202 protein-coding genes, 2 tRNA genes and 5 pseudogenes (1 of these 209 running past the window's edge) are annotated in these 230686 nt (G+C 70.1%); 126 read left to right on the top strand and 83 right to left on the bottom strand.

The genetic code is table 11. From position 1 onward, the window contains the following. Positions 1-52 precede the first annotated feature (52 nt). The gene (locus ACIRR9_RS14270) at positions 53-1903 is read right to left on the bottom strand and encodes an alkaline phosphatase D family protein (RefSeq protein ID WP_403751021.1); all 1851 of its coding nucleotides are present in this window, start codon (positions 1901-1903) and stop codon (positions 53-55) included. Between the two features lie 152 nt (positions 1904-2055). Here ACIRR9_RS14270 and ACIRR9_RS14265 point away from each other — a divergent pair, with 152 nt between their 5' ends. The 9 genes from ACIRR9_RS14265 (at position 2056) to ACIRR9_RS14225 (ending at position 13384) form a co-directional block, all read left to right on the top strand. Next, positions 2056-2718, top strand: coding sequence for a DUF4232 domain-containing protein (locus ACIRR9_RS14265; protein WP_403751019.1), 663 nt, complete (start codon positions 2056-2058; stop codon positions 2716-2718). Between the two features lie 225 nt (positions 2719-2943). Then, positions 2944-5271 (top strand): SpoIIE family protein phosphatase, encoded by a 2328-nt coding sequence (locus tag ACIRR9_RS14260; RefSeq protein ID WP_403751017.1) that lies wholly within the window; start codon positions 2944-2946, stop codon positions 5269-5271. A 150-nt stretch (positions 5272-5421) separates the two neighbouring features. Then, positions 5422-7491 carry a SpoIIE family protein phosphatase gene (locus ACIRR9_RS14255; protein ID WP_403751015.1) on the top strand — a complete coding sequence of 690 codons (2070 nt, stop codon included), beginning with the start codon at positions 5422-5424 and terminating at the stop codon, positions 7489-7491. A gap of 169 nt (positions 7492-7660) precedes the next feature. Next, positions 7661-8557: an ABC transporter substrate-binding protein gene (locus ACIRR9_RS14250; protein WP_403751013.1), complete on the top strand. Its 897-nt coding sequence runs from the start codon at positions 7661-7663 to the stop codon at positions 8555-8557. A gap of 74 nt (positions 8558-8631) precedes the next feature. Next, positions 8632-9450: an ABC transporter permease gene (locus ACIRR9_RS14245; protein ID WP_403751011.1), complete on the top strand. Its 819-nt coding sequence runs from the start codon at positions 8632-8634 to the stop codon at positions 9448-9450. Further along, on the top strand, positions 9447-10295 hold the full coding sequence (locus tag ACIRR9_RS14240; protein WP_403751009.1) for an ABC transporter permease: 849 nt from the start codon (positions 9447-9449) through the stop codon (positions 10293-10295). Before ACIRR9_RS14245 ends, ACIRR9_RS14240 begins: the two co-directional genes overlap by 4 nt. Further along, positions 10292-11908 carry a benzoylformate decarboxylase gene (gene mdlC, locus ACIRR9_RS14235; protein ID WP_403751007.1) on the top strand — a complete coding sequence of 539 codons (1617 nt, stop codon included), beginning with the start codon at positions 10292-10294 and terminating at the stop codon, positions 11906-11908. Before ACIRR9_RS14240 ends, mdlC begins: the two co-directional genes overlap by 4 nt. Before the next feature lie 3 nt (positions 11909-11911). After that, positions 11912-12679 carry an ABC transporter ATP-binding protein gene (locus ACIRR9_RS14230; protein ID WP_403751005.1) on the top strand — a complete coding sequence of 256 codons (768 nt, stop codon included), beginning with the start codon at positions 11912-11914 and terminating at the stop codon, positions 12677-12679. Positions 12680-12718: 39 nt separating this feature from the next. Then, entirely contained in the window at positions 12719-13384 is a 666-nt protein-coding gene (locus tag ACIRR9_RS14225) for a nitroreductase (protein WP_403255443.1), read from the top strand. Positions 13385-13445: 61 nt separating this feature from the next. Here the strand turns inward: ACIRR9_RS14225 and ACIRR9_RS14220 are convergent, their stop codons facing one another. Further along, positions 13446-14009, bottom strand: a complete 564-nt coding sequence (locus ACIRR9_RS14220; protein ID WP_403751003.1) for a fasciclin domain-containing protein — start codon at positions 14007-14009, stop codon at positions 13446-13448. A gap of 469 nt (positions 14010-14478) precedes the next feature. Between ACIRR9_RS14220 and ACIRR9_RS14215 the strand changes: the two genes are divergently transcribed. The 3 genes from ACIRR9_RS14215 to ACIRR9_RS14205 all read left to right on the top strand — a co-directional run bounded on the left by ACIRR9_RS14215 (position 14479) and on the right by ACIRR9_RS14205 (position 19066). After that, positions 14479-14808, top strand: a complete 330-nt coding sequence (locus ACIRR9_RS14215; protein WP_403751000.1) for a hypothetical protein — start codon at positions 14479-14481, stop codon at positions 14806-14808. A 186-nt stretch (positions 14809-14994) separates the two neighbouring features. Continuing rightward, positions 14995-16035, top strand: coding sequence for a LacI family DNA-binding transcriptional regulator (locus tag ACIRR9_RS14210; RefSeq protein WP_403750998.1), 1041 nt, complete (start codon positions 14995-14997; stop codon positions 16033-16035). Between the two features lie 148 nt (positions 16036-16183). Continuing rightward, positions 16184-19066, top strand: a complete 2883-nt coding sequence (locus tag ACIRR9_RS14205; RefSeq protein WP_403750996.1) for a protein kinase — start codon at positions 16184-16186, stop codon at positions 19064-19066. 33 nt (positions 19067-19099) lie between these two features. Here the strand turns inward: ACIRR9_RS14205 and ACIRR9_RS14200 are convergent, their stop codons facing one another. Then, complete coding sequence (locus tag ACIRR9_RS14200; RefSeq protein WP_403750994.1) at positions 19100-19597, bottom strand: hypothetical protein; 498 nt, start codon at positions 19595-19597, stop codon at positions 19100-19102. A gap of 68 nt (positions 19598-19665) precedes the next feature. On the opposite strand from ACIRR9_RS14200, the gene ACIRR9_RS14195 reads away from it, so the two are divergent. Further along, on the top strand, positions 19666-19929 hold the full coding sequence (locus ACIRR9_RS14195) for a hypothetical protein (protein WP_403750992.1): 264 nt from the start codon (positions 19666-19668) through the stop codon (positions 19927-19929). A gap of 385 nt (positions 19930-20314) precedes the next feature. Then, on the top strand, positions 20315-21190 hold the full coding sequence (locus ACIRR9_RS14190; protein ID WP_403750990.1) for a polysaccharide deacetylase family protein: 876 nt from the start codon (positions 20315-20317) through the stop codon (positions 21188-21190). Positions 21191-21387: 197 nt separating this feature from the next. On the opposite strand, the gene ACIRR9_RS14185 is transcribed toward ACIRR9_RS14190, so the two are convergent. Beyond that, positions 21388-21597: a 4-oxalocrotonate tautomerase family protein gene (locus ACIRR9_RS14185; protein ID WP_403750988.1), complete on the bottom strand. Its 210-nt coding sequence runs from the start codon at positions 21595-21597 to the stop codon at positions 21388-21390. A 65-nt stretch (positions 21598-21662) separates the two neighbouring features. On the opposite strand from ACIRR9_RS14185, the gene ACIRR9_RS14180 reads away from it, so the two are divergent. After that, positions 21663-21965: a hypothetical protein gene (locus tag ACIRR9_RS14180; RefSeq protein ID WP_403750986.1), complete on the top strand. Its 303-nt coding sequence runs from the start codon at positions 21663-21665 to the stop codon at positions 21963-21965. A gap of 24 nt (positions 21966-21989) precedes the next feature. Here the strand turns inward: ACIRR9_RS14180 and ACIRR9_RS14175 are convergent, their stop codons facing one another. Beyond that, entirely contained in the window at positions 21990-22751 is a 762-nt protein-coding gene (locus ACIRR9_RS14175; RefSeq protein ID WP_403750984.1) for an SDR family oxidoreductase, read from the bottom strand. Positions 22752-22828: 77 nt separating this feature from the next. On the opposite strand from ACIRR9_RS14175, the gene ACIRR9_RS14170 reads away from it, so the two are divergent. After that, positions 22829-23698: a helix-turn-helix transcriptional regulator gene (locus ACIRR9_RS14170; protein WP_403750982.1), complete on the top strand. Its 870-nt coding sequence runs from the start codon at positions 22829-22831 to the stop codon at positions 23696-23698. 345 nt (positions 23699-24043) lie between these two features. Here ACIRR9_RS14170 and ACIRR9_RS14165 read toward each other — a convergent pair whose 3' ends face one another. Then, entirely contained in the window at positions 24044-24616 is a 573-nt protein-coding gene (locus ACIRR9_RS14165; RefSeq protein ID WP_403750980.1) for a TetR/AcrR family transcriptional regulator, read from the bottom strand. A 126-nt stretch (positions 24617-24742) separates the two neighbouring features. Here ACIRR9_RS14165 and ACIRR9_RS14160 point away from each other — a divergent pair, with 126 nt between their 5' ends. Together ACIRR9_RS14160 and ACIRR9_RS14155 are read left to right on the top strand one after the other, a co-directional pair. Continuing rightward, entirely contained in the window at positions 24743-25816 is a 1074-nt protein-coding gene (locus ACIRR9_RS14160) for a hypothetical protein (RefSeq protein ID WP_403750978.1), read from the top strand. A 197-nt stretch (positions 25817-26013) separates the two neighbouring features. Further along, positions 26014-26667 (top strand): hypothetical protein, encoded by a 654-nt coding sequence (locus ACIRR9_RS14155; protein WP_403750976.1) that lies wholly within the window; start codon positions 26014-26016, stop codon positions 26665-26667. A gap of 59 nt (positions 26668-26726) precedes the next feature. Here ACIRR9_RS14155 and ACIRR9_RS14150 read toward each other — a convergent pair whose 3' ends face one another. After that, on the bottom strand, positions 26727-27617 hold the full coding sequence (locus ACIRR9_RS14150) for an MBL fold metallo-hydrolase (protein WP_403750974.1): 891 nt from the start codon (positions 27615-27617) through the stop codon (positions 26727-26729). 1308 nt (positions 27618-28925) lie between these two features. Here ACIRR9_RS14150 and ACIRR9_RS14145 point away from each other — a divergent pair. From ACIRR9_RS14145 to ACIRR9_RS14135, 3 genes are all read left to right on the top strand, one after another. Next, on the top strand, positions 28926-29339 hold the full coding sequence (locus ACIRR9_RS14145; RefSeq protein WP_403750972.1) for a hypothetical protein: 414 nt from the start codon (positions 28926-28928) through the stop codon (positions 29337-29339). Positions 29340-29459: 120 nt separating this feature from the next. Beyond that, positions 29460-30443, top strand: a complete 984-nt coding sequence (locus tag ACIRR9_RS14140) for a hypothetical protein (RefSeq protein ID WP_403750970.1) — start codon at positions 29460-29462, stop codon at positions 30441-30443. Positions 30444-30602: 159 nt separating this feature from the next. Further along, positions 30603-33281, top strand: coding sequence for an ATP-binding protein (locus tag ACIRR9_RS14135; protein ID WP_403750968.1), 2679 nt, complete (start codon positions 30603-30605; stop codon positions 33279-33281). Positions 33282-33324: 43 nt separating this feature from the next. Here the strand turns inward: ACIRR9_RS14135 and ACIRR9_RS14130 are convergent, their stop codons facing one another. The 4 genes and pseudogenes from ACIRR9_RS14130 to ACIRR9_RS14115 form a co-directional block, all read right to left on the bottom strand. After that, positions 33325-33867: a hypothetical protein gene (locus tag ACIRR9_RS14130; protein ID WP_403750967.1), complete on the bottom strand. Its 543-nt coding sequence runs from the start codon at positions 33865-33867 to the stop codon at positions 33325-33327. 217 nt (positions 33868-34084) lie between these two features. After that, a pseudogene (locus ACIRR9_RS14125) lies at positions 34085-34303 on the bottom strand (transcriptional regulator); the annotation flags it as partial. A gap of 209 nt (positions 34304-34512) precedes the next feature. Continuing rightward, positions 34513-34758, bottom strand: a pseudogene (locus tag ACIRR9_RS14120) (GNAT family N-acetyltransferase); the annotation flags it as partial. 874 nt (positions 34759-35632) lie between these two features. Beyond that, on the bottom strand, positions 35633-36139 hold the full coding sequence (locus ACIRR9_RS14115; protein WP_403750966.1) for a hypothetical protein: 507 nt from the start codon (positions 36137-36139) through the stop codon (positions 35633-35635). Between the two features lie 393 nt (positions 36140-36532). Here ACIRR9_RS14115 and ACIRR9_RS14110 point away from each other — a divergent pair, with 393 nt between their 5' ends. Together ACIRR9_RS14110 and ACIRR9_RS14105 are read left to right on the top strand one after the other, a co-directional pair. Next, a complete protein-coding gene (locus ACIRR9_RS14110; RefSeq protein WP_403750965.1) occupies positions 36533-37531 on the top strand; it encodes a DUF1259 domain-containing protein in 999 nt (332 codons plus the stop codon). 135 nt (positions 37532-37666) lie between these two features. Further along, positions 37667-38478: pseudogene (locus ACIRR9_RS14105) on the top strand (tyrosine-type recombinase/integrase); the annotation flags it as partial. A 78-nt stretch (positions 38479-38556) separates the two neighbouring features. Here ACIRR9_RS14105 and ACIRR9_RS14100 read toward each other — a convergent pair. The 4 genes from ACIRR9_RS14100 to ACIRR9_RS14085 form a co-directional block, all read right to left on the bottom strand. Continuing rightward, a tRNA-Arg gene (locus ACIRR9_RS14100) sits at positions 38557-38632 on the bottom strand. A 217-nt stretch (positions 38633-38849) separates the two neighbouring features. Further along, positions 38850-40340 (bottom strand): hypothetical protein, encoded by a 1491-nt coding sequence (locus ACIRR9_RS14095; protein WP_403750964.1) that lies wholly within the window; start codon positions 40338-40340, stop codon positions 38850-38852. Then, entirely contained in the window at positions 40340-41263 is a 924-nt protein-coding gene (locus tag ACIRR9_RS14090; protein ID WP_403750963.1) for a hypothetical protein, read from the bottom strand. Before ACIRR9_RS14090 ends, ACIRR9_RS14095 begins: the two co-directional genes overlap by 1 nt. 241 nt (positions 41264-41504) lie before the next feature. After that, positions 41505-42584, bottom strand: coding sequence for a hypothetical protein (locus tag ACIRR9_RS14085; RefSeq protein WP_403750962.1), 1080 nt, complete (start codon positions 42582-42584; stop codon positions 41505-41507). 458 nt (positions 42585-43042) lie between these two features. Here ACIRR9_RS14085 and ACIRR9_RS14080 point away from each other — a divergent pair, with 458 nt between their 5' ends. Then, positions 43043-43405 carry a helix-turn-helix domain-containing protein gene (locus ACIRR9_RS14080; RefSeq protein WP_403750961.1) on the top strand — a complete coding sequence of 121 codons (363 nt, stop codon included), beginning with the start codon at positions 43043-43045 and terminating at the stop codon, positions 43403-43405. Between the two features lie 423 nt (positions 43406-43828). On the opposite strand, the gene ACIRR9_RS14075 is transcribed toward ACIRR9_RS14080, so the two are convergent. Next, positions 43829-44752 (bottom strand): LysR family transcriptional regulator, encoded by a 924-nt coding sequence (locus ACIRR9_RS14075; RefSeq protein WP_403750960.1) that lies wholly within the window; start codon positions 44750-44752, stop codon positions 43829-43831. Between the two features lie 98 nt (positions 44753-44850). Between ACIRR9_RS14075 and ACIRR9_RS14070 the strand changes: the two genes are divergently transcribed. After that, positions 44851-45858, top strand: a complete 1008-nt coding sequence (locus ACIRR9_RS14070; protein ID WP_403750958.1) for an amidohydrolase family protein — start codon at positions 44851-44853, stop codon at positions 45856-45858. 235 nt (positions 45859-46093) lie between these two features. Then, positions 46094-47968, top strand: coding sequence for a subtype A tannase (locus ACIRR9_RS14065; RefSeq protein WP_403750956.1), 1875 nt, complete (start codon positions 46094-46096; stop codon positions 47966-47968). A gap of 196 nt (positions 47969-48164) precedes the next feature. Here the strand turns inward: ACIRR9_RS14065 and ACIRR9_RS14060 are convergent, their stop codons facing one another. The 6 genes from ACIRR9_RS14060 to ACIRR9_RS14035 all read right to left on the bottom strand — a co-directional run bounded on the left by ACIRR9_RS14060 (position 48165) and on the right by ACIRR9_RS14035 (position 52461). Continuing rightward, a complete protein-coding gene (locus ACIRR9_RS14060) occupies positions 48165-48809 on the bottom strand; it encodes an alcohol dehydrogenase catalytic domain-containing protein (RefSeq protein WP_403750954.1) in 645 nt (214 codons plus the stop codon). A 60-nt stretch (positions 48810-48869) separates the two neighbouring features. Further along, positions 48870-49502 (bottom strand): NAD(P)-dependent oxidoreductase, encoded by a 633-nt coding sequence (locus tag ACIRR9_RS14055; RefSeq protein WP_403750952.1) that lies wholly within the window; start codon positions 49500-49502, stop codon positions 48870-48872. Between the two features lie 141 nt (positions 49503-49643). After that, positions 49644-50165: a VOC family protein gene (locus ACIRR9_RS14050; protein ID WP_403750950.1), complete on the bottom strand. Its 522-nt coding sequence runs from the start codon at positions 50163-50165 to the stop codon at positions 49644-49646. A 123-nt stretch (positions 50166-50288) separates the two neighbouring features. Beyond that, positions 50289-51236, bottom strand: a complete 948-nt coding sequence (locus tag ACIRR9_RS14045) for an NADP-dependent oxidoreductase (RefSeq protein WP_403750948.1) — start codon at positions 51234-51236, stop codon at positions 50289-50291. A gap of 52 nt (positions 51237-51288) precedes the next feature. Further along, the gene (locus ACIRR9_RS14040) at positions 51289-52059 is read right to left on the bottom strand and encodes an SDR family NAD(P)-dependent oxidoreductase (RefSeq protein ID WP_403750946.1); all 771 of its coding nucleotides are present in this window, start codon (positions 52057-52059) and stop codon (positions 51289-51291) included. A 27-nt stretch (positions 52060-52086) separates the two neighbouring features. Further along, positions 52087-52461, bottom strand: a complete 375-nt coding sequence (locus ACIRR9_RS14035) for a DoxX family protein (protein ID WP_403750944.1) — start codon at positions 52459-52461, stop codon at positions 52087-52089. Between the two features lie 140 nt (positions 52462-52601). Between ACIRR9_RS14035 and ACIRR9_RS14030 the strand changes: the two genes are divergently transcribed. Further along, on the top strand, positions 52602-53114 hold the full coding sequence (locus ACIRR9_RS14030) for a MarR family winged helix-turn-helix transcriptional regulator (RefSeq protein WP_403750942.1): 513 nt from the start codon (positions 52602-52604) through the stop codon (positions 53112-53114). A gap of 539 nt (positions 53115-53653) precedes the next feature. Further along, on the top strand, positions 53654-55405 hold the full coding sequence (locus tag ACIRR9_RS14025) for a subtype B tannase (RefSeq protein WP_403750940.1): 1752 nt from the start codon (positions 53654-53656) through the stop codon (positions 55403-55405). Positions 55406-55522: 117 nt separating this feature from the next. On the opposite strand, the gene ACIRR9_RS14020 is transcribed toward ACIRR9_RS14025, so the two are convergent. Beyond that, a complete protein-coding gene (locus ACIRR9_RS14020) occupies positions 55523-56233 on the bottom strand; it encodes an SDR family NAD(P)-dependent oxidoreductase (RefSeq protein ID WP_403750938.1) in 711 nt (236 codons plus the stop codon). Positions 56234-56340: 107 nt separating this feature from the next. Here ACIRR9_RS14020 and ACIRR9_RS14015 point away from each other — a divergent pair, with 107 nt between their 5' ends. Continuing rightward, on the top strand, positions 56341-56742 hold the full coding sequence (locus tag ACIRR9_RS14015) for a winged helix-turn-helix transcriptional regulator (protein WP_403750936.1): 402 nt from the start codon (positions 56341-56343) through the stop codon (positions 56740-56742). 36 nt (positions 56743-56778) lie between these two features. Here ACIRR9_RS14015 and ACIRR9_RS14010 read toward each other — a convergent pair whose 3' ends face one another. Both ACIRR9_RS14010 and ACIRR9_RS14005 read right to left on the bottom strand, forming a co-directional pair. Beyond that, entirely contained in the window at positions 56779-57945 is a 1167-nt protein-coding gene (locus tag ACIRR9_RS14010) for an L-dopachrome tautomerase-related protein (protein ID WP_403750934.1), read from the bottom strand. 236 nt (positions 57946-58181) lie between these two features. Then, positions 58182-58550 carry a hypothetical protein gene (locus tag ACIRR9_RS14005; protein WP_403750932.1) on the bottom strand — a complete coding sequence of 123 codons (369 nt, stop codon included), beginning with the start codon at positions 58548-58550 and terminating at the stop codon, positions 58182-58184. 655 nt (positions 58551-59205) lie between these two features. Between ACIRR9_RS14005 and ACIRR9_RS14000 the strand changes: the two genes are divergently transcribed. Together ACIRR9_RS14000 and ACIRR9_RS13995 are read left to right on the top strand one after the other, a co-directional pair. Continuing rightward, positions 59206-60468, top strand: a complete 1263-nt coding sequence (locus ACIRR9_RS14000; RefSeq protein WP_403750930.1) for a DUF3500 domain-containing protein — start codon at positions 59206-59208, stop codon at positions 60466-60468. Then, positions 60465-61898 (top strand): HupE/UreJ family protein, encoded by a 1434-nt coding sequence (locus ACIRR9_RS13995; RefSeq protein ID WP_403750928.1) that lies wholly within the window; start codon positions 60465-60467, stop codon positions 61896-61898. Before ACIRR9_RS14000 ends, ACIRR9_RS13995 begins: the two co-directional genes overlap by 4 nt. 244 nt (positions 61899-62142) lie before the next feature. Here ACIRR9_RS13995 and ACIRR9_RS13990 read toward each other — a convergent pair whose 3' ends face one another. Then, positions 62143-62814, bottom strand: coding sequence for a TetR/AcrR family transcriptional regulator (locus ACIRR9_RS13990; RefSeq protein ID WP_403750926.1), 672 nt, complete (start codon positions 62812-62814; stop codon positions 62143-62145). Between the two features lie 115 nt (positions 62815-62929). Between ACIRR9_RS13990 and ACIRR9_RS13985 the strand changes: the two genes are divergently transcribed. The 7 genes from ACIRR9_RS13985 to ACIRR9_RS13955 all read left to right on the top strand — a co-directional run bounded on the left by ACIRR9_RS13985 (position 62930) and on the right by ACIRR9_RS13955 (position 71131). Then, complete coding sequence (locus tag ACIRR9_RS13985; RefSeq protein WP_403750924.1) at positions 62930-63832, top strand: SDR family NAD(P)-dependent oxidoreductase; 903 nt, start codon at positions 62930-62932, stop codon at positions 63830-63832. An 89-nt stretch (positions 63833-63921) separates the two neighbouring features. Continuing rightward, positions 63922-64488: a 2Fe-2S iron-sulfur cluster-binding protein gene (locus ACIRR9_RS13980; RefSeq protein ID WP_403750922.1), complete on the top strand. Its 567-nt coding sequence runs from the start codon at positions 63922-63924 to the stop codon at positions 64486-64488. Next, the gene (locus ACIRR9_RS13975; protein ID WP_403750920.1) at positions 64485-65477 is read left to right on the top strand and encodes an FAD binding domain-containing protein; all 993 of its coding nucleotides are present in this window, start codon (positions 64485-64487) and stop codon (positions 65475-65477) included. The genes ACIRR9_RS13980 and ACIRR9_RS13975 overlap by 4 nt, the downstream gene beginning before the upstream one ends. Continuing rightward, the gene (locus tag ACIRR9_RS13970) at positions 65474-67591 is read left to right on the top strand and encodes a xanthine dehydrogenase family protein molybdopterin-binding subunit (RefSeq protein ID WP_403750918.1); all 2118 of its coding nucleotides are present in this window, start codon (positions 65474-65476) and stop codon (positions 67589-67591) included. Before ACIRR9_RS13975 ends, ACIRR9_RS13970 begins: the two co-directional genes overlap by 4 nt. Further along, positions 67584-68870: an XdhC family protein gene (locus tag ACIRR9_RS13965; RefSeq protein ID WP_403750916.1), complete on the top strand. Its 1287-nt coding sequence runs from the start codon at positions 67584-67586 to the stop codon at positions 68868-68870. Before ACIRR9_RS13970 ends, ACIRR9_RS13965 begins: the two co-directional genes overlap by 8 nt. Before the next feature lie 159 nt (positions 68871-69029). Continuing rightward, positions 69030-69362, top strand: coding sequence for a nitroreductase/quinone reductase family protein (locus ACIRR9_RS13960; RefSeq protein WP_403750914.1), 333 nt, complete (start codon positions 69030-69032; stop codon positions 69360-69362). A 176-nt stretch (positions 69363-69538) separates the two neighbouring features. Then, positions 69539-71131 carry an MDR family MFS transporter gene (locus ACIRR9_RS13955; protein ID WP_403750912.1) on the top strand — a complete coding sequence of 531 codons (1593 nt, stop codon included), beginning with the start codon at positions 69539-69541 and terminating at the stop codon, positions 71129-71131. A 796-nt stretch (positions 71132-71927) separates the two neighbouring features. Here ACIRR9_RS13955 and ACIRR9_RS13950 read toward each other — a convergent pair. Further along, entirely contained in the window at positions 71928-74282 is a 2355-nt protein-coding gene (locus tag ACIRR9_RS13950) for an MFS transporter (RefSeq protein ID WP_403750910.1), read from the bottom strand. Positions 74283-74425: 143 nt separating this feature from the next. Here ACIRR9_RS13950 and ACIRR9_RS13945 point away from each other — a divergent pair, with 143 nt between their 5' ends. After that, positions 74426-75016: a TetR/AcrR family transcriptional regulator gene (locus tag ACIRR9_RS13945; protein ID WP_403750908.1), complete on the top strand. Its 591-nt coding sequence runs from the start codon at positions 74426-74428 to the stop codon at positions 75014-75016. A gap of 116 nt (positions 75017-75132) precedes the next feature. Here ACIRR9_RS13945 and ACIRR9_RS13940 read toward each other — a convergent pair whose 3' ends face one another. After that, positions 75133-75777 (bottom strand): TetR/AcrR family transcriptional regulator, encoded by a 645-nt coding sequence (locus tag ACIRR9_RS13940; protein ID WP_403750906.1) that lies wholly within the window; start codon positions 75775-75777, stop codon positions 75133-75135. 133 nt (positions 75778-75910) lie between these two features. Between ACIRR9_RS13940 and ACIRR9_RS13935 the strand changes: the two genes are divergently transcribed. The 11 genes and pseudogenes from ACIRR9_RS13935 (at position 75911) to ACIRR9_RS13885 (ending at position 86847) form a co-directional block, all read left to right on the top strand. Continuing rightward, a complete protein-coding gene (locus ACIRR9_RS13935) occupies positions 75911-77116 on the top strand; it encodes a cytochrome P450 (RefSeq protein WP_403750904.1) in 1206 nt (401 codons plus the stop codon). Positions 77117-77162: 46 nt separating this feature from the next. After that, positions 77163-77360 (top strand): ferredoxin, encoded by a 198-nt coding sequence (locus ACIRR9_RS13930; RefSeq protein ID WP_403750902.1) that lies wholly within the window; start codon positions 77163-77165, stop codon positions 77358-77360. Next, positions 77357-78550 (top strand): NAD(P)/FAD-dependent oxidoreductase, encoded by a 1194-nt coding sequence (locus ACIRR9_RS13925; RefSeq protein WP_403750900.1) that lies wholly within the window; start codon positions 77357-77359, stop codon positions 78548-78550. The genes ACIRR9_RS13930 and ACIRR9_RS13925 overlap by 4 nt, the downstream gene beginning before the upstream one ends. Next, a complete protein-coding gene (locus ACIRR9_RS13920) occupies positions 78547-79314 on the top strand; it encodes an SDR family NAD(P)-dependent oxidoreductase (RefSeq protein WP_403750898.1) in 768 nt (255 codons plus the stop codon). Before ACIRR9_RS13925 ends, ACIRR9_RS13920 begins: the two co-directional genes overlap by 4 nt. A gap of 336 nt (positions 79315-79650) precedes the next feature. Next, positions 79651-80019, top strand: coding sequence for a hypothetical protein (locus ACIRR9_RS13915; RefSeq protein WP_403750896.1), 369 nt, complete (start codon positions 79651-79653; stop codon positions 80017-80019). Positions 80020-80151: 132 nt separating this feature from the next. After that, entirely contained in the window at positions 80152-81117 is a 966-nt protein-coding gene (locus ACIRR9_RS13910; RefSeq protein ID WP_403750894.1) for an aldo/keto reductase, read from the top strand. Positions 81118-81351: 234 nt separating this feature from the next. After that, entirely contained in the window at positions 81352-82527 is a 1176-nt protein-coding gene (locus tag ACIRR9_RS13905) for a PucR family transcriptional regulator (RefSeq protein ID WP_403750892.1), read from the top strand. Between the two features lie 127 nt (positions 82528-82654). After that, positions 82655-83941 (top strand): amidohydrolase family protein, encoded by a 1287-nt coding sequence (locus ACIRR9_RS13900; RefSeq protein ID WP_403750890.1) that lies wholly within the window; start codon positions 82655-82657, stop codon positions 83939-83941. Further along, positions 83938-84339 (top strand): annotated as a pseudogene (locus tag ACIRR9_RS13895) (ATP-binding protein); the annotation flags it as partial. The gene ACIRR9_RS13900 and the pseudogene ACIRR9_RS13895, both read left to right, overlap by 4 nt. 312 nt (positions 84340-84651) lie before the next feature. Next, positions 84652-86076, top strand: coding sequence for an MFS transporter (locus tag ACIRR9_RS13890; protein WP_403751184.1), 1425 nt, complete (start codon positions 84652-84654; stop codon positions 86074-86076). A 132-nt stretch (positions 86077-86208) separates the two neighbouring features. Next, positions 86209-86847: a GntR family transcriptional regulator gene (locus tag ACIRR9_RS13885; protein ID WP_403750888.1), complete on the top strand. Its 639-nt coding sequence runs from the start codon at positions 86209-86211 to the stop codon at positions 86845-86847. A gap of 41 nt (positions 86848-86888) precedes the next feature. Here ACIRR9_RS13885 and ACIRR9_RS13880 read toward each other — a convergent pair whose 3' ends face one another. Together ACIRR9_RS13880 and ACIRR9_RS13875 are read right to left on the bottom strand one after the other, a co-directional pair. Then, on the bottom strand, positions 86889-88277 hold the full coding sequence (locus ACIRR9_RS13880) for an amino acid permease (RefSeq protein WP_403750886.1): 1389 nt from the start codon (positions 88275-88277) through the stop codon (positions 86889-86891). An 89-nt stretch (positions 88278-88366) separates the two neighbouring features. Continuing rightward, the gene (locus tag ACIRR9_RS13875; protein ID WP_403750884.1) at positions 88367-89317 is read right to left on the bottom strand and encodes a DMT family transporter; all 951 of its coding nucleotides are present in this window, start codon (positions 89315-89317) and stop codon (positions 88367-88369) included. A 256-nt stretch (positions 89318-89573) separates the two neighbouring features. On the opposite strand from ACIRR9_RS13875, the gene ACIRR9_RS13870 reads away from it, so the two are divergent. The 7 genes from ACIRR9_RS13870 (at position 89574) to ACIRR9_RS13840 (ending at position 98519) form a co-directional block, all read left to right on the top strand. Continuing rightward, positions 89574-90251 carry an HAD family hydrolase gene (locus ACIRR9_RS13870; protein ID WP_403750882.1) on the top strand — a complete coding sequence of 226 codons (678 nt, stop codon included), beginning with the start codon at positions 89574-89576 and terminating at the stop codon, positions 90249-90251. A 94-nt stretch (positions 90252-90345) separates the two neighbouring features. Continuing rightward, positions 90346-91611, top strand: a complete 1266-nt coding sequence (locus ACIRR9_RS13865; protein ID WP_403750880.1) for an aspartate aminotransferase family protein — start codon at positions 90346-90348, stop codon at positions 91609-91611. Next, on the top strand, positions 91608-94454 hold the full coding sequence (locus ACIRR9_RS13860; protein ID WP_403750879.1) for an FAD-binding and (Fe-S)-binding domain-containing protein: 2847 nt from the start codon (positions 91608-91610) through the stop codon (positions 94452-94454). The genes ACIRR9_RS13865 and ACIRR9_RS13860 overlap by 4 nt, the downstream gene beginning before the upstream one ends. 17 nt (positions 94455-94471) lie before the next feature. Then, positions 94472-95959 (top strand): NAD-dependent succinate-semialdehyde dehydrogenase, encoded by a 1488-nt coding sequence (locus ACIRR9_RS13855; protein WP_403750877.1) that lies wholly within the window; start codon positions 94472-94474, stop codon positions 95957-95959. Further along, positions 95956-96663 (top strand): GntR family transcriptional regulator, encoded by a 708-nt coding sequence (locus ACIRR9_RS13850; protein ID WP_403750875.1) that lies wholly within the window; start codon positions 95956-95958, stop codon positions 96661-96663. Before ACIRR9_RS13855 ends, ACIRR9_RS13850 begins: the two co-directional genes overlap by 4 nt. A 44-nt stretch (positions 96664-96707) precedes the next feature. Then, the gene (locus tag ACIRR9_RS13845) at positions 96708-98096 is read left to right on the top strand and encodes an aspartate aminotransferase family protein (RefSeq protein WP_403750873.1); all 1389 of its coding nucleotides are present in this window, start codon (positions 96708-96710) and stop codon (positions 98094-98096) included. Positions 98097-98141: 45 nt separating this feature from the next. Next, positions 98142-98519, top strand: a complete 378-nt coding sequence (locus ACIRR9_RS13840; RefSeq protein WP_403750871.1) for a tRNA-binding protein — start codon at positions 98142-98144, stop codon at positions 98517-98519. 205 nt (positions 98520-98724) lie between these two features. Here ACIRR9_RS13840 and ACIRR9_RS13835 read toward each other — a convergent pair whose 3' ends face one another. The 5 genes from ACIRR9_RS13835 to ACIRR9_RS13815 form a co-directional block, all read right to left on the bottom strand. Continuing rightward, a complete protein-coding gene (locus tag ACIRR9_RS13835) occupies positions 98725-99036 on the bottom strand; it encodes a hypothetical protein (RefSeq protein WP_403750869.1) in 312 nt (103 codons plus the stop codon). Positions 99037-99431: 395 nt separating this feature from the next. Further along, a complete protein-coding gene (locus tag ACIRR9_RS13830) occupies positions 99432-103127 on the bottom strand; it encodes a P-loop NTPase fold protein (RefSeq protein WP_403750867.1) in 3696 nt (1231 codons plus the stop codon). Positions 103128-104111: 984 nt separating this feature from the next. Next, the gene (locus tag ACIRR9_RS13825) at positions 104112-104834 is read right to left on the bottom strand and encodes a hypothetical protein (protein ID WP_403750865.1); all 723 of its coding nucleotides are present in this window, start codon (positions 104832-104834) and stop codon (positions 104112-104114) included. A gap of 15 nt (positions 104835-104849) precedes the next feature. Beyond that, positions 104850-105305 (bottom strand): hypothetical protein, encoded by a 456-nt coding sequence (locus ACIRR9_RS13820; protein ID WP_403750863.1) that lies wholly within the window; start codon positions 105303-105305, stop codon positions 104850-104852. A 486-nt stretch (positions 105306-105791) separates the two neighbouring features. After that, positions 105792-106349: a CGNR zinc finger domain-containing protein gene (locus ACIRR9_RS13815; RefSeq protein WP_403750862.1), complete on the bottom strand. Its 558-nt coding sequence runs from the start codon at positions 106347-106349 to the stop codon at positions 105792-105794. An 89-nt stretch (positions 106350-106438) separates the two neighbouring features. Between ACIRR9_RS13815 and ACIRR9_RS13810 the strand changes: the two genes are divergently transcribed. Continuing rightward, on the top strand, positions 106439-107311 hold the full coding sequence (locus ACIRR9_RS13810) for an alpha/beta fold hydrolase (protein ID WP_403750860.1): 873 nt from the start codon (positions 106439-106441) through the stop codon (positions 107309-107311). A gap of 80 nt (positions 107312-107391) precedes the next feature. On the opposite strand, the gene ACIRR9_RS13805 is transcribed toward ACIRR9_RS13810, so the two are convergent. Both ACIRR9_RS13805 and ACIRR9_RS13800 read right to left on the bottom strand, forming a co-directional pair. Continuing rightward, entirely contained in the window at positions 107392-109047 is a 1656-nt protein-coding gene (locus tag ACIRR9_RS13805; RefSeq protein ID WP_403750858.1) for an IclR family transcriptional regulator C-terminal domain-containing protein, read from the bottom strand. A gap of 164 nt (positions 109048-109211) precedes the next feature. Further along, complete coding sequence (locus tag ACIRR9_RS13800; RefSeq protein ID WP_403750856.1) at positions 109212-110579, bottom strand: M6 family metalloprotease domain-containing protein; 1368 nt, start codon at positions 110577-110579, stop codon at positions 109212-109214. Positions 110580-110876: 297 nt separating this feature from the next. On the opposite strand from ACIRR9_RS13800, the gene ACIRR9_RS13795 reads away from it, so the two are divergent. Together ACIRR9_RS13795 and ACIRR9_RS13790 are read left to right on the top strand one after the other, a co-directional pair. Further along, a complete protein-coding gene (locus tag ACIRR9_RS13795) occupies positions 110877-111527 on the top strand; it encodes a TetR/AcrR family transcriptional regulator (protein ID WP_403750854.1) in 651 nt (216 codons plus the stop codon). A 226-nt stretch (positions 111528-111753) separates the two neighbouring features. Then, positions 111754-113292 carry an MFS transporter gene (locus tag ACIRR9_RS13790; protein WP_403750852.1) on the top strand — a complete coding sequence of 513 codons (1539 nt, stop codon included), beginning with the start codon at positions 111754-111756 and terminating at the stop codon, positions 113290-113292. Between the two features lie 49 nt (positions 113293-113341). On the opposite strand, the gene ACIRR9_RS13785 is transcribed toward ACIRR9_RS13790, so the two are convergent. Continuing rightward, on the bottom strand, positions 113342-113854 hold the full coding sequence (locus ACIRR9_RS13785) for a MarR family winged helix-turn-helix transcriptional regulator (RefSeq protein ID WP_403750850.1): 513 nt from the start codon (positions 113852-113854) through the stop codon (positions 113342-113344). A gap of 132 nt (positions 113855-113986) precedes the next feature. On the opposite strand from ACIRR9_RS13785, the gene ACIRR9_RS13780 reads away from it, so the two are divergent. Continuing rightward, a complete protein-coding gene (locus ACIRR9_RS13780) occupies positions 113987-114778 on the top strand; it encodes a dioxygenase (RefSeq protein WP_403750848.1) in 792 nt (263 codons plus the stop codon). A gap of 17 nt (positions 114779-114795) precedes the next feature. Here ACIRR9_RS13780 and ACIRR9_RS13775 read toward each other — a convergent pair whose 3' ends face one another. Then, positions 114796-115314, bottom strand: a complete 519-nt coding sequence (locus ACIRR9_RS13775; protein WP_365336234.1) for an N-acetyltransferase family protein — start codon at positions 115312-115314, stop codon at positions 114796-114798. Between the two features lie 225 nt (positions 115315-115539). Between ACIRR9_RS13775 and ACIRR9_RS13770 the strand changes: the two genes are divergently transcribed. Beyond that, positions 115540-116553 (top strand): RNA polymerase sigma factor RpoD/SigA, encoded by a 1014-nt coding sequence (locus tag ACIRR9_RS13770; RefSeq protein WP_403750846.1) that lies wholly within the window; start codon positions 115540-115542, stop codon positions 116551-116553. Between the two features lie 607 nt (positions 116554-117160). Further along, on the top strand, positions 117161-117748 hold the full coding sequence (locus ACIRR9_RS13765; protein WP_403254597.1) for a TetR/AcrR family transcriptional regulator: 588 nt from the start codon (positions 117161-117163) through the stop codon (positions 117746-117748). Between the two features lie 4 nt (positions 117749-117752). Here the strand turns inward: ACIRR9_RS13765 and ACIRR9_RS13760 are convergent, their stop codons facing one another. Then, on the bottom strand, positions 117753-118733 hold the full coding sequence (locus ACIRR9_RS13760) for a helix-turn-helix transcriptional regulator (protein ID WP_403750844.1): 981 nt from the start codon (positions 118731-118733) through the stop codon (positions 117753-117755). Positions 118734-118795: 62 nt separating this feature from the next. Between ACIRR9_RS13760 and ACIRR9_RS13755 the strand changes: the two genes are divergently transcribed. The 5 genes from ACIRR9_RS13755 to ACIRR9_RS13735 all read left to right on the top strand — a co-directional run bounded on the left by ACIRR9_RS13755 (position 118796) and on the right by ACIRR9_RS13735 (position 125055). Next, positions 118796-120316 (top strand): MFS transporter, encoded by a 1521-nt coding sequence (locus ACIRR9_RS13755; RefSeq protein ID WP_403750842.1) that lies wholly within the window; start codon positions 118796-118798, stop codon positions 120314-120316. A 231-nt stretch (positions 120317-120547) separates the two neighbouring features. After that, the gene (locus tag ACIRR9_RS13750) at positions 120548-121309 is read left to right on the top strand and encodes a DeoR/GlpR family DNA-binding transcription regulator (protein ID WP_123976335.1); all 762 of its coding nucleotides are present in this window, start codon (positions 120548-120550) and stop codon (positions 121307-121309) included. 53 nt (positions 121310-121362) lie between these two features. After that, positions 121363-122310, top strand: coding sequence for a 1-phosphofructokinase (pfkB, locus tag ACIRR9_RS13745; protein ID WP_403751182.1), 948 nt, complete (start codon positions 121363-121365; stop codon positions 122308-122310). Between the two features lie 256 nt (positions 122311-122566). After that, positions 122567-124690 carry a fructose-specific PTS transporter subunit EIIC gene (locus ACIRR9_RS13740; protein WP_403750840.1) on the top strand — a complete coding sequence of 708 codons (2124 nt, stop codon included), beginning with the start codon at positions 122567-122569 and terminating at the stop codon, positions 124688-124690. A 110-nt stretch (positions 124691-124800) separates the two neighbouring features. After that, positions 124801-125055 (top strand): hypothetical protein, encoded by a 255-nt coding sequence (locus ACIRR9_RS13735; protein WP_365336239.1) that lies wholly within the window; start codon positions 124801-124803, stop codon positions 125053-125055. A 46-nt stretch (positions 125056-125101) separates the two neighbouring features. Here ACIRR9_RS13735 and ACIRR9_RS13730 read toward each other — a convergent pair whose 3' ends face one another. From ACIRR9_RS13730 to ACIRR9_RS13715, 4 genes are all read right to left on the bottom strand, one after another. Beyond that, a complete protein-coding gene (locus ACIRR9_RS13730; RefSeq protein ID WP_403750838.1) occupies positions 125102-125851 on the bottom strand; it encodes a DUF6227 family protein in 750 nt (249 codons plus the stop codon). A 157-nt stretch (positions 125852-126008) separates the two neighbouring features. Further along, positions 126009-127232 (bottom strand): Ig-like domain-containing protein, encoded by a 1224-nt coding sequence (locus ACIRR9_RS13725; RefSeq protein WP_403750836.1) that lies wholly within the window; start codon positions 127230-127232, stop codon positions 126009-126011. A 166-nt stretch (positions 127233-127398) separates the two neighbouring features. Next, a complete protein-coding gene (locus tag ACIRR9_RS13720) occupies positions 127399-128424 on the bottom strand; it encodes a P1 family peptidase (protein WP_403750834.1) in 1026 nt (341 codons plus the stop codon). Between the two features lie 39 nt (positions 128425-128463). Then, positions 128464-129702: a low temperature requirement protein A gene (locus ACIRR9_RS13715; RefSeq protein WP_403750832.1), complete on the bottom strand. Its 1239-nt coding sequence runs from the start codon at positions 129700-129702 to the stop codon at positions 128464-128466. Between the two features lie 110 nt (positions 129703-129812). On the opposite strand from ACIRR9_RS13715, the gene ACIRR9_RS13710 reads away from it, so the two are divergent. Then, entirely contained in the window at positions 129813-130013 is a 201-nt protein-coding gene (locus ACIRR9_RS13710; RefSeq protein WP_384560122.1) for a hypothetical protein, read from the top strand. Between the two features lie 22 nt (positions 130014-130035). On the opposite strand, the gene mscL is transcribed toward ACIRR9_RS13710, so the two are convergent. From mscL to ACIRR9_RS13680, 6 genes are all read right to left on the bottom strand, one after another. After that, the gene (gene mscL, locus ACIRR9_RS13705) at positions 130036-130497 is read right to left on the bottom strand and encodes a large conductance mechanosensitive channel protein MscL (RefSeq protein WP_365336245.1); all 462 of its coding nucleotides are present in this window, start codon (positions 130495-130497) and stop codon (positions 130036-130038) included. A 138-nt stretch (positions 130498-130635) separates the two neighbouring features. Further along, positions 130636-131211, bottom strand: coding sequence for a hypothetical protein (locus ACIRR9_RS13700; protein WP_403750830.1), 576 nt, complete (start codon positions 131209-131211; stop codon positions 130636-130638). A 140-nt stretch (positions 131212-131351) separates the two neighbouring features. Next, positions 131352-132185, bottom strand: coding sequence for an S-methyl-5'-thioadenosine phosphorylase (locus ACIRR9_RS13695; RefSeq protein WP_403750828.1), 834 nt, complete (start codon positions 132183-132185; stop codon positions 131352-131354). Positions 132186-132285: 100 nt separating this feature from the next. Next, positions 132286-132615: an FmdB family zinc ribbon protein gene (locus ACIRR9_RS13690; protein ID WP_403750826.1), complete on the bottom strand. Its 330-nt coding sequence runs from the start codon at positions 132613-132615 to the stop codon at positions 132286-132288. A gap of 67 nt (positions 132616-132682) precedes the next feature. Then, positions 132683-133975: an MFS transporter gene (locus tag ACIRR9_RS13685; RefSeq protein WP_403750824.1), complete on the bottom strand. Its 1293-nt coding sequence runs from the start codon at positions 133973-133975 to the stop codon at positions 132683-132685. A gap of 289 nt (positions 133976-134264) precedes the next feature. Beyond that, the gene (locus tag ACIRR9_RS13680; protein WP_403751180.1) at positions 134265-135824 is read right to left on the bottom strand and encodes a potassium/proton antiporter; all 1560 of its coding nucleotides are present in this window, start codon (positions 135822-135824) and stop codon (positions 134265-134267) included. A gap of 194 nt (positions 135825-136018) precedes the next feature. Between ACIRR9_RS13680 and ACIRR9_RS13675 the strand changes: the two genes are divergently transcribed. Next, positions 136019-138799 carry a penicillin acylase family protein gene (locus ACIRR9_RS13675; protein WP_403750822.1) on the top strand — a complete coding sequence of 927 codons (2781 nt, stop codon included), beginning with the start codon at positions 136019-136021 and terminating at the stop codon, positions 138797-138799. 71 nt (positions 138800-138870) lie between these two features. Here ACIRR9_RS13675 and ACIRR9_RS13670 read toward each other — a convergent pair whose 3' ends face one another. Next, entirely contained in the window at positions 138871-139452 is a 582-nt protein-coding gene (locus ACIRR9_RS13670) for a 5-formyltetrahydrofolate cyclo-ligase (RefSeq protein WP_403750820.1), read from the bottom strand. A 133-nt stretch (positions 139453-139585) separates the two neighbouring features. Between ACIRR9_RS13670 and galU the strand changes: the two genes are divergently transcribed. The 7 genes from galU (at position 139586) to ACIRR9_RS13635 (ending at position 145324) form a co-directional block, all read left to right on the top strand. Then, the gene (gene galU, locus ACIRR9_RS13665; RefSeq protein WP_384560107.1) at positions 139586-140497 is read left to right on the top strand and encodes a UTP--glucose-1-phosphate uridylyltransferase GalU; all 912 of its coding nucleotides are present in this window, start codon (positions 139586-139588) and stop codon (positions 140495-140497) included. Continuing rightward, positions 140494-141816: a gephyrin-like molybdotransferase Glp gene (glp, locus tag ACIRR9_RS13660; protein ID WP_365336253.1), complete on the top strand. Its 1323-nt coding sequence runs from the start codon at positions 140494-140496 to the stop codon at positions 141814-141816. The genes galU and glp overlap by 4 nt, the downstream gene beginning before the upstream one ends. A gap of 125 nt (positions 141817-141941) precedes the next feature. Then, positions 141942-142454 carry a cyclic pyranopterin monophosphate synthase MoaC gene (moaC, locus tag ACIRR9_RS13655; RefSeq protein WP_403750817.1) on the top strand — a complete coding sequence of 171 codons (513 nt, stop codon included), beginning with the start codon at positions 141942-141944 and terminating at the stop codon, positions 142452-142454. After that, positions 142451-142987, top strand: coding sequence for a molybdenum cofactor biosynthesis protein B (locus ACIRR9_RS13650; protein ID WP_403750815.1), 537 nt, complete (start codon positions 142451-142453; stop codon positions 142985-142987). The genes moaC and ACIRR9_RS13650 overlap by 4 nt, the downstream gene beginning before the upstream one ends. A gap of 20 nt (positions 142988-143007) precedes the next feature. After that, entirely contained in the window at positions 143008-143679 is a 672-nt protein-coding gene (locus ACIRR9_RS13645; RefSeq protein WP_365336256.1) for a GNAT family protein, read from the top strand. Positions 143680-143864: 185 nt separating this feature from the next. Next, entirely contained in the window at positions 143865-145148 is a 1284-nt protein-coding gene (gene glpR / locus ACIRR9_RS13640; protein WP_403750813.1) for a gephyrin-like molybdotransferase receptor GlpR, read from the top strand. Positions 145149-145250: 102 nt separating this feature from the next. Further along, positions 145251-145324 (top strand) — tRNA-Ala (locus ACIRR9_RS13635). 157 nt (positions 145325-145481) lie between these two features. Here the strand turns inward: ACIRR9_RS13635 and ACIRR9_RS13630 are convergent. The 4 genes from ACIRR9_RS13630 to ACIRR9_RS13615 form a co-directional block, all read right to left on the bottom strand. Beyond that, entirely contained in the window at positions 145482-146585 is a 1104-nt protein-coding gene (locus ACIRR9_RS13630; protein ID WP_403750811.1) for a hypothetical protein, read from the bottom strand. 61 nt (positions 146586-146646) lie between these two features. Further along, positions 146647-147162 (bottom strand): carboxymuconolactone decarboxylase family protein, encoded by a 516-nt coding sequence (locus tag ACIRR9_RS13625; RefSeq protein ID WP_403750809.1) that lies wholly within the window; start codon positions 147160-147162, stop codon positions 146647-146649. A 25-nt stretch (positions 147163-147187) separates the two neighbouring features. Then, positions 147188-147706, bottom strand: coding sequence for a VOC family protein (locus ACIRR9_RS13620; protein WP_403750807.1), 519 nt, complete (start codon positions 147704-147706; stop codon positions 147188-147190). 64 nt (positions 147707-147770) lie between these two features. Further along, positions 147771-148763, bottom strand: a complete 993-nt coding sequence (locus ACIRR9_RS13615; RefSeq protein WP_403750805.1) for a zinc-binding dehydrogenase — start codon at positions 148761-148763, stop codon at positions 147771-147773. A gap of 174 nt (positions 148764-148937) precedes the next feature. On the opposite strand from ACIRR9_RS13615, the gene ACIRR9_RS13610 reads away from it, so the two are divergent. From ACIRR9_RS13610 to ACIRR9_RS13595, 4 genes are all read left to right on the top strand, one after another. Further along, a complete protein-coding gene (locus ACIRR9_RS13610) occupies positions 148938-149642 on the top strand; it encodes a TetR/AcrR family transcriptional regulator C-terminal domain-containing protein (protein ID WP_403750803.1) in 705 nt (234 codons plus the stop codon). Between the two features lie 157 nt (positions 149643-149799). After that, the gene (locus ACIRR9_RS13605) at positions 149800-151428 is read left to right on the top strand and encodes an IS200/IS605 family accessory protein TnpB-related protein (protein ID WP_403750801.1); all 1629 of its coding nucleotides are present in this window, start codon (positions 149800-149802) and stop codon (positions 151426-151428) included. Positions 151429-151494: 66 nt separating this feature from the next. Then, the gene (locus ACIRR9_RS13600; RefSeq protein WP_403750799.1) at positions 151495-152067 is read left to right on the top strand and encodes a TetR/AcrR family transcriptional regulator; all 573 of its coding nucleotides are present in this window, start codon (positions 151495-151497) and stop codon (positions 152065-152067) included. A 45-nt stretch (positions 152068-152112) separates the two neighbouring features. Then, positions 152113-152772, top strand: a complete 660-nt coding sequence (locus ACIRR9_RS13595) for a TetR/AcrR family transcriptional regulator C-terminal domain-containing protein (protein ID WP_403750797.1) — start codon at positions 152113-152115, stop codon at positions 152770-152772. A 134-nt stretch (positions 152773-152906) separates the two neighbouring features. Here ACIRR9_RS13595 and ACIRR9_RS13590 read toward each other — a convergent pair whose 3' ends face one another. Together ACIRR9_RS13590 and ACIRR9_RS13585 are read right to left on the bottom strand one after the other, a co-directional pair. Then, complete coding sequence (locus ACIRR9_RS13590; RefSeq protein WP_403750795.1) at positions 152907-153572, bottom strand: NAD(P)-dependent oxidoreductase; 666 nt, start codon at positions 153570-153572, stop codon at positions 152907-152909. Between the two features lie 52 nt (positions 153573-153624). Next, positions 153625-155826, bottom strand: a complete 2202-nt coding sequence (locus tag ACIRR9_RS13585; protein WP_403750793.1) for an MMPL family transporter — start codon at positions 155824-155826, stop codon at positions 153625-153627. Positions 155827-155946: 120 nt separating this feature from the next. Here ACIRR9_RS13585 and ACIRR9_RS13580 point away from each other — a divergent pair, with 120 nt between their 5' ends. Continuing rightward, positions 155947-156519, top strand: a complete 573-nt coding sequence (locus ACIRR9_RS13580; protein ID WP_362320628.1) for a TetR family transcriptional regulator — start codon at positions 155947-155949, stop codon at positions 156517-156519. A gap of 56 nt (positions 156520-156575) precedes the next feature. Here ACIRR9_RS13580 and ACIRR9_RS13575 read toward each other — a convergent pair whose 3' ends face one another. The 3 genes from ACIRR9_RS13575 to ACIRR9_RS13565 all read right to left on the bottom strand — a co-directional run bounded on the left by ACIRR9_RS13575 (position 156576) and on the right by ACIRR9_RS13565 (position 159030). Further along, the gene (locus ACIRR9_RS13575) at positions 156576-157859 is read right to left on the bottom strand and encodes a S8 family serine peptidase (RefSeq protein ID WP_403750791.1); all 1284 of its coding nucleotides are present in this window, start codon (positions 157857-157859) and stop codon (positions 156576-156578) included. Positions 157860-157910: 51 nt separating this feature from the next. Continuing rightward, positions 157911-158735, bottom strand: coding sequence for an MBL fold metallo-hydrolase (locus ACIRR9_RS13570; RefSeq protein WP_403750789.1), 825 nt, complete (start codon positions 158733-158735; stop codon positions 157911-157913). Between the two features lie 109 nt (positions 158736-158844). Beyond that, complete coding sequence (locus tag ACIRR9_RS13565; protein WP_403750787.1) at positions 158845-159030, bottom strand: hypothetical protein; 186 nt, start codon at positions 159028-159030, stop codon at positions 158845-158847. A gap of 302 nt (positions 159031-159332) precedes the next feature. On the opposite strand from ACIRR9_RS13565, the gene ACIRR9_RS13560 reads away from it, so the two are divergent. Beyond that, positions 159333-159635 carry a hypothetical protein gene (locus ACIRR9_RS13560; protein WP_403750785.1) on the top strand — a complete coding sequence of 101 codons (303 nt, stop codon included), beginning with the start codon at positions 159333-159335 and terminating at the stop codon, positions 159633-159635. Here the strand turns inward: ACIRR9_RS13560 and ACIRR9_RS13555 are convergent. Continuing rightward, positions 159587-160075: a GNAT family N-acetyltransferase gene (locus tag ACIRR9_RS13555; RefSeq protein ID WP_403750783.1), complete on the bottom strand. Its 489-nt coding sequence runs from the start codon at positions 160073-160075 to the stop codon at positions 159587-159589. The two genes, ACIRR9_RS13560 and ACIRR9_RS13555, sit on opposite strands and share 49 nt — an antisense overlap. Positions 160076-160170: 95 nt before the next feature. Here ACIRR9_RS13555 and ACIRR9_RS13550 point away from each other — a divergent pair, with 95 nt between their 5' ends. Further along, a complete protein-coding gene (locus ACIRR9_RS13550) occupies positions 160171-160974 on the top strand; it encodes an exodeoxyribonuclease III (protein ID WP_403750781.1) in 804 nt (267 codons plus the stop codon). Between the two features lie 31 nt (positions 160975-161005). Here the strand turns inward: ACIRR9_RS13550 and ACIRR9_RS13545 are convergent, their stop codons facing one another. Then, positions 161006-161626 (bottom strand): MerR family transcriptional regulator, encoded by a 621-nt coding sequence (locus ACIRR9_RS13545; RefSeq protein ID WP_384560142.1) that lies wholly within the window; start codon positions 161624-161626, stop codon positions 161006-161008. A 210-nt stretch (positions 161627-161836) separates the two neighbouring features. On the opposite strand from ACIRR9_RS13545, the gene ACIRR9_RS13540 reads away from it, so the two are divergent. From ACIRR9_RS13540 to ACIRR9_RS13515, 6 genes are all read left to right on the top strand, one after another. Next, complete coding sequence (locus ACIRR9_RS13540) at positions 161837-163357, top strand: flavin-containing monooxygenase (protein WP_403750779.1); 1521 nt, start codon at positions 161837-161839, stop codon at positions 163355-163357. After that, positions 163354-164268, top strand: a complete 915-nt coding sequence (locus ACIRR9_RS13535; protein WP_403750777.1) for an alpha/beta fold hydrolase — start codon at positions 163354-163356, stop codon at positions 164266-164268. Before ACIRR9_RS13540 ends, ACIRR9_RS13535 begins: the two co-directional genes overlap by 4 nt. Next, positions 164265-165149, top strand: coding sequence for an SDR family oxidoreductase (locus ACIRR9_RS13530; protein ID WP_365336264.1), 885 nt, complete (start codon positions 164265-164267; stop codon positions 165147-165149). Before ACIRR9_RS13535 ends, ACIRR9_RS13530 begins: the two co-directional genes overlap by 4 nt. Before the next feature lie 88 nt (positions 165150-165237). Continuing rightward, a complete protein-coding gene (locus tag ACIRR9_RS13525; RefSeq protein WP_403750775.1) occupies positions 165238-165489 on the top strand; it encodes a hypothetical protein in 252 nt (83 codons plus the stop codon). 177 nt (positions 165490-165666) lie between these two features. Then, on the top strand, positions 165667-166824 hold the full coding sequence (locus ACIRR9_RS13520; RefSeq protein WP_403750773.1) for an SPFH domain-containing protein: 1158 nt from the start codon (positions 165667-165669) through the stop codon (positions 166822-166824). A gap of 48 nt (positions 166825-166872) precedes the next feature. Then, positions 166873-167955, top strand: a complete 1083-nt coding sequence (locus ACIRR9_RS13515; protein ID WP_403750771.1) for a hypothetical protein — start codon at positions 166873-166875, stop codon at positions 167953-167955. Positions 167956-167970: 15 nt separating this feature from the next. On the opposite strand, the gene ACIRR9_RS13510 is transcribed toward ACIRR9_RS13515, so the two are convergent. After that, positions 167971-171336 (bottom strand): S41 family peptidase, encoded by a 3366-nt coding sequence (locus tag ACIRR9_RS13510; protein ID WP_403750769.1) that lies wholly within the window; start codon positions 171334-171336, stop codon positions 167971-167973. Positions 171337-171503: 167 nt separating this feature from the next. Between ACIRR9_RS13510 and ACIRR9_RS13505 the strand changes: the two genes are divergently transcribed. The 5 genes from ACIRR9_RS13505 (at position 171504) to ACIRR9_RS13485 (ending at position 178868) form a co-directional block, all read left to right on the top strand. Continuing rightward, complete coding sequence (locus tag ACIRR9_RS13505) at positions 171504-172106, top strand: TetR/AcrR family transcriptional regulator (RefSeq protein WP_403750767.1); 603 nt, start codon at positions 171504-171506, stop codon at positions 172104-172106. 123 nt (positions 172107-172229) lie between these two features. Next, positions 172230-174446 carry an MMPL family transporter gene (locus tag ACIRR9_RS13500; RefSeq protein ID WP_403750765.1) on the top strand — a complete coding sequence of 739 codons (2217 nt, stop codon included), beginning with the start codon at positions 172230-172232 and terminating at the stop codon, positions 174444-174446. 131 nt (positions 174447-174577) lie between these two features. Next, the gene (locus ACIRR9_RS13495; RefSeq protein WP_365336271.1) at positions 174578-175099 is read left to right on the top strand and encodes a YbaK/EbsC family protein; all 522 of its coding nucleotides are present in this window, start codon (positions 174578-174580) and stop codon (positions 175097-175099) included. After that, complete coding sequence (locus ACIRR9_RS13490) at positions 175096-175839, top strand: EamA family transporter (protein ID WP_403750763.1); 744 nt, start codon at positions 175096-175098, stop codon at positions 175837-175839. The genes ACIRR9_RS13495 and ACIRR9_RS13490 overlap by 4 nt, the downstream gene beginning before the upstream one ends. 191 nt (positions 175840-176030) lie before the next feature. Next, a complete protein-coding gene (locus ACIRR9_RS13485; RefSeq protein ID WP_403750761.1) occupies positions 176031-178868 on the top strand; it encodes a PKD domain-containing protein in 2838 nt (945 codons plus the stop codon). 319 nt (positions 178869-179187) lie between these two features. Here ACIRR9_RS13485 and ACIRR9_RS13480 read toward each other — a convergent pair whose 3' ends face one another. Further along, a complete protein-coding gene (locus tag ACIRR9_RS13480) occupies positions 179188-180015 on the bottom strand; it encodes a MurR/RpiR family transcriptional regulator (protein WP_403750759.1) in 828 nt (275 codons plus the stop codon). Between the two features lie 146 nt (positions 180016-180161). Here ACIRR9_RS13480 and ACIRR9_RS13475 point away from each other — a divergent pair, with 146 nt between their 5' ends. From ACIRR9_RS13475 to ACIRR9_RS13460, 4 genes are all read left to right on the top strand, one after another. After that, positions 180162-180998, top strand: a complete 837-nt coding sequence (locus tag ACIRR9_RS13475) for an EamA family transporter (RefSeq protein WP_403750757.1) — start codon at positions 180162-180164, stop codon at positions 180996-180998. Between the two features lie 285 nt (positions 180999-181283). Then, positions 181284-181676 carry a hypothetical protein gene (locus tag ACIRR9_RS13470; protein WP_403750755.1) on the top strand — a complete coding sequence of 131 codons (393 nt, stop codon included), beginning with the start codon at positions 181284-181286 and terminating at the stop codon, positions 181674-181676. Positions 181677-181742: 66 nt separating this feature from the next. Next, positions 181743-183017, top strand: coding sequence for a VanZ family protein (locus ACIRR9_RS13465; RefSeq protein ID WP_403750753.1), 1275 nt, complete (start codon positions 181743-181745; stop codon positions 183015-183017). A 62-nt stretch (positions 183018-183079) separates the two neighbouring features. After that, positions 183080-183223 (top strand): hypothetical protein, encoded by a 144-nt coding sequence (locus tag ACIRR9_RS13460; protein WP_403750751.1) that lies wholly within the window; start codon positions 183080-183082, stop codon positions 183221-183223. Between the two features lie 125 nt (positions 183224-183348). On the opposite strand, the gene ACIRR9_RS13455 is transcribed toward ACIRR9_RS13460, so the two are convergent. Then, entirely contained in the window at positions 183349-184080 is a 732-nt protein-coding gene (locus ACIRR9_RS13455) for a maleylpyruvate isomerase N-terminal domain-containing protein (protein WP_403750749.1), read from the bottom strand. A gap of 11 nt (positions 184081-184091) precedes the next feature. Further along, the gene (locus ACIRR9_RS13450; protein ID WP_403750747.1) at positions 184092-184358 is read right to left on the bottom strand and encodes a hypothetical protein; all 267 of its coding nucleotides are present in this window, start codon (positions 184356-184358) and stop codon (positions 184092-184094) included. 137 nt (positions 184359-184495) lie between these two features. On the opposite strand from ACIRR9_RS13450, the gene ACIRR9_RS13445 reads away from it, so the two are divergent. Next, positions 184496-185257, top strand: coding sequence for a class I SAM-dependent methyltransferase (locus tag ACIRR9_RS13445; protein WP_403750745.1), 762 nt, complete (start codon positions 184496-184498; stop codon positions 185255-185257). A gap of 5 nt (positions 185258-185262) precedes the next feature. Beyond that, positions 185263-185400: pseudogene (locus tag ACIRR9_RS13440) on the top strand (EamA family transporter); the annotation flags it as partial. A gap of 37 nt (positions 185401-185437) precedes the next feature. Here the strand turns inward: ACIRR9_RS13440 and ACIRR9_RS13435 are convergent. Both ACIRR9_RS13435 and ACIRR9_RS13430 read right to left on the bottom strand, forming a co-directional pair. Further along, entirely contained in the window at positions 185438-185869 is a 432-nt protein-coding gene (locus ACIRR9_RS13435; protein WP_403750743.1) for a hypothetical protein, read from the bottom strand. A gap of 18 nt (positions 185870-185887) precedes the next feature. Then, on the bottom strand, positions 185888-187498 hold the full coding sequence (locus ACIRR9_RS13430) for an IS200/IS605 family accessory protein TnpB-related protein (protein WP_403750741.1): 1611 nt from the start codon (positions 187496-187498) through the stop codon (positions 185888-185890). 552 nt (positions 187499-188050) lie between these two features. Between ACIRR9_RS13430 and ACIRR9_RS13425 the strand changes: the two genes are divergently transcribed. Beyond that, a complete protein-coding gene (locus ACIRR9_RS13425) occupies positions 188051-189037 on the top strand; it encodes an ABC transporter ATP-binding protein (RefSeq protein ID WP_403751178.1) in 987 nt (328 codons plus the stop codon). Beyond that, the gene (locus ACIRR9_RS13420) at positions 189034-190398 is read left to right on the top strand and encodes an ABC transporter permease (protein WP_403750739.1); all 1365 of its coding nucleotides are present in this window, start codon (positions 189034-189036) and stop codon (positions 190396-190398) included. The genes ACIRR9_RS13425 and ACIRR9_RS13420 overlap by 4 nt, the downstream gene beginning before the upstream one ends. Here the strand turns inward: ACIRR9_RS13420 and ACIRR9_RS13415 are convergent. Beyond that, entirely contained in the window at positions 190385-191656 is a 1272-nt protein-coding gene (locus tag ACIRR9_RS13415) for an RNA-guided endonuclease InsQ/TnpB family protein (protein ID WP_403750737.1), read from the bottom strand. The genes ACIRR9_RS13420 and ACIRR9_RS13415 overlap by 14 nt on opposite strands. A 241-nt stretch (positions 191657-191897) precedes the next feature. Between ACIRR9_RS13415 and ACIRR9_RS13410 the strand changes: the two genes are divergently transcribed. The 3 genes from ACIRR9_RS13410 (at position 191898) to ACIRR9_RS13400 (ending at position 196060) form a co-directional block, all read left to right on the top strand. Then, a complete protein-coding gene (locus tag ACIRR9_RS13410) occupies positions 191898-194657 on the top strand; it encodes an alkaline phosphatase family protein (RefSeq protein ID WP_403750735.1) in 2760 nt (919 codons plus the stop codon). 175 nt (positions 194658-194832) lie between these two features. Beyond that, a complete protein-coding gene (locus ACIRR9_RS13405; protein ID WP_403750733.1) occupies positions 194833-195714 on the top strand; it encodes an NAD(P)-dependent oxidoreductase in 882 nt (293 codons plus the stop codon). Positions 195715-195784: 70 nt separating this feature from the next. Next, a complete protein-coding gene (locus tag ACIRR9_RS13400) occupies positions 195785-196060 on the top strand; it encodes a DUF1876 domain-containing protein (protein ID WP_365336281.1) in 276 nt (91 codons plus the stop codon). A 48-nt stretch (positions 196061-196108) separates the two neighbouring features. On the opposite strand, the gene ACIRR9_RS13395 is transcribed toward ACIRR9_RS13400, so the two are convergent. The 6 genes from ACIRR9_RS13395 to ACIRR9_RS13370 all read right to left on the bottom strand — a co-directional run bounded on the left by ACIRR9_RS13395 (position 196109) and on the right by ACIRR9_RS13370 (position 201006). Then, positions 196109-197278 (bottom strand): serine hydrolase domain-containing protein, encoded by a 1170-nt coding sequence (locus ACIRR9_RS13395; RefSeq protein WP_403750731.1) that lies wholly within the window; start codon positions 197276-197278, stop codon positions 196109-196111. 38 nt (positions 197279-197316) lie between these two features. Next, positions 197317-197721, bottom strand: a complete 405-nt coding sequence (locus ACIRR9_RS13390; protein ID WP_365336332.1) for an organic hydroperoxide resistance protein — start codon at positions 197719-197721, stop codon at positions 197317-197319. A 175-nt stretch (positions 197722-197896) separates the two neighbouring features. Continuing rightward, the gene (locus ACIRR9_RS13385; RefSeq protein WP_365336283.1) at positions 197897-198358 is read right to left on the bottom strand and encodes a MarR family transcriptional regulator; all 462 of its coding nucleotides are present in this window, start codon (positions 198356-198358) and stop codon (positions 197897-197899) included. A 53-nt stretch (positions 198359-198411) separates the two neighbouring features. Beyond that, positions 198412-199179 carry an energy-coupling factor ABC transporter ATP-binding protein gene (locus ACIRR9_RS13380; RefSeq protein WP_403750729.1) on the bottom strand — a complete coding sequence of 256 codons (768 nt, stop codon included), beginning with the start codon at positions 199177-199179 and terminating at the stop codon, positions 198412-198414. Further along, positions 199167-199928 (bottom strand): cobalt ECF transporter T component CbiQ, encoded by a 762-nt coding sequence (gene cbiQ, locus ACIRR9_RS13375; RefSeq protein ID WP_403750727.1) that lies wholly within the window; start codon positions 199926-199928, stop codon positions 199167-199169. Before cbiQ ends, ACIRR9_RS13380 begins: the two co-directional genes overlap by 13 nt. Position 199929: 1 nt before the next feature. Then, a complete protein-coding gene (locus ACIRR9_RS13370; protein WP_403750725.1) occupies positions 199930-201006 on the bottom strand; it encodes an energy-coupling factor ABC transporter permease in 1077 nt (358 codons plus the stop codon). A gap of 181 nt (positions 201007-201187) precedes the next feature. Between ACIRR9_RS13370 and ACIRR9_RS13365 the strand changes: the two genes are divergently transcribed. Then, the gene (locus ACIRR9_RS13365) at positions 201188-201535 is read left to right on the top strand and encodes an SsgA family sporulation/cell division regulator (protein WP_365336287.1); all 348 of its coding nucleotides are present in this window, start codon (positions 201188-201190) and stop codon (positions 201533-201535) included. 36 nt (positions 201536-201571) lie between these two features. On the opposite strand, the gene ACIRR9_RS13360 is transcribed toward ACIRR9_RS13365, so the two are convergent. From ACIRR9_RS13360 to ACIRR9_RS13350, 3 genes are all read right to left on the bottom strand, one after another. Beyond that, positions 201572-203242, bottom strand: a complete 1671-nt coding sequence (locus ACIRR9_RS13360; RefSeq protein ID WP_403750723.1) for a penicillin-binding transpeptidase domain-containing protein — start codon at positions 203240-203242, stop codon at positions 201572-201574. 103 nt (positions 203243-203345) lie between these two features. Then, positions 203346-204956: a penicillin-binding transpeptidase domain-containing protein gene (locus tag ACIRR9_RS13355; RefSeq protein ID WP_403750721.1), complete on the bottom strand. Its 1611-nt coding sequence runs from the start codon at positions 204954-204956 to the stop codon at positions 203346-203348. A 143-nt stretch (positions 204957-205099) separates the two neighbouring features. Further along, positions 205100-206890 carry a dolichyl-phosphate-mannose--protein mannosyltransferase gene (locus ACIRR9_RS13350; protein ID WP_403750719.1) on the bottom strand — a complete coding sequence of 597 codons (1791 nt, stop codon included), beginning with the start codon at positions 206888-206890 and terminating at the stop codon, positions 205100-205102. 122 nt (positions 206891-207012) lie between these two features. Between ACIRR9_RS13350 and rsmI the strand changes: the two genes are divergently transcribed. From rsmI to ACIRR9_RS13310, 8 genes are all read left to right on the top strand, one after another. Beyond that, positions 207013-207861 (top strand): 16S rRNA (cytidine(1402)-2'-O)-methyltransferase, encoded by an 849-nt coding sequence (rsmI, locus tag ACIRR9_RS13345; protein WP_365336291.1) that lies wholly within the window; start codon positions 207013-207015, stop codon positions 207859-207861. 454 nt (positions 207862-208315) lie between these two features. After that, entirely contained in the window at positions 208316-208765 is a 450-nt protein-coding gene (locus tag ACIRR9_RS13340; protein WP_403254522.1) for a hypothetical protein, read from the top strand. Between the two features lie 47 nt (positions 208766-208812). Then, positions 208813-209748 (top strand): TatD family hydrolase, encoded by a 936-nt coding sequence (locus ACIRR9_RS13335; RefSeq protein ID WP_403750717.1) that lies wholly within the window; start codon positions 208813-208815, stop codon positions 209746-209748. Positions 209749-210117: 369 nt separating this feature from the next. Further along, positions 210118-211464 carry a ubiquitin-like domain-containing protein gene (locus tag ACIRR9_RS13330; RefSeq protein ID WP_403751176.1) on the top strand — a complete coding sequence of 449 codons (1347 nt, stop codon included), beginning with the start codon at positions 210118-210120 and terminating at the stop codon, positions 211462-211464. A gap of 41 nt (positions 211465-211505) precedes the next feature. Beyond that, a complete protein-coding gene (gene rsmA, locus ACIRR9_RS13325) occupies positions 211506-212375 on the top strand; it encodes a 16S rRNA (adenine(1518)-N(6)/adenine(1519)-N(6))-dimethyltransferase RsmA (RefSeq protein WP_403750715.1) in 870 nt (289 codons plus the stop codon). Then, positions 212372-213301 (top strand): 4-(cytidine 5'-diphospho)-2-C-methyl-D-erythritol kinase, encoded by a 930-nt coding sequence (locus tag ACIRR9_RS13320; protein ID WP_403750713.1) that lies wholly within the window; start codon positions 212372-212374, stop codon positions 213299-213301. The genes rsmA and ACIRR9_RS13320 overlap by 4 nt, the downstream gene beginning before the upstream one ends. A 180-nt stretch (positions 213302-213481) precedes the next feature. Next, positions 213482-213850 carry a hypothetical protein gene (locus ACIRR9_RS13315; protein ID WP_403750711.1) on the top strand — a complete coding sequence of 123 codons (369 nt, stop codon included), beginning with the start codon at positions 213482-213484 and terminating at the stop codon, positions 213848-213850. Positions 213851-214065: 215 nt separating this feature from the next. Further along, complete coding sequence (locus tag ACIRR9_RS13310) at positions 214066-215868, top strand: ABC-F family ATP-binding cassette domain-containing protein (protein WP_403751174.1); 1803 nt, start codon at positions 214066-214068, stop codon at positions 215866-215868. Positions 215869-216005: 137 nt separating this feature from the next. Here the strand turns inward: ACIRR9_RS13310 and ACIRR9_RS13305 are convergent, their stop codons facing one another. Then, positions 216006-216389 carry a hypothetical protein gene (locus ACIRR9_RS13305; protein ID WP_403750709.1) on the bottom strand — a complete coding sequence of 128 codons (384 nt, stop codon included), beginning with the start codon at positions 216387-216389 and terminating at the stop codon, positions 216006-216008. A 113-nt stretch (positions 216390-216502) separates the two neighbouring features. Here ACIRR9_RS13305 and ACIRR9_RS13300 point away from each other — a divergent pair, with 113 nt between their 5' ends. The 4 genes from ACIRR9_RS13300 (at position 216503) to ACIRR9_RS13285 (ending at position 221702) form a co-directional block, all read left to right on the top strand. Then, positions 216503-216964 carry a MarR family winged helix-turn-helix transcriptional regulator gene (locus ACIRR9_RS13300; RefSeq protein ID WP_384560032.1) on the top strand — a complete coding sequence of 154 codons (462 nt, stop codon included), beginning with the start codon at positions 216503-216505 and terminating at the stop codon, positions 216962-216964. A 257-nt stretch (positions 216965-217221) separates the two neighbouring features. Further along, positions 217222-218973: a PQQ-binding-like beta-propeller repeat protein gene (locus tag ACIRR9_RS13295; RefSeq protein ID WP_403750707.1), complete on the top strand. Its 1752-nt coding sequence runs from the start codon at positions 217222-217224 to the stop codon at positions 218971-218973. Between the two features lie 103 nt (positions 218974-219076). Next, complete coding sequence (locus ACIRR9_RS13290) at positions 219077-220774, top strand: PQQ-binding-like beta-propeller repeat protein (RefSeq protein WP_403750705.1); 1698 nt, start codon at positions 219077-219079, stop codon at positions 220772-220774. 238 nt (positions 220775-221012) lie between these two features. Further along, positions 221013-221702 (top strand): LuxR C-terminal-related transcriptional regulator, encoded by a 690-nt coding sequence (locus ACIRR9_RS13285; protein ID WP_316769797.1) that lies wholly within the window; start codon positions 221013-221015, stop codon positions 221700-221702. Positions 221703-221761: 59 nt separating this feature from the next. On the opposite strand, the gene ACIRR9_RS13280 is transcribed toward ACIRR9_RS13285, so the two are convergent. Together ACIRR9_RS13280 and ACIRR9_RS13275 are read right to left on the bottom strand one after the other, a co-directional pair. Further along, complete coding sequence (locus tag ACIRR9_RS13280; RefSeq protein WP_403750703.1) at positions 221762-222097, bottom strand: hypothetical protein; 336 nt, start codon at positions 222095-222097, stop codon at positions 221762-221764. A gap of 27 nt (positions 222098-222124) precedes the next feature. Next, positions 222125-223837, bottom strand: coding sequence for a sodium:solute symporter family protein (locus ACIRR9_RS13275; protein ID WP_403750701.1), 1713 nt, complete (start codon positions 223835-223837; stop codon positions 222125-222127). 136 nt (positions 223838-223973) lie between these two features. Between ACIRR9_RS13275 and galT the strand changes: the two genes are divergently transcribed. From galT to galK, 3 genes are read left to right on the top strand one after another with little or no spacing between them, the layout of a single operon-like run. After that, positions 223974-225032, top strand: coding sequence for a galactose-1-phosphate uridylyltransferase (gene galT, locus ACIRR9_RS13270; protein ID WP_403750699.1), 1059 nt, complete (start codon positions 223974-223976; stop codon positions 225030-225032). Next, entirely contained in the window at positions 225032-226000 is a 969-nt protein-coding gene (gene galE / locus ACIRR9_RS13265) for a UDP-glucose 4-epimerase GalE (RefSeq protein WP_403750698.1), read from the top strand. The genes galT and galE overlap by 1 nt, the downstream gene beginning before the upstream one ends. Continuing rightward, entirely contained in the window at positions 226001-227155 is a 1155-nt protein-coding gene (gene galK, locus ACIRR9_RS13260; RefSeq protein ID WP_403750696.1) for a galactokinase, read from the top strand. 3 nt (positions 227156-227158) lie between these two features. Here the strand turns inward: galK and ACIRR9_RS13255 are convergent, their stop codons facing one another. Then, positions 227159-227617 carry a GNAT family N-acetyltransferase gene (locus ACIRR9_RS13255; protein WP_403751172.1) on the bottom strand — a complete coding sequence of 153 codons (459 nt, stop codon included), beginning with the start codon at positions 227615-227617 and terminating at the stop codon, positions 227159-227161. 260 nt (positions 227618-227877) lie between these two features. Between ACIRR9_RS13255 and ACIRR9_RS13250 the strand changes: the two genes are divergently transcribed. Beyond that, a complete protein-coding gene (locus ACIRR9_RS13250) occupies positions 227878-228651 on the top strand; it encodes a LuxR C-terminal-related transcriptional regulator (RefSeq protein WP_403750694.1) in 774 nt (257 codons plus the stop codon). 57 nt (positions 228652-228708) lie between these two features. On the opposite strand, the gene ACIRR9_RS13245 is transcribed toward ACIRR9_RS13250, so the two are convergent. Then, the gene (locus tag ACIRR9_RS13245; RefSeq protein ID WP_365336309.1) at positions 228709-229206 is read right to left on the bottom strand and encodes a MarR family transcriptional regulator; all 498 of its coding nucleotides are present in this window, start codon (positions 229204-229206) and stop codon (positions 228709-228711) included. An 89-nt stretch (positions 229207-229295) separates the two neighbouring features. Here ACIRR9_RS13245 and ACIRR9_RS13240 point away from each other — a divergent pair, with 89 nt between their 5' ends. The 3 genes from ACIRR9_RS13240 to ACIRR9_RS13230 all read left to right on the top strand — a co-directional run. After that, positions 229296-230111: a trans-aconitate 2-methyltransferase gene (locus tag ACIRR9_RS13240; RefSeq protein ID WP_403750692.1), complete on the top strand. Its 816-nt coding sequence runs from the start codon at positions 229296-229298 to the stop codon at positions 230109-230111. Further along, on the top strand, positions 230111-230485 hold the full coding sequence (locus tag ACIRR9_RS13235; protein WP_403750690.1) for a VOC family protein: 375 nt from the start codon (positions 230111-230113) through the stop codon (positions 230483-230485). Before ACIRR9_RS13240 ends, ACIRR9_RS13235 begins: the two co-directional genes overlap by 1 nt. Before the next feature lie 66 nt (positions 230486-230551). Next, positions 230552-230686: the 5' portion of a CsbD family protein gene (locus ACIRR9_RS13230; protein ID WP_384560008.1), read on the top strand. It continues 39 nt past the right edge of the window; the window shows 135 of its 174 coding nt (coding positions 1-135); its start codon is at positions 230552-230554; its stop codon lies beyond the right edge, outside the window.

Genomic DNA, 230686 nt, shown 5'->3' with positions numbered 1-230686 from the left:
TGGTTCCCGTCGGCGCGCCGGGATCGGGTGGTGAACACGTTCTCTCCCGGGGTCAGAGGGTGCTGGTGGCGTCGTCGGTCGTGGCGGAGACCGGCACGTCCGTCGACGCGTCGGCCGGTACGCCGGTGGAGGCGTCGGCCGCCGGCTCGGTGGCGGAGGACGAGGCCGACTCCGGGTCCGTCGGCGTGGCCGAGTCCGTGGAATCCGTTGAGCTCGTCGAGTCGGTCGGGTTCGTCGCATCCGTCGGGCTCGCCGAGTCGTCCGTGCTCGCGCTCTGCGAGGAACCCGTCTGCGCACCGACCATGGACACGCCCGGCACCCCGTCCGCCACCCGGAAGGTCGCCGCCGTACTGGTCGTGCCGTCCCTGGTCACGACCGTCGAGATGGTCCGCAGCCGGGCCTCGATACCGTCCGCCGAGATGTCGAGGAGCAGATAGCCGCGCCGGGCGTCGATCATCTTCCAGTGCGGGTTGTCCGCCAGCAGGGGCGCCCACTCGGCGGCGAAGGCCTCCAGATCCTCGTCGCCGTTGCTGGAGATGGAGGTCCCGACGAACTCCGCGCCGACGACCGTCGAGTCCGGGTCGGAGTAGTCCAGCTTGAGGTCGCTGACGATGGTGCGGTGCCGGTCGCCGGAGAGCACCACGGGGTTGCGGAGGTCCTTGAAGTCGGCGAGCAGGGCGTTGCGTTCCACCTGGTAGCCGTCCCAGGCGTCGTAGAACCACTCCTTGCCCACACCGGCCAGGAGGTCGGTCTCGGCCATCATCACCTGGGAGGCGACCAGGTTCCACTGCCTGCCGGAGGTGCGCATGCTGTCGACGAGCCAGTCGCGCTGGGTGTCGCCCATGATGACCCGGCCGGCCTTCATGGCGCCCTCCTGCGTGGTCGCCTGGTCGTCGCGGTACTGCCGGGTGTCCAGCACGTGCAGCCGGGCCAGGGTGCCGAAGTCGAGCCTGCGGTACATCTGGACGTCCGGGCCGCTGGGCTTCTGCGCGAGGCGGATCGGCATGTGCTCGTAGTACGCCTGGAAGGCGGCCGCCCGGCGGGCCAGGAACTTGGCGGTGGGCTCGGCCACCGGGTCGTCGGCGACATCGCCGGCCCAGTCCTGCTCCACCTCGTGGTCGTCGAACACGACCACGAAGGGGGCGGCGGCGCGCATCGCCTGCAGGTCCGGGTCGGTGTTGTACTGCTCGTGGCGGGCCCGGTACTGGGCGAGCGTCACGGGCGAGCCGGGGCCCTCGTGGCGGCGTACCCGGTTCGAGTACGCGGGGCTCTCGTAGATGTAGTCGCCGACGAACAGCACGAGGTCCGGCTGCTGCGCGCGCATGTCCTGGTAGACGGTGAAGTAGCCGTGCGCCCAGTTCTGGCAGGAGGCCAGCGCGATGCGCAGCTTCTCGGGACTGCTCCCGGCAGCGGGGGCGGTGCGGGTCCGGCCGGTGCGGGAGGTGCGGTCCAGCGCCTTGAACCGGTACCAGTAGTCGGTGGCCGGGGACAGGCCCGTGACGTCGACATGGACGCTGTAGCCGAGGCTGCTGGTCGCGTTCACCGTCCCGGACTTGAGGATCTTGGTGAAGCCGCTGTCCGAGGCGAGTTCCCAGGTCACCGCGACGGACGGGGGGAGGATGCCGGAGCTGCCCGGATTCGCGGGCACCACCCGGGTCCACAGCACGATCGCGTTCGGCAGCGGGTCGCCGGAGGCGACGCCCAGCTTGAAGACCGAGCCGCTCACCGATGTACCGGCACCGGCCGTGGCGGTCGACCCGCCGACGGAGGCCGAGGCGTTCCCGGTCAGCAGCTGACCGGTGGCCACCGCGCCGGCGGCGCCCAGCGTGGCGGCTCCCGCGCCGAGGAAGCGCCGTCTGCGTATCCCGCCGGTGCCCTGGTCGTCGCTGCTGCTCGGTTGCACGTGTGTGCCTCTCCCCCGAAGGCGGTGCGCGCTCCGCAGCACCGGTGAACGTGAACGGCGAGGATTCTATGCAATACGCTCACGTGTACGACACGGAGATCGTCGACGCGTTGGCAGCATCCGTGAATCCGTTCGAAGGGCAGGCAGGAGTCATGCGCCGACCACCGATCGCAGTCATGGTCCTGTTCCTCGTCGGCGCGGCCGGGTGCTCGTCGTCCGCGTCCTCCTCGTCGTCCGACGCCGGGGACCGTCCCGGAAACGGTTCCGCTTCCAGCTCGTTGAGTACGGCGGCCGGGGGCCGCTCGCAGACCGGCGGCGCCTCGTCCTCGTCGTCATCCTCGTCGTCATCCTCGTCGTCCTCCTCGTCCTCGTCGGCCGGGGTGCTCTACGGAGCGGACTCCCTGCCGAGCCCCGCTGCTGATCACTGCCGTACGAAGGACCTGAAAGCCACGGCCGTCAGTACAGGTCAGGGCCGGGCCTCGGTGGTGATCACCAACAAGGGGGACGGCTCCTGCACGGTGCGCGGCTTCCCGTCCCTCCGGTTCGCCGGTACGGCCGGCCGGACGGAACTGCCCGTCGACTGGGCCGGGGCGACCGCCGACGCGGTGAAGGTCGAGCTCGCTCCGGGGGATTCCGCTTCCGCCGCGCTCACCTTCACGGCCCTCGACGACTGCGATGTCGTCACCGGCGTCGACGTCGTCCCGCCGGGTGAGTCCCGGCCGCTGCGCCCCGCGTTCACCACGAGCGGCGGCGAGAAGGCGACCGTGCGCATCTGTGACAGCGGTGTGCGCGTGAAGGCGTTCTCGGCGTCCTGACTCAGGGGCATGCCCCAGCCCCGGAGCGAAGCCGCGCGCACGCAGGAAGAACCGGGCCTCCGGCACCGCCGCCGTACCCCGTGAGGGCCGGTACGCGGCGCCCGAAGCTTGCGATCCCCTGGTCCCAGGAGCACTGTGGATACTGCCTGCGACAAGAGATCAGAGACCACCATGCACACCTGGGGCAGGCGGAACACTCGCCAATTCACCGGTGCTCGCCTGGACGTGTCCGCCGCGGCGGGCGTGCTGGACCGGGACGGCTGCGTCACCCACTGGAGCAGCGGTGCGCAGGAACTGCTCGGCTACGCCCCTGTCGAGATCATCGGCAGGCCGGTGGACGACTTGCTGACGGCCGAGGGAGCACTGCGGCACCGCGACGGCATCCCGCTGCACGCACGGCTGCACCTGTGCCCGCTGCAGGACACCGACCGGGACTGCGGCTTCCTGCTCCTGCTGACGGCCGTGCCCGAGACCGCGACGGACACCCTCCCGGATGCCCTGCTCCCGCAGTGGATATTCGAGCAGCAGCCGCTCGCCGTCGCCATCTGCGACCTCGACGCACGCCTGCTGCGCGGGAACGAGCCGATGCTCGGAGCGGGAGGCTTCTCCGAGCAGGAGGCCTGCGGGCGGCGCCTGACCGAGATTCTCCAGGGCAACGCGATCGAGGAGGTGGAGCGGCGGGTCCTCCGAGTGGCCAGGACCGGGAAGGCGGAGGCGGCCGAGCCCATCGTCAGACTCCCCGGCGAAGCCAAGGCGCACGCCTGGGCCATGGACGTCTTCCCGCTCAAGGACGCCGACGGCTCGGTGCGAGCGGTGGGCGTTGCGGCGTCCGACTACTCCCAGCAGTACGACTCCAGGGAGCGCATCGCCCTGATCAGCGAGGCCAGGACCCGGGTGGGCACGAGCCTGGACATCACGGGAACGGCACGGGAATTCGCGGAACTCGCGGTCCCCCGCTTCGCCGACTTCGTCAGCGTGGACCTTCTGGAGCCCGTCTTCCAGGGCGAGTTGCCCGCGCCCGTCCTTCCCCGGGACGCCACCGCCCTGCGTACGGCGGCCTACCGGTGGGCCGCCGGGCAGTCGCTCGACACGGTGATCAGCGCCACGGAGGCGCACGCCCATCCATGGTCGTCGCCGGTCGCGCGGTGTCTGGCCGAGGGCCGGGCCGTCCGGCACGGCACCAAGGATCCCGAGATCGCCGGCTGGCTGGACGAGGACCCCGTCCAGGCGGCGCTCGCGGAGACGTTCGGCCCCCACTCGCTGATCGCGGTGCCGATCCGGGCCCAGGGCGTCTCCCTCGGGGCGGTCCTGTTCGTCAGGTACGCGGCCTCGCACGAAGAGGCCTTCGGCCCGGACTGCACGGCGATCAGCGAGGACCTCGTGGACCGGCTCGCGATCTGTCTGGACAACGCCCGCCGGTTCACCCGGGAACGCGGCATCGCGCTCGCACTGCAGCGGGCCCTGCTTCCGCGGGAGTCGGCCGTGCACCCCGCTGTGGAGACGGCCGCCCGCTACCTGCCCGCGGGCGACTGCGGCGCCCAGGCGGGCGGTGACTGGTTCGACGTGGTCCCGCTGCCCGGAGCACGGGTCGGCCTGGTGGTCGGCGACGTCGTCGGCCACGGCGTCAACGCCTGCGCGACCATGGGCCGGCTGCGTACCGCCGTACGCACCCTCGCCGACATCGACCTGCCGCCCGAGGAACTCCTCACCCACCTCGACGACATCATCACCCACGCCGCGGGGGAGCCGGGTGGCGAGCCCATTGGTGAGATCCCCGGCGACATCGGTGCCACCTGTCTGTACGCCGTCTACGACCCGGTCTCCGGCACCTGCTCCCTGGCCCGCGCCGGCCACCCCGCCCCCGTGCTGATCCACCCGGACGGCACCAGCAGCGTCATCGACCTGCCCTGCGGCCCACCGCTGGGGCTCGGCAGCCTGCCGTTCGAGGCGGCGGACGTCATCGTGCCCGAAGGGGGCATGCTGGCACTGTTCACCGACGGCCTCCTCACCACCCGGGAGCGCGACGTCGACCAGGGGTTCTCGGACCTGTGCGGCGCCCTCGCCCTGCCGGCCGCCACGCTCGACGCCCTGTGCGACACCGTCCTGGACACCCTGTGCCCCGAACCGCACACCGACGACGTCACCCTGCTCCTGGCCCGCCCCCGCGTGTTCGACGAGGACCGCCTGGCCAGCTGGGACCTGCCGGGCAATCCCGCGGTCGTCGCCGACGCCCGCAGGCTGGTGGCGGAGCAACTCGCCCTGTGGGGACTTTCGGAGGCCGGGTTCGTCACCCAACTGGTGGTGAGCGAGCTGGTCACCAACGCGATGCGGCACGCCGGAGGGCCGATCCGGCTGCGGCTCATCAAGGGGGACACGCTGATCTGCGAGGTCAGCGACGGCAGCGGCGTCAGTCCTCATCTGCGCCGGGCCCGGGTGTTCGACGAGGACGGCCGCGGCCTGTTCATGGTCGCCCAGTTCACCCAGCGCTGGGGCACCCGCTACACCCGCACCGGCAAGACCATCTGGGCCGAGCAGGTGCTCAACATGCCGTAGGCACGGCCGTCCGACGCGGCTGTCCGACGCGGCTGTCCGACGCGGCCGTCCGCCGCCACCCCACGCCGCGGTCGACCGCCGTCGCGGACTCCGGTGCCGCCGCTCGCAAACCTGTTCATAATGGGAAGGCAGCAGCTTGGAGCACTCGTGATGCCGGATCCCAGGCAGGCCGGGGGGCGCACGGCTGCGGTCGGGCAGGCCGCGGCATGGTGGAATCCGCTGCCCGTCGCCCTGATCGTCTCCGATGCCACCGGACGGATCAGGCAGTGGGCGAAGGCCGCCCCCGAACTGCTCGGCTACGCCACCGACGAGGTCGTCGGCCGTGACCTCACCGACCTCGTCCTGCCCGACCATCGCCGGGAGGCCCGCGCCGTGCACGACGCGGTCGCCGCCGGGCGCACCGTGACCGGGCAGTTCCCGATGCGGCACAAGGACGGCTCCACCATCGGGACGGAGGTGTGGGGGTGTCCCGTGCCCGCACCGGGCGGCGAGGGATGGGACGTACTCGTCCTGGCCGCCGACGCCCGTGAGGCGCGCCGGGCCCGCGAAGCCGACGGCCCGCTGGACGCCCTGTTCGCCCGCTCCCCGGTGGGACTGGCGATCTTCGACACCGAGCTGCGGTTCCAGCAGGTCAACCGCGCCCTGGAGGCGATGAACGGGCTGCCCGCCGCGGCACACCTGGGGCGCCGGCCCTCGGAGGTCCTGCCCGGGGTCAACAGCGAGCAGATGGAAGCGGCGATGCGACGGGTGCTGGTCACCGGTGCCCCCGTGGTGAACTTCCGCCGTATCGGCCGTACCCCCGCGAGCCCCGACCACGAGCGCGTGTGGTCCTGCTCCTACTTCCGGCTGGAGGACGCGGCCGGCGAACCGCTGGGGATCAACGCCACGATCATCGATGTCACCACCCAGGAGAAGAGCGAGCGGGAGGCCACCGCCGGCCGTGAGCGTCTGGCACTGCTCAACGAGGCCACGCTGCGGATCGGCACCACCCTCGACGCGGCCCGGACGGGACAGGAGCTGGCCGACATCGCGGTGCCCCGCCTTGCCGACATCGCCACCGTCGACGTCCTGGCCGACCTCACCGAAGCCACCGAGCCGATGACCAGCCTGTGGGGCGGTGCCGCCCTGCGCCGCCTCGGCAAGGCCCCCGCCCGGGGGCACGCGGCCGCGGACATCCTCACCCCCGTCGGCGGCACCCTGCACTTCCCCGCGAGCGCGCCCTACGCGCAGGCCGTCATCGACCGCCGGCCCTTCCTGCTGCGCCGCATCGACGCCCGTGCCGTCGCGCAGGCCGACCGCTACTCCTCGGTTCCCGGACGGCTCCGGTCCCTGGGCGTGACATCGATGATGATGGTGCCCCTCGCGGCCCGCGGCCTGGTCCTCGGCGTCGCCACCTTCCTGCGGGACGGCGACCGGCCCGCCTTCGACGCCGCCGATCTCGCGGTCGCCGGCGATCTGGCCGCCCACGCCGCCGTCTGCATCGACAACGCCCGGCTGTACCACCGAGAGCACGACGTCGCGCTCACCCTGAAGCGCAGCATGCTCCCCAGTCTCCCGAAACCCCCGGCGGGCATCGAGATCGCCCACTGCTACCGGCCTGCCTCCGACGTCCACGAGGTCGGCGGGGACTGGTTCGACGTCGCCACCCTCGCCCCCGGCAAGGGCGCCCTGGTCATCGGCGATGTGATGGGCCACGGCATCCAGGCCGCCGCGATCATGGGGCAGATGCGCACCACCGTGCGCGCCTTCACCCACCTCGACCTGCCCCCCGACCAGCTCCTCCACCACCTCGACGACGCGCTCCAGGAACTCGACAGCCCCCTCCTGGCCACCTGCCTCTACGGCATCTGCGACTGCACGGCGGGCCGCTGCCGGCTCGGCCGCGCCGGCCACCCCCCGCCCGCCCTGGTGACGCCCGACGGCAGCGCCCGCCTGCTCGACCTGCCCGCCGGCGCGCCCCTGGGCATCGGCGGCATCCGCTTCAGCACCACCGAGGTCGCCCTGGACCCGGGCAGCATCGTCGTCTTCTACACCGACGGCCTCATCGAGGCCCGCGGGACCGACCTGGACGAGCGACTCGACGATTTCGTCCGCCTTCTCGACGGCCCGCACCACGACCTCGACGAGCTGTGCAACACCCTCATGGACCGCTTCGCTCCCAGCCCCGCCGAGGACGACATCACCATCCTCGCCGCCCGCATCGGCCGCCCCACGGACTGACCGGCCCCTGAAGAAGATCTCCTCCGAAGCACCCGAAAACCAGCCCCGATCTGTAGCGATCATGACAAATTGGGGTAGTGATGCCGACATGCCCTTACAACGGTTACGCCGATCGCGTTCGGGAACCACTCGCACTGCCGCGCTCGTCGCCGCCGCGGCACTGATCCTGGTGGGCTGTGACAGCGGCGGCACACCGCACTCCGCCGACGGCCGGCAGCAGCTGACCGTGGCCGCACTCCCGCTCACCGACTCCGCCGCCCTCTACCTGGCCCGGGACCGCGGGCTGTTCGCCAAGGAGGGCCTGGACGTACGCATCCAGCCCGTGCAGCAGAGCATCCAGGCGCTGCCCGCACTGCTCAAGGGCCAGGTGGACGTCATCGCGAGCGCGAACTACGTCACCTACCTCCAGGCGTACGAGAAGGGCACCCTGGACCTGCGCATCCTCGCCGAGGGCGTACGGATCGCCCCGCACATGATGGATGTCCTCGTGCCCAAGGACTCCGCCCTGAAGTCGCCCGCGGACCTGGCCGGCAAGAAGGTCGCCGTCGCCGTCCTGAACAACATCCAGTCCCTGACCCTGAACGCGATCCTCGACGCCCGGCACGCCGGGCGGCCCGTCTACCGGCAGATCCTGTTCCCGCAGATGGGCCCGGCTCTGCAGCGGGGCCAGGTGGACGCCGCCCACGCGGTCGAGCCCTTCGACACGGCCATCCAGGGGGAACTGGGCGCGAGGGTGCTGCTCGACGGGGGTTCGGGACCGGCGACGGGCCTGCCCGCCAGCGGGTACGTCACCACGGCCGCCTTCGTGAAGAAGAACCCGAAGGCGGCAGCGGGCTTCCGGCGTGCCGTCGAGGCGGCGTCCGAGCTGGCCGCCCAGGACCCGGCGGCCGTACGCACCGAACTGCCCAAGTACACCAAGGTGACCGCGGACCAGGCCGCGTCGATCCACCTGCCGACCTATCCGCCGACCGCCGATCCGTCCGCCCTGCGCCGGCTCATCCGGCTCATGCGCACCCAGGGGCTGCTGACCAAGGACATCGACCCGGCACCCCTGCTGGTGAAATGACCCGGCGTGAAGTGACGCGACGTGAAGTGACCCGGCGGCGTGAAGTGACACGGCGTGAGGTGGCCCGACGTGACATGGCGGTGCGGCGTGAGGTGACCAGGCGTCAGGAGGTCCTGCTCGGCCTGGGCGGCGCCGCGGCGGCCTTCGGGATCTGCGAGGCGGTGGCCCGGGCCGGGATCGTCCGGCGCAGCTATCTGCCGCCCGCGTCCGAAGTCGTCGTCCGCGCCGTGCGGTTGGCGGGCGACCCGGCCTTTCGCGACGGGATCGGGGTGACCCTGCGGGCGTGGGCGCTCGGCCTCGGGCTCGCCTGTGCGCTCGCCGTGCCGCTGGGACTGCTGCTGGGCGCGGTGCCGGTGGTGGAGGCCGCCGCCCGCGCCGTGATCGAGTTCCTGCGGCCCCTGCCGTCCGTCGCGCTGATCCCCCTGGTGTCACTGCTGCTCGGGTCGGGCACGCAGACGGAGGTGACGCTGATCGCGTACGCCTCGCTGTGGCCGGTGCTGTTCAACACCGTCTACGGCCTCGGCGAGACCGACCCGCTGGCCAGGGACACCCTGCGCGCCTTCGGGTTCGGCCGGCTCGCGGTGCTGCTGCGGGTGGAGCTGCCGGCCACCGCCCCGTTCATCGCCGCCGGTGTGCGGATCTCGGCCTCGGTCGCCCTGATCCTCGCCGTCGCGACGGAGATCCTCTCCGGCTTCGGCCAGGGCCTCGGCATCTTCATCGCCCAGGCCCAGACCGAGACGGACGGCACGCGGGACGTGCTGGCCGGGGTGGTGTGGGCGGGCGTCCTCGGACTGGTGATCAACGGCGTACTGGTCGGCGCGGAGCGGCGGCTGTTCGCCTGGGCGCAGGAACCCCGCCCGGAGGCGGGCACGTTGCGGCGGAGCCGCCCATGACGCGGCCACAGCAGCCCCGCACCGCCGCCGCCGTACCCTTCCTGCTGCGCTGGTCGGTGTTCCTCGGTGCCGTCCTCTGCTGGGAGCTGGCCGCCCGCGCCCGGCACAGCGTGTACTTCCCGCCGCCGCTGCGGATCGCCCGGCACGCCCGCGACCTGTGGTTCTCGGGCTCCGCGGGCCGTCTGTTCCTCACCTCGGACGCCGTCGACACCATCCTGCCGAGCCTGGGCCGGATGGCGGCCGGGTTCACGCTCGCCGCCGTCGCCGGGATCGCCCTGGGGATCGCGGTGGGCCGCTCACGCCGGGCGTACGCGCTGTGCAACCCGGTGCTCCAGTTCGCACGGGCCGTGCCGCCGCCCGCGCTGGTGCCGGTGTTCGTCGTCGTCTTCGACGTCGGTACGCCCATGCAGGTGGCGTCGATCGTGTTCGGCGCCGTATGGCCGGTGCTGGTCAACTCGGCCGAGGGCGCCCGCGCCACCGATCCGCTGCGGCTGGAGGTGGCGGCCGTGCTGCGGCTGACGGCACCCGAGCGGCTGTGGTTCCTGATCCTGCCCTCGGCGCTGCCCCGGATCTTCGCGGGGCTCCGGCTCAGCCTCTCGCTCTGCCTGATCCTGATGGTGTTCTCGGAGCTGCTGCCGGGCAGCGACGACGGCATCGGATTCACCCTCACCGACGCTCAGACACGCTCCGACCTGCTCACGGTCTGGTCGGCGCTGCTGCTGCTCGGCGTACTCGGGAATCTCCTCAACACCGGACTGCTGGCGGTCGAGAAGCGGCTCGTCGGCCCGGTCTCGGCCACGGCCGAGTCCGCATCGGCGTCAGAGCCCACCGGGAGGACGGCATGACGACGGCCACGACGGTGCGCGAGGCGGTCGTACGACTCCTGCGCGACACCGGCATGACCACGGTCTTCGGCAATCCGGGCTCCACGGAACTGCGGATGTTCCGCGACTGGCCGGACGACTTCACCTATGTGCTGGGGCTGCAGGAGTCCGTCGCCGTCGGCATGGCGGCCGGGCACGCGCTCGGCACCCGGCGGGCCGCCTTCGTCGGCCTGCACTCGGCCGGCGGGACGGGGCACGCCCTCGGCGCGGTCTTCAACGCCTTCCGCGACCGGGTGCCGCTGGTGATCGTGGCGGGTCAGCAGGCGCGCTCGCTGCTCCGGCTGCGGCCGTTCCTCGGCGCCGACGAACCGGCCCTGTTCCCGCGCCCGTACGTGAAGTACGCGCGTCAGCCGGAACGCGCCGAGGACGTGCCGGCCCTGCTCGCCGAGGCCTACCGGGTCGCGATGACGCCGCCGCGCGGCCCGGTGTTCGTGTCCGTGCCCGAGGACGACTGGGACCGGCCCGCCGAACCCGTCACGCCCCGCACGCTGCACTCGGGGTTCACGGCCGACCCGGCCGCCCTCGACGCGCTCGCCGCCCGCCTGGAGACCTGTGCGCGCCCGGCACTCGTGGTGGGTCCGGGCGTCGACGACGAGGACGCGCTGGAGCCGGTCCGCGCGCTGGCCGAGCGGATCCGGGCCGGGGTGTGGATCAGCCCCCTCTCCGGCCGCTCCGGCTTCCCGGAGTCGCATCCGCTGTTCCAGGGCTTCCTGCCGCCGGTCGCCCGCCAGTTGTCCGCGTGTCTCGCGCCGTACGACGTGGTGGTCGCCCTCGGCGCACCGGTGTTCACCTATCACGTGGCGGACGACGGCGGTCCGCCGCTCGCGCCCGGTACCGAACTGTTCCACCTGGACTGCGACCCGGGCCAGGCCGCCTGGCTGCCCACCGGCACCAGCATCGTCACCACCCTGCGGCCCGCGCTGGAGCGGCTCACCGGGCTGCTGAAGACGGCGGCCGGCCGCGAACCGCCGCCGCCCCGTCCGGCGCCGCCCCCGGCCGCTGCCGGGGGACACATCACCCCGGAGCTGCTCTTCGACCTGCTGCGCGCCCGCCTGCCGCGCGACCGGGTCCTCGTGGAGGAGGCGCCGAGCCACCGGGACACGCTGCACGCGCGCGTGCCCGTCGAGTCGAGCGGCGGCTTCCTCACCACGGGCAGCGGCGCGCTCGGCTGGGGCCTGCCCCTGGCGGTGGGCCGGGCCCTCGCCGACCGGCGCCGGGTGGTGTGCGTGGTCGGGGACGGCTCGGCCCTGTTCTCGGTGCAGGCCCTGTGGACCGCGGCCCGCCACATGGCACCGGTCACCTACGTCCTTGTGGACAACGGCGGTTACGGGGCCGTCCGCGCGCTGGGCCGCCGGATCGGCATCGCGCCCGTCCCCGGCACGGACATCACCGGCATCGACTTCACGGCACTCGCGCAGTCCTTCGGCTGCCCCGCGGCCCGCGCCGAGCACCCCGCCGAACTGCCGGACGCCCTGGACCATGCCCTGGGCCGCGGTGACGACGCCGGCCCCTTCCTGCTGCACGTCGTGGTGACCGGCGGCACGGCCACCCTGTACGAGACCCGGGCGGGGTGAGGGATGCTGCGCCTCGACTCCGTCAGCCGGCACTTCGGGGGCCGGCCCGTCCTGGACGGCATCAGCCTGACCGTGCCCGACGGGCAACTCCTCAGCGTGGTCGGGCCCTCCGGCTGCGGAAAGTCCACGCTGCTGCGCGCCATCGCCGGGCTGCTGCCCGCACAGGAGGGCACGATCACGGTCGACGGGACACCGGTGACCGGCGTGCCGGAGCGGCTGGCGGTGGTCTTCCAGGAGTACGGCCGCTCGCTGCTGCCCTGGCTCACCGTCCGCGACAACGTGGCCCTGCCGCTGCGCCGCCGGGGCCTGACCCGTGCCGCCCGCCGGACCGAGGCCGAGACCATCCTCGAACGGGTCGGCCTGCCCGGGGCCGCCCGGCGCCGTCCGCGCGAACTGTCCGGCGGTATGCAGCAGCGCGTCGCCATCGCCCGCGCCCTGGTCTGCCGTCCCTCGCTGCTGCTCATGGACGAGCCGTTCGGCTCGCTGGACGCGGGCACCCGGGAGGACCTGGAGGACCTCCTCCTCGAAGTCCATCGCACCGACGACACGACCATCGTGTTCGTCACCCACGACATCGACGAGAGCGTGTACGTGGGCGACCGGGTCGTCGTCCTCTCCCCGGGCCCCGGCTCCCACGTCGTCCGGGACCTCCCGGTCGCCCTGCCGCGGGAGCGGGACCAGATCACCACCCGCAGCTCACCCGTCTTCGTGAGGCTGCGCACGGAGGTGGGCCGGGCGGTGCGAAGCGCTCAGCCGGGAGAGTCGCAATGAGCGACCGGCGCCCGCCCCGATGTGAGAGGACCAGGAGACGTGGATGTGTACGAAGCCGTGGACAGCCGCAGGGCCGTGCGGGCGTTCAGTGATGAGCCGGTGCCCAGAGAGGTGCTCGAACGAGTGCTGGCCGCGGCGACGCGGGCTCCGTCGAGCGGGAACCTCCAGCCGTGGCACGTGTATGTCGTGGCCGGCGAGCCCTTGGCCGAGCTGAAGCGACGCGCCACGGCCAGGGCGCTGGCGGGAGACCCGGGCGATGAGCGGGAGTACCCGATGTACCCGGCCGAACTGGCCTCGCCCTACCTGGACCGTTTCTCCGCCGCGGCCGCCCAGCGGTACGAGGCGCTGGGCATCGAGCGCGACGACCCCGAGCGGCCCAGGAAGATCGCCGCCTTGAACTCGGGGGCGTTCGGGGCGCCGGTCGTCCTGTTCTGCTACCTCGACCGGACGATGGGACCAGGGCAGTGGGGGGACGCGGGGATGTACCTGCAGACGGTCATGCTGCTGCTGAGGGCGGAAGGGCTGCACAGCTGCCCCCAGGTGATGTGGACGATGTACCGGGACACCGTCAGCCGGACAGTCGGAGCCGACGACGGGCTCACACTCTTCTGCGGTGTCTCGGTGGGATTCGAGAGGGACGGCGTGCCGCGGCTGCGGACCGGGCGGGCGGACATGACGGAGACGGTGAGCTTCGTCGGGGTGTGACCCGCCGCCCGGGTCCCGCCCGGGTCCCGCCCGGGTCCCGCTGAGTCCCGCTGAGTCCCGCTCAGGACGGGGGCTGGAGAACCGCGTCGACGACGTAGATGGTGGCGTTCGCGGCCTTGATGTTGCCGCAGACGATGTTCGCCTTGCCGTTGACCTTGAAGGTGGTACCCGAACCCGACGTGGTCAGTTTGCTGCCTTCCACCGTCGTGAAGGAGCCGTGGGAGAGCTCGTTCGGGGTGATCTGCTTGTTCACGACGTGGTAGGTCAGCACCTTCTTCAGCTGCCCCTCGTTGCCGAGCAGCGAGGTGAGCTGCGACGCGGTCACCTTCTGGAAGGCCTGGGCGTTGGGGGCGAAGACGGTGATGTGCGGTTTCCCGTCGAGGGTGCCGTTCAGCCTCGCTCTGACCACGGCCGAGACCAGCTGGCTGAGCTGCGGATACGCGGCCGCGGCCTCCATGACCCGGTCCCTGGCCGTGTTGACCTTCTGGGAGAGCGCCGAACAGCCGGGACCGAACGTCCCCGACGGGCCGGGAGATGCATCCTGCGCGTGGCTCGGCGACGCCAGGCCGCCGAACGCCAGCGGGACGGCGACCAGAACGGCCGCCGTTGCCTTTGCGGTACGCATGTGGGTGAACCTCATCGCAACCTTCCTCCCGTGGAGGCGTGAACACTGCAGAGGTCGGGACTGCGGATTCTCCGTTCCGCGGGCGGGGTGGGGCGGCTGCTGCGCCGCGGCCTCGGGCCGTCGTCACCCGGCCGTATCGTCACCCGGCCACTGAGCGAGCGTAACCAGCCGGTGCGGTGGCCGCATCTCGAAGTCCGGACCCGGTCCAGGCCCCGGGCAACGCCCTGAGCAGGGCCGCGTTTGAACCCACGTCCCCCGAGGAGCAATCCAAAAGGGCGTCTGCGACGTATCGGAAATAGGCCGCATCCTGGGAGTACGCACCTGGTCGGCCGGTTCCCGTGCAACGGGATCCTGGATGCGGGACGTGCTCGCGGCTGCAGCCATCCATCTCGTGCCACCGAGTCGCGCGAGACGACGGAAGGAAGGGGGCGTATCCCTCATGCGAGCACTGAGCGCGAGGCGTCTCGGCGTGGCGTTCGCTGCCGGCGTTCTGATGGCCGGCGGCGCTGCGACAGGCGCAGCCGGCACGGCCGCGGCGGCAGCCCCTGCAGTGCACACCCAGGTACCCACCGACTCGTGCTTCGGCCACGACGACTGGCGCTGCTTCGGCAACGGCGGGTTCCGCTTCGAGAACCCGGGGTTCGGCTTCGGCCAGCCCGGGTTCTGCTTCAACCACTCGGGGTTCTGCTTCGATCACCGATTCGACCACGGCTTTGACCACGGCTTCGACCACGGCTTTGACCACGGCTTCGGCCACCGCTTCGTCAACGGGAGCATTGTGATCATCCTGCCCCGGTAGCGGTTCACCGCAGGTGCACAAGGGCGCGCCCGTCACGCGCGCGCCCCGGGGCATCCCACACCCTCCCCGCGGCGACACCCTGCCGACCCTCCCGGGCGCCGATGTCCGCCGGGTCCGCCGGGTCCGTCGAGGTGCGCTGTTGGGGAGAATGGAGGCCGTTCGAGAACGGTGAGGCGGGAGACTGGTATGGCGGGCGACGGCGGTCCGGTGACACTGCGCGGGATCGCGGACCGGCTGGGGCTGCACGTCTCGACGGTCTCCCGGGTTCTCAACGGGCCCTCCGGGGAGCAGGGCCGCGCGGCGTCGGGCGAGACGGCGCGGCGGATCCGCGAGCTGGCCGATGAACTCGGCTACCGGCCCAACCCGCACGCCACCAGCCTGCGCACCCGGCGCAGCAACCTGGTCGGGGTGCTCTTCCCACGGCTGTCGGAGATCGTGGTGGCCACCATCTACGAGGGCGTGGAGGAGGAGGCGACCCTGCGGGGGCTGTCCACCTTCGTCACCAACACCCACGACGACCCCAGCACCCAGCGTGAGCGGATCGGCATGGTCCTCGGGCGCCGGGTGGACGGCCTCATCATCGGCGACGCACACCTGGACGGGGCCGCGCTGGCCGACCCGGCCCTGGACGGCACCCCCTTCGTGCTCGTCAACCGCCGTACCGATACCGGACATCCGGCGGTGACCTGCGACGACCCGCTGGGCGGCCGGCTCGTGGCCGAGCACTTCCTGGCCCTGGGCCACCGCCGGGTGGCCGTGATCGCCGGTGAACCCTTCGCCAGCACCGGCACCGACCGGACCAGCGGCTTCACCGACCGCTACCGCGAGGCCGGCCTGCCCCTGCCCGCCCACCGGGTGCGGCACTGCCGCTTCGACACGGCCGGCGGGCACCGGGCCGCCGTCGAGCTGCTGAGCGGGCCCGACCGGCCGACCGCGATCTTCGCCGTCAACGACCTCGCGGCCATCGGCACCATCGGCGCCGCCCGGGACCTGGGCCTGCGGCTGGGCGAGGACCTCGCGCTGGCAGGCTTCAACGACACCCCCCTCGCCGCCGAACTGCCCGTCCCGCTCACCAGCGTTCACTCGCCGATGGCCGAGCAGGGCCGACGCGCCGTACGACTGCTCCTGCGCCGTATCGCGGGCGAGCCCGTCGCCTCGGAGGCGCTCACACCCGAACTCGTGGTCCGGGCCTCCACCGGCGCACCGATCGGGCCGAGCCTGCGATGAGCGGAACGCCGTAAAGCCGCCTGGAAACGCGTCAGTTCCTACCGCCGCAACCCGTCGGGCAATGTTGCCCAAACGATTGGCGCAAACGTTTGTGTAGAGCATACTGGCCACTCGGCACACGTCCGGGGACGGCAATGGGGGTGGCTTGATGAGGTGGTTGGGCGGACGGCGCGATACGACGCCGGTTCCCCGTGAGCAACTCGTCGCGGCGCTGCGGGAGGGCAGCGGGACGGCCGAACTGACCGGCCGACAGGGCGACGCCGCGCAGGCCGCCGAACGGTACCGGGAACTGGTCGCGCAGGCGGAACGCATACTGGGTCCGGGGGACGCCGACACCTTGGCGCTACGACACCAACTGGCCCACTGGACCGGCGAGTCGGGCCGACCCGAGGTCGCGGTCCGGCTGTTCGTGAGCCTGTTGACCGACCGGGAGCGGATCCAGGGACCGGGCCACCCGGACACCGAACTGGCCCGGCACCAACTCGCCCACTGGCACGGCCGGTCGGGCCGCCCGGAGGAGGCCGTACGCCGCTACGAGGCCATGCGCCGGTCCGCCGAACGGGAGAACCGCACCGAGACCGCCCTCACCCTGCTGTGCGAGGTGGGTTACTGGCAGCAGAAGAGCGGCGACAACGCGGCCGCGCTCCGCGCGTTCTCCCAGCTGCTGCAGACCGCACAACAGGAACTCGGCCCCGCCCACCAGCTGGTCACCATCGCCCGTCAGCGTTATGCCGAGGTGGCCGGAGTGCTGCCGTTCGGCAACGAGGGCGGCCACGACGGGCTGCAGGACCTCCTCGCGACGGCCGCCGCGGTCGAAGCCGCCGGAGACTTCCAGCGTGCCGGCCGGATGTACGGACAGATAGCCGAACGGTCCGCGGAACTCTACGGCGCGGCCGGTTCCCAGGTCCTCTCCGCGCGCGTCGCGCAGGCGAAAGCGGCGGTGCGGGCGGAGGACCACACGACAGCCGTCGACTGTTTCGACAAGGTGCTCGCGTGCATGGAGCTTCGGGGGCAGCTGCCGGGCTCGCCGGCGTACGACACCCTCCTCGGGCAGCGCGACGAACTCGCCCGGACGGCCGGCCGCACGGTGCTGCGCATCGCGGAACGGACCGCGACGCTGCTGGGGGAGGCGGTGCAGGCGGCGCCGGACACGGCATGCGCGGTACTGGCCCGCGAGGCGGGCACGGCCGACTCGACCTGCCTCATGGTCGTGAACGACCGCGCGGACGACCCGGCATGGCGCGCATGGACGGCGGGGCAGTGGGCGGACGTGCTGCGGGATCTGACCGGGCGGGGGTACGAGGCGACGGCCCTGTGCTTCGCCCGCGGCGACCTGCGGCCGACGCCCGAAGAGGCGTCGGTGTGCGCGCAGTTGGGGGTGCCGGGCGTGTACGTGTCCGGCCTGAGCGACGAGAACGTACAGCTTGAGGCGTACGTGTTCGAGGAAGGCGGACCGGAGCCGGAGCGGACGGAGCGGACGGAGCGGACGGAGCGGACGGCACGGACGGCGCGGATCGTCGTGGTGAAGGACGAGCAGTCGGCGTCGGTGGAACAGGACGCGCGGAAGCGGATCCCCGCGGCGGCCCAGGACGGCAGGATCGCGCTGCACGCGCAGGCCGCGGCCATCGGGACCTGGCGGGAGATGGAACGGGCCCGGCCCGGTGCCGGCACCGGTGCGGACCGGCCGCAGGCCTTCGGCGCGTACCAGGTGCTGGAGTGTGTCGGCGAGGGCGGCTTCGGGCGGGTCTACCTCTGCCAGGACGCCGACGGACTGATGGTCGCGGTCAAGACGCTGCACCCGCACCTCGCGGCGGCTCCCCCGATCAAGCGGGGCTTCGCCCACGAGGTGCGGGCGGCCCGGCGGGTCGACGGACGGTTCACCGTGCCGGTGATCGCCGCGGACACCGACGGTTCGACCCCGTGGATGGCGGTGCCGTACGTGGCCGCCCCCTCGCTGCAGGAACTCGTCGAGCGCTGCGGGCAGTTGGAGGCCGACCTGGTGCGCACGCTGGGGGCGGGCATCGCCGTCGCCCTGAGCGCCATCCACGCCGAAGGCATCGTGCACCTCGATCTCAAGCCGGCCAACGTGCTGCTGACCGAGGACGGCCCGCGCGTGATCGACTTCGGTATCGCCCAGATCGAACGGCTCACCGAGCCGCGGCGCGGCTTCGCCGGCACCTACGCGTACGCCTCGCCCGAGCAACTGCGCGAGCAACCCGCCTTCACACCCGCGAGCGATGTCTTCTCCCTGGGCACCGTCCTCGCCCGCCTCGCCCTGGGGCGCAGCCCCTGGGGCCGGGACACGCCGTCCGTGGTCGCCGGCATCCGAGCCGGCACCCCCGATCTCGCCGGGCTGCCGCAGGACCTCGTGGAGGTGGTCCGCCGGTGTCTGCACCCGGATCCGGACCGGCGGCCGACGGCCGGTGAGGTGGCCGAGGCGCTGGTACCCGGAGCCGGTGCGGGCAGGATCGATCCGCCCTCGCTGTCCGAACAGGCGCGGGCTCTCGTCGTCGAACACGCCACCGTGCCCGCCACCCGCCATGCCGAGACGCTGGCCTACACCCGAGCCCATGCCGCCGAGGACACCACATGGGCTGTGCCGCAGCCTTCCGACACCGACACCGACACCGACACCGACACCGACACCGGCACCGACACCGGCACCGCCACACCCGTAGCCACAGCCGCAGCCCCCGTGCCCTCGCGCGAGCCGGGGCCCGAAGAAGCGGCCGAGGAACTGGCGGCCCGGGTCCTTCGCTGGGAGCGGGAACAGGAGCGCATGCCCATGGCGCAGACCCGTCGTGGATGCGGGGCCTTCCTCACCGAGGCCCAGACACGGCTGGGCACGCGCCATCCCCTGACACTGCGGCTGCGGGTGTCACACGCCATGCTCGGATGCGACCGGCCCGGCGGAGTGTCACACGCCGAACAGGTGGTGGACGATGCCGCCGTCCATCTCGGTGAGGGACACCCCACCGTGCGGGACGCCCGTACGCTGTTGGCGGTGCTGCGGTCGGCAGGCGCGGGATGAGCCGTGGCGGGAAGTCCTGTCCGGCGGGCCGTTTCACACGCAGCACCGGCAATAGAGATGGGCGCCCGCCGTCCGCGCCCTCGACGCCAGGGCCTTGAACGTGCCGACCGCGTTCTCGGCATCGAGGTAGTCCGCGAAGTCGACCTCCTCGATCTCGTACCACTGGGCCGCCACCATCGGGACGGCGTCCTCGGGGAGGGCGGCAAGGATGTCCCGCCAACGATCGGGGAGTTGCTGGAGGATCAGCCCCGTGTCCCAGGGGGAGTCGGGGGCGATGGGCTCGCCCTGGGGGTACGGCGGTTCGGGCCAGACCAGTTCCGGCGTGTCCTGCTGGTCGGCGAAGGGCACGGCCTCGGCATAGGCGACCAGTCGGCCCACAACGATGTTCGGGTCCAGGCCCTTTGCGTCGATCCAGTCCGCGCCCGCCTCCTCCAGCGACGTCCCGTTGAGCCAGTCGCCGTCGGGGCCGATGGCCTGGTCCACCGCCGTGGTGCGGTCGGTCGCGTGGAAGTAGTCGTACAGCACGCCCATGTCGGTCTCCGTCGTTCACCGGGTCCTGGGGCTCAAGTAGAGCAGGCGCCCGCACCGGACGACTGCCCTTGGCCCGGACAACGCGGCCTGCATCAGGCTTCGTTGACGGGTTCCAGGGCGGTCTGCTGCGGCTCAGCGACTTCCGCGACGACCGGATCAAGGCCAGGAAGGATGCCGGGGGCACGACGGACGCGCACTTCCACGATCTTCCGCATACGGGGAACACCCTCGCCGTGTCGGGCGCGAGCCTGCCGGAGCTGATGACCGGGATGGGCCACAGCACTCCCCGTGCCGTGCTGATCCGCAAGGAGCGGGGCGATGCGGACTCATAGTGGGCTATTGGGAAGCGCCGTAGAAGCGTACGAGCGTTACCGGGCCGAGGGTCGAGGGCCGAGGGCCGTGAGTCGGTCGTCGAGCAGTCGTCAGCGAACTGCCCGACGACCGGTGGGCACCGATCGAGCCGACGTCGACGGCTTGGGAAAAGGCCCTGCCCGATCGCAAGCGACGCGTTCCGCGGTCGGCTGGAACCCCGCCCGCGCCCCCGTCATCAAACCAGGTGAACACGGCTCTCCTGGGAGCCCTGCACCAGCCCGCTCGTCCGAGGGGGCACGGGTTCGTGACGGCACAATCCTCTCGCACCTGATCATCAACCACTTTTTTTAACTATCAAGTTATTTCATATGATCAAGCGTCATATGCAGACGGGAGCGAGGAACGGTGCAGCGGAAGAGTCGGGACAGGTTCCACAGGTCGCTGGCGGTGACGGGGACGGTCGCGGTGGCCGTTGCGGTCGGCGGCTGCGGTGCGGTCGGCGGCAGCGGAACCGGTCACGCAGCCCGTACCTCGCGGGCCGCCGCGCCCAAAGGCGGCTCGGGCGGTGTTCCCCACGCCGCCGACGTCGCGGCCTGGCGCAGGTGGGGCCTGACACCGCTGCGGACCGCTCCGCAGCCGCCCGCCGACAAGCCGGTGAAGCTCTCCGCCACCGGAACCGTGCCGGTACTCACCCACATACCGACCTCGCAGAAGGTCGTCTTCGTCACGGTGGACGACGGCCAGGAGAAGGATCCCGAGTTCATCAAGATGATGCGGGACCTGAAGATACCGATCACGATGTTCCTGATGAACGACGCCGTAAAGTCGGACTACGCGTACTTCAAACGGCTGCAGGCGCTGGGCAATCACATACAGAACCACACCCTGCACCACCCCGTCATGAGCTCCCTCCCGCTGGCCCGTCAGCAGGAAGAGGTGTGCGGCGACCAGAAGATCCTCACCAAGGAGTACGGCACCGCCCCACTGCTGTTCCGGCCGCCCTACGGCGCGTACGACAGCAACACCAGGACCGCGGTCGGGGAGTGCGGGCCCCGTGCGATCGTGTGGTGGCGCGAGGCCATGCAGATCCGCAACATGCAGTACCAGACGGCGGACAAGAAGCTGCGCGACGGCGACATCATCCTCGCCCACTTTCGCGGGCCCTCCGAGCTCAAGGGCCACACGATGACCCAGATGTTCGCCAACATGCTCAGGCGCATACAACAGCAGGGGTTCGCCGTGGCACGACTGGAGGACTACATCCAGCCCCCGGCCGGCTGAATCCCGGGGAGCCGAAAGTCCTGTTCCGTGATGCGCCGGTCCACCGCCGCCGCCGATCGGCCCCGGTGCGCTCGTGACTCGCGACCCGTGACCTGACCGCGGCGCGTGCTCAACACGACCGTTCCGCCGGTGAGCAGGCGGAGCAACGGCCGTATGAGCCCGGCACCGTGGCACCGGGCCCATGCCGGTCATCGGAGTCAGGCGTCGCCGTTGAGCATGGCCGCGGTCAGGACGTTGCCCGCGACTCCCCAGCCGCCGTCGGCGACTTCGTCGACGAGTACGACGGTGGTGGGGCGGGCCCGCTCACCGTAGATCTCCGTGTACAGATCCGTGGTGCGCTCGACGATCTTCTTCTTGTCCTCGGCGGTGATGGTGCCGGCGGGGACCTTGAAATGGGCGAAAGGCATGGAGGCTTCTCCTTGAATCGACTTCTTCCGCGGAGGCGGAGGAATCTGTCCGAGGGGCGAGGCCGGTGGCCGTTCCCCCGAAGGTGCTGAAGTGGTCGGAGACCGGCGTGCGCGGCAAGCAGTTCGCGACGCGGATCGATGTGGGTGCCGAACGGGCGGGGCGTTCGCCATGGGGCGCACCGAAGATCCGGACACGGCTGTCCGAAGCCGCGCTCCTACTTCGGTTCGGTGATCGCCGCGACGGCGGAGGTGTCACGGCCGGTGGTGGCGCGCAGGCCGGTGTGGACGGTGCGGCCGGCCCCGGCCCCGGCCAGGGCCTGTGCGGTGAGGTCACCGAGGCCGTTCGGCGCGCCGATGACCGCCGGTGACGACCAGGACGTTCGGCCGGGCTGTCACACCAGGCCGCCGTTGGCGCGCAGGATCTGGCCGTTCACCCAGTGCCCTTGCGGACTGGTGAGGAAGGCGACCACGTGGGCGATGTCCTCCGGTGTGCCCAGCCGCTCCAACGGCGGGGTCTTGGCGAGCCGGTCGATCTCGTCGTCCGTCTTGCCTTCGAGGAACAGATCCGTGGCCGTGGGGCCGGGAGCGACGGTGTTCACAGTGATGTCCCGGCCGCGCAGCTCGCGGGCGAGGATCAGCGTCATCGCCTCGACGGCGCCCTTGCTCGCCGCGTACGCACCGTATCCAGGGAACTGCGTACCGACCACGGAGGTCGAGAACCCCACGAACGAGCCGCCCGCACGCAGTCGCCGTGCCGCCTGCTGGGCGACGACGAAAGTCCCCCGGACGTTGGTGCGGTGCATGGCGTCGAGCACCGCCAGGTCGAGCTCGGCGATGGGCGACAGGGCGAGCCTGCCCGCGGAGTTGACGACGACGTCCACGCCGCCGAACTCCTTTTCCGCCTGGTCGAACAGCGCGGCGACCGCGTTCTCGTCCGCCACGTCACCCTGGACCGCGATCGCCTGCCCGTCGACGGCGGTGATGGCTGCCACCGTCTTCTCCGCGACGGCCGCGTCGTGGGCGTAGTTCACCACGACGGCCAGTCCGTCCTGGGCGAGTCTGTGGGCGACGGCCCGGCCGATGCCACGTGATCCGCCGGTGACGACGGCGACCCGGGTGGCCGAGGAGGGACGGGGGGAAGGAAGTGCGTTCATGCCTCCAGGGTGAACAACGCCGGCCGGCGGAACCAGGGGATGTCATCCCCTGTGTCCGTGGCCCGGCCGAGCACAGAATGAAGACCATGGGTTCTGCTAAACACACCGAACTCGGGGCCTTCCTGCGTTCGCGGCGGGAACGCATCCGTCCGGCCGAGGTGGGGCTCCCCACCGGGCCCCGCCGCCGGGTGCCCGGGTTGCGGCGTGACGAGGTCGCCCAGCTCGCCGGGGCATCGGTGGACTACTACAACGAGCTCGAGCGCGGAGCCGGGTCCCAGCCGTCCGAGCAGATGATCGCCGCCCTGGCCAGGGCGCTGCGCCTGACCGCTGACGAACGCGACCACCTCTACCATCTGGCGGGTCGCCCGGTGCCCGTGCACGGCGGAGCCGCCTCGCACGTACACCCCGGAATGCTCGATCTGCTCCAGCGCCTGACGTCGACACCTGCACAGGTGATCACCGACCTGCACGTCACCCTGGTGCAGAATCCGCTCGCGGTGGCCCTGCTCGGAGACCAGTCCGGCTTCCGGGGCGCCCGGGCCAGCTTCGTCCACCGGTGGTTCACCGAGCCCGAAGCCCGGCGGCTCTACCCGGAGGCCGACCACGAAGCCCAGTCCCGCGCCTTCGTCGCCGACCTGCGGGCAGCCGCCGCCAGGCGGGACGCGAAGGACGCCGAAGCCGGCTCGATGATCGGTACGCTGCTCGGCCTCTCCGCCGAATTCGCCGCACTGTGGGCCGACCACGACGTGGCGTTCCGGCGCGACGACCGCAAACGCCTCAACCACCCCACGCTCGGTCTGATCCAGGTCAACTGTCTCAACCTGTTCAGCGAGGACGGCCGCCAACGCCTGCTCTGGTTCACCCCCGCAGTCGGCACGGACAGCGCCGACCTGCTCGACCTGCTCACGGTCATCGGCACCGAGGAAATCGCCGACCGCTCGCCGTGATCGCGGGTGGGGATGCCCCACCCCTCTGAAGTGCTGCCGCCGGCCGCTGCCTTGAGGATGCCGGTGAGCCGATGCCCGCCTGGGCGTACTGGTCCGCCTTGGCGTACTGGTCGCCCTTCAGATCCGGTCGGCGGTCTCCGAGCCCGGCGACACCAGCGGGTGGGGTGACATCGGTCGTGTCTGCGCGGTACACGGCGACGTCCGGGTGGCGATGGGTGAGCGAGAGGTCCGGAAGCCGGACGCCGAAGCCGGCGTCGCCGCTCCACTCCGGGCCCGCGGCGGTGTCCAGGGCGTCAGCCGGAACCCGGGCCGGCCGGTTGTGTCGCCCGGACTCGGCAGCGGATGTCAGACACCTGGTTGCGGGGCGGGTGACAGTGCGGCGCGGGCGGCGGAGAGGACCTGCTCGGACACCGGGGAGTCCTTGGTGGCGCGGGCCAGGAGAAGGGCGCCGAGCATGGTGCACAGCCGGGCGGTGCCGTCCTCGTCGTCGGTGGCGAGCCACTGGGTGAAGTCCTGCACCCCTTCGGCGTAGGTGCGGTGCGCCCCGTGGTCGCCGCTGTCCCGGGCCATGTCGGTGGCGAGCGCGGCGACGGGGCAGCCCGAGGCGGGGTTGTCCCGGTGCCGGACGGACAAGTACCCGTCGATCAGGGACTGCTGGGCCTCGGCACGGTGCCCCTCGTGCTCTTCGAGTGTGGTGGCGTGGAACTCGGTCAGTTCGCCGAACGCGTGGGTGACGGCCTCGTCGATCAGAGCCTCCTTGGAGGCGAACTGCTTGTAGAAGCCGCCGTGCGTCAGGCCGGCCGCCTTCATCAGCTCCGCGACGCTCACGCTTGTGCCCTGCTCGCGGAACAACTGAGAGGCCTGCTCCACGACCCGCCGGCGGTTCGCCTGTGCCTGCGCCTGTGAGACGCGACCCATCGGGCACCTCCCTTTTGGATGCTGGACGACATCTATCGTACGGTGCTTATTAGATTGCTTCCATCATCTATTTGAGGCGCTCCTGTCCCCTCATCCAAGGCCGCGCCCCTGCACCGGAGACACTTCATGGCCACTCGCCTCGGCCCGGCCGCCGAAGCCGACCTGATCACCGCCACCGCCACCACCCCCTCCCCTTCCCCCTCCCCTTCCACCTCCGACTCTTCCGCCTCTTCCGCGGCAACCGCGCCACCGGTCCGGCTCTGGCTCCAGCCGACCGTGATCGCCCTGGTCGTCGTGGCGGCCTTCATCGGCTGCTACGTCGGCCTGCAGCGCGACCCCCAGCCGCACCGGGTGCCGGTGGCTGTCGCCGGGCAGGAGCTTTCGGGCGAGGTACGCCAGGTGCTTGGTGACAGCGTCGATGTCCATCCTGTCGCCGACGCCGCCACGGGGCGCGTCGAGGTGGAGCGCCGCGATGTCGTGGCCGCGCTCAGCGGCCGTCCGGACTCCGGCCGGTTGCGCCTGGAGGTCGGCGGGGCCAACGGGCTGTCGACGACGACGGCCGTGAAGAGCCTGATGGGCGCCTACGCCCACGGGACGGGCCAGCGCCTGACCACGGTGGACGTCGTCCCGTTCGCCCGGTTCGACTCCCGTGGACTGGCCGGGTTCTACATGGCGTTCGGCGTCACGCTGGCCGGCTTCGCCCTCGCCCAGAACGCCCTGGGCCTCGCGAACCATCTGCACCTGCGCCACCGGTTCTGGCTGCTGTCCGGTGCCTCGGTGGCCATCGGTATCGTCGCCACCGTCATCGCCGGACCCGTCCTCGGGGCGGTGCCGGCGCCGGTGATGCCGATGACCTTCACCCTGACCCTGCTCGCCGCGGCAGCCGCGTTCACCACCAAGCTGCTGGGCACCTATCTCGGCCCGGTCGGCGTGCCCGTCGCCACCCTCTTGCTGCTCACGGTCGGCAACTCCACCAGCGGCGCCGCCATCGGCCCGGACCTCCTGCCCTCCGCCGCTCGCGCCGTCTCCGCGCTGCTGCCGCCGGGCGCGGCCGTCCGCGCCGTGACCGACCTGAGCTACTTCCACGGCGCGCAGGCGGTGCAGCCATTGACCACCCTCGCGCTGTGGGCGGTGATCGCCGCCGTCCTGGTGGGCCTGCGCCCCCGCCTGAGGCGGCGGCGCACGCACGCACGCGGGTGACCATCTGCCCCACGATCAGCCGGCCCTTCCCTCTGTGCGCCGGCAGGATTCGGACCTGTGACACCCGCTCCAGGTGCGAGGTCGAGCGATCACAGGCGTGACCTGGGGATCTGGGGACGACAAGGGCCCCGCCCTCCAGCGTGCCGTACCACCGGATCACGCCGCCCGAGGTCTCGTTGTGGGCGTTGGTGCGTTCGGTGTCGAAGTCTCTCGGGCCGGACCTTCGGCTCGCGCTCGTCGCGACGGACGAGGAAAGCACCCAGCGCCTGCAGACGCGGCTGAACACCGGGACGACGTGGGTGAGCCGGCTTCTGCAGCACGCCGTGTACAGGCTGCTGAGTGACCCGCAGGTGCACGAGCTGACCGCCTGCGTCGAGGCGGACAAGGCGGTCATCGGTATCTGCCTGGGCGCCCAGCTCGTCGGCGAGTCGCTCGGCGCCGCCTGGGCCCCCAGCCCGGACACGGAGATCGGCTCCTTCCCCGTCACGCTCACGGCCGCCGGCCGTGAGCACCCCTTCCCCACCGGCTTCGGGGACTCCTTCGACACCGGCCACTGGCACAACGACATGCCGGGCCTCACCGACGACGCGACCGTGCTGGCCACCAGCGCCGGATGCCCCCGCCGGATCGTCGCCTACAGCCGCTACGTGTACGGCTTCCAGTGCCACATGGAGTTCACCCCGGACTGCATCGAGGCCCTGATCGAACAGGACGAGAAGGAACTGGCCGCACTCGCCGACCGCCCCTACGTCCAGCAGCCCGATCAGCTGCGCGCCAACGACTGCACCGAGATGAACACCAAGCTCATGACGTTCCTCGACCGGCTCGCCGCGGACTACGCCGCCCGCTGAGGCCGGACCGCCGCAGAGTCACAGTGTCCGGCTGCTGCCGGCCGCCTGGGCCGCGCTGCCTACTCCTGGTGCCCCAGCCTCACGATCATGTTCGGGTGGCGCTCGCCGAGCGCCTTCAGGGCGAGCAAGCTCTTGATGCTGGGTTCGCGCTCCTGCATGTAGGTCCCGGGTTCTACGCCGTTGTCCCAACCCCAGCGCGTGTGGCTGACGTCACCGGTCATGAGCACCGGACCCGCCGCGGTGCGGGCGAGGTAGGAGACGTGTCCGGTGGTGTGCCCCGGGGTCAGGATCGCGAAGAACGAGCCGTCGCCGAACACGTCGTTGACACCTTCGAGCCTTCCGCCCGGGTCCTTCGTGAACCGGAGTTCCTCGAGCGGCGGCCGTCCGGCCAGGAGGTGGTTGTTCGTTCCCTGGGCGAACAGGTTCAGGAAGAGCGACGCCTCCGCCTCATTGGCGCCGGTGTAGATGGGGACGTCCTTGGGAACGTCCGGGAGTCCGGAGACGTGATCGAGGTGGAGATGGGTCATGAAGACCCCGTTCAGGGGAACTCCCTCCGCTTCGATGATCTCCGCGGTGCTCTGCTGAGGGTGCATCTTCTCGATGCCCCCGTATTTCCTCAGCATCATTCCGACCCCCACGCCTACGGGGTCCTCCAGCAGCCGCCGTGAAACGCCCGTGTCCACCAGGAAGAAACCCTGCGTGGGGTGCCGTACGACGTGGGCGTAGATCTTGATCGGCTCCTTGTGGTCGGTGATCCCCGCCGCGACGGCCTTCGGGTGCTTGATGTTGAGCAGCCCCGTGATGGGGGCCTCCCAGTCCGCGCCGATCGTCCTGACCTCGACCGGCCCCGGCTCGTCGATCACGGACTCCATGGCCGCCGCGCTGATCGGCGCGCCGATACGGGCAGGCTTCGCCTTGTGGGTCGTGGTCTTGAAGGCAAGCATTTTCATCGTTGAACTCCCGTTCCTGAATAGCTGATGACTGATGACTGGTGCGGACCGTTCCGCGAGCCGTGCGGCTCCGGGCCTCCGTTCGGGCCGACGTGCCGCTGCTAACGGATGCGCTGCTCGCGGGCGTGGGTGTCGAGGCGGGCGAGTTCCCTGACGTAGACGCGGTGCAACCTGCGCGGCGCGACGATCCGCTCGACGAAGCCGGCAAGCTCACGCAAACGGCCCCGGACGAGGAGTCCGAGGCCGAAGAGAGCGCCTCCCCGGGGAGAAATCCCAGGTCGGCAACGAACTACATGGTGCCCCCGGCAGGATTCGAACCTGCGACACCCGGTTTAGGGGAGACCCTATAGCCTGCCCTGTCTGTGATGGCCTTTCCCTGGCTTCACCGTTCCTGCTGGTCAGCGCCGTGCTGTCTGCCGCCCGTGTCTGATCGTTCCCTGTCTTTACACGGCCTTCCGTTCCCATGACGTTCCCATGAAGGGCCCCACGAACCCGTGGGCACGAGGGCGAGGAAGTCGGCTGAGGTCGGCTGCGGTCGCCGAAGCGGTGAGCACCGCAGACTCCTTGGGGGCGACGAAGGCCCGTCTCTGTCGGGGGTTCGGGGGCGTTCGGCTGTCTACGTGCACCCTGTCCGCACTGCCGAGGACAGGTTGGCGGCTCGGGAGCACGATGTGCATGATCGGTCGTATGCGTTGAACCCGGCGATGGACCACCAGTTGCCGGCGCTGCCGGTGTTGACCACCTTGACGTAGCGCGCCGTCTGCGTCGCGAAGGTCACCGCTTCGACTGGTTGACCCGAGGCTATGGAAGCGACCCTTGTCCAGTCACTTCTGTCCGTCGACACACGAGGGGCCCGCCTAACGCGGGCCCCTGCTCCTCGCTTTCGGACAACAGCCCTTTTCGGGCCGTACCAGGCTTCCGTTACGCCCCGTGCACGCTGAAGGTGAGCTAGAACCGGAGTTCGGGCAGCAGACTGTGGTCAACGGATTCGAACAGCTTGGTGTCGGTGGCCGCCGCCACTCAATGGAGGTCCGGTGTGGGGGTCCATGGTGTCGGCGGTGCGGGCGAGCACGATCGCGTGGTCGTTGACGTGTGCGCCGCCCGTCCACATCTTGGTGCCGGTCAGCCGCCAGCCGTCCGCGGGCCGCGGTCCGCTCCGCGCGGGTCCGGTCTCAACGACAAGCGAACGTCAACCTGCCGTCATGGAGGTGGCGGGCCGGCGCGCAGAGGATGTGGTGCATCAGCGGGGGCGAGAGCAGGGACCATCCGGGAACCCGTCGCTTCCTGTCTGCAGAGGGGACAGCTCCCATGCAGTTCCGCACAAAACTCGCGGTGGCGGCGACGGCCGGTCTGATGGCCTCCGGGCTCGCATTCGCCGGTGAGGCACAGGCCTCCTCCGGGTCACCCTCCGCGCTCTATTCGCGGACGTGCTCCGCCAGCTACGGCTCCTTGCGGACCTTCTACTTCACCAACTACCAGGGGTCCTGCGACGAGTTCTGGGCCACCTGGCACGACACCTCCGGCCTCACCTTCGGCAACGGCGCCGCCGTGAACACCGGTGGGGTCTCTAGCGCGGAGAACGACAACTGGCGCAACGCCAACATGTACTCCGCCCCCTGGGGCCAGGGGAACCTGCACATCCAGTACGCCGGAACCTCCAGCAACAACCTCAACGGCCTGGGCCTCCTCGGCTCGCTGAGCTGGACGCCCGACTGGAACTGACGCCGGTGTCCTGACCCGGTATCGCGGACCGGCCGGCGCGGCGCGCCACGGGGGTGGGCGCCTCGCCGGCCGGTCACGCACCCGCCACCCGTACGTCATGAGGGAGCAGAGGTCCCGCCCGTGATCCCGAAGTCGAACCGCCCTGGCCGCGCTGTCGGCCTGCTCCTGCTCGCGGCCTTGCTGACCGGCGCCGCGACCGCTTGCGACGGCCCCTCGGCGGCAGGGCTCCGGCCCGCAGCCGGGCATGCCACAGCCGACACCACCGACATGCCCCTGCCGGCCCGGGTTCCGGTGACGTCGGTCGGCGCGTCGCCGACCGCCTGGCAACTGCCCATGGACGCCTACCAGTACACACCGGCCCAGTCCGCCAAACTCCAGGCCGCCGTTTACTCACTGGCCAACTCATGTATGCGCGGCCTGGGTTACTCCGCCGACCTGCCCACGCGGCTGCGCCCGGGCCCCGACCACAACGCCTTCCGCTACGGACCGGTGACCAACGCCCAGGCGGCGCAGGGTTACCGCTGGATGCTGCGCAAGGCCGCGCCCGCCGGCGCCGGCACCCCGAACCCGACCCGCGAGGAGTACGGCGCCCTGCTCGGCAAGTCCGCGCGGGGGCGCAACGGGCGCCCCGTTCCCGAGGGCGGCTGTTTCGGCTCGGCTCACCGGGCCCTGGACAGCCGGGGCGGCCGCATCGACCTCCCCGACGTGATCCGCGCCATCGCCGACAACAGCTACGCGCTCTCCCAGCGCACCTCTCAGGTCCAGTCAGTCTTCCACGCCTGGTCGGCCTGCATGCGGCAGGCCGGATACCGCTATCCGGACCCGACCGCGCCCGCCCATGACGCGACGCTCGTCGGCGCAGCGCCCAGCGGCACCGGCCCGGTCCCGGCGGCGAGCCCGCGCGAGGTGGCCGTGGCCCGCGCGGACGTGGCCTGCAAAAGCCGGGTCGGCGTCCTGCCGGTCTGGTACTCCGTCGAACGGACCCTGCAGACCGAGGCAGCCGCCCGCCATGCCGCGGAACTGGCTCCCGTCCCGGCCGCCATCGCCCGTACCATGCGCAACGCCACGGCCGCCCTCAACTCCGGTGCTCTTCCCGCGGTTTGACCGGTCTGGATTTTGACCGGACCATGCCCTGAACGACCGCTGGGCCGCCTTGCTTTCCCCGGCGGCCGGAACAACAGTTGAACCGGCGCAGCCCGCCGGGCCGGAAACGGTCCGACCGGCCTGTGCCGTTTCGGCGGTTGACCATTTTCAGGGGGGAAAATGGGCGGTGGTTCCTTCGGGGAGCTTCTGCGCGCATGCCGGCTCGCGGCCGGCTGGACGCAGGACGAACTGGCCGACCTGTCAGGGGTGTCGGCCCACTCGATCAGCGTGCTGGAAGCGGGGCGAAGGCAGCCGCGGCTCTCCTCGGTGAGCCGGCTCGCCGATGCCCTCGCGCTCGATCAGCGCCGCCGCGAACAGTTACTCGCGGGGGCGCGCACCGTATCCGCCCCGCCCCGCGCGGCCGTCGCCGCGGAAGCAGGGCGGCCGCGTCCGGGCGCGCCATGCCAACTTCCGTACGACACCCGGCTGTTCACCGGTCGCGCCCGGGAGCTGGACCAACTGCTCGCGCTGGCCCGGTCGGCGCCCGCGGGCAGTTCCTCCGGCATGGTGGTGATCTCGGCGATCGACGGCATGGGCGGCGTGGGCAAGTCCGCGCTGGCCATCCGCGCAGGGCACCGGGTACGCGCCCAGTTCCCGGACGGGCAGCTCTTCGTGGACCTCCACGGGCACACGGCCGGGATCGCCCCGGTCGCCCCCGCCGACGCCCTGGACTGGCTGCTGCGTTCGCTGGGCGTGGCGCCGCAGCAGATACCAGAGGAACTGAGCACCCGTGCCGCCCTGTACCGGGAGCGGCTCGCCGACACCCGCACCCTGATCGTCCTCGACAACGCGGCCAGCAGCGCGCAGGTGCGCCCGCTCCTGCCGGGCACGCCCGGCTGTCTGGTCCTGATCACCAGCCGCAAGCGGCTGACCGGCCTCGACGACGCGCACAGTCTCGCCGTCGACGTGCTCCCGGACGCGGACGCGGTGGCGCTGCTGCGCGAGGGCGCGGGCCCCGGTCGTGTCCCCGCCGGCCATCCGGCGGCCGACGAACTCGTCCGGCTCTGCGGCCACCTGCCGCTGGCGATCCGTATCGCCGCCGCGCGGCTGCGCCATCATCGCGGTCTGCGGCCGGAGGACCTGGTGGCCAGGCTCCGCGACGAGCACCAGCGCCTTTCCCATCTGACGGACGAGGACCGCAGCCTGACCGCCGTCTTCGCGACCTCCTTCGCCTCCCTCGCCCCTGACGAACAGGACCTGCTGCGGCTGCTGGGCCGCTTCCCCGGCTACGACGTCGACGCCTGCGCCGTCGCCGCCCTGGCCGGCGCCGACCCCCGCACCGCGGAACGGCTGCTGGAATCCCTGCTCCACCACAACCTGCTGATCCAGCGCACCCCCGGGCGCTACCTCTTCCACGACCTCGTCGGTCTCTACGCCCGCTCGAAGGCGGGGGAGTTGACCGGTGAGGGTGAGAGGGACCTCGACGCCCCACTGCGCAGGCTGGCCGGGTACTACCAGCACGCCGCCGCGCGGGCCAACGAGCACCTGGCGCGCCGTACCCGCCCCGGCCGGCGCCCGGAGCCGGCGGCCCCACCCGCTCTGCCCGCACTCGCCGACCGGGCCGAGGCGCTGGCCTGGATGCGCGGCGATCACCGCAACCTGCTCTCGCTCCTCGGCCACCCCGCCCTCGCGGACGTCCCCGGGTTCACCGTGTCGATCTCCGCCGACCTGGCGGCCTTCCTCCTGCTGGAGGGCCACTGGAGCCAGGCCGCCGCGCTGCACGGGTCCGCGGTGACGACGGCGGCGGCCACCGGCGACCGCCGCGGCGAGGCGGACGCCCTGTGCGACCTGGGCCGGGTCCGGCACGCGACCGGTGACTACCGCGGCGCCGCGGAGCTGTACGAGAGAGCCCTGGCGATCCACCAGGAGCTGGACGACCGGCACGGCGAGGCCAACGACCTGCACGAGCTGGGCCGCATCCGGCTGCTGACCGGGGACATCCCGGAGGCGGCCTGGCTGCACGAACGGGCCCTTATGGCCTTCCGGGCCCTCGGCGACCGGCTCGGCGAGGCCCGCGCGCTGTGCGACCTCGGCCGGGCCCGGCACTCCTCGGGCGACTCCCCCGCTGCCATCGAGCTGACCTCGCAGGTGCTCGCCCTCTACCGGTCCATGGGAGACCGCCGCGGCGAAGCCGCCGCCCTGCACGACCTCGCGTACATCCTGGACGAGACGGGCGACCGGGACGGCGCAGGGAAGTTCTACCAGGAGGCGCTGACGATCTACGAGGACCTCAACAGCGTGCAGGGCGTGGCCAACACCCTGCGCGGACTGGGCCGGGTTCGGCACGCCGTCGGCGACCACACTGTCGCGGCCGAGTTGCATCAACGCTCCCTGGACGCCTGCCGGGAGGTGGGCAGTCGCCATGGAGAGGCCGACTCGCTGCTCGGCCTGGGCCGGGCCCGCGACGCGCTGGGGGACAGCCGCGACGCCGTCGCCCTGTTCCAGCAGGCGCTGGCGCTCTACCGCGAGATCGGCAGCCGCCTCGGCGAGACCAGGGCCCTGCTCGACCTCGGGGCCCTGACCGAACGGACGGCGGACCCGCGCTCGGCGCTGACGCTGCATCAGCAGGCCTTGGCGCTCGCCCGTGACACCCGCAGGCTGCTGGACGAGGCGCACGCCCTGGAAGGCGCGGCCCGCTGCGCCCTCGCTCTCGGTGACCGCGCGGCCGCCCTCACCGGCCTGGAGGACGCCGTCGCCCTCTACCGTCGGCTCGGCTCACCCGCCACGGCGGAGACCGCTGCCCTGCTCTCCGTCCTGCGGGCCGAGCCCGCGCGCCCTGGTGCGGGGCGCGGGGCTTGACCTCATGGGGCGACCGGTCCGGGCACCCGCTCCTGAGGAGCGGCTACAGATGGTTGTTTTTCTCCACACCAAACTCAACTGCCGTCGGGGGACCGCCGGTTACGCTCTCTTGTCGCCCCGGTCCGCAGCTGCCACAGGCGTGCGGTGAACTTCCCGTCAGGCCGCTGTACAGCCAGCCACGGTCGGCGAGCTTGGTCATCTTCGCCCGCAGCGGCTCCAGCTTCCCGCGCACCCCCACCTCAAGCCCCAGTTCCTCACCCACCGCCTTGACCTGCACCGAGCCGCCGACGGCCCGCACGATCGACAGGATCCGGTGGTAGTCGGCGGGCAGCGCGGCCTCGTCGTCCGTCTCACCACGGTGCGGGATCAGCAGCACCGCACGCCCCGCCACCTGCGCTTTCACTGGGGCCGCCGCCTCAGCAGCCTCCGTACCGGTCCGGTCCTGTTCGGCCAGGCGGAACAGGACCAGCTCGGCGATCCCCAGCTCCGCCCGCCCGGCTTCGACCTCCTGAAGCCGCTTGGCCAACTCCTCGACGAGCGCGTCCAGTTCGCTACGGCGAGCCGTGATCCGCTCCAGATCGGACATCCCCACACCCTCCCCACGATCCCCGGCGTACCGACACGGTGACGGATCGTAGGCGGCCCGCTCACGCAGGCGCAGCAGAATCAGAGAACCCTCCCGACCGACCGGTCAGACGATCTTCATCATGGACACCCGCCGCCGACCAGTCCGAGCACCCCCGACCCCGCGCACACCAGCCCACCCGACCTGCACTTTTCACGATGCACACTGCTCAATGCGCTCAGGGCGCCAAGGATGGTGGGGCGACCGTTCGTGCGTGGTTATGAAGGTCCCGCGCGGCAGCGATCTTCAGGTGGGGGCGCAGAAGGCCGAACATGGTTGTGATCCGGTCGTCGGCGCGGCCGGACTGGACCATGGGGTAGTCGTCGAGCGCCTGGTGCCAGGAGGCGCAGGCCGCTTCCAGGTGGCCGATTTCTAGTTGGCGCTCAGCGAGGGTGGCACACTCGCAGCCCTCACGTTCCAAAGACGCACCAGGCAATCGATGTCCTTGCAGAGGTTTCCTGCCATTACGGGCTGGTAGATGTTACGACGAGCCCAAGCCCCGCTCGGTCGCCCCGTCTGTGCGCCCAACATGTTCAACGAGGCCCCGCCCGACGTGCTCCGAGACCGGGCCCCGAGGGTCGGTTCCGGCGCTGTCCGCCTCTTGGGTCAGCGGGTGTCGCGGATCATCACGGTGAGGACCGGTGGGGCCGGTGACGGCTGGCTTTGCCCGATGTCTTCGTACCCCCATGCTCTGTAGAGCGCGTGGACCTTTCCGCCCCCGGCGGCCGAGTTGACCATGAGTGTCACGTACGGCTCGTGGCGCGTGGCGAGGAGGGCGTCGTGGATACGGCAGGCGGTGCCCGTCTTCCGCCAGGCCGGCCGGACGCCGGTCTCCTTCAAGGCCACGGCCGGATAGGGAGGTCGGCCGAGCCCGCACGGCTCACCCCGGCCCCCTGCCTGCCGAGGGTTTCGGAACCTCCCGCCCCGCACCTGCACCGTCCGGCTCGTGCGCCGAACCCTCAACACCGCGACGAGAAACGACACGTGGTTCCATGGCGCCCGCCCTCCGGCGTATCTCCTTGCCCTGGTGCAGGAGTTGGCCGGGCGGCGCATCGCAGTCGGAGTGTTCGACGGCACCCGTCGGCGGGATCTCGGCGTGACCTGCACCCCCCGAGGTCGGTACACCAGGAAGCGCGGCGGGCGCTTCGTGCGCATGCAGTACGGAGCCGAGGCACGGGACGCCGGGCGGGTGTGCGCCAGGGTGATCGAAGCGGTGAGCGCCGCTTTCGCCAGCGGATTCTCCAGATGCGCGAGCTAGGTGTTTCCGCCCCGCTCAGCATCGGCCAGAGAGCAGTTCACCGGGGATGGCAATTCCTCCTAGATCATGATGAAGCTATACAAGGTGACCACGAGGCAATCGACGAAGAGTTACTGCTCACTACTCATCGTGCCGTTCCCATCGGGTTCCCATCTGGGACAAAAGCACCCCTCTGTGATCCCCGCGGAGGGGCGTTATGTCCAATTATCTGGCATTTTGTTGTGCCCCTGGCAGGATTCGAACCTGCGACACCCGCTTCAGGAGTTCGATCCGAGCGCGACTCTGTGGCTTCAGCGGGTGGCCGGGCCGGACGTGTCGGGCCACGCACGGCTGCTTGCGTGCGGCATTGTTGATGTCACCCGTGGATGTCAGGGAGCAGTTCCGGTACCGCCCGGACCTCCAATGGCTCGACCAGCCCGTCGGCCCAGCCCCACCGACTTGCTGTGTGGCGCACTCCGCGGCATGTGACTACAACTCGCTCTGCCGATCCCAATACTCTGCGGGGAGGATGGGGGAGCGGCGGTAACGTTGGACCAACCGTTCGAAGTTTCGCCCTTCCAGGGGTGATGAGCGCGTGCGGCGATCCAGAATATAGGGCTCGATGGCGGACCAAACTTGAGGTGGGGATCGATGGAAGCACGCCAGCACCAGGTCGAAGTCGAGAAGACCCTTCTCGACCAGGATACCTAGCATTTCAAGTTGATCGTGAAGCTGCCAGAAGGTGTGGAAATCCTCTGTGCTCATTCGAGTCGGATCGAAAGCTTCCGGAGATCCAAACTCGCCTGACAGGAGCCGATAACGAAATTGGCGCGCTCCGGTTGTATGATACTTTTCCTGGAAAGAGATAAGCAGGTGCACGTGCCGCGACAGGCGCGCTTCCTTGATCTGTGAATAGGCGAAAAAAGAGGCGACGATTACCACTGCGCTACCGATTGCGGCACTGACTGCACTGATGGCCGTCCATGTGTCCCCCATGTCTCCAGTACACCAGTCAGTCAAGCCGGCGGGTAGATGTACCGGTGGCATTGCTTGGTCCAACCGCTTGGAAAGCTGGTCAGTGTCTGTTGCCTATGGTGCCATTGGGGAAAGCCATTGCTCGGCGTGCTCGCCTCTCGATGCGAACTACAGGCACGACGGTCGCTGAGGCCGAGCATGCTGGTCACGATGTCGCCAGCGGTTTGCGTCGATCGACCCCGGTCGGTGTGGTTGCTGTACTTCCCTGCTGCACACCACAGACCGGCCGTTCACGGTCCCTGCTTAGGAGCGAGGTCGGGTGTTCGCCAGGCAGCGCAACTGGTGGGTTGCAGCTGTGTCGATCAACGGTCAACGCGGTCTTCCGTGCTTCCATCGCGTCAGGAGGCATATTACATGGATGATGAGCGACAGCAGGACAGCAGCTCCCGACTTACCGCGTCCCGGCGCGGTGTGCTGGCCGCAGTAGCCCTTGTGCCGACTTTCACCGGCGTGCCCGCCCGGGCCCGCGCCCTGTCTTTCGAGCCTAAGGGCCGCGATCTGGTCGAACCGGTGATGACCAAGCTGGCGGACTGGGCGGACGTGGGTAAGGCTCTTGGTCGCCCTGGTGACATGAGGCGGTTCATGTACCACACGGCTTTTCCGCGCCAAGACCTCACGGTCTTTTCCCAGGGCATTCTGATCAAGCCTGCCCTCGCCCTAGGCACGCATGTGTCCTTTGTCGGGTACGCAGACCACAGCACGCTCATGATGGGGGACATCGTGGTCACTGAGTGTGAACTGCAGCATTTCTGTGACGTCCTGCAGGGGCGGGGAATCATGCTGACCGCCATCCATAAGCACTTGCTGGATCATAGCCCGGATGTCTGGTGGGTTCATCTGCATGCTCACGGCCACGATCCGGTTGCCGTTGCTCGCGGTCTACGCGCGGCGTTGGACCGCACCAGCACCCCGCCTGCCGAACCTATCGCCCTCTCGCCGTCCGTCGACCTGGACACTGCCTCGATCGACGCCGCCATGGGCGTCAAGGGGGCTGCTAGCGGCGGCATCTACACGTGCACCTACGTCCGCCGTGAGACCATTGCCGACGGCAATTTGGCCTTGCCTCCGGGACTGGGCGCCACTACCTCCGTCAACCTTCAGCCACTCGGCGGCGGGATGGCCGCGGTTAGCGGTGATCTGGTCATGATCGCCAACGAGGTCCAGCCCGTCCTCATGGCCCTGCGCCGCGGCGGGGTCGAACTCGTCGAGGTACATCACCACCACCTCAACGACGAACCTCACCTGTTCTTCGTCCACTACTGGGCTGTCGGCAATGCTGTCAGGTTCGCCGAGGCCATTCGCCGGGCTGTAGACGTCACCAACGTTGTACCTATGCCTGCAGTGGGACTTTAAGTTTGACAGACTCACATAAGGCTCTGCCTTAGCTTGCACCGGCGCGACGTGAGGTTAGCGGCGCCTTAGCGTTACCGACCGCCCCACCCACGACGTGTTCTGACCTCATGCACGGTGCGCCCGCCCGGAGGAGCGAAGCGACGACGGGTGCTCGACAAGGTCGACCAGGGCGTACCCGTGCCCACCAAGTCCGCCAAGCTCTCCGAGTGGCTCCCGTACTGGCTGGACAACGTCATCAAGCCCCGACGGAAGCTCAGCACCTTCGACAAGTACGAGGCACACGTCCGCCTCTACCTGGTGCCCCGCCTCGGTACCAAGCGCCTCGAATCCCTCGGCGTCGCCGACGTCCGCCGTTTCCTCGTCCGCCTGGAGAAGGAGACCACCGCCGCAACCGCCAAGGAATCGCACCGAGTTCTGCGTTCCGCGCTGTCCTCCGCTGGTCTGACCTCGACCTCGACAACCGTGTCCTCTACGTCCGCCACCAGGTCCAGCGCCGCCGTGGCGTCCTGTACGACGACGACCCGAAAAGCCGCCGTCGTCGAGCCGTACCGCTGCCCGCCCTCTGCATCGCGCCCCTGCGCTGGCACCGCATGCGGCAAGCAGCCGCCCGGACCAAGGCGGGGGAGAGGTGGCAGGACTCCGACTACGTCTTCGCCACCCGCACCGGCCGCCCCGTCGAGCCGCGCAACCTCTACCGCTCCTTCACCCGCGTCGCCGAGTCCGCCGGCCTCCGCGTCATCCGGCTGTACGACGCCCGCCACAACACCGCCACTCTCCTCACGGCGGCCGGGGTCGCACCCCGCGTCGTGATGGAGATCCTCGGACACTCCCAGATCAGCATCACCATGGACGTGTACACGCACGTCGTACAGGACACCCAGCGCGAGGCCATGAGCCACATGGACCGGCTGCTGAGGAACAGGAAGAGGCGCCCCGGTCGCCAGTGATCGGCGGCGACCGCCCCCGTTGATGTCAAAAGTAGATGTCAAAGGCCCCGGACCATGATCGGTCCGGGGCCTTTTGCCTGGTGCCCCCGGCAGGATTCGAACCTGCGACACCCGCTTTAGGAGAGCGGTGCTCTATCCCCTGAGCTACGAAGGCGGGGATGTGTGGGCAAAGGTGTTGGAAATCCACCCGAAGTGGGGCGATCTCCGCCCCTTGGGGCCCAAACATCCACAGGGTGCCTCCGCCGAAGCGGGGCACCGCCTACAGTCTAGCGGGTGCCGGCAGTGCGCCGAGGCGTGACGCGGTGCTGCCGAGTGGCTTGCGGCCGATCGAGGTGCTGCTGGCCCCTCGGGTGCATCGGCGACCCGTGCGCCTACCTCGTCCGCCTGGTGATCCCGAGGGCCACGGAGTTCTTGGCCCAGGCGTAGCCGATGTAGATGAGCAGGGCGCCATCGGCCCCGTATGCAGGGATGCGGCGGAGGCGATGCGTTTCATCGAGCGTGGAGAATGTGGATTCACTGTCCTGACGGAACCCGATGAGCCGCTCTCCAGCCTCCGTCCCAGGTGGAACGATTCTGAGATGTTCGGTCCTGTTGAACCTCGGACGCTTCGTCCTTGGATCCAGTGTTTGATCCTCGCGAGTTTCATACACTGGAATCCTTTCCGTGTGCGGTCCGTATCGGCAGAGGATCTCCAGGACGTGGTAAAAGCGACTCTCGTTTCCGTCTCTGAATTCGACGTCCTTGACGGGGATCGGATTGTACAGGGTCTTGCCGTCCACGGTGAGTAGTCGATCACACGCGCGCCCTTCAGCCGCGTAGACATCGTGGGTGCATCCCGCAGATTCATATCGGTATTTCTTCAGGGGTTGAGGTTTGAGTCCGTCGTATTGGCGTGTGAAGACTGTCAGGCCAGACCTGATTAGTGGAGCTCGATGCTTACCTCGCCAGGCTTTGTCGTAGACAATGGTGTGGTTTCCTGGAGCGCGGGCGCGTATCTCCCTGGCCAGACGGACTGCGACCCGGGCTTCTTCCTGACGGTCTGGATCCAGCACTTCAGACTGGTGTCGCGCGGTGTCTACGTTGAGGATCACGCGACTGTGTGGTGAGCATTCGTCGCGGACCGAGAATGAGACAATCTTGTTGCCGTAGATTTCTCGGTCGCCGCCTTCCAGTTGCATCGTGGCGTCCGGGTCGACCCTGTGAAGCTTCAGTTCCCCGGTCTTTTTGTCTATGGTGAATTCTTCAGTCTGGTCCGAGGCCGGTTTTGCGACGGTACCGTCACCGGTGATGACTTGGCTACGATGGGGACGCACCAGGGTGCCTCGTCTTTTCCTCGCGAGTAATCCCTGTGTGAGTGCTTGGTTTATCCAGGCGTCGCGGCTGGCCTCTCGAAGCTCTTGTAGTACGTCGAGCATCTTGGGTCTGAAATCGTGCCAGTGATGGCGTTGGGGGCCTGTTTCGGGGAGGCCGTCCGCCGCGGCGTCACCGCGAATCTGTCGTACGCCTTCTCGGACGGTCTTCCATATGTGCTCATGCTGGAAACTCGCACAGGCCATCTCAGCGGTGTCGAAGATGGAGATCGCGGCGAGAAGGATCATGTAAATGAAGGGAGGGTACGCAGGGCGGCGGCCCCAGGTTCCCGGGGTGCGCGCAGGGAAGACCTTGTCGGCCACGTCGTACAGATCAGGATTGGCGACAAGGAGTTCAAGGCGCTCCAGTTCGGGCAGGGACCGGGCTGAAGGACCGGGTGGTTCTGGGTGGCTGAGGCTGAAGATGTCTCTGGGCACCGGGCCCATGACGTAGTCCGGTTTCCGCTTGTTCTTGGACTTGGAGGCGGGGGAGCGCCGCTTCGGCGCCCCCATCAGATTTCCTCCTCCGCTGGACGCCACTCGTAGCCGGCGAGCTTGGCGGCACGGTCCAGCGAGGCGAGACCGAGACGCAGTGCCACCTCGGCGATCTGGCCGGTCTCTGTAAGGATCTTGGCGGCCAGCCAGTTGGAGACGTCCCCTGGCGTGGCGGACCGGCCTTCGGGAGCAATACCACTGGCGCGCACGACCTCGCCGAAGGTGGTGCAGATGCTGGCCTGCAGCCGGTAAGCGGGAGCGGTGCCGTTCGTGGTGAGTGTTTGGGAGTGGTCCGAACCGGACTGGCGCTGGACGTAGTCAGCACGCAGTCGGAGGACTTCCCGGTTCCACGGGTCGTCGAGCGGGCAGTAGCGGGCGGTGATCCGCCGGGCGCCTACGGCCCAGACCCGGTCGTTGGCAAGGTCTAGATCGGTGGCTCCGGTCAGGCCGATCTCGCCCGTGTGAAGGCCGCACAAGAGCAGCCCGAGTACAGCAGCATGCCTGGTCTGAGGCATCCCTCGTTCGGCATAGAAGCGAAGTTGATCGATGTCAGCGTCCGTCAGGACACCGACGGGCCGCGGTTGCGAGCGCGGGATCGGAGGGCAGTCCAGCAGAGGCGCACGAATGGTCAGTCCGAGCCGTCGGGCTTCCGCGAACAGGGCGTCGACGGATGACCGGCGGACCCTGCGCGTACTGTCCGCCGGGCAAGTGACCAGCCGACCTTGACGGTTGTGCCCGGGTGCGTCGATGAAGGCCTGAGCGACGGTGTCAGTGACGTCGTCGAGGCGTTCGAAGCCGAGCGCGCGGGTGAACCGGAGAAGTCTTTCCGCATTGGTGATGTAGGAGTCTGCTGTCTGAGGGCTGAGAGTCCCGCGGGCAACCTTCTCCTGCCATTCCCGAGCGACCTGCTGTAGGGCCGACCGCAGAGTGACCCTACGCACGAGGGCCTCCCCCCGGGACGGACCGGTTTGCCTGGGGCGGGAGTGCGAGCTGGGGAATCAGCGAAACGTATGGGGTACGGCGCGCTGGCGCGCTACCGTGACTAATGGCTCTCGCTCTGTGTGAGGGCACGCCAAAGCCCCCTTCCTCGCGGTTCGCGCCGCGACGAGGTTGACGGGGTGACGGTGGTGGGTCCGGAGAGGCGTGATCCTTAGCCGGGGAAGCGCATCTCCGGACCCGACTTCATGACTGGGCGGTCGACTGGCGGCTCCTCATCGTGGGGATGAAGGTCGACATCTCCCTGCTGGACGCGTAGACGGCGAGCCAGGTCTGCAGGCTCACCCTCCCCAGGTCCGAAAGATGCAGCGGCTGATCGAGTTCTACGGCCGGGGCACCGGTGTCGGCACGGGCGCTGTCACGTGTCTTGGCGAGGATGCTCAGAACCCCGTGGAGCTGCTGATGCAGTTTCGCGGCGTCATCCGGCGACATGTAGCGGACGTACTTGAACCAGAGAGGGTCAGCGAGAAGTTGAGCCGGGTCGTCTTCATAGGTCGGGACAGCGTGTTCGTTGTCTGCCGCCCCGGTCCCGGAGGGATGCTCCTCGAACGGGGGCTCTTGAACGGACTCTTCCTCATCGAGACCCTGCTCGCCAAGACGTTCCCCCGTCTGGACGTCGTCCTCGTCGCCGGGGTGAGGGGTGCCGCTGTTCCGTGAGGAGTCGGTGGGAGCTTCGTGTTCTGCTTGTTCACTCTCTGGACGGGGACGGGACGATCCCTCAGATTCTTTCGGAGGATGCGGTTCCGATTCCTCGTGCCAGTGAACGAACCCGTCGGGCTCCTCGATCAGGAGTCCGGACAGGATCATCATCTCGATGAGCTTGTCGACCGACCGGCGGTGCGCGGCGCCGCCGCCGGCCAGCATCATGAAGCGGGCGTGCAGGCCGTCTCGCAGTCCTGCGCCTTGGGAGTATCTGTTCCGCGCGCTCTTGGTGAACCATGTCTGGTTCCACGCCTTGCGCAGGGCGGCTTTGCCAGCCTCGGTGTCCTTGGCCCATGCCTCTGCCACCTGCGTTGCCGCCCGGGTGGCGAGGTACATGCCCTTGCCCGGGGCATCGGTGACGAGGTTGCAGTACTCGAAGAACGCCATTGTGAGGCCGACTCGTCCGGCATTCACACCGAGCTTCGCCTGGACATCGTGCACCGAAAACGGTTGTGGCAGGAGGCCGATCGTGCAGGCGATGGCGATCTGGTCCGTCGCCGCCAGCCGGTAGGTGGGCAGTTCTCGAGACGGCGCGGTTTTCCCAGTGGATCCCTTACCCGGCATCGCCCCTCCTGTGACCTCTGCGCACAGATGGGCGCGTGGGCAGCGTAGGGCACGGTCGTGCAGTGATGCAGGGAAATCGAGCACATTGCAGAGCAGCCCAACTCCGAACCCTTGAAAGGGCGTTGCCCCCTGCGTGGTCCATCGGTGAAGCCCGCGACACCGAATGCGCACTGAGGCGGGCGATCTCGCAGGTGAGAGCCCCTGTCGACGACCGATCGCCGGGATCGGCAAGGCGGCGCGGCAAGTTATACGTGTCGCACCGTGTTGGTTCCGCAGGTGCTTCTGTGCAAGAGAGGCCCCCTTGGGTATCCCGATTCGATCCGTGCACCGTTCGCCGACATGGTTCATAGGTCACTTTCCAGGAAATCACGCTCCGCTACTTGCTACACAAGTAGCATCCTGGAGTCAGGGACGCACCCGGAGTGCACCTCAGTCACACTTATGCCGTGCCTGGAGGATTGAGACGTGCCAAGAAGCCGAGCAGCTTCGTCATCGACGGCGAATGGCCGCACGCGATGATGGAGCCGCATCGAGGTGCCCTCGTCGCGCAGGCGATAGCGCGCAAGCTCGCCGCGGCAATGGCGGAGCGAGGATTGAGTGCCAATGCCCTCGCGCAGAAGAGTGGTGTCAACCGGCAGGTCATCACGAACGTCCTCAATGGCTCCGTCTGGCCCGACATGCTCACTGTCGTGGACCTGGAGGGTGCCTTGGGCGTCCTGCTCTGGCCCGACCACACACGGTGGAGGATTCCCGAGCTGGGTCAGCCGGGTGACCCAGCCGCCGCTGAGGAGGCTGCTCCTGGGGCGAGCCGCGAAGACTGAGTCTGATAGGTCCTGCCCAGGGCCCGCTATCGGATGCGCCGGAAGGTGACGCACGGTTGCGTCCCTGATCGTGTGGGCCGTCGCGCGTCGCGGCCCGATGACCTCTCGCTTCCTCGCGGTGCGGGTCCGGCTGGCTGGGGTGCGCCCGCGTCGGCGGGTCCAGTCGGCCGCGATGGCCGAGCCCTGCCGTTGGGACGGCGCCCTGCCAGAGGTGCGACTGCTGGCCGAATGGCCCGACGGCGCCGACGGGTCGCCGCGCTCTGGCTGCCTGCCCTGTCTGTTGGCGCCCCGGTCGCCGATCTGGTCCGCCTGGCAAAGACCCGCTGGCGTCTCGTGCGCGCATGGGGGACCCCGCAGCTCGCGAGCGGCAACCGTCAGCCCTGGTGTGCCGACGGACGAACGCGTTGACCAGTCACCCCAAGGTCAGCGCGTGGCAGTCGTGTTCGCCCCCGGGTTCCCGGTGTTCAGAAAGGTGGCCACGGCCGGGTCGGTTTCCGTGGTGCGGTGCAGTAGGTGGATGCCGACGGTGAGGCCAGGGTCCGCGAGTGGGCGGTACACCACGTCCGGCACGACGGCCCGGTGTACACCGGCCGGGACCACGGCGACGCCCACCCCGGCGGCAACCAGCGTGAGCACGCTCAGTGTGGTGTCGGCCCGGTAGTGGCCCGACGCCGACCACAGGTCCAGCCCAGCGAGCCGCGACAAGTCGGACAGCAGGATGGCCCCGTCGTCGATGATGTACTTGATCAGATCCAGGCCGGAGATCTGCTCGGCGGTCAACGTCTCGTGCCCGGCCAGGACATGTCCTGCGGGCAGCGCAACGAGGAACGGCACCGAGCCGGCCGGGGCCGAGCTGAGCCGAGGTTCGCTGGGCGGTGCCTGGAACGCGCTGAAGCCGACGTCCAGTTCGCCGGCCAGGATCGCCGCCCCCTGCGTCTCCGGCCTGACTTCCCGCAGTTCGATCCGGACCAGCGGCCTGGCCTCGTGGAACGCGCGGATCCGGCCGGTCAGGATGTCGCCGAACACCCCGGCACCGGCCACCCCGATCCGCACGTTTCCGCTCTCCCCGCGCAACGCGAGCCGCGCCGTGACCTGTGCCCGTTCCGCCTGGGCCAGCACCTGCCGGGCCTCGACCAGGAACGTCTGACCCGCCGGGGTGAGACGGGTCTGCCGTGAGCCGCGGTCGAACAGCCGTCCGCCGAGTTCCTTTTCCAGGTCGCGAATCTGCATGCTCAGCGTGGCCTGGACCACATGCAGCCGGCGGGCTGCCCGGCTGAAACCACCCTCCTCGGCCACAGCGACGAAGTACCTCAGGTGCCGCAGCTCCATCCTGTCCCTATCAGTCATATTGATTGGAGTATCAGTAGCAAGTGTTTGAGCTTATCGGTCGCCCGGGTCATCGTGGAGGGGCTGGCTGGAGACCGTGGAGATGGGCAGGGAGAGCGATGCGGCTCGTCACCATCGAAGAACACTGGTCCGACCCGGCGGTGTCCGCCGCCAGCGATCCGGCCATGGCCGCATTCGTCCCCGGCTACGCGGCCGCGTTCGAAGCCAGCGCCGGGATGCCCTTCACCAAGTGGCTGCACCTGCTGCCGGACATCGGCGCAGCCCGGATCGCGGACATGGACCGCAACGGCATCACCATGCAGGTGCTCTCCTGTTCGAACACGTTCCTGCCCGCCGACACGGCACCGAAGCTGACCAAGGCGGCCAACGACACCGTGGCCGAGGCGGTCAAGGCCTACCCGGACCGGTTCGCCGCGTTCGCCCTCCTGCCCACGGCTGTGCCCGACGCGGCGGCCGACGAACTCCACCGCTGCGTCGGCGAACTGGGCTTCGTGGGCACGATGATCATGGGCCGGACCGACGGCGAGTTCCTGGACCAGCCCCGGTTCGACCCGATCCTGCACGCCGCGAGTGAGCTGAACGTGCCGATCTACCTGCACCCGGCCCCGCCGCCACTGGCGGTCAGCGATGCCAACTACGCCGGCCGGCTCTCACCCGAGGTGTCCGCATTCCTCCGGCTGGGCGCGTGGGGTTGGCACCAGGAGACAGCCGTGCACTTCCTGCACCTGGTCCTGACCGGAGTGCTCGACCGTTACCCGGATCTGCAGTTCATCCTCGGCCACTGGGGCGAGTTCATCCCGTTCTACCTCGAACGGCTGGATGCAACCCTGCCCCAGCAGTTGACCAAGCTCGACCGGACCTTCCGGGAGTACTTCCGGGACAACGTGTTCATCACGCCCAGCGGGATGTTCAGCCAGGCCCAACTGCGCTACTGCGTCGATGTCGTGGGCGTGGACCGGATCATGCACTCCGTCGACTTCCCGACGTTCGGCGGCAACGAGGGCGCTGTGTCGTTCCTGGCCGATTCGCAACTGTCCGACGAGGACAGGGAGAAGATCGCCCACGGCAACGCCGACAAGCTGTTCGACCTCGAGCGCTTCCAGTGATGAGCCGGACGGACTCGCGGGTACTGGCCTGCACATCTCTGGGGATCGTCGGCAGTCGGATGCTGTGCTGGCGCGGAGCCCGCCGCAACTGTCCTAGCAGGTAATCCTGTTGGTCGCCCCCCCCAGACGTTCCTGCTGAAGCCGAACAGGTGGCGGACAGGATCTGCCCAGTCTGCTCAAAGAACCGGGACTTACATTCGTTGTAAACCATCACATAAGGTAAGGATGGAACGAAATGGAAGTCTCCAGGCGACACTTGTTGCAGAGCGGTGCGGCTCTCACCGCTCTGGGGCTGACGGGGTGTTCCGGTGGCAGCGACAGCAAGACCACGGCGTCGAGCGGCACCAGCGCTGCGGCGTCGACCGCGTCCGTGGCGACCGGCACGCCGTCGGTGACGTTCGACTCGGCGAAGTGGAGCTACGACAAGGACAACGACGTCTACTACCGCCTCGGCGCCTACTACTGCGCCAAGCCGGCGGCGAAGGAGTACGAGTACCTCGGCATCTGCGTCCCGGGCAAGTACCTGAAGACGACCAAGAACAGCGACGGCACCTACACCGCGAAGGTCAACAACTCGGGCAGGATCGGGTCTTACACGGCCAGGACGGCCCCGGTCGTAATGCCGATCAACACCGGCGGCTACGCGCCGCAGAGCCCGCTCACGTCCTACAGCTTCGACACCGTCTCGGCCTACCTCAAGGCCGGGTTCGTCTACGTCGCGGCCGGGCTTCGCGGGCGGGGCTCCAACACCTCCACCTACACCGGCAACGCCCCGTGGGGTGTCACCGATCTGAAGGCGGCGGTGCGCTTCCTGCGCTACAACGACGACGTGCTGCCCGGCGACAAGGACAGCGTCTTCGTGTTCGGTGGCAGCGGGGGCGGTGGCCAGGGCTCGGTGGCGGGATCGTCGGGCGACAGCGCGCTCTACACCCCGTACCTCGAATCGATCGGCGCCGCGATGAAGGACGCCAAGGGCAAGAGCATCAGCGACGCCATCGCCGGCGTCATGGCCTGGGTCCCGATCACCGAGCTTTCCGAGGGCAACCTCGCCTACGAGTGGAACATGGGGCAGTTCGCCACCACCGACACCCGCGCGAGTGGCACCTGGACCGAGGCGTATTCCAAGGACCTTGCCGAGGCTTTCCCCGCCTACCTCAACAAGCTCGGGCTCAGGGACAGCTCCGGCCGAAAGCTCACACTGGCCAAGTCCAGCAGCGGCACCTATCTCGCTGGCAGCTACTACGACCACCTGATCTCGGTGATCCAGACGTCGCTGAACAACTTCCTGTCGGACACCACCTTCCCCTACACCCAGTCCAGCATGACCGGCGGCGGCGCCCCCGGCGGCGGCCTCAGCGGGGCGATGCCCTCGGGTGCTCCCAGCGGGGCGATGCCGTCCGGCGCTCCCGGCGGGGCCGGCGGCGGGGCGATGCCGTCCGGCGCCCCCGGCGGCTCGGGGTCCTCGGCCTCGGCGGGGACCACGTACAAGACGGTGGAGGCCTACTTCGAGGCCCTCAACAAGGACGGCACCTGGGTCACCTACGACTCCTCGACGAAGAAGGCGACCGTGCACAGCCTGTCCGGCTTCATCAAGAGCCAGAAGACGGCGACGAAGGTCGTCGGCGCGTTCGACTCGCCCGGCCGCGACGCGACCGAGAACGGCGTATTCGGCATCGGCAACAGCGGCCTGCACTACTCGCAGCTGTCGCAGAAAATCATGGCAGCGAACGAGGACAGCTACGCCAAGCTGAAGAACTGGAAGTCCGACTACGCCGCCTCGGCATACACGAGCGACTTCAAGAAGACCGACAGCGTCGGCACGAAGGTGCTTGACCGGGCGAACATGTACAACCCGATGTACTACCTGTCAGGCGTCTACGCCGGGTACAAGCGCTCGAAGGTCGCCGGCCACTGGCGGATCCGCACCGGCATCATGCAGGGCGACACCGCCAACACCACCGAGATCAACCTGGTCCTCGCGCTGCAGAACTACGGCATCAGCAGCATCGACTTCGCCACCGTGTGGGGACAGGGACACATGGACGCCGAACGTACGGGCAGCTCGGAGACCAACTTCATCTCGTGGGTCAAGGAGGTCGTGCCTGGCTGACGGCACCTTCGGTTCCCGCCGCGAGCTCCCGGCCGCGACGCCGCGACGGACACTTGCGGTCGAGCCTGCCGCGTGGTGATCCCACGATGATCGCGCCCCTGCACCTTCGGTGGCGACTTCGCGAGCGGCGGGAGCCAGGGAGGCCGTCGAACTGAACCGTTATGCCGATGGCGGGGTGTCCTGCGCCAGGATTCGGTCACACGGTGGCCACCCTGGTCATGTGCAGTCGCATGGCGGTGGCGAGGCCGGCGGTGGCGTCGATCGTTTCGTGGGCGCCGAGTCCTGTCAGGTATGCGGCGCCGTCGGTATCCCGATGGGTGGCGATGACCCGCGCTCCGGTGGTCCGCGCCAGCTGTACGGCCAGCGAGCCGACGCCGCCGGCGGCGCCGACGATCAGCACCGTGTCGCCGGGCTGGAGTGCCAGGGCCTCGATACTGGTGTGGGCGGTGGATCCCGCGATGGCGAGTGCGCCGGCCCGGGCCGTGTCGAGGGCGGCTGGGCGGTGGGTCAGGCCCACCGTGGGCTGTGCCACCGCGTATTCGGCGATCGTGCCCCGGCCGATGGCCGGCTCCGTCACCGCACCGAACACCTCGTCTCCCGGCGCGAAACCCTGAACGTCGGTGCCGACCGCCTCAACGGTCCCGGCGAAGTCCTTGCCCAGTACGGCGGCGAAGGTGTGCGGCAGGATTCCCTTGAGGTAGCCCGCCGCGGCCATCACGTCGATGTTGTTGACGGAACCGGCCGCCACCTTCACCAGCACCTCGCCGGGGCCGAACTCGGGGCGCGCGATCTCGGAGACCTCGGGAGTGACGCTGTAGCCGGTGGTGATCAGAGCCCGCATGTGCGATGTCCTGTCCCCGTATCAGGGGCAGCCGCATCGATGCCGCGGCCTGGGCCGTGGTTACTTGTCAGAGATGATCGGTGCGCGGCCGACCTGCGACGGGTCGGTGGCCTGCTGGAGGAAGTAGGCGGCCGCGTTGGTCCGTGAGAGGCGCAGTCCGCCCTTGCCGCCGACGTTGCGGACGTTGATCGAGGCGGTCCTCGGGCCGTTCGTGAGGAAGGGAAACCGGACGATGGTCCACTTCAACCCCGACTCCCGCACGATCTGGCCGTTCGTCACGATGGCGTCGTAGGCCGCAGGCTGGAGCGTCCGAATACCTGCGACCATGAGCCCGATCCTCATGTCCGTGCCGTCCGCGGGATCGGTGATGCTGGGCGTGCCCATCGCCACGAGCCGTTCGACGCCGTGTTTACGCATTCCCGAAACGATGTTGCGGCAGCCGGTGATCAACGGCGGGACGTCGGCCTTCTTGGTGCCCGGGCCCAGAAGGCTCAGCACGACATCGCTGCCGCGTACCGCTTCGGCGATGGCCTCTGCGTTGTCCAACTCCCCTTGGACCGCGGTCAGACCTTGACGGATGGGAAGCTTTGCGGGCGTGCGGGCGTAGGCAACGACCTCATGCCCCTCGGCCAAGGCTTGGTTGATCAGGAGCAGTCCCGTGGGTCCGGTGCCACCAAAGACGGTCATGCGCATGGGGGTTCATACCTTTTCCGGGCTTGTAGGCCAGCAGCGCGGATCGGAGTGGCCCGAGGCGATGAAGCCCGTCAGGACAGGCAACATCGTGTTGAGGTGAGCGGTGATCGAGCTCGTTGCCCTGTCCTGACGGCGCGTTGGTCAGAGTCGAAGCGGCCGGCGTGCCGACGGCGACGTGTTGAAGACGACCTCCGGGCTCCAGTCGGCGCCGGGGATGTCGACGTAGAGCTCGACCTCGTTGCCGTCGGGGTCCTCGACGTAGATCGAGTGGGCGAATCCCTCGTCTACCATGCCCCGGACGGTGACGAGGTCCGGGTGAGCCTGGATACGGGCCAGCAGGGCGCGCAGGTCATCGTCACTGTCGCCGACCCGGACGCCGAAGTGGTACATGCCCAGCCGTCGGCCGCGCGGGATCGGCGCGGCATGCCGGCCGACCTCGATGAGCATGAGGTCGTGGTGGGTGTCTCCGGCCCGGAAGCCGGCGAACGGATACTCGGCCGACGTCTTCATGAGGGGCCAGCCCAGGATGTCGCCGTAGAAGACGAGGGACCGCTTGAGGTCGGAGACGTAGAGGACGATGTGGCCCAGTCCCCTGGCGCGGCCGCGCTGGTCGCCTGCTTCCGCGGATGCCTCCGTCGACGGGGATGGGGGTGGGGTGCTCATGTGCGGGCTCCTGGACATCGAGGGCCGGCCGTGTGCACCGACCCGGAGCGGATCGTGTGGCCCGAAGCCGCCCGCCCAGTGGCGGGAGGGTCGGCGGACGGCATCGGGTGCTGATGGAGCGACTCAGTCGGCGACCGCGACGACTATCTTGCCGCGGGCGCTGCCGGAGGCCAGGGTGGCCAGGCCTTCGGCAGCGCGCTCCAGCGGCAGGACGGTGGTGACGTCGACGGTGAGGGAGCCCGCGGCGGCCTGCTCCGCGAGCGGGGCGATGATCTCGCGGACAGGTCCGGCGTTGACATTGGCGCCGCTCAGGCCGGCCGAGGCCAGGGTCTCCTCGTCGGCGGCACCGAGGGTCGATGCGACCTTGCCGCCCTTGCGGACCACGTCCAGCGTCAGGCCGGCCGAGTCCTGGGCGACGAGGTCGATCAGGGCGTCGACACCGTCGGGATGGGCGGCACGGACCTGCCCGGCCACGTCGCCGTCGGTGTAGTCGACGACGGTGGTCGCACCGAGGGTCTTGAGGCGCTCGGTGTCGGAGGGGGCGGCGGTGGCGACGACGGTGGCGCCGCGGGCGGCCAGCAGTTGCACGGCATAGGAACCGACGCCCCCACCGGCACCGATGACCAGGACCGTCTGTCCGGCCTGCGGAGCGACGGCCTCGACCGCGGCGAGCGCGGCGGCGCCGGACAGCGGCAGTGCGGCGGCCTGGGTGAAGCTCAGGTCGGCGGGTTTGGGCGTGACCGCGGCCGCGGGCAGCAGGGCGTACTCGGCCACGGTGCCGGCCTGGATCGGCGGGGCGAGGAGCATGTGGCCGATCACCTCGTCACCGACCTGGATGCGGTCGACGCCTTCTCCGACCGCCTCGACGACACCGGCGGCGTCCCGGCCGACGACCAGCGGGTACTCGTGGGGCATCATCTGGGCCATGTACCCGGCGACCAGGACGTTGTCGAGAGCGTTCAGGCCGGCGGCCTTCACCTTGATCAGGACGGTGCCCCGGGTGGGCTCGGGCGTGGGAAGTTCGGACAACTGCGGCTGCTCTCCGGCGGCCGGGACGTTCAGTGCGCGCATGACGATGGCTCCTTGTATGGGAAAGAGGAAGGGGTGAGGGGAGCGGGCGCCGTCATATGGGGTTCTGTCCGCCGTCGCCCGGGACGCTGTTGCCGGTGATCATCGCGGCCTGGTCGGAGGCCAGCCAGACGACGGAACGTGCCAGGTCGGCGGGCTCGGCCAGACGCCCGACGGGGAGGCGACCGCGGACGACCTCGACCTGCTGCTCTGCGGATAGCAGGCCGTCCACCGTCGAGGTGCGGGTCAGGCCCGGGGCGACCGAGTTGACCCGGATCCCGTAGCGGGCGTATTGGGCGGCGGCAACGCGTGCCAGGTGGATCGCGCCGGCGTTCGCGGCCATGCAGGCAGGAGTGGACGCCGGTTCCAGGTGCATGCCGCCCGGGGAGGTGATGTTGACGATGGCGCCACCGCCGTGGTCCTTCATGTGGAGAATGGCGTACTTCATGCCGAGGAAGGCGGACTTCAGAGACCCGGCGATGGTGCCGTCCCACTGCTCCTCGCTCACTTCGTGCACCTGGATGCCGCGACGGTCACCGCCGCCGTCACTGACGCAGTTGACCAGGACGTCCAGGCGCCCCAGCGTGCTGATGGCCTTCGCCACCAGCGCCTCGGCGTCCGCTGCCCGGGTCATGTCGGCGTGAACGTACTGGACGTCACTGCCGTCCTCGCGGAGTCGTGCGGCAAGGTCCTCACCGGCGGGATCGTTGATGTCGGTGAGGACGAGTGCCGCGCCGGCGAGGGCGAACTCCTCGGCGGTCGCCGCCCCGATGCCGGACGCCGCCGCCGTCACGATCACCGCCCTGCCGTGAAAGCTGATGTCCATGACTGGATCTCCTGGAGTGGGGTGGAATCAGAAGGCGTACGGGCCGAACCGACCCCAGGCCACGACGGCGGCGAGCGCGAGCAGGAGCACGTTCACCCCGATCATCTGCGTCTCCCGGCGCCGGGCGTGCACGACCACGGCGCCGAGCATGACCAGCACGAGGCCGAGAGCGGCCAGAGGCGTCAGGACCGGTGCGATGTCGAGGGCGGCCGGCAGGACGAGTCCGGCCGCGGCCAGGACCTCCAGCACGCCGATGGTCTTCACGGCCCCCGCGCTCAGGTCCTGCGTCCAGCCCATGCCTGCCTCGGCCAGCTTCTTCCGGGGCTGAGCCACCTTCATGCCTCCGGCGGCGAGGAAGGCGAGGGCGAGGACGCCCGCAAGGATCCACAGCACAGCGTTCATGTCGGTCAGAACTCCTCTGTGACTTAAACCGTGAACTGAACGCTAGATCTGCTTCACTTCAAGATGCAAGTCATCTGACTTCAAACTTTAAGTGATTCTGGCTTGGGGATCACTTAAGGGGTGAAGTTATACTCGCTGGTATGGACGCACCGAAGGAGCCTCGCTGGCTGGACGACGAGGAAGACCAGGCCTGGATCGCCCTGAGCAGCATGCTGATGCGGCTGCCCGCGGCGCTTGATGCACAACTGCAAGGCGACGCCGGCCTGAGTCTCTTCGAGTACCAGGTGATGGCCGCACTGTCCATGGCCGAAGATCGCTCGATGCGGATGAGCGAGCTGGCTGCGTTCGTCGAGGGTTCGCTGCCCCGCCTCTCCCAGGTCGTCGGCCGGCTGGAGAAGCGAGACTGGGCTCGCCGCAGCACCGATCCCTCCGACGGGCGCTACACCGTGGCCACCCTCACGGACGACGGCTGGGACAAGGTGACCACCGCCGCCCCCGGCCATGTGGAGGCCGTACGCACCTACGTCTTCGACAGCCTCACCCGCGCCCAGGTCCGCCAGCTGACCGCGGTCGGCCGCCGCATAGTCGGCGCCATCGATCCGGGACACCCGCTCGTCACTGGTGCCGTGGACAAAGTGCGCCGTAAGAAGTGACCACGCGTGCGGGTGCCCAGTTGCGCAGGGCGGCGTTCGTGTCTCCGAAGATCGGATTCGGGCTGATCGAGCCGATGTCGGTGGTGAACAGCAGTGTCCCGCTCGCGTCTCGAGCATGCCGGGCGGCATCCTGCGGGCGGGGCGGCGCCGGGTGGAATAGAGGCGCTGTCCAGTCGATGCGTGGAGGCCGCCCCAAGGGCACACCCATGTGCAGCCGCAGCGATGTGTCCGCGGAGTTCCAGCTCGTGCGGTCGAGCCGAGGAAGGCTGCGTGGATCGCGGCCGCCGATCCGCTGCGTCCGTTGAACATGGCCAGCTCGCCGGGCTGCAGGTCCGAAGCGAGCACAAGAACCTCCTCCTGCGCGGCTTCGAGCCGTCGGGTCCGAGGGCTCGCGCGGGGAGCCACCGATCAACTCCGTCTGCGGATGAACGCAGAAATTGTTCACAAAATTGCTGTGTATTTCGTTAACAATATTGCGGGAGTGGCAGCTTGGGCCCAAGGTGGCGTCGCAACCTCGGTAGACGAGAGGGGAGACCTCCATGCAGTGGCTTTCGGCATCCTCCAGGCGTAGGCGCCTTCTGGGCGGCATGGCGATAGCGGGCTCCTTCGCCCTGGCGGCCGCCGCGACGCCCACCCTGGCGGTCGCGGCTCCCGGGTCGGCCTCGGCAGTCGGCAGCCGTGCCGGCGACGCCGAAGACACGAAGCTGGCCTTCGACCCGGACAACTACACGACGATCTCCGTCACCGTCGACGGCCAGACGATGAGCGTCCGCTGGTACAAGGAGATCTGCTACGTCGCCAACCCCGTCGCCGCCGCGGCGGAGCAGTCCGGCGGCCCCGGCGGCGGAAGCACCACGATCTCCAACACCGCCTGCGGCTACCAGAGCATGAACGTGTTCGTGCCCGAGAGCGCGTTCGACAACCAGCGTGCCCCCATCTACTTCGCGGTCAACAACGGCGGCTGGATGGCCAGTTACATCAAGGCGAGCGTGACCGACGGCACCTCCTACGACAGCTCGACGAGCAACGTGGGTGCGGCGCTGAAGGCCGGTTACGTCTTCGTGGACGTCGCCAACCGCAGCCGCGGGATGGTCGGGGCAGACGGTGATTCCCCCGGCAAGGCCCCCGCGGCGGTGGTCGATGCCAAGGCCGCGGTCCGCTACCTGCGTCTCAACGACGCCGTCATGCCCGGCAGCGCCGAACGGATCGTCGCGAACGGCGGCAGCGGCGGCGGCGCGCTGGTGTCGGCCCTGGGTGCTTCGGGCAACAGCGCCAAGTACGACCCCTACCTCGCCGAGATCGGCGCCGCGGGCATCGACTCCAAGGGGCGCAGCACCCTGCGCGACGACGTCTTCGCCATCAGCGAGTACTGCCCGATCACCGACCTCGGCGACGCGGACAAGGCGTACGAGTGGCTCTACAACATCCTCGGCACCCGCGACGACACCGACGAGAACGCCACTCCCACGGACGCCGCCGCGATCGCGGCCCAGTTCCCGGCGTACGAGAAGAGCCTCAAGCTGCGCAACTCCGACGGCTCCGCGCTCACCGCCGACACCATGCTGGAGACCATCAAGAAGGAGGTCATCCGCTCCGCGGAGATCTACATGGCGGCCGACTCCGCCAACACGATCCCGGCACTCGGCGACAACTTCGTCATCCAGTCGGGCGGCCCCGGCGGTACGACGACGACCTCGTACGTCAACGACTGGATCGACGTCGACAACGACACCAACAAGGTGCTCTCGCTCGACATGAAGAAGTACCTCAAATTCGTCGCCACCCAGGCCACCCTCAAGACGACGCCCGCCTTCGACGCCGTGGGCGTCAACGGCGACACCACCAGCAGCGCCGAGACCAACCTCTTCGGCCCGTACACCCAGAAGTACATGAACTTCACCGAGTACAGCTGGGACCACAACGACGTCGCCGGCGACGGCAGCGGCCTCGACGACACCGGCCTGACCTGGGCCCAGTACATCAAGAAGGCGAGCACGACCGTCGACGACCAGATCCACCTGATCAACCCGATGGACTTCATCGGCACCAGCGCCGACACCTCGCCCTACTGGTACATCCGCAACGGCACCCGCGACCGGGACACCTCGTTCATCATCTCGATCAACCTCGATCGCGCGCTCGCGGCGGACAAGCAGGTCAAGGACGTCAACTACCAGATGGCCTGGAACCAGCCGCACGCCGGCAACTACGACGTGCCGGAGGCCATGGCCTGGATCGCCAAGGTGGTCAGCGAGGCAGGCGACCCCCTCGCCACCGGCCACCACGGCTGACCGGGCCACCTGTCCCAACCGACGCACCACCGCTCCGCTCCAGAACACAGGAGATCGGGCCGTGGGCCGCACGAACAGACTCGTGCGGTCCACGGCCCGAAGCGCTTCCCCGGCGAGTCAGTCGGCCTGGCGCACGGGGTGGATCTGCTCGACGCGGTCGCGCTTGGTGTACATGTCCCAGTAGTGCTCGGCCAGGTCGTCAGGGTTGACGAGCGGGCCGGCGTCGGGCATCGCCGCGGCGGCCATCTCGCCCATCTCGCTGCGGGCGATGAAGCCCCCGACGGAGAGGGTGCCGGCGTAGGCGCCGACCTCGGCCAGTTCGCCGTTGAGGGAGAACAGCCAGTTGCGGGCGGCGGACATGAGCGGGCCCACACCGCTCATGTGGGGCCGGGGGTCCCCGGCGGTGCTGCCGGTGGTCATCAGGAAGGCACCGTCGCCGCGCTCGGTCCACTCCGGCAGCACGGCGCGGACGGCCTCGACCGGGGTGAGCAGGAGCAGCCGGCTGTCCTTCTGCAGGGTGGCCGCGTCCAGATTGGTTGCCGAGGAGAAGCTCTGCTCGCCGCTGATCGGGCCGTACTCGATGACGTCGATACGGCCGAAGCGGTCGCGGATGGCCGTGATCAGCGCGGGCATCTCGGTGTGCTGGTACAGGTCGGCCGTGAAGCCGACTGCCTCGATGCCTTCGGCGGTGAGCGCTTCGACGAGGGCGTCGAGGCGGTCCTTGCGCCGTGCGACCAGGGCGACTCGGAAGCCTTCGCGCGCGAAGCGGCGGGCGACGGAGGCGCCGAGGCCGGGGCCGGCTCCGAAGATCGCGATCACCTTGGACATGGGTGCTCCTCCCAATTCTTACTCTTTGTGCGTTGCCCCAGCATGGGACAGTATGGAGGGCCGTACAAAAGGCACATCGATGTGTGTGCCGGAGAGGGATGTGCGTCATGGACGCGGCAGTCGGACCAGGCCCCGCAGCAGGGCCGAGGGCGTGCGCGGGGATTCCCGCCGACCAGATGGACTTCATCCGGCAACTGCTGGACCGCGTAGGCGACAAGTGGAGCCTGCTGGTCATCGTTGTCCTGGAAGACGGGCCACTGCGCTACACCGACCTGCTGCGCCAGGTCCCCGGCATCTCGCAGCGGATGCTCACCCTCACGGTGCGGCAGCTCCAGCAGGACGGACTGATCACGAGAACCGCCTACGCGGAAGTGCCGCCACGTGTGGAGTACGCCCTTGCCCCTCTGGGACGCGGCCTCCACGAGATCGCCACATCCTTCGTCCACTGGGCCTCCGACCACTACGAGGAGATCCGCGAGTACCGGGCTCGCGCCACCGCATCGCAATGACCGATCAAGGGCACACACTGGTCTTCGCGCCGGGTTCTACCTCAGCCGTACCGGCCCCGCGTCGATCGGGACGCGGATGAGGAGGTAGGGCTTGTGGCGCAGGTCGTGGCCGTCGTGGAACGTGGGCTGGCGGCTGAGCTGGTTGGCGGTCGCGTACAGGTGGCGGTCGGCGGCGACGGAGAGGGTGTCCAGCCAGACCAGGTCGGGCCCCTGGGCGAGAGTGACGTAGGTGCCGTCCGGGTCGCGGCGCCAGAGGGCGTTGTGTTCCTGGTCGCCGCCGTAGAGCCGCCCCCGGTTGTCGCTCTCCAGGCCGTCGGCCACCGGCTTGTAGCCGAGGTCCTCGACGGTGGCGGCCACGTCGGCGTCGGAGGCGTCCGGGTCTGCGAGGGCGGCGGCGGACACGCTGTACAGGCGGCGGCTTGCCAGCGGGCAGTAGTACAGCCGCTTGCCGTCCGCACCGATCGCGATGCCGTCGGAGCCGCTCGCGATGTAAGAGGGCGGGGTGTCTGGGAGCCGGACCATGAGGGGCTCGCCCTCGACGATGGGAACGAACTTGTCGTCGGGGCGTACGGAGGCGTCCTGTGCCAGGCGCCGCCGGGAGCGACCCGTGGCCAGGTCGACGACGATGATGCCGTACGGGCTGTCGGTGTCGGTGAGGTAGGCCGTGCCGGCGGCCCCGCGCCGCAGGTCGAAGCGCACGTCGTTGAGGGTGCTGGTCGACGGCACCACCTCCGGTGGGAAGAGGATCCGCTGGACGATGCGGTTGGTGCGCAGGTCAACGGCCACCAGCTTGGGACCGCCGTAGGAGGACGGTGCGAAGACCGGGCGGCCGGTGTCGAGGAGCCACAGCCGGTCGGCCGGGTCGATGACCACGCTTTGTACCGATTGCAGGTGCCCGGCCAGGCCGGAGGCGTCCTCGCGGTTCACCTCGGCGTCCGGATAGGCCACCGGCTTGCCGTCACGCAGTTCGGCCACGGTGAAGGGGACTTCCTCGCCCCATCGGGGGAAGCAGACGAAGGTCCGGCCGCGGTGCGAGACGGTGACTCCGGTTGGCATCGCGCCCCACAGGCGGGCGACGACCTCGTACCCTCTGCTGCCCTTCGCTGCGGCGGGCCGAGCCGCGTACGCCCGTCCGGCCAGCGGGGCGGCGGCCAGGGACGCGGTGGCCGCGGTGAGGAAGGTACGACGCTGTAATTGCCTCATGTGAAGCATGCGAGTCTCTCCTGAATAGCCTTCAGAGACGGCGGTGGGATCTGAGTTGGTTCAGTGCGATGGCTATTGATGTCGGCGATCCTCAGCAGACGCATCCGGCTGCCGGAGGCCGGTGAGCGACCGCTTCCTCCGCACCCCGAGCATGGCCGCGGCATTCCGCCACGCCGCGAGCTGACGAACCCGGTTCGGCCCGGCGCCTGGACGCGGCGCGTTTGCCGGTGGGTTGATCAGTTGATGCCCATGAAGGCGTAGACGGTGGTGATCTGCCCATTGGCGTCGCGGAAGACCACGTCGACTCCCCGGGCTGCGGTGTTGCCGTCGGGTGTGAGCATGGACCAGCGCAGGAGCAGCGCTTCCCCGGCCTCGGAATGCTGGTCGTAGGCGAAGGTCAGGCCGTGCCCGACCAGGTACTGCTCGTGGATGTGGGCCACGTGCGCGGCGATGTTGTCGACGCCCTGCACGGTCAGGTCGTTGGACACCATGCGCCCGTCGGCCGACCACAGCTTCTCGATCTTCGCTCGCCGCAGTTCCGCGTCCGGCTCGGTGAAGCTCTCGAGGTAGGCGTGACCGAACTCGGCCAGCGTTTCGGCAGTCATGGAGGGCGTCTTCCACTTCGGGATCGTTGCCAGTTGCGGACCGGCGGTCTACTGCGCGCCTCGACGCTAAGGGACCGATGGTCTGTCGTCAAGAGACTGTTGGTCTGTAATATCTCGGTGCTCGACGCGGCAGGCCGCCCGTGTCTGGAGTCGACGTGGGGGCGGGGGTGGAGGGGGCTCGGCATCCGGTCATGCATCGGCGCCCGACCCGGCAGGATCGCCGTCAAGTTTGGTGCCGGCGGATCGGAGGTGATCGTGCCCGGCCAACGGCTGCCGGGAGTGGCTGGCCTGCCTGCGAGGCGACGCGGTGCCTGCCTCGTTCGGTCGCAGTCGAGGGCTCACCCACGCCGAGCTGGCCTTGTTGAAGCTTCCTATTTGCTTAGTGGGAATCTCCTGTATATCCCCTGAGAGAATTTCTTGGAATTCGCTATGTGTGCTGCCCGGATTTTCCGGCGGTCGGGATTTCGGCATTGAGATGTTGACAACATTGTTGGTAATCTCCGCGGCGATCGCTCGAGCGGTCGATCGTGCAGCTGCACGATTTTCCATCGTCATGTCCGATATGGCCGCGAAGAGAGTGATCTCGGGACCGGTCAATGGCGTTGTCTCGCCTGGTCGGCATGCCATTCCCATTCTTCTCTCAAGGGGGAGATTCGTGAGCAAGGAAAGAACTCGTCAGGTGCGCGCAAGGCGGACTCGGCGGGGCGTGGTCGGCGCTGCCGCGGCGCTGGTTCTCGTGGGCGGCGGATTCGCCATAGCAAATGCTTCGACGGTTACTGGTGAGACGCAGAATTCGGTCGCCAAGCGTCCCGTCGACAAGAACGCGAAGGGCGTCGCGGCCGTGGTCAGTGCCGCCAACGCGTTCTTGAACACCCTGGACTCCGACCAGCAGACGTCGACACTGCTGGACTTCTCGCAGGCGAACGCGACCGCGTGGTCGAACCTCCCGTGCGGCGGGTCCTGCCGTCCAGGCATCGACTTCGGTTCGCTGACCGACGACCAGCTGGCCGCCGCCGAGAGTGTGTTGAAGGTAGCCCTGGGATCGGGCAAGGAGACCGGCTACCAGCACGTGCTGCAGACCCTCAAGGCGGACGACGTACTGGCCTCGGCGGAGGCCACCAGCTCCGCCTCCGGCGCGCCGACGGACGTCCCGTCGGCCGACCCCTCCGCCTCGGCCTCGACGGACCCGAGCGCGACGGCCACCGACCTCCCGACGGGCACTCCGCCCTCCGGCGGCACCGGCGGCGGCGCCGGTGGCTTCTCCTACGGCAGCGGCTACTACTACATGGCATTCCTGGGCACGCCGTCGAAGACCGGCACCTGGCAGCTGCACTTCGGCGGCCACCACCTCGCCGTGAACATCACGTACAAGGACGGCAAGGTCTCCGGCGCCAGCCCGTTCTTCACCGGCGTAGAGCCCACCAGCTGGACCGCCGACGACGGCACCACCTACGCGCCGCTGGCCAAGTTCCGCAACGGCCTGCTGAAGCTGACCGGCAGCCTGAGCACCGAGCAGCTGGCGAAGGCGAAGCTGTCCGAGTCGTTCAGCGACGTGCTGCTCGGCCCGGGCAAGGACGGCGACTTCCCGGAGACCAAGGAAGGCATCAAGGTCAGCGAGCTGTCGGAGAAGCAGCAGAAGCTGGTCCTGGCGGCCATCCACCCGTGGGTCGCCGACGTCGACGACGCCACCGCGAGGCAGCTCATGAAGACGTACGCCAAGGAGCTCGACCAGACCTACGTCTCCTACTCCGGCGGCACCGGCCTGGACACCCAGGGCGACTACGTGCGCATCGACGGTCCCAGCGTGTGGGTCGAGTTCGTCTGCCAGAACGGCGTGGTCTACCAGAACCAGATCCATTACCACACCGTGTACCGCGACCACACCCGCGACTACGGCAACGAGTTCTCCTTCTCATGACCGGACCGCGAAACTGGCTGACCACAGCGCTCGCACGCCTGGTGGCCGGGATCGCGATCGCGGTACCGGCGGCGCTCCTCCTCGGGGCGTCGCCGGCCGCCGCGCATCCGATGCCGCACTCGGTGGTGCAGCTCGACGTGTACCAGTCCTCGGTCTCCGCCCGCCTGGAGCTGCCGGTCTCCGACTTCTCCCGGGCCAGCGGCATCGACCTGGACAACATCACCGGTACGGCCGTCCCGGCCGCCCGCGCCAAGGCGATCCGCGCCTATCTCGCCCAGCACATCCACCCCACCACGACCGAGGGCAAGGCCTGGCAGGTCGGCATCGGCGCGATGCACCTGACCCGCACCCGGCAGACCTCCACCGGCCCGTACCGCGAGCTGACCGTCGCCGCGGTTCTCACGCCGCCCGCCGGCGGCGACGTACGCCACTTCACCTTCGACTACGACGTGATCGTCCACCAAGTCGTCACCCACGTCATCCTGGTGACCGTCCGTCAGGACTGGTCGGCCGGGAAGGTCGACGGCGAGGGCACCACCCAGGTCGGCACGATCGAGCTCGACGTCCGGCACATGAAGGTCCCGCCGCTGAAGGTCGACCTCGGCAAGGGCAGCGCCTGGCGCGGCTTCGTCGCCATGGTCGAACTCGGCGGCAACCACATCCTCACCGGCACCGACCACCTGCTCTTCCTGCTGATCCTGCTCCTGCCTGCGCCTTTGGCCGCCACCGGCGGCCGCTGGAACGGACTGGTTGGCGCCCGCTCCGCCCTCGCCCGCATCGGCCGCATCACCCTCGCCTTCACCGCCGGCCACTCCGTCGCACTGGCCGCCACCGCCCTGGGCCGCCTCCAGATCCCGGGCCGGCCGGTCGAGGCGTTCATCGCCGCGAGCATCCTGGTCGGCGCCGTCCACGCGACACGGCCCCTGTTCCCCGGCCGGGAAGCCGTCGTGGCCGGTGTCTTCGGCCTGGGCCACGGCATGGCGTTCTCCTTCGTGCTCGCCGAAATGCACCTGTCCACCGGGCAGTTGGTGACCAGCCTCCTCGGCTTCAACCTCGGCATCGAACTGGTCCAGCTCCTGCTGGTCTGCCTCGCCCTGCCCTCGCTCCTGGTCCTCGCCCGCCTGCGCGTCCAGCCCAAACTGCGCGTCACCGGCGCCCTGCTCACGGCCACGGCGGCCGTCGGCTGGCTGTTCGACCGCGTGGGTTTTCCGAACGCCGTCGCCCGCGCGGCCGACGGCGCCGGAACCCACACCACGCTGATGCTGGCCGCCCTGACGCTGACCGCGCTCACCGCGATCGCCTGGACCCTGATCACTCGCCGCCGGGCACGGCTCGGGCCGGCTGACGACGGTGGCCTACGGCCCCGATCGCAACCGGAGGGGGACACGGATCCCGTTCCTGGAGCTTCGCTCTCAAGCAGCGGAACCTAGTTGTTGCGCAGTCAATGAGCCCTGGTCGGGCCGGCCGCAGTCTGACCAGGACGCCGCGCTTTTCCGGCGGCTTCCTGTGAACTCAGCGGTCTTTGTCACCGCCTATCGCGGGCGGCCCGGCACGGCCGGTCTCCTCGTTGAACGCTCGGTCGTTGCCGCCTCCGTCTTTTCGGCTGGTCCGCTGCTGTCGGATGCAGGACCGGGAGCGGGCCGGCAGGGTCCCGCCCGGGCGCTGCGAGACCGCTCAGCTCCCCGACCGCACCAGTGTGCCCGTGATCAGTGTGGCGAGGGTGTTCTCCAGCGTGGTGGGCAGGTCCAGGCGGAGCAGCGCGAGGGTGGGGTCGGCCTCGTAGGCGGCGATGGCGCTGGCGGAGGGCCGAGACTGGGCCCACAGCGCACCGGCCAGGATCAGCGTCAGCACGGCCACGGTTCCGGCGCCGGGACCGAGTTCCGGGACGTGGAGGCGGACGAGGTCGGCCATGGTTCCGAGACTCGCGATGGAGGATCGCTTGTAGCGGACGACCACGTCGACGGAGACATTGTGTTCCAGGACGCCGGCCTGTGCGCCCACGAGGTCGCACAGCAAGCCGTGGCGTGCCAGGGACCGAGCCAGGATGGCTGCCACCTGATCGCCCCGTTCCGCGGCCGGCAGTTGCGGGTCGACGCCGCCGGACAACTCGCCGGAGACCTCCTCCAGCCATGTCTCCAGGGCGCGCTCCAGTAGTTCGAGCAGGACTGCCTCGCGTGACTCGAAGTAGCGCAGCACGTTCGATTTGGCCAGGCCAACCCGGCGGCTGAGTTCGTTGAGGCTCATCTCGGCCACCGGCATCTCGTCCAGCATCGCCAGGGCCGTCTCCATGATCGCCTGTCGCCGGATCTCTCGCTGTTCCTCGTTGCGTGCTCGCTGGAATGTCATGCCTACAGATTACAGACCGACGGTGCCTTGACAATAGACCACTGGTTCTTTAGCGTCGGGGATGTAACAGACCGACGGTTCGTAACGGACCTCAAGGCTGATCAAGGGAAGCAACATGAGTGAGAAGTGGTCCGAGAGCGACATCCCCGACCAGACGGGCCGCGTGGTGGTCGTGACCGGGGCCAACACGGGTCTCGGTTTCGAGACCGCCCGGATCCTCGCGGAACGCGGGGCGTCGGTGGTCATGGCCGTGCGGGACGTAGTGAAGGGCAACAGGGCGGCCGCGCGTATCGAAGGCGACACCACCGTGCAGGACCTGGACCTGTCGTCCCTTGCGTCGGTTCGCGCCGCCGCGGACACGCTGCACGCCAACCTTCCGAAGATCGACCTGCTGATCAACAACGCCGGGGTCGTCTACCCGCCCAAGCAGATAACGCAGGACGGCTTCGAGCTCCAGTTCGGCACCAACCATCTCGGGCACTTCGCGCTCACCGGGCTGCTGCTGGACCTGCTGCTGCCGGTGCCCGGCTCCCGGGTGGTCACCCTCGGCAGCAGCAGCGGCCACCCCTCGAAGATCAAGATCCGCTTCGACGACCTGCAGTGGGACCGCGAGTACAACCGCAGCGCGGCCTACGGGCAGTCCAAGCTCGCCAACCTGATGTTCGCCTACGCCCTGCAGCGCCGGCTGGAGCCGCACGGCACCACCATCTCCGTCGCCGCGCACCCCGGCGTCGCCCGCACCGAAGCGATGCGCAACGCCACCACCGCCACGCGCATGATCTTCAACACGGTCGCGCCTCTGATCAGCCAGCCACCGGCCATGGGCGTCCTGCCGACCCTGCGGGCCGCCACCGACCCGGGCGTCGTCGGCGGCCAGTACTACGGCCCCGACGGGATGGGCCAGTTCCGCGGCCACCCGCACGTGGTCAACTCCGGCGCCCAGTCCTACGACATCGCAGACCAGGACCGCCTCTGGGCCGTGTCCGAGGAACTCACCAAGGTGAAGTTCCCCCTCTAGTACGCCGGCCCGGTTCCCCGATCGTGCGGCTTTGACTTCGACGCGGATCACGTCCGCGTACGGCACCCCCTCCCGAGAGAAGGCTGATCGTGGCCCCACCCGTCTCGTCCTCGCACAGCGACATCACCCTGACCGTCAACGGCGAGAAGTACTCGCTGTCCGTCGACCACCGCACCACGCTGCTCGACGCCCTGCGCGAGCGTCTCGACCTCACTGGTACCAAGAAGGGCTGCGATCACGGCCAGTGCGGTGCCTGTACGGTGCTGATCGACGGCCGCCGGGCGGTGGCCTGCCTGCAGCTCGCGGTGGCCTCTGAGGACCGCACGGTCACCACCGTCGAGGGGCTTGCGGACGGTGAGCGTCTGCATGCGGTGCAGCAGGCGTTCGTCGATCTGGACGGGTACCAGTGCGGCTACTGCACGCCGGGACAGATCTGTTCGGCCGTGGCCATGATCGAGGAGCACGCGGCGGGCTGGCCGAGCGCCGTCACCGCCGACGTCCGCCCGGAAGCGGGCCCCCCGGAGCTGACCCCCGAGGAGATCCGGGAGCGGATGAGCGGCAACCTGTGCCGCTGCGCTGCCTACGTCCAGATCGTGCAGGCGGTCGGCCGTGCCGCTCAGGCGCAGGCGTCCGAGGCCGAGGAGGCGGCCGCATGAGGGAGTTCGGCTATGAGCGTGTCCGCGACGTCTCCAGCGCCCTCGCGCTGCTCGATGCCGACACCGAGGCACGTTTCCTCGGCGGCGGCACCAACCTGGTCGACCTGATGAAGTCCGGCGTGGAGCGGCCCACACGGCTGGTCGACATCCGGGAACTGCCCCTCGACCAGATCGAGCCGGCACCGGACGGCGGCCTGCGTATCGGCGCCACGGTCACCAACAGCGATCTCGCCGCCCACCCCGAAGTCCGCCGTCGCTACCCGGCGTTGGCGCAGGCCGTCCTCGCCGGCGCGTCGGGACAGCTGCGCAACATGGCCACCGTCGGCGGCAACCTCCTCCAGCGCACCCGCTGCGCCTACTTCACCGACGTGGCCCGGCCCTGCAACAAGCGGCAGCCCGGAAGCGGCTGCCCCGCGATCGAGGGCGAGCACCACAACCACGCGATCCTCGGCGCCTCCGAACACTGTGTGGCCACCCACCCCTCGGACATGGCCGTCGCGCTCATCGCCTTCGACGCCGTGGTGTCGTACGAGAGCGCCGACGGACCCGGCGAGATGCCGCTTGCCGACTTCTACCTTCCGGTGGGTGATGCTCCGCACCGGGAGACGGCGCTACCGTCCGGTGCCCTGATCACCGGCGTCACCCTGCCGCCCGCCCCGGTCGCCGCCAACTCCCGCTACCGCAAGGTGCGCGAGCGTGCGTCCTACGCGTTCGCCATCGGCTCGATCGCCGCCGCTCTCGACGTCCAGGACGGTGTCGTACGCGATATACGCCTCGCCTTCGGAGCGGTCGCGTCCCGGCCGTGGCGCGCCAGGACGGCCGAACAGAGGCTGCAGGGGGGCCCGTTGACCGCCGAGGCACTCTGGGCTGCCGCGGACGCCGAACTGTCCGCTGCGCGACCACTGCCCCACAACACGTACAAGGTGCCGTTGATGCGCAACCTCGTTGTGGCTCTGCTGACCGAACTCGCCGAGGAGGCCGCCCGATGACCACGACCGTGCAGGGCTTTGTCGGTACGGCACACAGTCGTGTCGAGGGCCGGGACAAGGTCACCGGGGCGGCCCGGTATGCGGGTGACGTCCCCTTTCCCGAACTCGCTTACGGCTGGTTGGTGTTGTCCACCGTCGCCCGCGGCCGTGTCCGCTCGGTGGAGTCCGGGCCCGTCGCGGCGATGCTGGGTGTCCTCGCCGTCCTGCACCACGGCAACGCGCCCACGGTCAACACCGACTGGGCGAACATGGGAGGGCCGGCCAACCCGATCCTCGGGCTCTTCCAGCACGATCGGATCCCTCACTACGGCTGGCCGGTGGCGTTGGTCGTGGCCGAGACGCCCGAGCAGGCCAGGGAGGCCGCCGAGGCGCTGGTCGTGCGGTACGACGAGGAACTGCATGACGTGGCGTTCTTCGCCGGACACCCCGAGGCGTACACCCCGGCGGACACGTTCATGCTGAAAGCCGATGCTGAGAAGGGGGACGTCGAGGCCGAACTGGCGGCTTCCGCCGTCGTGGTGGACGAGGAGTACTCCACCCCGGAGGAGCACCACAGCGCGATGGAGCCGCACGGAACGACGGCTCGCTGGGACGGCGACCGGCTGGAGGTCGTCGACTCCAACCAGACCAGCATGCTGGTGGCGAGCGACCTGGCTCAGCTGTTCTCCCTCGACCCGGCCTCGGTGCGGGTGCGCTCCGAGCACGTCGGCGGTGCCTTCGGCTCCAAGGGAACAGGCCCGCAGCAGGTCGCGGCCGTCATGGGCGCGAGCGTTCTGCAGCGGCCCGTCCGCGTCGTCCTCACCCGCCGCCAGGTGTTCTTCCTCACCGGCCACCGCAGTCCCACGGCACAGCGCGTCAGGCTCGGCGCCGACCCCGACGGACGGCTGCGCGCACTTGAGCACGAGGCGCTGGGCCGGACCTCGTCGGTGTACGAGTACTCGGATCCGACCGCCGGACCGGGGCGAGTGCTGTACTACGCCGAGGGGCACCGCACCGTCCACCGTCTTGTACGGCTCGATGTGCCGACACCGACCCAGATGCGGGCACCCGGCGACGCGCCGGGCTCGTTCGCGCTGGAGTGCGCCCTCGACGAGCTGGCCGAGAAGTGCGACATCGACCCCATCGACCTGCGCATCCGCAACGAACCCGCAGTGGGTCCCGTGTCCGGGCTGCCGTTCGGCAGCCGCAATCTGGTCGCCTGCTTCCGGGAGGGCGCCCGCAGGTTCGGCTGGGCGGAGCGGGATCCGCGCCCCGGCCTGCGCCGCGAGGGCCGGTGGCTGCTCGGCACCGGCACGGCCTCGACCCTCTACCACACCGTGGCCGCCCCCGCCTCGGCCGCCGTGACGGCCGAGGCGGACGGCACCTTCACCGTGCATATCAACGCGACCGACGTCGGTACCGGCGCACGCACCGCGATGACCCTGGTCGCCGCGGACGCGCTGGAGACGGACCCCGCTCGCATCCGCATCCGCATCGCCGACAGCGACCTGCCCCCGGCACCCCCGGCGGGCGCCTCGATGGGCACCCGCTCCTGGGGCTGGGCGGTGATGGCCGCGGCACGGGACCTGAAGCAGCAACTGGCCCTGGCCGGCAGCATTCCTCCGGAGGGAGTCACCGCGCGCTCCGACACCACCCAGTCGGTCTTCGGCCTCGAACACAAGGAACGCAGCGCCTACGGAGCTCAGTTCGCCGAGGTCGCCGTGGACGTCACGAGCGGCGAGGTGCGCGTGCGGCGGATGCTCGGGATCTACGCGGCCGGCCGGATCGTCAACCCCCTGACCGCGCGCAGCCAGTTCACGGGCGGGATGATCTGGGGCATCTCCATGGCCCTGCACGAGGAGGCGCACCGGGACCAGGCGTCGGGCGGTCTCGTCGGGGCCGACCTCGCGGGCTACCACATCGCCGCCCACGCCGACGTACCGGCCATCGAGGTCGACTGGGTGGACGATGTCGACCCGGACGACCCGGTGGACATCAAGGGCATCGGCGAGATCGGCATCGTAGGAGCCGCGGCGGCCATCGCCAACGCCGTCTGGCACGCCACCGGGGTGCGCCACCGCCACCTGCCCATCCGACCCGACCGCGTCCTGTTGGCGGGAGCGTCACGTGCTTGACCTGGCCCAGGAGCTCAGCCACTGGGTGGCGGAGGGCCGGGACTTCGCCGTCGCCACCGTCGTGAAGGTCGGGGGCAGCGCACCGCGCCCTCCCGGCGCCGCCCTCGCTGTGGACAGCGACGGCACCGTCATCGGTTCGGTCTCCGGCGGCTGCGTCGAGGGCGCGGTGTACGACGCCTGCGTCCAGGCGCTCCAGGACGGCCAGACCGTGCTCGAACGGTTCGGCTACAGCGACGAGGATGCCTTCGCGGTGGGCCTGACCTGCGGAGGCACCATCGAAGTCCTCGTCACGCCGGTCTCCGCGGACACCCCGGCCAGGAAGACGATCGGCTCGGCGCTGTCGTACGCGGCCCTCGACGAAGCGGTGGCACTCGCCCGGGTGATCGACGGCCCGGGCGAGCTGCTGGGCAGATTCCTGCTCGTACGCTCCGACGGTTCGCACGAAGGCGGCCTCGGAGGCCATGAGCAACTGGACCGGACGGGCGTGGCCGAGGCCCGGGCCATGCTGGAGGCCGGCCGCACCTGCACAGTGGAGTTGTCAGCGAGCGGAGCGAGATGGGGGTCCCCCCGGACGGAGTCTGGGGGAGGATCGCACTGCCCTGGCGGCCTCACGCTCTTCGTCGAGACGCGTGTTCCGCCGCCCCGAATGATCGTCTTCGGTGCGATCGACTTCGCGGCGGCACTCGTACGCGCGGGCAAGTTCCTCGGCTACCACGTGACCGTGTGTGACGCCCGCCCCACCTTCACTACCCGGGCTCGTTTCCCCGAGGCCGACGACATCGTGGTCGACTGGCCGCACCGCTATCTGCGGGGGACGGCGACCGACGAGCGCACTGTCCTGTGCGTGCTCACGCACGACGCGAAGTTCGACATCCCGCTTTTGCTGGAGGCTCTGCGGCTGCCGGTCGCCTACATCGGCGCGATGGGCTCGCGCCGCACCCATGCCGACCGTGACCGGCGGTTGCGCGAGGCGGGCGTGAGCGAGCGGGAGCTGGCCCGTCTGCGCTCCCCGATCGGCCTCGACCTCGGCGCCCGTACCCCGGAGGAGACCGCCGTGTCCATCGCGGCGGAGATCATCGCGACACGCCAAGGCGGCACGGGTGCCCCCCTGACCGGCTCAGGAACCCCGATCCATGGCGACGGCGAAGGCCGGGTCACTGGCCGGAGCAGTCCCCTCGGCCGTAAGCGGCGACATCCCGATCCTGGAGGTCCCGTACGACGAGCCGGACCGCAGGATCAACCGCACCGCGCGCCGCAGCCTCGGCTTGCAGGTGGGTGACCGCAGCGACGTGGAGGGCGCGTGCCGGGACGGTGCCGGGACTGCCGATCGCGGTGGTCGTGGTCGGAGGTCGCCCGTCGGCGTGCGGGCGAGGCGTATCTGATGACAGGAGATGTGTTGCCGAACAGGGCATGGATGGATCGGGTGTCGGTCGGCCTGATGAACAGGTGGGTCAACCGCCCGATGACCGCGATGATGCGCTCGCCGCGCTGGAGCCGGTTCCTTGAGAGGCGATTCGTGGTGATCACCTATGTGGGGCGGCGCTCGGGGCGGACGTTCAGCACACCCGTCAACTACCGCCGGGACGGTGACCAGATCGTCATTGACGTCGTGTACCCCGACGAAAAGAAGTGGTGGCGGAACTTCCAGGACCCGGGCGGCCCGATCTCACTGCGCTTGAAGGGCAGCGAGCGCACGGGACATGCAGTCGTCCTCCGGGACGACAGGGGCGAGGTCCGCGTCGTGGTCGAGCTCGACCAGGCGGTCGGCTGAGCCGGGTTCCCGAATCGTCCGAGCATCCCTGACTGTCCGCCACTGGCGGGCACGTGAGGGGCGGCCGTCCAGAGCTGGGGCGGAGTGAGCGGTACTCGAAGTTTCTCCCCGAAAAGACAACTAGCCGGTCGGCGAGTGAGTGACGGCCGGTGGCGCACGTTCAGAGGAGTGGGTCGATGGCGGAGACTGGAGCCGACACAGGGATTCCAGAGGGCGAACAACCCAGGAGTCTGTGGGTCGTCATGTTCGCGCTCGTGATCGCGATGCTGCTCGCGATGTTGGACAACATGATCGTGGGCACCGCGATGCCCACCATCGTCGGTGAGCTGGGCGGCCTCGAACACCTCTCGTGGGTGGTCACCGGGTACACGCTCGCGACCGCCGCCTCCACACCGATCTGGGGCAAGCTCGGCGACCTGTACGGGCGCAAGGGCGTCTTCATGACCTCGATCGTGATCTTCCTGGTCGGGTCGGCGCTCAGCGGCATGGCCCAGGACATGGGCCAGCTCATCGGGTTCCGGGCCGTGCAGGGCCTGGGCGCCGGCGGGCTCATGGTCGGCGTCATGTCCATCATCGGCGAGCTCGTACCTGCGCGTGAGCGCGGCAAGTACCAGGGCATGATGGGCGGCGTCATGGCGCTCGCCATGATCGGCGGACCGCTCGTGGGCGGCAGCATCACCGACAACTGGGGCTGGCGCTGGTCCTTCTACATCAACCTGCCGCTCGGCGTCGTGGCCCTGCTCGCGGTCAGTGCCGTCCTGCACCTGCCCAAGAAGCCGCATCGCGGGCGGATCGACTACTTCGGCGCGGCCCTGCTCACCGTCGGCATCACCGCCATCGTCCTCGTCACCTCCTGGGGCGGATCGGAGTATGCGTGGGACTCCGTCGTGATCATGACGTTGATCGGGCTCGGTGTGGCCGCGCTGGCCGGGTTCCTGTTCTGGGAGCGGCGGGCCGCTGAGCCGGTCGTGCCGCTGCACATGTTCCGCAGCCGCAACTTCTCGCTCATTTCCGTCATCAGCTTCGCCTCTGGCTTCGTGATGTTCGGTGCGACGCTCTTCCTGCCGCTCTATCAGCAGTCGGTGCAGGGTGCGTCCGCGACCAACTCCGGGCTGCTGCTCATGCCGATGCTCGGCGCGGTGCTCGCGGTCTCGATGGTCGCGGGGTGGGTCACCTCCAGCACCGGTAGGTACAAGGTGTTCCCCCTGATCGGCAGCGCGCTGTCGGTGGTGGGTCTTGTGCTGCTGTCCCGGATGGACACGGACACCTCGCGGTCGACCGCCGGCGTCTACATGGCCGTCCTCGGCGCGGGCATGGGCTGCCTGATGCAGATCACCATTCTGGTCGCCCAGAACAGTGTGGAGACGAAGGACATGGGTGTCGCCTCCTCCACGAGCACGCTCACCCGGTCCCTCGGCTCTTCCTTCGGCGTCGCCCTCATGGGCGCACTCTTCAACAGCCGTGTGCAGGAGGTCATGGCGGAGCGCGCCGGGTCCCTCGGCACGAAAGTCACCGAGCAGTCCGCCCAACTCGACGCTGCGAGTCTCGCCAAGCTTCCCGAGGCCGCCCGGGATGCCTACCAGCACGCGGTGAGCGCGGGCATCCATGGCGCGTTCCTGCTCGGTGCCGTGGTGGCCGGGGTGTCACTGATCGCCGCGGCCTTCGTCAAGGAGGTTCCGCTCAGGGAAGGCGAGACCTCGGCGGCGACGGCCCCCTCGGACGGGGAGGCGCCGGGAGAGGCCGAGGAGAGCACGGTGGAGGCGGTTTGATCGGTACCGACCAACCGGGCTCACGCTCAAGGCTCCCGGCGAGACTGTCTCCCGGGTGCCTTTCGCGTGCTCAAGCGTTCCTGGTGCCGCCACCCTTTCCGTGCCCGGGCTCCTCCACATCGGGGCATCTGTCGGTTCCCCCGGCAGCTACAAGGATCTTGGGCGGGAGCGGTGGCCCATCAAGTAGCCCCGCGAAGCTCTACCACCGGGTCCACCTCACCCCGGACCGGTCCCACCCGGTGCCCGGGGGCGCGTACTCGGCGGCTCCAGCACCGTGAACGGGGTTACTTCGTACAGGCCCGACGCGAGGACTTCGCCCGCTGGTCGGGGCGGGCGGGGCGGACTGGTCATACGACCGAATGCTGCCGTTGCTCCGCTCTCCGGAGACCCACGTCGAGTACGGGGCCGACGCCGTGCACTGCCCTGCCCGTGGCCCCACTCGCGGCTCGGCCGCCACCGTGATCCTCATTCGGGGAGTTCGTGACCCGTGCTATGCGGCGCGGGGCGTTGTTTCCGCGGTCATGCGACGGGGATGGGATGCCCTCTGAGCCGGTCGGATCGTGATCGGTACGGCTACCAGGGCGAACGGTGTGTTGCTCTTCTTCGTCGTAGCCGCTGCCGTCGGGTCGTTCACGCGGTGTGGGCCGCACCTCCAGCGGGGGAGTTCTGGAGGTGCGGCCCTGCTCGGATCTCCGGCGGCGGGGAACATGCCTGTCGTCGCCGGAGATCCCTTCCCCGGCCGGCCCGCAGACGCTCTCGCTCCGCCGGGATGCCGTCCGGGGCCCGGGTGCCCGGACTACTCGCCGGTGTGGGCGAGTTCGAGGTCCAGGCCGTCGACGTCGCCCTCGGAGACGGCGACTTCGGCCGTCCGCGGCGGATATCCGGTCGCGATGACGGCGTAGGTGCCGCTGCCCAGGTCGGAGAAGGCGTACGCCCCGTCGCTTCCGGTGCGCGTGGTGGCGACCACGTTGCCGGCCGTGTCGACCAGCGTGACGCTCGCGTCGCCGAGCGGTACGCCCGCGCCGCGCACCGTGCCGCGCAGGTGGGCCCCCGGGTGCAGTTCGACCTCCATGCGCGTGATGCCGGTGGCGCCGATCTCGACGAGCTGAGCCAGCGGCCGGTACTTGGGGGAGGTGATCGCGAGGGTCACCGGCCCCGGCACCAGGTCGGCGACGCTGAACTCGCCGAAGGAGTCGGTCTGTTCGCTGGCCAGGACGTCCCCGCGGACGTCGGTCACGATGACCGCGGCCGCGGCGACCGGGTTCCCGCTGTCGGAGGAGCGCACCACACCGGCCAGCGCACTGGTGCCGCTGAGGAGGATGTCGTACGTCACCGGTTCGCCGCTCACGACCACGGTCGTGGCCTGCGGCTGGTAGCCGTCCGCGGAGGCGATGAGGACGTACGATCCGGCACCGGGCGCGTCCACGCCGTACGAGCCGTCGGCACGCGCGACCGAGCGGCTCAACTGGCGTCCTTCCAGCGAGATCAGCGTCACCGCGGCTCGGGCCACGGGTGCCTTCTCCGCGCCGTGGACGTGTCCGCCGACGGGGATCCCCCCGCTTACGACGGTCGCGACGGTGGGTGTCACCACCCGCGCCGACCGGACCGTGGCGGTCTGCGGGGTGGTCACCGGCGACCCGTTCACGGTGGCCGGTGCCGCGGCCGGGTCGGAAGCCGCGGACGCAGCCGAGGGCTCGGTTGTCGCACCCTCCGCGGCGGCATCCGGTGCCACCGCGGGGCGGTGGCGCGGGATGAAGGAGGCGAGGGCGAAGGCGAGGAGGCCGGCACCGGCGCCGACGACCATGACCGTCTTGAAGCCGTTCTCCGACGGCAGGGCGGTGATGCCGACGGTGTTGGTCATCTGGGAGAGGATCACGGCGGCGACCGCGCTGGCGGTCGAGGTACCGATGGACCGCATCAGGGTGTTGAGGCTGTTCGCGGCGCCCGTCTCGGAGGCGGGCACCGCGCCCATGATGAGGGCCGGCATGGCGCCGAAGGTGAAGCCGATACCGGCGCCGATGACGGATGCCACCAGCACGAAGTGCCAGACCTCGTCCATGAGCATGATGTTCAGGCCGTAGCCGGCGGCCACGATCAAAGCGCCGATCATCAGGGTCGTCCTCGGGCCCCTGGCCCTGGAGACGAGGGCCGATATCGGTGCCGTGGCCATCATCACCGCTCCCATCGGCGCCATGACCAGACCGGCGGTGAGCAGCGACTTGCCCAGACCGTAGCCGGTCGCCGTGGGGAGCTGCATGAGCTGCGGAATGACCAGCATCATCGTGAACATGCCGAAGCCGACGGCGATCGAGGCGAAGTTGGTGAACAGCACCTGCCGGCGTGCGGTGGTGCGCAGGTCCACCAGCGGCTCCTTGACGCGCAGTTCGAACACACCCCACAGCAGCAGGATCACGACGGCCGCGGCGAACAGGCCGAGGGTGGTACCGCTGGTCCAGCCCCAGTCCGCGCCCTTGGAGACGGCGAGCAGGAGGCTGACAAGGCCGGCCGCCATGCCGATGGCGCCGACGACGTCGAAGCGTCCGCCGGTGCGTATCTTCGACTCCGGTACGAAGAGCAGCACGAGAACGGTGGCGACGGCGCCGGCGGCAGCCGAGGACCAGAACAGCGTGTGCCAGTCGAAGTGCTCGGCGATGGCCGCGGCGGCGGGCAGACCGAAGGCGCCGCCCACGCCGAGGGACGCGCTCATCAGCGCGGTGGCGGAGCCGAGCCGCTCAGGGGGCAGTTCGTCGCGCATGATGCTGATGCCCAGCGGGACGACGCCGGCGGCCAATCCTTGGAGCGCTCGGCCGACGATCATCGGAGTGAGGGAGTCGCTGAGGGCGGCGGTGATGGAGCCGGCCATCAGCATGACAAGGCTGACCAGGATCATGCGGCGCTTGCCGATCATGTCTCCCAGCCGACCCGTCACCGGGGTGGCGACGGCGGCCGCGAGCAGCGTGGCGGTGACAGCCCAGGAGCTGTTCGACGACGACGTGTCCAGAAGTTTCGGAAGTTCCGGGACGATCGGGATCACCAGGCTCTGCATCAGCGAGAAGACGATCCCGCCGAAGGCCAGGGCCGCGACGACGGCGTTGGTCCGCGGCGCTGCGGACTCCCCGTCGTCGACGGTTCGGGAAAGGGCGTGGGACATGGTCGGGCCTCCGTGGGGAGATCGGTGGTGCGCGACACGGGTCGTCCTCACGTGGTCGCTGGCTGCCAGCCTCACAGAAAACATGCTCACTGTGCAAGTTTTCTCGCTGGGAATTTTTTCCGGTTCCGCGTATGCTGCGGAACGTGACTTCCGAGACGGCCCCTGGCCTGCGTGAACGTAAGAAGGCGGCGACCCGTCAGGCGCTGCATGAAGCAGCCGTGCGTCTCGCCCACGAGCACGGCCTCGAAAAGCTGACGGTCGAGGCCATCGCCGACGAGGCTTTCGTCTCCAGGCGCACCTTCTCCAACTACTTCGCCAGTAAGGAACAGGCGCTGCTGCATGGTGATCGGGTGCGCATCGCCGCGCTGGTCGACCTCTTCCGCGCCCGCCCCGCAGAGGAGACGCCGACGACCGCGTTCGTCCGTGCCGCCGAGGAATTCGCCGCCGCGCACCCCGTCGACCCGGTGCAGGAGGAGCGGTACCGGGAGGTGCTCCACCATCCCACCCTCGGTGGTGCGGCGGCCGCCGTCTTCGCCGCCGGTGAACTGGAGTTGGCGGAAGCCATCGGCCGGCGTCTCCCCGCCGGGTCGGACCGCCCCCTGCGCGCCCGGTTCCTCGCCGCGGTCTTCCTCGCCGTCGTCCGCGTCGCTGCCAAGTCCGTCGAGCGCCGGGAACAGAGCCTGGCAGACCTCGCCCGCCAGGGTCTCGCCATCGTCAGTGAGGGGTGCAGTTGAGCGTACGGCTCGACTGCTCACCGGGCGTTCCTGCTCGACTGTGAGAGCCAGAGCTTCGTTCTCTGCGGTCGGCGCCATCGCCGGAGGCCGCCGTTCCTGGGCGGCTTCCGTTGCGGTCAGTGCTGATCGGGATCAGGCAGCAGCCTCCGCAGGAGGGATTGCTCCAGTTCCACCAGGATGTCCTCGCTGTCGCCAAAGCGGGTGGGCAGGGTGCGCCATAGGACCAGTTGGCCGTGGAGGGCGGTCCATATGTGGATGCCGAGGACTTCTGCCTCGGGGCGGCGGTCCGGACTGACCGCGGCCAGGTAGCGGTCCACCGCGTCGGCCCATGCGCCGAGCACGGTGTCCAGGGGCTCGTCGTCGGTGGAGGGGCGGGGCCGGGGCTCGTATTCCAGGCTGAACATCAGCCGGTAGCGGCGGGGCTTGTCGACGGCGAACCGGCGGAACGCGGTGACCGTGGCGGTGATCCGCTCCCACGGGCTCGCACCGTCCCGGGCGGCTGTCTCGCCCGCCTTGCCCATCGACTCGGCCAGAGCGCCGTAGGCGGCGTCGAGCACCGTGGAGACCAGTTCGGTCTTGTCCTTGAAGTGCAGGTAGACGCTGGGCGCGGAGATACCGACCTCGCGGGCGACTCCGCGCAGGGACAGCGCGTCCTCGCGTCCGGTCTCCTCCAGGATCCGCGTGGCCGCGTGCAGGATCTCCTGTCGGAGCCGCTCGCCCTCGCCGCGCACGTTGGGTACCCGTCTGGCCTGCGCTTTCATATCGCCTCCCTGCCCTGTGCACCCTACCTGTCCGGTTGGCCGGAACTACTCCCTCCAGTCGATCGACTAACAGTGTTAGTCTACGGGCACATGCTCGCCTAACACCGTTAGTGGACGGTGGAGAGGAACAGTCATGCCCCCCACGTCACCCACCCCCGCGTTCGAGCTCACCCGGCCTCACACCGCGCCCCTGGATCCCCCGCCGCTGTATGCGGACCTGCGTGAGAAGAGCCCCGTCACCCGGGTCACCCTTCACGGGGGCCGACTCACTCCGTGGCTCGTGACTCGCTGGGAGGACGCCCGCGCGGTGCTGGGCAGCCCGGCGTTCAGCACCGACCCGAGCCTGCCCGGCGCCCCCCAGGACCGGGAGGGCCAGCAGCGGAGCCCGCGCGGTTTCTTCCAGCAGTACGACGGCAGCGTTCACACGATGATGCGGCGCACTCTGACCCGGGAGTTCATGGTCAAGCGCGTCGACGCGCTGCGTCCGGCCATCGCTCGCCTGACCGATGAACTCCTTGCCACCATGAGCGAGTTGAGCGGCCCCGTCGATCTCGTGGAGCACTTCTCGCTGCCGCTGCCGTCCCTGGTGATCTGCGAACTGCTGGGCGTGCCGTACGAGGACCACACGTTCTTCCAAGAGCAGTCGAAGACGCTCGTCGACCGGACGGCCACGGCTGAGGAGAGCCTGAAGGCGTTCGCGAACCTCGGCGAGTATCTGCTCGGGCTCGTGCGGGCCAAGCGCACCGCACCCGGAGACGACCTGATCACGCGCCTCGCCGGGCAGGTGGACGAGGGCGGCATCACCGATCAGGACGCCGCCGACCTGAGCGCCTTCCTGCTGTTCGCCGGGCACGAGACGACCGCGAACATGATCGCGCTGAGCACCGTCACCCTGCTGGAGAACCCCGAGCAGATCCCGCGTCTGTTCGGCGGCCCGGACCAGGTCGCGGTCGCGGTGGAGGAGCTCCTGCGCTACCTCACCATCGTGCACTTCGGGCTGCGCCGCACCGCCCTGGAGGACGTCACCGTCGGCGATGTCACCATCCGCGCGGGCGAGGGCGTGATCATCTCCATCAACGTCGCCAACCGCGACCCGGAGTTCTTCGCCGCCCCCGACGACCTCGACCTGGCCCGCGCGGACGCCCGCCGGCACATCGCCTTCGGCTACGGCGTCCACCAGTGCCTCGGCCAGCCGCTCGCCCGCGCGGAACTCCAGGTCGTCATGCCCGAACTCTTCCGCCGGCTGCCCGACCTGAAGCTCGCCGTACCGCTGGAGGAGATCGCCTTCAAACAGGACACCTCCGTCTACGGCATCCTCGAGCTACCCGTCACCTGGTGACCCGGCTTCCCCACGAACACTCCCACCAGCAACAGGAAGAACCGTCATGCGTGTAGAAGTCGACGTTCCCAAGTGTGTCGCCTCGGGCCAGTGCGTGATGCTCGCCCCTGACGTCTTCGACCAGCGGGAGGAGGACGGCATGGTCGTTCTCCTCGACGAAGCCCCGGCAGCCGAACTCCACGACGCCGTCCGGGAATCCGCCACGGTGTGCCCGGCGGCCGCCATCCGGCTGGTGGAGTCGTGACCGTCACCCCCTCGGGGCGTGTCGTGATCGTCGGAGCCTCCGCGGGCGGCCTCGCCGCCGCGGAGACCCTCCGCCGCGAGGGCCACACCGGCACCATCACCCTCATCGGGGACGAGCCGGGGCTCCCCTACGACCGACCGCCCCTGTCGAAGGAGATCCTCTCCGGCGCCTGGAGTCCCGACCGGCTGCCCCTGCGCACCAAGGCCGACCTCGACGCCCTCAACCTGGACGCCCGCTACGGCTGCGAAGCCGTCGGGGTGGACCTCACCGACGGCACCGTGCTGCTTTCCGACGGCACGGAGGTGCCGTACGACGGACTGATCCTGGCCACTGGGGTACGGCCCCGGCGACTGCCGGGCAACCCGGCTCACACCCTGCGCACCCTGGACGACGCACTCGCCCTGAGGGACCGCCTCGGTCCCGGCCGCACACTGGCCGTGGTCGGCGCGGGATTCCTCGGCGCCGAAGCCGCGGCGGTGGCCGCGGCTCTGGGCACCCGTGTGACGCTTCTGGAACCGGCCCCGGTCCCGCTGGCCCACGCGGTCGGGGAGGACATCGGCCGCATGCTCGCCCAGGTCCACCTCGACCACGGCGTCGACCTGCGCACCGCAACCGGTGTCTCCGAAGTCGTCGCCGACGGCGTACGACTCGACGACGGCACACTGGTCGAGGCCGAGACGGTGCTGGTGGCCGTCGGCTCCCGCCCCAACACCGAATGGCTGACCGACAGTGGCCTGCCCCTCGACGACGGGCTGGTCTGCGACGAGTACTGCGCCGCCGCACCCGGGGTGTACGGCGCGGGCGACGTGGCCCGCTGGCACAACCCGCTCTTCGGCACGACGATGCGGATCGAGCACCGCACCCACGCCGCCGAACAGGGCATGGCCGCCGCCCGCAACCTCCTCGGCGCCCGACGGCCCTTCGCACCCGTGCCGTACTTCTGGTCCGACCAGTACGACATGAAGATCCGTGCCTATGGCCACCTGCGTGGCCACGACGAGGTACGGATCACCGAAGGCAGCCTCGAAAAACGGAAGTTCATCGCCGTCTACCGCACCGGAGACCGACTCACCGGCGTCCTGGCCGTGGGCATGCCCCCGAAGAACATCGGTACCTGGCGGCAGTCCATCGCCGTGCGCGCCCGCTGGCAGGACGCCGTACCCACATCTTCCACAGGAGCAGCAGCATGAGCGGAACCACCGGACCGGAAGGACGCGGCGTCATCGTCACCGGCGCCGGATCGGGGATCGGACGCGCCACGGCGCTGCGGTTCGCGAGTCTCGGTGACAAGGTCCTCGTCGCGGACATCAACGCCACCGGCGCCGAGGCGGTCGTCAAAGAGATCGAGGCGAACGGCGGCACCGCTCGCGCGGTGATCGGCGACCTGAGTGACCAGCACATCGTCGACGAGGTCGTCACCACCGCGGTGGAATCCTTCGGCGACCTCGCCGTGCTGGTGAACAACGCCGGAATCATGGACACCATGACCGCCACCGCCGACGTGAGCGACGCCGAATGGGAGCGGGTCATCCGGATCAACCTCACCGCTCCGTTCCTGCTCACCCGTGCGGCCCTGCCCCACCTGCTGGCCCGCGGCAACGGCGCGATCGTCAACACGGCCTCGGCGGCGGCCCTGCGCGGCAGCGCCGCCGGCACCGCGTACACCGTTTCCAAGCACGGGATCGTCGGCCTGACGAAGTCGACCGCGGTCATGTACCGGGATCGCGGCATCCGGGTCAACGCCATCGCCCCCGGCGGTACCCAGACCGCCATCACCGACAGCATCACGTACGACGGTGATGGCGCCGCGACCATAGGCCGTTACCGGGCCAACGTGGGCCGCATGGGCGCGGCGGAAGAGGCCGCCGCAGCCATCGTGTTCCTCGCCTCGGACGCGGCCAGCAACATCAACGGCGTCGTACTCCCCGTCGACAACGGCTGGTCGGCCGTCTGACCCGGCCGTGTGTGCGGTGGCGGCCTACACCTTGAGGTCGCCACCGCATGCTGCGCGTCCTCTTCGTGGGTGCAACCTGCGCAACCTGGCAGCTCATACCCCGCACGCCGGGACCGAGGCATACCCCTTCCCGCCGAGGGCCCCTGGAGGGCGGGCAGGGGGAGGAGCATCCGCGACGTCCCCGTGGCGGTGCATCGAGCTGAGTGCCGGGCAGCCCAGATTTCAGACCGACGGTCTCTTGACAATAGACCGTCGGTTCTTTAGTGTCGACGACGTAACAGACCGCCGGTCCGTAGCGGGCCGACGCCGATGGTCCCAAAGTGAGAGGTGTTCTCCATGGCCGCCGAAACGCTGACCGAGTTCGACCGCGCCTACCTCGAGAGCTTCACCGAGCCGGACGCGGAACTGCGGCGAGCGAAGATCGAGAAGCTGTGGTCGGCCGACGGGCGCATGGTGTCCAACGACCTGACCGTGCAGGGCGTCGACAACATCGCCACGCACGTGGCTCACATCCACGAGCAGTACCTGGTCGGGCACGGCCTGACCTTCGCCTACGACCAGCATTCCGAGGCCGGGGAAGCGCTGCTCCTGCGCTGGTCCATGCTCACCCCCGACGGCAACACCGCAGCCCGGGGAGTCGACGTGGTCTTCCGCGACACCAATGGGCAGATCACCACCGTCTACGCCTTCATGGGCATCAACTGATTTAGTCCACGCCTCCGCGCTCATGGAGGCCGCGCCGGCGGCCGACCGTTCACGCCGCCGGCGCAATACGCAACGAGTTGCAGATTGCAGATACCGACTCTGCGGCATTTATCCCTGAAAGGGTCTATAAGTATGTACCTCCGATCTCTCGGAACCACTGGCCCCAAGGCCTCCGCAATCGGCCTCGGCTGCATGAGCATGGCCGGGTACTACGGCGACGTGGACCGGACCGAGGCCATCGCGACCATCCACGCCGCGCTCGAAGCGGGCGTGACCCTGCTCGACACCGCCGACTTCTACGGCACGGGTGACAACGAGGCGCTGATCGGCGAAGCCCTGCGCACCGCACCCGCCTCCCTCCGTACACAGGCTCAGACCAGCGTCAAGTTCGGGGCGCTGCGCGACCCGGACGGCGGGTGGAACGGGTTCGACGGGCGCCCTGTCGCCGTGAGGAACTTCCTCACGTACTCGCTCCAGCGCCTGGGCACCGACCACATCGACATCTACCGGATCTCGCGCACCGACCCGAACGTCCCGATCGAGGAGACGGTCGGTGCGATCGCCGAGATGGTCGAGAAGGGGTACGTGCGACACGTCGGCCTGAGCGTGGCCGACGCGGAGACGATCCGGCGTGCGGCCGCCGTCACCCCGATCGCCGACGTCCAGACCGAGTACTCGCTCATCGCGCGGGACGTCGAGACGGAGATCCTGCCCACCGTCCGCGAACTGGGCATCGGGATCACGGCGTTCGGCGTCCTGTCCAGCGGCCTGATCTCGGGCCACCACGCGCGTGACAAGCAGATGGCGGCCAACGACCAGCGCCAGATGGTGCCGCGCTTCCAGGGCGAGAGCCTCCGGCGCAACCTGGACCTGGTGGACGAGCTGCGGAAGATCGCCGAGCGGAAAGGGGTGTCGGTGGCGCAGATCGCGATCGCCTGGGTGCTCTCGCGCGGCGAGGACATCGTGCCGCTGGTGGGCGCCCGTCGGCGCGACCGACTCGCGGAGGCGCTGGGCGCACTGGACGTGACCCTGGACGCCGGCGACCTGACTGCGATCGAGCAGGCCGTCTCCGCCGACGCCGCTGCGGGCGACCGCTAGGCGCACGACCCGCCCCCATCGGTGCCCCACCACTCGCGCTGTGCCCCCTCCGCCCTGTCCTTGACGGACAGGGCGGAGTCGTTTGCTGTGCGTCGCTGCGGCGATGGGGGGCTGTCGGCCGTTGAGCCGATCACGTCGGCACCCTCACCGTGTCAGTCTGTCTGACAGTATGTTCCCAGCGGTGGGAGGCAGACGCCGTTCCCTCTCGCTCTCGGGACGTTGTGGGAGGCCGCCGTGCTACAAGAGCTGCAGGACGTCATCAACGACATCTCTGCCGAGGTCGGTGTGCCGACGTCACTCACCGACACCCGGTTGAACTCCCTTGTATTCGGCCCGCACGACGATGCGGAGATCGATTCGGTGCGTCGGCAGGCGCTGCTCCTGCGGTCGACCCCTGAGTGGGTGCGCGAGTGGTTCGGCCGCTACGGCATCGACACAGCGACCGCCCCGGTGCGCATCCCGGCGGACCCGGACCGCGAACTGGCCAGTCGGGTCGTGGTACCCGCCCGCTGGGCGTCGACCACCTGCGGATACATCTGCCTCCTCGACGTCCGTCACGAGTTGGACGAAACACGCATGGACGCGGTCCTGGAAGCCGCCGCCGAAGTGGGGCGGGTCCTGTACCTGGACCAGCAAGCCCGGCACAGCGACGCCGACCTGCTCGGTGATCTCGTACGGGGATCGGTGGCCGTGCGAGGCAAGGCCGCCGATCGACTGAGCGAACAGGGAAGGTTCCCCGTCGGTTGGCCGGTCGCCGTCGTGTTCCTGCGGCCTGTGGGCCGAGGGGCCGGCACGGACGCTCTCGAGCACTGGCTGTGGCGTGATCACGGCGGTCTGCCTCGTGGGGCCCTGCGATGTCTCGATGCGGAAGGAGCCGTGATCCTGGCGGCGGTCCCGCCGACTGCGGAGCCTGGGCACACGGAACGCATCATCGATCACCTGCTTGCCGGTGGCGACGATCTCCCCGAGCTCGTTGTCGGCATCGGCGACCCGCAGACCGATCTGCATGACGCCCATCTGTCGTACGAACATGCGCAGTTGGCCGCGCGGGCCGCCAGGGTCTGGCCGGAGACCGGACCGGTGTGCTCGTGGGATCTGCTTGGCGCGCTGCGTGTCCTGATCGGTACCCCGGACCATCTCCTGCGGGACCTGATGGACCCGCGGGTGGCGCTGCTGAAGGAAGCCCAGCCCTCCCAGGCGAGCCTGATCGACACCCTGGAGACCTATCTCGACAGCGGCTGCGACAACCAGACCACCGCGGCGCGTCTGCACGTGCACCGGGGCACCGTCTACTACCGCCTGGAGAAGGCCGCCTCCTTGTGCGGAATGGATCTGAGCGACGGACTGGACCGGCTCGCCCTGCACCTGGGCATCAAACTGCTCCGGCTGATCGAGTCGAAGGCCGACTGATCGCACCGGCTCTGAACGATTGCCGTACGGCGGGGCCCGTACTTCACAACGGTTGTCCATGGTCCGTGCCCTACGCGGTTCCTAGCGTGAGCGGCAGCCTGCTGATACAGCCGCGAAGGAGCCCGCCGTGGACACCCTCTACCTGGTCAATGCCCGGATCATCGACGGAAGCGGAACGGATCCCGTCGAGGCAGGGTGGATCCGTATCGAGGGCCGTCGCATCACGGGGATGGGTCGGTCCCCGGTCGACACCGGCCGCAACCAGGTCATCGACGTCGGCGCCCGAACCGTCCTGCCGGGACTGATCGACGCCCACACCCACCTCGCGGCCACCGAAATGCTCAACCTGGTGGACACCGTTTCGCGCCCCGTGCTGGCCGCGAAGACCTTCGCGAACATGCGCCGGACCCTGGCGGCCGGATTCACCACGGTGCGGGACGCCGGGTTCACCGACTACGGCTTCAAGCAGGCGGTGGAGACCGGTCTCGTCCCCGGTCCCCGGATGTTCCTCGCCACCGGCCCCCTGAGCCAGACCGGCGGGCACAGCGACTTCCGCCCGGCCGAGACGCAGGACCGGCAGCGTCGTAGCGACGGCCTGTACCACCCGGGGGTGATCGTCGACGGCGTTGCACAGTGCCAGTGGGGCGCTCGCGAGGTGCTGCGCCGGGGAGCGGACCAGATCAAGATCATGGCCGGGGGCGGCTGCACGTCCCCGACGGACCACGTGACGCACACGCAGTTCACCGCCGAGGAGATCGCGGCCATCGTCCACGAGGCGCGGGCCCGCCACACCTATGTGATGGCGCACGGCTACACCCCCGAGTCGATCCGGACCTGTGTCGCAGCGGGTGTGCGCAGCATCGAGCACGCCAACCTGGTCGACGAGGAGGCCGCCGAGGCGATGGCCGCCGCCGGCACCTTCGCCGTACCGACCATCGCCACGTTCGACCTTCTGGTCCGCGACGGCCAGGAACAGGGCCTCACGGCGGACAGCGCCGCCCAGGCCGCCCATGTGCTGGAGCGGGCATACGAGGCCTTGCGCATCCTCCGGGACAAGGGCGTACGCATCGGATCGGGCTCGGACGTCCTCGGCGCACATCAGCCCTTCAAGGCCCTGGAGCTTCAGCTGAAGGCCTCCGTGCTGGGACCGATGGACGCCCTCGTGGCCGCGACCCGCACCAACGCCGAACTGCTCGGCCTCGACGACCTCGGAACACTGGCGCCCGGGAAGATCGCAGACCTGGTCGTCGTGGATGGTGACCCGCTCGACGACATCTCGGTCCTGCAGGACAGCGGGCGCGTGCACCTCGTCGTCAAGGAGGGGCAGGTGGCGGTCGACAGGGCCGGCCTGTCCTCCGCCTCGTCCCATCAGGTTCGGCGGCTGATGCCGGAGACGGAAGTAGTCGTGCCATGACCATCGCAGTGCTGTCCGCGCGAGCACCGGGATCGGCCGACTCCCGGCCGGCCGCGTGCGCGTCCACCTCTCTGCCCGAGGGCGGCGTCCTGCCTCAGGACGCCGCCCTCGCGGCCTTTCCCGCCGAAGCCCAACGGCTCGGTTCAGTACGCTCCTTCGCCCGTTCCGTACTCGGCCGGTGGCCGCTCCCGGAGGACACGCGGGATGCCGCGATGGCCATCCTGGGCGAGTTCACGGCCAATGCCGTCGTGCACGGCGGCAGCGAGCTCTACGTACTGATGACGTGGTCCGGGCGGCGCCTCACGCTGCATGTCCGCGATTGCGGGGAGAACCGCCCGGCGCCGCAGGAGGCCGCCGCGCCGGACGACGAACACGGCCGCGGGCTGCTCATGGTGGACGTGCTGGCCGAGGGCTGGGAGGCCGTGAGCACCGCGCTCGGCTGGCATTGCACCGCGTGGCTGCGGGTCCCCGATACGGGTTGCCCGACGCCGCCGGGAGTCCATGCGCAGGCCACCGCGAGTTCTTCGTCAGATGCCCAAAGGGCTGCGGCAGAACTCGGAACCGCTGCCCATAGTTCAGGACTTGCGGCGGTTCTACGGTCCTTCCCACCAGCGGCATCCCGCGCCGCCGGTTCAGAAACCTCCTCCCGCTCCCATCGTTCGGGCTCGGCTTCCCCACAGCCTCTGCGCCCCCGATCTCGAGGACCGAACATGAACCACATCGCACGGCTCGAACGTCTGCCCCTGAGCCGTCCCCATCGCAAACTCCTGATCATCGGCGGTCTCGGCTACACCTTCGACGGAGCCGACGCGGCGATCATCGCCTTCATCCTGCCGGTGGTCGCCCAGCAGTGGTCCCTGAGCGCCGGACAGATCTCCCTGCTGGCCAGCGCGCTGCTCATCGGATTCCTGTTCGGCGCCCTCACCGCCGGCACGCTGGGCGACAAGCTGGGCCGCAAGAAGGTGATGCTCGGCTCGCTCGTCGTGTACACGAGCATGACGCTGGTCGCCGCGTTCGCCCCCAACTACTGGGTGCTGTTCGCCTTCCGCGTCCTGGCCGGCGCCGGCATCGGAGCCGAGAGCGCCATCATCTCCCCGTACCTCTCCGAGTTCGTGCCCGGGCGCTACCGCGGCCGGTTCATCGGTGCCGTCGCCGGGTTCTTCTCCTTCGGCTACGTCCTGTCCGCACTGATCGGCCGGTACGTCATCTCCCCGTTCGACGACGGCTGGCGGTACGCCCAGCTCATCCTCACCGTGCCCATACTCGCCGTGATCTGGTGGCGGCGCTCCATGCCCGAGTCCCCGCGCTACCTGCTGTCCAAGGGGCGCGTGCAGGAGGCTGAGCAGGTGGTCGCCGCGCTGGAGGAGTCGGTGCGCAAGGAGACCGGCGGCGTCCTGCCGCCGGTTCCCGCCGAGCCGGACGCCCCGTCCGCCACCAGCCACCTCGCCCACGCCTCGATGGGCAGGAAGCTCGCCGTGCTGTGGAGCGGCCCCTTCGCCAAGCGGACCTTCGTGGCCTGGGTGATGTGGTTCTGCCTGACCTTCGCCTACTACGGTTTCTTCACGATGATGCCCAAGCTCCTGGCCGACAGCGGCATGACGGTCGTGAAGTCCTTCAGCTTCGTGCTGTACATCTACCTGGCCCAGATCCCGGGCTACTTCAGCGCCGCTTTCGTGTCGGAGTACCTCGACCGCAAGCGGGTCATCGCCCTGTACCTGTCCGGCGCCACCCTCTCCGCACTCGGCATGGCACTGTCCCACTCCGAGGGTGCGATCATCGGCTTCGGTGCAGCCCTCTCGCTGTTCATGAACGGTGTCTACGCCCTCCTGTACACCTACACGCCGGAGACCTACCCGACCGAGATCCGCACCACGGGTCAGGGGACGGCCTCGGCCTTCGGGCGCATCGGCGGCATCATCGCCCCCTTTGCTTTCACGGCCGCGGCAGCCCAGGGCGGACTGAACGCCGTTTTCGGTGTCACTTCGGCCGTCCTTCTGGCGGGTGTGCTGACCGTGCTGGCACTGGGGCTCGCGACCAAGGGACGCACCCTGGAAGACCTCAGCCCCAAGAACCGGCACCGCGTGACGGACCCTGCTCCTGACGGTGCTCACGTGGGGAGCCCAGCCTCACCCTGATCCGCAGTCCCTTGATGCGCCCCGGAAATGCACGATCGGGGCGCATCAAGTACGTCCGGATACCCGATATCGCGGATGTGTCAGACTGTGTGACAACTTGCTCGCTCGCGAGCCGGAGTAAGGGGATACGCCGTGCTGCAACGCGTCACCGCCGTGCAGGCACTGACCGAGGAACTGCGTCGGCGGATCCTGAGCGGTGATCTGCCGCCCGGCTCGAAGCTGCCGGAGGTGGAGCTGGCCGAGCGGTTCAACGTCGCTCGCCCCACCGTACGTACCGCGGTGCAGCACCTGGTCGAGCGCGGAGTACTGCGCCGCGACATAGGCCGCTCGGCCGTCGTGCCGGAGCTGAGCAGCGCGGATGTACGGGACGTCTACTTCGCGCGGGAAGCCGTGGAACTGCACGTGGTCGACCATCTGTCGGCGACGGACCGATCAGCGGAGCGCCTGCACCCGGTGGAGCAGGCCATGGAGCATCTGGAGAACCTTCCCACCGACGCTCCGTGGAGCGAGGTGGCGGAGGCCGATCTCGCCTTCCACACGGCGCTGGTCGAGGCGGCGGGAAGCGAGCGGCTGGACCGGCTGTTCCATGGTCTGCTGGAGGAGGTGCGGTTGTGCCTGGTGCAGTTGGAGGCCCACTATCCGCGCCGGGCCGACCTGGCCGACGAGCACCGACGGATCCTTGACGCGCTGGAGGCACAGGACGCGGCTGAAGCGCGGAAGTTGATGCGCGCTCACCTGGGCAGCGCGGTCCGGGCGCTCACAGACGACTGACCGCCGCCTCCTGAGGAGGCGGCGGTCAGTGGACAGGAATGTCAGCGGACCGGCTCCCGCTGCTGGTCCGGAAGGTCGACGGGAGCGGCACCGTGCCGCGTCTGCTGTACCCATGCGCACACCAGCACCAGGGCCGCTACGCCGACCGACCAAAGCAGCTGCGGTCGTGCGGAGTCGTCGAACAGCATCGTGACCAGGACGGCGAGGATGCCGATGATGGCGACCCACGTCAGGACCGGAAAGCCCCACATGCGCAGGACCAGCCGTTCCGGAGCCTCCCGCTCGTAGCGACGACGCAGCCTCAGCTGCGATACGGCGACCACGAGCCAGACGAACAGCGCCACTGCTCCTGATGAGTTGAGGAGGAAGGTGAAGGCGAGGTCGGGGGAGTAGTAGTTCAGGCCCACGGCGAGGAATCCGAAGACCACGGAGGCCCAGATCGCCCGGCGCGGGACGCCGCGAGAGGTCACGCGCGTCCACGACCGGGGAGCGTCGCCGCGCTCGGCGAGGGAGAAGGCCATCCGGGAAGCGGTGTAGATACCGGAGTTGAGACAGGACAGCACCGCGGTCAGCACGATGAAGTCCATGGCGGTCGCGGCCCCGGGGATGCCGATGTGCTCCAGGACGGCGACGTACGGGCTGGCGCCCGTCTTGCTGCTGTCCCAGGGCAGCAGCGTGATGACGACGGCGATCGAGCCCAGGTAGAACACCAGGATGCGCCAGATGACGCTGGCGATGGCCTTGGCGACGGCGCGGCCGGGATCCTTGGACTCGGCGGCGGCGATGGTGACGATCTCGCTGCCCATGAAGGCGAAGACCACGCTCAGCATGCCGGTCACCACCGCTCCGCCGCCGTGCGGGAAGAATCCGCCGTGGCCGGTGAGGTTGTCCGTGCCGACCGCCTCGGTGCCGGGCAGCAGACCGAAGACGGCCAGGCCGCCGAGGACGATGAAGACGACGATGGCGCCGACCTTGATGGCGGAGAACCAGAACTCGAACTCGCCGAAGGAGCCGACGGAGTAGAGGTTGGTGCCGGTCAGTACGGCCATCACGAGCAGGGCGACGAGCCAGGCGGGGATCGCCGGGATCCAGTTGTGCACGATGGTGGCACCGGCGGTCGCCTCGACAGCGAGGACCACCACCCAGAACCACCAGTACAGCCATCCGATGGTGAAGCCGGCCCAGCGGCCCAGGGCCTGGTCGGCGTACGAGGAGAAGGAGCCGGTCGAGGGGGCGGCCGCGGACATCTCGCCCAGCATGCGCATCACCAGGACGACCAGGATCCCGGCCAGGGCGTACGAGACGATGATGGCCGGACCGGTGTTGCGGATACCGGCGCCCGACCCGACGAACAGGCCGGCGCCGATGACCCCGCCGATGGCGATCATGCTCAGATGGCGGCCTTTGAGGCCGGGTTGCAGTTGTTGCATGAAGGGTCCCTTTCACGGCTCGGGAAAGGACCCGCCGACTGGCGGGGCCATGGACGGGCCGGAGCCCGAGGAGGGGAAGACGGGGAGGATCAGGCCGAGACCGGGCCGCTGTGCCGCGGTCGCATCATCAGGGCGAGCCCGCCCAGGACGAGGACGATCCCGGCCCAGCGCAGGGCGGAAAGATCCTGGTGCAGCCATACGGCGGCCAGGACGGCGGCGGTGGCCGGTTCCAGCAGGGAGATGGTGACCGCGGTCGGGGCGCCGAGTCGGTCGACGCCGTGGGCGAAGAGGGCGTAGGCGACGGCGGTGGTGAACACGCCGAGGTAGAGCACGCCGGTCAGACGCCCGTTGTCGGCCATCGCCCAGGTCACGGCGCCGGGCAGCCAGGGGGTCAGGGTGAAGGCGCCGCCCGCGAAGATGGCGGCCACCGCGGTGGCGGGCCCATGCCGGCGGGCCACCACCTGGATCGTGTCGGCCTGCGCCGCGTACAAGGCTGCTGCCAGGGCCGCGAGGGCGATGCCGGGCAGGCTGAAGGAGCGGGCGCCGCCCGGCAGGGACACCAGGGCGATGCCGGTGACGGCCACTGCAGTGGCGACGGCCCAGGTGCGGGTGACGGGCCGCCGGGTGACGAAGCGCGCGGTGAGGCCTGAGAGGATCGGGGCGCCGCCGATGGCGATCACCGTGCTCGTGGCCACCCCGGACAGGTCGACGGCGTGGAAGTAGCACGCGGAGAAGCCCGACACGGCCACGGAACCGAGGGCGACGGCCCTCAACTCCCGCCGCTGCCAGGACACATGACGAATACCGCGGCATCGGGCCAGGAAGTACAGGGCCGCGGCGCCGATCAGCAGGCGCAGCTCTGCCACGTGCAGCAGATCCCCGGCCGGGAACCGGGACGTCACGGGACCAAGGGTTCCCCAGATGACCGCGGCGCCGGCCGTCGCGGCGGCGGCACGGCCGGTCGGCGAGCGCTGCTGTGCCGAAGGGGGGTGGAAGGTGCGAGCTGGGACAGCCTCGCGGGAGCGGGCATGGGGCGGCATCGCGGGGATCTCCGAAATGTTCGGGGAGAGCGGATTGGGGCGGCTTCGCGAGGTGCCGCTGGTGCCGAGGACCGTAGAGCGCGCATGCGACGGCGAACCATGTGCAGGTGTCGAAAGTCGGTGCCGCCTTTTCTGAACGGCTGACGAAAGACGCGCGGCGTCGAATCGTAGACGATCCGACTGTTGGCAATGCCGGTCGGCTTGTGGTCACGACCCCGCCCCGGCTCCTCCCTTCCGAGAACCCGGAGAAAGATCAATGAGCGAGAAGCGTTGGGTCACTTTCGACTGTTTCGGCACCCTCGTGGACTGGCGCCACGGCATCGCCACCGGCATCGAGCTCGTCGCGCCCGGCAAGGGCTGGGAGCTGCTGGATGTCTACAACCGCCACGAGCCGCAGGTGCAGAGCGAGCACCCCGGTATGCGCTACAGCGACGTGCTGGCGGAGGCCCTGAAGCGCACGGCCGGCGAGGCCGAGCTCGACCTCGTGGAGGACCAGTTCCGGGTCCTGACGGCCGGCATCCCGTTCTGGCCGGTCTTCCCCGAGACCCAGCAGGCCCTGCGTGAGCTGCAGGAGGCCGGCTGGAACCTCGCCCTGCTCACCAACTGCGACCGCGTCGTCATCGGCGAGACCCAGCGCCGCCTCGGGATCCAGTTCGACGCGATCGTCACCGCCGAGGACTCCGGCGCCTACAAGCCGGCCCACAACCACTTCGAGTACTTCGAGAAGTCCCTCGGCGTCGCCCGTGACCGCTGGGTGCATGTGGCGCAGAGCTACTTCCACGACATGGTGCCGGCCAGCGAGCTCGACATCACCCGTGTGTGGATCAACCGGCTCGACGAGAAGGACGACCCGTCGATCGCGCATGCCGTCCGCCGCGATCTGACCGACCTGGCGGCCACCGTCAACGAGGTCCACCAGAAGTTCAACGGCTGACCTTCGCCCTCGATCCGTGCCGGGCGCCGTCCACGTGTCCCCGGCGCCCGGCACACCGCCCCACAGCTCAACCCGCACGAGGAGTCGCCCCGTCATGACCAGCCTGTCCCCCCACCTGCGCCAAGCCACCCCCGTCACCGCCGAGCGCGGCGAGGGCGTGTACCTCTACGGCACCGACGGCCGCCGCTACCTGGACTTCACCGCCGGCATCGGCGTCACCAGCACGGGCCACTGTCACCCGCGCGTGGTCGCCGCCGCGCAGGAGCAGATCGGCAAGCTCATCCACGGCCAGTACACGACCGTGATGCACCAGCCGCTCCAGCAGCTGGTCGAACGGCTCGGGGACGTGCTGCCTGCCGGTCTGGACAGCCTGTTCTTCTCCAACTCCGGCAGCGAGGCCGTCGAGGCGGCGCTGCGACTGGCCCGGCAGGCCACCGGCCGCCCCAACATCGTCGTCTTCCACGGCGGTTTCCACGGACGCACCGTCGCCGCCGCCTCGATGACCACGTCCGGTACCAAGTTCCGCACCGGCTTCTCGCCGCTGATGTCGGGTGTCGCCATCGCCCCGTTCCCCACGGCCTTCCGCTACGGCTGGGACCAGGAGACCGCGACCCGCTTCGCGCTCAGCGAGCTCGACTACCTGCTCCAGACCGTCACCGCCCCGCAGGAGACGGCAGCCTTCGTCGTCGAGCCCGTGCTCGGTGAAGGCGGCTACATCCAGGCCGACCCCGCCTTCCTCCGCGGCCTGCGCGAGCGCGCCGACCGCCACGGCATCGTCCTCGTCATGGACGAGATCCAGACCGGCTTCGGCCGTACCGGCCGCTTCTGGGGCCACGACCACGCCGAGGACGTCCGCCCCGACGTCATCACCATCGCCAAGGGCCTGGCGAGCGGCTTCCCCCTGTCCGGCATCGCCGCCTCCCAGGAGCTGATGAGCAAGGTGCTCCCGGGCTCGCAGGGCGGCACCTACGGCGGCAACGCCGTCGCGTGCGCGGCCGCGGTCGCCACTCTGGACGTGATCCGGGAAGAGAAGCTGGTGGAGAACGCCAACGCCATGGGGCAGCGGCTGCGCGCCGGCCTGGAGGAGATCGCCCGCACCACGCCGGGCATCGCCGACGTCCGCGGCCTGGGCCTGATGCTCGCCAACGAGTTCGTCACGGATGACGGCTCCCCCGACCCGGCCACCGCCGCCCGGGTGCAGCAGGCCGCAGCCGAGGAAGGTCTCCTTCTGCTGCTGTGCGGCCCCTGGAACAACGTCGTGCGCATGATCCCGGCGCTGGTCATCGACGAGACCGCCGTCGACGAGGGCCTCGCCGCCTGGCGCGCAGCCGTGGACAAGGGCACGGCCGCCACGTCATGACCACCGTGGAAGAGCTGGTCGCTGCCCTGCGCCGGGAGGTGCCGTCCCTGCGGGTCGACACCTCCGGCGGGCGGCGCGCGCAGTACGCCTACGACGCGTCCAACTACCGGGTGCCGCCGCTGGCCGTGGCATTCCCCGCTGACGCTGACGAGGTCGTGGGCGCGCACCGGGTCTGTCACCGGCTTGGTGTGCCGGTCACCTCCCGCGGCGCGGGCACGAGCATGGCCGGCAACGCGGTCGGCACCGGCCTCGTGCTGGACCTGTCGCGCCACATGCGGCGTGTCCTCGACATCGACGCCTCCGGGCGGACCGCGCGCGTCGAGGCCGGCATCGTCCTGGACGACCTCCAGGACGCCGCCGCCCCGCACGGCCTGGTCTTCGGCCCCGACCCGTCTTCGCACAGCCGCTGCACCATCGGCGGCATGATCGGCAACGACGCGTGCGGCAACCACTCCGTGCGCTACGGCCGCACCGGCGAGCACCTGGTCGCCCTCGACCTGGTCCTGGCCGACGGCACCCGTGTCGTCGCCGACCGCGACGGGCTGCACGCCGTGGACGAGGCGGGCCGGGAGCGGGTGGCCGAGCTGACGGCCGCCCTGCGCGGCATCGTCGACACCAACCTCGCGGCGATCCGCCTGACCCTCGGCCGTATCCCGCGCCAGGTCTCCGGCTACCAGCTCCAGCACCTGCTGCCCGAGAACGGCTTCGACGTCGTACGAGCCCTCGCCGGCACTGAGGGGACCTGCGCCACGGTGGTCTCCGCGACCGTACGGCTGATGCCGAAACCGCCGACCGCGCTGCTGGTGGCACTCGGCTACGACGACGTAGTGGACGCGGCCGAGGACGTCCCGCTCATCCTGAAGTTCTCCCCGGCCGCGGTCGAGGGTCTGGACGAAGCGATCGTGGCCACCATGCGCCACCGCCGGGGCGCCGCCTCGGTGACCGGACTGCCCGAGGGACGTGCCTGGCTGTACGTCGACCTCGACGGGGACGACCCGCAGCAAGTGGCCGCGGAGGCCGAACGTCTCCTGGACGAGCTGAAGGCGGCGGGCCGGATGGTCTCCGGCCGCCTGATCACCGACCGCTCCGAGCGGGCCTCCCTGTGGCGGGTGCGGGAGGACGGCGCTGGCCTGGCCGCCCGGCTGACCGACGGCAGCGCGTCGTGGCCCGGCTGGGAGGACGCGGCGGTCGCCCCCGACCAACTGGCGAACTACCTGCGCGACTTCCGGGCGCTCATGGCCGATCACCGGCTCACCGGCGTCCTGTACGGGCACTTCGGCGCGGGCTGTGTCCACGTGCGGCTCGACTTCCACCCCGACACCGACGAGGGTCGCGCCGTTATGCGCGCCTTCCTCACCGAGGCCGCCCGACTCGTCGTACGGCACGGGGGAACCCTCTCGGGCGAGCACGGCGACGGACGGGCCCGCAGCGAGCTGCTGTCCGTGATGTACGACCGGCCGATGCTGGACGCCTTCGCGGCGTTCAAGCACGTGTGGGACCCCGGGGGACTGCTCAACCCGGGCATTCTCGTCGACCCCCGCCCGTTGGACGCGGACCTCGCCCTCGACACGGGCCGGTCCACCGCACCCTCGACGGTGTTCGCCCTCCTGGAGGACCCCGACGGCATCACCGCGGCCGCCAACCGATGTGTGGGCGTGGGCCGTTGCCGCAGCCACACCGGCGGTGTCATGTGCCCCAGCTACCGGGCCACCGGCGACGAACAACACTCCACCCGCGGCCGCGCACGCACCCTGCAGGAGATGCTGCGCGGCGCGCTGCCCGGCGGCTGGCGCTCCCGCGAGACCCGTGAGGCACTCGACCTGTGCCTGTCGTGCAAGGCGTGCTCCAGCGACTGCCCGGTCGGCGTCGACATGGCGACGTACAAGTCCGAGTTCCTGCACCACCACTACAAGTGGCGGCTGCGCCCCCTGTCGCACTACTCGCTCGGCTGGCTCCCGCTGTGGACGGCGCTCGCCGGACGCATGCCGAAGCTGGTCAACGCGGTGATGGGCAGCCGTCTCGGGCCATGGATCGCCCGCCTGGGCGGAGTGACGCCGAAGCGGAGCCTGCCCGCGTTCCATGGACGGCGCGCATGGCGGCGCGGTCTGGCGGAGACGGCGCAGGCACCCGGGGCGGTCCTCGTGGTGGACTCGTTCACCCAGGCCTTCCGTCCCGAACTGGCCGGAGCCGCTTCCCGCGTCCTTGCCGACGCCGGGCTGCCCACGCAGGCGCGCGGTGACGTCTGCTGCGGCCTGACCTGGATCACCACCGGGCAACTCGGCATAGCCCGACGCGTGTTGGCCCGTACGGCCGCGACCCTCGACGCGACCGAAGGGCCCATCGTGGTCACGGAACCCAGCTGCGCCGCCGCCCTCGCCAAGGACCTGCCGGAACTGGTGGACAGCGACGCGGCCCGCCGGGTCGCCGCGCGCGTGCGGACCTTCACCGGGGCGCTCGCCGAACGCGTCGCCGCAGGGTGGAAGCCCCAGCACGTACCTGACGAAGTGGTGCTCCAGACCCACTGCCACCAGTACGCCGTCTTCGGCGCCGGACAGCAGCGCGACCTGCTGCGCGATCTGGGCGTCGAGAAGGTCACCGAGGCCACCGGCTGCTGCGGTGTGGCTGGCAACTTCGGCTTCGAGAACGAGCACTACGACATCTCGCTCGCCGTAGCTGACCAGGCCCTGCGTCCCCGGCTCGAAGCCGCCGCGCCCGAAACGCCGGTCCTGGCCGACGGGTTCAGCTGCCAGATGCAGATCGAGCACCTCGTCGCAGACGACCGACCCGGCGCCACCCACCTGGCACAGCTGCTGGACGCCCCCCAACCCCCTTCGCCTTCCTGAGTTTTGGAGACACGAGCATGGCCGACACCAACGACACGAAGACGGACGTCATCGCGGACGTTCCCCGGCAGCTGTTCATCGCGGGCCAGTGGGTGCCGGCGGCCGACGGCCGTACCTTCGCCGTGGAGAACCCCGCCACCGAGACACAGCTGTGCGAGATCGCCGACGGTGGCGCGGCCGACAGCGCCCGCGCCGTCGAGGCAGCGGTGGCCGTCCAGGGCTCCTGGGCGCGGACCGCGCCGCGGGTACGAAGCGAGATCCTGCGCCGCGCCTACGAGCTGATCATCGAGCGCACCGACGAACTGGCGATGCTGATGACCCTGGAGATGGGCAAGCCGCTTGCCGAGGCACGCGGTGAGGTGGCGTACGCCGCCGAGTTCTTCCGCTGGTTCAGCGAGGAGGCCGTCCGCATCGACGGCGGGATGACGACCACGCCCGACGGACGCAACCGCATTATGGTCATGCGGCAGCCGGTCGGCCCCTGCATGCTGATCACGCCGTGGAACTTCCCCTTGGCGATGGGCACCCGCAAGATCGGTCCCGCGGTGGCCGCCGGCTGCACGATGGTCCTCAAGCCAGCCCCCCAGACCCCGCTCTCTACCCTCGCGCTGGCCCGCATCCTCCAGGAGGCCGGGCTCCCCGATGGTGTCCTCAACGTCGTCACCACCACACGCGCCGCGGAAGTGGTCGAACCGGCCCTGCGCGGCGGCCACATCCGCAAGCTGTCTTTCACCGGCTCCACCGGGGTGGGCCGGCTGCTGCTCGCTCAGTGTGCGGACACGGTGATCCGGACCTCCATGGAGCTGGGCGGCAACGCCCCCTTCATCGTCTTCGAGGACGCCGACCTCGACGTCGCAGTCGAAGGCGCGATGATGGCGAAGATGCGCAACATGGGTGAGGCGTGCACGGCGGCCAACCGCCTGTTCGTGCACCGGTCCGTCGCCGACGAGTTCGCCGAGCGCCTCGCCTCGCGCATGGCCGCCCTCACCGTGGGGCCGGGCACTCGCGACGGCGTCCAGGTCGGCCCCCTGATCGACGCCGCGAGCAAGCAGAAGGTCGTCTCCCTCGTAGAGGACGCGATCGCCAAGGGCGCCAAGGTCGTCGCCGCCGGCGCCGTGCCCCAGGACGCCGGTCACTTCTACCCCCCGACCGTGCTGGCCCAGGTCAGTCCGGACAGCGACATGCTGACCACCGAGATCTTCGGCCCGGTCGCCCCGGTCATCGCCTTCGACGACGAGGACGAGGCCGTACGGCTGGCCAACGACACCGAATGGGGACTCGTCGGCTACCTCTTCACCCAGGACCTCGACCGCGCCCTGGACATCAGCGAACGCCTGGAGGTCGGCATGGTCGGCCTCAACACCGGCCTGGTCTCCAACCCGGCCGCACCCTTCGGCGGGGTCAAGCAGTCCGGCCTGGGCCGGGAAGGCGGACGGGTCGGTATCGAGGAGTTCCTGGAGTACAAGTACATCGCCACACCTGTGCGGGACCGTTCCGCGTCATGAGCGCTGTGACTCCTGCCAGTCGAGGCGGTGCACCGCAGCCGGGGCTCGACGAGCTCACCCCCGTGAAGCTGCGGAGCACTCCCGCACTCATCGCGGACCGGCTGCGGGAACAGATCGTCTCCGGCGCGTTCGCGCCGGGCAGCAGGATGATCGAGCCGCAGCTGGGGGCCCGCCTGGGAGTCAGCCGTGGCCCGGTCCGTGAGGCACTCCAACGCCTTGTCCAAGAGGGCCTGTTGAGGAACATCCCCAACCGGGGCGTGTTCGTCGTCGAGCTGGACGCCGCCGACATCAAGGACATCTACACCGCGAGGCGGGCGATCGAGCGCGAGGCGGCGACCCTGTTGCACCGCGGTAAGTCCCGGCTCCACCTGGAGCGGCTCGGCGCCGTGGTCGAGGAGATGCGCGCCCTGGCCGGCCAGGGCGACACCCGCCTCATCGCCGAGCAGGACCTGGCCTTCCACAGCGCCCTCGTCGAAGCCGCCGAGAGCCCCAGGCTGAGCAGGATGTTCACCACCCTGCTCGCCGAGACCCGGATCTGCCTGGCCAACCTCATGGACCTCTATCCGGAGCAGGACCTGCTCGTCGCCGAACACCAGCAACTACTGGTCCTGCTCCAGGGCGAGGACGAGCAGGCCCTCCTGGACGCCGTCAACGCGCACCTGGACTCGGCGGTGCGTGATCTGACGCCTCCCGCCGAGAACTGACTCCTCTTCCCGTGTTCCCCTCGACCTCTTCGGAGAGAACCTGCATGCCCGATCAGCCCACCGCCAACGCCCGACTCCAGGCAGCCGCCCGCGATCACCTGCTCCTGCACTTCGGCCAGCACGCGAACCTGCGCAACGGCCAGGAAGTGTTCCTGCCCGACCGAGGAGAAGGCGTCTACCTCCACGACGCCGCCGGAAAGCGCTACATCGACGGGCTGTCGGCTCTCTTCTGTGCCCAACTCGGCTACTCCTACGGCCCCGAGTTCGCCAAGACGGCGGAACAGCAGCTGAACCGCCTGCCGTTCAGCACCCTGTGGAACACCGCGCACCCCGCCGCCATCGAACTGGCCGAGCGTCTGGCCACCTTGGCCCCCGATGGCATCAACCGCGTCTTCTTCACCTCCGGCGGATCAGAGTCCGTGGAGTCCGCGTGGAAGCTCGCCCGCATGTACCACGTGGCGAACGGCCAGCCTCAGCGCACCAAGGCCATCGCCCGTCGCACCGCGTACCACGGCCAGACCATGGGCGCCCTCGCCCTGACCGGCATTCCGGCACTCAAGGAACCCTTCGGAGCCCCGGCGCTGGACGTCACCCACGTCCCCAACACCAACCGGTACCGCACCAACGACGGCGACGAGGACGCCTTCACCTCCCGGCTGCTGGCCGAGACCGAGGCGGCGGTGCTGGAGGCCGGCCCGGAGAACGTGGCCCTGCTGATCGCCGAACCCGTGCAGAACGCCGGCGGCTGCTTCACGCCCCCGGCGGGCTACTGGCCGGGGCTGCGGGCAATGGCCGACCGGTACGGCTTCCTCCTGGTCGCGGACGAGGTCATCACCGGGTTCGGCCGTATCGGCGAGTACTTCGCCGTGTCCAAGTACGGTGCCGTACCCGACATGATCACCACGGCCAAGGGGCTCACCTCGTCGTACGCCACTCTCGGCGCGGTCATGGTCTCCGACAAGGTCGCCGAGCCCTTCTACGGCGACGGAGTCACCCTCCTGCACGGGCTGACCTTCGCCGGCCACCCGGTCGCCGCCGCCACCGCCCTCACGAACCTCGACATCTTCGAGCGAGACGGAGTCCTGGACAACGTCCGGTCCCTGACCGGCCATCTCCACAAGCGCCTCACCGAACTGACCGAGCTGAACATCGTCGGCGACGTGCGCGGCGACGGCTTCTTCTGGGCCGTCGAACTCGTCGACGGACCGGATGGCGCGCGCTTCGCCGTGGACCGCAAGAACGAACTGGTCAAGCGCTTCCTGCCGACGCGCATGCGCGACCTCGGCCTCCTGGCCCGGGCGGACGACCGCGGCGACCCGGTCGTACAGATCGCACCGCCCTTGATCGCCACCCAGGAGGAACTCGACGAGATCGTCGACCTGCTGGGCCAGGCCCTGGCCGACGCGGACCGTCACTTCCTTCAAGACCGCTGACCCACCCTGCCCTCCGAAGCCCTCCGAAACATCAAGGACCAGCACATGCCGAACGCTTCCACCGCATCCGCCGCCCAGCCCGCCGCCAAACCCCAAGCCTCTCCGGACCAGTTCTTCGCGGTGGACATCCGCGTGGGCCGTATCAAGGACGTCGAGGCGTTCCCCGAAGCCCGGCGGCCGGCATGGAAACTCACCGTCGACTTCGGAACCGAGATCGGCACCCTGCGCACCAGCGCCCAGGTCACCAACTACAGCCGGGAACAGCTCCAGGACCGCCTCGTCGTCGGCGCGGTCAACCTCGGTGCCAAGCGCATCGCAGGATTCAAGAGCGAGTTCCTCGTGCTGGGCGCGCAGGACAGCGACGGCACCATCCACCTGCTCGATCCCGGTACCGAGGTCAGCCCCGGCGACATCATCTGCTGACTTGCCGACTGGAGCCGCGGTGGCGTCCAGGTGGCGGCGGGACGGCCCCCGGGAAGGTCTCCTCGCTCACCGGCTCTGCTCCGGCGCGCGGTAGTGGAAGCCGCCCGAGGCGTTGATGTCGCCACCCGAGATGACGACCATGCTTTCGTTGTTATGCTGCACGCTCGTCCGCGCGCCATCACCGTCGTTCGCGCCCTTGACCTGGTCAACCAGGTGCTGAAGCTCCTGCGCCGCGTCCGGATGCTGTTGCAGGGATGCCGCCCAGCTGGATCATCAGCTCGTTCCGCAGCCGGTCCTCCACCGACCCGCGCTCGCGCTCCGAGCTGTCGACAAGCCGTTGCCGTGCAGCGTCGATCAGTTGCAGCTCCTGCGGGGCGTTCTCCTCCCCGCCCCGGCGGAAGAGCCGGGCCACCCCGAGCCGCATGGACTCCCACGTGCTCTTTGCCATCTCGGTGACCAGCGCACCGGCCCCCACACCCGCGACCTGCGTGATGTCCGACGCGTCCCCCGTGATCATGGTCGTTTCCCCTGCTCGGCGAGGCGTGCAGGGGCGGTGGCATATTCGACACATCAGGGTGGATGCCGACGTGAGAGTCGACAATCGAGAGTATTTGCCCCATACCGAAATGAGTAACTATCAAGCGGGAAGATCCGGCCGGTTCGTATCCGTGTCGCGGAGTGCCACGCTGAGCAAACTCTGTGAAGCCCAGGACGGGCGGCAGGTCAAGATTCAGTTACGGCGTAACTCGCCCAAAGCGCCACTTTGGCCGATTGATCGGAAGTAGGTAGAGCGTAGTGATGTGAGCACCGTGAATCCGGTAAGCGGGCGGTGATGGAGTGGCCGGTGGGGTGTTCGATCCCGCCGGGCGTTGTGCGCCCCGGGTCCGGGTGGGACCGGCCGCTGATGATGCCTCAGTCATCGTTGCTGCGGCTGATGCGTTCGCGCAGTCTCAGCAGGCCGGTGCGCTCGGTGCGGTAACCGACGGCCTTCAACGCCCTGATGCCACGCTCTTCGAGGTTGCTCCACTTCTTGACGCTGGCCTCGACCGCCTCACGTATGACCTTGACTATCCCCTTGGGGACGGATTCCATGAGTTGCGGAAGATAGGACAGCGCGAACTCGGCGGCTCCCTGGTTGACATCGAGCATGGGCAGGAGAATCGCCTGTATCAGGTCGCGGCGGGCAGTCGGATGTGTGACGTTGGCGGCCTTCCACAGGTCGAGTACGGCACGGCGGTCGGGATTCCGGGATGTGCGGGCGTACCTGTCGATCAGCAGCTCGGCCGCGAGAGCGTCCGGGAGCGAGGGCCATCCGGCTGCGGTCAGCATCTGCTCCGGCAGGTGAGTGCCCAGGCCCCCCAGCAGATCCTTCCAGAAGCCGGCCTGGTCCTGCGAGGGCAGGGCGGCCAGCCGTGAGGCCACTGCCTGCAGCAGCGTCACGTTGGTCTGCAGCGGTGATGGTTGCCGCAGTCCTGCCGTGACGGCCGTGAGCAGCTCCGATGCCGAAGGTTCCTCCACAGCGATCCACGCGGCCAACGCTTCGCCGGCGCCCTCGGGGTGGTTCCGGGCGTGTCCGGCTATGGCCGTGGCCGACGGCAGGGGGTCAAGACCGGCCCTGTCGGTGCCGCCGGTCATCAGCAGATGGTGCGCATGGACCCGCAGCCGGATGTGCTCGCGTTCGGGGAACCAGCCGCAGTTGTCGAAGGCCTTCACCAGAGCTCGGGCTTCGTCGGGGGACAGAGCGGCTAGGCCGGGAGAGCTCAAGTCACGCAGGCAGTCGTTGAGGAGGGACTCGACGTAGGCCATGAGCGCGCTGTCGTGCGCAACGACGAGGTCATCGCCGTCGACGAGCAATTCGATGAGAGCCGCCGCCTGGTGGTGGACGAAGACTGTCCGGTGGAGCAGGCCGCTGTTCTCCAGTGGCCGCAGCGCTTCGAGCAGCCGCAGTTGCTCGGTCGCTTCCTCGTCGCTTGAGGGTCGGAACAACGATGCAAGGACGAACGGTGTGATGTGTGGATGCCGGTCCGGGGGCCGGTGGTCGAAGAGCTGTGTGAAGCTGTCCGCAGCACGAGCGACAACCTCGGGGGCGTCGGCTTTGGTTCGATTACTTGCTCTCGCCCACAGAACTTCGAGCAGGGCGTCGAACTCGGAGGCCATGTCCTCGACGGCTGATCGAGGGTCCAACAGCCCCAGCCACGTCGGCCACTGGGGGGTCGTGCGCGGGCGAGTGCTCGACAGCACTGCCCGTGCCAGGGGTGTGTCCCGCACTGGGGGAATCGCGTCCATGTGCTGCGCCACGATGTCGCGGCCGAGCCTGCTGTCTGAGGCGAGCAGTAGTCCCACGACGGCGTGTGCCGCGTCGGGGCTCTCGTCACACCAGCGCTCCAGGAGCCCCTCCAGCCTGCGTAGCGCGTCGTCGGGCGACGCAGGCTCCGGTGTGGAATTCGACCCGGCGGGTTCCGGCTGAGCTTGCGCTTTCGTCCACTCCTGGTGCTGCTCGATCAGTGCCCGCAGATCTTTTGCAGCTTGGGGGGCGACCTGCGTCATAAGGGCTGCGGCATCCGAAGAGGAGAGTTCGGCGACCATCTCTGCCATGTCCTCCTCCTCGTCCAGCAGATGGCGGGACACCAGCTGTTGTACGAGATCGGGGGCCGCTGCCAGGGCCGGCCCAACATGGCGCATCACCACTGCGGCCGCCGAAGCACTGTCTCTGACTGAGGAGTGCTGAAGGACGATCATGCGCATCTCGAGAGCTGCCGGACGCTCGCTCGCAAGGGCCAGCCGCCAGCATCCGGGCAGTACCTCGGCCGGCAGTGCGTGCGGGGAGTTCGCCAGGATCGGTGTGAGGGTCTCGACCGCGGTGTCCGCCGTGCCGTTCAGAGAGACGGTCGTGTCGCCGCAGACCGCCAGGACAGCATGAGCGACGTTCTCTTCTTCCAAACCAATCGCATCCCGCGCCTGCTGCGTCAGTAGGGCCAGCGCGGCCGGGCGGTCGTCGACGGAAAGACCGCCGACCGACGACAGCACCTCATTCAACTCGGCGTTCTGAGCCTGCTGCTCCAATATCTCGGCCACGGCGGCGGGCAGTCCGAACACGCTGCCGCTGGTCTCCATGAAGATCAGGTCTTGACCTGGTCCCGGTATCTTCCGCGTCTTCTTGAGATAGGCCACGAGCTGCTGGCCGTGGTGCTTTCGGACATCGGCCGCCTTCTCCTCCCCGTGCTCACCTTCGTCAGGCTCCGGGGGGTCGCTGAGATGCTGGTCGACGGCGGCATCGAGGTTCGCGTACCTTCGCGCGGCCTGTCTGACCGGCTCAGACACGTTGAAGCCGAGGTCGGCCTGAGGATCGGCGACCAGCGTCAGTACGTACTCGCACAGCCGGTGGTCGGGTAGCAGATCCCTGGCGAACAAGGGGAACTCGACCCGGAGACAAACCAGTTTAGCGATCTCCGCGACCCGGGGGGCCGGGTCGGTCTCCAGCAGTCCGTCCGCCGCCCTTTGTTGGGCCAGCCGGTAGGTCAGGGCGAATGTGTTCAGCAGCGCCTTCACCCGGCGGGGGCTCCGGACATGCGAGGGCACAAGAACGCTCACCACCAGGTTGACGTCCATCGTCGCCCACAGTCCGCCGCGCTCGCGCACCAGATCGGCGGCGAAGTTGGTCACCTTCGGCACCAACAGTGGCGGGAGGCTGATCTGGTATTGGAACACCTTGTCCAGGTAGCCGCTTCCGCTGCTGTAGTACGGGTTGACGGCGTCAGCGGGCGTTGCCTGCTCCAGAGCCCGAGTCAGTGCCTCTTCAAGGACCTGCTGGTCGGCGGCGACGACGAATACGCACCCCTCGACCCCAAGGAACGTGCGCAAGGCGTCGAGCGTTGCCACGACGTCGGAGGGCTTGCACCTGTCCAGTTCGTCCACGAACACGATCAAGCGCTTCACGCCGGAGCACGCGACGAGGTCGGCGAAGAGATTCTCGAACTGCTCGTCGCTGTCGGCAGCTTCCGACTTGTGCTCGCGTGTGAGGGTTCGCGAGACCAGGACCACCAGGGACGTCAGCAGGGCCGCTGGAGCGATGCCCGCCTTCAGCGCTCCAGCCGCCATGGTGGCGAACGTGGGCCGGAAAGGACCTCCGTGCAGCCAGGCAAAGAGCGCCATGGCGGTAGCGAAGAAGCCGACGACAGAACCGAACATCCAGCCGAACATCTTCAGCAGACGCTGTACGTCGCCCCCCGCGAACTGCACCTTCACGGCGACCCGTCCGCCGTACAACTCGTCGTGGAACCTCGCGTCCTCGATCTCCAGCGCCGTGGCGACCGCGATGATGAAGTTCCTGCGCAGCGGATTCTCCGCGTACTTGAAGGCGTCGAATCGCACGAATCGAACGTCCCGCTGCTTCTCAAGCAGCCTCTTCAGGAGGTTGGCCACACCCGACTTGCCGGAGCCCCAGGGGCCCCACACCGCGATGTTGGTCGGGGCGGGAACCGACAGCACCACATCGTTGAGCTGATCGGCGATGTGGCCGTGAGCCAGCCGGTCACCTTGGGCGTTGTCGACCTCACGGTCCTGAATCAGATCGTCCCGCTCCAGTCGACTGCCGTCTTTTTGCGTCACTGCTGCCCCGCTTTCGGGCTCTAGCGCCCACGCCCCCCTGAAGTCCACGGTCTGTACCGTTACTTCACCTCAACCACACGATAAACGGCACCACTGACAACGGGATGTTTCTGCCTTCACCATGGTCTGCCGGGTCTCAGGAGGGGACCGGTTGGTGCCGTGCAGCTGGGGTCTCGTGATCGTGAGGTCATCTTGTGGTGCGCTGAGCAACGGCCAGTCAGGTAGTTCATCGGCGGATCTGATGCGGAGCGGTTGACCAGCTGTTATCAGGCCACGCAGGGCTGACCCACGGCCAACGGACCGACCGAACCAATGCTTTGGGAACGGCCGTCGCCCGGTACGAGGCCCTTGAGACGTTCGCACTGGCGGCCATCCGCGTCACATCGCCCCAAGCAGCCAGAGCGGCCGCGGTAGCCGCTGCCACTGGCGTCATACGAGGATCTCGGCACCAGCTCCCACGGGCGAAACCGCCTACGATCCTCTATTCGGTCTCCGTGGCGTCGTTGCCAGCTTGTTTTGCGAGCCAGGACCCGCAGGGTCACATCAAGATCGTGACGCACACGTCCCCTGCGCCACCGGGAGAACTCGTCCAGCAGTAGCCACTGGCTGGAACACCAACCAGGAGACCGCGCAGGCACATGTCCAAAGTGCCTCTGGACTCCGGGGTCAAGCGGGGGTGGCAGGCGACGACGAACCGTGGGTGCTCCCCGTAGCAGCATCCGAGTGTTCCGCTCGGGTTCGGCCGTCCGCCAAGCCCTCGGTCTCGCTCGTTGCTCGGCCTGCCAGTCCACCGGGTGGCAGCGGTGTCGGTCACTGTCGAGTCCGTGCCGTTCGCACCAGAGGTCCGCGGCGCGGTCGGCACCAGACGCGGCAGCCTCGTTCACGACGAGCCGATCACCGTGACGCGCTGCCAGACGGTCCAACACCGCGACAACCGTGCCGGGTCAGGCCCACCGACGGTGGCCGCACGCAGGCACGCGGGGATCAGCCAGTTCCATGATGCTCCCCGTCTTCCGTGGCCTCATCGTCGGCTGGCCTCTCCTGAACCGCTTCGTCGTGCGGCATGAAGGATGAGGAGCGGGCCTTCCGCTCCTCGCATTCCGCAATCGCGAGCGTGTCTTCGAGTTCTCTCAGTTCCCGCTCGCTGATCAGCGAGGCGATCGGCCCGGTGATGTCGGTGAAGACGATGCGTGTTCTGGAATTGGAGATCCTTCGGATGAGTTCTCCGAGTGACGCCGGAAGTCTCGAAACAGGGACGCGGTCCGTGTCACTCAACGGTGAATCCAGCCAAGCGCAGGTATGGAGCATGAAATTCAGCGTACATCCCTGACGAGCGGCTTCCGTGGAACGGTTGCGAGCCAGTGCTGACTTGATCGCCTGACTCAAGAACTCCTCCGTGCTCTTTCCTGATTCTTGGGCCCAGGTGCGGATTCTTCTCTTTACTCCAGGCGCGAACGGAATGCTCATCCGCAACATTCCGTCCGGTCCTGGGAAGAGAGTGCACAGTACGTCAATGGGGAGGGAGTCCTGGAGACGTCTCCATACCTTCCTGATAGCAAGCTCCTCGTCTCGTGCAGATACGAGAACGGCGATGCTCTTTCCGTCGTTCGACGATGCCATCGGCATGCCGCTGATCCGCTGCGCGGCCTTCAGCTCGACTCCGCGTACGGTCCGAGTCAGGATGATCTCAATTGCGTACATAGACATGGGGACTCCAGGTGGCTAGAGCGAAATTGGGCCGTCGGGAAGCCAACCTTCTACGTATCCGGAGACTAGAAGGGCCACGCCTTCAGGTGAGACATCACGGTGGTGAGTTCTCAGCTCGCTGATTTTCCATCGGGTATGTGACGGAGACATCCCCTGGAATGATTCTGACTCTTCCGCGCTGATCCGCACGATGAAAACGCGGGAAACGGTTCGCTGGTCGTGTTCCCAGCAATCGGACTCCCGTGTTTCGTGAACTCCATAGATGGATCCGAAGCGTGGCTTCGAGATGCGAAATCGCTCGGCGAGATACTGAGCGGCCCCGCCCTTGAAATCGGCGTCGGCGGCGAGCAGCGTCTGCGGGACCGTCCAGCCGGCGCAGCATCCGCCGCACAGCATCAGGCGATCCTGGTCGTCCAGGAGGAGCAAGAGGACGCGGCGGTCGGCGACCGATGGGGCGTGGGAGGTTGCCATGCGGCCAGGCTGTCGCCTAGCTATTCAAGTAGCAATCGCGGTGCCGCCCCATGGGTGACAGGTTCACTCGGGCAGTGCCAGGTGCACGCCGCGTGCCGTGGCCTGCCTGCCCCCGCAGGTGTGCACAGGTTGCACCGAATTCGGGCGTTGCACTGCACCCTGCTCACACGTCATGAGCTGCGAAAACGCTGCAAAGGCGTTTGGGATTCGGGGCTGCCGCGTTTTGGGGCGTCGCACACCACCAGACCTGACCTGCGGCGACGGAATTTCCCACACATCCCACGAAGGCGGGGATCTGTCGGAAAGTGGGTCTGTAGGGGGGTGGCCCTGGTGGGGCGGTCCCTTTGGACTGGTTTCCGGCAGTGTTGTGGTGGCAGGGCTGGAGTGCAGCTGTGCCACCGCCCACAGTGTAGCGGCTGGCGCGGTGGGGGCCGGGGCCTTGTCGTACCCCGTGTGCTGATCGGGGGCGTCGCCGGCCGGCCGGGGTCAGTCGGTCCTGTGGCGTCGGTAGTGGCGGGCGACCCGGATTCGGTTGCCGCAGCGGGTGGCCGAGCACCAGCGGCGGCGTGGGTGGGTGGGCAGGAACAGCATCACGCAGTCGTCGGCTTCGCACTTCCGGATGCCGGTGACCGCCGGGTCCGTCAGCAGTTCGGCGGCGGCCTCCGCGAGGTGCGCGGCCAGGCGTCGGCCGGGTGAGCCGTCCCGTCGGCGTGTGGTGACGACCGCCGAGCCGTTCCAGGCCAGTTCGTCGATGGCCGGTGCGGCGCGTTGTGCCTGGTTGAGCGCCTCCAGGTCGGCGGTCGACGGCTCGGCGCCGCGGCGGACGTGATCGAGGGCGCGGGCGGTGTGCTCCCGTACGGCCCGCACGGCGGCCACGTCCGCCTCCGTCACTTCCTGCGGCACCTCGTCCGGAACGCGGTCCGCCTCAAGAGCCCACCAGGTTCGCAGGTCGGCCGGGGTCACCAGCAGGTCGCCGGCGGTCTGACGGGTGTTGACCAGGTCCAGGGCGAGGGGTTCTCCGGTCAGAGGCGCGAGTTCGCTCATATGGCTAATGGTACATAGGCGGATTGACACGTTAGATGGGCGGGTGCACGCTGGTGCTAATGCAAGAAACGGCGAAGAAAGGGTTAGGTATGTCTGCCTCAGTAGCCCGCACCGTCCATCGCCACCTCGATGTCGACGGTGTCGACGTCTTCTACCGGGAGTCCCTCCCCGAGCGGCCCGACGCGCCCGTCCTGCTGCTCCTGCACGGGTTTCCGTCCGGCTCCCACCAGTTCCGCGGCCTCATCGACGCCCTCGGCTCGCACTATCGGCTGATCGCCCCGGACTACCCCGGCTCCGGCCACACCCGGGCCCCGGACGGGTTCACCTACTCGTTCGACCGGCTCGCCGACATCACCGAGGGTTTCGTGCAGCGCCTCGGACTCGACCGGTTCGTGATGTACGTCTTCGACTTCGGCGCGCCCGTCGGTTTCCGTATCGCCGAACGCCACCCCGGACGGATCGCCGGGCTCGTCGTGCAGAACGGCAACGCCTACGCCGAAGGGCTCTCCGACACCGCCCGCGGCCTCCTCGGCCTGACCTCCGAGACCCCCGGCGCGCGGGACGCCGTCCAGGCCGTGCTCACCCTCGACGCCACCCGCGGCCAGTACGAGACCGGTGTCCCCGCCCCCGACCTGGTCGCTCCGGACGGCTGGACCCTCGACCAGCACTTCCTCGACCTGCCGGGCCGCAAGGAGGCCCAGCAGGCGCTGATCTTCGACTACCACTCCAACGTCGAGCGCTACGACGCCTGGCAGGAGTGGCTGCGCCGGCACACCCCGCCCGCCCTCATCACCTGGGGCAGCAACGACCCCTTCTTCACCGAACCCGGAGCCCGCGCCTACCTTCGCGACCTGCCCGACGCCGAACTCCACCTCTTCGACACCGGCCACTTCGCCCTCGAGACACACCTGCCGGAGATCGCCCCGCTGATCGCCGACTTCCTCGACCGCGCCTGGAAGTAGTCAGGAGAAGGGGTTCAGGAGGAGTGGTTCGGTGGAGGGGTTCAGGAGGAGGGGTTCGGCGGGTGGGCTTCCGCTGTCCGTCAGGACAGCGGCACTGCGCTGAAGCGGGACGCGGTCCGCAGGTCGTCCTGGATTCGGTCGGCCGTGGTGCGTAGTTCGGGGAGGACGTCCGTCACCAGCTCCTCCAGGCTGCGGCGGGCCGCGTGGGCGGCCACGTTCAGGGCGGCGACCGGGCGGCCCGCGCGGTCGCGCACCGGGACCGCGATCGAGCGCAGACCGGACTCCAGTTCCTCGTCCGCCAGGGCGTGGCCGTGAGGTCCGTCGAGTTCCAGGAGCGCCCGGCCCAGGGCCGTGCGGCTCGCCGGCAGCCGGGTACCCACCGTGATGTCCACCGTCAGGACCCGGCTCGCGGCCGCCACCGCGATGTACTGGATCTCCGCCGGGTCGGTCCCCGGGACCAGGACCGCCAGCGCCGTCGGCTCCTGGAGGCGGTCCGCCAGGGTGCGCAGGTGAGGGGTCGCCAGCCGGGCGAGGGTGGTGCGGGACAGCGGGGGGTAGCCCAGGGAGAGGACCCGGGGGGTGAGGGTGAAGGCGCGGTCCGCTGCTCTCACCAGGCCCAGGTACTCGTACGTGATCAGGGCCCGGCGGGCCGTCGCCCTCGCCAGCCCCGTCGCCTTCGCCACGTCCGTCAGGGTCAGCGCGGAGCGGCCCTCCCCGAAGGCCGTGAGGACGGTCAGTCCCCGGGCCAGCGATTCCACGAAGTCGCGGCCCAGTTCGTGCTTGGAGGCCGTGGTCCACACCGCGAGGCCCGCGGGGGGCGGGCCCGGTTCTGCGGGGCGGGCCTCGCGCAGGTCCCGCTCCATCGCCGCCACCGCCGTACGCAGCCGGGGGAGGAGCGTGTCGCGCAGGTCCGCCGCCGTGTGGCGGCTGGTGTGGCTGACGACGTTCGCCACGCACGCCACCCGGCCGGTGTCCGGGTCACGTACGGGGACGGACACCGCGACCAGACCCGGTTCGATCAGCTGGTCGTCCAGGGCCCAGCCCTCCCGACGGGCCCGCTCCGCCCGCGCCTCGAAGTCGTCGAATCCGTCCAGGCCGTCGGCGACAACACCGACACCGGCGTCGTCCGCGCCGCCAGGATTCCGCGGCGGTACGGCCGGGAAGCCCGCGTCCGTCGGGTCCGCCGCGCGCCGCGCCCGCCAGTGCGCCCACTCCGTCTCCGTCCACTCGGCCGCGAACAGCGGGCCGGGGGCGGTGCGTTCGGCCGGCAGCAGGTCGCCGATGCGGAAGCTCACGGACATCGCGCGGCGGCGGGTCGCCTGGTGGATGAAACGGATGCCGTCCTGGTCGGCGACCGCGAGGGAGACGGATTCGTCCAGTTCGTCGGCGAGGGCGTCCGCGTGCGCGTCGAGAAGCGCGGGCAGACGGAGGGCGGCCAGGTAGGCGTTGCCCAGTTCCATCACACGGGGGGTGAGCACCGCGTCCCGGCCGTCCTGGCGGACGTATCCCATGCGGGCGAGGGTCGCGGTGATCCGGTCGACCGTGGAACGGGCGAGGCCGGTACGCCGTTCCAGCGCGCTCGCGCTCAGCGTCCCGCCAGCCTCGGTCAGCGCCGCCAGCACCGCCACGCCCCGGATGAGCGGCGCGACCGCCTCGGCGGGCGGCTCGCCCGGGACGGCGGAGGAGGAGAAGGGGGACGGGAAATGGGACGAGAAAGGGGACAGGGAGGCGGTCATCGGCTCTCCGGTACGGCGATCAGGGCACTCTTACCGTAAACCGTGGCCGACCTGGCCATCCCGTGTCACCCGCACCCCGTACCCGTAGTGGCCACCCCCGTGTCACCCGCACCCCGTACCCGTAGTGGCCATCCCCATGTCACCCGCACCCGTGCCCGTAGTGGCTATCCCCGTGTCACCCGCACCCGGTAGTTCCCCTCCAGGTCCGCCGACAGGACCTGTACGTCGATCCCGTGCTTGGGGTCCTTGAAGCTCTCGCCCGGGCCGAACGGGGCGTCGGAGAGTTCCGCCTGGACGTTGGGGCTGCGGGTGCAGCCGCCGGTGTCGCGGTGGGCGTCGTACACCTTGATCGGTCCGCGGCCGGTGTCGACGTTCGCGTCGACCTTGTAGATGAGGACGCCTGGGCGGCACACCTCCTCGTCGTTGCCGCCTTTGGTCCGCACCTCCAGGGCGTAGCCGGTGCGGGCGTCCAGGGGGACGAAGACCAGTTTGCGGCCGCCGGGGCGGGAGAGCGGGGTGAGGGTGTAGTCGGCGGTGCCGTGGGTCCCCGCGCAGCTGACCTGGGCGGCGTCCAGCCAGCCCAGCTTCCACTTGTGCCAGGCGAGCAGGTCGTTGTCGGCCCCCCAGTCCTCGCTCATGATGTCCCAGTGCCCGACCGTGCCCCCGCCCTCCTGGGTGTAGAGGTCGGGCAGGCCGAAGACATGGCCGTTCTCGTGGGGGAGGACCCGGTAGCCGGTGCGGTCGTAGGAGCCGGAGCCGTCGTCCTGGCGGGAGTAGACGAACGAGGCGTTGGCGACCGGGACGCCGTCGGCGACCGGGGCCTCGCTGTTGCCGGCGAAGGTCACGGACAGCACGGTGTCCAGGGCGGAGGGGCCGGCGTTCGGGGTGACCAGCACGTTCAGGAGGTCGTACGAGCGGAAGTCCACGTCCGGGTCGGCGGCGGCCACGATGTCCTGGACCAGTTGCCGGTAGCCGGGGTCGAAGGGGGCGCCGCGTTCTATGCCGTACTCCTTGAACGGCTTGGGCATCCGCAGCCAGTGGTCGATGGGGGCCGCGGGCTCGTAGTCGAGCTTGCCGTAGGAGGCGGTGCGGAACCATTCCTGGGTCTGCGGGAAGAACTCGCGGTAGCGGTCGAGGGCGCTGCCCTGACCCGGCGCGTCGGAGAAGTCGACCATCAGGGTCAGGGCGTGCACGGTGCCGGTGGAGCGGGAGTAGCCGCTCGGGGTGGGGATGCCCTCGGTCATCTGGACCGTGTGGTTGCCGCTGATCAGGCAGGGGCCGTAGACGGAGGAGCGGGCCAGCGCGATGGGGCCGGCGCCGGCCGGCGAGGGGGCCGTCGTGAGTCGCCCGGTGCCCGCCGAGGTGCCGACCGCGAGGAGCAGCGCGGCCACGGCGGCGAGGCAGAGCGCACGGCGGGGGCGTATCCGACCGCGGTCCGGACGTATCCGGCGGGTCGCCGGCGTACGGCGGCCCAGGGTCCTGCGGGGGGTACGACGGCTCGCGGGCGCACTGCGGCTGGGCTGCGGCTGCATGCATGGACCTTTCGCTCCACGGCAGCCGCCGGTCTCCGGCTGCACCCTTTCGATCACCCTGTGTCGGCGGGGCGGCGGGCGCGCGCTGGAGGGGCCGATCGTGGGACGACCCCGGAAGGGGTGATGTGACCCAGGTCACGTGAAATCCGTGGAAGGCGCGGAAATAACCGGGGACCCTCTCCCCGTTTAGACCTGTGTCCGAGCGAAACGGGGAGCAGCTCCCCGGATCGCGGAAGCCGAGACCGAAGTCCGAAGCCAAGACCGAAGCAAAGACCGTCGACAGACCAGGAGTGCGCCGTGCAGACCGCGACCGCCATCCCCGCCGTGCGCAAGGCACCCCGGCCCCGCGCCGACGCCCTGCGCAACCGGGAGCGGATCGTCACCGCCGCCCGGGAGATGTTCACCGAGTACGGCCCCGACGTGCCGCTCGACGAGATCGCCCGCCGGGCCGGCGTCGGCAACGCGACGCTGTACCGCAACTTCCCCGACCGCGACGCACTGGTCCGCGAGGTCGTCTGCTCCGTCATGGACCGGACGTCGGAAGCGGCCGAACTGGCGCTCGCGGAGACCGGCGACGCCTTCGAGGCGCTGGAGCGCTTCGTGCACGCCTCCGCCGACGAGCGGGTCAGCGCGCTGTGCCCGATGGTCGCCAGCACCTTCGACGAGAACCACCCCGATCTGGAAGCGGCACGCGAGCGGTGTGAGCAGCTCATCGAGCAGCTCATGGACCGCGCCAAGGCGGCCGGACAGCTCCGTTTGGACGTGGGCGTCGGCGATGTGATGATCGCCGCCGCCCAGCTCAGCCGGCCCCCGGCCGGTACCGGCTGCCTGGTCAACGACCGCTTCGTCCACCGCCATCTGCAGCTGTTCCTGGACGGACTGCGGGCCCCGGCCCGATCCGCCCTGCCGGGCACGGCCGTGACCATGGAGGACCTGCGCCAGGCCTGACCCAGCCGCGAACCGTCGATCAGTTCCCGATCAGCGATCAGTTCCCGATCAGCGATCAGTTCCCGATTAGTTCGAGACCGCCGACCGGTCCTTCATCCGACACATCTCGCGTTCGTCTCACCCATCACATCTCACCTACGTCGCCGATCCCGATCCGTCGCCGATCGGCCGTCGCACACCTCACGCATCGCTTTTTCCGTCACGAAGTCACGAAGTGGGTACCCCCATGTCCGAAACAGCCGCCAAGGCTCCCGGCGCACTGGCCCCGGCCGGTGACGCCAACCGCTGGAAAGCGCTCGTCTTCATCGCGCTCGCCCAGCTGATGGTCGTCCTCGACGCCACCATCGTGAACATCGCACTGCCCTCCGCCCAGACCGACCTGGGCATCTCCGACGGCAACCGGCAGTGGGTCGTCACGGCCTACGCCCTCGCCTTCGGCGGTCTCCTCCTCTTCGGCGGCCGGATCGCCGACCTGTGGGGCCGCAAGCGGGCCTTCGTCATAGGCCTGACCGGCTTCGCCGCCGCCTCCGCGCTCGGCGGTGCGGCGACCTCCGGCGCGATGATGTTCGGCGCCCGCGCCCTCCAGGGTGTCTTCGGCGCCATGCTCGCCCCGGCCGCGCTCTCCCTGCTCGCCGTGATGTTCACGGACGCCAAGGAGCGTGCCAAGGCCTTCGGTATCTACGGCGCGATCGCCGGTGGCGGCGGCGCCGTCGGCTTCATCCTCGGCGGTGTGCTCACCGAGTACCTGGACTGGCGCTGGACGTTCTTCGTGAACATCCCGTTCGCCATCGTCGCCGCGCTCGGCGCGTACTTCGTCATCCGTGAGCCGGAGGGCGGCCGCAACCGCAACCCGCTCGACATCCCCGGCGTGCTGCTCTCCACCCTCGGCCTGGTCTCCCTGGTGTACGGCTTCACCCGCGCCGAGTCCGACGGCTGGGGCGACGTCACCACCGTCGGCCTGTTCGTCGCCTCCGCGGTGCTGCTGATCGCGTTCGTCGTCACCGAGACCCGGGTCAAGGCCCCGCTGCTGCCGCTGCGCGTGGTCCTCGACCGCAACCGCGGCGGTATCTACCTCTCCCTCGGCATCGCGATCATCGCGATGTTCGGCACCTTCCTCTTCCTGACCTACTACCTCCAGGTCATCAAGGGCTTCTCGCCGATCAAGACCGGCTTCGCCTTCCTGCCCATGATCGCGGGCATGATGGTCGGCTCGACCCAGATCGGCACCCGGCTGATGACCCGGGTCCCGGCCCGGCTGCTGATGGGCCCCGGCTTCCTGGTCGCCGCGGCCGGCATGCTGGTCATGACCCAGATCGAGATCGGCTCGTCGTACGCCTCGACGATCCTGCCCGCGATGCTGCTGCTCGGTCTCGGCATGGGTACGGCGTTCATGCCGGCCATGTCCCTGGCCACGCTCGGCGTCGAGCCCCGGGACGCCGGTGTCGCCTCCGCGATGGTCAACACCTCGCAGCAGGTGGGCGGCGCCATCGGCACCGCCCTGCTGAACACGATCGCCGCGTCCGCGACGACGTCGTACATCAAGGACCACATCGCGACCGCGACGTCCAAGTCCCAGCAGCAGCTGGTCCAGATGGAGGGCGCGGTGCACGGCTACGCCAACGCGATCTGGATCGCCGCCGGCATGCTGGTGCTGGCCGCGGTGGTCGTGGTGGCCTTCGTCAACGCGGGCCGGCAGGACACCACGCCGGTCGCCTCCGGTGAAGGCGCGGAGGACGAGGTGGCGATCCCGGTGGTCGCCCACTGAGCCTCTGAGCCACCCCTGGGTACCCGCATCGCGGACCTGCCCCGGCTCCTCAGCGGAGCCAGGGCAGGTCCGCGCCCGCTTCGTTGGGCTGCAGGCCCTCGGCGACGATCTGCATGATCTCGCCGAGGGCCTGCTGCTGTTCCGGGGTCAGCCGCTCGAACAGCGCCTGCCGTACGGCGGCCACATGGCCCGGCGCGGTGCGCCGCAGCACCTCGATGCCCTCGTCGGTCAGCACCGCGAACTGGCCGCGCTTGTCGGAGGGGCAGTCCTCGCGCCGCACCCAGCCGTTCTTCTCCAGGCGGGCGACGGCGTGCGAGAGCCGGGACCGGGTGATCTTCGCGTTCATGGCCAGCTCGGTCATCCGCAGCCGGCGTCCGGGGGCCTCGGCGAGGCCGACGAGCAGGCCGTAGTAGATGTGCGGCATCCCCGCGTCCCGCTGCAGCTGACGGTCCAGATGGTCCTCCAGCAGGGTCGTGGCGTGCAGATACGAACGCCAGACATGCTGTTCGTCGTCGGTGAGCCAGCGGTTCTGCACGGAGGCGGATGCGGATGCCGAATTCATGTGTCCCACTGTACGAGCCTTCTCCTTGAAGGTTAAACAAGTAAGGCGTAAGGTGTTGAACAGAAAGCTTGAGAGTTAAAACATCAGGGTCGAAGAAGAGGGTCGGGAAGAGGCCCGGAGGGAGCTGCCGTCATGTCCGCCGCCGCCGAGGAGCGCATGCCCGCCCTCTATCTGAGCCACGGCGCGCCGCCGCTCGCCGACGACCCGGTCTGGCCCGGTGAGCTCGCCGCCTGGAGCGCCGGCCTGCCCCGCCCCAAGGCGATCCTGATGGTCTCCGCCCACTGGGAGGAGGCACCCCTCGCCCTCGGCGCCGTACAGCCCGTGCCCCTCGTCTACGACTTCTGGGGCTTCCCCGAGCACTACTACCAGGTCCAGTACGGGGCCCCCGGCGCACCGGAGCTCGCCGAGTCCGTGCGCAAGCTGCTGCGCGCCCCTGGCACCCCCGTCCAGGACATCCCGGACCGCGGCCTCGACCACGGCGCCTATGTGCCCCTGGTGGAGATGTTCCCGGCCGCGGACATCCCGGTCCTGCAGATCTCCATGCCCACCCTCGACCCGGTCCGCCTGATGGAGATCGGCCGCAGGCTCGCCCCGCTGCGCGACGAGGGCGTGCTGATCGTCGGCTCCGGCTTCTTCACCCACAACCTGGCCGCCCTGCGGTACACGGGCAACGGCGTGCCGTCCTGGTCCTCCGAGTTCGACGACTGGGGCCACCGGGCGCTGGAGAACCGCGACTGGGACGCCCTGCTCGACTTCCTCGACAAGGCCCCGGCCGGCCGCTACGCCCACCCGCGCACCGAGCACTTCGCGCCGCTCTTCGTCACGATGGGCGCGGCGGAGGCCGGTGGCGAGCTGGACGCGCAGAAGTCGGTGATCGACGGGTTCTGGATGGGCATGGCGAAGCGGTCGGTGCAGTTCGGCTGAACAGCCCCGGCGGTGGCCTACAGAGGCTTCTCGTACCAGGCCACGTCCCAGTAGCGGCCGAACTTGCGGCCCACCTCGCGGTACGTGCCGACGTACCGGAAACCGAAACGCTCGTGCAGCCGGGCGGACGCCTCGTTCGGCTGCGCGATGCCCGCGTAGGCGCGGTGCAGGTCCTCGCCCGCCAGCGCCTCGAAGAGGGCCTTGTAGAGAAGCGTGCCGACACCGCGCCGGCCGGCGTCCGGGGCGACGTACACCGTCGTCTCGACAGAGGTCTCGTAGGCCGGTTTCACTCGGTAAGGGCTGGATGTGGCGTACCCGAGAATCTGCTGTGAGTCTGCCGATACGGCAACCTTCAGGCGGTACGGGCCGTCTTCCGGGTGGGAGAGCAGCCAAGGACGTCGCTCTTCCGGCGTGAAGGCCACCGTGTCGAATGTGATGGGCGTCTCACGTACGTAGTGGTTGTAGAGCTCTGTGAGGGCTTCGAGGTCCGCCTCGACTCCCGGCCTGACCTGCACCTCAGTACGTTCCGACGGCATTCGGTCTCCTCACGTGGTCGCGCAGGATACTGCATGATCAGAAAAATCGGAGGACGGCGTGGGAATTCTGTCCGGATTCCAGTCGTTGTTTCCATCAGATGCAGGGCACTCGGCGAGAGTCCGAGGAGTTCCAGGAGTGGAGTTCCGCAGGGCGTCGAGTCGAGAACCCGGCAGCTGAAGCACCGACAGGACCACCCGCCCGCCCACCATCGCAAGGGAGCACGCATGGCAACCCGTGCCGTCGCCCGTCGTAAGACCGCCACCGGCGAGGCGGCCGACTCCACAAGCAGTGTTCGCGCCCGTGCCGTTCGCGGCCACACCGGCGAGATCGCCGACCGCGATCTGGTCGGCATGTATCTCGACGAGATCGCGCGCACACCGCTGCTCGACGCCGCCAAGGAAGTCGAGCTGTCCCAGACCGTGGAGGCGGGTGTGTTCGCGCGGCAGGTCCTCGACGGCGAGGAGGAGTCCGCTTCGGACGCCACCCGCGAGGAACTGGAGGCGCTCGTCGCCGCAGGCGAGCGGGCGAAGGACGTCTTCATCCGCTCCAACCTCCGCCTGGTCGTGGCCGTCGCCCGACGCTACCCGCGCAGCGGTCTGCCCCTGCTCGACCTGATCCAGGAGGGTAACGCGGGCCTGGTGCGCGCCGTCGAGAAGTTCGACTACCGCAAGGGCTTCAAGTTCTCGACGTACGCCACCTGGTGGATCCGCCAGGCGATCACCCGTTCCATCGCGGACCAGTCCCGGACCATCCGGCTCCCCGTCCACCTGGTGGAGGAGCTCGGCCGGATCCGTCGTGTCCAGCGCGAGTTCAACCGGGAGAACGGCCGCGACCCGGAGCCCGCCGAGATCGCCACCGAGCTCGGCTCCACACCGGAGCGGGTCGTCGACGTCCTCGACTGGGCTCGTGACCCGGTCTCCCTGAACATGTCGGTGGACGACGACGGTGACACCCAGTTCGGCGACCTCCTGGAGGACACGTCGGCCGTCAGCCCCGAGCAGTCCGTCCTCACCCTGCTGCGCAGCGAGGAGCTGGACGACCTCATCGGCCGTCTGGACCAGCGCACGGCCTCGATCATCAAGATGCGGTACGGCATCGAGGACGGCCGCGAGCGCACGCTGACCGAGGTCGGCAAGGAGCACGGGCTGACGCGTGAGCGGATCCGTCAGATCGAGAAGCACGCGCTGCTGGAGCTGAAGAAGCTGGCCCGCTCCACCGGGTTCGAGCCGGCGGCATAAGAGGGTTGTGAGGGGGCTGCGGGGGGAGTTCGCGCAGAGGAGGATCGCGCGCTTGGGGGCGCGCGAGACTCCGTTCGCACCGACCGCGTGCGCGGGGTGGCGGAAGACGGCGCAAACATGGCGCGGTACCGTCGCTTCAGCGCTCCGCGTGTAGGGAACAACCATTCAGGGCCGGGGAGTTGAGAGCCTCGGCCGTGACGGTCGGCCTCCTCGACCGGACCTCTGACGACCTTGTGGCGACCTTCTGACGATCCCTCGATGAGCCACGTCCCGACGCACCATCCCCCCGGCGCCGGGACTTTCCCAGAGCCGGGCTTCGGCGCCCATCCCCCCCCGGGTGCCGGAGCCCGGCTCCACGTTCCGAGCGTCCCGCGCCGCGCGTCCGCTCTGTTCCTCGGCCCGGTGCGTCTGCCAGGTTCGCCTGCTTCCGGACATGCTGGAACGGTGGTTCACCCCGTACCTGAACCACGGGGTGAACCACCGGATGGCAGATTCTGCCACAGCGGCATAGCCTGCCGAGGTGAGCACCCCCAGCACCGCCGGCAACACCCCCGAGCAGGCCGCCGCCCCTCTCTCCCTCATGGAACGACGCAAGGCGCAGACCCGCATGGAGATCGCCCGAGCGGCCGCGGGCCTCTTCGTACGGCAGGGACTGCGGGCCACCCGTGCCGAGGACATCGCGCAGGCCGCCGGTATCGCCCCCCGCACGTTCTACCGCTACTTCGCGACGAAGGAGGAGGCGGTCGCCCCGCTCTACGCGGCGGGCGCCCGGCGCTGGGCGGAGGCGGTGCGGTCGGCCCCGGCGGCCCTGTCCGTCCCCGAGGCCCTGGAACACGCGGTCCACCACACCCTGACCCCGGGCGCGGGTGTCTCCGCGGCCTCCTGGGAATGGGTCCGCACCCTGATCCACCTGGCCGACACCAGCCCGGCCCTGCGCAAGGTGTGGGCGGAGGTGTGCCAGTCCTCGGAAGACCTCCTGGCGTCGATCCTGGCGGAGCGCACCTCCGAGGACAACGTCGCCCCGGCCCCCCGCCTCCGCTTCACGGCGGCGGTGGCCGGTGCGGCCGTACGGGTGGCGGTGGAGTCCTGGGCGGCGAGCACGGCACCACCGTCGGGGGAGCAGGGGCCGAAGGCGCTGGCGCTGCGGAACCTGAGGGCGTTGCGGGGGTTCGACTGGGCGGGGGAGCGGGCGTAACCACTTACGAGCCCCCGCCCGCCCGATTCAACCGTCCCCCCAACTCCCGTACGCACCGCATGAGTTCCGGGGGTTCCCGGACCGCGAACTCACACCCCGTCATCGCGAACCGCACCGCCAGCCACTCCATCGGATCCCCGGTGGTCCCCCGGACGACACACCAGCCCTCGTCGCCTTCGGCACCTTCGTCGACCGGTGTCCCCAACCACCCCGGGACCCGGGCCGCCACCTCCGCCACCGTCCCGGCGAACGCGACCACGAACGCGTAGGTCTCCTGCTGCCGTTGGATCGAGCGCCGCAGAAATTCCGCCGCACTCCCGGCCGGCAGCTCCCGCGGAGCGAACCGTGCCCCGGTGGCGAACGGCTCGCTCACCCGGTCGACGCGGAACGTCCGCCAGTCGTCGCGATCGAGGTCGTACGCCACGAGGTACCAGCGCCGTCCGGTCGACACCAGCCGGTACGGCTCCGCCTGCCGCCGTGTCCCGCTCCCGTCCGCCGCCCGGTAGGCGAACCGCAACCGCTCCCGCCCCGCGACCGCCGAGGCCATCACGGTGAGCGTCTCGGGCGCGATGCTCGCCCCGTCCCCCATCGTCAGCGGTGTGGTCGCGGCCTGCAGCGTGGCCACCCGGTGCCGCAGCCGGGCCGGCAGCACCTGCTCCAGCTTCGCCAGCGCCCGTACGGACGCCTCGTCGACCCCCTCGACCGCGTGCCCGGCCCCGGCCCGCAGCCCGACCGCGATGGCCACGGCCTCCTCGTCGTCGAGGAGCAGCGGCGGCATCGCCTTCCCGGCGACCAGCCGGTACCCGCCGTCGGCCCCCTTGCTGGCCTCCACGGGATAGCCCAGTTCCCGCAGCCGGTCGATGTCCCGCCGCACGGTACGCCGGGACACCCGGAGCCGCTCGGCGAGTTCGCCGCCGGGCCACTCACGGGGCGTCTGAAGAAGGGAGAGGAGCTGAAGAAGCCGAGCCGGAGTGTCCGTCGTCATGCATCCGAGGATGCCGTACGACTAGGACGGGATCTGTCCTAATGGGCTCCTAGATTGACGTCATGACTTCCACCGACGTCGACACCGACGCCCGATCCGTACCCGACCGAACCCGTTGGCTGGCCCTGGCCATCGTCATGACCGCCGCCTTCATGGACCTCGTCGACGTCACCATCGTCAATATCGCGATCCCCTCCATCGAGCGGGATGCCGGTGCCTCCTTCAGCCAGATCCAGTGGATAACCGCCGGCTACGCCCTCGCCTTCGCGGCCGGTCTGATCACCGGTGGCCGTCTCGGCGACATTCACGGCCGTAAACGGCTGTTCCTCTTCGGGGTCGCCGGCTTCACCCTCGCCTCGGCCCTGTGCGGCTTCGCCGCGAACCCCGGGATGCTGGTCGCCTCCCGCGTCCTGCAGGGCGGCATGGCGGCGATGATGGTCCCGCAGGTCCTCTCGATCGTGCACGCCACCTTCCCGGCCCATGAACGCGGCAAGGTCTTCGGCCTGTTCGGCGCGATCGTCGGCCTGGGCGCGGTCTCCGGCCCGCTGCTCGGCGCCCTGCTCACCGAGTGGAACCTCTTCGGTCTCGAATGGCGCCCGATCTTCCTCATCAACCTCCCGGTCGGCATCGCGGCCCTTCTCCTCGGCCGCCGTTACATCAGCGAATCCAAGGCGCCGCACGCGCTGAAACTGGACCTGGTCGGCGTGGCCCTGGTGACCCTCGGACTGCTGATGCTGCTCTACCCGCTGACCCGCGGCCGCGAGCTCGGCTGGCCGCTGTGGGGGTACCTGTCGATGGCCGGGTCGCTCGTCGTCTTCGGCGTGCTCGTCGCGTACGAACGCCGGAAGGCCGCCCGCGACGGCTCTCCCCTCATCGAACCCTCCCTCTTCAAGGTGAAGAGCTTCGCCGCCGGCATCGCCGTCCAGACCGTCTTCGGCGTCGCGCTCGGCGTGTTCTTCCTGGTCTGGACGCTGTACATGCAGATCGGCCTCGGCTGGACCCCGCTGCACGCCGGCCTGACCGGGGTGCCGTTCTCCATCGCCGTCTCCGTCGCGGCCGGCCTGTCCGTGCAGAAACTGGTCCCGCGCTTCGGCCGCAAGGTGCTCCAGGCCGGCGCCCTGGTGATGGGCCTCGGTGTCCTGCTCTACGTCTGGGAGTCCGACCGCTACGGCCTCGCCATCGCCTCCTGGCAGATGGCCCTGCCCCTGGTCGTGATGGGCCTGGGCATGGGGCTGATCGTCGCCCCGCTGACGGACGCGGTGCTGTCGGAGGTGCCGCGCGAGCATGCCGGTTCCGCCTCCGGTCTGATCAACACCGTGCAGCAGATGGGCAACGCGCTCGGCCTCGGCCTGGTCTCGGTCGTCTTCTTCGGTGTCATCGGGGACCGGCTCACCTCCGCCCAGGTCGGCCCGGCCTTCGCGCACGCCTTCCGGCACGCGCTGCTCTGGGTGGCCGCCGTCATGGCCGTGATGTTCCTGCTGATGTGGGCCCTGCCCAAGCGCCCGGCGCAGCATCTGGAGGGCGGCGACGGTACGGACGAGCCGCTCCCGGCGCCGGAGGCGGAACCCGAACTCGTCCACTGACCAGCGGCGAAGGGCCCGGTACCGGAAGGTGCCGGGCCCTTCCGTATGCGCCCGGAAGTCCGATCGTGCCCGATTGAGGCCCGAACCTGTTTACTTTCCGGAAATCCGGGCGTAGCCTCCCAGCGAAACCACAAGTTCGGGCACAAGTCAGACGCAGTCGGACATCGGCCGGACGACGGACGGACTCGGTCGGACATCGGCCGACGTATCGTGAAGCGGAGGCGCAGGGGCATGTACGCACCGGAGCGGCAGCAGGAGATCCTCCGGCTCGCCCGTGACGGCGGCCGGGTGGACGTCGTGTCGCTCGCCGAGGAGTTCCAGGTCACCGCGGAGACGATCCGCCGCGACCTGAAGGCCCTCGACCGCGCCGGCCTCGTCCGCCGGGTGCACGGCGGTGCCATCCCGGCCGGACGCCTCGACTTCGAGCCGGACCTCGCCGAACGCGAGTCCACCTCGGCCGACGAGAAGGACCGCATCGCCAAGGCCGCCGTCTCGGAACTGCCGACCGAGGGCACCCTGATCCTCGACGCCGGTTCGACGGTCGCCCGCCTCGCCGCGGCCATCCCGCTGGAGGCGGAGCTCACCGTCGTCACCCACAGCCTTCCGATCGCGGCCCGCCTCGCCGACCACCCGGGCATCCAGCTCCACCTGGTCGGGGGGCGCGTACGGCACCGTACGCGCGCCGCCGTGGACGCCTGGGCGCTTCGCGCGTACAGCGAGATCCGCGCGGACGTCCTCTTCGTGGCCGCCAACGGCTTCTCCGCCGAGCAGGGCCTCACCACCCCCGACCTCGCCGAGGCCGCGGTCAAGCGGGCCGCCGTCGCCGCGGCCCGCCGGGTGGTCCTGCTCGCCGACTCCGCCAAGCACGGCCAGGAGCACTTCGCCCGCTTCGGCGACCTGGGCGACGTGGACCTGCTGATCACCGACAGCGGACTGAGCCCCGAGGACGCCGCCGCCATCGAGCGTGGCGGCACGGAAGTAGTACGAGCATGAGCACCACGCACAACGCGAGCGCCACGAGCGCCGGCGCCACGAACGGTACGGGCGTGATCCTCACCGTCACCCCCAACCCCTCCCTCGACCGCACCTACGAGGTCCCCGCCCTGGAGCGCGGCGAGGTCATCCGCGCCACCGGCGAACGCATGGACCCCGGTGGCAAGGGCGTGAACGTCTCCCGCGCGGTCGCGGCCGCCGGACGGCGCACGGTCGCCGTACTGCCCCTGGGCGGTGCGCCGGGGGCGCTGATCGCCGACCTGCTCGACGCGCAGGGCATCGAGGTCGCGCCGGTCCCGGTCGCCGGCGCCACCCGCTCCAACATCGCGCTCGCGGAGTCCGACGGGGTGCTCACCAAGATCAACGCGCCGGGTCCTGAACTCTCCGCGGAGGAGCAGGAGCTCCTTCTCGACACGGTCCGCGAGCAGTCCCGCGACGCCGACTGGATCGCGTGCTGCGGTAGCCTGCCCCGCGGGCTCGCACCCTCCTGGTACGCCGATGTCGTCGCGCAGGCACATGCCGGAGGCGCGCGCATCGCGCTGGACACCTCGGGACGCGCGCTGCTCGAAGCGCTGCGCGAGCGGCCCGACGTGGTGAAGCCGAACGCCGAGGAGCTCGCGGAAGCCGTCGGGCGCCCCCTGGCGACGGTGGGCGACGCGCTCAAGGCGGCCGAGGAGCTGCGCGGCATGGGCGCACGCGCCGTGCTCGCCAGCCTGGGCGCCGACGGCCAGCTCCTCGTCGAGGACGCGGGCACCTGGTTCGCGAGCGCCCGTGTGGACGCCGTCCGCAGCAACGTCGGTGCCGGCGACTCCTCCCTCGCCGGCTTCCTCATCGCCGGCGGCAGCGGCCCGAAGGCCCTCGCCTCCGCCGTCGCCCACGGCGCCGCCGCCGTCCAGCTGCCCGGCAGCGTGATGCCCACCCCGGCCGACCTGGACCCCACGGCGGTGACCGTCACCGACCGCGTCCCCGTCGACCGCGAACTGACGGAGCCGGTGTCATGAACGCCCAGACCGTGGATACGACGACCCGTGCGGCCGCGCTTCTCCCCGGCGCCGCCCGCCGACAACCGGCCCAGAAGCGGCGAGTTCCCTCGTTACTCGCCGCGCCGACGGGCCGTCGGGGCACCCTGAGCCGCCCCGCCGTCCCCGGGAGGCGGGGCTTCCCCGGCCCCGTCTCCCACCCCGCCCCCCACAGCACCCCCGTCCCCACCCCCGCCCACCCCACACTCCGGGCGATACGCGTGCATAGGAGCCCGCGATGAGCGACATGATCACCGCGGACCTGGTCGATCTCGACCTGTCCGCCGACTCCAAAGAAGCGGCGGCGCGCGCCCTCGCCGAGCGCATGGTGGCCCTGGGCCGGGTGACCGACCTGGACGGCTTCCTCGCCGACGTGGCCGCCCGCGAAGCCCAGATGCCCACCGGCCTCGACGGCGGCATCGGCATCCCGCACTGCCGCAGCGCCCATGTCACCGAGCCGACGCTCGCCTTCGGGCGCAGCGCCGCCGGTGTCGACTTCGGCGCGGCCGACGGCCCCGCCGACCTCATCTTCCTGATCGCGGCCCCCGCCGGCGCCGACGACGCCCACCTCACGATCCTCTCCTCGCTGGCCCGCCAGCTGATGAACAGCGAGTTCACGGACGCGCTGCGATCGGTGGGCGACGCGGAGACGGCGGCGGCGCTGATCCGCGGCGACGAGACGCCGGCGACGCCCGCGAAGGGCGCGGAGGGCGCCGCGGGCTCCACGGGCGCCTCCCAGAACACCGCTGCGGCGCCGGCGGCGGCCTCCGCCGGCACCGCAGCGGCCAGCACGAGCACGGGCGCAGGTTCGGGTGCGGGTTCGGACACGGGTTCGGGTGCGGGCTCGGGTGCGGGCGAGCGCCCCTTCCGTATCGTCGCCGTCACCTCCTGCCCGACCGGTATCGCCCACACCTACATGGCGGCCGAGTCCCTGGAGAACGCGGGCCGCGAGGCGGGCGTCGAACTCGTCGTCGAGACGCAGGGCTCGGCCGGCTTCACCCGGCTCGACCCCGAGGTCATCGCGGCGGCGGACGGCGTGATCTTCGCGCACGACGTCCCGGTGCGCGAGAAGGACCGCTTCGCCGGCAAGCCCACCGTCGACGTCGGCGTGAAGGCGGGCATCAACCGCCCCGCCGAGCTGATCGGCGAGGTCCGCGAGCGGGCGGCCCGCGGTGAGGTCACCTCCGGTTCCGCGCCGTCCACGCCGGTCGAACGCGCCGGTGACGCCGGCGAGGGCTACGGCACCAAGCTGCGCAAGTGGCTGATGTCCGGCGTGAGCTACATGGTCCCGTTCGTCGCGGCCGGCGGTCTGCTGATCGCCCTCGGCTTCGCCATCGGCGGCTACAAGGTCAACAAGGCGCCGTCGGTCATGGACCACTTCGTGTGGACCCAGGGCGACAGCTGGGCCGCGCTGCTCTTCCAGATCGGTGTCGTCTCCTTCGGCTTCCTGGTCCCGGTCCTCGCGGGCTACATCGCCTACGGCATGGCGGACCGGCCGGGTCTGGTCCCCGGTTTCGTGGGCGGCATGATCGCGTCCACCATCAACGCGGGCTTCCTCGGCGGCCTGGTCGCCGGTCTGCTGGCCGGTGGCGTGGTGATGGGGATCCAGAAGATCAACATCCCGGCGGCGCTGCGCGGCATCATGCCGGTGGTGGTGATCCCGCTGATCTCCTCGGCGATCGTCGGGTTCCTGATGTTCGTCGTGGTCGGCAAGCCCATCGCCTCCGCCCAGAAGGGCATGACCGACTGGCTGAACGGCCTCTCCGGCTCCAACGCCATCCTGCTCGGCGCCCTGCTCGGCCTGATGATGTGCTTCGACCTCGGCGGCCCGGTCAACAAGGTCGCGTACACCTTCGCCACCGCCGGTATCGCGGTCTCCAACCCCAGTGAGTCCGCGATGAAGATCATGGCGGCGGTCATGGCGGCCGGTATGGTCCCGCCGCTGGCGATGGCCCTGGCCACCACCGTGCGCGGCAAGCTCTTCACCCAGACCGAGCGCGAGAACGGCAAGGCCGCCTGGGTCCTTGGTGCCTCCTTCATCTCCGAGGGCGCCATCCCGTTCGCCGCGGCCGACCCGCTGCGCGTCATCCCGTCCTCGATGGTCGGCGGCGCGATCACCGGCGCCCTGTCGATGGCCTTCGGCGCCACCCTGCGCGCCCCGCACGGCGGCATCTTCGTGGTCCCGCTGATCGGCAACCCGTTCCTCTACCTGATCGCCATCGCCGCCGGCGTCTGTGCGACCGCGGCCCTGGTCGTCATCCTGAAGGGCATGCGCAAGCCGGCCCAGCAGACCACGGCGGGCGGCTCCGCGGCAGGTGCCGCCGCCGGCGCGAAGGAGGACAGGCAGCCGGTCGCGGCCTGATCGACCGCACCCCTCTTGTCCCTTTAATTCGCTGTGAGTTGTTCACGGCACCTGCGAGATACGTCACGGTCCGGGGCCAAAGTCCCGGACCGTGGTGTGTACTGGGATGTATGCCTGAGCACGCATCGACCTTCCAGCTGATCGGCTTCGCCGCGCTCACTCTGGCGACCGTCGCCTGGGCGGTCGTCGTGACGCGTCTGCTGCGCCGCAACCGCCGCGAGGCCATCGCCTGGCACGCCGCGCGTGCCGTGCCCGCCTTCCCGCACCAGCACCCGGAGGCCGGCCCCTCACGGGAGTCCGTCGAACTGACCCCGGCCGAACAGGACGCCTTCGCCGGCCTGGTCCGGCGCCTGGGCGGCCGCTGACCGGCCACCGCGCCGACAGGTCCTGGGCCTGCCGCGCCGGCGGCTCCTAGGCCTGCCGGGCCGCCCGCCGCTCCATCGCGTCCCGGGCCGCGTCCTCCGTCGGATACACCTCGCACATGTGCCGGCCGTCCTCGGTCGCCGTGTGCTCGACCTCCCACAGGGACAGCTCCCGGCCGTCACGCAGCAGGAACGCGTGCTCGTAGAGCGAGAAACTCAGACCCGCCCGGCCCGCCCGCCCCGGACGCCCGAACGCCTGCGTGATCTGGTGCGCGAACGCCGTCGTCAGTGCCTGGGCCGTCGCCGTGTCCGGCCGGTCGGCGTTCTCCGCGCGGCGCAGCAGCCGGCGCGCGTGGTCCGCCGAGTCGTCCGGCACATACACATGCCGGGGCTCGGGGACCGGCGCCGCCGTCGTGATCAGCACCGGCAGCTCGAAGTCCGGGGCGTCCGGCGGTAACGGCAGCCGCGCGGTCGCGGCCCGCAGCTCCTCCTCGTCGACGTACACCTCGTGCTGCGGTTCGCTGCCCGGTGCCGTGTTGTGCACGAGCTCCCACAGGGTGACCGCCGAGCCGTCGGCGAGCAGCCAGGTGTGCCGGTACGTCTCCCGGTGCAGCCCCGCGCTGTGGTGCGCGGAGTGCAGTGAACTGTCGTGCGCCAGGGCGCAGTCCAGCTGCCTTATGGCTTCGTCGGGCAGCTCGAAGGAGTTCAGGGCACGGCCGAGAAGCCGCGCGAGGTGCTCCTCCGGAGACTCGGGCGACTCGGCTGGTTCGTACGCTGCCGTCTCGTACGGAACGCTCAAGGTTTCTCCCGGCGTTGCTGCATGTCACCTTGTGGGTGCATACCGTAGCCCCTCGGTCGGACATCATGTCCGGGAACCGAGAAAACGTACGCCGGGAAAACGCGCGGGCCGCGCGGGAAGTTCCCGCGCGGCCCGACGAACCGTCAGGACCGGCCGGTCAGGCGGCACTTCCCGCGGTCCACTCGCTCCACGACAGGTTCCACCCGTTGAGCCCGTTGTCCGGCTGCACGGTCTTGTCGGGCGAGTTCTTCACGATCACGACGTCCCCGACGAGCGAGTTGTCGTAGAACCACTTGGCCGTGGTGTCGCCCTGCGCGCCCTGCACGTCCGCCATGCCCACACAGCCGTGGCTGGTGCCCTGCTGCCCGAACGGCGGGTTGGACTTGTTGTACCAGTAGTTGCCGTGGATGAACGTCCCCGACGTCGTCAGCCGCATCGCGTGCGGCACGTCCGGGATGTCGTACTCCCCGCCGAGGCCGACCGTCTGGCTGTTCATCCGGGTCTGGGTGAACTTCTCGGAGATCACCATCTGCCCGTTGTACGTCGTGTGCTCCGGGCTGCCCGTGGAGACCGGTACCGACTTGAGGAGCTTGCCGTCCCGCATCACGGTCATGGTCTGGGTGTTCGCGTCCACCGTGGAGACCTGCGAACGTCCGACGGTGAAGGTCACCGTCTTCTTCTGCACCCCGTAGACGCCGTTCGCGCCCTCGACCCCGTCCAGGTCGATCTTCATGGTGACCTCGGAGCCGGCCTTCCAGTAGTCCTGCGGCCGGAAGTCCAGCCGCTGCGACCCGAACCAGTGCCCCACCACCTGCTGGCCGCTGCTGGAGGTGACCGTGATGTGCGACTGCACGGCCTTCCTGTCGGTGATGGCCTTGTCGAAGTCGAACGACACCGGCATCCCCACACCGACCGTCGTCCCGTTGTCCGGCGTGTACGTCCCGATGTAGCTGTTCGCCGAGTTGACCGTGGTGAAGATGGAGTTGGCCGCCGCCGTGAGCCCCTTGGCGTCCTTCGCGGTCGCCGATATCTCGTACTTCGTGCCGCGCTCCAGCTGCTCCTTCGGCTTCCAGGTGCTGCCGTCCGCCGAGACGGTGCCGGCCACGGCCTGCCCCGACCCCGACACGGTCATCTTCACGTCGGCCAGCTTGCCGCCGCTGACCTGCACGCCGGTCGAGTTGATGGAGGCGCCGGTCGAGCCGTCCTTCGCCGAGATCGCGATCTTCGCCGTGGACGTCTTGGCGGCGCTGTCCTGCCCGCTCTTGCCGTCGTCGGTCTTGGCGTCGGCGTTGCCGCCGCAGGCGGTGAGGGTGAGGGCGCCGACCAACAGGGCGGCACAGGCCCCCAGTGCGCGCCGCGCTGAAATGTTCGGCGTTGTCACGGGCTGCTCCAGGTTCTTGTGATGTGCGTGATCCGTTCCAGTGCGTGGGGAAAGAGGCCGGAGGCCCCCGTCGGGGTTCCCTCCGGCGCTCGCTGACGCCATCACGTGACAGAACCAGGACAATCGACAGGTACCCGCAAGGATTTGGGCGGGACCCGCGCCGCCGTCACCGCGTGCCGTACAACTCCCCGTACGACGGCCACACTCCGCCCGGCCCGGCCACCGGCTCGGCGGCCCGCACCGCCCGCACGATCGCCCGCGTCACCAGGTCCGCGCCAGCCGCGAGGATCTCGTTGAGCGCCAAGGGGCTCGCGTCCAACGGGCGGGCGCCCGTCGCCAGCGCGAACACCGTGTCCCCGTCGTGCAGCAGGTGCACCGGACGAACGGCGCGCGCGATCCCGTCGTGCGCCGTCCCGGCCAGCTTCTGCGCCTGCGCCTTGGAGAGTTCGGCGTCGGTCGCGACCACCGCGAGGGTGGTGTTGAGCGGCGGGAGCCCGTTCCCGGCGGCGGCCTCGGCGAGCCGCCGGCGCGCGGCCTCGTGCACGCGCTCCTCGGGGTACTCCACCCGCCCCTGGAACAACTCCCCGTACAACACACCCGTTTCGGGATCCAGCACCTCGCCGGCGGCGTTGGCCACCACCAGCGCGGCCACCGTGATCCCCGAGTCCAGCACGGTGCTCGCGCTGCCCACCCCGCCCTTGAGCCCGCCGGCCACCGCGCCCGTACCGGCGCCCACGCACCCTTCCCGTACCGGCGCCCCCAGCGCGCTCGCCGCGGCCTCCTCGACCGCCGTCCGCCCCGCAGCCGCGTCCGGCCGGGCCCGGAAGTTCCCGCCCCGCCCCAGGTCGAAGACGCAGGCGGCGGGCACCACCGGCACGACATGCGCCGGATCCGGCCCCACTCGCACCCCGCGCCCCCGCTCCTCCAGCCAGGCCATCACCCCGGACGCCGCGTCCAGCCCGTAGGCGCTGCCGCCCGTGAGCACGATCGCCTCCGCCCGCTGCACCAGGTTGCGCGGGTCGAGCGCGTCCGTCTCCTTGGTGCCCGGACCGCCGCCGCGCACGTCCACGGCGGCGACCGCGCCGCCCTCGGGAGCGAGCACGACCGTGGTGCCGGTGAGCCGGCCGTCGCCCCTGAGGGTCGCGTGCCCGACCCGCAGCCCGGTCACATCCGTCAATGCGTCAACTGTCATGACGGCCAGTCTGCCCAGCCCGCCACGGTTGCGAAGGGCTCAGGAGGCGGCCGTGGCGGCGTTCGCCGGGTGCTCGCGGCCGACCGTGCGCGCCGTCAGGGTGGTCCCGGTCACCACCGCGAGTACCGACACGGCGCCCGCCGCCGGTACCGCCCAGTCGCCCAGGAAGGTGCAGCAGATCACCAGCAGCGCCGTGACCGGCAGCACCAGCTGCTGGGCGATGCCGATCTTGAAGTGGCGGGAGTGCAGCGCCCACACGGTCAGCAGGTACAGCGCCGTGGGCAGGGTCACGGCCGCCGAGGCGGCCTGCGTCGAGATGTGCGCCTTGCCGACCACCTCCTCGACGGCCACTTCCAGGCCCGCGCCGATCGAGGCCGCCGACGCGAAGATGAAGTAGTGGCCGTAACCCCACAGGAACGACTGTCTGTTGGAGCGCAGGTGGCCGTGGATCGGCACCACGAAGTAGATCCACCACGCGGAGAAGACGATCAGCAGGCCGCCCGCCGCGATCGGCAGCAGCTCGCCCAGCGCGTCGTGTTCGGCCACGGCCGACTTCACGGCGGCCGTCGCCGCCGCGATCGTCTCGCCGAGCACGATGATCGTGAACAGCCCGAAGCGCTCGGCGATGTGGTGCGGGTGCCAGGAGGTGTTGTGGTCCTTCTCCGCGTACACGGGCACGCACAGCTCGGCGATCGCCATCACCAGGAACACCCAGGGGCGCGCGTGTTCCGGCAGCACGACCAGCCCGACCCAGCCGACCTGGCACAGCAGCACACCGCCCGCGTACCGGAGCGCCATGGTCCGCTCCGGGCCCTCGGTCCCCAGCGCGGCTCTCAGCCACTGCGAGGTCAGCGCCAGCCGCATGATCACGTAGCCGAGCAGGACCAGTGCGAAGTCGTGGTCCGCGAAGGCCCGCGAGACTCCGGCCGCCAGCACCAGCACCCCGGCGATCTGGACCAGGGTGACGACCCGGTAGAGCACGTCGTCGTTGTCGTACGCCGAGGCGAACCAGGTGAAGTTCATCCAGGCCCACCAGATGGCGAAGAAGATCATCGCGTAGTTCAGGATGCCCTCGCCCGCATGGCCCGCGGCGACGGAGTGCACCAGTTCCGCACCCGCCTGCGCGATGGCCACCACGAAGCACAGGTCGAAGAAGAGCTCGAGCGGTGAGGAGACGCGGTGGGCTTCCTCGCGCCCGCGAGCGGTGAGCCGGCGCAGCGGCCGGAGGGGCTGGGGCGCGCCATGGGAGGCGGGCGCCGGAGTGGAACTCGACGTCATGCCCCCCAGCAGAGCAGAAAGCCGCAGCGATATCGCGTGCGGGGGCCGGTAGCGGGGTCTGCGGAGGCGGCTCGCCCGGGGCGGCGCCGGGTGCGCCGTACCCTTGAGCCATGAGTACCGCCCCCGAGCCCGCCTTCGAGCCTGTCTCCGAGCCCGAGCCGCGTGACCCGAAGGCCGCGCTGATCTTCGACGACCCGCTGGACCGGCAGTCCTCGGACGACACGGACCGCGGGTGGGGCGAGCGCCCGGCGGGGGACTCCGCGGCCGACCTCAAGCGCTTCCTCGACGAGAAGCCGCCCCACCACCTGTGATCCCGCCCCGGCGAGGCCTTGGTCAGCGTTCGTAGCGGCCCTGCGTACCCCGCTGCGCGACCAGCTCGTCGCGGATCTGCTTGAGCACCTCCAGCTCGGTCACCTCGATGACCTCGTGCGTGCCCTCGCGCGCCTTGCGGCGGGCCTCCACCCGGGCCAGGTACTTGGCCATCGGCAGCACCATCAGGAAGTACACGACCGCCGCGGTGATCACGAAGTTCAGCGCGGATCCGAGGACCGAGCCCCACATCAGCTGGATGCCGTGGCTTCCATGGCAGGACGAGCTCAGGCATGAGCTGTAGTTGTCGAGGCTCGTCGTGCCGATCGCGCCGACCAGCGGGTTGATGAGCCCCTTCACCACCGAGTTGACGATGTTGGTGAAGGCGGCACCGATGACCACCGCGACTGCCAGATCGACGACGTTGCCGCGCATCAGGAAGGCCTTGAAGCCGTTCCAGATGCTCGGTTCGTTCTTCGCGCTCACCTCGGGGACTCTCCTCGTGTGCACAGGGTGTGGAACAAAGTGCTCCGCAACCTACGTCACCGTGCCGCCATTCGGCCCCATCCGGTAGTTCGAACGAGCGACTTGACAGCATTCGGCCGATAAATCTCCCCAGGCTGTTCAGCACAACGTCACCGCCAGCCGGGTCGTGGCGCTCGCGCCGACCAGCCGCGCCGCCGTTGCGCGCGGCACCGAGAGCACGACCAGTGCCCCGCTCTCCGCGCTCCCGCCGGCCGGCTCCGGCAGTTCCGTGACCCGCACCCCGCGCGCGACCACCCGGGCCTCCCCGCCCGAGGCGGGATCCCCGGCGGCGATGACGTCCACCCGGTCGCCGGGGCGCAACAGCCGGACGGTGGCCGCGTCGGCGATCCGCACCGGCGCCGTCACCATGTCCGTGGGCGGGACGTGCCGTCGTACCGGCTGGGCGGCCGGATGTCCCCGGGCCCGCTCGGCGTGCGGGGGATCCGGGGCGGCACGCGGCCCGGCCGCGACGAGCGCCGCCGCCGTCACCGCCAGGCCGGCCGCGAGGGCCCGCCCGCGGTGGCGCAGCAGCCGTTGCAGCCGATACCGCGCGCCGCGTACCCGCACCGGGTCGAACTGCGGGACCTCGCAGGTGGCGGGGGCGTCCGTGCCCGGCGGGCGCGGGGCACGGAGGGGATGCGGAAGGGCGGGGGAGAGGGACGGGGGAACGGACATGTGGATCACCGCCTGCGACGAGGAATCGGCTTGCGGGACCACGATGAGGTCTCGCGCCGAAACGCGTCGGAGCCGGTGCGCTACCGACCGGTTGTGGAAAACTCCGTCACCCGAAGGGCCAGGGGTGCCCCAGGGCACCCCTAGGGCAGCTCGAACCCCGGATCCATGCCGCCGAGCGCGCTCGTGCACAGACAGTCCCGTGCCGTGTTCTCCGGCAGGGCCGCCACCGCGTCGAACAGCACGCCCCGCAGCCGGTCCACGTTCGCCGCGAACACCTGGAGCACCTCGTCGTGCGAGACGCCCTCGCCGGTCTCGGCACCCGCGTCCAGGTCGGTGACCAGCGTCAACGACGTGTAGCAGAGCTCCAGTTCGCGGGCGAGCGCCGCCTCCGGGTGACCGGTCATGCCCACCACGGACCAGCCCTGCGCCCGGTGCCACAGCGATTCGGCGCGGGTCGAGAAGCGCGGCCCCTCGATCACGACCAGGGTGCCCCCGTCCACCGGCTCCCAGTCCCGGCCGCGGGCCGCCTTGAGCGCCGCGGCCCGCCCGGCGGGGCAGTAGGGGTCGGCCAGGGACACGTGCACCACGTTCGGCACGGCGCCGTCGGGCAGCGGGAGCCCGTCGAAGTACGACTGGGCCCTGGATTTCGTTCGGTCCACCAGCTGGTCCGGCACGAGCAGCGTGCCCGGACCGTACTCGGGGCGCAGCCCGCCCACCGCGCACGGGCCGAGCACCTGGCGCACACCGACGGAGCGCAGCGCCCAGAGGTTGGCCCGGTAGTTGATGCGGTGCGGCGGCAGATGGTGGCCGCGGCCGTGACGGGGCAGGAAGGCGACCCGGCGGCCGGCGATCTCGCCGAGGAAGAGGGAGTCGCTGGGCAGCCCGTAAGGGGTGTCGACCTGGATCTCGGTCACGTCGTCGAGGAACGAGTAGAAGCCGGAGCCGCCGATTACGCCGATCTCTGCGTTCACCATGCTCAGCACACTAGCTGGCCGCCCGGGCGCGCAGGAGCCGATGCCGGGGAACACCTCGGACCCCGCCGTCGGGCGACGGCGGGGTCCGGGAGGAGGAGTCTCAGGCGGCGGAGCTGCTGGCCGAGCCGGAAGACGAGGACGTCGAGGACGACGACTTCGAGTCGGACGAGGCGGAGCCCGACGAGGACGACGTCTTCGAGTCCGACGACGCGGAGCCCGACGACTTCGACGCGGGGCTGCTGCTCGACGAGGAGCCGCGGCTGTCGTTGCGGTAGAAGCCAGAGCCCTTGAAGACAATGCCGACCGCGGAGAACACCTTCTTCAGGCGGCCACCGCAGTTGGGGCACTCGGTCAGGGCGTCGTCGGTGAACTTCTGCACCGCCTCGAGGCCCTCGCCGCACTCGGTGCACTGGTACTGGTAGGTCGGCACTGTCTTCCTCCTGGCACTCTCACTCGATGAGTGCTAACGACGATCCATAGTGACGTATTCCGGGGGATCAGTCCACCGTCACCGGCACTCGGTGACCGACGCCACGTGCGACGGTACGGTTCCGGGGCCGGGTGAGCAGCCGTGAACGCAGCGCGAAGAGGGTCACCAGGGCGAGCAGGGTGCCGGCCATCGGCACCAGGAACCCGGCACCGCCCCACAGGCGGTCCTCCAGCTGTCCGGCGACGGTCACCGCGGCCGCCTGGCCGAGCGCCACCGCGCCGGTCAGCCAGGTGAACGCCTCCGTGCGGGAGCCGGCCGGGACCAGGCTCTCGACCAGCGTGTAGCCGGTGATCAGCGCGGGCGCGATGCACATGCCGACCAGCAGGCCGAGGCCCGCCAGGACGAGCACCGAGTGCGACGTCCACAGCGCCGACGCGGTCAGCGCGAGCGCCGTGTAGCCGACGAGCAGGCGCCGGTGCGGGGCGGCCTTCCAGGCGATCGCGCCGCAGACGATGCCGGAGAGCATGTTCCCCGCGGCGAAGGTGCCGTACAGGACGCCGTTCAGGCCGGGCTCGCCGATCGACTCGGTGAACGCCGCGAGGGAGACCTGCATCCCGCCGAAGACGGACCCGATGCCCAGGAAGGCCACGACCAGCACCCGCACGCCCGGGACGCGGAGCGCGGAGGCGTGCTGCACGCGCGCGTGGCCGGCGCCGGACACCTGCGGCTGGGTGCTCTTCCGTGCGGCGAACAGCAGGCCGCCGACCAGCGTCAGCGCGGCCTCCGTGACCAGGCCCGCGGCCGGTGCGACGGTGGTGCACAGGGCGGTCGCGAGCAGCGGGCCGAAGACGAAGGTGAGCTCGTCCGTGACGGACTCGAAGGCGGCCGCGGTGGACATCAGGGGCGAGTCCTGGAGCTTGACGCCCCAGCGGGCGCGCACCATGGGGCCGATCTGCGGCACCGAGGCGCCGGTCGGCACGGCCGCCGCGAACAGTGCCCACAGGGGCGCGTGCGCCAGCGCGAGCGCCGTCAGACCGAGGCCCGACAGCGTGTGCACGAGGACTCCGGGGAGCAGCACCGCGCGCTGCCCGTAGCGGTCGGCGAGACGGCCGCTGTAGGGCGCGAACAGCGCCATGGAGACGCCGGTGACCGCCGCGGCGGCGCCCGCGGCGCCGTAGGAGCCGGTGGTGTGCTGGACGAGCAGCACGATGGAGATGGTGAGCATCGCGAACGGCTGGCGCGCCGCGAAACCGGGGAGCAGGAACGTCCAGGCGCCGCGGGTGCGCAGCAGCTGTCCGTATCCCGGGCGGGGCGGCGCCGCCGGGTTCTCCGACGGCTCGGTGGTGACCGTGGACTCCACGGCCCGTGCCTTTCTGCCGCCTGGTAGCGCGCCCGTGCGGGGGGCGCCGAGAGCTGTCCTCTTGCGCGGAACTGCGGTAGATACCGGCGCCCACTGCGAGGAGTGATCCGGCCGCCATACGGTCGCGCCAGCTCTGCGTCAGGCAGAGTTGGTTCGATCAGGGTGCTTTCATCGTACAGGCGGCAAGGCCTTGTCCACCTGTGAAAACGGGCACCACGGGTTCGTTCACCTGGGATTGAGGGTGGTGTGAATCCCCCGAAACACACCCTTAACGCGTGTTCGCGCTCGGCTAACGCGTGTTCGCGCCCAGCCAGCCCGCCAGCTTGCCGCCGTGCCCGACCGCGCGCAGGCGCTGTTCCGCCGCGTCCCGCACCGGGTCGGTGGCGACCACGAGGAGTTCGTCCCCGAGGCGCAGCACCGTCGTGGGCAGCGGGACAAACGATTTTCCTTCGCGGACGACCAGGGTGACGGCGGCCCCGGCGGGCAGCCGCAGCTCGTTGACCTCGACGCCGTGCATCCGCGAGCCCTCCGGGATCGAGACGGACAGCAGATGTCCGCGGAGCCGCTCCAGGGGCGCGGACTCGATGCCGAGGTCGGCGGCCTCCGGCCCCTCGCCGAGCCGCAGCTTGCCCGCCAGCCAGGGCAGCGTCGGCCCTTGGACGAGGGTGTAGACGACGACCAGGACGAAGACGATGTTGAAGATGCGGTGGCTGGTGTCGACGCCGTTCACCATCGGGATCGTCGCCAGGATGATGGGGACGGCGCCGCGCAGCCCGGCCCAGGACATCAGGGTCTGCTCCCCCCAGGGCACCCGGAACGGCGCGAGACTGACGATCACACTCAGCGGCCGCGCCACCATGGTGAGCACCAGCCCGATGATCAGGGCGGGCAGGAAGTCGTCGCCGAGCTCGTGCGGGGTGACCAGCAGGCCGAGCAGCACGAACATGCCGATCTGGGCGATCCAGCCGAGTCCCTCGGCGAAGCCGCGCGTGGCGGGCCAGTGCGGCAGCCGGGCGTTGCCCAGCACCATGGAGGCGAGGTAGACGGCGAGGAAGCCGCTGCCGTGCGCGAGCGCGCCGGCGGCGTAGGCCGTGACCGCGATGGCCATCACGGCGATCGGGTAGAGGCCGGAGGCGGGCAGGGCGACGTGCCTGAGGCCCCAGGCGCCGAGCCAGCCGACCGCGAGGCCGATGGCCGCGCCGATGGCCAGTTCCGTGGCTATCTCGCCCAGCAGCACGTACCAGTGCGCGACCGGTCCCGCCGTGGAGAAGGCGACGACCAGGATGACCACCGGGGCGTCGTTGAAGCCGGACTCCGCCTCCAGGGTGCCCGTCACGCGCGCGGGCAGGGGGATGCGCCGCAGCACCGAGAACACCGCCGCCGCGTCCGTCGAGGACACCACCGCTCCGATGATGAGCGCCTGCCGCCATTCCAGCCCGACGAGATAGTGCGCGCCCGCCGCGGTGACGCCGACGCTCACGCCGACCCCGACGAGGGCCAGCATGGAGGCCGACGCCAGGACGGGTTCGACCTCCTTCCACTTCGTGCCGAGGCCGCCCTCGGCGAGGATCACGACCAGGGCCGCGTACCCGATGACCTGGGTCAGCTCGGCGTTGCTGAAGTGGATGTTCCCGATGCCGTCCTGGCCCATGAGGACGCCGATCCCCAGGTAGACGAGCAGGCTGGGGAGCCCGCTGCGCGAGGAGATCCGGACCGCCGCGACGGCGACGAGCAGGACCAGGGAGCAGACGAGCAGGAGCTGGTTGAGGTGGTGGACGGTCAGGCGCGGTTCCCTTCCTTGGCTCCCGGGCGGGCGGCGCGGAAGCTCACGTACACAAGACCCGAGGATGCGGCACTCCGCACCCTAGTTACTTCGTTACCTTACCTAACTCTTGACGCTTTCTTGACGCTTCCCCGGGCAAGATCGAACGCCCGTGCGCGCCGGTTCCCGACTCCGCGTCAAGTGGCTCGGGGCCCTGCGCCTATGGTTGCTCCAGCACTCCAGGACCGCCTGCCGCTCGCGTTAGGACAGCAAGGACAGCGATGCCCCCCAACACCACCGCCACAACGGGTGACAAGCCCGGCAAGTCCGGCAGGAAGAAGGGGCGCAAAGCCCGTCTGATCGTGCTGGTGCTCGTCCTGGCCATCATCGGAGGCATCGCCTACGGGGCTTACTGGTCGATCAGCACGGTCCGCGCGTCCTTCCCGCAGACCAAGGGTTCGATCACGCTCAAGGGCCTCTCCGGACCCGTCACCGTGAAGCGCGACGGCTACGGGATCCCGCAGATCTACGCCTCGACCGACGCGGACCTGTTCATGGCGCAGGGCTACGTCCAGGCGCAGGACCGGTTCTACGAGATGGACGTGCGCCGCCACATGACCTCCGGCCGCCTGTCGGAGATGTTCGGCAAGGGCCAGGTGCAGAACGACGAGTTCCTGCGCACCATGGGCTGGGACCGGGTGGCGAAGAAGGAGTACGACACCAAGCTGTCGGCCGCCACGAAGAAGTACCTCCAGGCCTACTCCGAGGGAGTCAACGCCTACCTCGCCGGCAAGGACGGCAAGGACATCTCCCTGGAGTACGCGGCCCTGGGGTTCGTCAACGACTACAAGCCCGAGCAGTGGACCCCCGTCGACTCGGTCTCCTGGCTGAAGGCGATGGCCTGGGACCTGCGCGGCAACATGCAGGACGAGATCGACCGCGCCCTGATGACCAGCCGCCTGTCCGCGCAGCAGATCAAGGACCTCTACCCCGACTACCCGTACAGCCGCAACAAGGCGATCGTCCAGGAGGGCCAGTACGACGGGCTCACCAAGACGTTCCAGCAGAGCGGCTCCGGCTCCAGCTCCAGCTCCACGAGCGGCTCCGCGACCTCGACGGGCACCAGCGGCTCCTCGACCTCGTCGTCCGCCGGTTCGGCGCTCACGAGCCAGCTGGCGGGCCTCTACAACGTCCTGGACGACGTCCCCACGGCCGTCGGCGTGAACGGCCAGGGCATCGGCTCCAACTCCTGGGTCGTCGGTGGGGACCACACCATCAGCGGCAAGCCGCTGCTCGCCAACGACCCACACCTGTCGGCCTCGCTGCCGTCCGTCTGGTACCAGATGGGCCTGCACTGCACCACGGTCTCCAGTAAGTGCCAGTACGACGTCACGGGCTACACCTTCGCGGGCATGCCGGGCGTCATAATCGGCCACAACGCGGACATCGCCTGGGGCATGACCAACTCCGGCGTCGACGTCACCGACCTCTACCTGGAGAAGCTCTCCGGGGACGGCTACCTGTACGACGGCAGGGTGAAGCCCTTCACGACCCGTGAGGAGACCATCAAGGTCGCCGGCGGCACCTCCAAGAAGATCGTCGTGCGGCAGACCGCCGACGGCATGCCCCTGCTGTCCGACCGCGACGACGAACTCGTCCAGGTCGGCAAGAAGGCCACCGTGAACACCGCCGCACCCGACCGCGGCGACGGCTACGGCATCGCCCTGCGGTGGACCGCCCTCGACGCCGGCACCACCATGGACGCCGTCTTCGCCATCGACAAGGCGGCCGACTGGAGCGAATTCCGTGACGGCGCCGCCCAGTTCGACGTGCCCTCGCAGAATCTGATCTACGCCGACACCAAGAACAACATCGGCTACACCCTGCCGGGCAAGATCCCCACGCGCGCGTCGGGCGACGACGGCTCGATCCCGGCGCCGGGCTGGAACTCCAAGTACAAGTGGACCGGCTTCATCAAGCAGGACGAACTGCCCTACGAGTACGACCCGAAGCGTGGCTACATCGTCACCGCCAACCAGGCCGTGGTCGACAAGGACAAGTACCCCTACACGCTCACCACGGACTGGGGCTACGGCACCCGCAGCCAGCGCATCACCGACCTGATCGAGTCGAAGATCAAGGACGGCGGCAAGATCTCCACCGACGACATGCGCCAGATGCAGATGGACAACAGCAGCGAGATCGCCAAGCTGCTGGTGCCCAAGCTGCTGAAGATCAACCTCGACGACAAGGACGTCCGCGAGGCGCAGAAGCTCCTGGAGGGCTGGGACTACACCCAGGACTCCGACTCCGCGGCGGCCGCCTACTTCAACGCGGTCTGGCGCAACATCCTCAAGCTCGCCTTCGGCAACAAGCTGCCCAAGGAGCTGCGGGTCAAGGGCCAGTGCCTGTGGGTCGACAAGATCGACAGCACCGGTCCGGTCGACGACGACACCAAGGTGCGCGAGTGCGGCGAGCGCGACGCCGACCAGGCCCAGCCGGACGGCGGCGACCGCTGGTTCGAGGTGGTCCGCAACCTCATGAACCAGCCGAACAGCGACTGGTGGAAGACGCCGGCCGGAGTGGGCGACCGCATCAAGGCCGACAACATGAACCAGCTGTTCGAGCGGGCCATGATCGACGCCCGCTGGGAGCTGACCGCCAAGCTCGGCAAGGACATCGACACCTGGAGCTGGGGCCGGCTGCACCGCCTGTTCCTGAAGAACCAGACCCTCGGCACCGACGGCCCGAGCATCGTCCAGTACATCCTCAATCGCGGCCCCTGGAAGCTCAGCGGTGGCGAGGCCACCGTCAACGCGACCGGCTGGAACGCGGCCGGCGGCTACGGCGTCGTCTGGGTCCCCTCCATGCGGATGGTCGTCAACCTCGACGACCTCGACAAATCCAAGTGGATCAACCTCACCGGAGCCTCCGGCCACGCCTTCAGCTCCCACTACACCGACCAGACGGGCAAGTGGGCCGACGGCGAACTGCTCCCGTGGTCGTTCTCGGACAAGGCGGTCGACAACAGCACCAGCGACACGCTCGTCCTCAAGCCCTGAGGCGGCTGACCGCACGCTCCTGAAACGGCCCTCCACGCACGCGTGGAGGGCCGTTTCGCACGAGGGCCGGATCAGGAACCCGCGAACCGCCGCGCGCCCGACGGCGTCACCACCGCCTGGACCGGCCGGTCGTGTTCCTCCGCGGGCACGTGCTCGACGACCTCCGTGTCGTACAGCAGCACCACGAGCGCCGGGTGCGCACCCGCGCGCTCCAGGCGGGCCAGCACGCGGTCGTACGACCCTCCGCCGCGCCCCAGACGCATCCCGCGCGCGTCCACCGCGAGCCCGGGCAGCAGCACGACGTCGGCGCGGAGCACGGCGTCCGGCCCGAGGCGTTCACCCGAGGGTTCGAACAGCGCCATCTTCCCGCTGTGTTGGACGCGCGCGAGGGATCCCTCCCCGGCGTAGGCGCCCCAGTCCAGGTCGTTGTCCGGCAGCAGCGCGGGGAGCAGGACGCGTACCCCCCGCGTGAGCAGGGCATCCAGCAGCACCAGCGTGCCCGGCTCGTTCCCGACGGAGACGTACGCCGCCACCGTGCGGGCCCCCGCCAGCTCGGGAAGCTCCAGCGCGTGCCCGGCGAGCGTCTCGGCCGCCTCCCTGACGACATCCGTCGTCAACCTGTTCCTCACCCCGAGGAACTCTCGCCGCAACATTCGCTTGTCACCCTCGGCCTCTGATCCCTCGTGCACCACAGGTCGTTCCCGCACCCTTCTCAATCGGCTCATATGAGTGCCTATTAACCGGAGCCTCAGATTCTTCACAAAGGCACCGGATAAGGTTGCGGACATGACTCAGTCGCACCCCAGGATCAGCAAGGCTGTCATTCCCGCGGCCGGCCTCGGCACCCGGTTCCTGCCGGCCACCAAGGCCACTCCCAAGGAGATGCTGCCGGTCGTCGACAAGCCGGCGATCCAGTACGTGGTCGAGGAGGCCGTGTCGGCGGGGCTCGACGACGTCCTCATGATCACCGGACGCAACAAGCGCCCTCTGGAAGACCACTTCGACCGCAACTACGAGCTGGAATCGGCGCTCCAGAAGAAGGGCGACGCCCACCGGCTCGCCAAGGTCCAGGAGTCCAGCGACCTGGCCACCATGCACTACGTGCGCCAGGGCGACCCCAGGGGGCTCGGCCACGCCGTGCTCTGCGCGGCCCCGCACGTCGGCCACGAGCCCTTCGCCGTCCTGCTCGGCGACGACCTGATCGACCCGCGCGACCCGCTGCTCCAGCGCATGATCGAGGTCCAGGAGCAGCACGGCGGCAGCGTGATCGCGCTCATGGAGGTCGCCCCCGAGCAGATCCACCTCTACGGCTGCGCGGCCGTGGAGACCACCGCCGACGGCGACGTCGTCAAGGTGACCGGCCTGGTCGAGAAGCCCGACGCGGCGGACGCCCCGTCCCACTACGCCGTCATCGGCCGCTACGTCCTCGACCCGCACGTCTTCGACATACTGCGGCGCACCGAGCCGGGCCGCGGCGGCGAGATCCAGCTCACCGACGCCCTCCAGCAGCTCGCCCAGGACGAGAAGGTCGGCGGCCCCGTGCACGGCGTCGTCTTCAAGGGCCGCCGCTATGACACCGGCGACCGCGGAGACTATCTGCGTGCCATTGTCAGGCTCGCGTGCGAACGTGAAGACCTGGGCCCGGACTTCCGGACCTGGCTTCGCAGTTACGTAGCCGAGGAGATGCAGCAGAGTTGAGCAGCGCCGCGACCCGCCCCGCCGGCCCGGACCACCTGTGGTCGGTGGACGAGCACCTGGAGGACATCCTCGCCACGGTCCGCCCCCTGGAACCCATCGAGCTGCAACTCCTCGACGCCCAGGGCTGCGTCCTGGTCGACGACGTCATGGTGCCGGTCTCACTGCCGCCCTTCGACAACAGCTCAATGGACGGGTACGCGGTACGGGTCGCGGATGTGGCGGGCGCGAGCGAGGAGTTCCCGGCCGTCCTGGAGGTCGTCGGGGACGTCGCGGCGGGCGCCGCGGAGCTCACCCCGGTCGGCCCCGGCCAGGCCGCCCGGATCATGACGGGGGCCCCGCTGCCGCCCGGCGCCGAGACCGTCGTCCCCGTGGAGTGGACCGACGGCGGACTCGGCGAGGGACCCGTCGGCGGGATGCGGGCGCGCAGCATCGCGCCCGAGGGCGCCGCGGGGCACGTGCGCGTGCACCGGCCGGCCGAGCCACGCGCGCATGTGCGCGCGAAGGGCAGCGACGTGAAGGCGGGCGATCTCGCGCTGGAGGCCGGCACCGTCCTCGGCCCGCCGCAGATCGCGCTGCTCTCCGCGATCGGCCGCGGCACGGTACGCGTACGCCCGCGCCCGCGCGTGGTCGTCATGTCCACCGGCAGCGAACTCGTCCAGCCCGGCGAGCAACTGGGCAGCGGCCAGATCTACGACTCCAACAGCTTCGCCCTCACCGCCGCCGCCCGGGACGCCGGCGCCATCTCCTACCGGGTGGGCGCCGTCGTCGACGACGCCGACACCCTCCGCTCCACCATCGAGGACCAGCTGGTCCGCGCCGACCTGCTGGTCACCACCGGCGGGGTGAGCGTGGGGGCGTACGACGTCGTCAAGGAGGCGCTGTCGCACGTCGGCGACGAGGACGAGGCGGGCAGCGGCATCGACTTCCGCAAGCTCGCCATGCAGCCCGGCAAGCCCCAGGGCTTCGGCTCCATCGGCCCCGACCACACCCCGCTGCTGGCCCTGCCCGGCAACCCCGTGTCGTCCTACGTCTCCTTCGAACTGTTCGTCCGCCCCGCCATCCGCACCCTGATGGGCCTCGACGACGTCCACCGCCCCCGCACCACGGCGACGCTCAAGGCCGACAAGGCGCTGAGCTCCCCGAAGGGCCGCAGGCAGTTCCTGCGCGGGGCGTACGCCGACGGCGAGGTGACCGCCGTGGGCGGCGCCGGTTCGCATCTGGTCGCGGCACTCGCACACGCCGACGCGCTGATCGTCGTACCCGAGGACACGGAGTCCGTCGAGCCCGGCAGCGAGGTCGAGGTCGTCCTGCTCGGCTAGGACAGGCCCCTGGGGGTGTCCGGCGGTCCTGCCCGGTGGCGTGCGCCGGCTTGGCGGTACCGTGTCGCGCACAGCAGGCCCGAGCGCCGCACCGCCACGGGCCCGGACCGGGAGCGCCACACAGCATGACTGAGCCCTTCCGGGGGGAGACCCCCGGACCCTCTGCGCCGGAACGACTGACGCACATCGACGACGCGGGCGCCGCCCGTATGGTCGACGTGTCCGGCAAGGACGTGACCGCACGTACCGCCCGCGCCAGCGGACGCGTCCTCGTCTCGCCCCGCGTGGTCGAACTGCTGCGCGGTGAGGGTGTCCCCAAGGGCGACGCCCTGGCCACCGCGCGCATCGCGGGCATCATGGGCGCCAAACGGACCCCGGACCTGATCCCCCTCTGTCACCCCTTGGCCGTCTCCGGTGTGAAACTGGATCTGTCGGTCGCGGACGACGCCGTGGAGATCACGGCCACCGTGAAGACGACGGACCGCACGGGCGTCGAGATGGAGGCCCTCACGGCGGTCTCCGTCGCCGCGCTCACCGTGATCGACATGGTCAAGGCGGTCGACAAGGGAGCGGTCATCACGGACGTACGCGTGGAGGAGAAGACGGGCGGCAAGTCCGGCGACTGGAGCCGGGCGTGAACGCCGGGCCGTCCGCCGATGGTGCGCCGCGCGCGCCGTATCGCGCGCTGGTCGTGACCGCCTCCAACCGGGCCGCCGCCGGTGTCTACGAGGACAGGGGCGGCCCGCTGGTCGCGGCGGGGCTGGAGGGCTTCGGCTTCAGCGTGGACGGGCCGCGGGTCGTACCCGACGGGGATCCGGTGGCGGCCGCGCTGCGCGCGGGTGTCGAGGCCGGGTACGACGTCGTCGTCACCACCGGCGGCACCGGTATCTCGCCCACCGACCGCACGCCCGAGGCCACCCGCACGGTGATCGACTACGAGGTGCCGGGCATCGCCGAGGCCGTCCGGGCGTTCGGACGGGAGAAGGTGCCCACCGCCGCGCTCTCCCGGGGACTGGCCGGGGTGGCGGGCCGGACACTGATCGTCAACCTTCCGGGGTCCACCGGCGGGGTGCGGGACGGCCTGGCCGTCCTGGAACCGCTGCTGGCGCATGCCGTCGACCAGATCCGCGGCGGCGACCACCCCGGGCCGAGCAGTGGGGGTGCGAGCTGAACAGCCCGTCCTGGCCCGTCGTGCTGGCGGACGGCGATGTCGTCCTCCGGCCGATAAGGCTGCGCGACCAGCGGCCCTGGCGCGAGGTCAACCGGCGCAACCGCGACTGGCTGCGCCCCTGGGAGGCGACCATCCCGCCGCCCACTCCCAGCGGGCCGATAGCGCACCGGCCGACCTACCGGCAGATGGTCCGGCATCTGCGCTCCGAGGCGAACGCGGGCCGCATGCTGCCGTTCGTCATCGAGTACCAGGGGCAGCTGGTGGGGCAGTTGACGGTCGCCGGGATCACCTGGGGTTCGATGTGCTCGGGGCACGTCGGCTACTGGGTGGACCAGAGCGTGGCCGGCCGCGGGGTGATGCCGACCGCCGTGGCGCTCGTCGTGGACCACTGTTTCCGCACCGTCGGTCTGCACCGCATCGAGGTCTGCATTCGCCCCGAGAACCGGCCCAGCCGCCGGGTCGTGGAGAAACTCGGATTCCGCGAGGAGGGGCTGCGGCCGCGTTATCTCCACATCGACGGGGCCTGGCGCGACCATCTCGTCTTCGCCCTCACCGCGGAGGAGGTGCCCGAGGGGTTGCTCGGCCGCTGGCGGCGGACCCGCTCCCAGAGCGCGTCCGCGCAGTCACCGGGCACGACGAGCACGCCGAACGGGCCCCGGAATCCGCAGAACACCCCGGGGAATCCCGGCTAGCCGCGAAAATTGAATACATGTTCGAAATTGATCGATCGGTGACCGTCTCGGAGCATTGAATTAGCGGCTTCGGCGGTGTGCTGATCGCATCGATCACAAAAAAAGCTCGAAATATCAGCCGGATCGTGCGACACACCGACGCAATTGGCAGATGGCCCCACGCAAACCCCTCTACCGTGTGAGGCGTGAGCAGCAGCGGCCTCATCTACGCAGTCATTGTCGGGGCCTGGGCCGCCTACTTGGTGCCGATGTGGCTCCGTAGGCAGGACGAGCTGAACGAGGCCCGTCCTACGGAACGCTTCAGCACCGCCATCCGGCTGCTGTCCGGACGGGCGGGTATGGAGCGCCGGTACGCCAGGGACCTGCGGGCGCGCTCCGCCTCGGAGGGGGAGCAGGACGCCGGCGACCCGGACGCCGCCACCGACTCGGTGGACGTCCGGGCCTTCGCCATGCCTCCGACCCGCCGTCAGGTCCGGGCGGATGTCCAGGCGGAGAGGGAGCCGGAGGCACCCGGGCGCCAGGAACCGGCGCGCGACCAGACGGTCGCGCCCTCGGCCAAGTCCCCCTCCGCACCGGCACGTCAGCCGGGCGGCGCACCCGCCCCGGCACCGGCTTCCGCATCCGCATCCGCATCCACGCCTTCGCCTTCGCCTTCGCCCAAGCAGGTTCCGGCGGCCAGGCGAGCGCCCTCCGCCCAGGCGGCCGCGGCGCGCGCCCGGCGCACGAAGGCCCTCGCGCGCCGTCGGCGCACCACCGTTCTGCTCTTCATCGCGTTCACGCTGGGCGCGATCGTCGCCGCCGTCGGGGGGCTCGCCTTCCTGTGGGCGCCGGGCGTGCCCGCGGTCATGCTCAGCGGGTACATCGCCTACCTGCGCACGCAGGAGCGCCGGCGTTTCGCCTACCAGATGGACCGGCGTCAGGCCGAGGCCGCCGCGCAGCGGTTGCGGGAGCGCCAGCCGCGCCGGCGCACCCCCCTCGACACCGGCGCCGTCGCGGACGAACCGGACGAGGGACCAGCGGTCGAGACCGACCCCGGCCTGTCCGCGCTCGCCGCCGACCGGCGCGCCCTCGTCGAGCAGACCGACCACGCGGAGTGGGTCGACCAGCAGCGCGAGCGGCAGCGGCGCCCCGGACACGGCGACAGCTGGGACCCGGTACCGGTGCCCCTGCCGACCTACGTGACCGCCCCGGTCGCGCCGCGCGCCACCTCCGACGTGGACCTGGGGGCACCCGACGCGTGGAGTTCGGCACGGTCCAGTTCCGTCGCGCCCGAGCAGGAGACCAAGCCGGTCGCGCCGGAGGCCGAGGCCGAGGCGGAGGAGCCGCTGCCCGCCGACGACGACAAGCCGGGCGACGGCAGGAGCGACGCGCGCCGGGCGGCCTCCGCACGCCGGGCGCGCGAGCGCGGCCGTACGCCGCTCTTCGACCAGTACGAGGACGGCGACCGCCCGCGCGCGGCCAACGAGTGACCCGCACACGACGCGAGGCGCCCCCGGGACCCCGGTCCTGACCAGTCAGGGAACGGATTTCCAAGCACCCCGACGGGGATGCTAGAGTTTCACTCGTTGCAAGGGCCTGTGGCGCAGTCCGGTAGCGCACCTCGTTCGCATCGAGGGGGCCAGGGGTTCAAATCCCCTCAGGTCCACTGCAAACCGTTCCCGACTTCGGTCGGGAACGGATCACGAGATCCCCTTCAGCTCATCGAGCTGAAGGGGATCTCGTCGTTTCGGGGTTCGCTCCGGCACGGATGCCACAGTGAGCAGGCCCTCGGTGCCCATGAGCGGGTGCCCATGAGCGGGTGCTCATGAGTGGGTGATCGCCCTGTGGGTGAAGGTGGGGGTGGTTCCCGGGTTGGCCCAGGAGGCGGTCAGTTCGCTGGAGGGGAAGAACTGCAGGAAGCGGGGGTCGGCCTGGGAACGGTCGACCAGGGTCTTCTCGATGATCAGCGAGTTGTACTGCTCGGCCGTGGTCTCGATCGTGTTGGCGTTCAGCACCACCTCCTGGCCCCAGGCGCGGGACCAGCGGGCGAGGCCCGGCATACGGGAGTGCTCGGGGGTGAGGCACTCGGCGGCGATGACGTTCTCGCTGGACGCCCAGACGCCGGTGGAGGTGTTCAGGACCAGGGTCTGGTTGCCGAGGACGTGCCCCGGGGTCTCCACCACGGCCACGCCCGGCCCGAGGAGCAGCGAGCCGTCGACGGCGAGGAACGCGTCCGGCCGTACGTCCTGGTAGGTCCCCGGCTGGTACCAGGGCTGCTGGAGCGGGTGCAGCTGGGACATCGCGAGCAGCTCGTGGCGCTGCACGACGACCTTGGCGTTGGGGAAGGCGGGGGTGACGGTGGCGCCGCCGAGGTCGGACTGCGGCCGCGTCGTGCCCACCCAGCGGCGCAGGTCCTGGGTGTGCAGGTGGTCGAAGAGCAGGTAGTCGACGTCGGCCGGCTGGATGCCGAGGCGGGCCAGGTGGCCCAGGACCGTGCCGTGTTCGGTGGTGAGCAGCGACTGCAACGGTTTGGGGGTGCGGCGGATCAGGGCGGCGAAGTACGGCGTGTTCTGGCCGAGTTCGTGGTCGCTGGGCTCGAACAGCAGCACCCGCCCGCGTCCGTCGCTCTCCGTCCACCGCACGACCAGCATGCGGTTGGTGATCGACACGAACGGCGCGATGGCCCGACTGGCCCGGAACAGGCCGAACCTGGTGGGGTACGGCAGTGTGATCAGGTCGCAGGTGGCGACGCTGTCGGGGGTGCCGGTGGCGGTGAACTCGGACCGGAACACCTTGGCCTGACTGCGGGCCCAGGCGAGCTTGGCGCCGTATCCGCCGGGGACTTCGTCCAGGCCGTCGAAGGCGGGGACGCGGGTGCCGAGGGTGGGCATGTCGAGGACGTCGGAGTCCTGCCAGGCGAGCTTCATTGGTCCTCCCGGGACTCGGTAAGGGGCGTCAGTCGTCGGTGACGGGCGTCGGTGGCGGGCGTCAGTAGGGGGCCTTCTCGCCCTCGGTCGTCACGCCGAAGGTGTTGAGGAAGTTGCAGACCAGCTGGTAGAAGCCGACCGTGAGGACCAGGTCGGAGAGCTGCCCCACCGTGAGGAACGCCAGCGCCTCGGTGCGGTCGGCCTCGGTGAGGGTGTGCTGGGCGAGCAGCCGGTCGGTGAGGGAGAGGACCGCGGCCTGTTCCGCCGTCAGGTCCACCGCGGAACCGGACCCGGCGGCGGCGATGCCGGCCTCGTCCAGGCCGAGGAGGCGGCCGATGTTCTCGTGGTGGTGGATCTCGTACGGCGCCCGGTAGGTGTGTCCGACCCGGAGGATGGCGAGTTCGCGCAGCGGGTGCGGAAGCGCGCCCTGGAAGATCGCGTCGGCCATCTGCAGGAAGGCGGGTGCCAGGGCGGGCGAGTGGAACGCCATGCGGTAGACGTTGACGGCGGACCGCTCGGCCGCGAGCTTCTGCAGCTCGGCCGGGAGCGCGGTCAGGTCGGGGTAGTCCATGCTCATCGGTTCGCTCCTTCGCGCGGTGGTGTCAGCCGACCTTGTTGATGGGATTGGTGCCGTCCCACGTGGCAGCCATCTCCCGCAGCGCGGCGAAGAGTTCGCCCTTGGCGCCGCCGATGTCAGAGATCTCGATGACCGTGCCCGGGTGCGTCTCGGTGTCCAGGTAGGCGAACCGGCCGCCCTGGATCGCGCCCTCCTGGGCGACGGTGTAGCCGAGGGACAGGGCGCGGTCGTAGAGCTCCTGGTAGTCCTTGCTCCAGTAGGCGACGTGCTGCGCGCCCTCGTGCCCGGAGTCCAGGAAGTCCTTGTAGAGGGACGGTTCGTCGTTGAGCGGCTGGATCAACTCGATCTGTATGTCACCGGAGTTGGCGATCGCGGCAGCCATCTGCATATCGGACTCCACGCCCCGGTAGGTGAACCAGTCCGTCTGCACCGGCTCCTGGTAGAACCACGGACCGACGCCCTGCGCGACCCAGAACTCCATCGCGGCGTGCAGGTCGCGGACGACGTATCCGATCTGCGCGATCTGCCCGAAAACACGGCTCATGCTGCGGCTCTCTTCTCTTCTGGGTTTTCTCTTGAAGGGGCCGGGCGGGAAGTGCCCGGCGGGGTCAGGACGCCGGCAGTGCCAGGACGATCTTTCCGACGGCCTCGTCGGAACGCATGCGGTCGGCCGCCGCCTTGGCGTCGTCGAAGGCGAAAACACTGTCGACGACGGCGCGGACCCGGCCCTCCGCCACGGCGGGTACGACGTCGGTCATGAGGGCGGCGCAGACGTCGGCCAGCTCGTCGGGGGTGCGCACGCTGAACGTCGTACCGATGACACGCAGGCGGCGGAACGACAACTGGTCGAGGTCGATGGTCGACTCGGCTCCGGCGAGCCGGCCGACGTTGACGACGGTGCCGCCGATCCGCGTGGCCGGGAAGGTGTCCGCGAAGAGCTGCCCGCCCACGTGGTCGAGGGTGAGGTCGGCTCCCTCGCCGCCGTTGGCGGCTGCCACGGCCTCGGCGAGGTTCTCGGACGCCGTGTTGACGACCGCGTCCGCGCCGACCGCCTTCAGGGCGTCGGCCTTGCCGTCCGAGGTGGTGGTCGCGATGACCCTGGACGCGCCGAGCGCCTTGGCCAGTTGTACGGCGACGAGGCCGACGGACGAGGTGGCGCCCACGACGAGCACGCTCTGCTTCAGGCCGAACCCGCCCTGGGTGAGGGCGTCGTGCTCGGTCGCCAGGGCCACGGGCAGGGCCGCCGCGTCCGTCCACGACAGGGACTCCGGCACCGTGATCACATGCCGGTGGTCGACCAGTGCGTACGGGGCGAAGGCACCGAGCGTGACGCCCATGACCCGGTCACCGACGGCCGCATATGGCACGTCGGCGCCGATCGCGTCGACCTCACCGGCGAATTCGAGGCCCGCGGTGAACAGGTCGCTGGTCTTCGCCCGGGGGCTGTAGGTGCCCTGGAGCATGTACAGGTCCGCCCGGTTCACGGCGGCTGCCCGCACCCGGACCCGGATCTGCCCCGGCCCCGGCTCGGGGACGGCGACGTCACGGGCTTCCCATTCGGGGCCGGCGCCGCCCATGAGCGCGCGCATGGTGCTGGTCATGAGTGTTCTCCGATGCGAGATGGAAGGCGTGGAAGGCATGGACGGGCTTCGCTCGTCTGGTGATGTCCGAGTGGCGAGCCGCTAATACTTATGGTGTATGTCCACTGTTTCCTCAAGCTAGACTTACGCAATAAGTGATGTCAAGACTCCGATGCGGGAGGGAGGAGTGCCGCGATGGAGGTCCGGGGCACCGGCCGGGGCAGGCGGCTCGGCCTGACGCGGGAGAAGGTGGTCGACGCGGCGCTGGCGATGATCGACAGGGACGGCGCCGAATCCTTCTCCCTGCGGAAACTCGCCGGTGAGCTGGGCGTCGAGGTGATGTCGCTCTACAACCACGTGCCGAACAAGGACGCCCTGCTGGACGGTGTCGCCGAGGTGCTGCTGGGCGGTGTCGACTTCTCCCGGGCCGGCCTGGGCACCTGGCAGGAGCGTGCGCGCGCCCATGCCGCAGCCTTCCGCGCCGCCGCGCTGCGCCACCCCAAGGCGTTCACGCTGGTCCTGACCCGGCCCACCCAGTCACCGGCGGCCCTGGAAAGCATCCGCTGCGCCCTGGCGGGCTTCCCCGAGCTCGGTCTCTCCCCTCAGGAGCTCGTCCACGTGGTGCGGAGCTTCGCCGGGTACACCGTCGGCATGATCATGAGGGAGCTCGGCTCGGCCATCACCGCGGGCGCGGTCGAACCCGACCAGGTCGAGCGGCGCATCGACGAGATCGTGGCCGTGGCCGACCCCGTGCTGACCGCCGCCGCGCCCTATCTGGCGGTGAGCGACCACGAGGCCGAGTTCCGGCACGGCGTCGAACTGCTCATCGCCGGACTGGCGGCGCGGGTGGGTGTGCCGTACGACGGGGGTTGGGAACAGGTGGCGGCTGACGACACTTGAGTGCGTTCTGACACGCGTGAGTGAGCCTTCCGGCAGGGACAGGCACACTCCCGCCCAGGGGAACGAGAGTTCTTGCATCGAATGCGTGACCTTCTGTGGTGATGGTCGTTGGGCGTGGTGACGGATTTCTGCAACATGGGCCCGGAGGTGACAGGGGGTGGGTGGACTGCGGGAGGTGGCGGCGCCGTTCGTGGTGCCCGGCCCCTCGGGAGTCTCCGTCCGGACCCGGCTCAAGGACCTGACCGGCGGGGACGAGAAGGTGCTGCGCCTGGTCGGTGACCACCTCGGGTCGCTGGCTTCCCGTGATCTGAGGGCGCGGTGTGCGGCCGGGCTGGACCACGACAGCGGGCAGTGGGCGCAGCGCAAGCGTGTCCTGACCGAGGAGTCCTCCTCGCGCTGGGCCGGGTCGGTCACGAAGGCCACCCACGACCAGTGGGCCCTCGCCCGGCGCGGCCTGCTCGCGTACATCCACAGTCTCCAGGCGGGTGTGCGCACGATCGCACACCGGCTGTCCCTGCCTGTGGGCGAGAAGGGCACCAAGCACGCGCCCGGCGGCTACCGCAGCAGGCAGCAGTGGTTCGCCAAGTCCCGCCGCCTGCACGTCCTCGAAGACCGGCTGAAGGCGGCGCAGGCCGACTGGCAGGCCGGTGTCGTGCGTGTGGTGCGCGGCGGCAAACGGCTGCTGAACACCCGCCACCACCTGGAAGCCGCCGGACTCACCCACGAGCAGTGGCGTGCCCGGTGGCAGGCCGGGCGCCGGTTCCTCCAGGCGGACGGAGAGTCCGGGAAGCGGTACGGCGACGAGACCATCCGCGTCGCCCCCGACGGCGAGGTCTCCCTCAAGCTCCCCGCGCCGCTGGCGCATCTGGCGAACGCCCCGCACGGCCGGTACGTCCTGGCCGCGCGGGTGTCGTTCGCGCACCGGGGCGAGCAGCGGGCCGACCGCGTCAGTGCCAACCGGGCCGTCGCCTATCGCATCCACGAAGACGTGCAGCGTGGCCGTTGGTACCTGACCGCATCCTGGACCATCCCACCGGTGAAGACCCTGCCGCTGGAGACGGCCCGCGCAAGCGGCCTGGCCGGCGTCGACACCAACGCCGACCACCTCGCCGCCTGGCGCCTCGACAGGCACGGCAACCCCCTCGGCGAACCACTCCGCTTCGCCTACGACCTCACCGGCACCGCCGGCCACCGCGACGCCCAGGTGCGGCACGCCCTGATCCGCCTGCTGCACTGGGCCAAGCACCACGATCTCGCGATCGCGGTCGAAGACCTCGACTTCACCGCGGACAAGACCCGCGAGAAGCACGGCCGCCGCAAGAAGTTCCGCAACCTCATCTCCGGCATGCCCACCTCCCGGCTGCGGGCACGGCTCGTGTCCATGGCGGCCGGACTCGGCATCCCCGTCATCGCCGTCGACCCCGCCTACACCAGCAAGTGGGGCGCCCAGCACTGGCAAAAACCTCTTACCAGCAAGACCAGGAAGGCGACACGCCACGACGCGGCAGCGGTGGCGATCGGAAGACGCGCCCTGGGACACCCGATCAGGCGTCGGACGGCACCGCCCCGCACCCACCAGAGCGATGGATGCGGGCATCGGACCGTCCAGGCCGGACCGGTGGCCCCGGGGCGTGAGGGACACCGCCCCCGCATCCCCGGACCACGGACACGATCCGTCGGCGCCGGACGCGGAGCGAACGCGGTCGACCAGAACGCCCAACACCGTCCGGGGCGTTCGGCTGAGCACGAGCCCTGGCAACAGGACTCATTCCCGCTCAGTCTTTAGGAACGGTCCGCGGGAGACGCGCCCGTGACCGGTACGGGCTCTGGCGCCCGAGGTGCTCCGAAGCCGGTGGGCGGAAGCCGACAGCCGCGTGGCCTGCGTCGCGCCGAGCAGATCCTGGAAGCGGCGGAGGAACTCGTCGCGTCCGTCGGGGTGGCCGCCGCCGGGATGAACGCGCTGGCACGGCACGCGGGCGTGTCACCCGGCACCCTCTATCAGTACTTCCCGCACCGGCGGGCCGTGGTGGACGCGCTGCTGCGGCGGTTGGCAGCCGAACTGCCGGGGCGGGCCGAGGCGAGGGTGGGGGAGGTGTGCGAAGCGCTGGCCGCACTCGCTGAGCGCCGGCCGGCCCTCCTGCCCCTCCTGTGCGGTGCGGAGCCGCAGGACGAGCCGAACGTGCTGCTCCAGGCCCTCTCGGCCTGTCTGGCCCGCGCCCTGGGGTCCGAAGCCCACGACAGCCCCGAGGGAGCGGTCGGTGGGCTCGCCGCGCGCATCCTCGTCCAAGGCGTCGCCGTCGCCCTGCGGTGCGGCACTCCGGACGCCCGCGCGGTGCTCCTCGACCGAACCCGGGTGGCGATGCTCGCCGCCGGTGGGCCCCCCGGGGCGGCGCCGTCTTCGTCCCACTTGAAACTTATGAGATAAGTTGATAGCCGCTGCCAGGCACTACGGCTGACCGGAGGAGGGGCGATGGCACAGCGGATGACCCGTCGTGGGCCACTGACCAGGACGGAGATCGTGCGCCAGGCCCTGGTCGTGGCCGAGACGGAGGGCATGGAGAAGCTGTCGCTGCACAAGATCGCGGCGGCGGTCGGGGTGCGGACCATGTCGCTGTACAACCACGTCGACGACAAGACCGACGTGCTCGACGCCATGGCGGACGTGATCCTGGGCGGGATCAGGATTCCCGAGGTCGACGAGATGCCGTGGGAGGACGGACTGCGTGCGCTGGCCCGGTCCTTCCGCCTCGCCGCCCTGGAGTACCCCCGCTCCGCGTCCCTGGTGCTGACCAGGCGCCTGAACGCCCCCGCGGCCATGCCGGTCGTGGAGGCCGCGCTGCGGGTGCTGAACCGTGCGGGGCTGGAGGGCGCCGCCGCCGTCCATGTGCTGCGTGCCTTCATCGCCTTCCTGATCGGGACGCTCTCCCGGGAGGTGGGTTTCGCGCCGACCTACGCCGGCGCCATCCCTGGCGTGACGGCCATGCGGGAGAGGGAACTCGTCGACAGCGGACTGCCGGCGGTCGCCGCGGCGGCCTCGGAACTGTCGGTCTGCGACCACGAGGCGGAGATGGAGTTCGGGCTGGAGATGCTCCTCGACGCGATCCGCCGCCGCGTCGAGACACACTCCTGACCCTCGGGCGGGCGCCCGGGCCGAGTTCCGCGGAGACGCCGGTGACGACGGAGACGCTGGGACTCCGGAGACGACGGTGACGCCTCCGGCGCGGCGCGGTCCGCGGAAGCGCCGTCGGCCCGCGCCACCGCTCGTCAGGCGTGGTGCCGTGGCTTCCAGCCGGTCTCGGTCGTGATGAGCAGCCGCTGCTCGGAAGGGTCGTTGCTCGTCACGATGTCGAGCAGCGCGGTCGCGACGTTCGCGAACGGCAGCGTGGGCAGGCCGGGGACCTTGGCCACATGGTCGAGGCGCTTGACGGCGGCCGAGGCGGCCGCCGGGGCGTCCTTGAGGTTGACCGGGTAGACGGTCGTCCAGTTCAGGCCGGTCGAGGGGAGGATCTCCTCGGCGAGTTCCTTGTCCTTGAAGATGGGGGCCACGACGGTGCGGTAGACGAGCCGGGCCAGGAACGAACCCTTTTGCGCCGTGTCGCCGACACCGAACGCGGAGACCAGGACGAAGCGCTGGATGCCGGCGTTGCGCGTCGCGCGGGTGATGACGGGCAGGGTGCGCTGCATCAGGTCGACCGGCTTCTTCGCGCGCAGCGGGACGCCGATGCACGAGACCACGGCGTCCGCGCCGGCGAAGGCCTCGGACAGGGCCGCCTCGTCGTCCAGCGATCCCTGGACGACCGTCAGCCCGGCCCGTGGGGCAACCGCATCGGCACGGCGGACGTAGGCGATGACCTCGTGCCCGCCGGAGAGGGCCTGTTCGAGGAGGCGGGTGCCGATGTTTCCGGTGGCACCCAGGACGGCGATCTTCATTTCTGTCTCCTGACGGGGGTGGGGTGGAGGGTCTTGTCAGCCGGTGCCGGGGTCATCCCACAGCCGCTTTCTCCGGCTCGTCGTTCCGCTCCCGTGCGGCGCGCTCAGGAAGGTTGGCGCCCTCGATGTCGACGTCGGGCAGCGCGCGGTCGAGCCATCGGGGGAGGCTCCAGGCGCGGCGGCCGAGGAGGGCCATGGCGGCCGGGACGAGCGTCATGCGGACGAGGAACGCGTCGATGAGGACGCCGACGGCGAGCGCGAAGCCGATGGACTTGATGACCGGGTCCTCGTTGAAGATGAACCCCGCGAAGACCGCGGCCATGATGAGCGCCGCCGCGCTGACCACGCGTCCGCTGCGGGCGACGCCGTGCACGACGGCCTGCTGCGGGTCGAGCGTGTTCTCGTGGTGCTCGCGCATCCGGCTGACGAGGAACACCTCGTAGTCCATGGCGAGTCCGAACAGGACGCCGATGAGGAGGACCGGCAGGAAGCTGGTGACCGGTCCGGCCGAGGGGATGGCGAGCGGGCCGTCGAGGTGGCCGTACTGGAAGACCCAGACAGTGGTGCCGATGGCGGCCGCGATCGAGAGCAGGAAGCCGAGGGTCGCCTTGAGCGGCACCAGCAGCGACCGGAAGGCGAGCGTGAGCAGGATCAGCGCCAGGATCACGATGATCGCGACGAAGAGCGGGAGGGCGCCGGAGAGTTTGTGGGCGACGTCGATGGCCGCGGCGGTCTGGCCGGCGATGTAGAGGGTGCCGCCGGCCCTGGCGACAGCCGGGGCGTTGTCGCGGAGGCGGTGGACCAAGTCGGTGGTGGCCTGGGCGTCGGGTCCGGTCTTCGGTACGACGGCCATCACGACGAGGCTCTTGTCGGAGTTGGGGACCGGCTTCGACACGGCCGCCACGTCGGAGTCCCCGGCCAGTGACGTGCGCAGGCGGGTGACGGTGGCCGTGACCTTCCCGGCGGGTATGTCCCCGGTCTCGACGACGGCGACGAGGGTCGCGTTGAAGCCCGCGCCGAAGCCCTCCGACAGCAGGTCGTAGCTCTTGTGCTGGGTGCTGGAGGTGGGGGAGGAGGCGTAACTGGGCAGTCCCAGGCGGAGGTCGCGGGCGGGCAGGGCGAGCGCGAGGAGCGCGGTCACGCCCGTGAGGAGGACGATCAGCGGGCGGCGGGTGACCGCGCGGGCCCAGGCCAGGCCCCAGGAGCCGGGGACGCGCTCGCGGCGGCCGGGGCGGGGCTTCCTGGCGCGGGGGCGCAGCCGTTCGCCGAACAGGCCGAGTACGGCGGGGACGAGGCTGACGGCGATGAGGACGGCGATCAGCACGGTGGCCGCGGCCGACAGGCCCATCACGGCCAGGAAGGGGATGCCGGTCGCGGCCAGGGCGGCCAGGGCGATGATCACGGTGGCGCCGGCGAAGACGACCGCGTTGCCCGCGGTGGCCACGGCCCGGGCGATCGAGTCCTCGACGTCCATGTCGGGGTCGGTGAGCTGCTCGCGGTGGCGGGAGATGATGAACAGGGCGTAGTCGATGCCCACCGCCAGGCCGATCATGAGGGCGAGCACGGTGGACGTGCCGGTGATCGACACCCATGTCGAGACGAACTTCACGCCCAGCACGCCGATGGCCACGCCCACGACCGCGGTCAGCAGCGGCAGTCCGGCCGCCACGAGCGAGCCGAGGGTGAGGGCCAGGACGACGAGGGCCAGGACGACGCCGACGAGTTCGGCGGGGCCGCCGACACTGGTCTGGGCCTTCATCGCCGTTCCGCCGTACTCGACGTCCAGGCCCGCCTTCCGGGCCGGGGCCATGGCACGGCTCAGGGTGTCCTTGGCGTCCTGGGTGACGTCGGCGGCGTCCTGCCGGAAGCGGACGTCGGCGTAGCCGATGCGCTTGTCGGCGGAGAGCGACCCGGTCCTGAACGGGTCGGTGACCTGTACGACCCCCGGGATCCCCGCCGCCTTCACCAGCCCCTGCTCGATGGCCGTCCTGCTCGCCGTCTTCGTCAGGGCGCTGTCCTCGGGCGCCGCGTAGACCACGCGGATCACACCGCCCGCGGCGTCCGGGAACTTCTTCTCCAGGAGGTCCTGGGCCTGCTGCGACTCGATGCCCGGGACCGTGAAGTCCGAGGCCACCTTGCCGTGGACGGTGATCCCGAGTGCGCCGACCGCGGTCAGCAGGAGGATCCAGGCCGCGATGACCCGGCCGCGGCGGCGTACCGCCAGCAGCGTCCATGCGTAGAGGCGAGACGCCATGTCCGCGCCGTCCCTTCGTCGTGTGGTTCCGGGAGTGCCGTGACGGCGCCCCTCACGCGATGCAGCCTAAGGCATAATTGCAGTCGGCTGTAAATTAGCGCCCGATGGTAATATCTGGGTATGGTGACCAACGAGCCGAGGGACGGGCTCCGGGAGCGCAGTAAGGCCCGGCGCAGGGAAGCGATCCTCCGGTCGGCGTACGAGCTCTTCGCCGAGCGGGGTTTCGAGGCGACGACGATCGCCGACATCGCCGAGGCGGCGGAGGTCTCGCCGCGCACGGTCACGCTCTACTTCCCCTCCAAACTGGAGCTGGCACTGGCCCGCTCGGACGCGCTGGCGCAGCGGCTGCGGACGGCGCTGAACGACCGTGAGCCGGGCTGGCTGACCCTCGACGCCCTCGAGCACTGGCTGCGCGCCGAGATCGCTCAGCGCAGCGACCTGGACGACCTCTCGGAGCGCATGTTCGACCTCAACCCCGAGCTCAGGGCGGTCAGCAACGGCCGGCTCTCGGATGTCGTCCAGGAGGGTGCCCGGCTCTTCGCCGAGGAGAGCGGCAGCGCGCCGGACGCGTTCGGGCCCCGCATGGTGGCCGTCACGGCGGCGGCGGTGATCAGTGAGCTGTGCCATCACCCCGAGAAGGCGGACATCGACGCGGCGATGGAGTTCCTGCGGGCCGGGGCGGCCACGCTGTGAGCAGCACGGGAAGGTCCCTTACCCGATGGTGCGGTAGGCCGTCGGCAGGGTCTCGGTCACCGTGTTGCCGCTGGTGTCCACGAGGGTCGCCCTGAGGCTGACCGTGCCGGGCTCGGCCGGGTGGGTGAGGACGAGGGAGCGCCTGCCGTCGGCGGCGGTGTGCACGGGGCCGGCTTCCAGGTGCGTCCGCCGTCGTAGGAGACCTGCACGGTCAGGGACCTGACGGCGCCCTGCTGCGCGGCCGGACCCTGGAGACCGATCGGGACGGCCAGCCGGCTGCCCGCCTTCGCCGTGCTGGTCAGGCTCAGCCTGGGCATGAAGCGGACGACGGACAGGTCGTACGACTCCACCTCGCGGACGACGCCGAGGACGGTGTGGATGTCCGTGCCCGAGGCGGAGGTCGCCGTGACGCTGCCCGAGTAGGTGCCGTCGGCGGTGCCGGTACGGGTGTCGGCGGTGACGGTGGTCCGGGCGGTGCCGCCCGCCGGGACGGTCAACCGGTCGGCCGCCAGGGTGAACAGGCCGGTCGGGGCGGCCCTGCCGTCGGGGCCGGTGCCGGTCGCGGCGAGGTCGAGGGTGACGGGCTGGTCGCCGGTGTTGGTGTACGTGAGGGTCCTGGTGACCGGCCGGTCGTCGGTGTGCGGCCACTTCTGGAGGCCGAAGTCGAGCGACGGGTCGTCGGCGACGACGGTCTGTGCGAGGGCGGTGGCCACGTCGACCCGGCCCGCGCCCGCGTCGTACGGCGTGGAGGCGTCCTTGAGGGCCACAGCGGAGTCCCTCAGTGCGGCCTTGATCCGCCGGCCGGTCCAGTCCGGGTGCTGCTGGGCGAGGATGGCCGCGGCGCCCGCGACATGAGGGGTGGCCATCGAGGTGCCGCTCATCCTCACATAGCCCGCGGTGGAGACCGCGTCGCCCTCCGTGCCGTGGGCGGCCTTGGCGGCGATGATGTTCCAGCCCGGAGCGGCGATGTCCGGCTCGAGGTCGCCGTCGGCGGTCGGGCCGCGGCTGGAGAAGGACGTCAGCCTGTCGTCACCGTCCACGGCGGCCACGGTGAGCGCGGAGGCCGCCGCGCCTGGGGAGTTGACGGTGCCGGCGTCGGGGCCGCTGTTGCCCGCGGCGATGACGAAGAGCGCCCCGGAGGAGGCGGACAGGTCGTTCACGGCCTTCTCCACCGGATCGGTGCCGGGCGAATCCTCGCCGCCGAGGCTCATGTTGACGACCCTGGCGCCCTGTCCGGTGGCCCACTGCATCGCGGAGATGAGGAAGGACTCCTGGGTGCCGCCCCGGTCGAACACCTTGCCGATCAGCAGCCTGGCCCCGGGCTGACCCGCCGCGGGCATCGAAGCGGCGTGGGGTGCCGGTCCGCGCGGGGGTGTCGGGGGCCGGCACCGCTACGCGGTGGCGCGCGCCTTCTCCAGCAGGGCCGGGTCATGGGCGTTGACGATGAGGAGGTCGGGGTCGGCCCGTCGGTACAGCTCGGCGAGGCGTTCGTGGTTGTCGCGCACCTTCTTGCCGTCGTACGCGATGAGCGCCTCCATGCCCCGCAGGGAACCGGGGACGCGGGAGTGCCCGTCGAGCGTGCCGTAGTGGTAGAAGGCGTCACCGGCGTGCAGCAGCCAGCGGTGCCCGGCGTCGACCGCGACGGCGGCGTGGCCGCGGGTGTGGCCGGGCAGGGCGATCAGGACGATGCCGGGGGCGATCGCATCGAGTTCGCGTGCGGCGGCGAAGCCGCGCCACGTCTCGCCGTCGGGCCGGTGCTCGACGAGCCGGGGACCGTGCTCCCACTGGGGGCTCTGGTAGCGGATGCGCTCCCGCCGGGAGGGGGAGTGGACGGCGCCGAGCGCCTCGTCCGCGGTGAGGTGGACCTCGGCCCACGGGAAGTCGGACAGGCCGCCGATGTGGTCCGCGTCGAAGTGCGTGAGGACGATGTGCCGGACATCCTCGCGGCGGAAGCCCAGCTTCTCGACCTGGCGGGCGGCCGTCTCCTCGGCGTCGAACACCGGCCGGACGAAGTGGCGGGCGGGGCCGACGCGCCGCCTGCGGTCGGCGATGTCGTCGAGGCCGTAACCGGAGTCGACGAGCACCAGGCCGCCCGCGGCCTCGATCAGGAGGACGTGGCAGACGAGCGGGGCCCCGGGGGGTCGCATGGTGCCGCAGTTGAGGTGGTGGACTTTCACGGCAGGAGTGTCCTTGGTGTCGAGGGGGGTGGCCGGCACCGTAAGGAAATACTTACGGCATATGTCAACACTTGCTCAGACTGACTTATGACGTAAGTGCTGTCAAGGTGAGACAGGCGGGCACGAACCCGCTGTCGGCCCGCTGGTGCTATCGGCTCACCTCGATCGCCTCGCGCAGCCGGCGGACCGCCTCGTGCGGCGCGTGGTCGGCGAGGTTGCCGTAGCCGAGGACCAGGCCGTGATCGGCGTGGTCCCCGGTCGCGTGGTAGGCGGCGAGGTCGGCGACGCGCAGCGAGCGGGCGGCCGCGGCCCTGACCACGGCGGCGGTGTCCACGCTCGCCGGCAGCCGCAGGATCAGATGGAGACCGGCCGCGACACCGGAGACCGGGGCATCGGGCAGCTGTTCGGCGAGGACCCGGACGAGAGTGTCGCGGCGCAGCCGGTACCGCTGCCGACAGGCGCGGAGGTGACGGTCGTAGGCGCCCGACTCCAGCAGTGCGGCGAAGGCGAGCTGGTCGGCGGGCCCAGTCGAGCAGCGCGGCGCGCCGCTCGGGGACGAGCACGGTGCCCAGCGGGAACTGGTGCGCCGGCGCCGTCAGCACGGCCCGCAGACCCGGGCGCCCCGCAAGGTCGTCGATGCGCAGCCCGCGGCCGTCCATGCGGACGGGCACCGGCTCCAGGCCCGCCGCGCGGATCACCTCGCGCAGCCGGGTCCAGCCCGGTTCCTCGCAGCCGACCGCGGTGATGCCCTCCGGACGCACCGGTCGTACCGGACGGCACCCGCCGGGAGCGGTCAGCGCGGTGGCGGCCGCCGGCCTTGCGGCGACGGCGGGGATGGCGGGGGTGGACGCCGTCCCGACCGGGTTGGGGCCGTACCGGGTGACGGGTGACTACGGGTTCTCTCCGAGGGCCTTCGCGAAGCAGCGGCTCGACTCGTAGTGGCGGTAGTAGCCGAACTTGACGCACGGTTCGTAGCCGCTGGAGGCGTAGAGGGCGATGGCCTCCGGCTGCTTGGTGCCCGTCTCCAGGACCATGCGCACACGGCCGGCCGCGCGGGCGTCCTCCTCCAGTGCCGTGAGCATGCGGCGGGCCAGACCCCGGCCGCGCATCCCCTCGACGACGAACATGCGCTTGAGCTCGGCGTCGCCGTCCTCGTTGCCCTCGCCGTTCTCGTCCTGGCTGCGCCAGCCGCCGGTGGCCACGGGGCGGTCGGACTCGTCGTAGGCGATCAGATAGACGCCGTTCGGCGGTGCGAAGTCGGCCGCGTCGAGGACCGTGGCGTCGCCGCCGTCGCCGTAGCGGACGTGGTACTCGGCCTGGACCTCGTCATTGAGCTCGACGGCGTCGGGGTGGTCGAAGGGAACGCGGCGTATATTCATGTCAGGCATCGTATATTCGTGCAGAAGGCGGGCGCTGGACGGGCGATGGGTGGTGGGCATCCGGACGTCGTCCAGTGTGCCGGTATCGTGCCCTGGTGCTGACTGTGACCTCGGTTAATGTGAACGGGCTGCGGGCCGCCGCGAAGAAGGGCTTCGTGGAGTGGCTCGCGGAGACCTCCGCGGACGTGCTCTGCCTCCAGGAGGTGCGCGCGGAGCCGCAGCAGCTCCCCGAAGAGGTGCGCGCGCCCGGCGGGTGGCATGTCGTGCACGCCCCAGCGGCCGCCAAGGGGCGCGCGGGTGTCTCCCTCTACACCCGGCGCGAGCCGGACCGGGTACGGATCGGCTTCGGCTCGGACGAGTTCGACACGAGCGGGCGCTACGTCGAAGCCGACCTGCCCGGCGTCACCGTCGCCTCCCTCTATCTCCCGTCCGGCGAGGTCGGCACGGAGCGGCAGGACGAGAAGATCCGGTTCATGACCGAGTTCCTCGCCTATCTGAAGGACCTGCGCGAGCGGGCCGCCGCCGACGGGCGCGAGGTCGTCGTCTGCGGCGACTGGAACATCGCCCACCAGCAGGCCGACCTGAAGAACTGGCGCGGCAACACCAGGAACTCCGGCTTCCTGCCCGAGGAACGCGAGTGGCTCGGCACCGTCCTCGCCCCGTCCGACGGCGGCTACATCGACGTCGTACGCACCCTGCACCCGGACGCCGAGGGGCCGTACACCTGGTGGTCGTACCGGGGGCGGGCTTTCGACGCGGATTCGGGGTGGAGGATCGACTACCAGCTGGCCACGCCCGGACTCGCCGGCAAGGCGGTCAAGGGGTTCGTGGAGCGCGCGGCCACGCACGTGGAACGCTGGTCGGACCACGCGCCGGTCACCGTCGTGTACGACGTCTGACGGCTCCCGGCGGCCACGGCCGCTTCCGCCGCTACGGCTTCTTCCGCAGCCGCCGGTCCAGTGCCAGTGATACCTCTGCCTCCACCACGCTCCGGGCCAGGGGGCGTAGGCGTTCCATGTTCTCCTCGGGGCCGTGGCGCAGGACCAGGTCGGCGAAGAGGTCGGCCAGGGCGTCGGCGTGTTCGCGTACTCTCCGGCCGGCCGCCAGGACCTCCGCGAGCGGGATGCCCTCGCGGACCAGGGCCGAGGAGACGTCGAGAAGGCGGCGGCTGATGTGGACGATGTCGTCGCCGTCGGTGCCGAGGTAGCCGAGGTCGAGGGCGGCGGCGAGGTTCTCCGCGGTGACCTCGCCCTCGAAGCGGGCGGCGAGTTCCTCCGGGGTCAGCCGGACCGGCTCCTCCTCGGTGGGGGTGTCGATGCCGATCAGGTCGGCGACGTTGCGGCCCTGGTCCAGGGCCTCGGCCAGCTCGGCGATGCCGTTGAGCGTGTGGCCGCGCTCCAGAAGCGCCGAGATCGTGCGCAGCCGGGCCAGGTGGTGGTCGTCGTACCAGGCGATCCGCCCCTCCCGGCGCGGTGGCGGGATCAGCTTGCGCTCGCGGTAGAAACGCAGCGTGCGCACGGTGATGCCGGCCAGCCTCGCCAGTTCTTCCATGCGGTACTCGCGTGGTCCGCCCTGGTGGAGGGGCTGGTCGCGGTCCGTGGAGGTTGTTCGTCCGCCGTCGTCTGCCACGTGCGCAGCCTATGTTGTACCGCCGGTAACTTTCGTCGGTCCGACCCCTACCCATCAGTACGGGGCTGCTCTACAGTCCCATTGCGCCAGTGTTCACTGGCGTAATCGCGGTCGAGGTGTGGAGGCTCCGGGATGGCCGAGCACGAGCATGTACGGGTGGCGGTGATCGGGTCCGGGTTCGGCGGACTGGGCGCGGCCGTACGGTTGCGCCGGGAGGGGATCACCGACTTCGTCGTCCTGGAACGGGCCGGCAGCGTCGGCGGCACCTGGCGGGACAACAGCTATCCGGGGTGCGCCTGTGACGTGCCGTCCCATCTGTACTCCTTCTCCTTCGCGCCCAACCCCGACTGGCCGCGCACCTTCTCCGGGCAGGAGCACATACGCGCCTATCTGGAGCACGTCACCGATGTGTTCGGGCTGCGGCCGCACCTCCGCTTCGACGCCGAGGTGAAGCGGATGACCTGGGACACGGAGAAGCTGCGCTGGGACATCGAGACGGCCGCCGGCGCGCTCTCCGCGGATGTCGTCGTCTCCGCCACCGGGCCGCTGTCCGACCCGAAGATCCCCGAGATCCCGGGGCTGGACTCCTTCCCGGGGAAGGTCTTCCACTCGGCCCGCTGGGACCACGACTACGACCTGTGCGGCAAGCGGGTCGCCATGGTCGGCACGGGCGCGTCCGCGATCCAGATCGTGCCCGCCGTCCAGCCGGACGTCGCCCACCTCACCCTCTTCCAGCGCACGCCTCCGTGGGTGATGCCCCGGGTGGACCGTGCCATCAGCACCGCCGAACGGCGTCTGCACCGGGCGCTGCCCTTCACCACCCAGGCCCGGCGCGGACTGCTGTGGGGCATACGGGAGCTCCAGGTCCAGGCGTTCACCAAGCGCCCCGACGAACTCGGCCTGGTCGAACAGCTCGCCAAGCGCAACATGGCCCGCGCGATCAAGGACCCGGCGCTGCGCGCCAGACTCACCCCCTACTACCGCATCGGCTGCAAGCGGATCCTGCTGTCCAGCACCTACTATCCGGCGCTCGCGCAGCGGAACGTGGACGTGGTGGCGAGCGGGCTGAGCGAAGTGCGCGGGTCGACGGTGGTGGCCGCCGACGGCAGCTCCGCCGAGGTCGACGCGATCATCTTCGGCACCGGCTTCCATGTCACCGACATGCCCATCGCCGAACGTGTCGTCGGTGCCGAGGGCGGCACGCTCGCGGAGGCCTGGAAGGGCGGCATGGAGGCGCTGCGCGGTGCCTCGGCCGCCGGGTTCCCGAACTGGATGACGATCATCGGGCCCAACACCGGCCTCGGGAACTCCTCCATGATCCTCATGATCGAGTCCCAGCTGAACTACATGGCCGACTACCTGCGCCAGCTCCGCGTCCTCGGCGGGCGGGCGGCCCTCGACGCCCGCCCCGGTGCGGTGGCCGCCTGGAACCACCGGGTCCAGGAGCGCATGAAGCGCACCGTGTGGAACACCGGCGGCTGCACCAGCTGGTACCTGGACGCGAGCGGCCGCAACACCACCATCTGGCCCGGTACGACCACGGAGTTCCGGCGCGCGACCCAGCGGGTGGACCTCGCGGAGTACGACGTGATCCGCGCGCCCCTGAGCGAGGGTGCGCACGGCGCCAGGTCCGGCGCGGAGGTGGGCGCATGAGCCGGCTCACCCATGTGACCACCGGGCCGTACGCCCCACCCGTGCCGGTGCGTGAACTCACCGTCGTCTCCGCCGACGGCGCGCGTCTGCACGTCGAGGTGCACGGCCCCGAGGACGCCCCCGCCGTCGTCCTCGCCCACGGCTGGACCTGCTCGACCGCCTTCTGGGCGGCGCAGACACGTGAACTCGCCGTCGACCACCGGGTCATCGCGTACGACCAGAGGGGGCACGGGCGCAGTCCCGCGAGCCTCGCGTGCACCACCCGCGCGCTGGCGGACGACCTGGAAGCGGTGCTGGCCGAGACGCTGGCGCCCGGTGAACGTGCCGTGATCGTCGGGCACTCCATGGGCGGTATGACCGTCATGGCGGCCTCCGTGCGGCCGCGCTTCCGTGAACACGCCGCCGCCGTCCTGCTGTGCAGCACCGGCAGTTCGCGGCTGATCGCCGAGGCGCTCGTCGTACCGATGCGCGCCGGGGCCGTGCGCACCTGGCTCACGACGCGCGTGCTGGCCTCGCGCGCCCCGCTCGGACCGGTCACGCCCCTCGCGAAGCGCATCCTCAAGTACGCCACCATGGGCGCCGGTTCCGCCCCGCACATGGTGGAGGCGTGCGCGCGGATCGTGCACGCCTGCCCCCGCGCGGTGCGCCACGCCTGGGCCCGTGTCCTCGCGCAACTCGACCTCGACGACGGCGTACGGGAGTTGCACGCTCCCACGACGGTCGTCACCGGCACGTCCGACCGGCTCACGCCCCCGGTGCACGCCCGTGCGCTGGTCGCCGCGCTGCCGCACCCGCTCGGCCTCACCGAGCTGCCCGGCATGGGCCACATGACTCCGGTCGAGGCGCCGGAGCTGGTCAACGGAAAGATCCGGGAACTGGTCAGCGTCTATGTGATCAAGGAGGGCTCATGAGCAGGGTCGGTCTCGAAGGACAGGTGGCCGTCGTCACCGGAGCGGCGCGCGGCGTCGGCGAGTTGCTCGCCCGCAAGCTCTCCGCGCGCGGCGCGAAGGTCGCGCTGGTCGGGCTGGAGGAAGAGGCGCTGAAGGAGGTCTCCGGGCGGCTGCACACGGACAGTGCGCACTGGTACGCCGACGTCACCGACCACGAGGCGATGACCCGGGTGGCGCGGGAGGTCAAGGAGCGGTTCGGGAAGGTCGACATCGTGGTGGCCAACGCGGGGGTGGCGAACGGCGGTCCGTTCGCCGACTCGGACCCCGAGGCCTGGCGGCGGGTGATCGAGGTCAACCTGATCGGCTCGGCGGTGACGGCCCGCGCGTTCCTGCCGGTGCTGACGGAGAGCCGCGGCTATCTGCTGCAGATCGCGTCGCTGGCCGCGATCACGCCGGCGCCGATGATGACGGCGTACTGCGCGTCCAAGGCGGGCGTGGAGGCGTACGCGCACAGTCTGCGTGCCGAGGTCGGCCACCAGGGCGTGCGGGTCGGGGTGGGGTACCTGTCCTGGACGGACACCGACATGGTGCGCGGCGCAGACCAGGACGAGGTGATGCGGGAGCTGCGGCAGCGGCTGCCGTGGCCGGCGAACAAGACGTATCCGCTGGGTCCGGCGGTGGACCGGATCGTCGCCGGTATCGAGCGGCGCTCGGCGCATGTGTACGGACAGCGGTGGCTGCGCGGGATGCAGGGCGTGCGCGGATACCTGCCGGCGTTGATCGGGACGGTCGGGCAGCGCGAGATGAAGCGGTTCGCACCCCGCTTGCAGGGCATGCGTACGGGACTTGTCGGTGCAGGTGGGGCCGCCGATGAGGAGGCACGCGTCACGCACCGTCATTGATCGAAATGCGTGCGTTGTCCCCCCGTGTGAGTCTGGTCGAGGCCCCACTGAGGGCCGATCCCCTCACCCTCCACGGGAGTGAACCCACATGGGTATGAAGGACAAGGCCGGCAAGATGCAGGAACAGGGCAAGCAGAAGGCGCGCGAGGCCCAGGAGCAGGCCAAGCAGCGTGGTCAGCAGACCCAGCAGCAGACCCAGCAGCAGGCCCAGCAGCAGACGCAGCAGCGTGGTCAGCAGGCGCAGCAGCGTGGCCGGCAGACGCAGGACCGCGGTCGTCAGAACCTGGACGACACCGAGCAGGAGATGCAGGACCGGTTCGACCAGGACTACGACGCGTAGCCGTCGTACCTGGCTCGACCGCGTGGGGCGCCCTTCGATCCGGAGGGCGCCCTGCGCCTTTGCCCACGGGCCGGGGCCTGCCCCTGCCCGTGGCAGCGCGGACCGTGATGGGCATACTGTCGGCTGATCGCCTGAACGCCGCGCGGTCTTCGGAAGCACGGGGAGTGGGGGATTGTCGTGGGGCTGATGGACCGCATCCGCGGAGAGTTCATCGACATCATCGAGTGGACCGACGACGGCCGGGACACCATCGTGTGGCGCTTCCCGCGCTACGGCAACGAGATCAAGATGGGCGCCCGGCTCGTGGTGCGCGAGTCGCAGGTGGCCGTCTTCGTCAACGAGGGCCGGCTGGCCGATGTCTACCAGCCCGGCACGTACACCCTCTCCACCCAGAACATGCCGGTCCTGTCCACCCTGAAGGGCTGGAAGCACGGCTTCGAGTCGCCGTTCAAGGCCGAGGTCTACTTCGTCACCACCCGGCAGTTCACCGACTTCAAGTGGGGCACCCAGAACCCGGTGATCCTGCGGGACGCCGAATTCGGCATGGTCCGGGTCCGCGCCTTCGGCACCTTCGCCGCCAAGGTGGTGGACGCCGCCGCGCTGCTGCGCGAACTGGTCGGCACCGACCCGCAGTTCCGCACCGAGGAGGTCGGCGAGCACCTGCGGCAGCTGATCGTCTCCAAGCTGGGCTCCGCGCTGGGCGCGTCCGGCGTGCCGCTGCTGGACCTCGCCGCCCGGCAGGACGGCATCGGGCAGCAGCTGGCCGGATCCCTGACCCAGGAGCTGTCCGCCACCGGTATCGCCATTCCCCGGTTCTACATCGAGAACATCAGCGTCCCGCCGGAGGTCGAGGCGGCGATCGACACCCGCTCCCGGATGGCGATCACCGGCAACCTGGACGACTACGCCAAGCTGCAGGCGGCCGACGCGATCCCGATCGCCGCCGCCAACCCCGGTACCGGCGGCGACGCCCTCGGGCTGGGCGTGGGCATGGCCCTGGGCCAGCGGATCGTGCAGAGCACGTCCGGTGCGGCGGCTCCCCAGGCCCCGGCGCAACCCGCCCCGGCCCCCGCTGCCACTCCCGCCCCCGCTCCCGCTGCCGCCGACGTCCCGCCGCCGCTGCCCACCGCGCCGCGCTGGTTCATCGCGGTCGGCGGTCAGCAGCAGGGCCCGTACGACGAGAGCGCGCTGGCCGGTCAGGTCGCGGCCGGCAACCTGACCCGTACCACGCTGGTCTGGCGCAGCGGGCAGGCCGCCTGGCAGCCCGCGGACCAGGTTCCGGAACTGGCGTCGCTGCTCGCCGACGTCCCGCCGCCGCTGCCCCCGCAGGGCTGAGCTCCGCCACCCGGAACCTTCCGGCAACAGGTCGCAAGGAGAAGTGAGTTGACGGATCAGGACGTCGTGCCTGCGCCCGACCGGGCGTTCCAGTGCGAGGCGTGCGGCGGGGTCAGCGAGTACGCGCCCGGGACGTACGCGCTGCGCTGCCCGTACTGCAAGCACGAGCAGGACATCACGCCGATACCGCGGCAGGTGACCGAGCACCCCATCGAGGAGCTGGCCGCGCTGCCCCGCCGGGCATCCGCGCCGGACCGGGTGAAGGTGTACACCTGCCCCGGCTGCCACGCGGTGACCGAGAGCGACACGCTCAGCGACAAGTGCCAGTTCTGCGGCACCCCGCTGGTCGCGGACGCCTCCGGCACCGAGCGCGTGGTGCCCGAGGCGGTACTGCCCTTCGGGGTGGGCCGCGAGCAGGCCCGTGACGCGCTGGCGAAGTGGACCAGCTCCCGCTGGTTCGCGCCCGACGAGCTGAAGAAGGTCACCGAGGCGGAGACCTTCCGGGGCAGCTACCTGCCGCACTGGACCTACGACGCGCAGACCACCACCCAGTACACCGGCGAACGCGGCGAGCACTACTGGGTCGAGGAGGAGGACTCCGAGGGCAACAAACGGCAGGTGCGGCGCACCCGTTGGCGCCACACGTCCGGGACCGTCGGCCGGTTCTTCGACGACGTCCTGGTGCCCGGCAGCGGCCAGGTGCCGGTGAAGGAACTGGACAAGCTGGCTCCCTGGCCGCTGGAGGAGACGGTTCCCTACCAGGAGGAGTACCTGGCGGGCTTCCGTACCGTCCGCTACGACGTCGAGCCGGAGACCGGCCTGGAGTCGGCGAAGGCGCGGATGGCGCCGGTGATCCGCGCCGACTGCGTGCGGGACATCGGCGGCGACGAACAGCGGGTGCACTCGATGTCCACCCTCTACAGCGGCCTCACCTACAAGCTGGTGCTGCTGCCGGTCTGGTTCCTGACCTACGTCCACGCCGGCAAGACATGGCCGGTGATGGTCAACGCCCGTACCGGCGAGGTCATCGGCGAGCGGCCGTACAGCCCGGTGAAGATCGCCCTGGCGTCGGCGGCCGGCGCGTTGCTGATCGCCATGGTGGTGCTGCTCGTGACGATGCTGCGCCACTGAGGGCCGAGGCTGTGCTCACGTGGCCGTCGGCCGCGGGGGCAGCTTGGGGCGGGACCTGTCCGGGGCCTCGCTGTAGTCGGGCGGGAGCGCCGCGGGGTGGGTGGTCAGAAGGTCCAGGGCCAGCTGGATCGCGTCGTCCATCTCGACATGGCGGCCCTCCGCCCAGTCCAGGGGGGTGCGCAGGACCTCCACGTCGGGGGCCACACCGTGGTTCTCCACGGACCAGCCGTAGTCCTCGAACCAGGCCGCGTTCATCGGCACCGTGATCACCGTGCCGTCGCCCAGCCGGTGCCGCCCGGTCATGCCGACGACTCCGCCCCAGGTCCGCTGCCCCACCACCGGGCCGAGCCTGAGCAGCTTGATCGCGGCCGTGATCATGTCGCCGTCGGAGGAGGTGGCCTCGTCGGCGAGGGCCACGATCGGGCCGCGCGGGGCGTTGGAGGCGTACGACACCGGCTGGGCGTTCCTCGTCAGGTCCCAGCCGAGGATGGTCCGGGTCAGTTTCTCGACGACGAGTTCGCTGATGTGGCCGCCGGCGTTGCCGCGCACGTCGACGATGAGCGCCGGGCGTGAGACCTCCATGCGCAGATCGCGGTTGAACTGGGCCCAGCCCGAGCCGCCCATGTCGGGGATGTGCAGATAGCCGCACTTGCCGCCGCTCATCTCCCGTACCACCGCACGGCGTTTGGCCACCCAGTCCTGGTAGCGCAGCGGCCGCTCGTCGATCAGGGGGAGGACGGCGACCCGGCGCGGCGGCCCCGACTCGCCCTCGCCCGGCGTGAACGTCAGCTCCACCGTCGTACTGCCCGCCCCGGCGAGCAGCGGATACGGACCGGTCAGCGGATCCACCGGCCGGCCGTCCACGTGCGTGAGCACCGCGCCCTCCCGGATGCCCGTGCCCGCGAGCGGGGAACGCGCCTTGGAGTCGGAGGAGTCGCCGGGCAGGATCCGTTGCACCGTCCAGCCGCCGTCCCGGTGCACGAAGTTGGCGCCTAGCAGGCCCTGGAGGCGCTGGTAGTGCGGCGGGCCCTCGTTGCGGCGGGCGGGGGTGACATAGGCGTGCGAGGTGCCGAGTTCGCCGAGGACCTCGCGCAGCAGGTCGGCGAACTCGTCGGGGGAGGCGACCCGTTCGACCAGCGGGCGGTACTGGTCGAGCACCCCGTCCCAGTCGATGCCGCACATCCCGGGGTCCCAGAAGTAGTCGCGGATGAGGCGGCCGGCCTCGGCGTACGCCTGGCGCCACTCGGCGGGCGGGTCGACCTCGTGCAGGATGCGGCGCAGATCGATCCAGACGGTCGTGTCGCCGTCGCCGGACTCGGTCGACGGAACGGCCCGCAGCTCGCCCTCGTCGACCACGACCAGCCGGCTGCCGTCGCCGCTGACCGTGAACCAGTCCAGGTGGTCGACCAGTTCGGACTTCTTCGCCTTGCTGATGTTGAAGTACTCGAGGGTCGGCCGGCCGCTGGTGTCGGCCGGGTTGACGAAGGTCTCGCCCAGCGCGCCCGAGATCGGCCAGCGCAGCCAGACCAGACCGCCGCCCGCGACCGGGTACATCGCCGAGTACTTGGAGGCGGTGACCGGGAACGGGGTCACCCTGCTCTCCAGGCCCTCCACCTCGACCGTCACCGCGCCGCCCTCGCCGGGCTCCTCGTCCTCGACGGGGTCCAGGCCGCCGGCCGCAGGGCGCCCGTCGGGGCTGAGGGCGAAGGGGGAGGGGGTGGCGGAGGAGAGCGGAACCAGGTAGGGGCGGCAGCCGAGCGGGAAGGACAGGTCGCCGGTGTGCACGTCGTACACCGGGTCGAAGCCGCGCCAGGACAGGAACGCGAGATAGCGGCCGTCGCGGGTGAAGACCGGGTTCTCGTCCTCGAAGCGGCCGTTGGTGACGTCGATGACGTGCCGGTCGCTGATACGGGCCATCTTGATCTGCCGCAGCGAACGGCCGATGCCCGGATGCGACCAGGTCAACCATGACCCGTCCGGTGAGAAGGCCAGATCCCGCACCGGACCATTGATCGACTGGATCAACTCGGTGACCACGCCGTCAGAGCGTGTCCCGTCGAGAGAGTCAATGTCGTCAGCCCCGGTGGCATCAACATCGTCAACGTCGTCAATGCCGTCAACTTCGTCAACGGAATCAACAGAATCAAGTGAAGCCTCGACGTCGTCGGCATCCTCGGTCACGTCGATGAGCAGCAGCCGCCCGTCGTGTGCCGCCACCGCCAGCCGTTCGCCCAGCGGGTCCGAGACCAGTTCCAGCACGCGGCCCAGCTGTCCGGAGGCCAGCCGGCGCGGCGGACGGTCGCCGGTCGCCCGCGGCAGGTAGGCGATCTCGACCGCGTCCTCGCCCCCGGCGTCCGTGACATACGCGATCTGCCCGGTCGAGCCGAGCATCTCCGGCAGCCGGACCCGTACCCCGGGCGTGTCCGCGATCGTGCGCGCAGGGCCGTCGCGGTGGGTGAGCCAGTACAGGCTGCCGCGTACGACGACGGCGCTGGCCCGGCCCGTCTCGTCGACCGAGACGCCGTCGACGTGCTGGGCGGCCGGCACCTGGTAGGGGCGGCGCCCGGCACGCGGCCCGGACAGCCGTACGTCCAGCCTGCGTGGCGCCGCGTCCGGGCCGAGGTCGTCGACGAGCCACAGGTCGCCCGCGCACTGGTACACCACGCGTGTGCCGTCGCTGGAGGCGTGCCGGGCGTAGAAGGCGTCGTGGTCGGTGTGCCGGCGCAGGTCGGAGCCGTCGTAGGCGCAGGAGTAGAGGTTGCCGACGCCCTCGTGGTCGGAGAGGAAGGCGATCCGGCCGCCGACGAACATGGGGGCGCACAGATGGCCGCCGATGCCGTCGAGCAGCCGCTGCCCGTGCAGCCACAGCCGGCCCATTGCGCCGCCCCGGTAGCGCTTCCAGCCGGCCGGTTCGTGCGGCGGGGTGCCGGTGAGCAGCAGGGTCCTGCGCTCGCCTTCGATGTCGGCGACCTGGATGTCGGAGACCGGTCCCCAGGGCAGCTTGCGGCCAGGGTCGCCGTCGGGGGAGACCTTGTAGGCCCAGGTGAAATAGGAGAACGGCTGTCCGTGCGAGGCGACGGCGAGGATGTCCCCGTCCGGAGTCCAGCCGCACACCTGGGTGTCGGCGCTGCCCCAGTACGTCAGCTGCCGTCCGGGCCCGCCGTCCACGTCGACCAGGTGGATCTCGGGCACCAGGCTGCGCCAGCTCGTGTACGCGACCCGGCGGCCGTCGGGGGAGAAACGCGGATGTCCCACCTTGGTGCGGTCGACGGTGAGCCGCCAGGCGCGGCCCGGGGAGTCGAGCGAGGTCAGCCAGAGGTCGTCCTCGGCCACGAAGCACAACAGGTCGCCGTGGAGATGCGGCAGGCGCAGATAGCTCACCTCCCCATGCTTTTCCGGGCGCAGGGGCCCAGCAACTCGTGGGGGCACACCTGTCTCGAAAGTACGTGAGACAGCACACGTACGAAACGGTTTCGTTTCTATAGATCTCGGGGTATCTTCATGGTGTACGCAAGAAGATGCCGATGGAGCAGGGAAGGGTGAGTGGCATGACTGAGGTCGCAACGGCGCGTCGCAGTCGGATCACGCCCGAGCGTGAGGCCGAACTGTACGGGGCCGTGCTCGACCTGCTCCGCGAGGTCGGCTACGACGCCCTCACCATGGACGCCGTCGCCGCACGCACCAAGTCCAGCAAGGCCACCCTCTACCGCCAGTGGGGCGGAAAGGCCGAGCTGGTGGCCAAGGCGGTGCGGTACAACAAGCCGGGCGGCCGGCTGGGCGAGATCGACACCGGTTCCCTCCGGGGCGATCTGCACGCCCTCACCATGCGCTCGGACGACTGCGAGATGGAGCAGAACTCCGCGCTCATGCGGGGCCTCGCCATGGCGATCCACGGGAACCCGGATCTCCTGACGGCGTTCAAGGAGCATCTGATCGAGCCCGAGATGGCCGAGTTCCAGAATGTGCTGAAGCGTGCGATCGACCGGGGAGAGGTCCGTGCGGACAACCCGGCGATCGACTACGTGATGCACATGATGATCGGTGGGTTCGCCGCTCGTTCGCTGATCGACGAGCAGCCGCCGACGCAGTCCTTCCTTCTGTCGTACATCGACGCCGTGGTGCTCCCCGCTCTCGGCGTGACCACGCGCTGACGATTTCCCGCAGCCAGCCCACCTGACGTCTCCGCTCACGTCGTCGGGCCGATCACCCCTGCCCCCACCGGGTTGATCACCCCTGCCCTGAAAACCCCACGACCTGACCGGGAGTACGCCCTCGTGGCCACACTGCTCTACAAGCTGGGCCGGTTCGCCTTTCGGCGACGGCACTTCGTCGCCCTCATATGGGTGGCGCTGCTGACCCTCGCGGGCGTCGGCGCGGCCAATGCCCCCGCCGCGGGCTCCACGTCCTTCTCGATCCCCGGCACGGAGGCCCAGAAGGCCTTCGACCTGCTGGAACAGCGCTTCCCCGGCTCCAGTGCCGACGGTGCGACCGCGCGGGTCGTCTTCAAGGCCCCCGCGGGCGAGAAGATCTCCGACACCCTGAACAAGGCGACCGTCGAGAAGACGGTGAAGAAGCTGGCCGACGGCTCCGAGGTCACCTCCGTCGCCGACCCCTTCAAGACGCACGCCGTCAGCAAGGACGGCACCATCGCCTACGCGTCGGTGCGGTACGACGTGTCCGGCATGGAGCTCAAGGACTCCTCCCGCGACGCGCTGAAGGCGGCCGGGAACGATGCGCAGAAGGCCGGGCTGACCGTCGACATCGGCGGTGACGCGCTGCAGGCCGGAGCCGAGGCGGGGGCGGCCGGTGAGGTCATCGGCCTCGCCATCGCCGCCGTCGTCCTCGTCATCACCCTGGGCTCGCTGGTCGCGGCCGGACTGCCACTGCTGACGGCGATCATCGGCGTCGGTATCGGCGTCTCCACCATCACCACGCTCGCCAAGGCGCTCGACCTCGGCGACACCACGTCCACGCTGGCGCTGATGATCGGTCTCGCGGTCGGCATCGACTACGCGCTGTTCATCGTCTCCCGCTACCGCGGCGAGCTGGCCGAGGGCCGGGACCGCGAGGAGGCGGTCGGCCGGGCGGCCGGTACCGCCGGTTCGGCCGTGGTCTTCGCGGGCCTCACGGTCGTGATCGCGCTGGCGGGCCTCTCGGTCGTCGGCGTCCCCATGCTCACCAAGATGGGCCTCGCGGCGGCCGGCACGGTCGTGGTCTCCGTCCTGATCGCGCTGACCATGATCCCGGCCCTGCTCGGCTACGCGGGCAGGCGGGTCAAGCCGGTCGGCGAGAAGCGCCGCAAGAAGACCGAGGGCCACGCCAAGCAGGGCAAGCCCGGTCTGGGCGAGCGCTGGGCGAGCTTCGTCGTCCGCCGCCCGGCCGCCGTACTGCTGCTCGGCGTGGTCGGCCTGGGCGCGGTCGCCCTCCCGGCCACCCAGCTGCAGCTCGGCCTGCCCGACGACGGCTCCCAGCCGACGTCCACGACCCAGCGCCGCGCCTACGACCTCCTGTCGGAGGGCTTCGGCCCCGGCTTCAACGGCCCCCTGGTGGTCGTGGTCGACGCCAAGGACAGTGACCGTCCCAAGGCCGCGGCCACCACCGTCGCCGACGACATCAAGGGCCTCAAGGACGTCGTCACCGTCACCCCGGCGACGTTCAATAAGGCCGGCGACACCGCGACGATCACCGTGATCCCGTCGTCCAAGCCGTCCTCCGTGCAGACCGAGGACCTGGTACACGTCATCCGGGACAACGGCGCCGGCATCAAGGCCGACACGGGTGCGAAGGTGCTGGTCACCGGTACCACCGCGATGAACATCGACTTCTCGCAGAAGCTCAACGACGCGCTGGTCCCGTATCTCGCGCTGGTGGTCGGCCTCGCCTTCCTCCTGCTGATCGTGGTCTTCCGGTCCATCCTCGTCCCGCTGAAGGCAGCCCTCGGCTTCCTGCTCAGCGTGCTCGCCGCGCTCGGCGCCGTCGTCGCGGTCTTCCAGTGGGGCTGGCTCGGCAGCCTGCTCGGCGTCCAGCAGACCGGCCCGATCATGTCGATGATGCCGATCTTCATGGTGGGCGTGGTCTTCGGTCTCGCGATGGACTACGAGGTGTTCCTCGTGACCCGGATGCGAGAGGCGTACGTCCACGGGGAGACGCCGGGCCAGGCCGTCGTGACCGGCTTCCGGCACAGCGCGCGCGTCGTGGGCGCCGCCGCCGTCATCATGATGTCCGTCTTCGGAGGCTTCATCACCTCCAGCGAGTCCATGATCAAGATGATCGGCTTCGGCCTCGCGATCGCGGTCTTCTTCGACGCGTTCATCGTCCGCATGGCGATCGTCCCGGCGGTGCTCGCCCTGCTCGGCAAGCGCGCCTGGTGGCTGCCGAAGTGGCTGGACCGCGTCCTGCCCAACGTCGACGTCGAGGGCGAGGGCCTGCGCACCGCCACCGACCGGGCGGCCGGCAAGGACGACGAGGACCGGGAACTGGTACGCGCCTGACGCACAGCGCATGACAGACCGCCGGTGAGGGTCCGTGGGGACGGGGCGCCCTCACCGGCTTCCTCGTTCCCGCACGGGAACGCGCGTTATCCGCTCGCAGTCGCCGTGTCCCCTTGGCTAGCGTGCCCCGTATGACGACGACAGCCGCCACTGACGCCGATGCCGGGGATTCCGGCGCCCACCCTCGTTTCGCCGCCGCTCTGGCGGAGCTGGGACTGGGGGAGCTGACCTCCCGCATCCGACGCTTCCCGGACGCGACCCGTACCGCCGCCGAGGCCGCCGCGGCGGTCGGCTGCGAGCTGAGCGAGATCTGCAAGTCGCTGATCTTCGCGGCCGACGGGGTGCCGGTGCTGGTGCTGATGGACGGCGCCTCCCGGGTCGACGTGGAACTCGTCCGCAAGGAACTCGGCGCCGAGAAGGTGACGAGGGCCAAGGCGGACGTCGTACGCGAGACGACCGGGTACGCCATCGGGGGCGTGCCGCCGTTCGGGCACCGTACGCGCACGCGCGTGCTCGCCGACCGGGCGCTGCTGCGGCACGACACGGTGTGGGCCGCCGCCGGCAACCCCCACGCCGTCTTCCCGATCGCGCCCGCCGCCCTGGTGGCGCACGCCGGCGCCACGGTCGTGGACGTGCGCGAGCCCTCCGCGTGACCCCACTGGTCACCGCGGCCGTCCTGGTCGCCGCGGTCACGCACGCCGGCTGGAACGTGATCGCCCACCGGATCACCGACAAACTCGTCGGCTCCTCCCTGATCGCCGCCGGAGGAGTGCTGATCGGGCTGCTGCTGATGCCGTTCGCCGCGGTCCCGGCGGCGGGCGCATGGCCGTACCTGATCGCCTCCTCGGTCGTCCATGTCGCCTACTTCGCGCTGCTGATGCTCTCCTTCCGGCTCGGCGACTTCGGGCAGGCGTACCCGATCGCGCGCGGCACCGCACCGCTGCTGGTCACCCTGTTCGCCGCCGTCTTCGCGCACGAGGCCCCGGACGCCCCAGCAGCCGCCGGAATCGCCGTGTCCTGTGCCGGGCTCACCGGGCTCGCCCTGTGGGGGCTGCGCGGCCGCCGGCCCGACCGGGCGGCGATCGGGGCCGCCCTCGCCACGGGCCTGTCGATCGCCGCGTACACGGTCATCGACGGCCTCGGGGTACGGGCCTCCGGCTCCTCCGTCGGCTACATCGCCTGGCTGATGGTCCTCCAGGGACTGGTGATCCCCGGCTACGCCCTGTACCGCAGACGCGGCGAACTACTCACCGCGGCACGCCCGTTCGCGGCCCTGGGACTGTTCGGCGCCGCCCTCTCCGTACTCGCCTACGGGCTCGTCCTCTGGGCCCAGACCCGCGCCGAACTCGCCCCGATCGCCGCCCTGCGCGAGTCGTCGGTCAAGTCTCGCTGATGCGGTAATAACTCCGCTGGTCAGGAGCTGATGAGGCCACATGCCTCGGGTACTTGGCCAGGACCAGAGGCAGTCGGTCCCCGGCGCACGGACCGACGTCTTGGTGATCTCCATACTCTTGAAACCTGGTCAACTTCTGGGCGACCAGACAAAATTGCCAGCAATATCATGTGAAAACTGGGGGGCCAGTGTTGCCACGTTCGATCGCAGCTTTCGCGGGCGTGGTCGGCCTTCTCGGCGCGGGCCTGACGCTGACTCCGTCCGCCGCCCGCGCGGATGGCAGCACGCTGTACGTGAACAACCTCTCGACGTCGAACTGCTCCGACAGCGCAGCCGGCGCGGGCTCGCAGGCCCAGCCCTACTGCTCGCTGCAGACTGCCGTCGACGCCGCGCAGCCGGGTGACACGGTCATGGTGGTCAGGGGGATCTTCGGACCGCTCGATGTGAAGACCTCGGGGACCGCGAGTGCTCCCATCACCATCACCACCGGCACGAGCAAGGCGCTCATCCAGATCATCACGCCCCAGTCGGGCTCCGGCCCTGCGCTCACTCTCGACCACGTGCACGACGTGGCGGTGCACGGTTTCTTCATCGGGACGAACGTCCGGGCCCCGGTCGTGGCGGTCGAGGGATCCAGCGAGGTCACGCTGGACGGCGACCGCGTCGGGGGCGCCTATTCGGGTGCGCTGGTGAGCATCGACGGGCAGAGCAACGCCCTGACACTCAGCCGGGACGACATCGACACCCAGCCAGGCGAGGACGGCGTGGACATCGCGCCGGGGGCGAGTGGGACGGTGATCACCGGCAGCGAGTTCTCCTACGGGAGGAACGCGCCCGTGAACGCAGCGGGTGCGCCCGGCACCGTCGTGGTGGGCAACACCTTCACCAACGACGGCGGCTGCAACACCGCGATCGCGCTCACCGGCACCTCCTCCGGTTCGACGATCGAGAACAACGCCTTCTTCCTCGGAACCTCCGGCGGCTGTGCGACGTACGGCACCAGCACGCCGGTGGTGGTGTCCTCCGGATCGACGAGCGGCACCACCTACGACTACAACGTCTTCGAGTCCGAGTCCGATGACGCGCTCTACAACTGGGGCGGCCAGACCTACGCGACCGCCGCCGATCTGCAGACCGCGACCGGCCAGGGGAAGCACGAACTGTACGTCGCGGTGGCCCTGGACCGGACCAGCCTGAACATCACCCCGCTCATCGACTCCGCCGACGCCGACGCACCGCACGAGCTCAGCACCGACTTCGACGGCAAGCCCCGCGTGGACGACCCGCGCGTGGCCGACACCGGCACTGGCGCCGGTTATTACGACCGCGGCGCGACGGAATACCAGGACCCCTATCAGTTGGCGCCCGCCGTCTCCGTCAGCAAGGGTCCGGCCCCGCTGTCCGAGACGATCACGGCGGACGAGACCAACCCCTGGAAGACCCGGATCACTGGCTACACCTTCACCTTCGGAGACGGCAGCGACCCGGTGGTCTCCGCCACCCCCAGCGTCACCCACGGCTACGCCGCGATCGGCTCCTACCCCGTCACGGTCACCGCCACCACGGCGGCCGGGGCCTCTGTCGCCGGCAGCAAGAAGGCCTACGTCAACGTCGCGGCCGTAGCTCCGCTGGTGCCTGCCCTGTCGCTCAGCCAGGCCTATCCGTACAGCAGCCTCACCGTCCGGGCGGACGCCACCAGGACCACCGACGACTGGAGCATCGCCGACTACAGCGTCGACTACGGGGACGGCACCCCGGCCGCAGACCTCGGCACCAGCGGCGTCGGTGGCCACACCTATGCCAAGCCCGGCACCTGCACCGCCACCCTGACGGTCAAGGACGACGGCGGGAACACCGCCACGAGCACCCAACAGGTCACCGTCGGCAGCGCATTCGTGCCCTTCGGGCCGACCAGGATCCTGGACACCCGCAACGGCACCGGCGCCGCCAAGGCGAAGGCCGGACCGGGCGCGGTGCTGCGACTCAAGGTCGCGGGCGTCAAGGGCGTCCCCGCCACCGGGGTGACCGCGGTCACGCTCAACCTGACCGGCGTCAACGCCTCCACCAGCACCGTGATCACCGTCTACCCCGACGGCACCACCCGGCCGACCGCCTCCAACCTGAATCTGGTCCCCGGCCAGGCCACGCCGAACCTGGTCACCGTGCCGGTCCCCGCCGACGGCTACGTCGACCTGTACAACCACTCGGGCAGCGTCGACCTGGTGGGTGACGTCGAGGGCTACTACAGCACCACCGCCGCGGTCACCGTGGGCGGGACGGGCTTCGTCCAGGAGAGCGGCCCGACCCGGGTGCTGGACACCCGCAACGGGACCGGCACCGTCAAGGGCAAAGCCGGGCCGGGCGGGCTGGTCACGCTCACCCTGCCGGCCGGCGGGGCCGGCAATGCCTCCGCGGTGCTGCTGAACGTGACCGAGACCAATGCCACCGCCTCCAGCTGGGTCGGCCTGGAACCGAGCTCCGGCAATGTCCCCACCAGCTCCGTACTGAACTTCACGGCCGGACAGACCAGCGCCAACCTGGTCGTCGCGCCGGTGAGCAACGGGCAGGTCCAGTTCTACAACCGCTACGGCAGCGTCGACCTGATCGCCGACCTCGAAGGCTATGTGGTGTCCAACGTGGCGACGTCCCCGAGTGCCCTGGGCTCGCCCTACTTCCCGATCTCGCCGACCCGGGTGCTGGACACCCGCAACGGCACCGGTGCGGCCCAGGGCACACTCGGCGCCAAGTCCAAGATCAGCGTCAAGGTTGCGGGAGTCAGCGGCGTCCCGGCCGGAGTGAAGGCGCTGCTGGTGAACCTCACCGGCGTCAAGCCCACCACCAACACCTGGTTGTCGGCCTACGCGGACGGATCAGCCCTGCCCGGCAGTTCCACCCTGAACCTGGCCGCCGGCGCCACCCGTGCCAACCTGGCCCTGGTCCCGGTCGGTTCCGACGGGTCGATCGACATCTACAACAACAGCGGCAGCGTCAACGTGGTCGCGGATATCGAGGGCTACTACATCGGCTGATCCGGCCGCCGGGCGGAGCGCGGCCTGGGAGGTCGTGCAGGTGTCGGGACCGGGCTCGAAGCCCTCGTGGCATCGACCGTGCGTCCAGCCCGGCACCGGCAGCAGCGGCCGGATGATCGCCGACTCCGCATCCGACATGTCCGGCGGACAGCACGGCCGCCGGGACCCGACAGGCGCGTCCTGTGAGCGCAGCCGTAGGGCTTGGTTCGCGTCCGTCGCCGCGCTGGGCGTCGCCCAGTCAAGTGCTGCTCATGCAGTAATAACTTCGCTGTTCAGGGATGCTGAGGCACCGGCGCGTCAGCGTGGCGGATTCGCAAGGTCAGTACGCGTGAGCCGCGGTGACCTCTGCGGAGCGGGCCAGGGCCTGTCGGGCGTCCGAACCGCGGAGGGCCAACAGGGTGAGGGCGAGCGCGTCAACCACAACGAGATGAGCGAGGCGGCCTGCAACGGCTTCGAGGCCGAGGGTGAGGTCCTGGCCACCGGCAAGCAGCGTGCACTGGCTGGTCTCGGTCAGCGGTGAACGGGCATAGCTGGTGAGCGAGATGACCGTGGCTCCGCACGCGTGGGCCCGTCGGGCGGCGTCCACAGTGGTGCGGGTGGCGCCGGTGTGGCTGACGGCCAGGCAGACGGCGTCCGCCGGAAGCGACGAGGCGGCCACCTCGGCGGTGAGCGGGTCGGTGGGGGCGTCGACGGCGCAGCCCAGAGCCCTGAGGCGGTAGGCGGCGTCGGTGGCCACGGCGGTGGACAGACCCGCACCGACGACCAGGACCCGGCTTGCGGCGTGCAACGCCTCGGCGGCGGTACGGAGGTGGTCGGGAGAGACGGTCGTGGACAGTCCGTCCAGCACCTCGCGTGCCGCTTGCACGGTGTCGGCCAACGCGCGGGAGGTGGCATCGACGCCTTCCGGTGTGGTGGGCCGGGGCACCTCCCGAGCCGCCGCGATCTTCACCTCCTGATAGCCGCGAAAGCCCAGCCGCTGACAGGCGCGAACCACGGAGGAGGCAGCTGTGTGCGCCATTGTGGCGACGTCACTGACGCTCAGCCGGACCAGTTCGGGCCCCTGATCGAGCAGGACCTGAGCGACCCTGGCCTCCGCGTCGCGCAGTTGCGGCAGCCGGGCGCGCACGTGGGCAGCGAGATTCTGCACGTCAACGGCCCGTGCGTCGGCAGAAGCACTCCCGATTGGGGAATCTTGTTCCATGCGAGTAGCGTAATACGGAATCGGATTCCCTACTTCTTCAGCTTCGGGAACGGTCGACGCTCATGGGTGTGTTCATGCAAGCAGGTGCTGCCGTGCCTGTAGTGGTGTTGGCCGCGGCGGTGCTGCACGCCGTGTGGAACGCACTGGCGCATGCGATGCCGAACAAGCTCGCCGGCTTCACCCTGATCAACCTCGCCTTCGTCGGCGTCAGTGCGATCTGGGTCTGTTTCACTCCGCTCCCCGGTTCCGCTGCCTGGCCATTCATCGCGGCCTCGACCGTGCTCCAGATCGCCTATCAGGCACTGCTGCTCCAGGCGTACAAGCTCGGTGACTTCGGCCAGATGTACCCGGTGGCGCGCGGCGTCGCACCCATGCTGGTCGCCGTCGTCTCGGTGGGCGTTCTCGGCCAGGAGCTGTCAGCCCCCGAACTCACCGGTGTCCTGGTCATTTCCGCCGGGCTGGTTGCCCTCGCTCTGGCGGACGGCTTGCCGGACCGCACCCAGCTGCCGGCCCTGATGGCTGCCCTCGGCACCGGCGTCATGATCGCCTCGTACACGGTCGTCGACGGCACGGGCGTACGGCGCTCGGACACCGTCTTCGGTTACATAGCCTGGGGTTTCCTGCTACAGGGCATGCTCTTCTGCGCCGGTGCCTTTGCCCTGGGCGGGCGCGGACTGCGACACCGGCTGCGCGACGCCCCGATGCGTGGGTTCACCGGTGGGCTGCTCTCACTGACCGCGTACGGACTGGTGGTGTGGGCGCAGGACCACGGCGACCTGGCGTCCGTCGCCGCACTCCGCGAGACCAGCATTGTCATTGCCGCGCTGCTCGGTACCGTGTTCTTCCACGAGCGGCTGGGCGGCCGACGGCTGGCCGCGAGCGCCACCGTGGTGGTCGGCATCGCCCTGCTCCAACTCGCGCACACCTGAACGTCCGAGCCGACGAGTGCCTGGCCGTGCGAGTGACCTCGGTCAAGTCTTGCTGATGCAGTAATGACTTGGCTGTTCGGAGGTCACAGGTCGCGGTTATTTGCAGTCCCCTCCGCCGTCCGTCTACGCCTCGAACCAAGTTGATCAAGCCATCCAATGCTACTGCTTCGAGACATCCTCATAATTGATGTGGACTCAACAATGGGGCAATGCTTACCCCCCTTCGGGTTGTTGATCTTTGGATCACGCCAGAGAGCTGATTTTGACCACGAGGGGGGAACGACCATGTTGAGCAAGAAGCTGGTGGTTGCTGCCATGACGGGTGCGCTCGTCATGACGGGAACGAGCGCGTTCGCGTTCGGTACGAAGAGCACATCGTTGCAGAACGGGACCTTGAGCATCTTCGCTCAGGACGGCTGCGATGTCTCTGCAAACTGCAGCCTGTACTACTCCTCCACGACGTACAAGAAGACTGGTGGCAGTAGCGTGTCGATTCAACTCGGCATGACCACTGGAGACGCTCTGTACCTGGACACGGCGAAGACGATCAAATCAGGGCAGACGGCGTCGCACAGTTGGGGCGGTAAGAGCAAGGCTGCCGTTCCGGACTGCACCATCGTCGGATACATGAAGGCCAGCACCGGCGACTACTACACGCCGCCCGTCGACGTCTGCTAACTACTGTGGTGCGATGCCCAGGGAGCAAGTCTCAATCCCTGGGCGTCGTGCCCGTAAGGTCATCACGTGATTGAAGCGTCCATCGCAGCCGTTCCAGGCCTGGTTGTCTCCTTCCTGATACTTGCCGTCCTACTCGGCCTCCCGACGGCACTGGTGGCGAAAGCTCGCGGCAAGTCCTGGCCGCTGCGAACCGCGCTGGCGGTGTACCTGGCGGGCATTCTCGCCGTGACCCTACTCGCGGGCAACGCCGGCCTGAAGCCGGGACAGTGTGACACCGGAGCACCTATCCATCTTTTTACGTCGGCGGGTTCTCTGTTGAACATCGCCCTTTTCGCTCCCGGCGCTTTCCTGGCTGTCCTGTTGTTCAGGCGGCCGGTTACCGTCGCGGCGGCGTTCGGCCTTTTGAGCGCGGCAGTGGAACTGACCCAGTCCCTGGGCAACCTCGGTCGCGCGTGTAGCGCTACTGATTTCGTGGCCAACGGGACCGGCGCTGTGTTCGGCACTGCTGTCGGTGCAGTATGGCTGTACCGGCGAGGCCAGACGACGGGTAAGCCTGCTCGCGACCTCGTATGGGGTGTTGCCGTCGCAATGGTGGGTGCCCTGGGAGTAGCGGGGGTGTTCCACGAGCGGATCAAGCCGGTAGATGTTGTTGCGCAGGACGACCGGACCCACAGTCTTGCGGAATCCTCTGTTCAAGCCAACGGATGGATCACTGTCGCGGCTCAAGGAATCTTCGGCAGCGGCACGGAGGTGCAGCAGTCCGAAACCGAGAGGCACGGTGACCGCCTGCGAATCAGTGCCCGGACCAATCGGGGCAAGATCTCTGGCTGGTGGCCCGACAAGACCTTGGAGAGCGCTTGGTCTTCGAACACTCGGGGGGATGAGGGGAACCTCAATGAGAACCAGGTAGCCGCAGCGGCCGACAAGTTCGCGCGCCGGTGGTTCGCAGAGGATGTGGCGGGAAGCAAGCGAGTAGTGCGTCCGATAGGAGACGGCTCCACCCGGGCCTACACCGTCACCTACCGGCGGTACATTAATGGCGTGATGATGCCGATGCGGCTGAATATCACCATCACGACAACTGCTCGTGTCATGGGGTTCACGGCCAGGACGATCGAAGATCCTGAGCTGTCCAGAGTCACGGTGGATGAGACGAAGGCTCGAAGCATCGCAAAGCAGAAGACAGGACGGACGGCCGAAGCGGCCCTCCTCTTGGCGCAGAAGGTTTCCGATGCTTGGAGGCCTGTCTGGATCGTCGGAACCGGTAAAAGCGATGTCTCGGTTGACGCTTCGACCGGCATTGTGATCGCTGACACTGAGATACCGGGAAAATCCAACTGAGGCGCAACTGCTGGTAGGGCTTCGCGGTATTCGCGAAGCGGGCCCTACGCCATGCTCACCGTGTGCCTTTGGCATTGTTTTCAGCCACGCTGGCCGAGGTTGCCGACGTGCTCGACGCACACACCGTGCTGCCCTTTCCCGTCCCGCACGACTTCACCGACGGTTTCCAGATCGCCCTACTTGCGTTCCCGGCAGTGCTACCTTGACCGGCCCGTTCGGCGGGCCGGTTCCACCTTCGCTCAGCTGTCGCCCGTCGTCGTAGAGGCGGCGATCGCCCGGCTCCGCGCCGGTCTCGACTCCGGTCAGGGGCTGGCCTCAGTTGACGGGGTTCTTACCCCAGCGTGAGCCATCGGATGCCGAGTCGGCTGACGTCCGATGCTTCCTCCTTGGAGATCGGCTCGCGTCCGGTGGCCTTGTGCAGGAAGCGAAGTTGATCCCAACCCAGTTTCTCCACTGTGGCTGCTCCGTCCGGTCCGAGCAGCAGTTCCTGCACCAGATCAGCGGCCTGGGAGGTCAGCCACGGTTCGCGTCCCAGGGCGTCGGCAAGGTCCAAGCCGTGCACGGCGACCTCGACCACGCGCGTCAGCAGGAACTCCGACAGGAGCATCGGATCGCCGTGCCGGGTGCGAACTACACGCCCTTCGGGTTCGGTCCGGCACAGTCGGTCCACCTGTTGCCACACGGTGTTGAAGTCGTCGGCGAGCGCGACGCCGTTGAGCTGTGTGGCCGCGTGGTCCTGGGCCAGGGCGATCCGGGCCGCGTTGGTGTCAGGAGCGAAGCGGTCGTCGGGGCGGTAGTACTCCGCTGCCGAGACCTCGGCACGGGGCGGTGCCGGCGCGGCCAGCATGCCCGGCAGCCAGGCGATCACCACTCGGATGTGAGCCAGCAGGTCACTCACATTCCACGGCACGCACCGTGTCGGCAGACTCCATTCGGCCGTCGAGACCCCGGTCATCGCCCACGCAAGCTCGCTCACCTCCAGACGAAACGCTTCGACCACCCGCCCCTGATCCATACCGATCAAGCTACCGGCCGGAACTCGTGCAGTGGCAGAAGCCGTCATCCCGGAGATGCTCAGTCACGTCGGTCGGAGAGCAATCGCCCTGCCACAGCCAGCACCAGCCCGGCCGCGACGAGGTAGAGGCCAAGGCGTTCTTCGGGCACTGCCTGTGACCACACTTGCCAGGCTGACGAGGTGTAGGAGTCGGCGGCCAGGAAGGACCCGTAGACCCTGGGGGGCGTGCTGGTCCGGCCGCGCACCCACAGCAGGGCGCCTATGGCGGCACAGGTCGCGGACATCGCGTACAGGACCGTGGCGCGGCGCGGATCCGGTCTGTTCACGGGCTCTCCCTCGGCTTTGTTGTTCTGGCGTGTGGATTCTCGCCGCTCGTACCGGTCATGTCCGCCCCGGGGACTCGTTCCGGCCTGTGTGTGCAACAGCCTTGGCCATCACCCCTTCGGTCTGCTGGGCTTGGTCCATGGACACCGCCGCTGCCGACCGTCCGTCGGCGACCTACGACCGCATCGGCAGGGGGTACAGCGAAATCCGACGTCCTGATCCCCGTCTGAACGCCCTGATCGGCCAGGCCCTGGAAGGCGCCCGTACCGTTGTCAACGTCGGCGCCGGTGCCGGTTCCTATGAGCCGGAGGACGCCGACGTGACAGCTGTCGATCTCTCTCAGGTCATGCTCGACCAGCATCCCGGGACGAAGAAGGTGAGGGCAGGGGCCGAAGACCTGCCGTTCCCGGACGGTTCCTTCGACGCTGCCATGGCCATCCTGACTGTCCATCACTGGGCCGACCTGAACCGGGGACTCGGTGAAATGCGCCGCGTGGCCCGCAGGCAGGTCGTCTTCACCTGGGATCCGATGCACCGGCCGGAGCTCTGGCTGCTGGAGGAGTACCTGCCGGAGATCCGTGAGTTGGACCATGCCCGTTTCACTCCTGTGGCCGAGGTCGCCGACGCGCTCGACGCGCACACCGTGACGCCTTTCCCCATCCCGCACGACTTCACCGACGGCTTCCAGTGCGCCTACTGGAGTCGACCGGAGTTCTACCTCGATCCGGTGATCCGGCGAGCCAGTTCCACCTTCGCCCAGTTGTCGCCCTCGGTCGTGGGGCCGGCGATCGCCCGGCTCCGCGCCGACCTCGACTCCGGCGACTGGCACCGCCGCCACGCCGACCTGGTACGCGAGCAGAGCATGGACTACGGATACCGCCTGCTCATCGCCGGCACGTAGCCGCAGCGGCCCTCCGCATCACATCGGTCATCGTCGGCGCCGCCATCGGCGCGGTCTTCTTCAAGGAGCGGTTCGGGGCGCCCAGGATCGCTGCGGCCGGACTGCTGGTCGTCGGGATCGGGCTGATGCTGCATGCCGGATAGGGAAGGGGCATGTCGCTGGAGATTCCAGGTGGTCCGGCTACGCGGCTCTGTCCTCGGCTCGCCGGCCGGACGCGGTCCGGTCGAGCCCCTTCTCCCGTAGCAGCGTGAGGAAGGCGGCCGTCTGCTGTTCGTCCAGAGCCGCGACCGGCAGGCCCATGGCCAGCTGCGGTGACACGCGCAGCATCCAGAAGCCGCCGACGCGCGAGACGCTCCGGAACGTCGTCCAGGTCCGGGACGTGGACCGGTCCGGGCCCTGGGTGCGGTACTCCGTGTCCGTCATGGTGACGGTGACCTTCCGCTCGCCCACCAGGTAGGGCGCCAGCTGACGCCGGACGGAACGCTCGCGCAGGAGGAAGAACCCCGCTCCCCAGAGCACCAGTACCGTGCCGGCCGGGACACCGTTGGGAACCTGTGCACCGGCGACGCACAGAACACCGCCCACGAGCAGAAGCCCGGTGCAGATCGCCACGCGCTGGACGTACCGTTCCTAGAGACTGAGCGGGAGTGAGTCCTGTTGCCAGGGCTCATGCTCAGCCGAACGCCCCCAACGGTGTTGGGCGTTCTGGTCGACCGCGTTCGCTCCGCGTCCGGGCGGCACGGATCGTGTCCGTGGTCCGGGGATGCGGGGGCGGTTTCCCTCACGCCCCGGGGTACCCGGTTCGGCCTGGACGGTCCGATGCCCCGCACGATCGCTCCGGTCGTGTGGGGGCGGTGCCGTCCGTCGCCTGATCGGGTGTCCCAGGGCGCGTCGTCCGATCGCCACGGCGGCCGCGTCGTGGCGGGTGGTCTTCCTGTCTGTGCTGGTCAGGGGTTTCTGCCAGTGCTGGGCGCCCCAGCGGCTGGTGTAGGCGGGGTCGACGGCGATGACGGGGATGCCGAGTTCGGCCGCCATGCTCACCAGCCGGGCCCGCAGTCTGCTGACGGGCATGCCGGAGATCAGCTTGCGGAACCGCTTCTTGTGGCCGTGCTTCTCCCGGGTGGTCTCGGCGGTGAAGTCGAGGTCTTCGACGGCTATGGCGAGGCTGTGGCGTCTGGCCCAGTGCAGCAGCCGGATCAGGGCGTGCCTGACTTGGGCGTCGCGGTGCTGAGCGGTGCCGGTGAGGTCGTATGCGAACCGGAGCGGTTCGCCGACCGGGTTGCCGTGCCGGTCGAGGTGCCAGGCGGCGAGGTGGTCGGCGTTGGTGTCGACGCCGACCACACCGTTCATGCGGGCCGCTGCGAGTGGCGCCGTCCGGACCGGCGGGAGGGTCCACGAGGCGGTCAGGTACCAGCGGCCCCGGCCTGCATCTTCGTGGATGCGGTAGGCCACGGCCCGGTTCGCGGTGACCCGGTCGGCCCACTGTTCGCCCCGGTGCGCGAACGCCACCGTCGCGGCCAGGACGTACCGACCGTGCGGGGCGTTGGCCAGATGTGCCAGCGGCGCGGGGAGCTTGAGGGAGACTTCGCCGCCGGGGGTGACGCGGATGGTCTCGTTGCCGTACCGCTTGCCGGACTCGCCGTCGGCCTGGAGGAACCGTCGTTCGGCCTGCCATCGCCGACGCCATTCCTGTTCGGTCAGCTGTGCTGCCTTCAGGTGGTGCCGGGTGGTCAGCAGCCGCTTCCCGCCGCGCACCACGTGCACGACACCGGCCTGCCAGCGGGCCCGTGCCGCCTGGAGCCGGTCCTCGAGAACGTGCAGACGGCGGGACTTGGCGAACCACTCCCGCCTGCTGCGGTAACCGCCCGGCGCCCGCTTGGTGCCTTTCCCGCCGACGGGCAGGGACAGCCGGTGTCTGAGCGTGCGCACACCCGCCTGGAGACTGTGGATGTACGCGAGCAGACCGCGCCGGGCCAGCGCCCACTGATCGTGGGTGGCCTTCGTGATGCTGCCTGCCCAGCGCGAGGAGGACTCCCCGGTCAGGACACGCTTGCGCCGCGCCCACTGCCCGCTGTCGTGCTCCGGCCCAGCCGCACACCGCTCCTTCAGATCACGGGAGGCCAGCGACCCGAGGTGGTCACCGACCAGGCACAGCACCTCCAAGTCCTCACCGGTCAGACCCTTGAGCCGGGCACGGACTGCGACGCCCGCAGGACCAGGCACCACGAACGGTGCCGTCATCTCCCGCAGTCCACCCACCGCACGCACCCCCGACCCGGTGTCGCCGAAATCCGTCACCCCACCCAACGACCACCACCGACGAAGGTCACGCATTCGACGCAAGAACTCCCGTTCCCTGCCCAGAGCACGCCTGCCATCGCCCGGCACGCTCACTCATGCGCGCAAGAGCGCGTTCAATCGATGCCGATCACCAGCTGCTCACAACCCCCGCCGGGAACACGCCCGGTACGAGCGAAGCACCATGGCCGGCGTGGTGACGAAGGTGGTGATGATCGGTATGTCGGCCACGGTGGCTCCCGTTTCGCACATGCAGGGGAAGAGGCACCTGCCCGGGGGGACTCTAATCCCCGGCGTCACGACCCCGGTGCGTCGGGTGCTGCCCGGGTGCCGCCCGTGCGTTGCCCGGGTTCGGCCGGAATTCGTCTCCCCCTTGACCGACTTGCCGTTGCTTTGACGAACCGTTCGACGGGCGTTCAGCCATTCGTCTGTGGCTGGGTTGTGTGTCGTCCATAAGGTCCCTGCGGATTGCGGAAGAAGGGACGCATGGGACTCATGGACACACTCCTCGCAGTCCGGGCCCGCGGGATCACCAAGTCCTTCGGCGATGTCGTCGCACTCGACGGCGTCGACCTGGATGTGACGCAAGGTCAGATCCACGGCCTGGTCGGACCCAACGGCGCCGGCAAGACGACACTGCTCGGCCTTCTGCTGGGCCTTGCCGTCGCCGACGGCGGCCGGCTCGAGATCCTGGGCACCCCGGTCGAACGGGCGCTCGCCGCACCCGACGGTGTCGCCGGTTTCGTCGACGCGCCCGGCCTCTACCCCTCCCTCACCGCACGGCAGAATCTGGCCGCGCTGGCCGCACTCCGCGGCCTCGACGCGGGCAAGGCGGGCAAGGCGGGCAAGGCGGGCAAGGCGGGGGCGGCGGGTGCGTCGGGCATCGACGACGTGCTCGGCGAGGTCGGGCTCACCGATGTCGCCGACGACAAGACCCGCGGCTTCTCCCTCGGCATGCGCCAACGGCTGGGGCTCGCCGCCGCCCTGCTCACCCGGCCCCGGCTGCTCGTCCTCGACGAACCGTCCAACGGCCTCGACCCGGCCGGCAAGCGCCATGTGCACGGTGTCCTCACCCGGCTCGCCGCGGACGGCACCGGCGTGGTGCTGTCGAGCCACCGGATGGACGACCTGGAGGCACTGTGCTCCGAGGTCACCATCCTCGCCACCGGACGCGTCGTGTTCTCCGGCCCGCTGGGCAAGCTGGCCGCCGAGAACCGTGAACTCGACTACCGGCTGCGCACCTCCGACCCCGACACCGCGCGCCGGATCGCCGACGACACGACCGGGATCCGGATCATCGACGACAGCGGCGTACGACAGGACGCCGACGTCCTCGTCGTACGCGCGCTGGTGCCCGCCCTGGACGAACTCGTCGCGAAGGTCGTGCGGTCGGACGTCGCGGTGCGCGAACTCGCCCCCGTCGTATCACCGCTGGAGGCTGCGTTCCTCGCCCTCACCGAGCAGCAGGAGGCCGGCCGATGACCGCCGTCGCAGTCGAAAGCAGCGTGGCTCCCGCCCGCCGTGTCCCCGTGTCGCGCGGCTACCGCTTCGAACTGGTCAAGCTGGTCTCGCAGTGGCGGATCCGGCTGCTGGTGCTCGCCTGCTGGATCGCGCCGGCGCTGTTCGTCGCGGGGGTGAGCCAGCAGAGCACGCTGCCCGCGGACACGCTGTTCGGCCGCTGGATGCACGCCACGGGGTGGGCCGGGCCGCTGGTCATGCTCGGTTTCGCGGGCACCTGGGCGCTGCCGCTGCTGACGTCGGTGGTCGCCGGTGACGTGTTCGCCTCCGAGGACCGGCTCGGCACCTGGCGCCATCTGCTGGTGGCGGTCCGCTCGCCCGCGCGGATCTTCGTGGCCAAGACGCTGGCCAGCCTCACCGTCATCCTGCTGCTGGTCGCCGGGCTGGCCGTCTCCAGCGCGGTCGGCGGACTCGTGGCGGTCGGCAACCAGCCCCTGGTCGGACTGGACGGCCATCTGCTGTCGCCCGGGGACGCGGCCGTACGGGTCCTGCTCTCCTGGGCCGCGGCCCTCGCCCCGACCCTCGCCCTGGCCGCGATCGGGCTCCTCGGCTCGGTCGCGCTGGGCCGCTCCCCGATGGGGCTGCTGCTGCCCCCGGTCGTCGCGCTCGCGATGTCGGTCGCCCAGATGCTGCCGCTGCCCGTGGCCGTACGCCTCGCCCTGCCCGGCTACGCCTTCATCTCCTGGAACGGCCTGTTCACCAGCCCCACCCAGCTCGCCCCGCTCCTGATCGGCGTCGCGGTCGGTCTGGTGTGGGCCGTGCTCGCCACCGTGCTGGCCTATGCGCTGTTCGTACGGCGGGACTTCACCAACCCGGCCTACGACGGCAACGGGCGCCGTGCGCTCACCATGGGACTGCTGCCGCTGGCCGCGCTGACCGCCGTGACCGTGGGGGCGGTCGCCGTGGCCACCCCGTCGACGGGCTCCGGCATCGACCAGGGCAAGGTCCAGGGCTCCCTCGCCACCGCCTTCGCCCACCTCTACCGGCAGCAGACCCGCCAACTCCACCGTCCCGCCGTCACCGAGGCTCAGTTGCGCACCACGGCGGCGTGCACCAAGAGCGACGGCCAGGCCGCCCAGGAGGGCGCGGGCAACGACTGGCGCTGCGTCGTCAGCTGGCAGCTGCCCGGTGTCGCGGTCGCGGGGACGGCGATCTATCAGCTCGACATCACCTCAGACGGGCGGTTCGTGGCCGACGGCGACGGTCCGAAGGAGGTCAACGGCTACTTCCTTGTACGGACCCCGACCGGAGACGCCCCGAATCCGCTGTGGCAGTTCGACGGGAACGTCGAACTGCTGGACACCCAGTCAACTACTCGGCGCTAAAGGACTGAGCATGTTGACTCAGTCCGGAAAGGCTCCGCTTATGCTCCCGACTGCCCCCTACGGCAGGGCGGTCACAGGTCACATCTACCGGCTCCGGCTGTGCCGGGGTTGGATCGGGCATGTTGACGAATACCCACGCCGTGGCCCCGCGTTTGGCGATGTTGACCCCGGCGACGTGGTCGGCCGGCCCAGCGAGGCCGCACCGACGACAGTGGAAATCATCCCGAGTGCGCCGGTTGGTGCGCTCGGTGTGGCCGCAGCGCGGGCAGCGCTGCGAGGTGTAGGCCGGATCCACCTCGATGAACGGGACGCCGGCGCGGCGTGCCTTGTAGGCGATGAACGCGCCGAGCTGGTGGAACGGCCAGGAGGACTGTCGTGCTCGCTGGTCGCGGGGAACCGTGACCCGCTCGCGGATGCCGCCCAGTTCTTCGAGGGCGATACCGCGTTCGGTGTGTTGGGCGACAGCAACGACGGTCTTGGAGATCCTGTGGTTGACGTGAGTGGCGTGCCGCGCCTCACGGCGTCCACGCTTCCTGAGGAGCTGTTTGGCACTGCGGGTCTGTCTGGCCTGGAGTTCGGCCTTCTTACGGGCTTGCCACCTGCGGTAGCGGCCAAGCCGACGGCCCGTGTGGTTGTCGCCGTCGGAGGTGGTGGCGAGGTTGGTGATGCCTCGGTCGACCCCGATGAAGCCCTTCGGGTCGAATACTTCTGGCTCGGGAACATCGATGGTGGCGACCAGAAACAGCCTCCCGTCCCGCTCGATCAGGTCGCTCTCGCCCTTGCGGTGCTCGGTGAGCTGCTTGAGTGCGCCGGGCGAACAGGCGAAGCGGACGTGTTTGACCCGGCCGTCCAGCGTCCATATCGAGACGGTCTGAGCGTCGTAGTTCCACGACAGGCACCGGTCGTCGTAGGTGTGCGCCGCGTCAGGGCGAAAAGCGATGGGCTTGGACTCCGCCTTGTGGCGGCGCTTGGAGTGTTCGGGGCCGAGGTTCCCGGCCTTGATGCTCGCCCGCAGCGTTGTGTAGGCGTCGGCGACCCGCTTGATCACATGTTGGGCGGCCTGCGCGCCGAAGCCATGGGCCTTCAGCTCGCCGTAACACAGCTTGCGCAGCTCGCGGACCGAGCCCTTGAGGCGGAAGTGCTCGAACGAGAGGGCGGACACCCAGGTGGCCGCCTCGTTCGCCGCTTGCAAGGTGCGCCCGACTGCCGCTGTCTGCGCGGCATCCGGAGCGAGTTTCACCTGCACGACGAGCTTCACACCAGAGAACGTACACAGCCGTGCGACGTGCCACCGCATGTTCGTTCACGATCACCCGAACCAGTGAACTGCGGCCTGCCGCACCGTATTTTGCGGCTCCGCCGGAATCCCCACCCGCCCACTACACGGCCGCACCACGACCAGGGCACTGCGGCCTCCGCGCCACCCACACACGATGCGATTCCTCCTGGGTGTGAACGCCCGGGGTTCCTTGTAAGAACCAGTTGAAGGGAACAGTTCCGTGCAGGTAACCCGCCAGCGTCGGATCAACCAGAAGAGACAGATCAACCTGTTCGGCAGGAACGTCGGCCGCCGGACCCTGCTGGTGACGACGGGTATCGCCGTCGCCCTCGGCGTCACGGGCACGGCGGTCGCCTCGACCTACCAGTTCGGCACCCAGCAGGTCGCCCAGGTCACCGCCAACGGCCAGGTCGTCTCCGCCGACCAGTACATCAACCCCTACGGCAGCCGTACCGTCATCAACGACGGCAAGATCATGTCGTCGACGGTCAGCCCGGACGGCTCCCACCTCGCGGCCTCCATCGCCGACGGCGACGCCTCGCTCGTCGTCATGGACCTGAGCACCGGTCAGGTCAAGCAGAAGGTCGGCACCAACGCGGCGGACGACCTGCGCATCAGCGCCGGCGCCGTCGGCCAGGAGGGCCCGACCTACTCGCCCGACGGCAAGCAGCTGTGGCTGGGCCAGGCGAACGGCTACACCAAGTTCACCGTCAACGCGGACGGCACCCTCTCCACCCCGACGGCCGTTCCGATCGCGGCCGACGGCTCCAAGCAGGCGCTGGTGGGCGCGGCCGTGTTCTCGGCGGACGGCTCCACCGTGTACTCCGCGGTCAACGGTCAGAACAAGGTGGTCGCCATAGACGCGGCGACCGGCACGATCAAGCAGACCTGGGCCGTCGGCAACGCCCCGCGCGGCCTCGCCCTGGTCGGCGGCAAGCTCTACGTCAGCAACGAGGGCGGGCGCCCGGCCAAGGTCGGCGACACCACCATCAACTCGTACGGCACCAATGTGGTGGCGAACCCGGAGACCGGCGCCAGCACCACCGGCACGGTCAGCGTCATCGACACCGCGGACGCGTCCGCGGCCGTCGGCACCATCGACGTCGGCCTGCACCCGACCGCCGTGTACGCGAAGAACGGCGCGGTGTTCGTCACCAACACCGCCGACAACAGCGTGTCGGTCATCGACAGCCGCAAGGACCGGGTCGTCCAGACCATCGCCACCCAGCCGTGGCCGGAGGCGTCGGTCGGCTACGAGCCCAACGCGGTGACCCTCACCGACGACGGCCGCCTCCTGGTGACCCTCGGCCGCGCCAACGCCGTCGCCGTCTACCGCTACACCTCGTCGAACCCGCAGCAGCCCGCCCGCTACGTCGGCCTGCTCCCCACGGACTACTACCCCTCGGGGATCTTCGCCGACGGCAAGCACGTGGTCGTCGCCAACACCCGTGGCGTGGACGCCCGCCGACCCGACGCCGCCGGCCACAACACCCACGACACCACGTCGAGCCTGACGCAGTTCACCCTGCCGGGCGACTCCACCATCAAGGCCCAGACGGTCAAGGTCTTCAAGCAGAACGGCTGGACCCCCGGCTCGGTCAGGACGGCCAAGGGCAAGGGCTACACGACCGCCGTCCCGGTCCCGACGCGGATCGGCGCCCCGTCGACGATCAAGCACGTCTTCCTGCTCGTCAAGGAGAACCGGACCTACGACCAGGTCTTCGGCGACCTCCCGCAGGGAGACGGCGACTCCTCGCTCACCCAGTTCGGCGACAACGTGACGCCCAACCAGCACGCCCTGGCCGAGCAGTTCGGGCTGTACGACAACTTCTACGACATCGGCACCAACTCCGCCGAGGGCCACAACTGGCTGATGCAGTCCGACAACCCGGAGTACACCGAGTCGTCGGCCGGCGAGTACACGCGCAGCTACGACACCGAGGACGACGTCCTCGGCCACCAGAAGACCGGTTTCATCTGGACCGGCGCGCAGGCGGCCGGGAAGTCCGTCAAGGACTTCGGCGAGTTCCAGTCGCTGGAGACCAAGCCGGCCGGCGCGACCTGGCAGAACCTGTACTGCGACAGCAAGACCATGGCCGCGACCGGGGCCCAGACCCAGTACCCGATCAAGACGGGTTCGGCGATCCCCTCGCTCAACAAGGTGGCCGTGCAGGGCTTCCCGCTGTTCGACCTGAACGTCCCGGACATCTACAAAGAGCAGATCTGGAAGCAGGACTTCGAGAAGAACGGTCCGGCGAACCTGAACATGTTCTGGTTCTCCAACGACCACACCGGCGGTCCGGCGAACGCGGCCGCCGAGGTCGCCGACAACGACCTCGCGGTCGGCCGGATGGTCGACGAGATCACCCACAGCAAGTACTGGAAGGACTCGGCGATCTTCGTCGTCGAGGACGACTCCCAGGCCGGCCTCGACCACGTCGACGGCCACCGCGCCCCGGTCCAGGTCATCAGCCCGTACGCCAAGCACAGCACGGTCGACAACCACTACTACTCGCAGATCACCATGGTCCGCACGATCGAGCAGATCCTCGGGATCCAGCCGATGAACCAGCTCGACAGCGCGGCCACCCCGATGTACGGGGCGTTCACGCAGAAGGCCGACGACACCCCGTTCACCGCGGTGCCCAACCGGACCTCGCTGACCCTCGGCGTGAGCCCGCAGCCCACCTGCGGCTCGGACACCCCGGCGGCCCAGAACCCCGAGGCCGCGGCCGCGCCGACCACCGTGTCGGTGCCGGCGGCCGAGAAGAGTGTCGCCGCGCAGTGGAAGACCTGGTCCTCGCACCAGCGCCTGACCGGCACGAACGCCGTTCCGGACTACGCGAACGCCATGCAGATGAACCGCTACACCTGGTACCAGACCCACAACTGGGCCAAGGCGTACCCCGGTGACAAGAAGATCTACGCACCGAACGACGTCCCGGGCGCCTACCTCCCGACGTCGGAGAACGACGGCTGACGCAGCGTCCGTTCCTGTCGGGGAACCCCGGGCCGCCGGTCCGGGGTTCCCCCGTTTTCCGGCCCGATGGCGCGCCGTGGGGTATGCCCCGCGGGGTGCGCGGTGCGTCAAGCTTGCTGCGAAGCGCACGAGAGCAGAGAGCAGAGAGAGAACAGGGAGAGGACAGGGAGACGTCATGACCGACAAGCCGACCGTGGCCGTGCTGGGCACCGGCATCATGGGCGCCGCGATGGCCCGCAACCTCCTCAGGGCCGGGCACACCGTCCGCGCCTGGAACCGTACCCGCGCCAAGGCCGAGCCCCTCGCCGCCGACGGCGCCCAGGTCACCGACACCCCCGCCGGTGCCGTCGAGGGCGCCGACGCCGTCCTGACCATGCTGTACGACGGCAACACCGCACTGGAGACCATGCGCGAGGCCGCCCCCGCGCTGCGTCCCGGGGTCGTCTGGGCCCAGTCGACCACCGCGGGCCTCGACCAGATCCCCGCACTCGCCGCGTTCGCCCGCGAGCACGGACTGGTCTTCTACGACGCCCCGGTCCTCGGCACCCGCCAGCCCGCCGAGGCCGGACAGCTCACCGTGCTGGCCGCCGGGCCCGAGCAGGGCCGGGAGACGGTCACGCCCGTCTTCGACGCCGTCGGCGCCCGCACGCTGTGGACCGGCGACGACGGGGCGACGGCCGCCGCCACCCGGCTCAAACTGGTCGCCAACAGCTGGGTCCTCGCCGCCACCGCGGCCACCGGCGAGGTCGTGGCCCTGGCCCAGGCCCTCGACGTCGACCCGCAGAAGTTCTTCGACATCATCGCGGGCGGCCCGCTCGACATGGGCTACCTGCGGGCCAAGGCCGGGCTGATCCTGGACGGCGGGCTGACCCCGGCCTCCTTCGCGGTGGACACCGCGGGCAAGGACGCCCGGCTGATCGTCGCCGCCGGCACGAGCCGCGGCGTCCGCCTGGACGTCGCGGAAGCGGCCGCCGCACGGTTCGCCCGCGCCGCCGCCCAGGGCCACGCCGACGAGGACATGGCCGCCGCCTACTTCGCCAGCTTCGACGACAAGTAGCCGGTCCGCCGACGTGACGGCCCGCGCGCCGAGGAGCACCCTGGAAGCAGCGATTCCGGAGGTGGTCCCCATGATGCAAACCGCTGTGGGCTGGCATGTCGAGCTGGAGTTCCTGGAGGACGACACCCACACACGCGCGGCGGCCCTGGTCCGGTTGCCCGACGGTACCGAGGTACGGGCGCACGGCCATGCGAGCCGCCACGAGTCCGACAGCAACCAGCCGAGAGTCGGCGAGGAGATCGCAGGCGCCCGCGCCTTGAACGAGCTGGCCATGCAGTTGCTGACCAAGGCACACGGTGAGATCGACGCGGATTCGGGGCGGCACTCGCATCCGATCAACGTGTGAGGGGCGCGGGTGCGGTGGTGAGAGGCGGCGCGGGGGTGCCTTCGGCGGTTACGACAGCGCCGTGCGCACCGCCCGCACCAGCGCCTGCGCCCGCGGGTCCGCCGTCACGCTCTTGCGGAAGCCGTTGGTGACATAGCCGAAGGCGATGCCCGACTCCGGGTCGGCGAAGCCGAGCGCGCCGCCGCGGCCCGGGTGGCCGAAGGAGGTGGGGGAGAGCAGCGGGGTCGCGCTGCCGTGCAGCATGTAGCCGAGCCCGAAGCGGGTGGAGATCACCAGGACGCGGTCGGGTCCCGCCGACTGCTCGGTGCGGGCCTGCTCCATGGTCTCCGGCGCGAACAGACGGCGGCCGCCGTCGACCTCGCCGATCAGGGAGGCGTAGAAGCGGGCCAGGCCGTCGGCGGTGGCGATGCCGTTGGAGGCGGGGAGGGCGGCCGCGCGGTAGGCGGGGTCGTTCTCGTCCGGGAGCGGGCTGATCGCGCCGAACGCCCGGCGGGTCAGCGACGCGGGGTCGGCGTACGCCTCGGAGACGGCACGCTTGGGCCGGGTCCGCAGCACGCCGGCGGTCTCGGGCGCCGCCACCGGCCCGACGCGCCCCACGCGCGTCTGCTCCACCTCCGGCAGCCCGAGCCACAGCTCGGCGCCGACCGGACCGGCGATCTCGTCCGCGATCCACTCGCCGATGCCCCGCCCGGTCACCCGGCGCACCAGCTCACCGGTCAGCCAGCTGAAGGTCTGCGCGTGATAGCCGTGGTCGGTGCCCGGCTCCCACACCGGCGCCTGCGCGGCCACCGCGGCGGCTCCGGTATCGGGGTCGGCGGCCTCGGCGGGTGTGAGCGGCCGGTCCAGCACCGGCACGCCCGCACGGTGCGCGAGCAGCTGGCGTACCGACGTCCGCTCCTTGCCGGCCGCCTTGTACTCCGGCCAGTACTCATCCACCGGAGCGTCCAGGTCCAGCTGCCCGCGCTGCCACAGGAGCAGCAGTACGGCGGCGGCGACGCCCTTGGTCGCCGAGCGCACTATCTGGGCGGTGTCCCGCTCCCAGGGCGCCCGGCCGGCGTCTCCGTCGAAGTCCCGGGCGCCGCCCCACAGGTCGACGACCCGGTGCCCGTCCCGGTACACGGCCACCGCCGCGCCCCGGTCCCCGAGCAGCTCGAAGTTCTTCACGAACGCGTCCCTGACCGGCTCGAAGCCCTCGGCCACAGTGCCGTTCACGTCCACGTCCGTACTCCCTGCTCGGCGGTGCCGCTGTTCTCCTTTCAACCAAGCACGATCGTCACGTCGATGTTCCCGCGCGTCGCGTTCGAGTACGGGCACACCTCGTGGGCGGCGTCCACCAGCTTCGCCGCGACGTCCGCGTCCAGCACCGGCAGCGAGACGCTGAGGGCGACCGCGAGACCGTAGCCGCGCTGCTTGTTCGGGCCGATACCGACCTTCGCGGCGACCGTGGAGCCGGTCAGGTCGTAGCCGGAGCGGTTGCCGACGAGGATCAGCGCGTTGTGGAAGCAGGCGCTGAAGCCGGCCGCGAACAACTGCTCCGGGTTGGTGCCGTTCCCGTCCCCGCCCAGCTGCGGCGGCATCGCCACCTTGAGGTCGATCTGGCCGTCCTGGCTGGTGACATATCCGTCCCGGCCGCCGTGCGCGGTCGCCTCGGCGACATACATGATCTTCGTCGGACGGGTGTCGACGGTGGCGCCTTCGATCACGGCGGGACCTCCCCCAGGACAGAAACAGTGGTGGGCAACACAGATGTGTGCAAGCACATCGTGCACAAGGTACCGACCGGTAGGAAGCCCTGGGATTACCAGGGGGGTGGAAACCGTGGGTAACAGGAGGCGGCTATGCCGGCCGGGAGGCCGCCCTGCCCGCCCGTTCCGCGAGCTCCCGCAGCTCCTCGCGCAGCCGCGCCACGTCCGCCCCGCCCAGACCCGTCGTCGTGAGCAGGGCGCCAGGTATGCGCGCCGCGCGCTCCCTCAGTTCCTCCGCGCGCCCGGTGCACGCGACGAGCACCGAGCGCTCGTCCTGCTCCGAGCGCTCCCTGCGCACCAGGCCGGCCGCCTCCAGCCGCTTCAGCAGCGGCGACACCGTGCCGTAGTCGAGACGGAGCGCGCCGCCCAGGTCCTTGACCGTGGTCTCGCCCCGCTCCCACAGGACGAGCAGGACGAGGTACTGCGGGTAGGTGAGCCCGAGTTCGTCGAGGAGGGGGCGGTAGGCGGCGGTCACGGCGCGCTGTGCGGCGTACAGCGCGAAGCACAGTTGGTCGTCCAGCCGTGGCGATCCCGCGTCCTCTTGATGCGTCACGCGCCCATTGTCCCGGACGCGGAGAGGCGGCGGACGGCCGTCACGGAAACGCGTCACATGCCACGGCGCGCGGCGACCGCCGCGCGCGGGTCGAAGCCGAACGGCAGTTCCAGCCGGTGCGCGCGCATCAGGGCGTCGTCGGAGAGCAGGTCACCGGTGGGCCCGTCGGCGGCGATCGTGCCGTCGCTCAGGATCAGGGAGCGCGGGCACAGCTCCAGGGCGTAGGGCAGGTCATGGGTGACCATGAGGACCGTGACGTCCAGGGAGCGCAGGATGTCGGCGAGTTCGCGACGGGAGGCCGGGTCGAGGTTGGAGGAGGGCTCGTCGAGGACGAGGATCTCCGGTTCCATGGCGAGCACGGTGGCGACGGCGACCCGGCGGCGCTGGCCGAAGGACAGGTGGTGCGGCGGGCGTTCGGCGAAGCCGGCCATGCCGACCCGGTCCAGGGCGGCACGCACGCGTGCCGCCAGTTCCGCGCCCTTCAGACCGGCCGCCGCCGGTCCGAACGCCACGTCCTCGCGCACCGTCGGCATGAACAGCTGGTCGTCCGGGTCCTGGAAGACGATGCCCACCCGGCGCCGGATCTCCGCCAGGTGCCGCTTGCCGACCGGCAGCCCGGCCACCGTCACCGTGCCCGTGCCGCCGCTCAGGATGCCGTTGAGGTGCAGCACGAGGGTGGTCTTGCCGGCGCCGTTCGGCCCGAGCAGCGCGACGCGTTCACCGCGTTCGACGGTGAAGTCCACGCCGAACAGGGCCTGGTGCCCGTCCGGGTAGGCGAAGGCGAGGCCGGAGACCTCCAGAGATGCAGTCACAGGGCCCATCCCAGTAGACAGACGACGAATGCGGACAGTGGCAGTGCAAGGGCGCGGGACCACTCGGCCCGGGACGCGGTCACCTCGTCGATGACCGGCATCGAGCCGGTGTACCCCCGGCTCACCATGGCCAGGTGGACGCGCTCCCCGCGTTCGTAGGAGCGGATGAACAGCGCGCCCGCGGTCTTCGCGAGCACGCCCCAGTGGCGCACGCCCCGCGCCTCGAACCCGCGCGACTCCCGGGCGATCCGCATCCGCCGCATCTCGTCGGTGACGACATCGCCGTAGCGGATCATGAACGAGGCGATCTGGACGAGCAGCGGCGGGAGCTTCAGCCGCTGGAGGCCCAGAAGCAGCTCACGGAGCTCTGTGGTGGCCGCCAGGAGGACGGAGGCGGCGACGCCGAGTGTTCCCTTGGCGAGGACGTTCCAGGCGTCCCAGAGGCCGTTCACGCTGAGCGGGAGGCCGAGGACGCCGACCCGCTCGCCCTCCGCCACGAACGGCATCAGCACCGCGAACGCGACGAACGGCACCTCGATCAGCAGCCGCCGCAGCAGGAAGCCGGCGGGCACGCGCGCGTGCTGTGCGACGAACGCGAGCAGCACGGCGTACAGCGCGAACGCCCATATCGCCGCGCGCGGTGTGGAGACCACCACGACCACGAAGGCGAAGGCGGCGGCGAGCTTGGTGTGCGGCGGGAGCGCGTGCACGGGGGAGTGCGCGTGCCGGTAGAGCCGGTGCGCGTGGCCCGAGCCCATCTCAGCGCACCTGGGAGGGGGCGGTCGTACGGCGCTTGCGCACCACCCGGAACACCGCGCTGCCCGCGACGACGGTCGTGCCCACCCCGATGACGCCCGCGAGGCCGCCGGAGAGGCGGGCGTCGGAGACGTCCTCGACGCCGTAGTCGGCGAGCGGGGAACCCGCGGCGGCGTGCTCCTCCGTCCTCGCGTCGATGCCCTGGTCGCGGGCGACCTTCTCCAGGCCGTCGGGGTCGGAGGAGGCGTAGAAGCTGACGAAACCGGCGAGCACCAGGGACGTCACCAGACCGGTGGCCCACAAGGCGCGGCGGGAGGCGCGCGCCCCCGCCACGGGCGCGGAGGGCGCCGCGGGCGCGTCCACCAGCACGCCGTTCACCCGCAGCTTCAGCCCCTGCCGCATCCCGCGCGCCCCGTACACCAGGTCGGGGCGTACGGCGATGACGGCACCGACCGTGAGCGCGGTGATCGCGGCCTCACCGACGCCGATCAGCACATGCACGCCGATCATCGCCGTGGCCACCTTGCCGATGGACACGTCGGTGGTGCCGCCGACGGCGTAGAGGAGCGTGAAGGCGACGGAGGCGGCCGGGACGGAGAGCAGGGCGGCGACGAAGGACGCGGCGGTCACCGAGCGCCGGGAGCGCGGCAGGACCTTCAGCAGGCCCCGGAAGACGCCGTACGCGACCACGGTCGTCACGATCGCCATGTCGGTGATGTTCACGCCGAGCGCGGTCAGCCCGCCGTCCGCGAACAGGATGCCCTGCATGAGCAGGACGACGGACACGCACAGCACCCCCGTGAAGGGGCCGACGAGGATCGCGGCCAGCGCCCCGCCGAGAAGATGGCCGCTTGTTCCGGCCGCGACGGGGAAGTTGAGCATCTGTACAGCGAAGATGAACGCCGCCACCAGGCCGGCCAGTGGAGCGGTCCGTTCTCCCCCACGCTCGGCTTCGCTCGCGCGGGAGGTGCCCCCCTGTTCACGGCGGGCGCCGCGCAGGCTCACCGCGAGGGCGCCGACCGCGACCGCTCCGGTGACCGCGGAGGTGGGGGCGTCGAAGAATCCGTCAGGTACATGCACCGTTCGATTTTAGGGTCCTATTGCGAAGCTTTTGCAAGAGCTAGAAGGTTGTGAATCGCACATCCGGGAGCGCGCGCGAGATGCGACGGCCCCCACAAGCGCATTCCGGAAAATGTGCGACATTGGATGCAAAGCGGATGGACGGCTTTCGCAAAGGTCACGGAGCGTAAAGGGAAGTCCGATGTCTGTAGTCGAGCAGTACGCGCGAGCCCACATCGTCACGGACGAGGACGAGCGGGAGGAGCCGCCCGCGGTGCCCGTCGTCCTGCGCTACGACCCCGACGCCGATCCGCGGTCGGTACGGATCGGGCTGCCCGGGACGGACGAGTGGACCTTCTCGCGCTCGCTGCTGGAGCAGGGCCTCAGGGCGCCGGCCGAGAGCGGCGACGTACGGGTGTGGCCGCTGGGGCGGGTGCAGGCCGTGGTGGAGTTCCACTCCGACCACGGCACATCGGTGGTGCAGTTCGAGTCGAAGGCGCTGCTGCGCTTCCTCAGGCGCACCTACATGGCCACTCCCGTGGCCGGCTGAGGAACCGCCCCACAGGGGCGAGCGCCCCGCAGGGCCCTAGAGGGACGCCCCCAGCTTCAGCAGCGCCGCCACGATCGGTCCGGCCGTGTCGCCGCCGTGGCCGCCCGCCTGGACCACGCCCGCGGCCGCCAGGTCGCCGCAGTAGGCGGTGAACCAGCCGTTCGGCTTCTTCTGGCCGTCGACCTCTGCGGAGCCCGTCTTGGCGCCGCAGCTCGAACTCAGGCCCGACATCGCCTTGGCCGCCGTACCGTAGGCCGCCGTGTAGGACATGACGTCCTTCAGCTCGGACTGCGTCTTCGACGACATCGTCCGCGAGGCCTTCGCGATCGTCCGGTTGTCGACGCTCGGGGAGACCAGGTACGGCTGGTGGAAGGAGCCGGCCGACACGGTCGACGACACCGACGCCATGTTCAGCGGGTTCATCCGCACCCCGCCCTGCCCGATCAGCGAGGCGCCCATCTGCGCGCCGCTCTGCACCGGGACCGAGCCGTCGAAGGTCGGGACGCCGATGGCCCAGTTGTTCATGCCCAGGCCGTAGACCTGCTGCGCCTCCGTCGTCAGGTCGCTGTTGGACAGCTTCGGCGCGAAGTCGATGAAGGCGTTGTTGCAGGAGGCGCCGAAGCTCAGCTTGAAGGAGCCCTGCTTGATCTCGGAGTTGTCGTCGTTGTGGAACGTCCAGCCGGCCAGCTTGTACGTCTTCGGGCAGGGGTGCGAGGCGTCCGGGGTGATGAGGTTCTTCTCGAACAGCATCGTCGAGGTGACGATCTTCATCGTCGAACCGGGGGCCAGTGAGCCCTGGAAGGCCACGTTGAAGCCGTGACTGCTGTTGGCGACGGCGAGGATCTCGCCGGTCGAGGGCCGCATCATCACGACCGAGGCGTTCTTCTGCGTGGTGACCTGCTTCTCGGCGGCCGCCTGCAGGGTCGGGCTGAGCGTCGTCTTCACTGTGCCCGGGGTGCCCTTGCTGAGCTCGACGAGGGTCTTGTCGGACGCTCCCGCCTTCTCGGACGCCTTGCCGCGCACCACGCGCAGTTCGACGCCCGCCTTGCCGCCCGCCGTCTTGCCGAACTTCTCGCGCAGCCCGTCGAGCACCGAGCCCAGCGACGGGTACTTGGCGGTGGTGATCTCCCCGCCGTCGCGGTCCAGGGCCTTGATGGGCGGAGTCCCGGACTCGCCGGTGACCAGGGTGTCGCCGTCCTTCATGTCCGGCTGGACGACCGAGGCATGCCAGTTGACCAGCGGCTTGCCGTCGCTCTTGCGCCGGACGACGGTGAACGAGGAGTCGTAGGACAACGGCTTGCTGACGCCCTTGTACGACACCGTAGCCTTCACGGAGAACGGGACCTTGTCGCCGGTGCGGGTGCCCTCGGTGAGGGTGACGTCCTTGATGTGGGCGTCCTTGCCGTAGCCGGTCAGCAGCCTGACGCAGGCCGCGGCGTCGTCCGTGACGGCGGCGGCCGAGGTGGCCTTGCCCTGCTGCCAGGACGCCAGGAAGGTCCGGGCCGTCGTCTGCACCTCGGTCGCCGACAGCGGGCCGGTCTTGACGTCCTTGTGGTGGGCGGCGCTCGACGACGCCGCGTCGGCCGCCCCGCCGCCGTACAGCGCGTAGAGGCCGAAGCCGGCGCCGCCGACGACGACGGCGATCATCCCGCCGATGACGGCGGGTCTGTTCTGCCGTCGTTCGACGGCGCGCCTTCTCTTGCCCACAGCTCAGTTCCTCCGCGCACTTCCCCAGGGTCCCCGCCGCCCCGTAGCCCTCACGCTCCCCAACGACTGCACCAGCCTAGAGTCCCGGTCTGTGGGAGTGACGTCAGCCACCGATCCGTAGCACACTCGCGACAATCGGCCCGGCCGCGTCGATGCCGTGACCGCCGTCCTGGGTCATGGCCGCGGCCGCGACGTCGTTGCGGTAGCCGGCGAACCAGCTGTTCGACCTGGTCTGCCCGTCGACCTCCGCCGACCCCGTCTTGGCGCCGATGCTGCCGCGCAGGCCGCGCATCACACCGGCCGCGGTGCCGCTGGTCGCGGTGCGGTTCATCATGGCGCGCAGCTGTGCGGCCGTACCGGCCGACAGACCCTTCGCGGTGGCCAGGTCACGGCCGTCCAGCTTCTGCGAGACCAGCACCGGCTGCCGGAAGGTTCCCGTCGACGCGGTCGCCGCCACGGAGGCCATGTTCAGCGGGCTCATCTGCACCTGGCCCTGGCCGATCAGGTTGGCCGCGGTGTCCGGGCCGCCGGAGGCCGGCACCCGCCCGTCGAAGCTCGGGATGCCGACCTTCCAGTTGTTCCTCCCGAGCCCGAAGCGGTCCTCGGCCTCCTTGGTGAGGGAGTCGACCTGGACCGAGTCCGCGTACTTCACGAACGCCGTGTTGCACGACCGCGCGAAGCTGTCCGAGAGGGTGGCCTTCTCGTCCGGCTCCAGTCCCTTGAGGTTGCTGAAGGTCTGGCTCTGCCAGGTCGCGGTCGGCGGGCAGGGCGCCGGGCCGACGGCCGTCGTGAGGCCGGTGTCGATAAGGGTGGCCGCGCTGACGATCTTCATGGTGGAGCCGGGCGCCAGCTCGCCGAGGAAGGCCGCGTTGAAGCCGTCCTCGCGGTGGTTGGCGACCGCGAGCACCTCGCCGGTGCTGGGCTTGACGGCCACCACCGACGACTCGGCGTACTTCGTCACCGCCGTCTCGGCGGCGGCCTGCACGCGTGCGTCGAGCGTCGTACGCAGCTTGCCCGCCCTGCCCTCCTCAAGGGTCAGCAGCGTCGTGTCGGCGGACTCCTCGGACGCGTGCCGGATCACCAGCTCCACGCCCGGGGTGCCGCCCGCCTTGTCGCCGTAGCGGCTGCGCAGCTCGTCCAGGATCGGGCCCAGGGACGGGTACTTGTCCTTCGTGAGTACCTTGCCGTCGCGGTCCACGGCCTCGATCGGCGGACTCGCCGCCTCGCCGGTGGACAGGGTGTCGCCGCGCCGCAGGTCCGGATGGACCACGGACGGCGCCCAGTCGACGAGCGCGCGGTGCGTGGTCTCGCCGCGCACGATCTTCAGTGAGCTCTTGTAGGCGAGCGGCTTCGACTTCCCGCCGTAGGACACCGTCGCCTTCACGGCGAAGGGCACGGTGGCACCGGTCGCCGTGCCGGGCGTGATCTGCACGTCCTTGATGTGCGCGGTGGCGCTGAAGGAGGTGAGTACGGGCTCGGCGTCCGCGGAGTCGTTCGTGAACGACGCCGCCGTCACCGACTCGCCCTTCTCCCAGGCCGTGAAGAACTTCTGGGTGGTGTCCTTGATCTCGTCCTTCGTGGGCGGCCCCGTCCGTACGGACGGCGTGCTGTCACCGTGCAGCGCCGACAGGACGTTGTAGGCGGCGTAACCGCCCCCGCCCAGCACGGCCGTGCAGACGCCGCCGACGATGGCGACCTTGACCCCCTTGCGCATGGTGCGAAATCCCTCCCCGTGTGCTTTTGCCGCATTTTGTGAACGCGTTCAAAAGCTGGTTGTGGCTCGCACTGTAGGTCGTTGTGAAGCTCCTGTGGCAGGTGTTCTCCGATTGTTGTCCGAACGGAGATCAGGGATGTGGCTCACACCCAGGTATCGAGCCACATACGTGAACGCCAGGAGTCGATCGGGATCGCCGTGCCCGTGTACAGGGGCCAGAAGTAGATGAAGTTCCAGACGATCAGCAGCACCAGGACGCCCGCGCCCGATGCGCCGACCAGGCGGCGGGTGTCGCTGGAGCCGGGCGGGCCGATGATCGCGCCGATCATCATCGCCACCGCCAGACACAGGAACGGCACGAAGACGACGGCGTAGAAGAGGAAGATCGTGCGCTCCTGGTACATGAACCAGGGCAGGTAACCGGCCGCGATGCCGCAGGCGATGGCGCCCGCCCGCCAGTCACGGCGGAAGGCCCACCGCCACAGCATGTAGACGATCGCGAAGCAGGCCGCCCACCACAGCAGCGGTGTGCCGATCGCCAGCACCTCACGCGCGCACTTCTCGCCGGCGTTCGCCGGGCAGCCGTCCGTACCGGGGGAGGGCGACTCGTAGAAGTACGACACCGGGCGGCCCAGGACGATCCAGGACCAGGGGTTCGACATGTACGTGTGCGGCGACGACAGGCCGACGTGGAACAGATAGACCTCGTGCTCGTAGTGCCACAGGCTGCGCAGCCAGTCCGGCAGGAACGTCCAGTTGCCGCCCTTGCCGTCGGTGGCCGCCCAGTTGCGGAAGTAGCCGCCGGTGCCGTCGGTCGGGGACAGGATCCACGCGGTCCAGGAGGCCAGGTAGACGGCGATCGCCACCGGCACCGTCGCCAGGAACGTGATCCCCGTGTCGTACTTCAGGACCGCCTTGTACGGGTGCAGGGCGCCCGCCACCTTGCGGGCGCCGACGTCCCACAACAGCGCCATCAGGCAGAACGCGGCCAGGATGTAGAGGCCGTTCCACTTGGTGCCGATCGCGAGGCCCAGCAGCAGGCCCGCGGCCCACCGCCAGGGGCGCCAGCCGAAGCGGAAACCGTCGGCCACGCGCGCGTCGGGGCGGATCCGGCCGTCCGCGTCCGGCTGGAGCGCGGCGGCGATTTTCTCCCGTGACCGGTCCCGGTCGATGATCAGACACCCGAACGCCGCCAGCACGAAGAACATCAGCACACCGTCGAGCAGCGAGGTGCGGCTCATCACGAAGTGCAGGCCGTCCACCGCCATCAGCGCGCCGGCCAGGCAGCCCAGGAGGGTGGAACGGAACATCCGGCGCCCGATCCGGCACAGCAGCAGCACGCTCAGTGTGCCCAGCAGCGCCGTCATGAAGCGCCAGCCGAACGGGTCGAAGCCGAAGATCAGTTCCCCGAGCCCGATGACGTACTTGCCGACGGGCGGGTGCACGACGTACGCCGCGTCCGCCGGGATCGTCAGATGGCCGTGCGACTGCAGGACCAGATCGTTGGCGTTCTTGTCCCAGTTGACCTCGAAACCACGGTGGACCAGCGCCCACGCGTCCTTCGCGTAGTACGTCTCGTCGAATATCACCGCCCTCGGGCTGCCCAGGTTCCAGAACCGCAGCAGACCCGCCATCAGCGTCACGAGCAGCGGGCCGCCCCAGCCCGACCAGCGCGTGATCCGCTCGGCGAGCACCGGGGGCACACCCAGCCCGAGCCACAGCCGGGGGTTGGGCTCGGCGTACGGCGGCACCAGACGGTCGACGACGTCGGCGTGCGCACCGGCGTCCGCGGCGCTACTGCCGCCGGTGGTGTGCGCCGTCTGCGCCGGACTCGCCGTGTAGCCGAATCGGCGCAGCCGCTGCTGCCACGTCGGCCGCTCGTCGAGCACTGCCTGGCCCTGCCGGGTGTCCGTGGAGGACGCGGTACTGGTCACCGCGCCATCGTAGGGAACCGTTCTGTGTGAGTCCCGTGCAATGGGGCTTAGAGGTGGGTTCCTTTGCGATCGCAGCCCGGCTCCGGGGAGGGGCTGTCGGTGGCTGCTGCGAGGATGGGGAGGTGACTGGAACCCTTGTCCTCGCAGGCACCCCCATCGGCGACGTCGCGGACGCGCCGCCCCGGCTCGCGGCCGAGCTGACCGGCGCCGACGTGATCGCGGCCGAGGACACCCGGCGGCTGCGGTGGCTCACGCAGGCGCTGGGTGTGACGCCCAAGGGCCGCGTGGTGTCGTACTTCGAGGGCAACGAGGCCGCCCGCACCCCCGAGCTCGTCGAGGAACTCCTCGGCGGCGCGCGCGTGCTGCTCGTCACCGACGCCGGAATGCCCTCCGTCTCCGACCCCGGCTACCGGCTGGTCGCGGCCGCCGTGGAGAAGGAGATCCACGTCACAGCCGTCCCGGGACCGTCCGCCGTGCTCACCGCGCTCGCGCTGTCCGGGCTGCCCGTCGACCGGTTCTGCTTCGAGGGCTTCCTGCCGCGCAAGGCGGGCGAACGCCGCTCCCGGCTCCAGGAGGTCGCCGAGGAGCGCCGCACCCTCGTCTACTTCGAGGCCCCGCACCGCCTCGACGACACCCTTGCCGCGATGGCCGAGGTCTTCGGCGGAGAACGGCGGGCCGCCGTATGCCGTGAACTGACCAAGACGTACGAGGAGGTGCGGCGCGGGCCCCTGGCCGAGCTGGCCGTGTGGGCCGCCGAGGGAGTGCGCGGCGAGATCACCGTCGTCGTCGAGGGCGCTCCCGAGCGCGGGCCCGAGGAACTCGGTGCGGAGGAGCTCGTCCGGCGGGTGCGGGTGCGGGAGGAGGCCGGGGAGCGGCGCAAGGAGGCGATCGCGGCGGTGGCCGTGGAGGCGGGGATTCCCAAGCGGGTCGTGTTCGACGCGGTGGTCGCCGCGAAGCGTGTTGATGGGTGAGGTCGGTTTCGGCCGCGCCGTCGTGGTTGCTTTTGTGCAGTCGGCTCCGGGGCGGTGGGGGCTGGTCGCGCAATTCCCCGCGCCCCTTTCGGGGCGCCCTGGTGACCGGCGTTCCAAGGGGGCGCTCCTTGATCTTTGAGCGCGCCGCTTCTCCCTTGAGCATGCGCCCCTGACCTGCGGAGATGCTCCCTCTGAGCGAGGAGCTACTCGCCTGAGCGCGCGCCCCACGGGACGGTAAAGCGAGGGCGGGAAAGGCAAAGCCAACCCCCCTGTCGCAAGGCCGATTCGGCAAGTGAAGTCCAAATCGCCTCCAACAGTCGACAGGCCTGATGCATTCGCGCCGGTGAAGGCGTCCACTGGTCAGCAGGGACAGCACCCGTCCCTCACCCCCAACGGGATTCCGGGGGGAATCCCCGCGCCGGGGGTGCTTGTCCAGCGGACAAGAGGAGCTGGCATGAGTGAGATCGCAGGGCAGACCGGCCTCCGCGGTACGGCCACAGCCGTCGTCCACGAGTCGTATTCCTTCGCCTGCATGCGTTGCGGGCACGGCTGGGAGCAGTCGTACCAGATAGAGCACCACACGGACGCCGACAACCACGAGTTCGTCATGTATGTGGCGAACGGCCAGGTCGTCCCGTCCCCGCTGAGCCGGCCCGCGTGCCTGAACTGCGACGGCCATGTCGTCCGGATCATGCGTGCGGGGCAGGTCTCCTCGGTGCGGAACGCGGCGCAGCGTTCGCATCAGCGGCCGGTGCAGAGCCTTCCGGACGGAGGGGCCGGCGAGGAGGCGACCGAGGCGGCGGCGACCGAGGCGGCGGCGACGGAGGCCACCGCACAGGTCAGGGAGCCGCACCACTGGCATCTGTCCGATCTCCTGCATCCGTTCCAGCGCAAGGCGAGCTGACCCGGGCGCGAGGCCGGCACGGCATGCCCCTTTCGTAGGATCGGGGCATGCCTTCGAACGCCTCCGGCACCGGCACCTCCGGTACGGCCGACAAGAACGCGGCACCGCCGCTCCCGGAACCCCTCCGGGTGCCGGTCGCCGACTCCCACACCCACCTCGACATGCAGTCCGGCACAGTCGAGCAGGGCCTCGCGAAGGCCGCCTCGGTGGGGGTGACGACCGTCGTCCAGGTCGGCTGCGACATCAAGGGCTCCCGGTGGGCGGCCGAGACCGCCGCCGCGCACGAGAACGTCCACGCGACCGTCGCCCTGCACCCCAACGAAGCCCCGCGCATCGTCCATGGTGACCCTGGGGGCACCTCCCAGCCCCCTGGGGCTGGGGGAGGCTGGTCCAGGCAGGGCGCCCGCAGGGCGGGCGGCGACAGCGCGCTGGACGACGCCCTCGCCGAGATAGACCGGCTGGTGGGACTGCCCCAGGTCAAGGGCGTCGGTGAGACGGGTCTCGACTACTTCCGCACCGGGCCCGAGGGCAAGGCCGCCCAGGAGCGCTCCTTCCGCGCCCATATCGAGATCGCCAAGCGACACCGCAAGGCCCTCGTCATCCACGACCGGGACGCCCACGCCGATGTGCTGCGCGTCCTCAAGGAGGAGGGCGCCCCCGAGCGGACCGTGTTCCACTGCTACTCCGGGGACGCCGAGATGGCCGAGGAGTGCGCCCGCGAGGGCTACTTCATGTCCTTCGCCGGCAACGTCACCTTCAAGAACGCCCAGAACCTGCGGGACGCCCTCGCCGTCGCCCCGCTCGAACTGGTCCTCGTGGAGACCGACGCGCCCTTCCTGACCCCGGCGCCGTACCGCGGACGGCCCAACGCGCCGTATCTCATTCCGGTCACGGTGCGTGCGATGGCCGCCGTGCGCGGTATCGACGAGGACGCGCTGGCGACGGCCCTGGGCGCGAACACGGCCCGTGCCTTCGATTACTGAGAGTGCACATATGGTAACTGACGTATAACGCTCACCGGGGGTCACGCGGAGTGTGATCGCTACTTTGAGTATCCGCGCCGCTTTGGAGAGTGACCGGTGCTCCGCTAGGTTCTGGGGCCCGATCCGGACCCCTCTGGCCCCCTGGAGCGTGTCGGCGTGAGCACATCGCAGTACGAGACGTTTGGCGCGTACGACCCCTATGGTGCGCCCGGCGTGCGCGGGCAGCACGGCGCGCACTGGCTTGGCGTGCATGGGCAAGGCGTGCCGGGTATGCCTGGTGTTCACGGTGCGCCGGGCGCGAGAAGCGCGTACAGGGAGCAAGGCGGGTATCGCGCACCCGGCGTGAACGGCGCACCCGGCGCATCCGGCATGAACGGCGTGCACGACTCCGCGACGCTGGGATACGGCGCGGTCCACGGGGGCGGCGATACGTACCGCCCGGCGTACGAGGTCTCGGCGGGAGCGGGAGGCGCGTCGGCGGCGGCGCGCGCTCACGTGAGTGAGCCGGTGCTTCCACGGCAGAGCGAGCGCGTGCCGGAAGGCGGGGCGCGTGAGGCGGAGGCGCGCGCTGTGGTGGGACGGCGGGCCGCGCGCCGGCGGAAAGCGCGGTACACCCAGCGCCCGGAGTCCGCGGTACGCCGGCTGCTGCCGCAGGCGCTGGTCGTCGCGTTCCTCGCCGGCGGCACCACCGCGTTCCTCGCCAAGGACAAGGCGATCGAGCTGAGCGTCGACGGCAGGCCGCGCACCCTGCACACGTTCGCCGACGACGTGACCGGCCTGCTGGCCGAGGAGGGTGTGCGGGTGGGGGCGCACGACGCGGTGGTGCCCGCCCGCGGCGCGGCCCTGGCCAGCGGGGACGAGGTCGCGGTGCGCTACGGCCGCCCGGTCCGGCTCACCCTGGACGGCCGGCGGCGCGAGGTGTGGACGACGGCACGCACGGTGGAGGGGGCGCTCCAACAGCTGGGGGTGCGTGCCGAGGGCGCGTACCTGTCGACCTCGCGCTCCCAGAACATCGGCCGCGCCGGGCTCGCGCTCGACGTGCGCACCGAGCGCACCGTCACGGTCCTGGCGGACGGCCGGACCCGCACCATCCGCACCAACGCGGCGACCGTCGGCGAGGCCGTCGAGGAGGCCGGGATCACCCTGCACGGTCAGGACACCACCTCCGTCCCGCCGGGCGACTTCCCGCGCGACGGGCAGACGGTGACCGTGCTGCGCGTCAAGGGAAGCAGGGAGGTCCGCGAGGAGGTGATCCCCTTCGAGGTGCGGCGGACGCAGGACCCCGCGCTGTTCAAGGGGACCGAGGTGGTCGAGCAGCTCGGCCGGCCCGGGCTGCGCCGGGTCACGTACTACCTGCGGTCCGTCAACGGCGTCCGGCAGAAGCCGCACCGCGAGACGTCCGAGCTGGTGCGCGAGCCGCGCGCGCAGCTGGTGAACGTCGGCACCAAACCGCACCCGGACTCCGTGAAGGGAGCCGACGGCCTGAACTGGCACGGTCTCGCCGTCTGCGAGTCCGGCGCCCGCCCGCACGCGGTGGACTCCTCCGGGACATACGGCGGGCTCTACCAGTTCGACACCCGCACCTGGCACACCCTCGGCGGCAGCGGGCGCCCGCAGGACGCACCGGCCAAGGAGCAGACGTTCCGCGCGAAGAAGCTCTACGTGAGCCGCGGGGCCACCCCCTGGCCGCACTGCGGGGCGCGACTGCACGGGTGACCGGCGGAGGAGGGGTCCGCCACGGCCCGTACCCTTGTCCCGTGAGCAGCCCCACCCCCGACGCCCTCCTCGGCCCCGCCGACATCCGTGAGCTCGCGGCAGCGCTCGGTGTGCGCCCCACCAAGCAGCGCGGCCAGAACTTCGTGATCGACGCCAACACGGTCCGCCGTATCGTCCGCACCGCCGGGGTCCGCCCGGACGACGTCGTCGTCGAGGTCGGCCCGGGACTAGGGTCCCTCACCCTCGCGCTGCTGGAGGTCGCCGACCGGGTCACCGCCGTCGAGATCGACGGCGTCCTCGCGGGCGCCCTGCCCGCGACGATCACGGCACGCATGCCGGCGCGCGCGGACCGGTTCGCGCTGGTCCACTCCGACGCGATGCACGTCACCGAGCTGCCCGGCCCGGCGCCGACGGCGCTCGTCGCGAACCTGCCGTACAACGTCGCCGTCCCCGTCCTCCTCCACATGCTCGACACCTTCCCGAGCATCGAGCGGACGCTGGTGATGGTGCAGTCCGAGGTCGCCGACCGGCTCGCCGCCGCACCCGGCAACAAGGTGTACGGCGTGCCCTCCGTCAAGGCCAACTGGTACGCCGAGGTGAAGCGCGCCGGTGCCATCGGCCGCAATGTCTTCTGGCCCGCCCCGAACGTCGACAGCGGACTGGTCTCCCTCGTCCGGCGCACCGAACCGGTCAGGACGACGGCCTCCAAGCGGGAGGTCTTCACGGTCGTCGACGCGGCGTTCGCCCAGCGGCGCAAGACCCTGCGGGCCGCGCTCGCCGGATGGGCCGGGTCCGCGGCGGCCGCGGAGGCGGCGCTGGTCGCGGCCGGTGTCTCGCCGCAGGCGCGCGGGGAGTCGCTGACCGTGGAGGAGTTCGCGAGGATCGCCGAGCACAAGGAGTCCGGTAAGTGAGCGTCACGGTACGGGTCCCCGCCAAGGTCAACGTCCAGCTCGCGGTGGGCGCCGCCCGCCCCGACGGCTTCCACGACCTCGCCAACGTCTTCCTCGCCGTCGGCCTCTACGACGAGGTCACGGTCACGCCCGCCGACGAGCTGCGCATCACCTGCGAGGGCCCGGACGCCGACCAGGTCCCCCTGGACCGCACCAACCTCGCCGCCCGCGCCGCCATCGCGCTCGCCGGGCGCCGGGGCATCGAACCGGCCGTGCACATCCACATCGCCAAGGACATCCCGGTGGCCGGCGGCATGGCCGGGGGGAGCGCGGACGGGGCGGGGGCGCTGCTCGCCTGCAACGAGCTCTGGCGCGCGGGCGCCTCCCGCGCGGAACTCCTCGCCATCTGCGCCGACCTGGGCAGCGATGTGCCCTTCAGCCTGGTCGGCGGCGCCGCCCTCGGCACCGGGCGCGGCGAACGGCTCAGCGTCCTCGACGTCGGCGGCACCTTCCACTGGGTCTTCGCGATGGCGGAGCACGGGCTGTCCACCCCGGCCGTCTTCCGCGAGTTCGACCGGCTCGCCGAGGGCCTCGACATCCCCGAGCCCGTCGCCTCCCCCGACCTCCTCGACGCGCTCGCCAAGGGCGACGCCGACGCGCTCGCCGCGGCCGTCTCCAACGACCTCCAGCCCGCCGCCCTCTCCCTCTTCCCGGAACTCGCGGACACGCTCGCCGCGGGCCGCGCGGCCGGCGCCCTCACCGCCCTGGTCTCCGGCTCCGGCCCCACGACCGCGTTCCTGGTCCGCGACCCGGAATCCGCGACCAAGGTCTCCGAGGCGCTCCTGACCTCCGGCACCTGCCGCACAGTACGCACGGCAACGGCCCCGGCACCGGGCGCGAGCGTCCTGCCGGCGGCGCCGGACACCGCCGCCCGCGCTGACGTGTGACAGCGGGGCTCACGGCGATACGTGACAGCAGCGCTTATGCCGACGTGTGACACCAGCGTCCCCGCCGACGCCTGAGCGGCGAGCTCACGCCGTTGTGTGAGCGAGCGCATACGCCAGGCGGGATGGAGAGCGCGCGCCAGGCGGTCGTATCTGACGCATCCCGATGCCGGGGTGCGCTGCATGCTGCCGCACACGCTGGAGCTGGGGGAGAGCCGGCTGGTGGTGCGCCCCGAGAGCCTGAGGGCGGTGTTCGCGCCGACGCGGGATCCCGAGCCCCGCGTGCGGTCGGCGGCGTGCGTCTGGCTGGCGGAGTATCCGGGACACGACCCCGGCATCGCGGACGCGCTGGCCCGACTGGTGCACGAGGAGGACCAGGTCACCCGGATCCACGCCGTGTTCGGACTCGCGCATCAGGACGACCCGCGCTGTGTGGACGCCGAACGGCACATCGGTCCGGTGGATCCGGAGACGTGGTCGGACACCTGGATGCTGTGTGCGGTGGACAGATACCGACAGCGTGCGGCGAAGCGGGCGGCCGGCTCCGGGTGACGCGGTCACCCCGGACGATGACCAAGGACGTCACCAAGGACGTCACCAAGGTTCCCGGCCACCGCGACCGGCCGCGGACCGACCGCCCGGGCCGGACGGCGTACGACCGCCTCGACGAGGCACGCGCGCGTGCGGGCCGAAAACGGCTCGCGGCCGGACGGCCTCCCCGTGCGCATTACGCTGGGAGGCTGACCGTCCCCGTGCGCAGGAGTGAAATGGCCGTCAACCTGGTCAATGTCGAGAACGTCAGCAAGGTCTACGGCACCCGTGCCCTGCTGGACGGCGTCTCGCTCGGCGTGTCGGAGGGCGACCGCATCGGCGTGGTGGGCCGCAATGGCGACGGCAAGACCACCCTCATCCGGATGCTCGCCAAGCAGGAGGAGGCCGACACCGGCCGCGTCACGCACTCCGGCGGACTGCGCAGCGGAGTCCTCACCCAGCACGACTCCCTCGACCCGGCCGCCACCGTCCGGCACGAGGTCATCGGCGACATGGCCGACCACGAGTGGGCCGGCAACGCCAAGGTCAGGGATGTCCTGACCGGTCTCTTCGGCGGCCTGGACCTGCCCGGCTTCCCCAAGGGCCTGGACACCGTCATCGGCCCGCTCTCGGGTGGTGAGCGGCGGCGCATCGCCCTCGCCAAGCTGCTCATCGAGGAACAGGACCTGCTCGTCCTCGACGAGCCCACCAACCACCTCGACGTCGAGGGCATCGCCTGGCTGGCCAAGCACCTGCGCGAGCGCCGCTCGGCCCTCGTCTGCGTGACGCACGACCGGTGGTTCCTCGACCAGGTCTGCACCCGTATGTGGGACGTCCAGCGCGGCGACGTCTACGAGTACGAGGGCGGCTACTCCGACTACGTCTTCGCCCGCGCCGAGCGCGAGCGGATCGCGGCCACCGAGGAGACCAAGCGGCAGAACCTGGTCCGCAAGGAGCTGGCCTGGCTGCGCCGCGGTGCCCCCGCCCGTACCTCCAAGCCGCGCTTCCGCGTCGAGGCCGCCAACGAGCTCATCAAGGACGTGCCGCCGCCGCGCGACACCTCCGAGCTGATGAAGTTCGCCTCGTCCCGGCTCGGCAAGACCGTGTTCGACCTGGAGGACGTGACCGTCCAGGCCGGGCCCAAGGTGCTGCTCAAGCACGTCACCTGGCAGCTCGGCCCCGGCGACCGCATCGGCCTGGTCGGCGTCAACGGCGCCGGCAAGACCTCGCTGCTGCGGGCCATGGCCGAGGCCGCGCGGACCGAGGGCGAGGCGCAGCCGGCGGCCGGCCGGGTCGTCGTCGGCAAGACCGTCAAGCTCGCCTACCTCTCCCAGGAGGTGGCCGAGCTGAACCCCACCACCCGGGTCCTGGAAGCCGTCCAGCAGGTCCGCGAGCGCGTCGACCTCGGCAAGGGGCGTGAGATGACCGCCGGGCAGCTGTGCGAGACGTTCGGGTTCAGCAAGGAGAAGCAGTGGACGCCGGTCGGCGACCTCTCCGGCGGTGAGCGCCGCCGCCTCCAGCTGCTGCGCCTCCTCATGGACGAGCCGAACGTCCTCTTCCTCGACGAGCCCACCAACGACCTCGACATCGAGACCCTCACCCAGCTGGAGGACGTCCTCGACGGCTGGCCGGGCTCGATGATCGTCATCTCCCACGACCGGTTCTTCGTCGAGCGGACCACCGACCGGGTCTTCGCCCTCCTCGGCGACGCCACCCTGCGGATGCTGCCGCGCGGCATCGACGAGTACCTGGAGCGACGGCAGCGCATGGAGGAGACGGTCGCCGCCACCGCCGTCGCCCCCAAGGCCCCCACGGCCGAGCGCAGCGCCGCCGACCAGCGCGCCGCCAAGAAGGAGCTTCAGAAGATCGAGCGTCAGCTGGACCGCGTCTCCGAGAAGGAGACCAAGCTGCACGACCAGATCGCCGCGAACGCCACGGACTTCGCCAAGGTCGCCGAACTCGACGCGCAGTTGCGTGACCTGGCCGGCGAGCGCGAGGAACTGGAGATGCGCTGGCTGGAGCTGGCGGAGGACGCGTAGCGCTTCGCCGGGGGCGCCGAGGATGGGCCCTCGGTCGGCTGCGGGTGTGTCGTGGCTGGTCGCGCCCGCGCGGCGGTAGCCGCATGTCGACACAGCCCCGCGCCCCTACGGGGCGCTCTTGGCAGGGCGCGCGCCTGTCAGGCGACCCGGCCGCCGACGCCCGAGCGTCCCTCGGGTACGGACAGCAGGCCGACGGTCGTCTGATCGCGGACCTCTTCGCCGAGTACGGCGGCCACCGCGTCGGTGATCGCGGCGATCAGGCGTGCGGGGGCGTCCGGGACCTGCGGATGCCGGTAGGCCGCCTCGCGCAGGCTGAGTGTGACGTTCGGGGCGGCCTGGCCGGTCACGGCCCCGCCCGTACCGCGCCGGTGCGGCGGAATGCCGATGAGGTCGACCGCGACCAGCTTGCCGAACCGTTCGCCGTAGACGGAGCCGACCGCGTCCGCGAGTCCGCGGATCAGGCCGTCCTCGGCATGCCCGTCGAGGGCCGTCTCGCTGATGTGCACGGTGAAGTGGGGCATGGTGGAATCTCCGTTCGTGCCCGCGGCTGCGGGCAGGTCGGTTCCTCATACCTTTGAAAGCAAAGCATCTTTGCATTCAAAGGTAAATGGCGAGGGGTGCTGAGGGGTGCGATATGGCCGGATCCGCGGATGACGTGGACGCCACCGTGCGAGAGCTGCTGCTGCTCATGCCCCGGATGGTGAGCCGGGCGAAGCGCATCCCCGTGCCCCGGGCGCTGGAGTCGCTGTCGCTGGCGCCCCGTCATCTCTCCTTGCTGGCCTGTCTGCTGCTCGACGGAACCATGACCGTCAACGAACTGGCCGCGCGTCTGGAACTGGCGCCCACCACGGTCAGCCTGATGGTGGCGGACCTGAGCGCGAAGGGCGTCCTGGACCGCCGGGAGGATCCCGCCGACCGGCGGCGCCGGATCGTGGCCATCGCCCCCGACCAGCACGAGGCGATCGCCGGCTGGCTCGCCCCCGGCGCGGCCGCCTGGCGCCGCGTGCTCACCCCGCTGACCCCGGCGCAGCGCGACCTGTTCGTCGAGACCCTGCGCGCGTACGAGGCCGCGGTGGCGGAGGAACGCGGGCGCTGACCGCCGCGGGCCGTGCGCACCGGCATGAATCGGCCGTGCGCAATCCCCTTGCGTACACCCGGTGATGGGGCCGTGAAGACGCGTAACGGCGGTATCACGGGGCGGTTCTCCCTTGGGAACAGCGGCAGATGTGGCCCCATGGCCTGTCGGTGCCGGGTGGTAGAAAGGTCCGTCTGAGAACTGTCTGAGAACGGCCTCGGGGCCGTCACGAGCCTCAGGCGTGGCTAAAAATCAGTGAACGAGGGGGAAGAGCGCTGATGACTCAGCCGCCCGACCAGCCGCCGCAGGGCGGTTTCGGGGCACCGCAGGACCAGCCGCCGCCGGCCGGTGGCTTCGGTGCCCCGCAACAGCCGCCCGCACAGGGAGGTTTCGGCGCGCCTCCGCCCCTTCCTCCCCAGCCGCCCTATGGATCCCCGGTCCCGCACCAGCAGCCGCACCCCGGATACGGCTACCCGCAGCAGCCCGGACCTTACGCGCAACCGGGCCCGTACGGGCCGCAGCCGGGATACGGGTACCCCCAGCAGCAACCGCCCTACCCCGGTGGGCCGGTGACGACCCCGCCGCCCGGCAGCGGCGCGGGCGGCGGCGGGCCCTTCAAGGGCAGGCCCGCGCTGGTCGTCGCGGCGGCGGTGGCAGGGCTGCTGGTCGTCGGGGGCACGGTGTACGCCGTGACCGGCGGCGGGGGCGGCGGCAAGAAGCCGGTCGCTCAGCAGTCGGACGACCCCAAGGCCTCCGACACCCCGGTCAACCCCGGTGACGGCAGCGGAAACGGCGGCAAGGACCCGGAGAACCTCAACGCGGGCCGCAAGCCCGGCGAGGCCAAGGTGCTCTGGTACAAGTCGGCACCCGACGCGCCCGCGAACGGCGCCGACGCCCCCGGCATGTGGATCACCGGGAAGACGGCGGTGAAGGCGGCGTACAAGCAGGTCTTCGCCTACAACGTGGGCAACGGCAACCCGACCTGGGCCCCGATCACGTTCCCGCAGAAGATCTGCGCGGTCACCGCACACAAGTCGGCGGACGACAAGGTCGTCGTGGCCTACATGAACGGCACCAGCGACCAGGCCAAGTGCAACCAGCTGCAGGAGATCGATCTCGACACGGGCAAGAAGGGCTGGACCGCGACCGTCGCGGACGGCGGGCTGTTCGACAGCGCGCTCAGCATCGCTCTGACGATCAGTGGAAAGACGCTGATGGTCGGCCGTTCCGAGTCGGGCACGGCCTATGACCTTGGCAGCGGCGACAAGTTGTACGACAAGAAGAAGTACGGTGCGGCCTGTTTCCCGACGGCGTTCGCGGGCGGCACGGACCGGCTGGTCGAGGTGGCGTCCTGCGATGCCGGCGGCAGCGACGAACACGACGAGATCTCGCAGCTCGACCCGGCCACCGGCAGGGTCGAGTGGACCCGGCCGGTCAAGAAGGGCTGGCAGGTCCAGCGGACCTACTCCGTCGACCCGCTCGTGGTCTACATGACCAACGAGGACAAGAAGGCCTGGAACATCTCGACGCTGGACGGCAAGGGCACGTTCCGTTCCGAGGTCAAGGTCGACGAGAAGTTCGCGCCCCAGTGCGGCTGGGCGCTCCTCACCCGTGACCTGCAGGGCTGCCAGGGCGTGGCCGCCGACGCCGACACCCTCTACCTGCCGACCGACGTGAGCGGCGGCGCCAACGAGGTCGTCGCGATCAGCCTCGCCGACGGCAGGGCGAAGTGGCGTGTGAAGTCCCCGACGGACGAGTCGATGTACCCGGTCAAGGCCGAGGGCGGCAAGCTCGTCGCGTACGTACGGCCGTCGTACGACGCGGGCGGCCGGGTCGTGTCGATCCCGACCGCCGGCGCGAGCCACAAGGCCACCAGGCTGCTGCAGAACCCGCAGCACAGCGCCGACATCGAGGGCAGTTTCTACGACGGCGCCGTCGACTGGGCCGACGGCCGCTTGTACATCTCCTCCACGCGGCTGAACGGCAGCGACGAAGCGAAGGAGAAGCTGATGATGGCCTTCGGCAACTGAGCGCGTCCCGTTCCGTCCCGCGCCGTCCGCAGTCCGTCAGCCCGCGTCGTCAGCCCGCGCCGTCCGCAACCGTCTCGCGCGCCGTCCTCCGAGGTACCCCGTCATGACCCAGCCGCCCCCTTCGCCGCCCAACCAGCCCCCGCAGCAGCCCGGGTTCGGACCTCCGCAGCAGCCCCAGCCCCCGGCCCCCCAGCCGGGCCACGGCTACCCCCAGCAGCCGCCCCAGCCCGCGCAGCCCGGCTACGGCTATCCGGCCCAGCCCACCACGGGCCCCAACCCCTATGCCCAGCAGTCCGGTTACGGCTACCCGGGGTACCCGGGCGGCCCCACCGCGCCCACCATGCCGATCCCGGCCAAGCCGAAGAACAACGCCGCGCTGTTCATCGTCATCGCCGCGGTCGTCGCGATCGCGCTGATCGTCGGCGGCGGCATCTGGTACGCCCACTCCTCCGGCGGCGACGGGAAGAAGGACGACACCGCGAGCTCCGGCGGCGGCACCGGCGGAAAGGACACCGGCAAGGACGGTGCGGACGGCAAGGGCACCGAGAAGGTGCCCGCGGACACCACCTCCAAGGTCCTCTTCCAGGTCCCGCTGCCCACGACGAAGGACACGACGGTCACCGCCGGTTCCTGGCTCACCGACAAGGTGTACGCGAAGAGCGGCGTCGGCCGGATCGTCGGCTACGACCCCGACTCGGGCGCCAGGCTGTGGACGGTCCCGCTGCCCGGCCCGGTCTGCTATGCCAGCGGGCGCGTCAGCGCGGACGGCAGGACGGCGGTCGTCTTCCAGCCGAGGACGCCCCCCAAGGGCTCCTCGGCGGGCTGCAGCCAGGTCGCCGCGATCGACCTGAACGCCGGCAAACGGCTGTGGACGAAGTCGATCAAGTCCGGTGACGTAGCGGTCGACTTCAACAATGTGACGGTCGCCCAGCAGACGGTCGCGGTCGGCGGCACCAGCGGCGGCGCCGCCTTCGACCTCTCCTCCGGCACGGTCCGGTGGCAGCCGAAGCCGGGCGACGGCTGCTACGACGCCGGTTACGGCGGCGGCACCAAGCTGGTCGCGGTCCGCAGGTGCGGAAGCGGCGACACCGGACAGCTGCACATCCAGACCCTCGACCCGGTCTCCGGCAAGGTGATCTCCGAGTACACGATGACGTCGGGCATCGACTACGCCAGCGTCGTGTCGACCGACCCGCTGGTGGTGGCCGCCGACGTCAACGACAGCGCGGGCGACGGCAGCGGCTTCTCGGACGTCTTCTCCATCGACAACAGGACCGGCAGGCTGCGCACCCGTATCTCCACCCCGGGCAGCTCGTACGCGGTCCGCTGCGACGGCATCTACGAGGTGGAGAAGTGCAAGGGCGTGACGGTCGGCAACGACCGGCTGTACCTGGCCACCGAGGAGCACGACGGCAGCGGCGACGGCACGAGGACCAACGAGATCGTCGCCTTCGACCTGGCCACCGGCGAGCAGACCGGCCAGCGCGCCGACGCCGGCAACGGCTACACGATCACGCCCCTGCGCATGGACGGTCCGAACGTGATCGCGTACAAGAACGCGCCGTACGACAAGGGCGGTCAGATCGTCAGTATCGACGGCGGTTCGTTCAAGGAGACCAAACTGCTGGAGAACCCGGTGACCGTGGCGGTCAAGGCGATCGAGACCAGCCTGTCGCCCGACTACGCTGAGGTCCTCTACTCCCAGGGGCACCTGTACATGTCGGCCGTGTACGCCCGTACCGCGAGTTCGTCGTCGGCGGGCAAGGAGTATCTCGTCGCCGCGTTCGGTACGGGTGGCTGACACCTCGTCAAGCGGCCGCACCCGGCATCACCCGGTACGCGCTCTTCACCCGCGAATACCAGAAAAGCAAGAGATTCCTCCGATCCGGGGCACTTCTCATCGGTAGGGGCAGCGCAACGTCGAACAAGCGTGTAGCTTCCGGGGGCATGAAGGACGAGGTGCCGGGGGGCCCTCTGTCCATGCGGACCAGTGGGCATCCATAGTGGGGCATCCATTGGGGGGACTGGGGGGTTGCTCTATGGGAGTGCGGCTCATGGTGGTCGACGACCACCGGCTGCTCGCCGAGGCGCTGGCCTCGGCGCTGAAACTGCGCGGCCACCGCGTGCTCGCGGCGGCCGCGCCGGCCGCGGGCGCGGCGGAGCTGGTGATCACACGGGCGCCCGAGGTGTGCCTGCTCGGTACGGCGACACCGGCCGAGCCGGGGATCTTCGACCCGGTGGTACGGATCAAGAAGGAACGCCCGCAGGTCGCGGTCCTGGTGCTGGGCCCGGTGCCGTCCCCGCGCGGCATCGCGGCGGCGTTCGCCGCGGGTGCGTCGGGCTATGTACGGCACGACGAGCGGATAGAGGGCGTCGAGCGGGCGATCATGAAAGCGCGGGCGGGTGAGGCGGCCGTCGCGCCCGCCCTCCTCCAGGGCGCGTTCAGCGAACTCCTCAACCCCGCCGCCCAGCCGGACGACGAGGGCCAGCGCCTCCTCCAGATACTCACCCCGAGGGAGGTCGAGGTCCTGGTGCGCGTCGCCGACGGCGAGGACACCAGGCTGATCGCCGCCGGCATGGGCATCGCCCCGAGCACGGCCCGCACCCATGTGCAGAGGGTCCTGATGAAACTGGGCGTGGGATCGAGACTGGAGGCGGCGGCACTGGCGGCGCGCACTGGTCTGCTGGACAGGGCGGGACCTCTCAACGGCGGGAGCGAGATTCCCTAGGGGCGCGAGGAACTGCGCGACCAGCCCCCGTACACCCGCGGCCGAACAACCACCGGCAGCTAGTTCTCGGCCTCCTCCACCGGAGGCACCGGCGGTGGAGTCGGCCGCAGCCGCAGCCACACCAGGAAGAACACCCCGAGCAGCAGCATCCCGATGCCCGTCCACAGGTTGATGTTGATCCCCTGCGCCTTGTCGATCTCGGCCTGCGAGTCCGTGATCCCGGCGATCGTGACGATGATCCCGTACAGCACGAACAGCCCACCGATGATCCGCCGCAGGTCGAAGATCCGCGCGGCGGTCGTGGACCTGCTCTCCAGCTCGGTCACCTCGCGCTGGACGTCCTGCTCGGAGTAGTGGAACCCGGAGTGCTCCGGGCGCCCGGAGTCGTCGTTCATGGTGCCTCCATTCTTCAGCGGCGGCGATCAGATCGAGAACGGGATGTAGCAGAGGGCCGCGAGGACCACCGCTCCCCAGCCCAGCAGCGCCGGCCTGCGGTACCACGCCTCGTCGCCGGGCGCGGGCGCCTCGGTCATGCCGGGGGAGCGCGTGCCGTAGACCAGGCCCGCGAGCTCGGCCTCCGGCTTGGGCGCGGTGAACAGGGACACGATCACCATCACCACCGCGCCGGCGACGAAGCCCGCGATCGCGGAGACGAAGTTGGCGCCCTGGTCGGTGGGGATGTCGATGATGTGCCGCTTGTAGAGGACGAAGTAGTTGACCATCGCGGTCACCGTCCCGGCGAGCAGCCCCCAGAAGCCGGATTTCGCCGAGGCGCGCTTCCAGAACATGCCGACGATGAAGACGACGAACATCGGCACGTTGAAGAAGGAGAACAGCGTCTGGAGGTAGCTCATGATGTTCGAGAACGACGACGCGAGGAACGCCGTACCGACGGACGCGCAGACGCCGATCACGGTGATGAGGCGTCCGAAGCGCACGTAGTACGCGTCCTCCTCGCCCCTGACCACGTACTTCGCCCAGATGTCCGTCGTGAAGACGGTGTTGAAGGACGACACGTTGGCCGCCATGCCGGCCATGAAGGCCGCCAGCAGACCGGTGACCGCGATGCCGAGGACGCCGTTGGGGAGCAGCTGCGACATCAGGTACGGGATCGCGTCGTTGTACTGGAGGCCGGACCCGGACCTGCCGATGTCCGGCACCAGCGCGGCGGCGACCAGGCCCGGGATCATCACCAGGAAGACGATGAAGATCTTCGGGTACGCGGCGATCAGCGGGGTGCGCTGGGCGGCGGAGAGGTTCTTCGCCGACAGGGCGCGCTGGACCTCGGCGAAGTTCGTCGTCCAGTAGCCGAAGGAGAGCACGAAGCCGAGGCCGAGGACGATCGTCAGCCAGTTCGCGCCGAGCGGGTTGACGGAGCCGATGCCGGTGCCGCCCCAGGCGGTCGTGAAGTGGTGGCCGTGGGTGGCGGTGAGCTTGTCGACCAGGCCGTCCCAGCCGCCGGCCCTCTTCAGGCCGAGCACGGACAGCGGGATCAGGGCGGCCAGGATCACGAAGAACTGCAGCACCTCGTTGTAGATGGCCGAGGAGAGACCGCCGAGGGTGATGTACGCCAGCACGAACGCGCCCGCCACCACGATCGCCACCCACTGCGGCCAGCCCAGCAGCGCCTCGACGACGATCGCGAGGGCGTACAGGTTGACGCCCGCGATGAGGATGGCGGCGAAGGCGAACAGGATCGAACTGAGCAGGTGTGCGGCTCTGTCGAAGCGGAGCAGCAGCATCTCGGGGACCGAGCGGACCTTGCTGCCGTAATAGAAGGGCATCATCACCAGGCCGAGGAAGACCATGGCCGGAATCGCGCCGATCCAGTACCAGTGCACGGTGTACGCGCCGTACTGCGCGCTGTTCGCGGCCATGCCGAGGATCTCGGTGGCGGCCAGGTTCGCCGAGATGAACGCGAGGCCGGTGATCCAGGCGGGCAGCGACCGCCCGGAGAGGAAGAAGTCGAGGCTCGTCCTCACCGAGCGGCGGGCCGCGAAGCCGATGCCCAGGACGACCACGAAGTAGATCGCGAGGATCGTGTAGTCCAGGCCGTTGGTGGGGAGCCGCAGCTCCGCCGCGAGGTCCGCCGTGAGACGTGTGGGGTATTCATGGGTATTTGTGTGGTTCTGCACCCAGTAATTCAACACTTTCGTTGTCTCACCTTGATTGATTGCGATGTTGACTGTCGTGGTGAGTTGTGTTTTGGTGTGTTCGGTTCTGTTTGAAGGTTGGCTGACTCGAACAACGCTCGAAATTCGGGAGTCCGCAGTGAAGAAGACCTCGACCCGGTTGGCCGACGGTCGCGAGCTCATCTACTACGACCTGCGCGACGACACCGTGCGGGACGCGGTGGACCGGCGTCCCCTGGAGCGGACGCACACCACCTCCGAGATCCGCCGCGATGTGCTGCTCGGCGACCAGGTCGCCATCGCCTCGCACCGGCAGGGCCGCACCTACCACCCGCCGGCCGACCAGTGCCCGCTGTGCCCGACCAAGGGCGACCGGCTGAGCGAGATCCCGGACTCGTCGTACGACGTGGTGGTCTTCGAGAACCGGTTCCCCTCGCTGGCCGGCGACTCCGGGCGGTGCGAGGTGGTCTGCTTCACCTCGGACCACGACGCGTCCTTCGCGAGCCTCACCGAGGAGCAGGCGCGCCTGGTCCTGGACGCGTGGACCGACCGGACGTCGGAGCTGTCTCATCTCCCCTCCGTCGAGCAGGTGTTCTGCTTCGAGAACCGCGGCGAGGAGATCGGCGTGACGCTCGGTCACCCGCACGGCCAGATCTACGCCTACCCGTTCACCACCCCGCGCACCGCCCTGATGCTGCGTTCACTCGCGGCCCACAAGGAGGCCACCGGCGGCGAGAACCTCTTCGACGCCGTCCTGGAGCGGGAACTCGGCGGCGAGCGGGTCGTCCTTGAGGGTGAACACTGGGTCGCCTTCGTGCCGTACGCGGCACACTGGCCCTACGAGGTCCACCTGTACCCCAAGCACCGGGTCCCCGACCTGCTCGCACTCGACGAGGCGGCACGCTCAGAGTTCCCCCAGGTTTATCTGGAACTCTTGAGGCGCTTCGACCGTATCTTCGGCGAGGGTGAGCCTCCCACGCCCTACATCGCCGCCTGGCACCAGGCGCCGTTCGGGACGCTGGAGGAGTTCGAGGGCGTCACGCGCGACGACTTCGCGCTCCACCTCGAGCTTTTCACCATCCGCCGAACGTCCGGCAAGCTGAAGTTTCTCGCGGGTTCCGAATCCGGCATGAGTGTGTTCATCAACGACGTGCCGCCGGAGCGCGCGGCCGAGCGACTGCGAGAGGTAGCGAGTTGATGAAGTACCTGGTGACGGGCGGGGCGGGATACGTCGGCAGCGTGGTCGCCCAGCACCTGCTGGAGGCGGGCCACGAGGTCACCGTCCTGGACAACCTCTCCACCGGCTTCCGCGAGGGCGTCCCGGCGGGCGCCGCCTTCGTCGAGGGCGACATCCGCGACGCCGCCAAGTGGCTGGACTCCTCCTACGAGGCGGTGCTGCACTTCGCCGCGTTCTCCCAGGTCGGCGAGTCGGTCGTGAAGCCCGAGAAGTACTGGGACAACAACGTCGGCGGCACCATGGCGCTGCTCGGCGCGATGCGCGAGGCGGGCGTGCGCAAGCTCGTCTTCTCCTCCACGGCGGCCACCTACGGCGAGCCGGAGCAGGTCCCGATCGTCGAGACCGCGCCGACCAGCCCCACCAACCCGTACGGCGCCACCAAGCTCGCCGTCGACCACATGATCACCGGCGAGGCCGCCGCCCACGGCCTGGGCGCGGTCTCCCTGCGCTACTTCAACGTGGCCGGGGCGTACGGCGCGCAGGGCGAGCGGCACGACCCCGAGTCGCACCTGATCCCGCTGGTCCTCCAGGTCGCCCAGGGCCGCCGCGAGGCCATCTCGGTCTTCGGCGACGACTACCCGACGCCCGACGGCACCTGCGTCCGCGACTACATCCACGTCGCCGACCTCGCCGACGCCCACCTGCTGGCCCTGACCGCCGCACAGCCCGGCGAGCACCTGATCTGCAACCTGGGCAACGGCGAGGGCTTCTCGGTCCGCGAGGTCATCGAGACGGTCCGGCAGGTCACCGGCCACCCGATCCCCGAGGTCGTGGCCCCCCGCCGGGGCGGCGACCCGGCGGTCCTGGTCGCCTCGGCGGCCACCGCCCGCGAGAAGCTGGGCTGGAACCCGACCCGCGCGGACCTCGCGGGGATCGTCGCGGACGCCTGGGAGTTCGCGCAGCACATCAGCGCAGCAAGGGAGCAGTAAGTGGGGGCACAGCAGGTGCACGACGGTTTCGTGGAGCTCTACGGAACCGCGCCCGACGGCGTCTGGTCGGCGCCCGGCCGGGTCAACCTGATCGGCGAGCACACCGACTACAACGACGGCTTCGTGATGCCGTTCGCGCTGCCGCACGTGACGACGGCCGCGGTCGCCCGCCGCACCGACGGCGTGCTGCGCCTGCACTCCTCGGACATCGAGGGCGGGGTCGTCGAACTCGCCCTGGACGCCCTGGAGCCCGGCACCGACCAGGAGTGGACGGCGTACCCGGCGGGCGTGGTCTGGGCGCTGCGCGAGGCCGGCCACCCGGTCACCGGCGCCGACGTCCACCTCGCCTCCACGGTCCCGACCGGCGCGGGCCTGTCCTCCTCCGCGGCCCTGGAGGTGGTGATCGCCCTCGCGCTGAACGACCTGTACGAACTGGGCCTGCAGCGCTGGCAGCTGGCCCGGCTGTGCCAGCGCGCGGAGAACGTGTACGTGGGCGCGCCGACCGGCATCATGGACCAGACCGCGTCCGCCTGCTGCGAGGCCGGGCACGCCCTGTTCCTGGACACCCGGGACCTCTCGCAGAAGCAGATCCCCTTCGACCTCGCGGCCGAGGGCATGCGGCTGCTGGTCGTCGACACCCAGGTCAAGCACGCCCACAGCGGCGGCGAGTACGGCAAGCGCCGCGCGGGCTGCGAGAAGGGCGCGGCCCTGCTCGGGGTGGACGCGCTGCGGGACATCCCCTACGACGAGCTGGACTCCGCGCTCGACCGCCTCGGCGACGAGGAGGAGGTGCGGCGCCTGGTCCGCCATGTCGTCACCGAGGACCAGCGGGTGGAGCGGGTGGTGGCCCTCCTGGAGGCGGGCGACACCCGCGCCATCGGCCCGGTCCTCACCGCGGGCCACGCCTCGCTGCGCGACGACTTCCGGATCTCCTGCCCGGAGCTGGACCTGGTCGTCGACACCGCCCTCGCCTCCGGCGCCCTGGGCGCCCGGATGACCGGCGGCGGCTTCGGCGGCTCGGCGATCGTCCTCGCGGAGGCGGCCGACGTCGACACCATCACCAAGGCGGTCGAGGAGGCCTTCGCGGCGGGCGGCTTCAAGGCACCGCGGACGTTCGAGGCGGTGCCTTCGGCGGGGGCGCGGCGGGAGGTCTGAGCGTCAGCCCAGCCGCTTCACGAAGGTGTACTCGGTGATCCCGGGCGGATAGTCCGGGATCACGCACACCACGTCGTAGCCCTGCTTCCGGTAGAACTCCGGGGCCTGGAAGTCCCAGGTCTCCAGCCGGGCGCCGGTGCAGCCGCGGTTCCTCCCGGCGATGCGCTCCGCCTCGGCCAGCAGCCGGCCGCCCAGGCCCGCGCCGCGGTGCCGGCCGTCCACCCACAGATAGGTGACATGCAGCCAGGTCGTCCAGGTGTGGCCGACCAGACCGCCTGCCAGTTCGCCCGAGCGTTCGTCCATCGCCCACACGTGCAAAGGCGCTTCGCGTTCGCCGGGGGTGCCGCGCAGGGCGGCGAGGACCGGGGACGCGGCCGTGTTGGTGTCCCGCAGCCTGGTGCGGAGCAGATCCCGCCGTTCCCTGTCGACTTCCGCCTCAATACGAAACATGCGGCACACCATAAACGCGTCGGCCGGGCAGTTCTGCAAATTGCCTTCCGCTCCGGGCCCCCGGCCGTACTCTGAGGAGCGGTACCGGTGGGGGCCGGTGCTGATCAGGGGGCGAGACAAGTCGGGTACGACGCCCGCGCTGGGGGTAGCAGTTCAGGCACGGCGGCGGCTGTGCGGTTCCACCCTCCCGCGGGTGTCGTGTCCGCATAGTTCGTCGTTCTCCGGACCTTGGGGTATCCCCTGCTCGTGAAGAGCCTGGGGAAGGGGGTTTCGTGGTTCGCATCCGAGTTCTGGTCGTCGACGACCACCGCATCTTCGCCGAGTCGCTGGCCGCCGCACTGGCCGCCGAGCCCGACGTCGACGTGTCCGCGGCCGGCAGCGGTCCGGCGGCGCTGCGCTGCCTGGAGCGCGCGGTCGCCGAGGGCCGCCGCTACGACGTGCTGCTCGTCGACGCCGATCTGGGCGGTCAACTGCCCGCCGGCCGCCCGGCCGTGCCGGTGCAGGTGGGCAACGAGGAGGGGCTGGTCGACGGGATATCGCTGGTCACGGGCGTCCGCTCGGCCCAGCCCGCCGTCCGCGTCGTCGTCCTCGCCGAGAAGGACGACCCCAGACGGGCGGCCCTGGCCCTGCAGGCCGGCGCCTCCGGCTGGGTCGCCAAGGACTGCTCGCTGTCCCGGCTGTTGAACGTCATCCGGGGCGTGCTGCGCGACGAGACGCATCTGCCGCCCGCCCTGCTCACGGGCGTCCTGCGGGAGTTGACGGCCGCGCGCAAGCACCGCACCGAGAGCGAACGGCTGGTGGAGTCCCTCACGCCGAGGGAGCGGGAAGTACTCCGGTGCATGGTGGCGGGCCTGGGGCGCAAGGCGGTCGCCGAGCGCCTGTTCCTGTCCCCGCACACCGTCCGCACCCATATGCAGAACGTCCTCGGCAAACTGGGCGTCCACAGCACACTGGCCGCGGTCGCACTCGCCCGCCGGGCCGGGGTGGGGCCGGTGGACCTGGGGCCCGCCGGGCGGATCATGCCGGAGGAAAGCAGCAGCGCCTGACGGCCTACCGCGGCACGTCCAGCGGAGCGGCCTACCGCGGCATGTCCAGCGGAGCGTCTAGCCGGGGATGTTGTCGAACGGGGCGGTCAACTGGCGTAGCAGTCCGGCGAGTTCGGATCGCTGGGTGCGGGAGAGCTCGGCCAGGATCGCGCGTTCCTGGGCGAGGAGGCCGGCCAGGGCCTGGTCCGCGCGGTCCTGGCCCTCCTCGGTCAGCCGCACCAGCACGCCTCGCCGGTCGCTCGGGTCCGGCAGCCGCTCCACCAGGCCCTTCTTGGTCAGCCGGTCGATCCGGTTGGTCATGGTGCCCGAGGTGACCAGGGTCTGCGTCAGCAGCTGCCCGGGAGAGAGCTGGTACGGATTCCCCGCGCGCCTCAGCGCGGTCAGCACGTCGAACTCCCAGGGCTCCAGGCTGTGCTCCGCGAAGGCCAGCCGACGTGCCCGGTCCAGGTGCCGGGCCAGTCGGCTCACCCGGCTGAGCACCTCAAGCGGCTCCACGTCGAGGTCCGGGCGCTCCCGGCGCCACGCAGCCACCAGCCGATCGACCTCGTCCTCCATGGCGATCAGTGTAGTGGTTGTGTCGATGTGAAGTCTCTTGATGTCGAGTCTCTTGACATCAAGAGAATGGAGGCGGGAACGTGTCGTCCATGACCTCTCCCACCTGGGACCCCGCCCAGTACCTCCGGCACGCCGACCACCGCGCCCGCCCCTTCGTCGACCTCCTCGCCCGCGTTCCCGGCCTGCCCGGGAAGCCCCCGGTCGTCGCCGACCTCGGCTGCGGCCCCGGCAACATGACCGCCCTGCTCGCCGAACGCTGGCCCACCGCGCACATCACCGGCTACGACAACTCGCCGGAGATGCTCGACAAGGCGCTCGTGGAGTACGCGGGGCCCACCGCGGGCGGCGGCCGCCTCGACTTCGCCCACGCCGACGTCCGCACCTGGGCGCCCGAGACGTCGTACGACCTGATCGTCAGCAACGCCACGCTCCAGTGGGTCCCCGGGCACGCCGACCGCTTCGCCGACTGGATCGCCGCCCTCGCCCCCGGCGGCACCTTCGCCTTCCAGGTCCCCGGCAACTTCACCGCCCCCAGCCACCGGCTGATGCGCACCCTCGCCCACTCCGCCCGCTGGCACGACCGGCTCGCCGAGACCCTCCGCCACGACGACGCCGTCCTCGAACCCGGGACCTACCTGGAGCGGCTGACCGCGCTCGGCTGTACCGCCGACGTCTGGGAGACGACGTACGTCCACCTCCTCACCGGCGAGGACCCGGTCCTGGACTGGGTGAAGGGCACCGGTCTGCGGCCCGTCCTCACCGCCCTCGCCGACGATCCCGGGGCCCGGGACGCGTTCCTCGCCGAGTACCGGGCCGCCCTGCGCGAGGCCTATCCGGCCGGCCCGCACGGCACCCCGTTCCCGTTCCGCCGCATCTTCGCCGTCGCCCGCAAGACGGAGGGCTGATGCTCAGCGCCGTCGACCACGTCCAGCTGGCCGCGCCCCCGGGCCGCGAGGACCTCCTGCGCGCCTTCTACGTCGATGTGCTCGGCATGACGGAGATCCCCAAGCCGCCCGCGCTCGCGGCCCGCGGCGGCTGCTGGTTCCGGGCGGGGGCCGTGCACCTGCACCTGGGCATCGAGGACGACTTCCGCCCGGCGCGCAAGGCCCACCCCGGGCTGCGCGTCACGGACATCGAGGCCTACGCCGAACGGCTCGCCGCCGGCGGCGCCACCGTCACCTGGGACGACGACCTCCCCGGCCACCGCCGCTTCTACTCGCAGGACCCGGTCGGCAACCGCCTGGAGTTCCTGGAGCCGATGCCCCAAGCCGCCGTTTGACCCGGCCCGATCACGGTTACCCGGCGTCCTGACCAGGAAGTCCGACCCGGTCAGGAGGTATCGACGGTGTCAGGACACCAGAAGGCAAAGGCCAAGAAGGAACAGATCAAGGGCAAGGCCAAGGAGATCGGCGGACGCGCGACGCACGACCTGCCCATGGAGGCCGAAGGACGCCTCGAACAGTCCAAGGGCGACGCCCGC

This window comes from Streptomyces sp. NPDC101234 (assembly GCF_044767525.1).
Lineage (GTDB): Bacteria > Actinomycetota > Actinomycetes > Streptomycetales > Streptomycetaceae > Streptomyces > Streptomyces sasae.
This window is presented reverse-complemented; position numbering and strand designations above follow the sequence as displayed.

Bases quoted from the DNA above. Each gene is read 5' to 3' on its own strand.
- ACIRR9_RS14265 (WP_403751019.1), top strand. From the start codon at position 2,056: ATGCGCCGACCACCGATCGCAGTCATGGTCCTGTTCCTCGTCGGCGCG.
- ACIRR9_RS14255 (WP_403751015.1), top strand. From the start codon at position 5,422: ATGCCGGATCCCAGGCAGGCCGGGGGGCGCACGGCTGCGGTCGGGCAG.
- ACIRR9_RS14245 (WP_403751011.1), top strand. From the start codon at position 8,632: ATGGCGGTGCGGCGTGAGGTGACCAGGCGTCAGGAGGTCCTGCTCGGC.
- ACIRR9_RS14240 (WP_403751009.1), top strand. From the start codon at position 9,447: ATGACGCGGCCACAGCAGCCCCGCACCGCCGCCGCCGTACCCTTCCTG.
- mdlC (WP_403751007.1), top strand. From the start codon at position 10,292: ATGACGACGGCCACGACGGTGCGCGAGGCGGTCGTACGACTCCTGCGC.
- ACIRR9_RS14230 (WP_403751005.1), top strand. From the start codon at position 11,912: ATGCTGCGCCTCGACTCCGTCAGCCGGCACTTCGGGGGCCGGCCCGTC.
- ACIRR9_RS14220 (WP_403751003.1), bottom strand. From the start codon at position 14,009: ATGCGTACCGCAAAGGCAACGGCGGCCGTTCTGGTCGCCGTCCCGCTG.
- ACIRR9_RS14210 (WP_403750998.1), top strand. From the start codon at position 14,995: ATGGCGGGCGACGGCGGTCCGGTGACACTGCGCGGGATCGCGGACCGG.
- ACIRR9_RS14205 (WP_403750996.1), top strand. From the start codon at position 16,184: ATGAGGTGGTTGGGCGGACGGCGCGATACGACGCCGGTTCCCCGTGAG.
- ACIRR9_RS14200 (WP_403750994.1), bottom strand. From the start codon at position 19,597: ATGGGCGTGCTGTACGACTACTTCCACGCGACCGACCGCACCACGGCG.
- ACIRR9_RS14185 (WP_403750988.1), bottom strand. From the start codon at position 21,597: ATGCCTTTCGCCCATTTCAAGGTCCCCGCCGGCACCATCACCGCCGAG.
- ACIRR9_RS14175 (WP_403750984.1), bottom strand. From the start codon at position 22,751: ATGAACGCACTTCCTTCCCCCCGTCCCTCCTCGGCCACCCGGGTCGCC.
- ACIRR9_RS14170 (WP_403750982.1), top strand. From the start codon at position 22,829: ATGAAGACCATGGGTTCTGCTAAACACACCGAACTCGGGGCCTTCCTG.
- ACIRR9_RS14165 (WP_403750980.1), bottom strand. From the start codon at position 24,616: ATGGGTCGCGTCTCACAGGCGCAGGCACAGGCGAACCGCCGGCGGGTC.
- ACIRR9_RS14160 (WP_403750978.1), top strand. From the start codon at position 24,743: ATGGCCACTCGCCTCGGCCCGGCCGCCGAAGCCGACCTGATCACCGCC.
- ACIRR9_RS14150 (WP_403750974.1), bottom strand. From the start codon at position 27,617: ATGAAAATGCTTGCCTTCAAGACCACGACCCACAAGGCGAAGCCTGCC.
- ACIRR9_RS14145 (WP_403750972.1), top strand. From the start codon at position 28,926: ATGCAGTTCCGCACAAAACTCGCGGTGGCGGCGACGGCCGGTCTGATG.
- ACIRR9_RS14135 (WP_403750968.1), top strand. From the start codon at position 30,603: ATGGGCGGTGGTTCCTTCGGGGAGCTTCTGCGCGCATGCCGGCTCGCG.
- ACIRR9_RS14130 (WP_403750967.1), bottom strand. From the start codon at position 33,867: ATGTCCGATCTGGAGCGGATCACGGCTCGCCGTAGCGAACTGGACGCG.
- ACIRR9_RS14115 (WP_403750966.1), bottom strand. From the start codon at position 36,139: ATGGGGGACACATGGACGGCCATCAGTGCAGTCAGTGCCGCAATCGGT.
- ACIRR9_RS14110 (WP_403750965.1), top strand. From the start codon at position 36,533: ATGGATGATGAGCGACAGCAGGACAGCAGCTCCCGACTTACCGCGTCC.
- ACIRR9_RS14095 (WP_403750964.1), bottom strand. From the start codon at position 40,340: ATGGGGGCGCCGAAGCGGCGCTCCCCCGCCTCCAAGTCCAAGAACAAG.
- ACIRR9_RS14085 (WP_403750962.1), bottom strand. From the start codon at position 42,584: ATGCCGGGTAAGGGATCCACTGGGAAAACCGCGCCGTCTCGAGAACTG.
- ACIRR9_RS14075 (WP_403750960.1), bottom strand. From the start codon at position 44,752: ATGACTGATAGGGACAGGATGGAGCTGCGGCACCTGAGGTACTTCGTC.
- ACIRR9_RS14070 (WP_403750958.1), top strand. From the start codon at position 44,851: ATGCGGCTCGTCACCATCGAAGAACACTGGTCCGACCCGGCGGTGTCC.
- ACIRR9_RS14065 (WP_403750956.1), top strand. From the start codon at position 46,094: ATGGAAGTCTCCAGGCGACACTTGTTGCAGAGCGGTGCGGCTCTCACC.
- ACIRR9_RS14060 (WP_403750954.1), bottom strand. From the start codon at position 48,809: ATGCGGGCTCTGATCACCACCGGCTACAGCGTCACTCCCGAGGTCTCC.
- ACIRR9_RS14055 (WP_403750952.1), bottom strand. From the start codon at position 49,502: ATGCGCATGACCGTCTTTGGTGGCACCGGACCCACGGGACTGCTCCTG.
- ACIRR9_RS14050 (WP_403750950.1), bottom strand. From the start codon at position 50,165: ATGAGCACCCCACCCCCATCCCCGTCGACGGAGGCATCCGCGGAAGCA.
- ACIRR9_RS14045 (WP_403750948.1), bottom strand. From the start codon at position 51,236: ATGCGCGCACTGAACGTCCCGGCCGCCGGAGAGCAGCCGCAGTTGTCC.
- ACIRR9_RS14040 (WP_403750946.1), bottom strand. From the start codon at position 52,059: ATGGACATCAGCTTTCACGGCAGGGCGGTGATCGTGACGGCGGCGGCG.
- ACIRR9_RS14035 (WP_403750944.1), bottom strand. From the start codon at position 52,461: ATGAACGCTGTGCTGTGGATCCTTGCGGGCGTCCTCGCCCTCGCCTTC.
- ACIRR9_RS14030 (WP_403750942.1), top strand. From the start codon at position 52,602: ATGGACGCACCGAAGGAGCCTCGCTGGCTGGACGACGAGGAAGACCAG.
- ACIRR9_RS14025 (WP_403750940.1), top strand. From the start codon at position 53,654: ATGCAGTGGCTTTCGGCATCCTCCAGGCGTAGGCGCCTTCTGGGCGGC.
- ACIRR9_RS14020 (WP_403750938.1), bottom strand. From the start codon at position 56,233: ATGTCCAAGGTGATCGCGATCTTCGGAGCCGGCCCCGGCCTCGGCGCC.
- ACIRR9_RS14015 (WP_403750936.1), top strand. From the start codon at position 56,341: ATGGACGCGGCAGTCGGACCAGGCCCCGCAGCAGGGCCGAGGGCGTGC.
- ACIRR9_RS14010 (WP_403750934.1), bottom strand. From the start codon at position 57,945: ATGAGGCAATTACAGCGTCGTACCTTCCTCACCGCGGCCACCGCGTCC.
- ACIRR9_RS14005 (WP_403750932.1), bottom strand. From the start codon at position 58,550: ATGACTGCCGAAACGCTGGCCGAGTTCGGTCACGCCTACCTCGAGAGC.
- ACIRR9_RS13995 (WP_403750928.1), top strand. From the start codon at position 60,465: ATGACCGGACCGCGAAACTGGCTGACCACAGCGCTCGCACGCCTGGTG.
- ACIRR9_RS13990 (WP_403750926.1), bottom strand. From the start codon at position 62,814: ATGACATTCCAGCGAGCACGCAACGAGGAACAGCGAGAGATCCGGCGA.
- ACIRR9_RS13985 (WP_403750924.1), top strand. From the start codon at position 62,930: ATGAGTGAGAAGTGGTCCGAGAGCGACATCCCCGACCAGACGGGCCGC.
- ACIRR9_RS13975 (WP_403750920.1), top strand. From the start codon at position 64,485: ATGAGGGAGTTCGGCTATGAGCGTGTCCGCGACGTCTCCAGCGCCCTC.
- ACIRR9_RS13970 (WP_403750918.1), top strand. From the start codon at position 65,474: ATGACCACGACCGTGCAGGGCTTTGTCGGTACGGCACACAGTCGTGTC.
- ACIRR9_RS13960 (WP_403750914.1), top strand. From the start codon at position 69,030: ATGAACAGGTGGGTCAACCGCCCGATGACCGCGATGATGCGCTCGCCG.
- ACIRR9_RS13955 (WP_403750912.1), top strand. From the start codon at position 69,539: ATGGCGGAGACTGGAGCCGACACAGGGATTCCAGAGGGCGAACAACCC.
- ACIRR9_RS13950 (WP_403750910.1), bottom strand. From the start codon at position 74,282: ATGTCCCACGCCCTTTCCCGAACCGTCGACGACGGGGAGTCCGCAGCG.
- ACIRR9_RS13940 (WP_403750906.1), bottom strand. From the start codon at position 75,777: ATGAAAGCGCAGGCCAGACGGGTACCCAACGTGCGCGGCGAGGGCGAG.
- ACIRR9_RS13935 (WP_403750904.1), top strand. From the start codon at position 75,911: ATGCCCCCCACGTCACCCACCCCCGCGTTCGAGCTCACCCGGCCTCAC.
- ACIRR9_RS13930 (WP_403750902.1), top strand. From the start codon at position 77,163: ATGCGTGTAGAAGTCGACGTTCCCAAGTGTGTCGCCTCGGGCCAGTGC.
- ACIRR9_RS13920 (WP_403750898.1), top strand. From the start codon at position 78,547: ATGAGCGGAACCACCGGACCGGAAGGACGCGGCGTCATCGTCACCGGC.
- ACIRR9_RS13915 (WP_403750896.1), top strand. From the start codon at position 79,651: ATGGCCGCCGAAACGCTGACCGAGTTCGACCGCGCCTACCTCGAGAGC.
- ACIRR9_RS13910 (WP_403750894.1), top strand. From the start codon at position 80,152: ATGTACCTCCGATCTCTCGGAACCACTGGCCCCAAGGCCTCCGCAATC.
- ACIRR9_RS13890 (WP_403751184.1), top strand. From the start codon at position 84,652: ATGAACCACATCGCACGGCTCGAACGTCTGCCCCTGAGCCGTCCCCAT.
- ACIRR9_RS13880 (WP_403750886.1), bottom strand. From the start codon at position 88,277: ATGCAACAACTGCAACCCGGCCTCAAAGGCCGCCATCTGAGCATGATC.
- ACIRR9_RS13875 (WP_403750884.1), bottom strand. From the start codon at position 89,317: ATGCCGCCCCATGCCCGCTCCCGCGAGGCTGTCCCAGCTCGCACCTTC.
- ACIRR9_RS13870 (WP_403750882.1), top strand. From the start codon at position 89,574: ATGAGCGAGAAGCGTTGGGTCACTTTCGACTGTTTCGGCACCCTCGTG.
- ACIRR9_RS13865 (WP_403750880.1), top strand. From the start codon at position 90,346: ATGACCAGCCTGTCCCCCCACCTGCGCCAAGCCACCCCCGTCACCGCC.
- ACIRR9_RS13860 (WP_403750879.1), top strand. From the start codon at position 91,608: ATGACCACCGTGGAAGAGCTGGTCGCTGCCCTGCGCCGGGAGGTGCCG.
- ACIRR9_RS13855 (WP_403750877.1), top strand. From the start codon at position 94,472: ATGGCCGACACCAACGACACGAAGACGGACGTCATCGCGGACGTTCCC.
- ACIRR9_RS13850 (WP_403750875.1), top strand. From the start codon at position 95,956: ATGAGCGCTGTGACTCCTGCCAGTCGAGGCGGTGCACCGCAGCCGGGG.
- ACIRR9_RS13845 (WP_403750873.1), top strand. From the start codon at position 96,708: ATGCCCGATCAGCCCACCGCCAACGCCCGACTCCAGGCAGCCGCCCGC.
- ACIRR9_RS13840 (WP_403750871.1), top strand. From the start codon at position 98,142: ATGCCGAACGCTTCCACCGCATCCGCCGCCCAGCCCGCCGCCAAACCC.
- ACIRR9_RS13835 (WP_403750869.1), bottom strand. From the start codon at position 99,036: ATGATCACGGGGGACGCGTCGGACATCACGCAGGTCGCGGGTGTGGGG.
- ACIRR9_RS13825 (WP_403750865.1), bottom strand. From the start codon at position 104,834: ATGTCTATGTACGCAATTGAGATCATCCTGACTCGGACCGTACGCGGA.
- ACIRR9_RS13820 (WP_403750863.1), bottom strand. From the start codon at position 105,305: ATGGCAACCTCCCACGCCCCATCGGTCGCCGACCGCCGCGTCCTCTTG.
- ACIRR9_RS13815 (WP_403750862.1), bottom strand. From the start codon at position 106,349: ATGAGCGAACTCGCGCCTCTGACCGGAGAACCCCTCGCCCTGGACCTG.
- ACIRR9_RS13810 (WP_403750860.1), top strand. From the start codon at position 106,439: ATGTCTGCCTCAGTAGCCCGCACCGTCCATCGCCACCTCGATGTCGAC.
- ACIRR9_RS13805 (WP_403750858.1), bottom strand. From the start codon at position 109,047: ATGACCGCCTCCCTGTCCCCTTTCTCGTCCCATTTCCCGTCCCCCTTC.
- ACIRR9_RS13800 (WP_403750856.1), bottom strand. From the start codon at position 110,579: ATGCAGCCGCAGCCCAGCCGCAGTGCGCCCGCGAGCCGTCGTACCCCC.
- ACIRR9_RS13790 (WP_403750852.1), top strand. From the start codon at position 111,754: ATGTCCGAAACAGCCGCCAAGGCTCCCGGCGCACTGGCCCCGGCCGGT.
- ACIRR9_RS13785 (WP_403750850.1), bottom strand. From the start codon at position 113,854: ATGAATTCGGCATCCGCATCCGCCTCCGTGCAGAACCGCTGGCTCACC.
- ACIRR9_RS13780 (WP_403750848.1), top strand. From the start codon at position 113,987: ATGTCCGCCGCCGCCGAGGAGCGCATGCCCGCCCTCTATCTGAGCCAC.
- ACIRR9_RS13775 (WP_365336234.1), bottom strand. From the start codon at position 115,314: ATGCCGTCGGAACGTACTGAGGTGCAGGTCAGGCCGGGAGTCGAGGCG.
- ACIRR9_RS13770 (WP_403750846.1), top strand. From the start codon at position 115,540: ATGGCAACCCGTGCCGTCGCCCGTCGTAAGACCGCCACCGGCGAGGCG.
- ACIRR9_RS13765 (WP_403254597.1), top strand. From the start codon at position 117,161: ATGGAGATCGCCCGAGCGGCCGCGGGCCTCTTCGTACGGCAGGGACTG.
- ACIRR9_RS13760 (WP_403750844.1), bottom strand. From the start codon at position 118,733: ATGACGACGGACACTCCGGCTCGGCTTCTTCAGCTCCTCTCCCTTCTT.
- ACIRR9_RS13755 (WP_403750842.1), top strand. From the start codon at position 118,796: ATGACTTCCACCGACGTCGACACCGACGCCCGATCCGTACCCGACCGA.
- ACIRR9_RS13750 (WP_123976335.1), top strand. From the start codon at position 120,548: ATGTACGCACCGGAGCGGCAGCAGGAGATCCTCCGGCTCGCCCGTGAC.
- ACIRR9_RS13740 (WP_403750840.1), top strand. From the start codon at position 122,567: ATGAGCGACATGATCACCGCGGACCTGGTCGATCTCGACCTGTCCGCC.
- ACIRR9_RS13735 (WP_365336239.1), top strand. From the start codon at position 124,801: ATGCCTGAGCACGCATCGACCTTCCAGCTGATCGGCTTCGCCGCGCTC.
- ACIRR9_RS13720 (WP_403750834.1), bottom strand. From the start codon at position 128,424: ATGACAGTTGACGCATTGACGGATGTGACCGGGCTGCGGGTCGGGCAC.
- ACIRR9_RS13715 (WP_403750832.1), bottom strand. From the start codon at position 129,702: ATGACGTCGAGTTCCACTCCGGCGCCCGCCTCCCATGGCGCGCCCCAG.
- ACIRR9_RS13710 (WP_384560122.1), top strand. From the start codon at position 129,813: ATGAGTACCGCCCCCGAGCCCGCCTTCGAGCCTGTCTCCGAGCCCGAG.
- ACIRR9_RS13700 (WP_403750830.1), bottom strand. From the start codon at position 131,211: ATGTCCGTTCCCCCGTCCCTCTCCCCCGCCCTTCCGCATCCCCTCCGT.
- ACIRR9_RS13695 (WP_403750828.1), bottom strand. From the start codon at position 132,185: ATGGTGAACGCAGAGATCGGCGTAATCGGCGGCTCCGGCTTCTACTCG.
- ACIRR9_RS13675 (WP_403750822.1), top strand. From the start codon at position 136,019: ATGCCCCCCAACACCACCGCCACAACGGGTGACAAGCCCGGCAAGTCC.
- ACIRR9_RS13670 (WP_403750820.1), bottom strand. From the start codon at position 139,452: ATGTTGCGGCGAGAGTTCCTCGGGGTGAGGAACAGGTTGACGACGGAT.
- galU (WP_384560107.1), top strand. From the start codon at position 139,586: ATGACTCAGTCGCACCCCAGGATCAGCAAGGCTGTCATTCCCGCGGCC.
- moaC (WP_403750817.1), top strand. From the start codon at position 141,942: ATGACTGAGCCCTTCCGGGGGGAGACCCCCGGACCCTCTGCGCCGGAA.
- ACIRR9_RS13630 (WP_403750811.1), bottom strand. From the start codon at position 146,585: ATGAAGCTCGCCTGGCAGGACTCCGACGTCCTCGACATGCCCACCCTC.
- ACIRR9_RS13625 (WP_403750809.1), bottom strand. From the start codon at position 147,162: ATGAGCATGGACTACCCCGACCTGACCGCGCTCCCGGCCGAGCTGCAG.
- ACIRR9_RS13620 (WP_403750807.1), bottom strand. From the start codon at position 147,706: ATGAGCCGTGTTTTCGGGCAGATCGCGCAGATCGGATACGTCGTCCGC.
- ACIRR9_RS13615 (WP_403750805.1), bottom strand. From the start codon at position 148,763: ATGACCAGCACCATGCGCGCGCTCATGGGCGGCGCCGGCCCCGAATGG.
- ACIRR9_RS13610 (WP_403750803.1), top strand. From the start codon at position 148,938: ATGGAGGTCCGGGGCACCGGCCGGGGCAGGCGGCTCGGCCTGACGCGG.
- ACIRR9_RS13595 (WP_403750797.1), top strand. From the start codon at position 152,113: ATGGCACAGCGGATGACCCGTCGTGGGCCACTGACCAGGACGGAGATC.
- ACIRR9_RS13590 (WP_403750795.1), bottom strand. From the start codon at position 153,572: ATGAAGATCGCCGTCCTGGGTGCCACCGGAAACATCGGCACCCGCCTC.
- ACIRR9_RS13585 (WP_403750793.1), bottom strand. From the start codon at position 155,826: ATGGCGTCTCGCCTCTACGCATGGACGCTGCTGGCGGTACGCCGCCGC.
- ACIRR9_RS13580 (WP_362320628.1), top strand. From the start codon at position 155,947: ATGGTGACCAACGAGCCGAGGGACGGGCTCCGGGAGCGCAGTAAGGCC.
- ACIRR9_RS13575 (WP_403750791.1), bottom strand. From the start codon at position 157,859: ATGCCCGCGGCGGGTCAGCCCGGGGCCAGGCTGCTGATCGGCAAGGTG.
- ACIRR9_RS13560 (WP_403750785.1), top strand. From the start codon at position 159,333: ATGCGCAGCCCGCGGCCGTCCATGCGGACGGGCACCGGCTCCAGGCCC.
- ACIRR9_RS13555 (WP_403750783.1), bottom strand. From the start codon at position 160,075: ATGAATATACGCCGCGTTCCCTTCGACCACCCCGACGCCGTCGAGCTC.
- ACIRR9_RS13545 (WP_384560142.1), bottom strand. From the start codon at position 161,626: ATGGAAGAACTGGCGAGGCTGGCCGGCATCACCGTGCGCACGCTGCGT.
- ACIRR9_RS13540 (WP_403750779.1), top strand. From the start codon at position 161,837: ATGGCCGAGCACGAGCATGTACGGGTGGCGGTGATCGGGTCCGGGTTC.
- ACIRR9_RS13535 (WP_403750777.1), top strand. From the start codon at position 163,354: ATGAGCCGGCTCACCCATGTGACCACCGGGCCGTACGCCCCACCCGTG.
- ACIRR9_RS13530 (WP_365336264.1), top strand. From the start codon at position 164,265: ATGAGCAGGGTCGGTCTCGAAGGACAGGTGGCCGTCGTCACCGGAGCG.
- ACIRR9_RS13525 (WP_403750775.1), top strand. From the start codon at position 165,238: ATGGGTATGAAGGACAAGGCCGGCAAGATGCAGGAACAGGGCAAGCAG.
- ACIRR9_RS13505 (WP_403750767.1), top strand. From the start codon at position 171,504: ATGACTGAGGTCGCAACGGCGCGTCGCAGTCGGATCACGCCCGAGCGT.
- ACIRR9_RS13495 (WP_365336271.1), top strand. From the start codon at position 174,578: ATGACGACGACAGCCGCCACTGACGCCGATGCCGGGGATTCCGGCGCC.
- ACIRR9_RS13470 (WP_403750755.1), top strand. From the start codon at position 181,284: ATGTTGAGCAAGAAGCTGGTGGTTGCTGCCATGACGGGTGCGCTCGTC.
- ACIRR9_RS13455 (WP_403750749.1), bottom strand. From the start codon at position 184,080: ATGACGGCTTCTGCCACTGCACGAGTTCCGGCCGGTAGCTTGATCGGT.
- ACIRR9_RS13445 (WP_403750745.1), top strand. From the start codon at position 184,496: ATGGACACCGCCGCTGCCGACCGTCCGTCGGCGACCTACGACCGCATC.
- ACIRR9_RS13430 (WP_403750741.1), bottom strand. From the start codon at position 187,498: ATGACGGCACCGTTCGTGGTGCCTGGTCCTGCGGGCGTCGCAGTCCGT.
- ACIRR9_RS13425 (WP_403751178.1), top strand. From the start codon at position 188,051: ATGGACACACTCCTCGCAGTCCGGGCCCGCGGGATCACCAAGTCCTTC.
- ACIRR9_RS13420 (WP_403750739.1), top strand. From the start codon at position 189,034: ATGACCGCCGTCGCAGTCGAAAGCAGCGTGGCTCCCGCCCGCCGTGTC.
- ACIRR9_RS13405 (WP_403750733.1), top strand. From the start codon at position 194,833: ATGACCGACAAGCCGACCGTGGCCGTGCTGGGCACCGGCATCATGGGC.
- ACIRR9_RS13400 (WP_365336281.1), top strand. From the start codon at position 195,785: ATGATGCAAACCGCTGTGGGCTGGCATGTCGAGCTGGAGTTCCTGGAG.
- ACIRR9_RS13390 (WP_365336332.1), bottom strand. From the start codon at position 197,721: ATGTATGTCGCCGAGGCGACCGCGCACGGCGGCCGGGACGGATATGTC.
- ACIRR9_RS13380 (WP_403750729.1), bottom strand. From the start codon at position 199,179: ATGGGCCCTGTGACTGCATCTCTGGAGGTCTCCGGCCTCGCCTTCGCC.
- cbiQ (WP_403750727.1), bottom strand. From the start codon at position 199,928: ATGGGCTCGGGCCACGCGCACCGGCTCTACCGGCACGCGCACTCCCCC.
- ACIRR9_RS13365 (WP_365336287.1), top strand. From the start codon at position 201,188: ATGTCTGTAGTCGAGCAGTACGCGCGAGCCCACATCGTCACGGACGAG.
- ACIRR9_RS13355 (WP_403750721.1), bottom strand. From the start codon at position 204,956: ATGCGCAAGGGGGTCAAGGTCGCCATCGTCGGCGGCGTCTGCACGGCC.
- ACIRR9_RS13340 (WP_403254522.1), top strand. From the start codon at position 208,316: ATGAGTGAGATCGCAGGGCAGACCGGCCTCCGCGGTACGGCCACAGCC.
- ACIRR9_RS13335 (WP_403750717.1), top strand. From the start codon at position 208,813: ATGCCTTCGAACGCCTCCGGCACCGGCACCTCCGGTACGGCCGACAAG.
- ACIRR9_RS13330 (WP_403751176.1), top strand. From the start codon at position 210,118: ATGAACGGCGTGCACGACTCCGCGACGCTGGGATACGGCGCGGTCCAC.
- ACIRR9_RS13315 (WP_403750711.1), top strand. From the start codon at position 213,482: ATGCTGCCGCACACGCTGGAGCTGGGGGAGAGCCGGCTGGTGGTGCGC.
- ACIRR9_RS13310 (WP_403751174.1), top strand. From the start codon at position 214,066: ATGGCCGTCAACCTGGTCAATGTCGAGAACGTCAGCAAGGTCTACGGC.
- ACIRR9_RS13305 (WP_403750709.1), bottom strand. From the start codon at position 216,389: ATGCCCCACTTCACCGTGCACATCAGCGAGACGGCCCTCGACGGGCAT.
- ACIRR9_RS13300 (WP_384560032.1), top strand. From the start codon at position 216,503: ATGGCCGGATCCGCGGATGACGTGGACGCCACCGTGCGAGAGCTGCTG.
- ACIRR9_RS13295 (WP_403750707.1), top strand. From the start codon at position 217,222: ATGACTCAGCCGCCCGACCAGCCGCCGCAGGGCGGTTTCGGGGCACCG.
- ACIRR9_RS13290 (WP_403750705.1), top strand. From the start codon at position 219,077: ATGACCCAGCCGCCCCCTTCGCCGCCCAACCAGCCCCCGCAGCAGCCC.
- ACIRR9_RS13285 (WP_316769797.1), top strand. From the start codon at position 221,013: ATGGGAGTGCGGCTCATGGTGGTCGACGACCACCGGCTGCTCGCCGAG.
- ACIRR9_RS13280 (WP_403750703.1), bottom strand. From the start codon at position 222,097: ATGAACGACGACTCCGGGCGCCCGGAGCACTCCGGGTTCCACTACTCC.
- galE (WP_403750698.1), top strand. From the start codon at position 225,032: ATGAAGTACCTGGTGACGGGCGGGGCGGGATACGTCGGCAGCGTGGTC.
- ACIRR9_RS13255 (WP_403751172.1), bottom strand. From the start codon at position 227,617: ATGGTGTGCCGCATGTTTCGTATTGAGGCGGAAGTCGACAGGGAACGG.
- ACIRR9_RS13245 (WP_365336309.1), bottom strand. From the start codon at position 229,206: ATGGAGGACGAGGTCGATCGGCTGGTGGCTGCGTGGCGCCGGGAGCGC.
- ACIRR9_RS13240 (WP_403750692.1), top strand. From the start codon at position 229,296: ATGACCTCTCCCACCTGGGACCCCGCCCAGTACCTCCGGCACGCCGAC.
- ACIRR9_RS13235 (WP_403750690.1), top strand. From the start codon at position 230,111: ATGCTCAGCGCCGTCGACCACGTCCAGCTGGCCGCGCCCCCGGGCCGC.